General features: G+C 47.1%; 233 protein-coding genes, 7 tRNA genes and 1 pseudogene (2 of these 241 running past the window's edge). 69 read left to right on the plus strand and 172 right to left on the minus strand.

Going from position 1 to position 229,743, the window contains the following annotated elements:
* Together AC5SLM_RS03245 and AC5SLM_RS03250 are read right to left on the minus strand one after the other, a co-directional pair.
* Positions 1–12, minus strand: partial view of a sensor domain-containing diguanylate cyclase gene (locus AC5SLM_RS03245; RefSeq protein WP_495249504.1) — the beginning only. The gene continues 903 nt to the left of window position 1, outside the view; 12 of the gene's 915 nt are visible here — the first part of the coding sequence; the start codon lies at positions 10–12; its stop codon lies off the left edge, out of view.
* Positions 13–315: 303 nt separating this feature from the next.
* Positions 316–807 carry a hypothetical protein gene (locus AC5SLM_RS03250; protein ID WP_495249505.1) on the minus strand — a complete coding sequence of 164 codons (492 nt, stop codon included), beginning with the start codon at positions 805–807 and terminating at the stop codon, positions 316–318.
* Between the two features lie 380 nt (positions 808–1,187).
* On the opposite strand from AC5SLM_RS03250, the gene AC5SLM_RS03255 reads away from it, so the two are divergent.
* The 4 genes from AC5SLM_RS03255 to AC5SLM_RS03270 all read left to right on the plus strand — a co-directional run bounded on the left by AC5SLM_RS03255 (position 1,188) and on the right by AC5SLM_RS03270 (position 4,071).
* Positions 1,188–1,535, plus strand: coding sequence for an MmcQ/YjbR family DNA-binding protein (locus AC5SLM_RS03255; RefSeq protein ID WP_495249506.1), 348 nt, complete (start codon positions 1,188–1,190; stop codon positions 1,533–1,535).
* 72 nt (positions 1,536–1,607) lie between these two features.
* Complete coding sequence (locus tag AC5SLM_RS03260; protein ID WP_495249507.1) at positions 1,608–2,564, plus strand: methionine ABC transporter ATP-binding protein; 957 nt, start codon at positions 1,608–1,610, stop codon at positions 2,562–2,564.
* Positions 2,564–3,223 carry a methionine ABC transporter permease gene (locus tag AC5SLM_RS03265; RefSeq protein ID WP_495249508.1) on the plus strand — a complete coding sequence of 220 codons (660 nt, stop codon included), beginning with the start codon at positions 2,564–2,566 and terminating at the stop codon, positions 3,221–3,223. The genes AC5SLM_RS03260 and AC5SLM_RS03265 overlap by 1 nt, the downstream gene beginning before the upstream one ends.
* Before the next feature lie 80 nt (positions 3,224–3,303).
* Positions 3,304–4,071: a MetQ/NlpA family ABC transporter substrate-binding protein gene (locus AC5SLM_RS03270; protein WP_495249509.1), complete on the plus strand. Its 768-nt coding sequence runs from the start codon at positions 3,304–3,306 to the stop codon at positions 4,069–4,071.
* A gap of 53 nt (positions 4,072–4,124) precedes the next feature.
* On the opposite strand, the gene AC5SLM_RS03275 is transcribed toward AC5SLM_RS03270, so the two are convergent.
* The gene (locus AC5SLM_RS03275) at positions 4,125–6,161 is read right to left on the minus strand and encodes a methyl-accepting chemotaxis protein (RefSeq protein WP_495249510.1); all 2,037 of its coding nucleotides are present in this window, start codon (positions 6,159–6,161) and stop codon (positions 4,125–4,127) included.
* A 257-nt stretch (positions 6,162–6,418) separates the two neighbouring features.
* Between AC5SLM_RS03275 and AC5SLM_RS03280 the strand changes: the two genes are divergently transcribed.
* From AC5SLM_RS03280 to AC5SLM_RS03325, 10 genes are all read left to right on the plus strand, one after another.
* Positions 6,419–8,020: a fatty acid--CoA ligase gene (locus AC5SLM_RS03280; protein ID WP_495249511.1), complete on the plus strand. Its 1,602-nt coding sequence runs from the start codon at positions 6,419–6,421 to the stop codon at positions 8,018–8,020.
* Positions 8,021–8,133: 113 nt separating this feature from the next.
* Entirely contained in the window at positions 8,134–9,474 is a 1,341-nt protein-coding gene (locus AC5SLM_RS03285) for a TolC family protein (RefSeq protein WP_495249512.1), read from the plus strand.
* Complete coding sequence (locus tag AC5SLM_RS03290; RefSeq protein ID WP_495249513.1) at positions 9,471–10,244, plus strand: efflux RND transporter periplasmic adaptor subunit; 774 nt, start codon at positions 9,471–9,473, stop codon at positions 10,242–10,244. The genes AC5SLM_RS03285 and AC5SLM_RS03290 overlap by 4 nt, the downstream gene beginning before the upstream one ends.
* Before the next feature lie 8 nt (positions 10,245–10,252).
* Positions 10,253–11,833 carry an efflux RND transporter permease subunit gene (locus AC5SLM_RS03295; RefSeq protein ID WP_495249514.1) on the plus strand — a complete coding sequence of 527 codons (1,581 nt, stop codon included), beginning with the start codon at positions 10,253–10,255 and terminating at the stop codon, positions 11,831–11,833.
* A complete protein-coding gene (locus AC5SLM_RS03300) occupies positions 11,823–13,478 on the plus strand; it encodes an efflux RND transporter permease subunit (RefSeq protein ID WP_495249515.1) in 1,656 nt (551 codons plus the stop codon). Before AC5SLM_RS03295 ends, AC5SLM_RS03300 begins: the two co-directional genes overlap by 11 nt.
* 157 nt (positions 13,479–13,635) lie before the next feature.
* Positions 13,636–14,214 carry a 16S rRNA (guanine(527)-N(7))-methyltransferase RsmG gene (rsmG, locus tag AC5SLM_RS03305; protein ID WP_495249516.1) on the plus strand — a complete coding sequence of 193 codons (579 nt, stop codon included), beginning with the start codon at positions 13,636–13,638 and terminating at the stop codon, positions 14,212–14,214.
* Complete coding sequence (locus tag AC5SLM_RS03310) at positions 14,211–14,432, plus strand: PP0621 family protein (protein ID WP_495249517.1); 222 nt, start codon at positions 14,211–14,213, stop codon at positions 14,430–14,432. The genes rsmG and AC5SLM_RS03310 overlap by 4 nt, the downstream gene beginning before the upstream one ends.
* A 9-nt stretch (positions 14,433–14,441) precedes the next feature.
* Positions 14,442–14,825: a hypothetical protein gene (locus AC5SLM_RS03315; protein WP_495249518.1), complete on the plus strand. Its 384-nt coding sequence runs from the start codon at positions 14,442–14,444 to the stop codon at positions 14,823–14,825.
* On the plus strand, positions 14,813–15,661 hold the full coding sequence (gene htpX / locus AC5SLM_RS03320; protein WP_495249519.1) for a zinc metalloprotease HtpX: 849 nt from the start codon (positions 14,813–14,815) through the stop codon (positions 15,659–15,661). The genes AC5SLM_RS03315 and htpX overlap by 13 nt, the downstream gene beginning before the upstream one ends.
* A gap of 3 nt (positions 15,662–15,664) precedes the next feature.
* On the plus strand, positions 15,665–16,903 hold the full coding sequence (locus AC5SLM_RS03325) for a GGDEF domain-containing protein (RefSeq protein ID WP_495249520.1): 1,239 nt from the start codon (positions 15,665–15,667) through the stop codon (positions 16,901–16,903).
* Here the strand turns inward: AC5SLM_RS03325 and AC5SLM_RS03330 are convergent.
* From AC5SLM_RS03330 to AC5SLM_RS03340, 3 genes are read right to left on the minus strand one after another with little or no spacing between them, the layout of a single operon-like run.
* A complete protein-coding gene (locus AC5SLM_RS03330) occupies positions 16,871–17,908 on the minus strand; it encodes an alanine racemase (protein WP_495249521.1) in 1,038 nt (345 codons plus the stop codon). The genes AC5SLM_RS03325 and AC5SLM_RS03330 overlap by 33 nt on opposite strands.
* A complete protein-coding gene (locus tag AC5SLM_RS03335) occupies positions 17,908–18,144 on the minus strand; it encodes a hypothetical protein (protein ID WP_495249522.1) in 237 nt (78 codons plus the stop codon). The genes AC5SLM_RS03330 and AC5SLM_RS03335 overlap by 1 nt, the downstream gene beginning before the upstream one ends.
* 9 nt (positions 18,145–18,153) lie before the next feature.
* Positions 18,154–19,119, minus strand: coding sequence for a L,D-transpeptidase family protein (locus tag AC5SLM_RS03340; RefSeq protein ID WP_495249523.1), 966 nt, complete (start codon positions 19,117–19,119; stop codon positions 18,154–18,156).
* A gap of 265 nt (positions 19,120–19,384) precedes the next feature.
* Here AC5SLM_RS03340 and AC5SLM_RS03345 point away from each other — a divergent pair, with 265 nt between their 5' ends.
* The 6 genes from AC5SLM_RS03345 to AC5SLM_RS03370 are packed head-to-tail and all read left to right on the plus strand — an operon-like array spanning position 19,385 to position 24,256.
* Complete coding sequence (locus tag AC5SLM_RS03345) at positions 19,385–19,747, plus strand: NADH-quinone oxidoreductase subunit A (RefSeq protein ID WP_495249524.1); 363 nt, start codon at positions 19,385–19,387, stop codon at positions 19,745–19,747.
* Positions 19,738–20,259, plus strand: a complete 522-nt coding sequence (locus tag AC5SLM_RS03350; protein WP_495249525.1) for an NADH-quinone oxidoreductase subunit B — start codon at positions 19,738–19,740, stop codon at positions 20,257–20,259. The genes AC5SLM_RS03345 and AC5SLM_RS03350 overlap by 10 nt, the downstream gene beginning before the upstream one ends.
* Positions 20,252–21,898 carry an NADH-quinone oxidoreductase subunit D gene (locus AC5SLM_RS03355; RefSeq protein ID WP_495249526.1) on the plus strand — a complete coding sequence of 549 codons (1,647 nt, stop codon included), beginning with the start codon at positions 20,252–20,254 and terminating at the stop codon, positions 21,896–21,898. Before AC5SLM_RS03350 ends, AC5SLM_RS03355 begins: the two co-directional genes overlap by 8 nt.
* On the plus strand, positions 21,895–22,371 hold the full coding sequence (gene nuoE, locus AC5SLM_RS03360) for an NADH-quinone oxidoreductase subunit NuoE (RefSeq protein WP_495249527.1): 477 nt from the start codon (positions 21,895–21,897) through the stop codon (positions 22,369–22,371). The genes AC5SLM_RS03355 and nuoE overlap by 4 nt, the downstream gene beginning before the upstream one ends.
* A complete protein-coding gene (gene nuoF / locus AC5SLM_RS03365; RefSeq protein WP_495249528.1) occupies positions 22,368–23,594 on the plus strand; it encodes an NADH-quinone oxidoreductase subunit NuoF in 1,227 nt (408 codons plus the stop codon). Before nuoE ends, nuoF begins: the two co-directional genes overlap by 4 nt.
* Before the next feature lie 11 nt (positions 23,595–23,605).
* A complete protein-coding gene (locus AC5SLM_RS03370) occupies positions 23,606–24,256 on the plus strand; it encodes a Crp/Fnr family transcriptional regulator (protein WP_495249529.1) in 651 nt (216 codons plus the stop codon).
* Between the two features lie 57 nt (positions 24,257–24,313).
* Here the strand turns inward: AC5SLM_RS03370 and AC5SLM_RS03375 are convergent, their stop codons facing one another.
* From AC5SLM_RS03375 to AC5SLM_RS03410, 8 genes are read right to left on the minus strand one after another with little or no spacing between them, the layout of a single operon-like run.
* Entirely contained in the window at positions 24,314–25,789 is a 1,476-nt protein-coding gene (locus tag AC5SLM_RS03375; protein WP_495249530.1) for an NADH-quinone oxidoreductase subunit N, read from the minus strand.
* Positions 25,786–27,252: a complex I subunit 4 family protein gene (locus AC5SLM_RS03380; RefSeq protein WP_495249531.1), complete on the minus strand. Its 1,467-nt coding sequence runs from the start codon at positions 27,250–27,252 to the stop codon at positions 25,786–25,788. Before AC5SLM_RS03380 ends, AC5SLM_RS03375 begins: the two co-directional genes overlap by 4 nt.
* The gene (gene nuoL, locus AC5SLM_RS03385; RefSeq protein ID WP_495249532.1) at positions 27,249–29,090 is read right to left on the minus strand and encodes an NADH-quinone oxidoreductase subunit L; all 1,842 of its coding nucleotides are present in this window, start codon (positions 29,088–29,090) and stop codon (positions 27,249–27,251) included. The genes AC5SLM_RS03380 and nuoL overlap by 4 nt, the downstream gene beginning before the upstream one ends.
* Positions 29,087–29,401 (minus strand): NADH-quinone oxidoreductase subunit NuoK, encoded by a 315-nt coding sequence (gene nuoK / locus AC5SLM_RS03390; RefSeq protein WP_495249533.1) that lies wholly within the window; start codon positions 29,399–29,401, stop codon positions 29,087–29,089. Before nuoK ends, nuoL begins: the two co-directional genes overlap by 4 nt.
* A complete protein-coding gene (locus AC5SLM_RS03395) occupies positions 29,398–29,895 on the minus strand; it encodes an NADH-quinone oxidoreductase subunit J family protein (RefSeq protein ID WP_495249534.1) in 498 nt (165 codons plus the stop codon). The genes nuoK and AC5SLM_RS03395 overlap by 4 nt, the downstream gene beginning before the upstream one ends.
* Positions 29,895–30,389, minus strand: a complete 495-nt coding sequence (locus tag AC5SLM_RS03400) for a NuoI/complex I 23 kDa subunit family protein (protein ID WP_495249535.1) — start codon at positions 30,387–30,389, stop codon at positions 29,895–29,897. The genes AC5SLM_RS03395 and AC5SLM_RS03400 overlap by 1 nt, the downstream gene beginning before the upstream one ends.
* Positions 30,390–31,673, minus strand: coding sequence for a complex I subunit 1/NuoH family protein (locus AC5SLM_RS03405; protein WP_495249536.1), 1,284 nt, complete (start codon positions 31,671–31,673; stop codon positions 30,390–30,392).
* Positions 31,666–33,117: an NADH-quinone oxidoreductase subunit G gene (locus AC5SLM_RS03410; RefSeq protein WP_495249537.1), complete on the minus strand. Its 1,452-nt coding sequence runs from the start codon at positions 33,115–33,117 to the stop codon at positions 31,666–31,668. Before AC5SLM_RS03410 ends, AC5SLM_RS03405 begins: the two co-directional genes overlap by 8 nt.
* A gap of 162 nt (positions 33,118–33,279) precedes the next feature.
* Here AC5SLM_RS03410 and AC5SLM_RS03415 point away from each other — a divergent pair, with 162 nt between their 5' ends.
* The gene (locus tag AC5SLM_RS03415) at positions 33,280–33,765 is read left to right on the plus strand and encodes a hypothetical protein (RefSeq protein ID WP_495249538.1); all 486 of its coding nucleotides are present in this window, start codon (positions 33,280–33,282) and stop codon (positions 33,763–33,765) included.
* A 7-nt stretch (positions 33,766–33,772) separates the two neighbouring features.
* Here the strand turns inward: AC5SLM_RS03415 and AC5SLM_RS03420 are convergent.
* The 19 genes from AC5SLM_RS03420 to AC5SLM_RS03510 all read right to left on the minus strand — a co-directional run bounded on the left by AC5SLM_RS03420 (position 33,773) and on the right by AC5SLM_RS03510 (position 50,912).
* A tRNA-Arg gene (locus AC5SLM_RS03420) sits at positions 33,773–33,849 on the minus strand.
* A 56-nt stretch (positions 33,850–33,905) separates the two neighbouring features.
* Positions 33,906–35,984 (minus strand): elongation factor G, encoded by a 2,079-nt coding sequence (gene fusA / locus AC5SLM_RS03425; protein ID WP_495249539.1) that lies wholly within the window; start codon positions 35,982–35,984, stop codon positions 33,906–33,908.
* Between the two features lie 73 nt (positions 35,985–36,057).
* The gene (gene rpsG, locus AC5SLM_RS03430; protein WP_495249540.1) at positions 36,058–36,525 is read right to left on the minus strand and encodes a 30S ribosomal protein S7; all 468 of its coding nucleotides are present in this window, start codon (positions 36,523–36,525) and stop codon (positions 36,058–36,060) included.
* A 79-nt stretch (positions 36,526–36,604) separates the two neighbouring features.
* Positions 36,605–36,979: a 30S ribosomal protein S12 gene (gene rpsL, locus AC5SLM_RS03435; RefSeq protein ID WP_205457947.1), complete on the minus strand. Its 375-nt coding sequence runs from the start codon at positions 36,977–36,979 to the stop codon at positions 36,605–36,607.
* Positions 36,980–37,122: 143 nt separating this feature from the next.
* Positions 37,123–41,637, minus strand: a complete 4,515-nt coding sequence (rpoC, locus tag AC5SLM_RS03440; RefSeq protein WP_495249541.1) for a DNA-directed RNA polymerase subunit beta' — start codon at positions 41,635–41,637, stop codon at positions 37,123–37,125.
* The gene (rpoB, locus tag AC5SLM_RS03445; protein WP_495249542.1) at positions 41,615–45,772 is read right to left on the minus strand and encodes a DNA-directed RNA polymerase subunit beta; all 4,158 of its coding nucleotides are present in this window, start codon (positions 45,770–45,772) and stop codon (positions 41,615–41,617) included. Before rpoB ends, rpoC begins: the two co-directional genes overlap by 23 nt.
* Positions 45,773–45,898: 126 nt before the next feature.
* Entirely contained in the window at positions 45,899–46,270 is a 372-nt protein-coding gene (gene rplL / locus AC5SLM_RS03450; RefSeq protein ID WP_495249543.1) for a 50S ribosomal protein L7/L12, read from the minus strand.
* A gap of 29 nt (positions 46,271–46,299) precedes the next feature.
* On the minus strand, positions 46,300–46,782 hold the full coding sequence (gene rplJ / locus AC5SLM_RS03455; protein WP_495249544.1) for a 50S ribosomal protein L10: 483 nt from the start codon (positions 46,780–46,782) through the stop codon (positions 46,300–46,302).
* Positions 46,783–46,880: 98 nt separating this feature from the next.
* Complete coding sequence (rplA, locus tag AC5SLM_RS03460) at positions 46,881–47,582, minus strand: 50S ribosomal protein L1 (protein ID WP_495249545.1); 702 nt, start codon at positions 47,580–47,582, stop codon at positions 46,881–46,883.
* A gap of 56 nt (positions 47,583–47,638) precedes the next feature.
* The gene (gene rplK, locus AC5SLM_RS03465; RefSeq protein ID WP_495249546.1) at positions 47,639–48,064 is read right to left on the minus strand and encodes a 50S ribosomal protein L11; all 426 of its coding nucleotides are present in this window, start codon (positions 48,062–48,064) and stop codon (positions 47,639–47,641) included.
* A gap of 20 nt (positions 48,065–48,084) precedes the next feature.
* Positions 48,085–48,615 (minus strand): transcription termination/antitermination protein NusG, encoded by a 531-nt coding sequence (gene nusG, locus AC5SLM_RS03470; RefSeq protein WP_495249547.1) that lies wholly within the window; start codon positions 48,613–48,615, stop codon positions 48,085–48,087.
* Positions 48,616–48,623: 8 nt separating this feature from the next.
* A complete protein-coding gene (secE, locus tag AC5SLM_RS03475) occupies positions 48,624–48,803 on the minus strand; it encodes a preprotein translocase subunit SecE (protein WP_495249548.1) in 180 nt (59 codons plus the stop codon).
* Positions 48,804–48,819: 16 nt separating this feature from the next.
* Positions 48,820–48,895 (minus strand) — tRNA-Trp (locus AC5SLM_RS03480).
* A gap of 29 nt (positions 48,896–48,924) precedes the next feature.
* Positions 48,925–49,083 carry a 50S ribosomal protein L33 gene (gene rpmG, locus AC5SLM_RS03485; RefSeq protein ID WP_205457938.1) on the minus strand — a complete coding sequence of 53 codons (159 nt, stop codon included), beginning with the start codon at positions 49,081–49,083 and terminating at the stop codon, positions 48,925–48,927.
* Between the two features lie 48 nt (positions 49,084–49,131).
* Positions 49,132–50,331: an elongation factor Tu gene (tuf, locus tag AC5SLM_RS03490; protein ID WP_495249947.1), complete on the minus strand. Its 1,200-nt coding sequence runs from the start codon at positions 50,329–50,331 to the stop codon at positions 49,132–49,134.
* Positions 50,332–50,423: 92 nt separating this feature from the next.
* Positions 50,424–50,498 (minus strand) — tRNA-Thr (locus tag AC5SLM_RS03495).
* A 114-nt stretch (positions 50,499–50,612) separates the two neighbouring features.
* Positions 50,613–50,689: transfer RNA gene (locus AC5SLM_RS03500), tRNA-Gly, on the minus strand.
* A gap of 17 nt (positions 50,690–50,706) precedes the next feature.
* Positions 50,707–50,792, minus strand: a tRNA-Tyr gene (locus AC5SLM_RS03505).
* 44 nt (positions 50,793–50,836) lie between these two features.
* A tRNA-Thr gene (locus AC5SLM_RS03510) sits at positions 50,837–50,912 on the minus strand.
* A gap of 119 nt (positions 50,913–51,031) precedes the next feature.
* On the opposite strand from AC5SLM_RS03510, the gene AC5SLM_RS03515 reads away from it, so the two are divergent.
* On the plus strand, positions 51,032–51,769 hold the full coding sequence (locus AC5SLM_RS03515) for a YaaA family protein (protein WP_495249549.1): 738 nt from the start codon (positions 51,032–51,034) through the stop codon (positions 51,767–51,769).
* Positions 51,770–51,819: 50 nt separating this feature from the next.
* Positions 51,820–52,056, plus strand: a complete 237-nt coding sequence (locus AC5SLM_RS03520) for a hypothetical protein (protein WP_495249550.1) — start codon at positions 51,820–51,822, stop codon at positions 52,054–52,056.
* Between the two features lie 37 nt (positions 52,057–52,093).
* On the opposite strand, the gene AC5SLM_RS03525 is transcribed toward AC5SLM_RS03520, so the two are convergent.
* The 31 genes from AC5SLM_RS03525 to aroQ all read right to left on the minus strand — a co-directional run bounded on the left by AC5SLM_RS03525 (position 52,094) and on the right by aroQ (position 82,739).
* Positions 52,094–55,684, minus strand: a complete 3,591-nt coding sequence (locus AC5SLM_RS03525) for a bifunctional proline dehydrogenase/L-glutamate gamma-semialdehyde dehydrogenase (RefSeq protein ID WP_495249551.1) — start codon at positions 55,682–55,684, stop codon at positions 52,094–52,096.
* A 123-nt stretch (positions 55,685–55,807) separates the two neighbouring features.
* Entirely contained in the window at positions 55,808–56,524 is a 717-nt protein-coding gene (locus AC5SLM_RS03530) for an ABC transporter ATP-binding protein (RefSeq protein ID WP_495249552.1), read from the minus strand.
* A complete protein-coding gene (locus tag AC5SLM_RS03535; RefSeq protein ID WP_495249553.1) occupies positions 56,521–57,300 on the minus strand; it encodes an ABC transporter ATP-binding protein in 780 nt (259 codons plus the stop codon). Before AC5SLM_RS03535 ends, AC5SLM_RS03530 begins: the two co-directional genes overlap by 4 nt.
* Positions 57,297–58,253, minus strand: coding sequence for a branched-chain amino acid ABC transporter permease (locus AC5SLM_RS03540; protein ID WP_495249554.1), 957 nt, complete (start codon positions 58,251–58,253; stop codon positions 57,297–57,299). The genes AC5SLM_RS03535 and AC5SLM_RS03540 overlap by 4 nt, the downstream gene beginning before the upstream one ends.
* Entirely contained in the window at positions 58,253–59,155 is a 903-nt protein-coding gene (locus tag AC5SLM_RS03545) for a branched-chain amino acid ABC transporter permease (RefSeq protein WP_495249555.1), read from the minus strand. Before AC5SLM_RS03545 ends, AC5SLM_RS03540 begins: the two co-directional genes overlap by 1 nt.
* A gap of 15 nt (positions 59,156–59,170) precedes the next feature.
* Positions 59,171–60,295, minus strand: a complete 1,125-nt coding sequence (locus tag AC5SLM_RS03550; protein ID WP_495249556.1) for a branched-chain amino acid ABC transporter substrate-binding protein — start codon at positions 60,293–60,295, stop codon at positions 59,171–59,173.
* A gap of 61 nt (positions 60,296–60,356) precedes the next feature.
* The gene (locus AC5SLM_RS03555; RefSeq protein WP_495249557.1) at positions 60,357–61,016 is read right to left on the minus strand and encodes a hypothetical protein; all 660 of its coding nucleotides are present in this window, start codon (positions 61,014–61,016) and stop codon (positions 60,357–60,359) included.
* Positions 61,009–61,221, minus strand: coding sequence for a hypothetical protein (locus AC5SLM_RS03560; protein WP_495249948.1), 213 nt, complete (start codon positions 61,219–61,221; stop codon positions 61,009–61,011). The genes AC5SLM_RS03555 and AC5SLM_RS03560 overlap by 8 nt, the downstream gene beginning before the upstream one ends.
* Positions 61,222–61,525: 304 nt before the next feature.
* Positions 61,526–62,920 (minus strand): hypothetical protein, encoded by a 1,395-nt coding sequence (locus tag AC5SLM_RS03565; RefSeq protein WP_495249558.1) that lies wholly within the window; start codon positions 62,918–62,920, stop codon positions 61,526–61,528.
* Between the two features lie 125 nt (positions 62,921–63,045).
* Positions 63,046–63,120, minus strand: a tRNA-Asn gene (locus AC5SLM_RS03570).
* 120 nt (positions 63,121–63,240) lie between these two features.
* On the minus strand, positions 63,241–64,149 hold the full coding sequence (locus AC5SLM_RS03575) for a radical SAM protein (RefSeq protein ID WP_495249559.1): 909 nt from the start codon (positions 64,147–64,149) through the stop codon (positions 63,241–63,243).
* Positions 64,150–64,153: 4 nt separating this feature from the next.
* Complete coding sequence (gene hemE / locus AC5SLM_RS03580; RefSeq protein ID WP_495249560.1) at positions 64,154–65,176, minus strand: uroporphyrinogen decarboxylase; 1,023 nt, start codon at positions 65,174–65,176, stop codon at positions 64,154–64,156.
* A gap of 2 nt (positions 65,177–65,178) precedes the next feature.
* Positions 65,179–66,204: an aspartate-semialdehyde dehydrogenase gene (locus AC5SLM_RS03585; protein WP_495249561.1), complete on the minus strand. Its 1,026-nt coding sequence runs from the start codon at positions 66,202–66,204 to the stop codon at positions 65,179–65,181.
* A gap of 9 nt (positions 66,205–66,213) precedes the next feature.
* Positions 66,214–67,500 carry a sigma-54-dependent transcriptional regulator gene (locus AC5SLM_RS03590; protein ID WP_495249562.1) on the minus strand — a complete coding sequence of 429 codons (1,287 nt, stop codon included), beginning with the start codon at positions 67,498–67,500 and terminating at the stop codon, positions 66,214–66,216.
* A 32-nt stretch (positions 67,501–67,532) separates the two neighbouring features.
* Entirely contained in the window at positions 67,533–67,925 is a 393-nt protein-coding gene (locus AC5SLM_RS03595) for a hypothetical protein (protein ID WP_495249563.1), read from the minus strand.
* Complete coding sequence (locus tag AC5SLM_RS03600) at positions 67,901–68,407, minus strand: LPP20 family lipoprotein (protein WP_495249949.1); 507 nt, start codon at positions 68,405–68,407, stop codon at positions 67,901–67,903. Before AC5SLM_RS03600 ends, AC5SLM_RS03595 begins: the two co-directional genes overlap by 25 nt.
* Positions 68,408–68,454: 47 nt before the next feature.
* Positions 68,455–70,968 (minus strand): DNA gyrase subunit A, encoded by a 2,514-nt coding sequence (gene gyrA / locus AC5SLM_RS03605; protein ID WP_495249564.1) that lies wholly within the window; start codon positions 70,966–70,968, stop codon positions 68,455–68,457.
* Between the two features lie 78 nt (positions 70,969–71,046).
* On the minus strand, positions 71,047–71,622 hold the full coding sequence (locus AC5SLM_RS03610) for a ComF family protein (RefSeq protein WP_495249565.1): 576 nt from the start codon (positions 71,620–71,622) through the stop codon (positions 71,047–71,049).
* Between the two features lie 2 nt (positions 71,623–71,624).
* A complete protein-coding gene (locus tag AC5SLM_RS03615; RefSeq protein ID WP_495249566.1) occupies positions 71,625–72,200 on the minus strand; it encodes a YajG family lipoprotein in 576 nt (191 codons plus the stop codon).
* Positions 72,201–72,223: 23 nt separating this feature from the next.
* Complete coding sequence (gene lepA, locus AC5SLM_RS03620) at positions 72,224–74,017, minus strand: translation elongation factor 4 (RefSeq protein ID WP_495249567.1); 1,794 nt, start codon at positions 74,015–74,017, stop codon at positions 72,224–72,226.
* Between the two features lie 9 nt (positions 74,018–74,026).
* Complete coding sequence (locus AC5SLM_RS03625; RefSeq protein WP_495249568.1) at positions 74,027–74,956, minus strand: ribose-phosphate pyrophosphokinase; 930 nt, start codon at positions 74,954–74,956, stop codon at positions 74,027–74,029.
* Between the two features lie 102 nt (positions 74,957–75,058).
* Entirely contained in the window at positions 75,059–75,640 is a 582-nt protein-coding gene (locus AC5SLM_RS03630) for an NUDIX domain-containing protein (RefSeq protein WP_495249569.1), read from the minus strand.
* A gap of 8 nt (positions 75,641–75,648) precedes the next feature.
* Positions 75,649–76,494, minus strand: a complete 846-nt coding sequence (gene fliY, locus AC5SLM_RS03635) for a flagellar motor switch protein FliY (protein ID WP_495249570.1) — start codon at positions 76,492–76,494, stop codon at positions 75,649–75,651.
* Positions 76,487–77,560 carry a flagellar motor switch protein FliM gene (gene fliM / locus AC5SLM_RS03640; protein WP_495249571.1) on the minus strand — a complete coding sequence of 358 codons (1,074 nt, stop codon included), beginning with the start codon at positions 77,558–77,560 and terminating at the stop codon, positions 76,487–76,489. Before fliM ends, fliY begins: the two co-directional genes overlap by 8 nt.
* Positions 77,553–78,266, minus strand: coding sequence for an RNA polymerase sigma factor FliA (locus AC5SLM_RS03645; protein WP_495249572.1), 714 nt, complete (start codon positions 78,264–78,266; stop codon positions 77,553–77,555). Before AC5SLM_RS03645 ends, fliM begins: the two co-directional genes overlap by 8 nt.
* A complete protein-coding gene (locus tag AC5SLM_RS03650) occupies positions 78,238–78,597 on the minus strand; it encodes a hypothetical protein (protein ID WP_495249573.1) in 360 nt (119 codons plus the stop codon). Before AC5SLM_RS03650 ends, AC5SLM_RS03645 begins: the two co-directional genes overlap by 29 nt.
* Before the next feature lie 25 nt (positions 78,598–78,622).
* Positions 78,623–79,495 (minus strand): MinD/ParA family protein, encoded by an 873-nt coding sequence (locus tag AC5SLM_RS03655; protein ID WP_495249574.1) that lies wholly within the window; start codon positions 79,493–79,495, stop codon positions 78,623–78,625.
* Complete coding sequence (gene flhF / locus AC5SLM_RS03660; RefSeq protein WP_495249575.1) at positions 79,476–80,747, minus strand: flagellar biosynthesis GTPase FlhF; 1,272 nt, start codon at positions 80,745–80,747, stop codon at positions 79,476–79,478. Before flhF ends, AC5SLM_RS03655 begins: the two co-directional genes overlap by 20 nt.
* A complete protein-coding gene (gene folK, locus AC5SLM_RS03665) occupies positions 80,744–81,229 on the minus strand; it encodes a 2-amino-4-hydroxy-6-hydroxymethyldihydropteridine diphosphokinase (RefSeq protein WP_495249576.1) in 486 nt (161 codons plus the stop codon). The genes flhF and folK overlap by 4 nt, the downstream gene beginning before the upstream one ends.
* On the minus strand, positions 81,226–82,254 hold the full coding sequence (locus AC5SLM_RS03670; protein WP_495249577.1) for a M24 family metallopeptidase: 1,029 nt from the start codon (positions 82,252–82,254) through the stop codon (positions 81,226–81,228). The genes folK and AC5SLM_RS03670 overlap by 4 nt, the downstream gene beginning before the upstream one ends.
* Positions 82,254–82,739, minus strand: a complete 486-nt coding sequence (aroQ, locus tag AC5SLM_RS03675; RefSeq protein WP_495249579.1) for a type II 3-dehydroquinate dehydratase — start codon at positions 82,737–82,739, stop codon at positions 82,254–82,256. The genes AC5SLM_RS03670 and aroQ overlap by 1 nt, the downstream gene beginning before the upstream one ends.
* Before the next feature lie 105 nt (positions 82,740–82,844).
* Here aroQ and mqnF point away from each other — a divergent pair, with 105 nt between their 5' ends.
* Positions 82,845–84,068 carry an aminofutalosine deaminase family hydrolase gene (mqnF, locus tag AC5SLM_RS03680; RefSeq protein ID WP_495249580.1) on the plus strand — a complete coding sequence of 408 codons (1,224 nt, stop codon included), beginning with the start codon at positions 82,845–82,847 and terminating at the stop codon, positions 84,066–84,068.
* Positions 84,062–84,928, plus strand: coding sequence for a signal peptide peptidase SppA (gene sppA, locus AC5SLM_RS03685; RefSeq protein WP_495249581.1), 867 nt, complete (start codon positions 84,062–84,064; stop codon positions 84,926–84,928). Before mqnF ends, sppA begins: the two co-directional genes overlap by 7 nt.
* Here the strand turns inward: sppA and xseA are convergent.
* The 4 genes from xseA to AC5SLM_RS03705 are packed head-to-tail and all read right to left on the minus strand — an operon-like array spanning position 84,925 to position 89,574.
* Positions 84,925–86,172, minus strand: coding sequence for an exodeoxyribonuclease VII large subunit (gene xseA / locus AC5SLM_RS03690; RefSeq protein WP_495249582.1), 1,248 nt, complete (start codon positions 86,170–86,172; stop codon positions 84,925–84,927). The two genes, sppA and xseA, sit on opposite strands and share 4 nt — an antisense overlap.
* A complete protein-coding gene (ubiE, locus tag AC5SLM_RS03695) occupies positions 86,173–86,892 on the minus strand; it encodes a bifunctional demethylmenaquinone methyltransferase/2-methoxy-6-polyprenyl-1,4-benzoquinol methylase UbiE (protein ID WP_495249583.1) in 720 nt (239 codons plus the stop codon).
* Between the two features lie 45 nt (positions 86,893–86,937).
* On the minus strand, positions 86,938–88,377 hold the full coding sequence (locus AC5SLM_RS03700; protein WP_495249584.1) for a CYTH and CHAD domain-containing protein: 1,440 nt from the start codon (positions 88,375–88,377) through the stop codon (positions 86,938–86,940).
* 42 nt (positions 88,378–88,419) lie between these two features.
* Entirely contained in the window at positions 88,420–89,574 is a 1,155-nt protein-coding gene (locus AC5SLM_RS03705; RefSeq protein WP_495249585.1) for an MFS transporter, read from the minus strand.
* Between the two features lie 271 nt (positions 89,575–89,845).
* Here AC5SLM_RS03705 and AC5SLM_RS03710 point away from each other — a divergent pair, with 271 nt between their 5' ends.
* A complete protein-coding gene (locus tag AC5SLM_RS03710) occupies positions 89,846–90,868 on the plus strand; it encodes a cytochrome-c peroxidase (RefSeq protein WP_495249586.1) in 1,023 nt (340 codons plus the stop codon).
* A 35-nt stretch (positions 90,869–90,903) separates the two neighbouring features.
* Here AC5SLM_RS03710 and AC5SLM_RS03715 read toward each other — a convergent pair whose 3' ends face one another.
* The 13 genes from AC5SLM_RS03715 to nadA form a co-directional block, all read right to left on the minus strand.
* Positions 90,904–91,647 (minus strand): sulfite exporter TauE/SafE family protein, encoded by a 744-nt coding sequence (locus tag AC5SLM_RS03715; RefSeq protein ID WP_495249587.1) that lies wholly within the window; start codon positions 91,645–91,647, stop codon positions 90,904–90,906.
* Complete coding sequence (gene ribD, locus AC5SLM_RS03720; protein ID WP_495249588.1) at positions 91,640–92,632, minus strand: bifunctional diaminohydroxyphosphoribosylaminopyrimidine deaminase/5-amino-6-(5-phosphoribosylamino)uracil reductase RibD; 993 nt, start codon at positions 92,630–92,632, stop codon at positions 91,640–91,642. Before ribD ends, AC5SLM_RS03715 begins: the two co-directional genes overlap by 8 nt.
* Positions 92,632–93,057, minus strand: a complete 426-nt coding sequence (locus tag AC5SLM_RS03725; RefSeq protein ID WP_495249589.1) for an LSm family protein — start codon at positions 93,055–93,057, stop codon at positions 92,632–92,634. Before AC5SLM_RS03725 ends, ribD begins: the two co-directional genes overlap by 1 nt.
* A complete protein-coding gene (gene rbfA / locus AC5SLM_RS03730) occupies positions 93,050–93,409 on the minus strand; it encodes a 30S ribosome-binding factor RbfA (protein WP_495249590.1) in 360 nt (119 codons plus the stop codon). The genes AC5SLM_RS03725 and rbfA overlap by 8 nt, the downstream gene beginning before the upstream one ends.
* On the minus strand, positions 93,406–96,120 hold the full coding sequence (infB, locus tag AC5SLM_RS03735; protein ID WP_495249591.1) for a translation initiation factor IF-2: 2,715 nt from the start codon (positions 96,118–96,120) through the stop codon (positions 93,406–93,408). Before infB ends, rbfA begins: the two co-directional genes overlap by 4 nt.
* Complete coding sequence (locus AC5SLM_RS03740) at positions 96,113–96,373, minus strand: DUF448 domain-containing protein (RefSeq protein ID WP_495249592.1); 261 nt, start codon at positions 96,371–96,373, stop codon at positions 96,113–96,115. Before AC5SLM_RS03740 ends, infB begins: the two co-directional genes overlap by 8 nt.
* Before the next feature lie 14 nt (positions 96,374–96,387).
* Positions 96,388–97,272, minus strand: a complete 885-nt coding sequence (thrB, locus tag AC5SLM_RS03745; RefSeq protein WP_495249593.1) for a homoserine kinase — start codon at positions 97,270–97,272, stop codon at positions 96,388–96,390.
* A gap of 8 nt (positions 97,273–97,280) precedes the next feature.
* Positions 97,281–97,664 (minus strand): hypothetical protein, encoded by a 384-nt coding sequence (locus AC5SLM_RS03750; protein ID WP_495249594.1) that lies wholly within the window; start codon positions 97,662–97,664, stop codon positions 97,281–97,283.
* Between the two features lie 65 nt (positions 97,665–97,729).
* Positions 97,730–98,614 carry a UDP-3-O-acyl-N-acetylglucosamine deacetylase gene (lpxC, locus tag AC5SLM_RS03755; RefSeq protein ID WP_495249596.1) on the minus strand — a complete coding sequence of 295 codons (885 nt, stop codon included), beginning with the start codon at positions 98,612–98,614 and terminating at the stop codon, positions 97,730–97,732.
* 108 nt (positions 98,615–98,722) lie between these two features.
* Positions 98,723–100,087 (minus strand): peptidoglycan metallopeptidase Pgp6, encoded by a 1,365-nt coding sequence (gene pgp6 / locus AC5SLM_RS03760; protein ID WP_495249597.1) that lies wholly within the window; start codon positions 100,085–100,087, stop codon positions 98,723–98,725.
* Positions 100,088–100,162: 75 nt separating this feature from the next.
* Positions 100,163–101,224, minus strand: a complete 1,062-nt coding sequence (flhB, locus tag AC5SLM_RS03765) for a flagellar biosynthesis protein FlhB (RefSeq protein ID WP_495249598.1) — start codon at positions 101,222–101,224, stop codon at positions 100,163–100,165.
* Position 101,225: 1 nt separating this feature from the next.
* On the minus strand, positions 101,226–102,050 hold the full coding sequence (nadC, locus tag AC5SLM_RS03770; RefSeq protein ID WP_495249599.1) for a carboxylating nicotinate-nucleotide diphosphorylase: 825 nt from the start codon (positions 102,048–102,050) through the stop codon (positions 101,226–101,228).
* Positions 102,047–103,039 (minus strand): quinolinate synthase NadA, encoded by a 993-nt coding sequence (nadA, locus tag AC5SLM_RS03775; RefSeq protein ID WP_495249600.1) that lies wholly within the window; start codon positions 103,037–103,039, stop codon positions 102,047–102,049. The genes nadC and nadA overlap by 4 nt, the downstream gene beginning before the upstream one ends.
* A gap of 127 nt (positions 103,040–103,166) precedes the next feature.
* On the opposite strand from nadA, the gene plsY reads away from it, so the two are divergent.
* From plsY to AC5SLM_RS03805, 6 genes are all read left to right on the plus strand, one after another.
* Positions 103,167–103,787 (plus strand): glycerol-3-phosphate 1-O-acyltransferase PlsY, encoded by a 621-nt coding sequence (gene plsY / locus AC5SLM_RS03780; protein ID WP_495249601.1) that lies wholly within the window; start codon positions 103,167–103,169, stop codon positions 103,785–103,787.
* 1 nt (position 103,788) lies between these two features.
* The gene (locus tag AC5SLM_RS03785) at positions 103,789–104,112 is read left to right on the plus strand and encodes a dihydroneopterin aldolase (RefSeq protein ID WP_495249602.1); all 324 of its coding nucleotides are present in this window, start codon (positions 103,789–103,791) and stop codon (positions 104,110–104,112) included.
* 79 nt (positions 104,113–104,191) lie between these two features.
* Complete coding sequence (hsrA, locus tag AC5SLM_RS03790) at positions 104,192–104,863, plus strand: homeostatic response regulator transcription factor HsrA (RefSeq protein ID WP_205457882.1); 672 nt, start codon at positions 104,192–104,194, stop codon at positions 104,861–104,863.
* Between the two features lie 14 nt (positions 104,864–104,877).
* Positions 104,878–106,155, plus strand: a complete 1,278-nt coding sequence (locus AC5SLM_RS03795; protein ID WP_495249603.1) for a sensor histidine kinase — start codon at positions 104,878–104,880, stop codon at positions 106,153–106,155.
* Between the two features lie 169 nt (positions 106,156–106,324).
* Positions 106,325–106,576, plus strand: coding sequence for a YfhL family 4Fe-4S dicluster ferredoxin (locus AC5SLM_RS03800; protein ID WP_205457880.1), 252 nt, complete (start codon positions 106,325–106,327; stop codon positions 106,574–106,576).
* Entirely contained in the window at positions 106,576–108,042 is a 1,467-nt protein-coding gene (locus AC5SLM_RS03805) for a Ppx/GppA phosphatase family protein (RefSeq protein WP_495249604.1), read from the plus strand. The genes AC5SLM_RS03800 and AC5SLM_RS03805 overlap by 1 nt, the downstream gene beginning before the upstream one ends.
* Here AC5SLM_RS03805 and bamA read toward each other — a convergent pair.
* A complete protein-coding gene (bamA, locus tag AC5SLM_RS03810) occupies positions 108,039–110,258 on the minus strand; it encodes an outer membrane protein assembly factor BamA (protein WP_495249605.1) in 2,220 nt (739 codons plus the stop codon). The genes AC5SLM_RS03805 and bamA overlap by 4 nt on opposite strands.
* A gap of 100 nt (positions 110,259–110,358) precedes the next feature.
* Here bamA and AC5SLM_RS03815 point away from each other — a divergent pair, with 100 nt between their 5' ends.
* The 3 genes from AC5SLM_RS03815 to AC5SLM_RS03825 all read left to right on the plus strand — a co-directional run bounded on the left by AC5SLM_RS03815 (position 110,359) and on the right by AC5SLM_RS03825 (position 113,515).
* A complete protein-coding gene (locus AC5SLM_RS03815) occupies positions 110,359–111,186 on the plus strand; it encodes a prephenate dehydrogenase (RefSeq protein WP_495249606.1) in 828 nt (275 codons plus the stop codon).
* A gap of 64 nt (positions 111,187–111,250) precedes the next feature.
* Positions 111,251–112,333 carry a 3-phosphoserine/phosphohydroxythreonine transaminase gene (gene serC, locus AC5SLM_RS03820; RefSeq protein ID WP_495249607.1) on the plus strand — a complete coding sequence of 361 codons (1,083 nt, stop codon included), beginning with the start codon at positions 111,251–111,253 and terminating at the stop codon, positions 112,331–112,333.
* Positions 112,334–112,342: 9 nt separating this feature from the next.
* Complete coding sequence (locus AC5SLM_RS03825; RefSeq protein WP_495249608.1) at positions 112,343–113,515, plus strand: phosphoglycerate dehydrogenase; 1,173 nt, start codon at positions 112,343–112,345, stop codon at positions 113,513–113,515.
* Here AC5SLM_RS03825 and AC5SLM_RS03830 read toward each other — a convergent pair.
* The 7 genes from AC5SLM_RS03830 to metK all read right to left on the minus strand — a co-directional run bounded on the left by AC5SLM_RS03830 (position 113,502) and on the right by metK (position 118,112).
* On the minus strand, positions 113,502–114,512 hold the full coding sequence (locus AC5SLM_RS03830) for a beta-ketoacyl-ACP synthase III (RefSeq protein WP_495249609.1): 1,011 nt from the start codon (positions 114,510–114,512) through the stop codon (positions 113,502–113,504). The two genes, AC5SLM_RS03825 and AC5SLM_RS03830, sit on opposite strands and share 14 nt — an antisense overlap.
* Before the next feature lie 15 nt (positions 114,513–114,527).
* The gene (gene plsX, locus AC5SLM_RS03835; protein ID WP_495249610.1) at positions 114,528–115,523 is read right to left on the minus strand and encodes a phosphate acyltransferase PlsX; all 996 of its coding nucleotides are present in this window, start codon (positions 115,521–115,523) and stop codon (positions 114,528–114,530) included.
* 5 nt (positions 115,524–115,528) lie between these two features.
* A complete protein-coding gene (gene rpmF, locus AC5SLM_RS03840; RefSeq protein ID WP_495249611.1) occupies positions 115,529–115,675 on the minus strand; it encodes a 50S ribosomal protein L32 in 147 nt (48 codons plus the stop codon).
* 15 nt (positions 115,676–115,690) lie between these two features.
* A complete protein-coding gene (locus AC5SLM_RS03845; RefSeq protein WP_495249612.1) occupies positions 115,691–116,047 on the minus strand; it encodes a DNA-binding protein in 357 nt (118 codons plus the stop codon).
* A 3-nt stretch (positions 116,048–116,050) separates the two neighbouring features.
* Complete coding sequence (ndk, locus tag AC5SLM_RS03850; protein ID WP_495249613.1) at positions 116,051–116,464, minus strand: nucleoside-diphosphate kinase; 414 nt, start codon at positions 116,462–116,464, stop codon at positions 116,051–116,053.
* Between the two features lie 125 nt (positions 116,465–116,589).
* Positions 116,590–116,874, minus strand: a complete 285-nt coding sequence (locus AC5SLM_RS03855) for a DUF362 domain-containing protein (RefSeq protein ID WP_495249614.1) — start codon at positions 116,872–116,874, stop codon at positions 116,590–116,592.
* A gap of 77 nt (positions 116,875–116,951) precedes the next feature.
* Positions 116,952–118,112 carry a methionine adenosyltransferase gene (gene metK / locus AC5SLM_RS03860; protein WP_495249615.1) on the minus strand — a complete coding sequence of 387 codons (1,161 nt, stop codon included), beginning with the start codon at positions 118,110–118,112 and terminating at the stop codon, positions 116,952–116,954.
* Between the two features lie 158 nt (positions 118,113–118,270).
* Here metK and AC5SLM_RS03865 point away from each other — a divergent pair, with 158 nt between their 5' ends.
* The gene (locus AC5SLM_RS03865) at positions 118,271–118,867 is read left to right on the plus strand and encodes a peroxiredoxin (protein ID WP_495249616.1); all 597 of its coding nucleotides are present in this window, start codon (positions 118,271–118,273) and stop codon (positions 118,865–118,867) included.
* 30 nt (positions 118,868–118,897) lie between these two features.
* Here the strand turns inward: AC5SLM_RS03865 and AC5SLM_RS03870 are convergent, their stop codons facing one another.
* The 26 genes from AC5SLM_RS03870 to dctP form a co-directional block, all read right to left on the minus strand.
* A complete protein-coding gene (locus tag AC5SLM_RS03870) occupies positions 118,898–119,308 on the minus strand; it encodes a Fur family transcriptional regulator (protein WP_495249617.1) in 411 nt (136 codons plus the stop codon).
* A gap of 61 nt (positions 119,309–119,369) precedes the next feature.
* Positions 119,370–121,202 carry a 1-deoxy-D-xylulose-5-phosphate synthase gene (gene dxs / locus AC5SLM_RS03875; protein ID WP_495249618.1) on the minus strand — a complete coding sequence of 611 codons (1,833 nt, stop codon included), beginning with the start codon at positions 121,200–121,202 and terminating at the stop codon, positions 119,370–119,372.
* 19 nt (positions 121,203–121,221) lie between these two features.
* Complete coding sequence (fliH, locus tag AC5SLM_RS03880; protein WP_495249619.1) at positions 121,222–121,998, minus strand: flagellar assembly protein FliH; 777 nt, start codon at positions 121,996–121,998, stop codon at positions 121,222–121,224.
* On the minus strand, positions 121,998–123,026 hold the full coding sequence (gene fliG / locus AC5SLM_RS03885; protein ID WP_495249620.1) for a flagellar motor switch protein FliG: 1,029 nt from the start codon (positions 123,024–123,026) through the stop codon (positions 121,998–122,000). Before fliG ends, fliH begins: the two co-directional genes overlap by 1 nt.
* Positions 123,026–124,735, minus strand: coding sequence for a flagellar basal-body MS-ring/collar protein FliF (fliF, locus tag AC5SLM_RS03890; RefSeq protein ID WP_495249621.1), 1,710 nt, complete (start codon positions 124,733–124,735; stop codon positions 123,026–123,028). Before fliF ends, fliG begins: the two co-directional genes overlap by 1 nt.
* A 12-nt stretch (positions 124,736–124,747) precedes the next feature.
* Positions 124,748–125,851 (minus strand): histidinol-phosphate transaminase, encoded by a 1,104-nt coding sequence (gene hisC / locus AC5SLM_RS03895; protein ID WP_495249622.1) that lies wholly within the window; start codon positions 125,849–125,851, stop codon positions 124,748–124,750.
* A gap of 1 nt (position 125,852) precedes the next feature.
* Positions 125,853–126,923, minus strand: a complete 1,071-nt coding sequence (gene pheA / locus AC5SLM_RS03900) for a prephenate dehydratase (RefSeq protein WP_495249623.1) — start codon at positions 126,921–126,923, stop codon at positions 125,853–125,855.
* A complete protein-coding gene (locus tag AC5SLM_RS03905) occupies positions 126,920–127,693 on the minus strand; it encodes an HAD-IIA family hydrolase (RefSeq protein ID WP_495249624.1) in 774 nt (257 codons plus the stop codon). Before AC5SLM_RS03905 ends, pheA begins: the two co-directional genes overlap by 4 nt.
* Positions 127,684–128,883, minus strand: a complete 1,200-nt coding sequence (gene lysA / locus AC5SLM_RS03910) for a diaminopimelate decarboxylase (protein WP_495249625.1) — start codon at positions 128,881–128,883, stop codon at positions 127,684–127,686. Before lysA ends, AC5SLM_RS03905 begins: the two co-directional genes overlap by 10 nt.
* Before the next feature lie 82 nt (positions 128,884–128,965).
* Positions 128,966–130,030 (minus strand): LptF/LptG family permease, encoded by a 1,065-nt coding sequence (locus AC5SLM_RS03915; RefSeq protein WP_495249626.1) that lies wholly within the window; start codon positions 130,028–130,030, stop codon positions 128,966–128,968.
* Positions 130,027–130,590, minus strand: a complete 564-nt coding sequence (gene pth / locus AC5SLM_RS03920) for an aminoacyl-tRNA hydrolase (protein ID WP_495249627.1) — start codon at positions 130,588–130,590, stop codon at positions 130,027–130,029. The genes AC5SLM_RS03915 and pth overlap by 4 nt, the downstream gene beginning before the upstream one ends.
* Before the next feature lie 9 nt (positions 130,591–130,599).
* Entirely contained in the window at positions 130,600–131,136 is a 537-nt protein-coding gene (locus AC5SLM_RS03925; RefSeq protein ID WP_495249628.1) for a 50S ribosomal protein L25/general stress protein Ctc, read from the minus strand.
* A gap of 77 nt (positions 131,137–131,213) precedes the next feature.
* On the minus strand, positions 131,214–132,404 hold the full coding sequence (locus tag AC5SLM_RS03930) for a type IV pilus twitching motility protein PilT (protein WP_495249629.1): 1,191 nt from the start codon (positions 132,402–132,404) through the stop codon (positions 131,214–131,216).
* 9 nt (positions 132,405–132,413) lie between these two features.
* Entirely contained in the window at positions 132,414–133,400 is a 987-nt protein-coding gene (locus AC5SLM_RS03935; protein ID WP_495249630.1) for a transaldolase, read from the minus strand.
* Positions 133,401–133,409: 9 nt separating this feature from the next.
* On the minus strand, positions 133,410–134,033 hold the full coding sequence (gene serB / locus AC5SLM_RS03940) for a phosphoserine phosphatase SerB (RefSeq protein ID WP_495249631.1): 624 nt from the start codon (positions 134,031–134,033) through the stop codon (positions 133,410–133,412).
* 60 nt (positions 134,034–134,093) lie between these two features.
* On the minus strand, positions 134,094–134,591 hold the full coding sequence (locus AC5SLM_RS03945; protein WP_495249632.1) for a chemotaxis protein CheW: 498 nt from the start codon (positions 134,589–134,591) through the stop codon (positions 134,094–134,096).
* A 4-nt stretch (positions 134,592–134,595) separates the two neighbouring features.
* Positions 134,596–136,899, minus strand: coding sequence for a hybrid sensor histidine kinase/response regulator (locus AC5SLM_RS03950; protein WP_495249633.1), 2,304 nt, complete (start codon positions 136,897–136,899; stop codon positions 134,596–134,598).
* Positions 136,900–136,910: 11 nt separating this feature from the next.
* The gene (locus AC5SLM_RS03955; protein WP_495249634.1) at positions 136,911–137,861 is read right to left on the minus strand and encodes a chemotaxis protein; all 951 of its coding nucleotides are present in this window, start codon (positions 137,859–137,861) and stop codon (positions 136,911–136,913) included.
* Positions 137,854–138,603 (minus strand): UDP-2,3-diacylglucosamine diphosphatase, encoded by a 750-nt coding sequence (locus tag AC5SLM_RS03960; protein ID WP_495249635.1) that lies wholly within the window; start codon positions 138,601–138,603, stop codon positions 137,854–137,856. The genes AC5SLM_RS03955 and AC5SLM_RS03960 overlap by 8 nt, the downstream gene beginning before the upstream one ends.
* A complete protein-coding gene (gene argC, locus AC5SLM_RS03965) occupies positions 138,593–139,609 on the minus strand; it encodes an N-acetyl-gamma-glutamyl-phosphate reductase (protein WP_495249636.1) in 1,017 nt (338 codons plus the stop codon). Before argC ends, AC5SLM_RS03960 begins: the two co-directional genes overlap by 11 nt.
* A 9-nt stretch (positions 139,610–139,618) precedes the next feature.
* Positions 139,619–140,107 carry a transcription elongation factor GreA gene (gene greA, locus AC5SLM_RS03970; protein WP_495249637.1) on the minus strand — a complete coding sequence of 163 codons (489 nt, stop codon included), beginning with the start codon at positions 140,105–140,107 and terminating at the stop codon, positions 139,619–139,621.
* 31 nt (positions 140,108–140,138) lie between these two features.
* Positions 140,139–141,185, minus strand: coding sequence for a lipid-A-disaccharide synthase (lpxB, locus tag AC5SLM_RS03975; protein WP_495249950.1), 1,047 nt, complete (start codon positions 141,183–141,185; stop codon positions 140,139–140,141).
* A 92-nt stretch (positions 141,186–141,277) separates the two neighbouring features.
* On the minus strand, positions 141,278–141,718 hold the full coding sequence (locus tag AC5SLM_RS03980) for a universal stress protein (RefSeq protein WP_495249638.1): 441 nt from the start codon (positions 141,716–141,718) through the stop codon (positions 141,278–141,280).
* A 9-nt stretch (positions 141,719–141,727) separates the two neighbouring features.
* Positions 141,728–143,011 carry a TRAP transporter large permease gene (locus AC5SLM_RS03985; RefSeq protein WP_495249639.1) on the minus strand — a complete coding sequence of 428 codons (1,284 nt, stop codon included), beginning with the start codon at positions 143,009–143,011 and terminating at the stop codon, positions 141,728–141,730.
* A gap of 9 nt (positions 143,012–143,020) precedes the next feature.
* On the minus strand, positions 143,021–143,584 hold the full coding sequence (locus tag AC5SLM_RS03990) for a TRAP transporter small permease (RefSeq protein ID WP_495249640.1): 564 nt from the start codon (positions 143,582–143,584) through the stop codon (positions 143,021–143,023).
* A 55-nt stretch (positions 143,585–143,639) separates the two neighbouring features.
* Positions 143,640–144,644: a TRAP transporter substrate-binding protein DctP gene (gene dctP, locus AC5SLM_RS03995; RefSeq protein ID WP_495249641.1), complete on the minus strand. Its 1,005-nt coding sequence runs from the start codon at positions 144,642–144,644 to the stop codon at positions 143,640–143,642.
* A gap of 244 nt (positions 144,645–144,888) precedes the next feature.
* On the opposite strand from dctP, the gene surE reads away from it, so the two are divergent.
* Both surE and AC5SLM_RS04005 read left to right on the plus strand, forming a co-directional pair.
* Entirely contained in the window at positions 144,889–145,677 is a 789-nt protein-coding gene (gene surE, locus AC5SLM_RS04000) for a 5'/3'-nucleotidase SurE (RefSeq protein WP_495249642.1), read from the plus strand.
* Positions 145,665–146,339, plus strand: coding sequence for a tRNA threonylcarbamoyladenosine dehydratase (locus tag AC5SLM_RS04005; protein WP_495249643.1), 675 nt, complete (start codon positions 145,665–145,667; stop codon positions 146,337–146,339). Before surE ends, AC5SLM_RS04005 begins: the two co-directional genes overlap by 13 nt.
* Here the strand turns inward: AC5SLM_RS04005 and AC5SLM_RS04010 are convergent.
* The 9 genes from AC5SLM_RS04010 to AC5SLM_RS04050 all read right to left on the minus strand — a co-directional run bounded on the left by AC5SLM_RS04010 (position 146,314) and on the right by AC5SLM_RS04050 (position 155,873).
* Entirely contained in the window at positions 146,314–146,775 is a 462-nt protein-coding gene (locus AC5SLM_RS04010; RefSeq protein ID WP_495249644.1) for a hypothetical protein, read from the minus strand. The genes AC5SLM_RS04005 and AC5SLM_RS04010 overlap by 26 nt on opposite strands.
* Positions 146,772–147,212 carry a Sua5 YciO YrdC YwlC family protein gene (locus AC5SLM_RS04015; RefSeq protein WP_495249645.1) on the minus strand — a complete coding sequence of 147 codons (441 nt, stop codon included), beginning with the start codon at positions 147,210–147,212 and terminating at the stop codon, positions 146,772–146,774. The genes AC5SLM_RS04010 and AC5SLM_RS04015 overlap by 4 nt, the downstream gene beginning before the upstream one ends.
* Before the next feature lie 2 nt (positions 147,213–147,214).
* Positions 147,215–150,472 carry a carbamoyl-phosphate synthase large subunit gene (gene carB / locus AC5SLM_RS04020; protein WP_495249646.1) on the minus strand — a complete coding sequence of 1,086 codons (3,258 nt, stop codon included), beginning with the start codon at positions 150,470–150,472 and terminating at the stop codon, positions 147,215–147,217.
* A 65-nt stretch (positions 150,473–150,537) separates the two neighbouring features.
* Entirely contained in the window at positions 150,538–151,281 is a 744-nt protein-coding gene (mreC, locus tag AC5SLM_RS04025; RefSeq protein WP_495249647.1) for a rod shape-determining protein MreC, read from the minus strand.
* Complete coding sequence (locus tag AC5SLM_RS04030; RefSeq protein WP_205457832.1) at positions 151,274–152,308, minus strand: rod shape-determining protein; 1,035 nt, start codon at positions 152,306–152,308, stop codon at positions 151,274–151,276. The genes mreC and AC5SLM_RS04030 overlap by 8 nt, the downstream gene beginning before the upstream one ends.
* A 19-nt stretch (positions 152,309–152,327) precedes the next feature.
* Positions 152,328–153,554 carry an ATP-dependent Clp protease ATP-binding subunit ClpX gene (gene clpX, locus AC5SLM_RS04035; protein WP_495249648.1) on the minus strand — a complete coding sequence of 409 codons (1,227 nt, stop codon included), beginning with the start codon at positions 153,552–153,554 and terminating at the stop codon, positions 152,328–152,330.
* Positions 153,544–154,341: an acyl-ACP--UDP-N-acetylglucosamine O-acyltransferase gene (gene lpxA / locus AC5SLM_RS04040; RefSeq protein ID WP_495249649.1), complete on the minus strand. Its 798-nt coding sequence runs from the start codon at positions 154,339–154,341 to the stop codon at positions 153,544–153,546. Before lpxA ends, clpX begins: the two co-directional genes overlap by 11 nt.
* Entirely contained in the window at positions 154,342–154,788 is a 447-nt protein-coding gene (fabZ, locus tag AC5SLM_RS04045; protein ID WP_495249650.1) for a 3-hydroxyacyl-ACP dehydratase FabZ, read from the minus strand.
* A gap of 29 nt (positions 154,789–154,817) precedes the next feature.
* Positions 154,818–155,873 (minus strand): epoxyqueuosine reductase QueH, encoded by a 1,056-nt coding sequence (locus tag AC5SLM_RS04050; RefSeq protein ID WP_495249651.1) that lies wholly within the window; start codon positions 155,871–155,873, stop codon positions 154,818–154,820.
* Between the two features lie 85 nt (positions 155,874–155,958).
* Here AC5SLM_RS04050 and AC5SLM_RS04055 point away from each other — a divergent pair, with 85 nt between their 5' ends.
* Entirely contained in the window at positions 155,959–159,024 is a 3,066-nt protein-coding gene (locus tag AC5SLM_RS04055; protein WP_495249652.1) for a DUF748 domain-containing protein, read from the plus strand.
* Between the two features lie 8 nt (positions 159,025–159,032).
* Here the strand turns inward: AC5SLM_RS04055 and AC5SLM_RS04060 are convergent, their stop codons facing one another.
* The 9 genes from AC5SLM_RS04060 to AC5SLM_RS04100 all read right to left on the minus strand — a co-directional run bounded on the left by AC5SLM_RS04060 (position 159,033) and on the right by AC5SLM_RS04100 (position 164,878).
* A complete protein-coding gene (locus AC5SLM_RS04060; RefSeq protein WP_495249653.1) occupies positions 159,033–159,368 on the minus strand; it encodes a DUF309 domain-containing protein in 336 nt (111 codons plus the stop codon).
* A 1-nt stretch (position 159,369) separates the two neighbouring features.
* Positions 159,370–159,993, minus strand: coding sequence for an NAD(P)H-dependent oxidoreductase (locus AC5SLM_RS04065; protein WP_495249654.1), 624 nt, complete (start codon positions 159,991–159,993; stop codon positions 159,370–159,372).
* 32 nt (positions 159,994–160,025) lie between these two features.
* On the minus strand, positions 160,026–160,568 hold the full coding sequence (locus AC5SLM_RS04070) for a class I SAM-dependent methyltransferase (protein ID WP_495249655.1): 543 nt from the start codon (positions 160,566–160,568) through the stop codon (positions 160,026–160,028).
* 101 nt (positions 160,569–160,669) lie between these two features.
* On the minus strand, positions 160,670–161,641 hold the full coding sequence (locus tag AC5SLM_RS04075) for a calcium/sodium antiporter (protein WP_495249656.1): 972 nt from the start codon (positions 161,639–161,641) through the stop codon (positions 160,670–160,672).
* 33 nt (positions 161,642–161,674) lie between these two features.
* Positions 161,675–162,442 (minus strand): arsenite methyltransferase, encoded by a 768-nt coding sequence (locus tag AC5SLM_RS04080; RefSeq protein ID WP_495249657.1) that lies wholly within the window; start codon positions 162,440–162,442, stop codon positions 161,675–161,677.
* A gap of 62 nt (positions 162,443–162,504) precedes the next feature.
* Entirely contained in the window at positions 162,505–163,065 is a 561-nt protein-coding gene (locus AC5SLM_RS04085; RefSeq protein WP_495249658.1) for a sigma-70 family RNA polymerase sigma factor, read from the minus strand.
* Entirely contained in the window at positions 163,043–164,035 is a 993-nt protein-coding gene (locus tag AC5SLM_RS04090; protein WP_495249659.1) for an adenosine deaminase, read from the minus strand. The genes AC5SLM_RS04085 and AC5SLM_RS04090 overlap by 23 nt, the downstream gene beginning before the upstream one ends.
* A 202-nt stretch (positions 164,036–164,237) precedes the next feature.
* Positions 164,238–164,639: a type II toxin-antitoxin system VapC family toxin gene (locus AC5SLM_RS04095; protein WP_495249660.1), complete on the minus strand. Its 402-nt coding sequence runs from the start codon at positions 164,637–164,639 to the stop codon at positions 164,238–164,240.
* Positions 164,636–164,878 (minus strand): type II toxin-antitoxin system Phd/YefM family antitoxin, encoded by a 243-nt coding sequence (locus AC5SLM_RS04100; protein WP_495249661.1) that lies wholly within the window; start codon positions 164,876–164,878, stop codon positions 164,636–164,638. The genes AC5SLM_RS04095 and AC5SLM_RS04100 overlap by 4 nt, the downstream gene beginning before the upstream one ends.
* 189 nt (positions 164,879–165,067) lie before the next feature.
* On the opposite strand from AC5SLM_RS04100, the gene AC5SLM_RS04105 reads away from it, so the two are divergent.
* A complete protein-coding gene (locus AC5SLM_RS04105) occupies positions 165,068–166,363 on the plus strand; it encodes an EAL domain-containing protein (protein WP_495249662.1) in 1,296 nt (431 codons plus the stop codon).
* A gap of 21 nt (positions 166,364–166,384) precedes the next feature.
* Here the strand turns inward: AC5SLM_RS04105 and AC5SLM_RS04110 are convergent, their stop codons facing one another.
* Both AC5SLM_RS04110 and AC5SLM_RS04115 read right to left on the minus strand, forming a co-directional pair.
* Positions 166,385–166,876, minus strand: coding sequence for a hypothetical protein (locus AC5SLM_RS04110; protein WP_495249663.1), 492 nt, complete (start codon positions 166,874–166,876; stop codon positions 166,385–166,387).
* Positions 166,877–166,885: 9 nt separating this feature from the next.
* Complete coding sequence (locus AC5SLM_RS04115; RefSeq protein WP_495249664.1) at positions 166,886–167,461, minus strand: cupin domain-containing protein; 576 nt, start codon at positions 167,459–167,461, stop codon at positions 166,886–166,888.
* 291 nt (positions 167,462–167,752) lie between these two features.
* On the opposite strand from AC5SLM_RS04115, the gene AC5SLM_RS04120 reads away from it, so the two are divergent.
* Together AC5SLM_RS04120 and ald are read left to right on the plus strand one after the other, a co-directional pair.
* Complete coding sequence (locus AC5SLM_RS04120; protein WP_495249665.1) at positions 167,753–168,859, plus strand: NAD(P)/FAD-dependent oxidoreductase; 1,107 nt, start codon at positions 167,753–167,755, stop codon at positions 168,857–168,859.
* 13 nt (positions 168,860–168,872) lie between these two features.
* On the plus strand, positions 168,873–169,979 hold the full coding sequence (gene ald / locus AC5SLM_RS04125; protein WP_495249666.1) for an alanine dehydrogenase: 1,107 nt from the start codon (positions 168,873–168,875) through the stop codon (positions 169,977–169,979).
* A gap of 33 nt (positions 169,980–170,012) precedes the next feature.
* Here the strand turns inward: ald and AC5SLM_RS04130 are convergent.
* Positions 170,013–170,693 (minus strand): annotated as a pseudogene (locus AC5SLM_RS04130) (methyl-accepting chemotaxis protein); the annotation flags it as partial.
* A gap of 588 nt (positions 170,694–171,281) precedes the next feature.
* Here AC5SLM_RS04130 and AC5SLM_RS04135 point away from each other — a divergent pair.
* Positions 171,282–171,563, plus strand: a complete 282-nt coding sequence (locus AC5SLM_RS04135; protein ID WP_495249667.1) for a helix-turn-helix domain-containing protein — start codon at positions 171,282–171,284, stop codon at positions 171,561–171,563.
* 38 nt (positions 171,564–171,601) lie between these two features.
* Here AC5SLM_RS04135 and AC5SLM_RS04140 read toward each other — a convergent pair whose 3' ends face one another.
* Positions 171,602–172,258 (minus strand): DUF1847 domain-containing protein, encoded by a 657-nt coding sequence (locus tag AC5SLM_RS04140; RefSeq protein ID WP_495249668.1) that lies wholly within the window; start codon positions 172,256–172,258, stop codon positions 171,602–171,604.
* Between the two features lie 161 nt (positions 172,259–172,419).
* Here AC5SLM_RS04140 and AC5SLM_RS04145 point away from each other — a divergent pair, with 161 nt between their 5' ends.
* From AC5SLM_RS04145 to AC5SLM_RS04155, 3 genes are read left to right on the plus strand one after another with little or no spacing between them, the layout of a single operon-like run.
* Positions 172,420–173,265 carry a phosphate/phosphite/phosphonate ABC transporter substrate-binding protein gene (locus tag AC5SLM_RS04145; protein WP_495249669.1) on the plus strand — a complete coding sequence of 282 codons (846 nt, stop codon included), beginning with the start codon at positions 172,420–172,422 and terminating at the stop codon, positions 173,263–173,265.
* Positions 173,262–174,734, plus strand: coding sequence for a sensor domain-containing diguanylate cyclase (locus AC5SLM_RS04150; protein WP_495249670.1), 1,473 nt, complete (start codon positions 173,262–173,264; stop codon positions 174,732–174,734). Before AC5SLM_RS04145 ends, AC5SLM_RS04150 begins: the two co-directional genes overlap by 4 nt.
* Complete coding sequence (locus AC5SLM_RS04155; RefSeq protein WP_495249671.1) at positions 174,724–175,539, plus strand: phosphate/phosphite/phosphonate ABC transporter substrate-binding protein; 816 nt, start codon at positions 174,724–174,726, stop codon at positions 175,537–175,539. The genes AC5SLM_RS04150 and AC5SLM_RS04155 overlap by 11 nt, the downstream gene beginning before the upstream one ends.
* Before the next feature lie 17 nt (positions 175,540–175,556).
* Here the strand turns inward: AC5SLM_RS04155 and AC5SLM_RS04160 are convergent, their stop codons facing one another.
* Positions 175,557–176,039, minus strand: coding sequence for a GNAT family N-acetyltransferase (locus AC5SLM_RS04160; RefSeq protein WP_495249672.1), 483 nt, complete (start codon positions 176,037–176,039; stop codon positions 175,557–175,559).
* Between the two features lie 28 nt (positions 176,040–176,067).
* Positions 176,068–176,832, minus strand: a complete 765-nt coding sequence (locus AC5SLM_RS04165) for a dimethylarginine dimethylaminohydrolase family protein (RefSeq protein ID WP_495249673.1) — start codon at positions 176,830–176,832, stop codon at positions 176,068–176,070.
* Positions 176,833–176,939: 107 nt separating this feature from the next.
* Between AC5SLM_RS04165 and mmuM the strand changes: the two genes are divergently transcribed.
* From mmuM to AC5SLM_RS04210, 9 genes are all read left to right on the plus strand, one after another.
* A complete protein-coding gene (gene mmuM, locus AC5SLM_RS04170) occupies positions 176,940–177,866 on the plus strand; it encodes a homocysteine S-methyltransferase (RefSeq protein ID WP_495249674.1) in 927 nt (308 codons plus the stop codon).
* Positions 177,867–178,038: 172 nt separating this feature from the next.
* On the plus strand, positions 178,039–179,649 hold the full coding sequence (gene nikA, locus AC5SLM_RS04175; protein WP_495249675.1) for a nickel ABC transporter substrate-binding protein: 1,611 nt from the start codon (positions 178,039–178,041) through the stop codon (positions 179,647–179,649).
* Positions 179,650–179,706: 57 nt separating this feature from the next.
* On the plus strand, positions 179,707–180,642 hold the full coding sequence (nikB, locus tag AC5SLM_RS04180) for a nickel ABC transporter permease subunit NikB (protein WP_495249676.1): 936 nt from the start codon (positions 179,707–179,709) through the stop codon (positions 180,640–180,642).
* A 1-nt stretch (position 180,643) separates the two neighbouring features.
* Positions 180,644–181,468, plus strand: a complete 825-nt coding sequence (opp1C, locus tag AC5SLM_RS04185; RefSeq protein WP_495249677.1) for a nickel/cobalt ABC transporter permease — start codon at positions 180,644–180,646, stop codon at positions 181,466–181,468.
* On the plus strand, positions 181,469–182,284 hold the full coding sequence (locus tag AC5SLM_RS04190) for an ABC transporter ATP-binding protein (RefSeq protein WP_495249678.1): 816 nt from the start codon (positions 181,469–181,471) through the stop codon (positions 182,282–182,284).
* Entirely contained in the window at positions 182,275–183,039 is a 765-nt protein-coding gene (locus tag AC5SLM_RS04195) for an ABC transporter ATP-binding protein (RefSeq protein WP_495249679.1), read from the plus strand. The genes AC5SLM_RS04190 and AC5SLM_RS04195 overlap by 10 nt, the downstream gene beginning before the upstream one ends.
* On the plus strand, positions 183,036–184,340 hold the full coding sequence (locus tag AC5SLM_RS04200; RefSeq protein ID WP_495249680.1) for an MATE family efflux transporter: 1,305 nt from the start codon (positions 183,036–183,038) through the stop codon (positions 184,338–184,340). Before AC5SLM_RS04195 ends, AC5SLM_RS04200 begins: the two co-directional genes overlap by 4 nt.
* Positions 184,341–184,430: 90 nt before the next feature.
* On the plus strand, positions 184,431–185,597 hold the full coding sequence (locus AC5SLM_RS04205) for an OprD family outer membrane porin (protein WP_495249681.1): 1,167 nt from the start codon (positions 184,431–184,433) through the stop codon (positions 185,595–185,597).
* Positions 185,598–185,728: 131 nt separating this feature from the next.
* A complete protein-coding gene (locus AC5SLM_RS04210; RefSeq protein WP_495249682.1) occupies positions 185,729–186,247 on the plus strand; it encodes a hypothetical protein in 519 nt (172 codons plus the stop codon).
* Here AC5SLM_RS04210 and AC5SLM_RS04215 read toward each other — a convergent pair whose 3' ends face one another.
* On the minus strand, positions 186,248–187,342 hold the full coding sequence (locus tag AC5SLM_RS04215) for an HD-GYP domain-containing protein (RefSeq protein ID WP_495249683.1): 1,095 nt from the start codon (positions 187,340–187,342) through the stop codon (positions 186,248–186,250).
* A 231-nt stretch (positions 187,343–187,573) separates the two neighbouring features.
* Here AC5SLM_RS04215 and citC point away from each other — a divergent pair, with 231 nt between their 5' ends.
* The 9 genes from citC (at position 187,574) to AC5SLM_RS04260 (ending at position 194,395) form a co-directional block, all read left to right on the plus strand.
* Entirely contained in the window at positions 187,574–188,599 is a 1,026-nt protein-coding gene (citC, locus tag AC5SLM_RS04220) for a [citrate (pro-3S)-lyase] ligase (RefSeq protein ID WP_495249684.1), read from the plus strand.
* Positions 188,583–188,876 (plus strand): citrate lyase acyl carrier protein, encoded by a 294-nt coding sequence (citD, locus tag AC5SLM_RS04225; protein WP_495249685.1) that lies wholly within the window; start codon positions 188,583–188,585, stop codon positions 188,874–188,876. The genes citC and citD overlap by 17 nt, the downstream gene beginning before the upstream one ends.
* 14 nt (positions 188,877–188,890) lie before the next feature.
* Entirely contained in the window at positions 188,891–189,760 is an 870-nt protein-coding gene (locus AC5SLM_RS04230; RefSeq protein ID WP_495249686.1) for an aldolase/citrate lyase family protein, read from the plus strand.
* Positions 189,747–191,216: a citrate lyase subunit alpha gene (gene citF, locus AC5SLM_RS04235; protein WP_495249687.1), complete on the plus strand. Its 1,470-nt coding sequence runs from the start codon at positions 189,747–189,749 to the stop codon at positions 191,214–191,216. The genes AC5SLM_RS04230 and citF overlap by 14 nt, the downstream gene beginning before the upstream one ends.
* Entirely contained in the window at positions 191,191–191,688 is a 498-nt protein-coding gene (gene citX / locus AC5SLM_RS04240) for a citrate lyase holo-[acyl-carrier protein] synthase (RefSeq protein WP_495249688.1), read from the plus strand. Before citF ends, citX begins: the two co-directional genes overlap by 26 nt.
* A complete protein-coding gene (gene citG, locus AC5SLM_RS04245; protein ID WP_495249689.1) occupies positions 191,666–192,454 on the plus strand; it encodes a triphosphoribosyl-dephospho-CoA synthase CitG in 789 nt (262 codons plus the stop codon). The genes citX and citG overlap by 23 nt, the downstream gene beginning before the upstream one ends.
* A gap of 78 nt (positions 192,455–192,532) precedes the next feature.
* Positions 192,533–193,033, plus strand: coding sequence for a QcrA and Rieske domain-containing protein (locus AC5SLM_RS04250; RefSeq protein WP_495249690.1), 501 nt, complete (start codon positions 192,533–192,535; stop codon positions 193,031–193,033).
* On the plus strand, positions 193,030–194,190 hold the full coding sequence (locus AC5SLM_RS04255) for a cytochrome b (protein WP_495249691.1): 1,161 nt from the start codon (positions 193,030–193,032) through the stop codon (positions 194,188–194,190). Before AC5SLM_RS04250 ends, AC5SLM_RS04255 begins: the two co-directional genes overlap by 4 nt.
* Complete coding sequence (locus AC5SLM_RS04260; RefSeq protein WP_495249692.1) at positions 194,177–194,395, plus strand: hypothetical protein; 219 nt, start codon at positions 194,177–194,179, stop codon at positions 194,393–194,395. Before AC5SLM_RS04255 ends, AC5SLM_RS04260 begins: the two co-directional genes overlap by 14 nt.
* Positions 194,396–194,452: 57 nt before the next feature.
* On the opposite strand, the gene AC5SLM_RS04265 is transcribed toward AC5SLM_RS04260, so the two are convergent.
* From AC5SLM_RS04265 to AC5SLM_RS04275, 3 genes are all read right to left on the minus strand, one after another.
* A complete protein-coding gene (locus AC5SLM_RS04265; protein WP_495249693.1) occupies positions 194,453–194,728 on the minus strand; it encodes a helix-turn-helix domain-containing protein in 276 nt (91 codons plus the stop codon).
* Entirely contained in the window at positions 194,721–195,065 is a 345-nt protein-coding gene (locus AC5SLM_RS04270) for a type II toxin-antitoxin system RelE/ParE family toxin (protein WP_495249694.1), read from the minus strand. The genes AC5SLM_RS04265 and AC5SLM_RS04270 overlap by 8 nt, the downstream gene beginning before the upstream one ends.
* 230 nt (positions 195,066–195,295) lie before the next feature.
* On the minus strand, positions 195,296–195,766 hold the full coding sequence (locus tag AC5SLM_RS04275; RefSeq protein ID WP_495249695.1) for a hypothetical protein: 471 nt from the start codon (positions 195,764–195,766) through the stop codon (positions 195,296–195,298).
* A gap of 209 nt (positions 195,767–195,975) precedes the next feature.
* On the opposite strand from AC5SLM_RS04275, the gene AC5SLM_RS04280 reads away from it, so the two are divergent.
* Positions 195,976–197,280, plus strand: coding sequence for a Wzz/FepE/Etk N-terminal domain-containing protein (locus AC5SLM_RS04280; RefSeq protein WP_495249696.1), 1,305 nt, complete (start codon positions 195,976–195,978; stop codon positions 197,278–197,280).
* A gap of 154 nt (positions 197,281–197,434) precedes the next feature.
* On the opposite strand, the gene AC5SLM_RS04285 is transcribed toward AC5SLM_RS04280, so the two are convergent.
* The 6 genes from AC5SLM_RS04285 to pdxY form a co-directional block, all read right to left on the minus strand.
* A complete protein-coding gene (locus tag AC5SLM_RS04285; RefSeq protein ID WP_495249697.1) occupies positions 197,435–197,677 on the minus strand; it encodes a DUF2442 domain-containing protein in 243 nt (80 codons plus the stop codon).
* Complete coding sequence (locus AC5SLM_RS04290) at positions 197,661–197,888, minus strand: DUF4160 domain-containing protein (protein ID WP_495249698.1); 228 nt, start codon at positions 197,886–197,888, stop codon at positions 197,661–197,663. Before AC5SLM_RS04290 ends, AC5SLM_RS04285 begins: the two co-directional genes overlap by 17 nt.
* Before the next feature lie 121 nt (positions 197,889–198,009).
* The gene (locus AC5SLM_RS04295) at positions 198,010–198,525 is read right to left on the minus strand and encodes a CopD family protein (RefSeq protein WP_495249699.1); all 516 of its coding nucleotides are present in this window, start codon (positions 198,523–198,525) and stop codon (positions 198,010–198,012) included.
* A 46-nt stretch (positions 198,526–198,571) separates the two neighbouring features.
* Positions 198,572–199,165 (minus strand): NAD(P)H-dependent oxidoreductase, encoded by a 594-nt coding sequence (locus tag AC5SLM_RS04300; RefSeq protein ID WP_495249700.1) that lies wholly within the window; start codon positions 199,163–199,165, stop codon positions 198,572–198,574.
* Between the two features lie 256 nt (positions 199,166–199,421).
* The gene (locus AC5SLM_RS04305) at positions 199,422–201,698 is read right to left on the minus strand and encodes a bifunctional diguanylate cyclase/phosphodiesterase (protein WP_495249701.1); all 2,277 of its coding nucleotides are present in this window, start codon (positions 201,696–201,698) and stop codon (positions 199,422–199,424) included.
* Between the two features lie 111 nt (positions 201,699–201,809).
* A complete protein-coding gene (gene pdxY / locus AC5SLM_RS04310; RefSeq protein WP_495249702.1) occupies positions 201,810–202,658 on the minus strand; it encodes a pyridoxal kinase PdxY in 849 nt (282 codons plus the stop codon).
* Positions 202,659–202,806: 148 nt separating this feature from the next.
* Between pdxY and AC5SLM_RS04315 the strand changes: the two genes are divergently transcribed.
* Complete coding sequence (locus AC5SLM_RS04315; RefSeq protein WP_495249703.1) at positions 202,807–203,439, plus strand: LysE family translocator; 633 nt, start codon at positions 202,807–202,809, stop codon at positions 203,437–203,439.
* A 124-nt stretch (positions 203,440–203,563) separates the two neighbouring features.
* Positions 203,564–203,956 carry a large-conductance mechanosensitive channel protein MscL gene (gene mscL / locus AC5SLM_RS04320; protein ID WP_495249704.1) on the plus strand — a complete coding sequence of 131 codons (393 nt, stop codon included), beginning with the start codon at positions 203,564–203,566 and terminating at the stop codon, positions 203,954–203,956.
* Here mscL and AC5SLM_RS04325 read toward each other — a convergent pair.
* From AC5SLM_RS04325 to AC5SLM_RS04340, 4 genes are all read right to left on the minus strand, one after another.
* Positions 203,925–205,901: an EAL domain-containing protein gene (locus tag AC5SLM_RS04325; protein ID WP_495249705.1), complete on the minus strand. Its 1,977-nt coding sequence runs from the start codon at positions 205,899–205,901 to the stop codon at positions 203,925–203,927. The two genes, mscL and AC5SLM_RS04325, sit on opposite strands and share 32 nt — an antisense overlap.
* 148 nt (positions 205,902–206,049) lie before the next feature.
* Entirely contained in the window at positions 206,050–206,688 is a 639-nt protein-coding gene (locus AC5SLM_RS04330) for a LysE family translocator (protein WP_495249706.1), read from the minus strand.
* 137 nt (positions 206,689–206,825) lie between these two features.
* Positions 206,826–207,182: a cytochrome C gene (locus AC5SLM_RS04335; protein WP_495249707.1), complete on the minus strand. Its 357-nt coding sequence runs from the start codon at positions 207,180–207,182 to the stop codon at positions 206,826–206,828.
* 11 nt (positions 207,183–207,193) lie between these two features.
* The gene (locus AC5SLM_RS04340; RefSeq protein WP_495249708.1) at positions 207,194–208,522 is read right to left on the minus strand and encodes a sulfite oxidase; all 1,329 of its coding nucleotides are present in this window, start codon (positions 208,520–208,522) and stop codon (positions 207,194–207,196) included.
* Positions 208,523–208,805: 283 nt separating this feature from the next.
* Between AC5SLM_RS04340 and AC5SLM_RS04345 the strand changes: the two genes are divergently transcribed.
* Positions 208,806–210,068, plus strand: coding sequence for a serine hydroxymethyltransferase (locus tag AC5SLM_RS04345; protein WP_495249709.1), 1,263 nt, complete (start codon positions 208,806–208,808; stop codon positions 210,066–210,068).
* A 19-nt stretch (positions 210,069–210,087) separates the two neighbouring features.
* Entirely contained in the window at positions 210,088–211,362 is a 1,275-nt protein-coding gene (locus AC5SLM_RS04350; RefSeq protein ID WP_495249710.1) for a GNAT family N-acetyltransferase, read from the plus strand.
* Between the two features lie 116 nt (positions 211,363–211,478).
* Here AC5SLM_RS04350 and AC5SLM_RS04355 read toward each other — a convergent pair whose 3' ends face one another.
* From AC5SLM_RS04355 to potC, 19 genes are all read right to left on the minus strand, one after another.
* Entirely contained in the window at positions 211,479–212,162 is a 684-nt protein-coding gene (locus AC5SLM_RS04355; protein WP_495249711.1) for a response regulator transcription factor, read from the minus strand.
* Entirely contained in the window at positions 212,152–213,273 is a 1,122-nt protein-coding gene (locus tag AC5SLM_RS04360) for a sensor histidine kinase (RefSeq protein WP_495249712.1), read from the minus strand. Before AC5SLM_RS04360 ends, AC5SLM_RS04355 begins: the two co-directional genes overlap by 11 nt.
* A 73-nt stretch (positions 213,274–213,346) precedes the next feature.
* Positions 213,347–214,810 carry an alanine/glycine:cation symporter family protein gene (locus tag AC5SLM_RS04365; RefSeq protein WP_495249713.1) on the minus strand — a complete coding sequence of 488 codons (1,464 nt, stop codon included), beginning with the start codon at positions 214,808–214,810 and terminating at the stop codon, positions 213,347–213,349.
* Positions 214,811–214,983: 173 nt separating this feature from the next.
* Positions 214,984–216,132, minus strand: a complete 1,149-nt coding sequence (locus AC5SLM_RS04370) for an MFS transporter (protein ID WP_495249714.1) — start codon at positions 216,130–216,132, stop codon at positions 214,984–214,986.
* 63 nt (positions 216,133–216,195) lie between these two features.
* On the minus strand, positions 216,196–216,732 hold the full coding sequence (locus AC5SLM_RS04375; protein ID WP_495249715.1) for an RBBP9/YdeN family alpha/beta hydrolase: 537 nt from the start codon (positions 216,730–216,732) through the stop codon (positions 216,196–216,198).
* A complete protein-coding gene (locus AC5SLM_RS04380; RefSeq protein ID WP_495249716.1) occupies positions 216,729–218,552 on the minus strand; it encodes a diguanylate cyclase domain-containing protein in 1,824 nt (607 codons plus the stop codon). Before AC5SLM_RS04380 ends, AC5SLM_RS04375 begins: the two co-directional genes overlap by 4 nt.
* Positions 218,553–218,698: 146 nt before the next feature.
* Positions 218,699–219,040, minus strand: coding sequence for a HepT-like ribonuclease domain-containing protein (locus AC5SLM_RS04385; RefSeq protein WP_495249717.1), 342 nt, complete (start codon positions 219,038–219,040; stop codon positions 218,699–218,701).
* Positions 219,037–219,330: a nucleotidyltransferase family protein gene (locus AC5SLM_RS04390; RefSeq protein WP_495249718.1), complete on the minus strand. Its 294-nt coding sequence runs from the start codon at positions 219,328–219,330 to the stop codon at positions 219,037–219,039. Before AC5SLM_RS04390 ends, AC5SLM_RS04385 begins: the two co-directional genes overlap by 4 nt.
* A gap of 49 nt (positions 219,331–219,379) precedes the next feature.
* Positions 219,380–221,212, minus strand: coding sequence for an ABC-F family ATP-binding cassette domain-containing protein (locus tag AC5SLM_RS04395; RefSeq protein ID WP_495249719.1), 1,833 nt, complete (start codon positions 221,210–221,212; stop codon positions 219,380–219,382).
* A 426-nt stretch (positions 221,213–221,638) separates the two neighbouring features.
* A complete protein-coding gene (locus AC5SLM_RS04400; RefSeq protein ID WP_495249720.1) occupies positions 221,639–222,907 on the minus strand; it encodes a SagB family peptide dehydrogenase in 1,269 nt (422 codons plus the stop codon).
* A 121-nt stretch (positions 222,908–223,028) separates the two neighbouring features.
* The gene (locus AC5SLM_RS04405; RefSeq protein WP_495249721.1) at positions 223,029–223,796 is read right to left on the minus strand and encodes a transposase; all 768 of its coding nucleotides are present in this window, start codon (positions 223,794–223,796) and stop codon (positions 223,029–223,031) included.
* 179 nt (positions 223,797–223,975) lie between these two features.
* On the minus strand, positions 223,976–225,904 hold the full coding sequence (locus AC5SLM_RS04410) for an ATP-dependent nuclease (RefSeq protein ID WP_495249722.1): 1,929 nt from the start codon (positions 225,902–225,904) through the stop codon (positions 223,976–223,978).
* A 118-nt stretch (positions 225,905–226,022) separates the two neighbouring features.
* Positions 226,023–226,238 carry a toxin-antitoxin system HicB family antitoxin gene (locus AC5SLM_RS04415; RefSeq protein ID WP_495249723.1) on the minus strand — a complete coding sequence of 72 codons (216 nt, stop codon included), beginning with the start codon at positions 226,236–226,238 and terminating at the stop codon, positions 226,023–226,025.
* Positions 226,235–226,654 carry a putative toxin-antitoxin system toxin component, PIN family gene (locus AC5SLM_RS04420; protein ID WP_495249724.1) on the minus strand — a complete coding sequence of 140 codons (420 nt, stop codon included), beginning with the start codon at positions 226,652–226,654 and terminating at the stop codon, positions 226,235–226,237. Before AC5SLM_RS04420 ends, AC5SLM_RS04415 begins: the two co-directional genes overlap by 4 nt.
* 119 nt (positions 226,655–226,773) lie before the next feature.
* Positions 226,774–227,010, minus strand: coding sequence for a hypothetical protein (locus tag AC5SLM_RS04425; protein WP_495249725.1), 237 nt, complete (start codon positions 227,008–227,010; stop codon positions 226,774–226,776).
* 140 nt (positions 227,011–227,150) lie between these two features.
* On the minus strand, positions 227,151–227,765 hold the full coding sequence (locus AC5SLM_RS04430) for a Fic/DOC family protein (RefSeq protein ID WP_495249726.1): 615 nt from the start codon (positions 227,763–227,765) through the stop codon (positions 227,151–227,153).
* Positions 227,746–227,892: a hypothetical protein gene (locus AC5SLM_RS04435; protein WP_495249727.1), complete on the minus strand. Its 147-nt coding sequence runs from the start codon at positions 227,890–227,892 to the stop codon at positions 227,746–227,748. Before AC5SLM_RS04435 ends, AC5SLM_RS04430 begins: the two co-directional genes overlap by 20 nt.
* Positions 227,893–228,086: 194 nt before the next feature.
* Complete coding sequence (locus AC5SLM_RS04440; RefSeq protein ID WP_495249728.1) at positions 228,087–229,103, minus strand: extracellular solute-binding protein; 1,017 nt, start codon at positions 229,101–229,103, stop codon at positions 228,087–228,089.
* Positions 229,100–229,743, minus strand: partial view of a spermidine/putrescine ABC transporter permease PotC gene (gene potC / locus AC5SLM_RS04445; protein WP_495249729.1) — the 3' portion only. The gene runs 121 nt beyond the window's last position; the window shows 644 of its 765 coding nt (coding positions 122–765); its start codon lies off the right edge, out of view — the gene reads right to left on this strand; its stop codon occupies positions 229,100–229,102. The genes AC5SLM_RS04440 and potC overlap by 4 nt, the downstream gene beginning before the upstream one ends.

Here is a 229,743-nt window from a genome sequence, read left to right on the forward strand (position 1 = left end):
CGTCGCGGGCATTTAACATCCTCGTACTATTTTAGGCTCAATTATAGCTTCATTAAAATCAATGCAAGATGATTTAAAAAGAGCAACCACAAAGCACCTGATGGTGCCTAAACGTGCAATGAGCGAGGCTACATGTAAAAGGTTTTTTTGGCAGGGGGTAAATACACGGGGCTTGTGTTGCCTACTAGAATCCAACTCTCTCGCAGTTGGCACCATTTTTAAAAAGAAGACTGGACAGCGAACTTAAAATCCAAGTTTAGGTATGATAGGATTTTGCCTATCAAGATTTATGTTGACGTAGAATTAAACGCTCTCTTACCAATGAATTTTGTATTGAATAAAGGAACTAGTAATTTTTTCAAAAACAACCACCTTCCATTGACCATCAAACAATTCTACTTTAATAGTTGCCCCTGGAATATCTTCATGCAAAAGCCTACAACCAAACAAATCGCCTTTTGCGAGAGCCTTGACTTTGACTTGTTGTCTATATGCACCATCGATAGCCCCAAGAGGTCGTATCTCCACAACAGTTCTCCCTCGATAATACTCAGGAGATATGCCTCTATTGCAGCTAAACAACTCAATGTCTTGATTTTTCTTACATTGGATTGAATTGCTTATGAGTTCGAGTTCTCTGCCGTTAGCACCCCCTGCATAATCAAAAGAAATAATCACAGAAGATATTGGCTCGAGAGTTATTCTCAACTCTCTTGTCAAAAGCATATTTGGTCTGCTGTCTTTTAAAATAGCTTCCACTGTTTCAACAGCGCCCTTATTGCGAAGCAAATCAAATTCTTCTTTCATGGCAAACACCTCTCCTTAAGATTTAGTTGAGTTTCACAAGAAACGCATGGGTACCCACTTAGAAAAGTATATACAAAATAGTTCATTATGCCTAGACAACTGACCATATAATGTCCTTTAGATGATAAGCCATTGCAAAACGAAACACATTGTCGCCAGCCTTCTTCTCTTGGCTAGCAATATTTAGTTTTTAGTTTTTTTACCATATTTTAGGCAGAAAAAATAGAACACCAACCTTCTTTTTGAAAAAACTCAAATAGGCGCTTGCGCGTACAGTAATTGGCATGACCTTGGCGCAAATTGCTATAATGCTTAATTAATTTTGCTTTTGTAGAAAATATTTTTAACAAAAAATACTTCCCCCACAAAGGAGCACACCCATGACCGCCGACACCCTTGGTGCTTACTGTCTGAGCAAAAAAGGTGCGCACAAAAGTTACCCTTTTGACGCCACTACTGCTGTGTATAAAGTGGGTGAGAAGATGTTTGCCCTCATTGCCGAGCCAGAAATACCCCCGCGCATTACGCTTAAATGCGACCCCATCTACGCCCTCGAACTTCGTAGCCTTTACGCCAGTGTCACGGGCGGGTATTACATGAACAAAAAGCACTGGAACACCATCACCTGCGATGGCGAGGTCGACGAACAAACCCTGCGCGAATGGATTGATGACTCTTATGCTCTTGTGGTGAGTGCCCTGCCCAAAAGGGTGCAAAACGCCCTTTGAGCGCTTTAGAAGTACAACATCCCAACACGCTATAATACCGCCACCAAAACTGTTTACATGTAAAGGAACGGTGTGATTCACATAGACCAGTTACAAAAATCCTACGGCGACACGTGCGTGCTTGATGGCATCGACTTGCATGTGGGCGCAGGGGAAATCCACGCCATCGTCGGCCACAGTGGCGCGGGGAAAAGCACCCTTTTGCGTTGCATCAATGGCCTAGAAACCTACCAAGGCGGCAGCCTAAAAGTCTTCGGCCACGAAGTCAAAGACTTAAGCCCCAAAGCCTTACGCGAACTGCGCAAAGAGATGGGGATGATTTTCCAAAACTTCGCCCTTGCCAACCAAAAAAGCGTCTTTGAAAACGTCGCACTCCCCTTGCGCGTCCACGGGTATGAGCGCGCCCACATCACGCGCCGCGTGGAAGAACTCTTAAGCCTTGTGGGCCTTGCCGAAAAAGCCAGCGCCTACCCCAACGCCCTCAGCGGCGGCCAAAAACAGCGTGTGGCCATCGCGCGCGCCTTGGCGCTTGAGCCCAAGATTCTCCTGAGTGATGAAGCCACCAGCGCCCTTGACCCCAAAACCACTAACGACGTGCTAGAGCTTCTGGGCACCATCAACCGCACCTTTGGCATCACCGTTATCATCGTCACCCACGAAATGGAAGTGGTCAAAAAAGCCGCCCAGTTTGCCATGCTCCTAGAACAAGGCAAAATCCTCGGCCACGGCAGGGTTGAAGAGCTCTTTTTGCGCCCCACCCAGCGCCTCAAACACTTCCTTGGCGAAGAAGAGTACCTGCCCCAAAGCGGCGTCAACATCCACCTCTACTTCCCCAAAGAAGTGGCCCAACACAGCCTCATCACCCACATGGCGCGCACCCTTGATGTGGACTTTAACATCGTCTGGGGCAAGCTAGAACGCCTTGGAGGCACCGTCTTGGGGCACCTTGTCATCAACCTTGAAGTCCGCCACCAAAGCGCGGTAGAAGCGTACCTAGCCCAAAGCGGCGTGTTGTGGGAGGTGGCCTAATGGACGCGTTTTTGACCCTCTTTGAGACCATTTTACTCCCCGCCATTTACGAGACGCTCTACATGAGCCTCACGGCCACCTTTTTGGCTTTTTTACTTGGTCTCGTTCCTGGCATCGTCCTTGTGTTAAGTGACAGCAACGGTCTAAGCCCCAACAAGGCCCTTTACACCACGCTAGATTTCATCATCAACACCTTGCGCTCGTTTCCCTTCATCATCCTCATCATCGTGCTCTTTCCTTTTACGAAACTGCTTGTGGGGCAAAGCATCGGTACCACCGCGGCCATCGTGCCTTTGACCATCGGCACGGCGCCCTTTTTTGCCAAGCTCATCGAGAGTGCGTTTAAGGAAATCGACCGTGGTATCATCGAAGCGCCCAAATCCTACGGCGCGACCAACTTGCAAATCGTCTTTCGGGTCATGTTTCCTGAAGCCTTGCCTAGCCTCGTTTCAGGCATCACCCTTATCCTCATCGTGGTGGTTGGCTTTTCGGCCATGGCAGGCACAGTGGGGGGCGGTGGCCTTGGAGATGTGGCCATTCGCTACGGGTACCACCGTTTTAGGCCCGATGTACTGGCCTACACGGTGGTCATTCTCATCCTCATGGTACAAGGGTTTCAGCTGCTTGGCAACCTCTTGTACAAGCTACTCAAAAAGTAAACCGTAGTAAGTCGGTCAAAATACTTGCTATATAAGCGGTGCTGTGCTATACTGCGCCATCATTTTTAAGGAGATTGTTTATGAAATTACGTGTATTGGTTCTTAGCGCCCTTGCTGCGCTTTCCCTTGTGGCCAAAGAAGTTATCGTCGTAGGTGCCACACCCGTGCCCCACGCCCAAATCCTAGAGTTTGTCAAACCCCTTGTGGCCAAAGCGGGGTATGAGCTCAAAATCCAAGAGTTCAACGACTACGTCATTCCCAACATCGCCACAGAAGAAGGTGAGCTAGATGCAAACTTCTTTCAACACACCCCCTACCTCGAAGAGTTCAACAAAAACCGCCGCACTACCCTTGTCAAAACTGTGAGCGTACACCTTGAACCTATGGGCGTGTACTCCAAGAGCCTCAAAAGCCTTGATGCGCTCAAAGACGGAAGCCGCGTGAGCATCCCCAACGACCCTACCAACGAAAGCCGTGCCCTAGAAGTGCTAGCACACCTTGGCCTCATCACGCTCAACGACGCACCTCTTAAAACACCCATCGACATCACCTCTAACCCCAAAAAACTACGCTTTGTGGAAATCGAAGCACCCCAGCTTCCCCGTACCCTTGGCGATGTGGCCCTTTCGGTCATCAACACCAATTTTGCCCTAAGTGCTGGCCTGAACCCCACCAAAGACGCTTTGGCAATGGAAAGCATCGACTCCCCTTATGCTAACATCTTGGTCGTAAAAGCAGGACGAGAAAATGACCCAAAAATCAAAGCCCTAGACGCTGCGCTCAACTCACCTGAACTCAAAGCGTACATCTTAGAAACCTTTAAAGGCGAGATTATCCCTGCGTTTTAGTCTTACGAAGTATCCTTACATGTAAAGGTTTTTTCCTCTACATGTAAGCTTTTTTAGCGGGTTTTAAAACGTTCTAAATCGTGAGAGAGTTTTTCGGTGAGTTCGCGCAAGTGCACCGCTGCGGTACTGATTTCCTCTACACTGCGGGCATTGCCGCTGGAGAGGGTATTGACCTCATCCATGACGCCTGAGACCGCCTCTATCTCTCCCCCTGAAACCTCAAAATCTTTTACCATTTCATCGTTATTTTGCGCCGCTTTGGTGACAATCTGCACCGTAGTATTAATCTTACCCTCAACTTCTTGGGCGGCATTCGCTAGGGATTCCATCTCTTGGGAATTTTTCCCAATCTGTTCGCTCGCGTCACTCACCCCTTGGACGATGACATTCACCGTTGCGTTAATCTCCGAAAGGCTCTTTTGGGTGCGCTCTGCGAGTTTTCGCACCTCATCCGCCACCACCGCAAACCCCCGTCCGTGCTCTCCCGCGCGCGCCGCTTCGATGGCCGCATTGAGCGCCAAAAGGTTGGTCTGATCGGCGATGTCGTAAATCACCGCCAGCACCCCGCGCACTTCCGAAGCGTTGGAAGAGAGCGCTTGGATGCGGTGGGCAAGCTCCACCTCCAACGCCGCGTTGTTTTGCACTTTGGTAGCAAGGATGACAATCTGTTCCTTGGTCTCTTGCAGGGTGTGGTTGGCTTCCATAATCTCTTGCTTACTCGCCTGGGCTTCACGAATAGACTTGGCGATGCCTGCCCTCACGTGGGAAATATTTTTAGTAGCCTTATTCACCACAACCACCGACGTTTCCACGTTTTGTCCCACGGCCAAGCTCGTGCTTGAGAGTTGTCCTGCCACCGAAGCATTTTCGCTAGAAACTCCCTTGGCGCTGTGAAGCAAGTGTTGAAGGTTTTCCATAAGGTCGTTAAACCCCTGCGCAATCATCCTGAGTTCTTGAGGTGCGTTTGTGTTGAGGCGCAAGGTGAGGTTTTGGGTGTTGCTCACCTCTAGCATCGTGGTTTTAAACTTTTCTAGCGGCCGCGACAAGAGCAATTGCACCAAATACAACGCGCCACCGATGGCCAAAAGCAGCACAATCGCCGAAGTGAGAAAGATGGAATTGCGAATGGCATTGGGCTCGGCCAACACTTCTGCTTCATCAATCTCCGATAAAATCGCCCACCGTACGCTTGGCCCCACGTTCATGGACGCAAAAGAAGAGAGCACTTTGGTACCACGGTAATCCGCAACAACTTCTATGCCTGTTTTTCCCGCCAAAGCGTCCTTCACCGCGGCGGTTGTCACCTTTGCTTGTTTTTCAAAAGAAGCTTCCAGTCCGTGTGTATCAGGGGAGAGGTAGCTGTCGCTACGCATCAAAAAATCCTCACCCACAAGGTAGTCCTCCTGACTCTTCCCGTACCCCGAACGGTAATTCATGATGGTGTTGATTTGGTCATTGTTGACCTGAAGCACCACCACCCCAATCACCTCTTCCCCGTAGTGTATCCTCGCGGCCAAAAACATCGTGGGGTGGTTTTCATTGGGCGCGTAAGGTTGCATGTCAGCAAACACAGGCTGAGGGCTTTGCAAGGCTTCTTTCCAAAGCTTCGCAAGGGGACTGCTTGGATTTGCACTCAAACTTATCCCCAAATCACTACGCTTGGCCGCGGTGTACATCACGTGCCCATGCACTGGGTCAAGCACATACACATCCCCATACCCGTAATCGCGTTGGTAGGTTTTCAAAAAAGCATCGTGGCGGGCGGTTTTAAACTTCAAGGAAGCATGGTCTACGGGGAAAACATCCTGCGCACCAATCTCGGCCCGGCGGTAAACATACAACAAATCATGCACGATAGTATGAAACTCATCCAGCTGAGCAAGGGCACGAATCCCCGCCTCTTGGTCACTAAAAAACTTTTCCAAAAAGAAACGTTTCATATCCCGTGCAACAGTGAGTTTTTCATAATTTTTTTGAATCAACACGGCGCGGGTTTTATAGGATGAGACTCCCATCACGCACACTGATGACACCCCAAGCGCCACCAACACCAACAATGCCATTTGCATTCTTAAAGAAAACCGATTCATCTTACCTCCCAACATTCAAACGCTTCTGTTTTAGGAAATTATTAAACCATAGTTTTTCACTATTTCTCACAAGAATTTGGTTAAAAAAATTGCAATTTGGTTACAACTGTGCCAAAAACATACGCAGGACTTTTTTCATACCACGTAAGGCTATCACGCATCGCAGGTTCGTCATATTTTCACTCCGCAAGCAACTTTTACGCCCTTTTTACCCAAGCCTTTGTACAATGGGCGCACTTTACTACACAGGAGCGTCTATGAGCCCTTCGTATCCCCTTTTGATAACCTCTTTGTTGCAACACCCCATTGCCAACAACCCCGACCAAGAAATCATCTACCAGACCACGCGCTTAACCTACACGCAATTTTACGCGCGTGTGTGCCAACTTGCCAACACCCTCACGCGCATGGGCGTCAAACACGGAGATACGGTTGCGGTGATGGATTATGACTCTAACCGTTATTTGGAATGTTACTTTGCCGTGCCGATGATTGGCGCGGTGTTGCACACCATCAACGTGCGCCTAAGCCCCGAACAAATCCTCTACACCATCGACCACGCGGAAGATGATGTCATCTTAGTCCACCACGATTTTCTCCCCATCCTAGAGCAAATCCGAGGCCGCATCGACGCGACAAAGCACTTCATTCTCCTTAGTGAAACGGGAGAAATTCCTCCCACTTCGGTGGAGATTGCGGGGGAATACGAAGCCTTGCTCGCCCAAGAAGCCACCACCCACACCTTTGCGCGTTTTGATGAAAACACCCGTGCAACAACCTTTTACACCACAGGCACCACAGGCATGCCCAAGGGGGTTTACTTTTCCCACCGCCAACTCGTCCTCCACACCCTCACCGTCACCGCAACCATGGGTTCGGCAAGCGCGCAAAATTTTCACCAAAATGACGTCTACATGCCCATCACACCCATGTTTCACGTCCACGCGTGGGGCTTTCCCTACATCGCTACTTTTATGGGCATCAAGCAAGTATACCCGGGCAAATACGTCCCTGAAACCCTTGTAGACCTGCTCGTCAAAGAAAAGGTCACCTTTTCCCACTGCGTCCCCACCATCTTGCACATGCTTGCTCAAACCAAGGCGTACCAAGAGGCCGATTTATCCCACTGGAAAGTGGTTATCGGGGGCGCAACCTTACCCAAAGCCATGTGCCTTGCCGCCCTTGAAAAAGGCATCGACATCTTTACAGGGTATGGTATGAGTGAAACTTGTCCCATCCTCACCCTCGCCCAACTCACCCCACACATGCTCGCCCAACCCCTTGAAACTCAGGCCGCCTTGCGTGCCAAAACGGGGCGACCCATCGGCCTTGTGGACATCAAAATCGTCGATGAGCAGATGGAGGAGGTGCCCAACCACACCCCAGGCGAGCTGGTGGTGCGTGCCCCTTGGCTTACAGAGGCCTATTTTAAAGACACCAAAAACAGCGAAGCACTGTGGGCGGGAGGCTACTTGCACACAGGCGATGTGGCCTACAAAGACGAAGAAGGGTTTTTTAAAATCACCGACCGCTCCAAAGACATCATCAAAATCGGGGGCGAATGGGTGAGTTCTTTGGAACTTGAAGACATCATCATGCAACACCCCGAAGTGAAAGAAGTCGCGGTCATTGGCATCGACGATGCCCGCTGGGGCGAACGCCCCCTTGCCCTTGTGGTACCCAAATCCCAAACCCACGAGGGGCTTGAAAAAGAGGTGATGCACCACACCAAAGAGTACATCAAAAAAGGCGTCATGGCCCGCGAAGGGATGCTTGTTAAAATCGTTTTTGTAGAAAACATCGCCAAAACCAGTGTGGGAAAAATCGACAAAAAAACCTTGAGAGCCTTGCACGCCTAGGCCTTACATGTAAAGGTTTTCTGAACCCAACAGATAACAGTTGCCCCTTTAAGTGGGGACAATAATAATGGGGTATAATACGCCCCATTATCGTCTCGTGTGGGAGGCAGACTGTGAAACGATTCTTATACCTACTTTGGGTGCCCGTGCTTGTGTGGAGCGCGCCGCTAACCCACCTTCATTTGGAGGATGCGCTTGTATTGCTACAAGAGCGTAACCCTGAGCTTGCTGTTGCAGACCTTGAAGCACAGTTGCGTGGGCTTGATGTTTCTCTCGTGGAAGCAAGCGCTTGGGGCAGTGTGGACGCGGTACAAACTGCCACGCGTTCCAATGATGCCATGAATGTCTTTGCTTTTAAACTCCAAAGTCGCGAGGCTACCTTTCAAGATTTCGGGTTTGCAGATTTTGATAGCACCAACCCCAATGTCTTACATGTAACGTCTGATGACCTCAATCGTCCCAAAGCGCGCAACCATTTTACCACCGCTGTTGAACTGCGCATCCCTCTTTACACGGGCGGAAGGCGCGGGTACACCCAACACATCGCCCAAACTTTTCACACCCTTGCGCGCCTTGACACCCAAGCCCTTTTGGCGGAAAAAATCCTAGAACTCAAGCGCAGTTTTTACGCCCTTTCCCTATTGCACGACCAAGAAGCCACCTTAAACGTGCTGCTTGAACACACCCAAACCCTAGAACGCACCGCTGCGGCCATGCACGAAGAAGGGTACGCTACGGCCACGGATGTGCTAGAAGTGCAAGCGCGCCTAGCCACTGTGCAAAGGATGCTACACGACACGCAAGCTAACACCCAATTGTTGCTACATGTACTCTCTTTTTTGCTAGACCAAGAGGTGCGCTCCATTGCCCCCACCTTGCCCGCTTTGGAGGCCCCTAACGCAGTGCCTGGGGAGACCCTAGAAGTGCAAAAAGCTACCCTTGGCACGCAGATTGGACACTGGGGCGTACAGCTCAATAAGGCTTCTTTTGCACCCACGGTTGGGCTCTTGGGCCAGTACGGATGGAGTGGAAAAGAGGCCCTTGAGCTCTCTTCTAGCAATGATGCGTACACCGTGGGAGTGGAGTTTCGGTGGAACCTGTTTCAAGGGGGTGGGCACAGCATTGCTTTGGAAAAAGCCCGTTTAGCCCACCTTAAAAGCCAACACCAACTCTCCCTTGCTAAACAAGGGAGCACCCTTGCCTTTGCTAAGCTTCACACGCAACTTGCCCAACACGACCACCAACTCCAAAGCCTTGAGGCTGAGCGTGCTCTTTTTGAGCGCATTTACGACCACCACGTGGGGCGCTACCAAGAAAACCTCGCCTCCATGAGCGATGTGCTTATCAAACACGCGGAGCTTTTAGGCAAAATCCTAGAACACAATGCCGCTAAAAACAAGCGGGTTGAAACCTTGCTTTCCCTTGAAAAACTTTCCCACGGAGCCCGTCCATGAAACCGATTGTTCTTTTTTTCCTTCTTTTTTCCTGCGCCTTTAGCGAAACACTCTCCCTCTCGGGTACCGTTGTTAGCGAACGTGAAATCACGCTCACTAGCCGTGCCACAGGCTTTGTTAAGCGCATCTATGTGCAAGAAGGCCAAAGCGTGCGCAAGGGGGAGGTGCTGTATGAGATTGATGCTAACGAACTTGACCAAACCAAACGCCAGATGGAACTTTCTATTGCCGCAGCTACCCTTTCATGGCAAATGCACCACAACCAACTCCAAAACGCCGCCCTTAACCTTGCCCGCCACCAACGCCTCTTTGCCAAAGAGATGGTCGCTAAGGCTGAGGTCGAACACCTAGAGCTTTCGGTGCAAAACCTCCAAGCCATGGCAGATATCGCCGCCAAACAAATCGACCAAGCCAAAGCGGGGCTTGCAAGCCTCCTGCACCAGTACACCTACCTCACCATCCAAGCCCCCAGTGATGGGCTCATTACCCAAAAACACCTCCGCGAAGGAGAGATGGCCATGCCAGGTGCGCCTGCACTGCGCCTTGTTGACATGGAGCGCTTGCGCATCCACGCGCAACTCCCCGAGAGCTACCTTTCCCATGTCCGCGTAGGAAGCGAGGTGGAGGTGGAGATTCCTGCTCTTGGACTACGCACCCAAGGCACCATCGAAGCCATCATTCCTGTCGCTTCTACCCATACCTTTAAACTCAAAATCGCCTTTGAGGGCACGGCGTATCCGGGCATGTTTGCTCGCGTTGGGCTGAAGTAGGAACACCCATGCACCAAACTCCTCCTTCCCAGACCATTGCAGGGCGCATTGCCACGGTTTTTTTGCACAACCCCCTCACCCCAGTGCTTGGTATCACCTTGCTCTTACTTGGCTATTTGGCCCTTATGATTACCCCGCGCGAAGAAGACCCACAGATTGCCATTAGCGGGGGGACCATTATGGTCATGCTGCCAGGTGCCTCGCCCCAAGAAGTGCGCAATGTCATCATCCAACCCCTTGAGCGCAAAATCAAAGAAATTCAAGGGGTTGAGCACATTTACGGGGTAGCTGCGCAAAACATGGGCATGCTCAATGTCATGTACACCATCGGGGAAGACCGGGAAAGCTCCAATCTCAAACTCTACGACAAGGTCATGCAAAACATGGACCAACTCCCCAAAGGTGCCCTTGCGCCCTTGGTACGGCCTTTTGATATTGACATTGACATCCCTATCCTTTCTATTGCCTTTTACCTTAAGCCAGATTCTCCCCTTGATTACGTAGCACTCACCCAGCGTGTCGACAAAGTGCGTTCCCGCCTTGGTGATGTGGAAAACTTGGCCAAGATGGAGATTAAAGGCGGGGCAAAAGAGCAATACAACATCCTCGTGGATGCCCACAAACTCTCCTTTTATGGCCTTTCCTTAGGGCAAGTTGCCACACAGCTTGAAGCCTTGCTTTCTAAAAATCCCAACATGGAAGGACGCACAAAGGAGGGGGAATTGGTCGTTTTTGGCGTACAAGGTGTCCTTGAACACAAAACCCAACTCCAACACCTCATCATCGCCTTGCACCAAGGGGCGCCCGTCTACCTTCAAGACATCGCCACCATCACCCAAGGCGAAGCGGTGCAAACCTTTGAACGCGCCACCATACACACCCCAGACGCCCTTGAAAGCGCCCAGCGCCAAGTAACCCTCACCTTTTCCAAATTGCGTGGGTCCAATGCGGTGGTGATTGCCAAAGAAGTCCTTGAAACCCTTGAGGGCATGGAAGAAGCTTTTGAAAAAGAGGGGGTGCGTTACCTTGTGACGCGAAACTACGGAGCCCGCGCCGACAAGGCGGTCAATGACCTTGTGAGTAATCTGGCGGTTTCTATTGTCATCATTTCCCTTTTATTGGTCTTTACCCTTGGGTGGCGTGAATCGCTCATTGTGACCTTTTTGGTGCCGGCAATTTTTGCGGTGACCTTGTTTGTGGCTTATTTGGGTGACCAAACCATCAACCGCATCACCCTCTTCGCCTTTTTGCTCAGCCTTGGCATCTTGGTGGACGCGGCGATTATTGTCATTGAAAACATCCACCGCCACTTGCGCACCAAAACCTCCGCCGCCATTTCCACAGACACCATCATCATCGAAGCCACTGATGAAATCAGTGCGCCCACCAACATTGCCACCATCGCCATTATCCTTACCATGGTGCCCATGGCCTTTGTGGGGCAAATGATGGGACAATTCATGCGCCCCATTCCGCTCAATGTTCCCGTGACCATCTTTGCCTCATTGGTGATTGCGTATATTTTTGCCCCCTATCTCGCACGCCGAATCCTCAAGCGCGCTGTCCAAGGAGGCTCCCATGAGGTTTGAGCGTTGGCTTTTGAGGATTTTAGCCTCCTCCTTTAAAAAACGCACCGTCATTGGCGTGACCTTGCTCGCCTTTGTGGGCTCCCTTTGGATGTTTCCCTCCCAACTGGTCAAAGCCAAAATGCTTCCAGGCAAAAGTGCCGACACCTTTTCCGTGTATGTGGATTTACCCAAAGGCAGTTCCCATGTGCAAACCTCAGCAGTAACCCAATGCGTCACCTCCTTGGTCTCCCAAGAACCCCACGTGCACTCCATGAGCGTGTATGCGGGCATGGGCGCGCCCCTTGATTACGCGGGACTTGTCAAGGGTTCTGGCCTAAAACGAGGCGAACATGTCGCGGAGATTGTGGTCAACCTTACCGATAAAACCTCCCGCGAAGAAGCCAGTTTTGCCTTAGTGCACCGCTTGCGCCCTGTGCTCCAAAACAGGTGTGAGCCTTTGGTGGAGGGTACGCGCATCAAGATGGTCGAAGAACCCGCCGGGCCGCCTACCTTAGCGGCCATTGTGGTGGAACTTTACGGGGAAAACGATGCCCTCTTGCGGGAATTAAACGCCCAAGTCCAAGAGGTTTTGCGCCACACCCCAGGCCTTGTGGATGTGGACACCCTTGAAGAAGCGGTCCATGAAACCTTTACCTTAGAAATAGACGCGGCGCGTGCACTTAGCAGCGGTGTTGACCTCAAGCAAATCCACGACATCCTTTATCTGGCGTATGAGGGCATCGAAGTAGCGGCCCAAAACCGTGAGGATTCTTACGCGCAAGTGCCGCTGTTTTTGCGCCTTGACACCTCTTCGTTACATGTAAAGAGTGCCAGCGCCTTGCACGCGCGCCTCTCTTCTTTGCAGTTGCACACCAATACGGGTGCTTTGGTGCCAGTGAGCGAATTGGTGCGCATCGTGCCTAGCCTCTCCGAGCCCACGCTGTTTTCTAAAAACCTGCGGCGCATGCACACGGCGGTGGCCGAAACGGACCTTGTCTCCCAAGTGTACCCCTTACTAAAAGCCAGAACGCAGCTCAAAGAGGTGCTTGCCGCTTCGTATACCATCACCAATGGCGCGCTGTTTAACCTAGACCTCATCCACAAGGAAACGGGCGAGCCCATTGCACTGGTGTGGGACGGGGAGATGAAAGTAACCATGGACACCTTTGCAGACCTTGGTGGAGCGTTTATTGCCGCGTTGGTGGTGATTTTTTTACTTATGGTGGTGTACTACAAGAGTTTTGCGCTCAGTGGCATCATCTTACTGGGAAGTTTTTTGTCTATCATCGGCGTCATTGTGGGGCATTGGGTGATGGACATTTTTACCCAAACCACCTTTTTTCTCACCGCAACCTCCATGATAGGCTTCATCGCCCTCATGGGCATTAACTCGCGCAATTCCTTGCTCATCATCGACTTTGCCACAAGCATGATGGACGCAGGTATGCCCAAACGCAATGCCATCGCCCACTCGGCCGCAACGCGGGCAAAGCCCATCTTCCTCACCGCCATCACGGTGGTCCTTGCCAGTGCGATGCTCGCCCTTGACCCCATCTTTGGCGGCCTTGGCGTTGCCCTCATTTTTGGCACAATTGCCTCGGTGATTGTTTCTTTAGTTTTTGTGCCTGTGTTGCTTGAGCAAAGCCCTGCCCTTGAGGCACACTAATCCTTACATGTAAAGCCCCGCGCCTTACATGTAAGGGGTATTTTTAGAGGATTCTTACAAAATACGTTTAGGCAAAACCTTGCTTTTTTGCCCTTCGCAGAAAAGCCTAAACCTGCTTTTGTTATAATGGTGCGATTTTGTAACAAGGGAGTTGTGGATGGAATGGCTAGAACCGTTAAACGCGTATCCGTTACCTGCGGATTTTGCCTCAAAGGCGAAGGCGTACAGTGCCTTGCTCTTGACGTACAACAAAACGCACAATATTTCGGGCGCCAAAACCACCCAAGCCGTTGAGGAAAACATCCTTGATAGCCTTTACCCGTTACTGTTCATGGAAGCATGGCCCAAACGCTGCATCGACATTGGCAGTGGCGCGGGGTTCCCAGGCATCCCTTTGGCCCTTGCCTTGCCTCAAATGGAAGTGCATTTGTTTGAACCTATCGCCAAAAAAAGTGCCTTTTTACACTTGATCAAAAGCGAACTTGGGCTTGCCAATGTGGTGGTGAAGACCGAACGCATTGAAGCAACTGAGGCCTTTCCTTGTGCGCTGATTTGCTCCCGTGCCGTGACCAACACCAAAGCCTTATTGTCCCTTGCCAAGGCGTTCATCACCCCCACCACCTGCGCCCTTTTATACAAAGGTTCGCGGGCCAACGAAGAGCTTGAGGGCTTTTCAAACTACACGCTTTTTGAGCGCAACCAGCGGCGTTATGTTCTTGTGAAGGAGTTGTTGTGATTTTAAAAATTTTAGGCCTTATTGCCGTCTTGTTTCTGATCTATTTTTTCTTTTTTAAGGTGGCGCGCACCCAAGGCGGAGTTTCCCCTAAAAAATCTAAAAAACTCCAAGGGGAGACCATGCTTGAATGCGCCAAGTGTTCGACCTTTGTGAGTGACAAAGATGCCATCATCAAAGATGGTCAGTTTTTTTGCTCCCGCGAATGTGCAAAGCTTTAAGGAGAACCCATGCTTTTAATCGGTCATCGCCTTGTTCCTTTTAAGCCCCTTTATCCCATTGAAACCGTTGATGAGATTGTGCTCACCCCGGCTGGAAGTACGGTTTTGTTTGAATATTCCCCTGATTTGATTTGGCATTGCCAACAAAACCGCGTCCCTTTTGCCTTACATGTAAGCGCGTCCACAGAAGCCATCATTGGCAATGGCGCGGGGGCCATCTTCCTCATCGCCTCTTCCCATCTGGTGCCCGAACTTCAAGAACTGGCAGACCACTACCTCTTTGATGCGAAAATTGCCCTCATGGTTGACAACGAAGAGGGCATCGCCCTTGCCGCGCTTAAGCGGGTCGATGCGGTGATTTTGCCAGAGGGAATCGTGACATGGAAATCGTAAAAACTGTCCTATTAATGATGGGGCTCACCCTGCTGCTCGTGGTCATTGGCGGCGTGTTTGGCGGCCAACAAGGCATGGTACTGGCGCTCATTTTTGCCACGGCGATGAATTTCTTTAGCTACTTTTACTCCGACACTCTTCTCTTGCGCCATTTTAAAGCCGTTGAAGTTACGGAGACTCAAGCGGGCGGACTTTTTCGCATCGTACGCCGTTTGTGCGGACGCGCCAACACCCCTATGCCAAAGGTGTACATCATTAAAGACGCCACACCCAACGCCTTTGCCACAGGGCGCAACCCCAGCAATGCCGCAGTAGCAGTTACCGAAGGGTTGCTAAACCTTTTGGATGAAAACGAAATCGAAGCCGTGCTCGCCCATGAACTTAGCCACGTGCGCCATTACGACATCCTCATTGGCACCGTGGCGGCCACCGTAGCAGGCGCCATTGCCATCTTGGCCAACATGATGCAATTTAGCGCTATGTTCGGGCGCAGTGGCAACCGTAATGTGCACCCCGCGCTCATGCTTTTGATGGCTATCTTATTGCCCATCGCCGCGAGTGTCATTCAAATGGCCATCAGCCGCAACCGCGAATACCTTGCCGACGCAGGGGCTGCGCGCCTAACAGGCCACCCCGAATGGCTCCAAAGTGCGCTTAGTAAACTGGAAAACCATAACCGCCGTGGCGCCCTTAAAGAAGCTACCCCGCAAAGCGCCCACCTCTTTATCATCAACCCCTTTGCGGGCAAAAAAATCAACTTTGGTGCTTTGTTTGCCACACACCCTTCCACGCAAGAGCGCATCGCGCGTCTTGAACAACTGAAACACCAAGGGTAAACCATGCACCCCAAGAGCACTATCGCCCTTACAACACTTGCGACCCTTATTTTTTACTGGGCCGTTGACATGGGTCTCTTCCATGCCCACTTACCCCTTTCCCAAGCCTTCACACAAAACCTTGCAAGCAGGGGTGTTGTTACGGGACTTTTGGCACTTTTGGGGTTTGTTGCCTTCATGCTTGTCACCAAAGAGTCCGCCACCGAAGAACACCTTCCCCCCAAAGAAGCAAGCTTGCACGAAGCCATCATTGGGATTGTTTTCTCCCCTGCCCCCTTACATGTAAGGCTTGAAAAAAGTTTACAAAAGGTCGCACACACGCTAGGTTTGGAGCAATTGTTTCTCACACAATACCAACCCGACGCCCTCAAGCGCCTCTACCAACTCAATGAAACATACCCCCTCGCTCCTACCCTCCTGCTCTCAAACCAAGCACCAAATTCGCCGCTAGAAAAAGAGTTGTTAAATTTTCACGAAAAAAAACAAGAAACACACACCACAACCTTGCCCCTTGGCGGGCAAGCACACCCGGTGTGTTTTGTCTCCCTTAAAGCCGACCATCTGCTCAAGCCCTCAGGAATCTTAGGAGCCGTTTTTAAAAAAGGGGTGATGCCTTCCCTTGAAGACATTGGTGCTTTGAGTTTCTTGGGCCAAAACATCGCCTTTGCCCTGAGTGTTGCTGAAAAAAAAGAAGCGACCTTGCGGGCCAACGAGCGGCAAGTCGAACAACAAGCCGACGAAGACCCCCGCTTTGATATTTTTACCAACCTGAAACTGCGCCAAATCATTCTTTATGAAATCAAGCGCAACCAACGCCACAAAACCGACCTTTCCTTGTTGCTTTTTGGGATTGACCATTTTGCCAACCTCCAAGGAATGCTCTCGCCAGAAAAAGCGCTGGGGGTTCAAAAAGAGCTAGTCAACCTCATCAAAAGCAGTTTGCGCAACACGGATGTTTTTGGCGTGTGGGATGAGAATATTTTTGCCATCGTGTTGCCCGACATTGCCTTTCAGTCTGCCAACGCCCTCTCGCAAAAACTCACCTTGCTTATCTCGAAAAAGCGTTTTGAAGGGGCGGGAAAGCTTACATGTAGCTTTGGAATTACAACGTTTATTTCTCCAGATGACACCATTGAGAGTTTTCGAAGACGCGCAGAGAGTGCCCTTGAAAAAGCGCACAAAGAAGGGGGCAACAAAACCGAGATAAAACTACTCGTCTCGGCCAACCACAAGGCGCAATAACCACGGAGAAAGGCGCGTTAACACTTCATAGGTAATGGTGTTAGCCGCGCAAGCCATGGAGGTTGCGTCTGCAAACACACACACTTCTTCCTCTTCTCCCTTAGCACTAAAGCTGTCCATTGAAACCCGCCCAAGCAAGGGTTGGCCCCCGTGAAGCAATACCTCTTTCGCACCATCAAAGCGAAACAAGCCATCGCCATAACCTGCATCATAGGTAGAGATAACCATGGCGCAAGGGGCTTCAAAGATGCCTCCATACCCCACTTTTTGGCCTTTATGCAAGGTGCGCGTGCTCATGCGTTTTGCCCACAAAGCCAACACGGGTTTTAGATCAAAAACACCTAGCACCCTTGGTGTGTCCACATACCCGTAACTTGCGATGCCTACCCGTGCCAAATCATCTTCAAAGGCACCCACATGGCGCAAGAGGCCCGCTGAGTTACACGCATGAAATTTGGGAGTGGACACGCCAAAACGTGCGGCGAGGCTCCGCGCATTTACCTTAACCTCATCAAAGCGCGCACGTTGGACAAAGTAATCGCTGCTTAGTATATCGGCGCTGTGAAAGTGGGTGAAGATTCCCTCAAGTATCAAATTGTGCCGCACAACAACCTCAAAAGCGCGCGCGAGCATGGAGGGTAAAATCCCATTGCGGTGCATACCTGTGTCGATGTTTAGATGCACCAGTGTGCCAGAAGGAACCGCCTCCAAACTTTCCATAGAGTGAATCGCAAAGGCCAATGCGCCGCATGCGGGGGAGCTGGGGAGGTCAGAAAGCACCAACACCCGCTCAAACAACCCCTCAATCTTCAACCCTTCCACGCAATCTTTCACCGCCGCATACCGCACACCAACCGCCGCCGCAAGAGGCGCCATCTGGCTGATGCCATGGCCGTACGCATTGTTTTTTAACACCACCATGAGCTTTTTCATGTCGCCACATTTGGCAGCCAAAAGCTCAAGATTGTGGCGATAATGGTGAAAATTAAGGGTGATGTAGGCCATTAGCTTGGGGTGAGATCATAGGTCCGAACAAGCATCCCTGCCAATTTTCGTGCTTGGTAGTCTAGCTTGTAAAAATGCGCATAAACCGTTTTGGCATCCAACGTTGGCGCTTGGGAAAAGTCAAACCCTAGGCCATTGGGGTCTTTGGGTAAGGTGGCATCGAGGTAGTCTAAAAATGCCGTGCGCGCCTGTGAAAGCTTCTTTAACTCTTCTTTTACTTTTTCTTTCTCTTCCATAGTTGTTCCTTAGCGTTCGACGAGTATTTTCATTTGGTTGTTGGAAAAATCCACGTAAATCTCTTTGTTGCCACGGTGCTGATAATTTTTGGTTTCGTAGGTCTGGTGGTACGAAACGCGAAACAACATCCGCCCTTCTTCGTTGGGGTAAGGCGCAACGGAGAGGTCGTTAAACAAGATGGTCTTATCTTCATTGCGTGAAAAAATCGTGCGCTTCATGCGGGTAAATTCTTCCAAACGCATCCCATCAAACCGCCTAAAATCTTCATGGTAAAAAGTCATATAGCGGTTTACATCGCTGTATTTCCAGGCATTGCGCCACTCAAACACCTGCGTCAACAACGCTACGATGGTTTCTTTCTCAACCTTAGGCTCACCCGCTTCTGAAATCAACGTGAGGGTTTTTTTCTCTTGCACTTTGGCATCAAAAATGTCCAACAAGTCATTGGTCATAACCACACAGCCTCGTGTATTTTGGTCGTACCGCTTAGCACTGTTAAGGGGATGCCCGTGAATCCAAATCCCATACCCATCTTTCCCCATACGCTTATCCATGATGTTAGGATAAGAAAGGGCAAAGGCAATCTGCCCGTAAAAAGGGTCACTTGGCACAAAACGACGCACCACTTCGTACACGCCCACAGGGGTTTTCAAATCGCCCTCGCGCTGTTTATCCCCTCCGATGCCCGTGATGACAGGGTGGGTCATTTGAAGCACAGGGTTGCCATTTTCAAATTCAAAAACTTTAAGTGTGTCCGCTGTTTTATCCACCAGCACCAACATAGGCTCACGCTCATAATACCCTAGCGAAACATCTTTTTCGCCAATAAAAGCATCCCAATACGCACGGCTTTGCAACACTTCTTCTGCTTGCTTTTCAAGGGCAGCAACCCCTTGTGTACGATAGGTTTCCGCCAAGGGAATCGCCCAAAGATGTGCCCATACAACACTACTGATTAACAACGCTCTAAACACCGACATTCCTTATGGTCTTGGGATTGAATAGCTCTTACAAAACGTGTCGTGCAAGAGCCTTTGACATAAAAGGAGATATTATAGAGAAGATTCACTTATAGTTGGTTTTTGTGGGAAAAAACACCTCTTTTTAACCCTTACATGTAACCCTTTGAAAACCGTAGTGACATTTTCTAAAGCCCGATAATCAATCTTTCTATTTTACATCCCCTTTAAGTAGCCTGTGGTACCATCATTTCATAAAATCACACAAAAAAGAATTTGCATGTCCCCAGAACTTCTTCTTGCTTCTCTTTCCCTTTTCTTCCTTGTTCTGTTGCTTCCCGCCCTCTTTCTTGCCACCCAAAAGCTCGGTCCGCGCTCCACGGGCAACCAAGCCAAAAACCTTACCTACGAAAGCGGCATCACTGCTCCCTATGGTAAACCCAACGCGCCCGTTGGCGTACGCTTTTACCTTGTGGCTATTTTGTATGTTATTTTCGCCATTGAGGTAACGTTCATGTTTCCTTGGGCGGTCAATTTGCGCACCCTTGGCGCTTCTGGACTCATCGAAATGTTTGCCTTTATTGGGATGCTGCTGGTGGGACTGGTGTACGTGTACTGGAAAAAGGCGCTCGCATGGCAGTAGGAGCAGAAGCTATCTTTGGAGACAGTGTCATCACCACGCGCCTAGATACGGCTATTAACTGGGCGAGAGAGTCTTCCATGTGGCCTTACGTGTTTGGCACGGCCTGTTGCGCCATTGAGTTCATGAGCGCCGCGTCTAGCCAGTATGACCTCTCCCGTTTTGGGGCGGAAGTTGTCCGTTTTTCCCCACGCCAAGCCGACCTAATGGTCGTTGCGGGCACTATCACTTACAAACAAGCCCCTATTTTAAAGCGCATCTACGACCAAATGCCTGAGCCCAAATGGGTCATCAGTATGGGAGCGTGCGCGTGCAGTGGCGGGTTTTACGACAACTATACCACCCTCCAAGGCATCGACGCAGTGATTCCTGTGGACGTGTACGTCGCAGGGTGTCCGCCTCGTCCTGAAGCCTTTTTAGACGGCCTCATGCGCATCCAAGCCCTCCAAAAATCCCAAGAATCCATCCTCAAAGACCGTATAAATCGCACCTTTAAAGGACGCCTTGATGGCTGACATGTTAGCTTCTTTACCCAAAGACACCAACGGGGCCTACGAAATCCAACACGCTTCCCTTTTAGAAATTGCAACCTTTTTAAAAGAAACCTTGGGCTATACCCTACTCCTTGACATTACGGCGGTGGATTATTGGGGACTTTCAAACACCCCTAAGCGTTTTGCCCTCATTTACCTCTTTCGCAACCCCACCAATCCCACTCCCATCACCCTTAAACTTTGGACACAAGAGCGCGCACCTAGCTTGTACGCCCTTTACCGCAGTGCGGATTGGGCCGAACGGGAAGTGTGGGACCAGTACGGCATCGCCTTTGAAGGCCACCCCAACCTCAGACGCCTCCTCAACCACCACCAATTCAAGGGCCATCCTTTACGCAAGGATTATCCCATCACCAAAGGGCAATGGTGCGAAACGACCGACGATTTGATGGACCAAATGCACGCGCGCCTTGCCTACAAAAAACTTCCCTCGCCCAAAGAACTCAACTTTTTAAACCTAGGCCCCGCACACCCTGCTACCCACGGCACCATCCGCACCCTTGTGGCCTTACACGGGGAAACTATCCGCGCGGCGGTGTGTGAGATTGGCTATTTGCACCGTGGGTTTGAAAAATCGTGCGAAAACCACACGTACAATCAAATCATCCCCTACACCGACCGCCTCAATTACTGTTCCGCCATCTTAAACAATACCGCCTTTGCCCACACGGTGGAAGGGATGTTAGGGCTCACCTTGCCCGAACGGGGAGAGTACTTACGGGTGATTCTAGGAGAGCTTAGCCGCATCATCGACCACCTTGTTTGCCTTGCCGCAGGCCTTGTGGACATGGGCGCGCTAACAAATTACTGGTACTTGTACAACCCCCGCGAAAAAGTCTATACCCTCCTCTCCAAACTCACAGGGGCCAGACTCACCAACTCGTTTATGCGCATTGGTGGCATGGCCCATGATGCGTACGAGGGGTTTGAAGCGGACGTGGAGGCGTGTTTGAGAGAAATCGAAGCGGGTGTTTCTGACACCCTAGGGCTCATCACCCACAACCGTATCTTTCACGACCGTACCCAAAACGTGGGGGTCATCTCTGCCAAGGACGCGTTAAATTACGGGCTTACAGGGCCAAATTTGCGCGCATGTGGCGTGGCGTACGACCTGCGCTCCGTGGCGCCTTATTCGGTGTATGAGCGTTTTGATTTTGAGATTCCAGTGGGCAGCGTGGGGGATGTGTATGACCGCACCATGGTGCGCTTTGAAGAGATTGCCCAAAGTGCGTCTATCATTCGCCAAGCCCTCAAACAGCTCCCTGATGGGCCAGTGTGCGTACAAGAGCGCTCCGTAAGCTTGCCCGCAAAGCAAGAGGTGTACACCACCATCGAAGGGGCGATGAACCACTTCAAACTCGTTTACGAGGGTGTACATGTACCACCCAAAGAGTACTACCGCGCCATCGAAGGAGCCAATGGCGAGTTGGGATTTTTCATCCACAGCGACGGCAGTGGCACTCCCCGCAAAGTCAAAGTACGGCCTCCTTGTTTCCCCGCCATGGCGGCCTTGCCCCACCTCATCGAGGGCGGGATGATTGCCGATGCGGTGTTGGCGTTGGGGAGTTTAAATATTGTCGCAGGAGAATTAGACCGATGAGTTTTTCCTTTACCCCTCAAAATGAGACCAAATTTGAACACCTGCGCACCCGCTACCCTTCCCTTCGGGCCTTATTGCTTCCCGCGCTGTGGTTAGTCCAAGAACAAGAGGGGTGGATCTCCCCTGAGGCCATGGAACACCTCGCCCAAAAACTCTCCATCACCCCCACGGAAGTGTACAGCGTGGCCTCTTTTTACACCATGTTTCATTTTAAGCCCATTGGCACCCACCACATTCAAGTGTGCAAAACCCTCTCGTGCATGCTTGGGGGGAGTGAGAGCATCTTGGCTTACCTTGAAAAAACACTGGGCATCACCTGTGGCCAAACCACGCCCGATGGACGCTTTACCCTCACCCAAGTGGAGTGCTTAGGAGCCTGCGGTGGGGCGCCTTGCGTGTGCATCGACACCACTTACTACGAAAGCGTCAGTGAAGCCACCCTGAGCGCTTTACTAGAGGAGCTTCGTTCATGAGATGTTCACTCATTAGCCGCTTGTTTTCCATCCCCGGTGCCCACACCCTAGACGTAGCAAGGGCCAATGGACGCTATGGCTCTTTACCCAGACTCTTTTCCCTAGCCCCCGAAGCGGTCACAGAAGAGGTGGTTAAAAGCGGCCTGCGGGGCAAAGGGGGCGGGGGTTCTCCCACGGGTGAAAAGTGGCTTCTTATGCCACCCCTTGATGACAAACCACGCTACCTCGTCGTTAATGCCGATGAGAGTGAACCAGGCACCTTTAAAGACCGTCAAATCTTAGAATACGACCCGCACTTGCTCATTGAGGGCATGATTATTAGTGCTTATGCCTTACATGTAAAGCACGCGTACGTATACATTCGGGGTGAATACCACTTTTGGGCGGCACGCTTTGAAGCGGCACTTAAAGAAGCGTATGGGGCTGGCTTGCTTGGAAAAGGGCTAGACATCACCTTACACAGAGGCGCAGGAGCGTACATTTGTGGCGAAAAAACTGCTTTGCTTGAATCTTTAGAAGGCAAGCGTGGGCACCCAAGGCTCAAACCCCACACCAAAGAACCCGAGTGGCTTTTTGGGCGCCCAGCGGTTGTTAATAACGTCGAAACCATCGCTTCTGTTCCCTACATCATCGAACACGGTTTTGAAGCGTACCGCGCCTTTGGCACCCCTCAAAGTCCAGGCACCATGCTCTTTGGGCTCAGCGGTCACGTTACAAACCCAGGTATCTACGAACTGGCTTATGGCACTTCCATGCAGGGGTTTTTGGACGAAATTGGCGGAGGGGTAAAAGACGGAAAAGCCCTTAAAGCCATCGTGCCCGGAGGCTCTTCGTGCTCTATCTTAAAAGCCGAACACATTCCCCGCGTGACGCTAGATTATGAATCCTTAAAATGCAGCAACTCAACCCTTGGCACAGGCGGCATGATTATCATGGACGAGACCGTGAGCATCCCCAAAGCGATGAAAAATCTGCTAGAATTCTACCACCACGAATCCTGTGGCCAGTGCACGCCCTGTCGCGAAGGCACAGGTTGGATGGATCGCATTTTGGCAAAAGTGCTTAACGGCCAAGGAAAACGCAGCGACATTGACTTGCTTTTGGAAATTAGCACGACCATGAACGGAAAAACCATTTGTGTTTTTGCCCCCGCGGTGGCAGACATGGCAGTGAGTTACATCCACGCGTTTCCTGAGGAATTTTACGCCCTTTGCCCCACCTAAGGAACCTTTACATGTACCACACTCTTGAAAACATTTGCCTCTTTAGTGCACTCAGCCAAGAGCAGCTCAAAAAACTGCACCAAATTAGCACCATCAAACAGTTCAAAGAGGGCAATATCCTGTTTTACGAAGGGGAAGAACCGGGGTATTTGTACTTTTTACTCGAAGGCTTGGTCAAACTCTACCGTTATGATGCCAAAAACACCATCACCATTTTAGACTACTACTACACCCAAGCCCTCATCGGCGAGGCCGCATCCTTGCAACGCACACCTTACCAAACCACTGCCGAGTGCGACACCGACTCTACGGTGCTCATGGTAGAGTACGAAGAGTTTGCCAAACATTTTTTGCGCGACCCTGATGTGGCTATTCAGCTCATCATGCAACTGGTTAAAAAAGTAAAATCCCTGATGAACAACCGCGTCCCCCAAACGTCCATGCAAAAAATCGCCCAACTCATTCACGAAAACAGCGAACTCTTTACAAAAATCAAAAAATACAAAATCGCAAGCATTCTTAACATGGCTCCCGAAACCTTTTCGCGCAACCTCAAAAAACTCAAAAAAGAGGGAATCATCACCTACACTAGTAGCACATTTGAAGTATTAGACGCCAAAAAACTCTGCACCCTGTACGATACATGTAAAACCCTCAGGTAGCATTCCAACAACGCCTTTAGTGCTTTGGCTTCTGATAAAACGTGTTGTACCAGAAGCTTAATGCAAAAATAAAGAAGCATGGGCGATGGTCGCCAAATCCATAATCACGTCCACGCCCCCAATGCCTCCAAGGATGACAGCAAAGGCCAACGCCCCAATGATTTTGGGTGTAATGCCTCGAAACACGGGCACCGTCGTCAAGGTGGCGGAGGGGTAAAAATACATCATGGCGATGAGTTTAAAGTAATAATACACCGACACAAAGGTCGCTAGCATTGCAAAGACCGCCAAAGGGGTATAGCCTGCTTGAATGGCTCCTGTGAAAATGTAAAACTTCCCAATAAACCCAATGGTCGAAGGAATGCCCGCCAAAGAGAGCATAAACACGCTCATGGCCGCCGCCATGTAAGGATGCAACAAGGCGAAGCCCTTAAAATCCTCATACGTAATGCGTAATCTATCATCAGAAAGAATGTACGAGAGTAAGCCAAAAGCCCCCACAGCCGAGAGAAAATAGGCCACTTGGTAAAAAATGATAGAAGAGGCCGCATGCTGGGGCAAAGCATCTGTAGATAAAAACGCAATGAGCAAATACCCCGTATGGACGATGGAAGAGGCCGCCAATAAGCGCTTGATGCTTTGTTGAACAATGGCCATCAACGACCCATACACCAAGGTACACACAATGACACCCACAAGCAGCATGTCCCACATCCCTTTAATGGACTCAAATTCCACAAGCATGAGCCGTAGCATAAACCCAAACACGGCAATTTTAAAGGCCGCCGCCATAAAACCCGTCACAGGCAACGGCGCCCCATCGTACACATCAATGGCCCACCCTTGAAAGGGAAACGCGGCGATTTTAAACAAAAACGTAATCAAAATAAGCGTCCCACCGATGCGCACTAAGGCCAACTCTTCCAAAGGACGGGTAGTGATGACAAGCAAAAGCTCCCCAAGGCGCGTCGTTTGAGCCCCTGCGTAAATGCACGCCACCCCAAGCAAAAAGAGGGCACCCGCGAGGGAGCCTAGCACAAGGTATTTGTACGCCGCTTCCGTGCGCTTTTCATGGCTCTTATGGTACCCAATCATCACGTACACGCTAATAGAGGCAATCTCAAGGGCAATAAACGCCACCATGAGTTCTCTGGCTTGGGTAAGCACCATCATCCCAAAAAGCGAAAACAAAAAGAGGGCAAAAAACTCTCCCTTGTAGTAGCGATGGATGATGAAATAGTGTTGCCCAATCAAGATAATCAACACCCCCGCGATGAGTAAAATCGCATTAAAATACCCCGAATAGCTATCCGCAACAAGCATCCCGCCAAACGCGCTTGGCAGCAATTCCACGGCGTATAACTGTCCCAACAACACCAGTTGAAACACCGAAGCTACCCCCAAGCAGCCTAGGGCAATGTAAGAATACTGGCGAATATTCAAGAGGTCTTTGGCGCCCAAAAGCATGAGTAAGGCCCCACCAAGGAGCATAATCAACAACGGCATGAGGTGAAGTATCGCCACATAACTCATTGCACACCTCCTAGGAGTTCGCCCAAGTAACCCAAGACCGTTGGCTCGATTTTGGCAAAAAACCACTCAGGGTCTAACCCCATTGCCACAATGAGTAGCGCAATAGGCAAAAGCCCAAGGCCCTGCTTCCACGACAAATCCACCATCCGTGTTGCGCTCTCTTGCGCTTCTTGGAGGGCCACCCTGCCAAACATCCATAACATAAAGCTTGCCGCCACAAGCACACTGAGTGCTGCTACCATTCCCGCAGGAATGCCCACATGAAACACGCCTAAGATAATGAGCAACTCCGACACAAAGCCGCTTGTTCCAGGTAGCCCCACAATGCACAGCATAAACAGGGCAAAATAGACCGTAAACACGGGCGCCCGTGTGGCAATCCCCCCTAAAGCACTAATGGCCTTTGTTTTGGTGTGAAATTCCAAATGGCCCACCAGCAAGAAAAGACCGCCTGTGGCCATAGCATGGGCCACGATGAGCAACAACGCCCCCATCATGCCATACACATTAAAACTAAACACGCCCACCACAATAAACCCAAGGTGCGACGCAGACGAATACGCCAAAAGCTTTTTCACGTCATCTTGCATAAGGGCGGCTATGCCAAAATAGACCAAACCAAACAACCCTACTCCCATGATCCACGGGGCAAAATAGACGCTGTGCTCGGGAAAAAGTGGAAGCACAAATCGAATCACCCCGTACACGCCCAGTTTTGCCATGATGGCCGAAAGTAAAAACACCCCGCCCGTGGGCGCGTTGGAGTAGGTCTTTAGCAACCACGTATGAAAGGGAAAGAGGGGGATTTTAATAGCAAAGGCAAGCATAAACGCCCCAAAGAGCCATGCCCGCTCATTCCAACTTAGCCACGTCAACTGTGTCAAGTGGGAAAGCTCAAAACTCCAATGTCCAAATTCCCTTGCATGGGAGGCACCAAGATACAAAATAGCAATAAACATGAGCAAAGAACCAAGCATGGTATACAAGGTGACTTTGAGGGTTGAAAAGACCTTATCCCCCGTGCCAAACATCCCCACAATCATAAACACCGGCAAGAGCATGGTTTCCCAAAAGAGGTAAAACAAAATCAAATCTTGGGCCATCAACGCCCCAAGCATTCCCCCTTGAATGAGCAACATGCTCACCCAATACCCCTTCGTGCGCCCCTTCCACAGCAACATATACGCACAAGGCATAAGGGTGGCAATGAGCATCAAAATGATGAGCGAAACCCCATCAATGCCCACCGAATACCCAATCCCATAGGTCGTAATCCAAGGAATGAATTCCTTAAACTGCATCTCGCTCACAGGTTCAAACTGGCTATAAAGGCTCAAAGACAAAAGGAAAATCACCACGCCAATCACCAAGGCACCGTTGCGGGTTTGCGTTGCATTTACCGGCAAAATCAACAGACAAAAAGCGACAATAATGGGGAGAAAAATAAGGATACTAAGCATCATAAGACCCCTAGCATGTAAAGGGAAACTGCCCCAACGCCCACCAACATGGCAAAGGCATAGGCGCGCACGTTTCCATTTTGGAGTATTTGGGCACGCTGTCCAAGGCGTACCGCCCCCCAACATACCCGCATGATAGCGCCATCAATCCCACGGGTGTCCGCCACCTTAGCAATCCACGTGCTCGCCCATTGCAAGGGGCGCACGATACCCCAAGCGACGAGTGTGTCCATGTAAAAAGCGTGTCCACGCACGGAGGAGGCATTGGAAAATCCTCCCTTGAATTTCCAATATGCCACCCCAATGCCTCCCAAAACAACCACCATATTTCCCGCCATCAAGGCGTATTCCATCGCGCGAGAAAGGTGGACTTCACCCCCAAACCATCGCCCTATCCAATTCTCTCCCCCTAAGGCTTCGGGCACGCCAATCCACCCTGCCCCCACTGCTCCAAAGGCCAAAACAACCATAGGCCACTGCATACTCACAGGGACTACATGTAAAGGCGTTTTCGTCGCAGGAGCGCCTTCAAACACAAGAAAAAAGAGGCGAAACATGTAAAATGCCGTTACACCCGCCACCGCCATACCCAACGCCCACAAGCCGTAATGGCCTTGGTCAAAAGCGGCTATTAAAATCGCATCTTTGCTAAAAAATCCCGCCAGCGGGAAAATGCCGCACAAGGCCAAGGTTCCCACAAGCATAAGCCCGTACACCAACGGCAAACGCGTGCGAAGGCCACCCATTTTGAAGATATTTTGCTGATGGCCTAGGGCGACGATTACCGCGCCCGCGCCCAAGAAAAGCAAGGCTTTAAAAAAGGCATGGGTAAACACGTGAAACAAGCCCGCCCCGTAACTTCCAATCCCCACGGCCACAAACATATACCCCAGTTGTGACATGGTCGAATAGGCCAGAATTTTTTTGATGTCACTTTGGCGGGTTGCCACAAGAGCGGCAAAGAGCGAAGAGCCCGCACCCACGTAGGCAATCCACAGCCCCACAGCAGGAATCAAGTCGTACAAAAACCCAAAGCGGGCCACCATGTACACACCCGCCGTGACCATGGTCGCAGCATGGATGAGTGCCGAAACAGGTGTTGGGCCTGCCATGGCATCAGGAAGCCATACATGTAAAGGAAGTTGGGCGGATTTTCCCATCGCACCGATAAAGAGCATCGCACCGATAAAATGCAAGGTGCCGCTTTCCACAAGGTGGATATTTTCCGCCAACGACCCATAATCAAACCCCGTGCCTCCCACGGCCACAAAGAGCGTACACAAGCCCACGATAAAGCCAAAATCCCCCACGCGGTTTGCTAAAAACGCTTTATTGCCCGCTTCCACATTGGCGCGGTGTTGGTGGTAGTATCCAATGAGCGCGTAAGAACAAATCCCTACCCCTTCCCACCCGATAAACATCACCACCGGTGAACTGGCGAGCACAAGGACTAACATGGAGGCTAAAAAAAGATTAAAAAAGGCGAAAAACTTTCCAAAGCCCGCGTCCTTAGCCATATACCCGCCCGCGTACACGTGGATTAGCCCGCCAATAAAGGTAATAAACAGCGCCATAAAGAGGCTCAAGGTGTCACCCATGAAGCCCATGCGAATGTGAAAATCCCCTACATGTAACCACGTGTACGCTTCGTACACCACAGGAGCTTGTTGTTCTAAAAAAGTTTTTAAAACCCACAGAGTCGCCACAAAACTCACCCACGGTGTCGCCACGCCAATGGTCAAAAAAACCTTCCGTGAAACAGGCCTTACATGTAAGGAAAAAAGATACAATCCCCCCAACACCATCGCCCCCAATAAAGGCGCAAGCACAATCCACATCATCGTGTCCCCTTAGGGCGCAAGGTATTAAACCGGTCGATATTCAGGGTGCGTCGGTGTTTCACAAGGGTCACAATAAGGGCCAAAAAGACCGCCGCTTCTGCTGCTGCAATGGCGATGATGAGCAAGGCCATCACTTGCCCGTCGCTCCCTTCGTGGTAGCGGGAAAGTCCCACCAAAAGAAGGTTGACGCCATTGAGCATCAGCTCGATGCTCAGGTACACCACAAAGATATTTTTACGCGAGACCACCCCTAAAAAACCAATGCAAAAGAGCACCAATGCCACCAATGCCACCCCTTGAATACTCATCATGCGTGCTCCTTTTTAAGCAGCACCACGGCCCCAACAAGGGCGGCAAGTAGCAACAACGAAATGAGCTCAAAGGGCAAAACCCACTCTTGAAACAGTGCCATTCCAAGCCCGTGAATGCCCCCAAAGCCTTCGCCAAGGATGACAAGTTTTTCATTGCCCAGCGTGCTAAACCCACGCATGCCAAGAGCGACCAACGGGGCCAAGCACACCGCGCCAAGGGCAAGGGTTTTACCCTGCCCTTTTTCATCGGGCAAATGGGACGTTTGGACGTTGAGCACCATGATGACAAATAAAATCAACGTAATCACCGCACCCGCATATAAGATGATTTGCACCATGAACAAAAACGTTGCGCTCAAAAGGGCAAACAAGCCCGCCAAAGCAACCACCGTTGCAATAAAACTCACCCCCGAATGCACGGGTTGCTTCAAGGTAATCACTCCCACCGCCCCCGCAATGGCGATGATTGAAAGGATGCCAAACACAAGTTCCATCACACTCCCTTTGGCGTTGCTAGCAACGTTTCTTTGGTGCGTATAAACGCTTCTCTACTTTCGGCCACCACGCTAAAAATCCCGCTGTCCATGCGAATGGCATCGCACGGGCATGCTTCTACGCAGGCTCCACAAAATACACATTCAAGCAAGTCAATGTCAAAACGCTCAGGCTCTTTTTCATCCACCCCATCTTCGCGTTCTTTGGCTACGATAAAAATACACTCCGCGGGACAAGCCGTGGCACACATAAAACAGGCCACGCACCGCGCACTCCCATCTTCTCGTTGCGTCAGCCGATGCACCCCACGGTAGCGCGGGGTGATGTCTGTGGGTTGTTCTTCAGGATAGCTTAGGGTTTTGATGCGTTTTGAACGGGTAATGTTGCCCCAAAAATGGCCAAAGGTAATCCCAAGCCCCTTAAACAATGCGGGCAAAAACAGTTTCTCTCTCCACGTGCTTCCATGCCGCGGTAGGTGTTTTGTCGGTTTCATTTACCACCCCATTCCCACGACCACCAAGGCCGTGATAAGCACATTGGCTAACGCCAAAGGCAGCAACACTTTCCAACTAAGCATTTGCAAATGGTCATACCGAAACCGTGGCAAGGTCCAGCGCACCCAAATGTAGACAAAATTCATGGCGTAGACTTTCATGGCAAAGGTGAGCACTTGGAGGGCAACAACGCTGATGCTTGTGCCATTTTCCCCCAAGCCACCAAAAACCATCCACGCTAATCCCAGTTCTAAAATGACGGTCATGCCTATAAAAACGCGGGTTAAATAAAAGGTTTCTTTGGCACGGGGGTCGTGAGGATTAATCCAACGGTTTTGGCGTCGCATCCAGCCAATAAACAGCCCGCACACCACAGGTAGCGCCACCATCACAACCCCAAGCACTTCACTGATGTGTCCTTTTAAAAAGGCAGTTGACGCCCACGGAATCTGATACCCACCAAAAAAGAGGGTAACGATAATCGCGCTTGAAGCGCACATGGCAATGTATTCGCCCACAAAAAAGAGCCCAAAGCGCATGGCAGCGTATTCGGTATGAAACCCGCCCACTATCTCACTCTCTCCTTCTGCCATGTCAAAAGGGGCACGGTTGGTTTCGGCAAAAGCAGTGATGATGAAAATAAGCGCCGCCAAGGGTTGAAGCACCACGCCCCACGCAGGAATCACTCCAAAGAGCAATTTTCCCTGAAATGCAGCAATCTCGCTCAAATGCACCGACCCGTACACGATGAGCATGGAAACCAGTGCTAGCCCCATCGCCGCTTCGTAGCTCACCACTTGCGCACTGGCACGAAGAGAGCCTAAAAGACTGTACTTATTATCACTCGCCCAACCCCCTAGCAAAATCCCATACACCGACAATCCCGCAAAGGCCAAAAACCACAAAAGCCCAAACTCAATGGGCAGGGCTTGCATGAGGTAACGGTTGCCATCTAGCACCAAAACATCGGCCAAAGGCATCACCATAAACGTTAAAAACGCACACACAAAGACAAAGGCGGGGGCTAAGGTGTAGATGAGGTTTTGTTTAATGTGTCCAGGTTGAAAATCTTCTTTAAACGCAAGTTTGAGCATATCGGCGATAGATTGCACCAGGCCAAAAAGGCGAATCCCTCCGATGTGACAGCGGTTAGGGCCTAAACGGTCTTGGATGAGCCCCGCTACCCGACGCTCCATCCACACCAAGATGGGCGCGCCGCCCAAGGAAAGCAAGGTGGCCAACAGGATGTTTACTACCACGACCCAAACGTTTGCTTCACTCATGGGACAACCACGCTTCTAGTTTTTGCATCGCCTCTTCCATAAACGCAGGAGAATACTCAAAGATGCGCCCAAGCAAGGCTTCAAGGCAAAGGCGGGGGGCGATTTTTTCCAACCCCGTGTGGCTTACTTGCAAGGCGCCCCCTTGTGCCACAAACCGCCCGCTTCGTTCAAAGTGAGACGCGATGGGCAAACTCCACTGGGCCTTTGGGGATGTTGCATGGGCGTGCATGAGGCCAAAGGGAATCTTGCGCTCCGCACAAGCGTCCATCCAAGTGTCTATATTTTTCTGCCCAATAAGCACCACAAAACGCGCTTCCCTTAAGACAATTTCGGGGTCAGTGATACATGTAAACCCAAGCATTTTTGCACCCTTGGTATTCATCTCACGGTCACGGTCACGCAACAGTGTATCCTCAAAGGCAGGGTCAATATGGCAACTTGCATAAACATTAAGGCCCAAAGCACTCTCAAAAAAACGCGCCATCCACAATTCCTCTAGGCTTGCCGAAGCTGAAATCACCACCACACTAAGCGGGTGCATAATATCTTTTCTGGCTTCCTCAAGCGCCCTCTCAAAAGAAACCTGTGTCCCTTTACTGTAGGCTTCCACGGGCCGTTCTTGGTTTTCTTTCTCGTAAAGCATGCGCCCTGCATCGCACATAAAATGTCCATTGACGGCCTCATTAAGCCGTGGACGAATGCGGTACATCCAATCCTCTTCGTATTTTGCGCGATGGTGGTCTACAAAGACATTGCATCCTTTGGCACACCCTGGGCAAATAGCTTCAAAGGTGCGTAAAAACCACACCCGCTTTTTAAACCGAAACGCCTTGCTTGTTAGCGCGCCCACGGGGCATAAATCCACCACATTCATGGCGTAAGCGTTGGTGAGCCTTTTGCCAGGATACACATCTACCACAGCTGCGTCTCCTCGCCCAAAGACGCCAAGCTCATGGGTTTGGGTGATGGTCGAAGTGAAGCGCACACAACGGGTACACAGCACACAGCGCTCTTGGTCTAGCACCACATTAGCCCCTAGGTCTACGTGTTTTTTCCCATGCACTTTGGACGTTTCCAAGCGGCTTTCGTATAAACCTGTTTCCATGTAGTAATCTTGCAGCTTACACTCGCCTGCTTGGTCACAAATGGGGCAATCTACGGGGTGGTTGATGAGTTCAAGTTCTAAAATAGAGCGTCTAACTTGCGTAACAGCGGGGGAATTTGTGCGGACAATCAAGCCCTCTTTTACGGGCGCATCACAGGCAATCTGCGGGCGTTTTTTGCCTTCAATCTCCACCATGCACATGCGGCAATTACCATCCTTCCCAAGTGCTGGATGGTAACAAAAATGCGGGATGGAAACCCCTTGCCCAAAAAGGACGTCAATCAAGAGTGCGTTTTCTTTTGCTTCGACCCATTTTCCATTGATGGAGATTTGAACCATGTGGCACATGCCTTCGGAATTTTTTACATGTAGTGTACAGATTTGGCACTTCAAGGTGCCTGTTGTTCGCAATATAAAACACTTCTCTTAGGAAAAGTGTAATTCAACGGACTTTTATCCCCCAAAAGATACACTTTTGCACCTTACATGTAAAGGATTCGCGTGAAAAGAACGGGGCGTTTCTACCTTCTCCTGCTAGGCCAAGTGCTTGGTATTGGGGTGGTGTTGGGACTGATTTTTATAGACGGCACAACCCTAGAGCGTTGGCTTGATGGAGAAGTGCATTTTGCCTACCCATCCCCAGAGTGCGACCTTAGCACCTCCCCCTGTCGTATTCTCCTCGCCGATGGCTCTACCATGGAGCTAGACATCCATCCAAGAGGGATTCCCCTCATGACGCCCCTAAGCCTCTCCTTGCGCACCACAGGCATTCAAACAGCAACACTCCCCCTTAAGATTTATGCGACGAACATGGACATGGGCGTGCACCGTTTTACTTTTACACAAGAAGAAGAGGGGTACTACACTGCCAAGGGCATCCTGCCCACGTGTATTGCGGGAAACATGCAATGGCATGGCGAAGTGACATTGGAGAAACAATTTCAAGGAAAGAGAATTGGGGCACAATTTCGGTTTAAAACAAAGTGAAAAGCAGTGGTGTCCCCAGCAGGATTTGAACCTGCGGCCTCTCGATTAGGAATCAAGTGCTCTATCCAGCTGAGCTATGAGGACAAGGGGCATAAAAAAACGCACACCCCCACAAGGAGTGTGCGTTAGGAGAAAAAGGATTAGCCTTTTCGCTTTTTAATAATTTCTTCTGCGACGTTCTTAGGAACTTCTGCGTAATGGTCAAATTCCATGGAGTAGCTTGCGCGTCCTTGGGTCTGACTGCGAAGGTCTGTAGAATAGCCAAACATTTCAGAAAGAGGACAAAAGGCATTGACAATTTTATTGCCACTGCGGTCATCCATGGCGTTGATTTGTCCACGGCGTCGGTTAAGGTCGCCGATAACATCACCCATGAAGTCTTCTGGTGTTTCTACCTCTACCTTCATCATTGGCTCTAGAATAACAGCACCCGCTTTACGTGCGCCTTCTTTAAAGCCCATGGAAGCAGCCAGTTTAAAGGCCATCTCAGAGGAGTCAACATCGTGGTAAGAACCATCATACAAGGTAACCTTGACGTCTTCCATAGGGTAGCCCGCCAATACACCGCCTTGCATCGCCTCTTGGCAGCCTTTATCAACCGCAGGAATGTATTCACGTGGAATTACCCCGCCTTTGATGTCATTCACAAACTCATAACCTGTACCTGCTTCTTTTGGATCAAGACGCAAGTAAACATGGCCAAACTGACCACGACCGCCCGATTGCTTGGCGTATTTGTACTCTTGTTGCACACTTTGGCGAATGGTTTCGCGGTAAGCAACTTGAGGTTGGCCCACTTCTGCGTCGACTTTAAACTCACGAAGCATACGGTCAACAATAATTTCAAGGTGCAATTCACCCATGCCTGAAATGATGGTTTGGCCGCTTTCTTCGTCTGTTTTTACACGGAAAGAAGGGTCTTCTTGGGCAAGTTTTTGAAGGGCAATACCCATTTTTTCTTGGTCGGCTTTTGTTTTTGGTTCAACTGCAACAGAAATAACAGGATCTGGGAAATCCATGCGCTCCAAGATTACTCTGTCTTTTTCGCCTGTGAGGGTTTCGCCTGTGAGGGTATCTTTAAGACCTACAACCGCGCCAATTTCGCCCGCGTAAAGCATTTTAATCTCTTCACGTTTATTAGCATGCATTTTAAGCAATCGGCCTACGCGCTCTTTTTTGCCTTTGATGCTATTGTAAGCGTACGTGCCGCTTTCAAGCGTTCCTCGGTACACACGAATAAAGGCCAATTGACCCACGAAAGGGTCGGTCATGATTTTAAACGCAAGGGCCGCAAACTCGCCATCATCAGTAGACTTCACAATGGTTTCAGTACCATCTTCATACTCGCCACGAATAGCGGCAACTTCTACGGGTGAGGGCATGTAGGCAACAACCGCGTCAAGCATTGGCTGTACGCCTTTGTTTTTAAAGGAGGTACCACAAATCATCGGAATCATTGTCATGGCAAGGCATCCTGCTTTAATGCCTGCTACAATTTCTGCTTCGCTAAGGGCTTCGCCCCCGAGGTATTTTTCCATAAGCTCATCGCTGGTTTCAGAAACCGCTTCTACCATTCTTTCACGGTATGCTTCTGCTTTTTCACGAAGTTCTGCAGGAATTTCAACCACATCGTAGTTTGACCCCATCGCAGCCTCATCTTCCCATATATAGGCTTTCATAGTCACAAGGTCAATAACCCCTTTGAACGTATCTTCCGCGCCAATAGGAATTTGAATGGGCACTGGGTTGGCTTTTAGACGCTCTTTGATTTGATTTTCAACATTGTAAAAATCTGCACCAACACGGTCCATTTTGTTGACATATACCATGCGAGGAACGCGGTATTTGTTGGCTTGTCGCCATACGGTTTCAGATTGGGGTTGCACACCGCCAACGGCACAAAAAACAGCAACAGCACCATCAAGTACACGCATAGAACGCTCAACTTCAATGGTAAAATCAACGTGGCCGGGAGTGTCGATGATGTTAATTTGGTGGTCTTTCCACATACATGTAGTCGCAGCAGAGGTGATCGTAATGCCACGCTCTTTTTCTTGCTCCATCCAGTCCATCGTAGCAGCGCCATCATGAACTTCACCAATTTTATGGGAAATACCTGTGTAAAAAAGAATACGTTCTGTAGTGGTTGTCTTGCCCGCATCAATATGGGCGGCAATTCCTATGTTTCGTACTCGTTCAATGGGAGTGTTTCGTGACATTTTGGGTTTCCTTTTGTCGTCTTGTCGTTAGGAGGAAGTGGCCCAAATCTGGGGCCACTTAAAGCTCAAAATCTTACCAGCGGTAGTGAGCAAACGCTTTGTTTGCTTCTGCCATTTTGTATGTATCTTCTTTTTTCTTGAAGGTTGCGCCACGCATGTGTGCAGCATCCATCAATTCGTTCGCGAGTCGTTCTACCATGGTTCGCTCACTTCGCTTGCGAGAAAAGGTAATCATCCAGCGAATCGCTAATGCTTGTTGGCGTACAGGGCGTACTTCAACAGGTACTTGGTAGGTTGCCCCACCTACACGTCGGCTTTTTACTTCCATGACAGGTTTTACGTTGTCAATAGCAGCGTTAAAAACATCAATCCCTTTTTCCTCGCCCTTTGTTTCAATCAGGCTGATTGCGCCGTACATAATCTTTGTCGCCGTGCTTTTTTTACCATCGACCATTAATGCATTAATGAACTTCGTGATGATTTTGTTGCCGTAGATTGGGTCAGGCAATACCTCTCGGACTTGCGCTTTTCTTCTTCTCATAAAATTCTTCCTTCAAATTGAATGACAATTTTACTCAAACATCACCTACATTCAGAGGGTGACGCCTGTGTGTATTGTTTTATTTTTTAGGTCGCTTAGTACCGTACTTACTTCTTGCCACTTTTCGATTTGCAACACCCGCTGTATCAAGGGCGCCACGCACGATGTGATACTTTACACCAGGTAAGTCTTTTACCCTTCCGCCGCGCACAAGAACGATGGAGTGCTCTTGGAGATTGTGGCCTTCACCACCGATGTAGCTAATCACTTCAAAACCGCTGGTCAATCTGACTTTGGCAACTTTACGCAAAGCGGAGTTTGGCTTTTTAGGGGTTGTTGTGTAGACCCTAGTGCAAACACCGCGTCGCTGAGGACACTCAACAAGCGCAGGAGATTTTGATTTTTTAATCACCTTTTTGCGCTCATTTCTTACCAATTGGTTAATGGTAGGCACATTTATTCCTTCTCATCATAGAGTTTGTATCGATAAAAATACGCGCTATTATATTTAAAAACGACTTAAAAAAAGGTTAATTTAAGGGGGAAATCAGAAGAATGGGCCTTGGCAAGGCGGCTGCCTTGCCAAGGAAAACTGGCCTAGGGGTGGTGGGTTAAACGAATAGACTTGTCTTGGTATAAACCTGTTCCCACAGGAATCATACGACCCAAGATGACGTTTTCTTTCAAATCTTCTAAAAGGTCAAATTTCGCCGCGATACTCGCTTCGGTAAGCACCTTAGTCGTTTCTTGGAACGAGGCAGCTGAAATGATACTATCACTGGCAATCGCAGCACGCGTGACGCCCAAAAGAACAGGCTCGGCAATGGCAGGCTCGCCGCCCATCGCCATAATACGGTGGTTTTCTTCAATAAACTTTCGGCGTGAGATGAGATCGCCCACGATAAAGTTTGTATCGCCACTCTCTACAATCTTAATCTGGCGTAGCATTTGAGAGACAATGACCTCAATATGTTTATCAGAAATCGCAACCCCTTGGCGGCGGTAGACTTGCTGAATTTCACTAATAAGGTAGTAATGTAACTCTTTTTCACCCAAAATACGCAAAATATCATGGCTGGAAACAACGCCATCGGTGAGGCGCTCGCCCGCATGCACAAACTCTCCGGTGCGTACATGTATTTGGCGCGTTTTGTCTACCAAATACTCACTCATCGTGCCATCGCTCGCCTCGATGATGATGCGCTCTTTCGCACGCAAAGGCTTTCCAAAGCGAATCGTTCCATCAATTTCTGCAATCACTGCAGCATTTTTAGGACGTCTGGCTTCAAACAGCTCACTAACCCGTGGCAAACCTCCCGTAATATCCTTAGACTTTGCAACGGCTTTAGGCGTACGTCCTAGAATATCTGCCAACTCAACACGTGCACCATCACGCACATAAATACCCGTTTTTGGTTCAAGTTGATACTTGATAATTTTTCCAGAATCCGTGGCAATAATCAGCGTAGGTTTAGTGCCAGAAGGAAGGTATTCGTTGATAACCAAACGGCTCTGTCCTGTCATCTCGTCGTACTGCTCTGTTGCACTGTATCCTGGCTCAATATCCTCAAAGCTCACGCGTCCGCTCTCTTCTGCGATAATAGGATTGGAGTAAGGGTCCCACTCGGCCACAATCACATGCTCGCTGCCTGTTGGTACGGCAAGCAAGGTTTTTGGGCTAACTTCTGTTTTATCGCCTATTTCAATCATCGTATTGCGCGGAACATAATGGCGAATCGCTTCGCGGTCTTCTTTGTCTGCAATCACAGCAAACAAACCCTTTTCGTTAACCACATGCCCTTTTTCAATGGTGTAGTTACGCTCAAGGTAGTCACCTTTGAGGATATAATATTTCACTTCTCCCGAAGCGCCTGCAAAGATTTTTTGAACCACAGGCTCCCCATCTTGAACACGCAATTCGCTGGCGAAAGGAATACGATTGGGAACGTTCCAGCCCTCTTTAATAACCTCAACAATGCTTTCATTAGCAGAAACCTTGCTTCCGTTTTCATAAGGGATGTAAAACTTACCCTCAACCTTACCGCCCACACCTGCAAGTTCGTTAGGGCGTGCCATGTCATTACGTCTTAGCACGTATTTTACGGTATCGGTTTCACCCTTAATGGTCACAACAGCTTCTTCGTGCGCTGTTTCAATGCTCAAAATTCCCGCAAAAGGGGCTTTGATTTTAGGCTCTACAAGCAATACAGCCGCATTTCTTCGGTTGGCGACAATAACCTTGCCCTCTTTGGTGGTGTAAGTTTTAAGGTTGTAGTACCGAATGAAACCCTCTTTTTGAGCAATAACCTGACGGTCTTGTTGCTCTGTAGAAGCCGTACCCCCGATGTGGAAGGTACGCAAGGTAAGCTGCGTTCCAGGCTCGCCAATGGACTGTGCGGAGATAATCCCCACCGCTTCGCCAGGCTTAACCATTTTGCCCTCACCCAGGTTAATCCCATAACACTTCGCACACACACCCTTGGGTGCTTTACATGTAATAGGTGTGCGGATGCTCACAGATTTCACGCCCGATTCAACCAAGGCTTTGGCTTTTTCTTCGTCAATAATCGTGCCTTCGGTAAAGAGCATTTCATTGGTAATGGAATCAATCACGTCTTCTGCCAAAACACGTCCCCACAAGCGCTCTTCAAGGGGCTCGATCATCTCACCACCCTCAACGATTTCTGTAATCTCAACACCCTCGTGGGTACCACAATCTTCCATGGTTACTTTCACGTTTTGAGAAACGTCGATGAGTTTTCTGGTTAGGTATCCCGCGTTGGCGGTTTTAAGGGCGGTATCTGCCAAACCTTTACGGGCACCGTGGGTTGAAATAAAGTATTCTAAAACGTTCAACCCTTCGCGGAAGTTTGAAATAATCGGCGTTTCGATGATGGAGCCATCGGGTTTTGCCATCAAACCACGCATACCTGCAAGCTGGCGAATCTGTGCCGCGCTACCACGTGCCCCAGAATCGGCCATCATAAAGATAGAGTTAAAGCCGTCTTTATCGGTTTGCACCAGTTTCATCATCTCAGCAGCAACGGAGTTATTGGTGTCTGTCCAAATATCGATAATCTTGTTGTAGCGTTCGCTGTCCGTTAAAAGACCTGCCCCGTATTGTTGCTGAATTTCACGTACTTTTTTCTTGGCATCGTCGATGTATTTTTTCTTCGACTTTGGCACACGGATATCATCAATCGAGATGGAAATTCCCGCTTCAGTAGCGTACTTAAAGCCAAGGTTTTTAAGGTTATCCAAAAACTCTGCTGTAATCCCAAAGCCACCAATCTTATACACGTGGTCGATAAGGGCACCAATGTTTTTCTTTTTCAAAACTTTGTTCCAAAGGTTTTCAGGAACAAACTCAGGCAACATAGATTTTAAAATCAAGCGACCCGCTGTTGTAAATACAGTTTTATCATCAATTTGGGTTTTGATTTTAGCATGCAATTCAAGGGCATCCATCTCAATGGCAATCGCCACTTCGTCTGCATTGGCAAAAATCTTATTAGAACCCTTTGCATCCACTTTTTCAAGAGAGAGGTAATAAAGTCCCAAAACCATATCTTGAGAAGGAACCGTAATGGCCTTTCCAGAAGCGGGAAGCAAAATATTCATGGAACTGAGCATCAAAATCTTGCACTCTGCAATCGCCTCTTGGGAAAGGGGCACGTGCACGGCCATTTGGTCACCGTCAAAGTCCGCGTTGAACGCCGAACAGACCAAAGGATGCAATTGAATCGCTTTTCCTTCAATCAAGACAGGGTGAAACGCTTGGATAGAAAGTTTGTGCAAGGTAGGGGCACGGTTAAGCATCACAGGGTGGTCTTTAACCACTTCTGCCAAACACTCCCACACTTCATTGGTTTTTTGCTCAATCATCTTCTTAGCTTGTTTCACAGTCGTGGCATAGCCTTTTTCTTCAAGACGTGCTAAAAGATGGGGCTTAAAGAGTTCGAGTGCCATTTGCTTTGGCAAACCACACTGGTCCATTTTAAGCTTAGGGCCTACAACGATAACAGAACGGCCAGAAAAGTCTACACGTTTTCCCAAAAGGTTTTGACGGAAACGGCCCTGCTTACCTTTAATAATCTCAGAAAGAGATTTAAGAGGTCGCTTATTGGCACCCTTCACGGCATTGGCACGGCGTCCGTTGTCAAAGAGTGCGTCTACAGACTCTTGCAACATCCGCATTTCGTTACGGATAATAATCTCAGGTGCGTCCAATTCCACCAAGCGCTTAAGGCGTGCATTACGGTTGATAACCCGTCGGTACAAGTCGTTCACGTCCGAAACAGCAAATTTGCCCCCATCTAGTGCAACAAGAGGGCGCAAATCTGGCGGAAGCACAGGAAGCATGGTAATCATCATCCACTCGGGTCGGTTTCCACTATTTAAAAATGCTTCTACCACTTTTAGACGTTTTACGATGGTTTTTTTCTTTGCTTCTGAATTGGTGCTTTGAATCTCTTCTTTAAGTTGCCCCAAAATCTCCACAAGGTCCAAATCCGAAAGCAAATAGCGCACTACTTCGCCACCCATACGTGCTTGAAAGCCTGTGCCATCAAAGCGCTGGATGAGCGATTGGTACTGCTCTTCGTTGAGCACGTCGTACTTTTCCACTTTTTTAGTGTTTTCATTGTCGTAAAAGGCATCGCCTGATTGCTCTACAATGTACGCTTCGTAGTACAACACGCGCTCAAGGTCTTTCATTTTGACGCCCAAAAGCGTTCCAATACGGCTTGGCAAGGAGTTCACATACCAAATGTGCGCCACAGGCGTCACCAGTTCGATGTGCCCCATGCGTGATCGGCGTACCTTTGTGCTGGTAACTTCAACCCCACATTTTTCGCATTTAATGCCCTTGTAGCGCATTTTCTTGTATTTGCCGCACAAGCACTCGTAGTCGCGAATAGGCCCAAAGATTTTGGCACAAAAGAGGCCATCACGCTCAGGTTTTAGGGTTCGATAGTTAATGGTTTCAGGTTTTTTTACCTCACCATAACTCCACGAACGAATCCTTTCAGGACTGGCCAATCGTAGTCGAAAGGCACTAAAATCTCGTGGTCTACTCTCTTCGCTAATTTCAATTGGCTCTAATCGTTTCATTGCTTTCCACCTCATCGTATATCTCTACATCTAGTGCTAGTGACTTGAGTTCATTGGTTAGTACATAGAATGTTTCAGGAATGCCAGTTTGTGGCACATTTTCACCGCGTGTCAATGCTTTGTAAGAAGCAACCCTTCCTTCAACGTCATCGGATTTGACCGTCAACATTTCACGAAGTGTGTGTGCTGCACCGTATGCTTCAAGTGCCCACACCTCCATTTCACCAAACCGTTGTCCACCAAATAAGGCTTTACCGCCTACTGGCTGCTGCGTTACTAGAGAGTATGGTCCCGTGCTACGTGCATGCACTTTTTCATCCACCAAGTGGTGCAATTTAAGCATATACATGTAACCCACGTTAACCCGTTCGTGCATCTTATGGCCTGTCATACCATCGAACAACTCAACTTTTCCATCAAGATTAATTTTTGCTATTTCAAAAAGTTTTGCGAACTCTTCGGTATTAACCCCTTCAAAAATAGGTGTGGCAAATTTCACACCCTTGCTCCAGTCTTTGGCATATTCAATCAATTTTTCGTCGCTCAAAGCTTCAACAAAAGCGCGCGCGTTCATCCATCTGGCCACCGAGGCAATCTGAATCATTTTTTCGCGCAACTCTTTTACCCACGCATTGCGTTTGTGCTCAAAGATTTCTGCAATCTGATCGCCCAAGCGTCTTCCAATGAGTCCCAAGTGGACTTCTAGAATCTGACCAATGTTCATCCTTGAAGGAACGCCCAGTGGGTTTAGAACAACATCTACCGACTCACCATCGGCCAAATAAGGCATGTCAACCTCAGGGACGATATTAGAAACGATACCCTTGTTTCCGTGACGCCCTGCCATTTTATCGCCCACTTTGAGTTTGCGCTTGGTGGCGATGTATACCTTCACAAGCTTGACCACACCGCTTGGCAAAATATCGTCTTTTTCGATGATTGTTAACTTCTCATCGTGCTCTTCTTTGAGCTTTTTCTTTTCATTTTGGAAGTAGGTTTTTAAATGGTCGTAATCGCTTTGTACTTCGCTCGTAAAAGCTTTGACTAAAACATTGAGCGCAAAACGGTTTACATGTAACAAATCTTCCTTGCCAATACACTGCCCTTTTTGGTAAGGCTTTTTATTGACTTCTTGGTCGCTTTGAAGCACTGCTTTACTGAGCAATGAGTTGATGCGAAGCATCTCTTCACGGTCAAGCATGAGCAATTTATCGTGGTGCTCACGGTCAAGTACCTCTTTTTCTTCTTCGTAAGCGCGCACCGAGCGAGGGTCTTTTTCGTACCCTTTTTTGGTGAAGATTTTAACATCAACCACCACCCCTTCCATAGAAGGCGTTGCGTACAAGGATTTGTTCACCACATGACCGGCTTTTTCCCCAAAAATAGCGCGCAAGAGTCGCTCTTCGGGTGTTGGTTTGACCTCACCCTTGGGTGAAACCTTGCCTACTAAAATCATACCTGGTTTGATTTGCGTTCCGATTTTTACGATACCGCTATCATCAAGGTGCGCTAAATCTTCTTCTTTGACATTGGGGATATCTTTGGTGATTTCCTCCACGCCGTCTTTTAACTCCCTAGCTTCAATCTCTTTTTCATAGGTATGCACACTCGTAAACGCATCTTTGCGAATCATGCGCTCGCTAATAACGATAGCATCCTCGAAGTTATACCCGTTCCATGGCATAAAGGCCACCATCGCGTTAACCCCGATAGCAAGTTCGCCCAAGTCCATGTTTGGCCCATCGGCAAGCACTTGACCTGTTTGAACAACCTCGCCCTTGCACACAATGGGTTTTTGAGAAAATGTTGTGTTTTGGTTGGTGCGGAGGTTCTTTTCCATGGTGTAGTGGTCAATAAACGCCCCGTTTTCATCTTCCCCTAAAACATAAATATTTTTATTATCAACCTTCTCTACCAAACCGCCACGCTTGGCCTTAATGGCTTCCCACGCATCGCGACAGACGATTTTTTCTACACCTGTTCCCACCATAGGTGCGGTGGATTGCAACAAGGGTACTGCTTGGCGTTGCATGTTTGAACCCATGAGTGCACGGTTGGCGTCATCGTGTTCCAAGAAGGGAATCAAAGAAGCCGCAACCCCTGTAATCATCGCCGAGTTAAGGTCAATCAAGTTAACACGGCCTTTTTCTACCAAAATAATTTCCCCATCAATACGCGCTTCAATAAGATCTTCTATGATGGCATTGTTTTCATCTGTTTTTGTAGAAGCGGGGGCTATAACAAGACCTTCTTCTTGGGTTGCTGTGATGTAGACAATCTCATCACTCACTACGCCTTCGTAAACCTTGCGGTAAGGTGCCTCAACAAAGCCAAGGTCATTTACTTTCGCGTATGTGGCAAGGGTGTTAATCAAACCAATGTTTTGGCCCTCTGGTGTTTCAACAGGACAAATCCGTCCGTAATGGGTTGGGTGAACGTCACGCACTTCAAAACCAGCACGCTCTTTTACCAAACCGCCCTCACCCAAAGCAGAAAGACGGCGCTTGTGGGTTACTTCGCTTAGTGGGTTTGTTTGGTCCATAAATTGAGACAATTGGCCGCTGGTGAAAAACTCTAAAATAGAGCTTGTAATCATTTTTGAGTTAACCAAATCGTGAGGCATCAACTCTTCGATGCTTCCGCTGAGTGAAGAGAATTTATCACGAATGGCTTTTTGCATCTTCACAAGGCCCGTATGCAACTCGTTGGCAAGCAATTCGCCGATGGAGCGAATACGTCGGTTACCAAGGTGGTCACGATCATCGATACGTCCTTGGCCATTTTTTACCTTAATGAGGTATTTAGCCGTTTTAATAATATCTTCGTTGGTCATAACGGTTACAAACTCTGGCACATCAAGGGAGAGTTTGTGGTTCATTTTCATACGACCCACTTTGGTTAAATCATAACGCTCAGGGTTAAAGAAAAGGTCATTAACAAAAGTTTTTGCCGCTTCTTTGGTCACAGGTTCCCCTGGACGCATAACCTTGTAGATACGAATAGCAGCGAGGTCATTTTCATCTTCAATGCCTTCTGTTTGACGCAATAATTTAAGGGTCTCTGTGTCCGCAATAAAGGAGTTAATGATGGCATCGTCCACGCCAGAAGCCAAGTCATTGGCAATCTCAACGCTCGTGCATCCTTGTTCGATGATTTTTGCCATTTTATTTTCATCAAGCTGTGTTAAGGTTTCAAACAACACCTCACCGCTTTCTTGGTCAATGATAGGAGAAGCTAAGAAGCGATTGATCAAAATTTCCGTAGGGTATTCAATCCACTTCACGCCATCTTCGGCCAGTTTGTCTGCTTTTTTCTTGGTTAAACGCTTTCCTGCGCCTAAGATAAGGTTACCTTGATCGTCTTTTAAGTCAAATTCTACACGTCCGACAAAATTGTCAGGATCAAATTCCATCAAGAATTTGTTTTCTTTGATTTGAATCGTCAATACAGGGTAAAAAAGTTTTAAAATGTCTTGTTTGCTATACCCAAGGGCACGGAAAAGAATCGTGATGGGCACTTTTCGTCGCTTGTTAATACGTACAAATAGGGTATCTTTAGCGTCGTATTCAAAATAGAGCCACGAGCCACGATCAGGAATAATCTGGGCTGTGTAAATAAGTTTATTGACAACAGTCGCGCTTTCTTCTTCTTTGAAAATAACCCCTGGACTTCGGTGAAGTTGGTTTACAACAACACGTTCAACCCCGTTAATAATAAAGGAGATACGGTCTGTCATCATAGGGATTTCACGGATAAAAATAGATTGTTCTTTAATGTCTTTTACACCGGCTTTTTCGCCGCTTTTTTCATCTTTGTCCCATAATATTAACCGAATGTTCATTTTTAGGTTTACCGAATAGGTAAGTCCCCGTTCCATACATTCTCGAACCGTGTATTTTGGTTTGCCAATTTCGCTACCAACATATTCAAGTGTTAATCGGTTTTGTGGATCATGAATTGGAAAAATGGATTTAAATACTTTTTCTATGCCACTCTCGGATTCTGTTTTAGAAACATTTAAAAAGTGCTCATAGCTTCTTTGTTGAAGTTGAAGGAGGTTAGGAACATCAATTTGCTGAGGAACCTTTGCAAAATCGACTCGGAGACGATTTCCCGATTGTAAGCTGTTTAGCATGTGCGTCTACCCCGTGGTAATGGTTTGAAAGGAATGTGGTTAAACTGCCTGTGGCAAGAATTTTCTAAAAAGGCGTATTCAAGAGTGGGCAACAAGCGTACGTGTTGCCCATGAATAAAATTAGGTTTACTTAAGCTCTACGCTTGCACCAGCTTCTTCAAGCTGTTTTTTAGCGTCTTCTGCAACATCTTTGCTCACGCCTTCTTTGATTGTAGAAGGGGTGCCATCAACGGCGTCTTTCGCTTCTTTAAGGCCAAGGCCTGTTAGTGCGCGTACAACTTTAATAACGTTGATTTTCTTATCGCCAGCACTTTTAAGGATAACATCAAACTCAGTTTTTTCCTCAACAGCTTCAACAGCAGCAGCACCGCCGCCAGCCATCATGACAGGAGCAGCAGAAACGCCAAATTTTTCTTCAAACTCTTTTACAAGTCCGCTTAATTCAAGAACAGTAAGGTTAGAGATGTACTCAAGTACGTCTTCTTTTGTAATAGCCATGGTATCTTTCTCCTAGAATGATTATTTGCTTATGCAGATTCTTCTTTTTTTGCTCGAAGAGCATCCAAGCCGATAGTAAAATTCGCGATCGGCGCTTTCCATACTTGAAGCAACATTGCAATAAGCTCATCACGTGATGGCATTTTGGACAATGCAACAACTTTAGAAGCGTCTGTAATTTCGCCGTCAATATAGGCGGATTTGATTACAAACAAATCTCTTTTTTCGGCAAACTTTGCAACTACTTTTGCCACTGCTAGCTGGTCTTTGCCCCAAATAAAGATATTGGTATCTTTAAGTTCAAAACCGTCAATGCCCGCTTCTTTAAATGCAATAGAGGCAAGGGTGTTTTTTGCAACTCTCACGTTTACGTCCAATTCTTTGGCGCTAGCGCGTAGTACTTCAAGTTCGGAAACTTTTAGCCCTTTGTATTCACATACAGCTACGGCGTCGGAAGATTTAAACGCTTCGGTAAGCGTGCTGATAATTTCTGCTTTTTCTTGTCGTGTCAACTTTTCTCCTTTCCGACTGGTGATTTCAAGTAGAGCTAGGGATTCCTAAATTAAGCTTGCGCCTCTACTGTCTCCAATCAAAGATTAACAATTAGGGATTACTTTAAATCAATCAATTCTTGTGCGTCAAGTTTAATAGATGGGCTCATTGTCAGTGAAAGGACAGCGTTTTTAATGTATTTACCTTTTGCAGCAGAAGGCTTGTGCTTGTTGATTGCACGGACAAAAGTTATAAAGTTATCCATGAGTTGCTCTTCACTAAAACTTACCTTGCCAATACCTGCGTGGATATTGCCTTGTTTGTCAACACGGAAATTTACCTGACCGCCCTTGGCATTTTCAACAGCCTTGGCTACATCCATAGTAACGGTTCCTGTTTTTGGGTTTGGCATCAAACCTTTTGGTCCAAGAGTACGACCAACCTTGCCCACAAGACCCATCAAGTTAGGCGTTGCGATTAAAACATCAAAGTTAATATTGCCTGCTTGAATTTCATCGATTAAGTCTTCTGCGCCAACGATTTCTGCACCCGCTGCTCTTGCTTCGTCTGCTTTAATGTCTTTTGCGATAACAGCAACACGAACGCTCTTGCCTGTTCCAGCAGGTAAAACCACAGAACCACGTACCATTTGATCGGCGTGACGTGGGTCTACGTTAAGTTTTAGTGCAATCTCAACTGTTTCATCGAACTTTGCTGATGCAAGTGATTTTACAGTTGCAACACCTTCGGTTGTGGTGTATGTTTTTTGTAGATCAATCTTTTTTAAAAGTTCTTCTACGCGTTTTACTTTTTTTGCCATTGTATTCTCCGCAATTAATGTGCTTCCGCCTTGCCCCGGCGGTATAGGGAAAAATGCTAGTCGATAATATCGACACCCATACTTCGTGCACTACCTGCAACAATCTTTGCAGCCGCATCTTTGTCTGTAGTATTCATGTCAATAATTTTACGATTGACGATTTCCATCACTTGTGATTGGCTCAACTTGCCAACTTTATTCTTTAGGGGGTTGTCTGAACCTTTACCAAGACCTGCCGTTTTGAGAATCAATTCTGAAACAGGAGGTTGCTTTGTGATGAAGGTAAAGCTTTTATCTGCATAGACCGTAATAACAACAGGAACTTTAAAACCCATAAGGTCTTTTGTCTTCTCGTTAAATGCCTTGCAAAATTCCATAATATTGACACCTTTTTGTCCAAGCGCAGGACCTACTGGTGGCGATGGATTTGCTTTTCCAGCCGCAATCTGGAGTTTGATTTCGCCAATTACTTTCTTAGCCATCCGTTCTTCCTTTTATAAAATTAAACTATTTTTTCAACTTGTGAATACATAATTTCAACTGGGGTGCTACGTCCAAAAATAGAAACATTAAGACGCAATTTTCCATGTTCCATGTCGTACTCTTCCACAATACCTGTAAAGTTCGCAAAGGGACCTTCGGTAATGCGAATACTTTCACCTTCTTCAAAAAAGATTTTTGGTTTTGGCGCACCTTTTTTCTGTGCTTTTTCCAAAATAAGCGCAATATCTTTTTCACTTAAAGCCGTAGGTTTTTTTGCTTCGCCAATAAAACGACCCACCTTGGGCAAGGATTGAATTTTATGCCACAACGCAGTGTCCAAATCAATATATGCAAAGGCATACCCTGGATAAAGACTGCGTTCTGTGATTTTTTTCTTTCCATTTTTGACTTCAATCACGTCTTCTGTTGGAACAATTATCTCTTTGAGTTGTTCCCCAAGTTCGTTATTGCGTATCATTGTTTCAAGCGCACGTTTTACACTCATCTCACTACCAGCATACGTCTGGATTGCATACCATTTATGTGCCATGCTTATCCCTATACCAATGCCGAAAGCGTGAAGGACATAATTACATCAATCAACGCTAAAAAGAGCGAAATAACGGTTACCACGATAAAAACAGAAATGAAAGCATTGCGAATCTGTTCTTTGATTGGGAAAATAACTTTGCTTAGCTCTGCACGCGAGAGTCTGATATAACTTGTCAGCTTTTCCATAAATACTATCCTTTGGTGGCAGGGCAAGAGGGACTCGAACCCCCAACAATCGGATTTGGAATCCGGCGCTCTACCATTGGAGCTATTGCCCTAAAGGGGTTAAATTCCAAAAAATTGGAATTTAACTTTTAAGTTTGACTTCTTTGTGTGTCGTATGTTTTTTAAGTCGTGGAGAGTATTTTTTAGTCTCATACTTCTCGGTCATTGTTTTACTATTTTTTGTTGTTGTGTAGTTGATATCACCTGTTTCTACACACTTAAGTCCAATCTTAATACGCATCTCTTTTCCTTCCAAGGAGTGACGCAGGGAAAGCCCTGCGTCTAAACATTACTTAATGATTTTAGAAACAACACCTGAACCAACGGTTCGGCCGCCTTCACGAATCGCAAAACGTGTACCTTCGTCAAGTGCAATTGGGTTAATCAATTTTACATTGATTTTCAAGTTATCACCTGGCATAACCATTTCTGTTCCCTCAGGAAGGGTAATAGAACCTGTTACGTCTGTTGTACGTACGTAAAATTGTGGGCGATAGTTATTAAAGAATGGTGTATGTCGACCACCTTCGTCTTTGCTAAGGATATACACTTCGCCTTCAAATTCTGTATGAGGAGTGATGGATTTTGGCTTACAAAGAACCATACCACGCTCAACGTCGTCTTTTTTCGTACCACGAAGCAAGATACCGCAGTTGTCGCCCGCTTCACCACGTTCCATTTCTTTACGGAACATCTCAACACCTGTTACGGTTGTTGTTTGTGTGTCACGAATACCAACGATTTCTACTGTTTCGCCGATTTTAATAGTACCTTTTTCGATACGTCCTGTTACAACAGTACCGCGTCCTGCGATTGAGAACACGTCTTCTACTGGCATCAAGAAATCTTTATCAGTATCGCGCACGGGTTCAGGAATAAAACTATCAACCTGCGCCATCAATTCAAGAATTTTTTCTGACCATGTGCCAAGGGTACCTGTTTTTGCTTCTTCAAGAGCACGAAGCGCAGAACCTGCTACGATTGGTGTGTCATCGCCTGGGAAATCATACATAGAAAGAAGTTCACGAATTTCCATCTCTACAAGCTCAAGCAATTCTTCATCATCAACCATGTCCGCTTTGTTCATGAACACAACGATGTAAGGAACGCCTACTTGGCGAGAAAGAAGAATGTGCTCACGGGTTTGTGGCATTGGGCCATCCGCTGCAGAAACAACCAAGATAGCGCCGTCCATTTGAGCAGCACCGGTAATCATGTTTTTAACGTAGTCGGCGTGGCCTGGGCAGTCTACGTGCGCGTAGTGACGACCTTCTGTTTCATACTCAATGTGTGAAGCAGCGATGGTAATACCACGTTCGCGCTCTTCTGGTGCATTGTCGATACCATCATAATCTTTAAATTCACATAGCCCTTTTGTTGCAAGTACTGCCGAAATTGCTGCTGTGAGTGTTGTTTTACCATGGTCAACGTGACCAATAGTACCAATGTTTACGTGCGGCTTGTTTCTTTCGAATTTAGCTTTAGCCATCTTTTCCTCCGTGTGGTTTTTAGATGTTACTTGTTGTTGACCATGTCTTTGACAACCAAAGACCTTTTGTGTGATACATAATTGATAAAAGGTGGAGCTCATAGTGGGACTTGAACCCACGACCTCTTCCTTACCAAGGAAGTGCTCTACCTCTGAGCCATATGAGCACGAAACAGAATTTACCAATAATGCAACACGATACGTCTGAGCTCCAAATCGGCTCTGTTAGCAGTCTGTAGAATATACGAAGATTCTATATACAGCTCCCAGTCAAAATACCGTGGAGCGGGAAACGGGACTCGAACCCGCGACCCTCAGCTTGGAAGGCTGATGCTCTAGCCAACTGAGCTATTCCCGCATGTGGCAAAAAAATAATGGTGGTGAGAGAAGGATTCGAACCTTCGAAGGTAAAAACCAGCAGATTTACAGTCTGCCCTCGTTGGCCACTTGAGTATCTCACCGTGGACTTGCCACAACATAATCTGGTCAAACACTGTTACAAAAATGGAGCCGGCAAAGGGACTCGAACCCCCGGCCTACTGCTTACAAGGCAGTTGCTCTACCAACTGAGCTACGCCGGCACCCGTTTTGTGAGGTGAAATTATATCTCAAAAGATTTTTCAAGTCAAGAGTTTTGTGGCTTCTTTAGGAGGAATTGATTACAATAGCTTTTTTGAATCTACCCCATGGGAGGTTTTACATGTATATTCTTTTTTCACCAAGCGAAGCTAAAAGCCCAGATTCGCCCATTGCTAAGCGCTTTTCCCTTGCTTTTCCTGAACTTTCCACAACGAGGGAGTTGGTGCTTTCCCGTTACCTTTCTCTTTTGCAACAGGGCTCAACATCCTCCCTTTCGACCCTTTTTGGGGTCAAAAAAGCGGACGAAATACAAGCGCTCAAAGAGGCCAATCCCCTGCACGCCCACACCCAAAAAGCACTCTTTCGCTACACAGGTGTTGGGTATACTTACTTAGACCCCGCTTCACTTCCCCTCGATGCTTTGGGATTTTTGGAAAAACACTTAATCATCTTTTCCAACCTTTTTGGACCCTTATTGGGTGGCGATACCTTACCTTATTATAAACTCAAGCAAGGCCAAACCCTTGAGGGCCTTGCCACAGAATCTCTCTACAAGCCCCATGCCACCCCTGTGCTTGACGCTTTTTTAAAGGACCATTTTGTGGTTGATCTTCGCGCAGGGTTTTATGAGAAATTTTACCTCCCCTCCCAGCCTTACGTCCGACTAGTTTTTCTTAAAGAAGGCAAAGTGGTTAGCCACTGGGCAAAGGCATGGCGAGGCAAGGTGGCGCGCACGCTTGCACTTTTGCAACCCCAAACCGAAGAAGCCTTTCAAGCCATTGTTTTTGAGGGGTTAAAGATTGAAGAAATTCAATGCAAAGGCATTCAAAAAAATTATTTCTTTTCTATCATGGAATAAGCCTTAGAAGTTCGATATACTTTTAAAAATGTTTTTAAAAGGATTTTCACATGTTTGAATGGGTTATTGTCGCTGTTTTGGTGTACCTTATTTACTACCTTATCACTAAATACGAACGTCGCGTTGCCGTCCTTCAGGAGTTAATCGAACTTAACCGAGAAGCCATTCGTGCCAACAAAGAAAAGATTGAAAAAAATAAGTCTAAAATCGAAGAAAACGCTAGCGGTGTTCAAAAAAACAAAGAAACGCTAGAGCTTAGCCAAAGCCTTTTAGAAAAACTCAAATAGGCTTACATTTCTTTACATGTAAGCCTAAGCGCGAGGATTACAACCCCCGCGCACCCAAGTTTCCGTAGCGGTGGTAGCTGTGGGAAATGCTTTGTTCTTGGTGGTAATTTAAAAGTTCCAGCCGTCCGTCCATGAGGGGTTTTTGACGCACCACAAAGGTAGCTGTTTTGGCCGCATGAGCAAATAGGGCCGCAGGAATACGCTCCACACTTGCGTAAATAATGCGTTGGCTCTCCTTGGCGCTTTCCATAAATTGCGCGTCCTCTTCGCGAACAATCCCATCCTTTGACCCTAGCAAACGCTCTTTATTTTCAAACAAAAATGACACTGTATCGCTCTCAAGCGGGGCTTCTACGCTTACATGTAAAGCCACTTGGCTTACCTTGGCTGCTAAGATGCGGCTTAGGATTTCAAACAAGGTATCTTCCTTGGTTACCCGAAGGGCGACTTTTGAAAGGGGGAGATAGCGGAAAAGATTGTCCTCTCCACGCACCTTGGCATAATCGTGCTCTTTGGAGAATTCCACCTCGTGCTGTTCAACATAACTGTAAATTGCCCCTTCAAGCTTCTCAAACTGGTCCAAAAACTGCCCATGAATCCCTTTTTGCGCGTCGCTTTTCCACTGTTTTACGGTGTCTATCAAAGGGTGGGTATAATCCCTAGAGACCGCAGGCGCGGCGACCTCCTCAAAAACCATAAACTGTGTAACGTAGTTATGAATCCCCGCCTTTCGCCCTGCACCCACGGCGGATTTGCCCATGCCGCCAAAGGGTTGACGCTGCACAATAGCTCCTGTGGTGCCGCGGTTAATGTACAAGTTCCCTGCCCCAATATGCTCACGCCAATAGGCCACTTCACGGGCGTCTAGGGACTCGATTCCTGAGGTGAGCCCGTATCCGGTCATGTTGACAAATTCGATGGCTTCGTTTAAATCTTTTGCACACATGACGCTTAGCACGGGGCCAAACAACTCTCTCATGTGGGTAAAGGCACCTGGTTTCACGCCCCATTTGATAGACGGCGCAAGAAGATAAGGGTTGCCTTCCACAAACGAAGGCTCCAAGGCCCATTCTTCGCCCTCTTCCAGGGTTTCAATCGCCTTTTTCAATGCCCCACCAACAGGATTTGCTACGGTGCTGATACGGTTTTTAAAATCCCACACAGAACCCACACTAAGGCTCTTGGTTGCATCAATGAGCCCTTTTTTGAAGTGGGGGTCATGGTACACTTCTTCTTCCAAGATGAGCAAGGAGGTGGCAGAACATTTTTGGCCACTGTTGCTAAAGGCCGAATGCACCACGTTTTTGATGGCTTGGTCACGATCTGCCAGTGCGGTAACAATCGTCGCATCCTTCCCGCCTGTTTCCGCGCTCAGATGCAAATTAGGCCTGGTGTTTAGCATGGCATACGCCGTCTCTTCGCCCCCGGTTAAGATGACAAAATCCACCTTTTCGTTGGCAATAAGATGCTCTCCCGCCACGCTTCCCGCGCACGGCACCATCTGTAGCACTTTTTTACTAATCCCTGCATCCCAAAAACACTGGCACAGGGCGTGGGCGCTAAGAACCGCAATAGAAGCAGGTTTGATGATGACCGTATTGCCTGCCGCCAAAGAAGCCGCAATGCCTCCAACAGGAATAGCAATAGGAAAATTCCACGGTGGCACTACCACACCCACACCTTTTCCTTTACATGTAAGGCTAGGACGCTCAAAAGAGCGTACCGCATGAGTGTAGTATTCTAAAAAATCAATGGCTTCACTGACTTCCACATCGGTTTCGGTAAACACCTTACCCAGTTCCGCTGCCGCCACTCCTATGAGCGCACCACGGCGTGCGCGCATGACATTGGCCACGTTAGCGAGGGCTTCGTGACGTTTAGCTGCACTGAGCGTGCGCCACCCCTCAGGGTCTTGGTGCGCCACCTCCACAGCAAGGTGTAAATCTTCCGCCGTGGCTTGCACGTAAGCACCGCAGATGACCTCAGCGGGAAGTTGGGATTTGTCTTTTACCTCGACCCGTTGGCGTTCTCCGACTTTTTCTTCGCCATCCACCACCACAGGACACACCTCAAACACGTCCCCTGCTTTTTTCTTCCACTGGTCGCGGATTTGCTTCGCCCATGCTTTATTGGCAGGCAAAATAAAATCCGTATCGGGCTCTCCGTGGTAGGTGCCCGTGTAAAAAGAGCCGCCTTGGTAATTTTCCCACTTTTCTTCTAAACGGTTTTGCAAGCGTTTTGGCCCAAGAGGGGCGTGGGGTTCGTTGTCAATAGCATCTAAAAACTTTTGTTTTTGAGCCTCCCAAGCCTCACTTCCTACCTTTAGCCCAAAGCTGTAGCGGATAAAGTTTTCCACACCCGTGTTTTCATCCAACCGGCGCACCAAATAAGCGATGGCATTGGTAAATTGCTCCGCCTTGGCGGTGGGGCCGTATAAAATCACTTCGCCGCTTATTTCTTGAATGGCCAAACGGGCAGACTCGCTCATGCCTTCTAGGATTTCAAAGGTAAAAAACTCTTCTACCCCATTTTCTTTGGCCAGTTCATAAGCATAGGCAAGCTCAAACAAGTTGTGTGAAGCCGCCCCAAGGTGGACGCATGGGGCATGTTCGGGCGTGAGCGCGTAGCGGGCCATGCGCTTATAATTGCTGTCGGTATCAATTTTTCTAGTGTACGGAGCCACCGCCCAGTGGCGCAAGGAAGATTCCGTCTCTTCCATTTCCATGTTTGCGCCCTTTACTAGACGAATCTTAATGGGGCTACCGCCTTTAGCAACGCGGGCTTTGGCCCACTGGGTCAGCTTTTGTTGCCACAGGTGAGAATCGGGCAAATACGCTTGCATGACAATCCCGCCATAAAACCCTAAAAATTCCTCACCGTCCAACGCTTTCATAAATGCTTCACACGTCATGGCAAGGTCACGGTACTCTTCCATGTCAAGGTTGATAAACTTGTTTTGCCGCTTTCCCTCGCGGGTCGTGATAGCATGCTTCATGGCTTGGGCATAAATCGTTTGCAAGCGCTTGGAAAGTTCTTCTATGCTTTCTTCAAAGGCAAGGGGGTTGATTTGAGAGAAAATAGTAGAAATTTTAATAGACATATAATCAATATTGGGATTCTCAAGGGCAAGAAGGTATTTTTCCATGCGCTCCTTAGCCTCTTCTTCCCCCAATACCACCTCGCCAATGAGGTTGACATTGACCCGCGTGCCCTCTTTTTTACGTTTTTCAAGGTGGGCATTCAGTGGCCCCTCCTCCCCTTGCAACACCACAGTTTTTGTATCACTGCGGATGGTTTTGACAAAGAGCGGGATGGAGATGTCTGGCAAATGTACCCCGATGGTACGAAACAAAAACATCAAAAACCGCTCACTCGTAGTAAAAAACTGCGCCATGCCATACTTGTCAAACAAGAACTCAATCTGATTAGCAACCCGCTTGGTATTCTTACTGCGAAAGGCTTGGTCCATCAGCTCGATGAGCAACACTTTGTCCAAAGGGTGCGCTAGCATGGTGTTCATTTGCACATGAAACTTATTGTCGTGGGCGTTGACAAGTTCACTGGCGCGGTTTTGCCATTGTTCGGCTAGGGCGATAGCGCGCTGGGTTAAGGAAGTGGCTGCATTCATGGATTCTCCTTTTTGGTAGTACTTTTAGTACTTCTTTTTTTGATTTACGAAAATTGGGTCTAAAAAAACCCGTTCTTTTTCAAAAACGGGTTTACATGTAAAGCATTATGGCACTACAACATATTAGTGCTTTTTGCCCAAATACGCCTCTTGAATCACTTTGGAGTTCAGAAGCATTTCACTTGTCCCCTCGTGGGAAATCTTTCCAAGTTCAAGCACGTAGCCCCGATCGGCAAGTTTAAGGGCCGCCCTTGCGTTTTGCTCCACAAGCAACACCGTCACACCGCTTTTGGCAATCTCGCGCACGGCTTTAAAAATAACCTTCACAAGCACTGGTGCCAGCCCAAGGCTTGGCTCATCTAAAATCAACAACTTGGGCTTACTCATAATAGCCCGCCCAATAGCTAGCATTTGTTGCTCGCCGCCACTGAGCGTACCTGCTAACTGCTGGGTGCGCTCTTTGAGCCTCGGAAGGATTTCATAAATCCACTCAAGGGTGGCTTTGTCGTATTTTTTAAGGGTAAATGCCCCCATCATGAGGTTTTCTTCCACACTCAAGGTGCCAAAAACCCGTCTTCCTTCTGGTGAATGGCTCATCCCCAACGAGACGATTTCATGGGCGGGTGTTTTGGTGATGTCCTGTCCATCAAACACAATACTTCCCTCGGCAGGTTTAAGTAAGCCACTAAGGGTGCGCAAGGTCGTGGTTTTGCCTGCGCCATTGGCCCCAAGGATTGTCACCACTTCCCCGCGGTTTACATGTAAAGAAATCCCCTTGATGGCTTTGATGGCGCCGTAATGCACATGAAGGTTGGTCACATCCAATAATTTCTCGCTCATGCGTCCTCCTCATCAATACTGCCAATATACGCTTCCACTACCACCGGGTCATCTTGCACGTGTGCGGGTATTCCTTCGCTGATTTTTGCGCCAAAGTTAATGACCGTGATGTATTCAGTTAGGCTCATGACCATCTCCATGTCATGCTCAATCATCATCACCGTCACCCCGCTCTCGCGAATTTTACGGATGGTCTGGGTGAGTTCTAGGGTTTCATTTTCATTGAGTCCCGCGGCGGGTTCGTCCAAGATAAGCAGTTCAGGGTCTGCGGCCAGGGCTCTGGCCATTTCAATCTTACGTTGCACCCCGTAGGACAAGTCGCCTGCGGGCAAGGTGGCGTATTCGCTGAGCTTAAAAAATTCCATCAGTTCCCCCACCCTTTCCCAGTTGGCGCGCTCGTCTTTGTAGTACGCAGGGGTATGAATAAGGCCGTTGTACCAACGTTGCTTGGACTTGATGTGGCGTCCTGACATGATGTTTTCCGCCACGCTCATCTCTTTAAACAAACGAATCGTCTGAAAGGTACGCAAAATACCAAGGCTAGCAATCTTGTGGGGCGGGGTACCTTTAATCTCTTTGCCCTTCCATAAAATCTGCCCTTTTTCAGGGGTGTAGATTCCTGTAATACAGTTAAACAAGGTCGTTTTACCCGCACCATTGGGGCCGATGATGCCGTAAATTTGCCCTTTTTTCACCTTCATGGAGAGGTCGTCGATGGCTACAAGGCCTGCAAAAAGCTTTGAAAGGTTTTTAATCTCTAAAAGGTAGTCGCTCATTTGACCCCCTTTTTCAAAAATGCAGGGATGTTACCAAACTTCACGGGCCAAATACCCCGAGGACGTAAAATCATTGTCAAAATCATCGCGATACCAAAAACCAAATACCGCGCCTCTTCAAACTCACGGAAGATTTCTGGCAACACAAACATCACAAAGGTTCCAATAAGCACACCCGGCAAGGAGGCCGAGCCGCCCACAAGGACGATGGTGAAAAACATAATGGACTGCACCACACTAAAGGCTTCAGGGCTCACCGCCGAATACTGCACGGCAAACATACTGCCCGCCGCCCCAGCGATTCCTGCACCCAAGGCAAAGGCGTACAGCTTATGGTAACGGATGCTAATCCCCATGCTTTGGGCCGCCACTTCGTCTTTGTTGATGTAAAACATCGCGCGGCCAAACTTGCTGCCATCCAGCGAGCGCATGATAAACAAGGTGATGGCAAGCAAGGTAAAGGCGAGGTAGTACATGTACGTTTGGGAAAACAGCGCTACGCCAAACACTTCAATGACGTCGATGCCAAAAATGCCGTTGGGGCCGCCCGTGAGGCCAAAAATATCATTTTCCAACAGTTGCAAAAAGACGATATTGAGCCCGATGGTAGCCACCAGCAAATAATCCCCGCGCAAGTGGATAATCGGCCCAATAAAAAGCACCGAAACAGCTACGGGCAGCAATACTGCGGGAATCCATGTGGCTAAAATAGGCCAACCAAAATGGACATTTAGCACCGCAGTCGCGTAAGCACCCAAACCAAAAAAGAGGGCATGGCCCATGTTAAAAGCGCCCGCGCGTCCTAAGATGATGTCTTGGGAAAAAGCGACGCACGCATAGACTAAAAAGGTTGTTCCAATGGCCAACCACGCCGAATCCGCAAAAAGCGGATACAGTCCCATAACCAGCATAAAGCCAATGGCGATTCTTGTCGTTACTGTAATGTTTTTCATTAGACTTTCTCCGCCACTTTTTCGCCAAAGATTCCCGTTGGTCGGAAAATCAAAATGACGATAAGCAAGATAAAGGTGAAGGCTTCTGCCCATTGGCTAGAGAGGTAGCCACTAATCATGGCATTAAAAAGCCCCAAAAGCAATCCCCCTGCCATCGCACCAGGAATATTGCCGATACCGCCAATAATCGCCGCTACAAAGGCATTGAGGCCGTACTGCCAGCCCATGTCAAAACTAATCCCTCGGTAGTAAATTCCCAAAAACAACCCCGCCACCGCGCCTAGGGCGGAACCGATGATAAAAACAAGCATAATGACGCGGTTCACGTTAATGCCCATGAGCTTCGCCGCGTCTTGGTCGATAGCCGTTGCCCGAATGGCCGTGCCCATTTTGGTGCGGTTGATAAAGAAAAACAAACTCACCATGAGCACCGAAGAAAAGCCTAAAATCATCACTTGCGTAAACGTAAACACTACGCCACCCATCTCGTACACCGTAGAGGGCAAAAGATTAGAAGGGAAGATTTTCATATTGGGTCCCCAGATGAGCATGATCGTGTTTTGAATCACCAAGCCTGCCCCTAAAGCAGATACAACAGCGCTCAAGCGCGGTGCCGTTCGTAAAGGCCTGTAAGCAAGGCGCTCAAGAAGAACACCCACAACTGCGATAATCGCCGCCGTGAAAGCAAACACACTTACCACTGCCACCAGTGAAGTTGTCCCGTCGTTAAAAAGTTGCGTGTAGATAGTCAGTCCCGCAAAGGCCGAAAAGGCCACGAGGTCTCCGTGGGCGAAGTTGATAAGCTTCATCACCCCGTAGACCATCGTGTAGCCTAGTGCTACCAATGCGTACAAACTTCCAATGGTCAACCCGTTGACTAATTGTTGAAGAAATACGTCCATGGTTTCTGCTTTGTCCTAGAAAATAATTTTATAGCTGTTGTCGGGTTGAATTTCATACACATTAAACTTAGTGTTGATGCGTTCGCCGTCTTCTCTGAAAGAAACAGGTCCTGTGATGCCGGGGAAATCACGTAATGTGTGCAAGTAGTCTGAAATCTTTTTGGTATCTTCTGTTTTTAGCTCTTCCATCGCATGCAAAATAGTGAGCAATCCATCGATGTTCATTAGCGCCCAAATAGAAGCGGGGTCTTGGTTGTATTTTGCGCGATAATCTGCCAAAAATTGTTTGGCGGTATCGTAAGGTAAAAACTCAGGGGTTGGGAAGTTCACTAAAATAGTTCCTTTAGCGCTGTCACCTGCTAGTTTGATGTAATCAGGATTGTCGTTGGAGTCCCCGCCCACGAAGTCTGCTTCAAGGCGTAATTGTTGTTGTTGCGCGCGAATCAATCCCCCGTCCGTGTAATACCCACCATAGTAAATAACATCAGGATTTAAGGACTTAATGCGGGTAAGTACCGCTGTAAAGTTTTGAGCCCCTGAGCGCACGCGGTCTTTAAAAACGATGTTGCCGCCTTTTGCTTTTAACTCCGCTTCAACCGCGTCCACAAGCCCTGTGGAGTAGCTTGAATAATCCGAAAGAAGCGCGATGCGTTGGTATTTTTTCTCATTGACAAAATAATCCGCTGTAAACTCTGCTTGGGCGCTGTTTTGGAAAGAGTTTCTAAAGAACGTCCAGTATTTTTTCTCTGTCAGTGAATCGCTGGTACCATCGCTGGTTTGAAGAACGCCATTGCGAAAATAGGTCGCTTGTGCCGCTTCGGTTGCACCCGAGGTATACGAACCAATGACCGCCATCACACCTTCATTCACAAGGCGTCTAGCGCAAATGGCCGCTTTTTGCGGTGCGGCTTCATCGTCGCAGGTGATAACTTCGATTTTTTTGCCCAACACGCCGCCTTTGGCATTAAACTGTTCGGCAATGAGCTTTACCCCATAATCAATACTTTGGCCCTCGTTGGCATACTGTCCCGTGATGGGCGCTTGCACCCCAATCTTAATCACATCTGCAGCCGAAACAGCCGAAACAAGAGCACAACTCACCGCAACCGATGCGGCGAGTTTAGGAAGAATGGTCTTCATGGTTTCTCCTTGAAATAAGTATTCGTGTCACCAAACCAAGGCGCCATGGCGCCCTCGTTTGCTAACACCGCGGTTCAATCACATAACATCCCGCACACCACTCGCCCATCCCCTCTACCTGCCAAATGCCCGAACTCACAAAATGCCCTTGCAAGGCTTCAAAACCTTCAACTACCCTATCAAAACTCGCCACAATCTGTGGAATACGTGCGGAAAGTTTTTTACGCGCATCGGTAGAAAGGTCAGCATAAAAGGCAAAAATTCCATACGATAAGGTGCTTTGGGAGGTCTTGGAGGGGCGCAGCATTTTGCAAATGCGTTCAATCTCTTTGGTGTATTCGTGCTTCACATTGCGCACGCCATTTTTCACTGAAATAATGACTTTTGAGATGGAGTCGTTGTCACTTTGGTGGGGAAAGCGCTCATCCAGTGTGATGCTAAACACTCCCTGAGAGAGGTTATTTTCTTGCATGTAGGCCACGTATCCCGTGCGCTCTGGCAGCGAACACCGCAAGATATCCGCCACCGTTGCGTCGATAAACACTTCAGGTGCATGGTCTATTTTTCCAAGGGCTTGGGCGATATGAAGGGTGATGATTTTTCGTGGGCCATAAGAGAGAAACAAGCGGTTGTTGGTCCAAAAAAGGTAATTTTCCTTAGCTTGGCTAATGCCTTGAAGTACGGCCTCTACGACAACTTCTTGGGAAGGCATGCTAGGCATGGTAATTTTCCTCCACTTCTTCTATCACCCCACTTTGGGTAAGAATCTCTTCAATCAAACGGTTCTTGGAAATCCCCAGTGCCGTAGATAAAGTGGCGAGAGCTTGGTCGAGTTTGGCGTCAATCTTGATGGTCAATTGGGCGACTTCACGCTTGGTGAGGTTTTTTTTAATCACCTGCCTGATGACCGAATCGCCCTGTTTCATTTTTGCCAAACCGCTATCCTTTTTTTCAAGTAGTACTAAAAGTAGTTCTTTTAAATCTGTTGCATTATTTCGCATTTGGCTTTAATGAAACTTAAATATTTTACATTAAATTAGCTAAAAAATAGATACAAAAGGTTCTAAAAAAGAGGCAGTGGGAAAAGAAAGAGGGAGAATAAAAAAGCTAAAGGGAAGCAAATCCCCAAAACATGGGCAGGAGGCTTTACATGTAACGCTTCTTAAAGTAACACATTGGGACGATGCTTAAAAGCATTCGTCTTCTTTTTATTGGGGCACAAGTGTTACTTTAAGTATCAAGGATTCCTTCAAAAAGAACCCAAGACGCTCCTGCATTTTGGGCCTCCACTTTCGCACGAAGCATCCCGTGGGAGACGCCATTGGCCTCATGCTTCACACTATCTAGCAAAGCTTGGTATGCCCCAACCGGCGCTTTTCCAAAAAAATGGATACTGATGTGGGTTTCGTCCATACCATAATTAAACCGCACCCCAGTGGGAATGCACGCCCGGTCAAAAAGCATATAATCCACGCCTTGGGTGTACCCGCAAACCACAATGCTTACTTTTTCCAAATCCTCCACACAGTGCGTCCAGTCCAAAAAAGCACCAAAGGGTTTTGTTTTAAGGGAAGCAACAGGGGTTGGCGCATGAAAAAGATCCACCTTTGCATTGGCAAAGGCTAGGGTTTGAATGGGCGGGTAGACAACCCTCGCCCCATCTCTGCGGGCAATAGTGTCATTGACAAACACACACTGGCTAAAACTTTTTGAATAGATGATTTCATACTCTTCAATGCGGCCTTGAAGGCGCATCACACCAGGACTTTGTTCAAACCCTTGCACAGGAGAAGTGCCAAACGTCAACCCTGTGACCTCTTCTTCTTGCGTCGCCTCTTCAATCTGAAAAGGAAAAACCGCAATATGGTGAGGCAAGACTCCCTCAAACACAAGCTCACTGCTGTGGGCGTCGATTAAACTTTCCTTTCCCACATTCACGTAAAAAGGGCGTTCTGGCAAAGGGCAAAAGGAGTGTTTGGCCCGAGGAAGTTCCCGTGCACGGCGCAAAGGAGCGTGGGGGCTTTGAGAAAAAACACTGGCATCCACAATAAGGCATTCCATCCCTTTTAGCGCAAGGGTCGGGCCTTGGATAAAAGAGAGTGAGGCACGGGTGGTACTTTGAGCCAACATCAGTGTTTCTTGGGCGTACACGGGTGAACCCACCCCTAGTGTGCGCCCACCGTTTCCAAAAAGTTCTCCCTCTAAGGTGCTCACTTCACCTACAATCTCCCCCAAAACCTCCGTCTCTTCTTGGAGAGGGAAGAGCCAATTTTCCCCTTTTTTTAGCGTGTCTATTGCATCATCAAGCCACTCTTTTGAAAGGTACACATTGCCATAACCGTTTGCCCCTAGCGCCAGTGCCTCTTGGCCTCCGTGAAAGGTTGGGCATGGAGATAACAACATCACGCCCACGGCAGGATTGGCTTCTCGCATCGCACGCACAATCCCTGCCAATCCCACCTCATACAATTTGGCCTCCAAGAGCACAAGGGGAACGGTGTTGTGTTCTTTGGCTAACAAGGTTAAGAGTTCTTTTTGGCTTTTAGCAACACTGGGGGTTTCGTCTAGGTTTTGCGTCCAGTGTGACAAAATGTGATATTTGGAAGCACAAAGGAGTATGGGCATACAGTTTCCCTCGAAGAGTTATTGGAAACATCTTACCGTGAGATTGTTTAGGAAGCTCTGAGAATAGGCACAAAAAGCGTTACATGTAAAGAAAAAAGTATTTTGAGTTAGGGGAGAAGAAAGAGTGGCTCCGGATACTGGATTCGAACCAGTGACCAAGTGATTAACAGTCACCTACTCTACCGCTGAGCTAATCCGGAACACTTTGAAAAGAGACCGAAATTATAGGCAAAAAGAGTTTTTTTGTCAAGGTTTTTTTAGCAACACAACCAAAAAACATTTTTTTGCGCTTTTCCTTACAAAACACCCTGTTTTACAGGCTATTTTGCGCGGTAAAAAGAAACGCCCGCGACACACTCTTCGTACACTTTGCCTGTTTTTATCAGCGTTTCTAAGGTCTTTTTACTTGCCGCGTCAAAACTCTCTTCTACGTCGTGTGTGTTTTGGGGCCGCTTGGCAAGAAGTTCTAAAAGTTCGCCCTCACTAAAATGGTACAAAGAGGTATAATGGGCTTTGTTAGGAACAGTGACTGGCACCCCCACAATCAAACGTGCAAGCTCCCTTAAGCGCGCTTCGCTCACTCCTTTGACGCCGTACGCAGGAGGCCTAGCGATGGTCCCCACGTCCACCCGTGCAGGCGCAATGGCACTAACGGCTTGCGCAAGTGCCTCAAAGGCTTCTTCTGTGTCATTTACCCCTTCTACTACCAAGATTTCAAGAATCAAGGTGTGGCGAAAGGTTTTGGCAAAGGTTTGCATCCCTTTAATAATCTGTTCAACACGCAAGGTTTTGTGGGGTCTGTCTAGCTTTTCAAAACAGCGTTGCGAAGCACAATCTAACGAAAGCTTTACCACGTCAATCTCTTGAAGCGCCGCTTGCACCTCTTTGGTTGCAATGGTCGAACCGTTGCTTAAGAGCAAAAGTTTTTGCGTTACATGTAAGGCTTTAAGGGCGTGAACAAGCTCTTTGAGATGGGGGTAGAGTGTGGGTTCGCCATTGGCAGTGAGGGTGATGTATTGGGCTTGGGGGTGGGTTTTAAGTCCGAGTTTTACCGCTTCTACCACTTCTTCGTAAGGCACTACCTCGCGCATAGCTTGCACGGGGGGCGCTTTGGCGAGTTCACAGTACAAGCAGTCAAAATTGCATTGTTTGCTCTTGGGGCTTAAATCCACCCCAAGAGAGATGCCAAACCGCCGTGAAGTGACGGGACCAAAAACAATGCCAGACACGAGGTTATAAACGGCTGCGTTCTTGCACGCTTTGAATAAAATACTTCGCGTGTTCCACGGGGATATCCGGTAAAATCCCATGGCCGAGGTTGAAGATATGACGGGAATTTTGCATCACTGAAAGGATATGTTCGATGCCCGCATCAATCGCTTTTTTATCATACAAGCGCGTGGGTTCCATGTTGCCTTGTAAGACATACTTATCCCCTAATTTTTCCTTGGCAAGTTCGATGGGAGTAGACCAGTCCACGCCAAACACATCAAAGTTTCCATCAATCTTACCCAAGTAACCACTAATCCCTTTAGGAAAGACAATAACAGGAATGTGTGGGTATTTTTCTTTTAAAAACGCGACGAGCTCTTTGATGTAACTCCAGCTAAATTCAAAAAAGGCAGACTCTTCTAATGCTGCCGCCCAAGAGTCAAAAATCTGCACGGCATTCACGCCCGCTTCGATCTGGCGCGCCATGTAGAGCTTCAACACCTCAGTCACTTTGCGTAAAATAGCATGCAAGAATTCAGGATCAGAATACAAGAGTTTTTTGCACAACGCGTAGGTTTTGGTCCCTTTGCCTTCAATCATATACGTCGCCAATGTCCACGGTGCACCACAAAAACCAATAAGCGCTTTTTCTGGCGCGAGCTGTGCGCGAACAAGCGAAATAGCCTCGTATACATACGCTAACTGTTGGGCCGCTGTTTCTACATGTAAGGCTTCAAGCTGCGCGCGCGAAGTGAGAGGCTTGTTAAACACAGGCCCCTCCCCTTTTTCAAAATGCAATTCCATGCCCATTTCCATAGGCACAACCAAAATATCGCTAAATAAAATCGCCGCATCCACACCCAAGATGTCCATGGGTTGCAAGGTCACTTCGCAGGCACGCTTTGGGTCTTTGCATAAGCTGAGAAAATCTCCCGCTTCCGCACGTACGCGCATGTACTCAGGCAAATAACGCCCTGCTTGGCGCATCATCCATACGGGTGTGTAGGGGGTCTTTTTTCCAAAACACGCATCAATAAAAATCATCCCTAACCTTCTTGCTCAATCCATTTTTGTGCAATACGCACCGCGTTTGTCGCCGCACCCACGCGCAACTGGTCTGCCACACACCACAGGTGAAGCACATTGCTTCGGTTGATGTCTTTGCGGATGCGCCCCACGTAGGTCATGTCCGTGTCGCTTGCCGTGATGGGCATGGGGTAGATATTTTTCTCGGGCTCATCTTGCACCACGACGTTTTTGGCTTCTTTGAGTACTTGAATCGCTTTTTCCACGTTCACATCTTTGACAAAATGAATCGTCAATGCTTCGGAGTGGCTTCGGATGACAGGCACACGCACGCACGTTGCGCTGATTTCCATGGTTTTACCCAAGATTTTTTGGGTTTCATTGACCATCTTCATCTCTTCTTTGGTGTAATCATTTTCCATAAACACGTCAATGTGCGGAATGACGTTAAAGGCGATTTGGTGCGCAAAGGTTTTCACCTCCGCTTCGTCTAGTTTGAAGGCAAAAAAATCTTTCAGTTGGTGCACAAGCTCTTCCATCCCTGCTTTTCCTGCGCCACTCACCGCTTGGTACGTGCTCACATCCACGCGAGAAATCTCAAAGGCATCATCTAGGGGTTTTAGCACCTGCACCATTTGAATAGTAGAGCAGTTAGGGTTGGCGATAATACCGCGTTCTTTCCACTGCCCAATGGCTTCAGGATTGCACTCAGGCACCACCAAAGGCACATTGGCATCCATGCGAAAATGGCTCGTATTGTCAATCACCACTGCTCCAGCTTCTGCGGCATGGGGGGCGAAATGGGCCGAAATAGAACCGCCTGCACTAAAAAAAGCAATCTCCACTTCGTGTTGCTCAAAAACATTTTCAGTGAGTTCAATGACCTTGTGCATGGTGCCTTTAAATTCAATCTCATCGCCCGCACTGCGTGCACTCGCAAGGGGAATCAATTTTTTGACAGGAAAGTTCACCTCTTCCATAACACGGAAAAGTTCTTCACCAACAGCGCCTGTTGCGCCAACGACTGCTACGTTATATGTTTTCATGTATGACCTTTACAGGTTGTATTTTTGACATTTTGTCTCAAGGGTACCTTGACCCATGCCTAAGAGTTCACTTGCCCGAATTTTATCGTATTGTACACTTGCCAATACTTCTTTGATGAGCTCCTTTTCCATGGTGTCAATCTTTTTGCCACTTTGTCTGCTTTCTAAAAAAAGATCCTCACAAACAATCTCAACCCCATCACTCAGTATCGCCGCACGCTCAATGACGGAAATGAGCTCACGGACATTGCCTGGCCACGGGTACTCAAGCAACGCGGTTTTGGCCGCTTCTGAGAGGGTTTTTTCACCCAATCCATACTCTTGGCTCACCCGCGCTAGCACCGCTTGGGAAATGGGTGCTATCTCATCCAACCGTTCCCGAAGCGGCGGAATACACAAAGGGATGGTGTTGAGCCGATAATACACATCTTCTCGAAACGCTCCCGAAGCGATTTTTTCCAAAATATCCGCATTGGTGGCTGAAATGATACGCACATCAATCGGCTGAGGCTTGCCACCGCCAAGGCGCATCACTTCACGTTGTTGAATCACCCGCAAGAGTTTTGCTTGAAGAGAGGCTGGCATTTCGCCAATCTCGTCTAAAAAAAGCGTTCCCCCTTGGGCCAATTCAAACTGTCCTTTTTTGGTCGCATTAGCGTCTGTAAACGCCCCTTTTTCAAAACCAAAAAGCTCGCTTTCCAAAAGGTTTTCAGGAATTGCCGCCATATTAAGCGCCACAAAAGGACCATCACACCGTAGCGAATGGGTATGAATGTAGCGTGCAAAAAGCTCTTTCCCCACTCCACTCTCACCAAGCAACAACACGCTTGCATCTGTCTTTGCCGCTTTTTGCGCAAGGTTTATCGCCTTAGTAAGGGCTGAAGAAGTCCCCAAAAATCCTTCGGGTTTTTCCACCATTTCTTTGGCAGGATGGGCCTTAACCCGCTCGCGCAACTTTACATTGCGCATGATGGCTTCTACAAGGGTGTCAATCTCAAAGGGCTTGGTTAAAAAATCTTTGACCCCCAAACGCACCGATTCGATGGCGCGGTTAAGGGTGGCATTTCCAGTGATGACAATCACATCGTGCTTGCCATCAAGTGCTTTGACAAATTCAATCCCGTCCATGCCGGGCATGTTAATATCGGTGATGACCAAATCGGCCTCGGGGTCCATCTTTTTAAGGGCTTCTGTGGCACTTTTATAAGTTTTGACATGAAACTCTTGGAATTCCCCAAGAGCAATCTCTAGGGATTTACGCATGTTAATATCATCTTCAACTACGACGATTTTCATAAAGCCCTCAGTGTGAATCTTTCTTTGCCGCCTTAGGGAGCAAGGAGGTAGAGTGTAACAAAATCATCTTTAAACTCTACTGTAAAGCGTACGGGCAAAATCCTCATCTCTGTTTGTGTAAGCCCTAAATTTAGCGTGTGTTCCGCGGTGTCATACACTAAAACCTCTTGGCCCAAAAAGCACTCAAGCAGTCTTTCTTTCTGGCTTTGTAAAAACAGATGCATGCTTACATGTAAGGGGGCTACAAAAGGAATCTGACACACTTCACGTGGGGTTTTTTCCCGTAATTGCATGAGGGGAGAAAGGTTGAGTTGGTCATAAAAGAGGGTGTGATTGTGGCTTAATGCCCTTGCAGAAAAAACAAATTGCTCCCCGCTTTGCAGCAAGGAGCAACACAGTATTAGTAAGAGAAAATTTCTTTCCAACGTTCTTCGCTCATTTTGAGCTCCATATTTACCCGATACAATCCGTCTTGAAACGACATGTCGGTAATACTAGCATCTTTAATGAGCCCGTCTACTTGTGCCACAATACGAGAGTCTTTGAGCGCTGCATCTTGCACTGTATCTTTGGCTGAAATGCGCACGCCGTATAGCTTGGCACCCATTTGTCGGTAAGCATCTGCCAGCGCAGCACGTTTGGCAAGAGCCATAGCTTGGGCTGGAGAAATGGTATTTTGAGGAGCAATCCCCTCACCCATCACAGAAAAGACCTTCTCGGGAGCGTTGTTGATGAAGAGGAGTTTCTCTTCACGCATCACTTCCCGAATGTCTTCTTTGTCCACTTTTTGAATCACTACTTGTCGTTCTTGTTGACTTATTACCTCAGACCGCTGTTGAGGAACACAGCCAGAAAAAAGCATCAACAAGGAAAGACTCGCTACAAGCGATACGGCCAACTTATTCATTCGAAACCTTTGCATGAATTTTCTCCTGTTAAGCAAATTGTGTTCCATTATAGATCAGAAATTCCCGTAGGGTCGCCATTTTCATCAAAATTTACCTCATCTGGCAACACTTCTGTTTCATCGTCTTCTTTTTTCGGGCAACGGGAAATGCCAGCAACCACATCATCACCCGCATTAACGACTTTCACGCCGCTGGTGTTTCGGCCTGCTTTTCGGATACTTTGCATATCCACGCGAATCATTTTTCCGCTAGAAGTGAGCACCATCAAGTCCTTGCTTTCATCCACAATCACCACACCCACAAGGTCGCCCGTTCTGGCATTGAGTTTCATGCCAATCACACCTTTACCGCCGCGTTTTTGAAGGCGATACTCTTCTGCGGTGGTGCGTTTTCCAATGCCTTTTTCGCTGATGGTGAGCAACTCTTCTTGGTCATTAAAGATGACGGTTGCACCCACAACACGGTCTCCTTCTTCTTTGAAGCGGATGGCCGTTACCCCGCGTGCGGTACGTCCAATCTCCCGCGCTTCGTCCAAGTTAAAGCGTACGCACATCCCTTTTTTCGTCACAACAAAGAGGTTTTGCGCTTGGGTTGTAGCAATTTTTGCCGTCACAAGTTCATCATCATCATCCAAGGTAATAGCGCGCACGCCCACCGAACGGATGTTTTTAAACTCGCTCAAATTTGTACGTTTCACAATGCCATTTTTAGTAAAAAATGCCATGGATTTTCCCTCATCAAAGTCACTTGTAGGGATAATCGCCATGATTTTCTCATCAGGCTCAAGCTGCACAAGGTTGACCACTGCCTTGCCTTTAGCGGAGCGGCTTCCTTCTGGGATGCGGTACACTTTGAGCCAGTAGAGTTGGCCTCTGTCGGTCACAAACATTAAGGTATCGTGGGTATCAGAAACAAAGAAGCTTTCAATAAAATCGTCATCATACGTTGTTACGGCGGTTTTGCCCTTGCCTCCACGTTTTTGTTTTTCGTATTGGTGCAAGGCAACCCGTTTAATGTACCCACGGTGCGTGATAGTCACAACCATCGGCTCATTAGGAATCAAATCCTCAATGCCAATATCATCATAATCTTCCACAATTTCTGTAATGCGTGGCACATTAAACTTGGTTTTAATATCAAGCAGCTCTTCTTTAATCAAGTTACTTAAGATGGTTTCGCTTTTTAAAATGGCGCTTAATCTTTCAATCTCATCAAGCAAGGCACGCAATTCGTTTTCGATTTTTTCGCGCTCAAGACCTGTAAGACGGTTAAGGCGCATGTCTAAGATAGCGCCCGCTTGCAAGTCGCTCAGGCCGAAGTTTTCCACCAAACCTGTGCGTGCTTCCGCGGAGTCCGCACTTTGTTTAATCAATGTAATAATCGCATCAATATTATCAAGCGCGATTTTTAACCCCTCTAAGATGTGGGCTTTGGCTTTGGCTTTTTCAAGTTCAAAAATGGTACGCCTAATAATGACAGTCTTGCGGTGTTTTAGGAAAAGTTTCAACAGCTCAAGGAGGGTAAAAATTTTAGGTTCTTTGTTTTCAATGGCCAACAAAATCACCCCAAAGGTGGTTTCAAGCGGCGTAGACTTGTAGAGGTTGTTGAGCACGATGTCGCTCATGGCATCGCGTTTTAGCTCGATAACCACACGGATTCCTTCGCGGTCACTCTCGTCACGAATCTCGCTGATGCCTTCGAGGTATTTTTCCTTAACAAGGTTAGCAATTTGCTCAATCAAGCGCGCTTTGTTGACTTGGTAGGGCAATTCGTCAATCACGACAACGTCTTTATTGCCTTTTTGTTCGATGTGGGTTTTTGCGCGAATACGCACCCGCCCTCGCCCTGTTTTATATGCGTCGATGATGCCTTTTTTTCCAAAGATAATCCCCCCTGTTGGAAAATCTGGCCCTTTGATGTATTCCATCATGTCTTCAACTTCGGATTGGGGATTTTCAATCAAACACAACAAGGCATCCACCAATTCGTCCAAACTGTGGGGAGGAATATTGGTCGCCATCCCTACAGCAATCCCGCTTGAACCGTTAAGCAAAAGGTTGGGAACGCGCGCAGGAAGAACGTCTGGCTCGCTCATGGAATCATCATAGTTGGGAACATAATCAACCGTGTCTTTGTCAATGTCTTTGAGTAGCTCTTCTGCTAAAAGCGTCATGCGCGCTTCCGTATAACGCATGGCCGCCGCGCTGTCCCCATCCACAGAACCAAAGTTTCCTTGGCCATCCACCGCAGGCACACGCATGGAAAAAGGTTGCGCCATGCGAACCAAGGCGTCGTACACCGAAGAGTCCCCATGGGGATGGTACTTACCAATCACGTCCCCGACGATACGGGCTGATTTTTTATAAGGACTGCGGTACCCAACATTTAAGTCATTCATGGCAAACAAAATGCGGCGGTGTACGGGTTTTAATCCGTCTCTAGCATCGGGCAAGGCGCGCCCAATAATAACGCTCATGGAGTAGTCTAAGTAACTGGCCTTAATCGAGTCTTCAATATTGATGTCCTCGATGTCTTGATTGACGTCTAAGAGATTGCTCATTCACTGTCCTCACTCTGAATATCTCGTCACTTTTTTGCTCACATAAAGCGCACGAGTCGAAAATGGTTCTATTTTATCTTAAGTAACATTTGCATTGGCTAAAGTTAAGCCAAAAAGCGGCGTAATCCCACGTTTCATGAGCAGGTTGGACGCTTCTAAAAGGGTTTGTCCGCTCGTAATTAAATCATCCACCAAGATGACCGTACTCCCCAGTGGAAGCTTACATGTAAAGCCTCTAGGATTGGCTTTGCGAAAGGAAAGAGGTTTGCCGCTAAAGGTCGCAGTACTGGTCGCGCGTAACACACCGTACTTTGGTGTAATAAGCGGGGTTTTGAGGGCACGCGCTAAAATGGCCGTGTGGCTGTAGCCGTGGCGCACGTGGTCATCCACAGGAACGGCGAGTAGAGGCACTTCTAGGGCGAGGGTTTGGGCAAAAGGAGCAAAGGAGATGCTTGCCAAAAAATGCAACACCTTCGCCCCATAGGGCGTGTGCTTGGTGTGAAGCAACTCTGCCACGTCGTCATAAGCAAAAAAGCTGTTGACCTTAAAGCCATTACTCAGGGTGCGTTGGCTGGGGTGAAGGCGGGAGAATGTTTCTTTGCATGCAGGACACAAAAGCCCCCACGCGAGGGCTTCACACGCCAAACACCGCATGGCTAAAGGGCGTGAATCTCGTCAATCGCGCGGGCAAGCACATCGTTCATCAAGCGTTCCAAGAAGGGTTCAAAGGCTTCTGAAGAGCGAATAGGGCCGTGCCATCTGTTTTGGGATTGGCTGACTTTTTTGACGGTGGTTTTCTCCCCCACCTTTACATGTAAGCTAAGTTGCATGGTGCCAGTGAGGTTATCGCCTGAGAGCAAGGCGCCGTTGTAGTGTGCAAAGAGTTCATCAATACTCACTTCAAGGATTTTTGCCTCCTTAAAAGGGGTGTCTACCACTTCATAGCCCCGCGCACTCAGTCCTCTTTTTAGGGCATCATACACCCACACATCTAGCGCGGTGCCTGTGGTCGCATACCCCACATTTTGCCCCGAAGCATTGGTTGAAGAAGCAACGATACTTTGTCTTGGACGGCTATCGACCACCGACTTTAGGTACACTTTTTGCACACTTTTACTGCTAATCACCGTGGCGGGTTTTGGCACGTAGGGAGAAAACGTGAGGGGGGAGTTTTTGTACGCACACCCTGTTAAGACCAACAATGCCACACCAATTCCAATCCATACGCGCATAATTTCTCCTTTACATGTAAGGGTTAATCGATCTTCAAAACGGTTAAAAATGCCTCTTGAGGCAATTGCACCTTTCCGATAGACTTCATCCGTTTCTTGCCTTCTTTTTGCTTTTCTAGCAATTTTCGTTTGCGGGTGATGTCGCCGCCATAACACTTGGCCGTGACGTTTTTGCCCATGGACTTTACCGTTTCGCGGGCAATGATTTTATTGCCAATGCTCGCTTGAATCGCCACCTCAAACAGTTGGCGCGGCACAATCTCTTTCATGGCTTTAACAAACTCACGCCCCTTGGTCATGGCTTTTTCATTGGAAACGATGATAGAAAGGGCATCCACAATCTCTCCCGCCACGCGCACATCTAGGCGTACTAAATCCCCTGCGCGGTAGCCTGAGAGGTCGTAATCAAAACTGGCGTACCCTTTGGTGGCAGATTTTAGTTTGTCGTAAAAGTCCATGACAATCTCGTTCATAGGGATGGAGTATTCTAACAACACCCGCTGGGGGTTCATGTAATCCATCTTTTCTTGGACCCCCCGTTTTCCGCTAACGAGGGTAATGATGTTACCCAAAAATTCTGACGGGGTGATGATGGTCGCTTTCACATACGGTTCTTCAATGTAGTCAATCTCATTCACAGAGGGCAATTCGCTAGGGTTTTGAATCTCTTTGATGTCGCCGTTGGTTTTAACAACACGGTAGGTAACGGTTGGGGCGGTGGCAATCAAATCAAGGTTAAATTCGCGCTCCAAGCGTTCTTTGATAACCTCCATGTGAAGCATTCCCAAAAACCCAACACGGAAGCCAAACCCAAGGGCTACAGAGGTTTCTGGCTCGTAACTGATGCTACCATCGTTCATTTTGAGTTTATCAAGGGCATCCCGCAACTCTTCAAACCGGTCTGTTTCGATAGGATAAAGCCCTGCAAAGACAAAGGGTTTGGCTTCTTCAAAGCCTTCCACTGCTTCTTTGGCTTTGTTGCGGTTGTCGGTGATGGTGTCACCCACTTTTACGTCGCTGATATTTTTAAGGCCCAAAATAACAATCCCCACCTCGCCCGTTTCAAGGGAGAGGGTTTTTTCTTGTTTCAAAGGATGCGGGTAGAGCAATCCAAGCACTTCATGTTTTTTACCTGAGCCCATGATGTAGACTTCTTGTCCTTTGGAAATCTTTCCATCGTATACGCGCACGAGGGCAAGGGCGCCTAGGTAGTTATCGAACCAACTGTCGTAAATCAATGCTTTTGTGGGGGCATTTTCATCTCCTGAGGGCGCGGGGATAATCTCTACAATGCGGTCTAAAAGTTCTTTAACCCCAATCCCACTCTTCGCACTCACACCTAAAGCATTGGCACAATCAAGTCCGATAGTGTGCTCAATCTCTTCTTTAACCCGCTCAGGGTCTGCCGCAGGAAGGTCGATTTTGTTAATCACCGGGATAATCTCTAAGTCATTTTCAAGGGCGATGTACATGTTTGCAATGGTCTGGGCTTCTACACCCTGAGAGGCGTCTACCACAAGCAAGGCACCCTCGCACGAAGCAAGGGAACGGCTCACTTCATAGGAAAAATCCACGTGGCCAGGAGTGTCGATGAGATTGAGCACATAAGGCACGCCCTCTTTAACATAGGTCAAGCGCACGCTTTGGGCTTTGATGGTAATCCCACGTTCTTTTTCGATGTCCATGGTGTCCATCATTTGCTCTTTGAGCTCGCGCATAGAAACAGCGCCGCACTCTTGAATCAAACGATCCGCAAGGGTGCTTTTCCCATGGTCAATGTGGGCGATAATAGAAAAATTACGAATCCGATTTTGCATAGTTCCTCGTTAGAGAAAGAGTCCATTGACGCTTTCGTTGTGATAAACACGGCGAATCACTTCGCCAAAGATGTGGGCAACAGAAAGCACTTTGATTTTGGAGCATTCGCGCGAAAGGGGGATAGTATCACTCACCACCAATTCGTCTAACTCTCCTTTTTCAATGCGCTCATACGCAGGGCCAGAGAGTACAGGATGGGTGCAGCATGCCATCACGCTTGTGGCACCTTTGGCTTTGAGTACTTGGGCCGCTTTGACGATGGTACCCGCGGTGTCAATCATGTCATCTACCAAGATAACGTCTTTGCCTTCCACGTCTCCGATGATATTCATCACCTCAGATTCGTTGGCTTTTTCACGGCGCTTATCCACGATAACCATGTCTACGCCAAGCTTTTTTGCAAAGCTACGTGCCCTTGCGACGCCGCCGATGTCAGGGCTTGCGATGATAGGATTTTTGAGGTTTTTGTTTTTGACGTAGTCATTGAAAATGATGTTGCCGTAGAGGTTGTCTACAGGAATGTCAAAAAACCCTTGAATCTGGCCCGCATGCAAGTCGATGGTCACGACGCGGTCAATGCCCGCCGTTTGAATCATATTGGCAACCAACTTAGCGGTAATGGGTACCCTAGGTGCAGCCTTTCGGTCTTGTCTGGCATACCCAAAATAGGGAATAACAGCCGTAATCGAATCGGCAGAACTGCGGCGAAGGGCGTCTGTTAAAATGAGCAATTCCATCAAGTTGACATTAGCAGGTGCACAGGTGGGTTGGATGATAAACACATCTTTTCCGCGCACACTTTCGCTAATCTGGATGCTAATTTCACCGTCACTAAAGCGTTTGATTTCTGCCTCAGAAAGGGGCAAAGAGAGGTATTTGGCAACTTTTTTTGCAAATTCAGGGTTGGCCGTTCCTGAAAAGACTTTATAGCCTCGCATAATGAGTGTTCCTTGGCTTGGGCTTTGTTGAGAGGGCTTATTGTACAAAAATCGCGCTTAAAAACAGACAAAAGCTTTACATGTAAAGGAAAATGCGTGGGTCTAGGAGAGGCGAAATTCCAAAATTTCTTCCAAAAAAATCCGAAAATCCAAATCCGCACTTCCTGCAAAGGCATTGGTGCGAAAATGGTCTACCCCCTTGCCTCCATGGGAAACAATGGGCACCAATTTAATGCCTGTGGTTTCGGAGAGAAACCGCGATCGGTCCCCTTCTTGGTAGGCGTGCAACAAGGTGGAACGGGCAAAATTGTTAAGGATGTGGTAAAAGATGTGCATCAGCTCCATCTCATTGACCTCCATCCCAAAAAAATGGGTACCAATTTTCCATTCATGGGAAGCAATACCGTGGATTTTGGGGGGACGAATCTGAATCCCAATCTCTTCTTTAATCTCCCGCTCAAGGGCCTCTAACAAGGTTTCTTTTTCATCGGCCGTGCCTCCTGGAAACCCCGTGCGCCCATCCCATCGGTCGATCATAATCACCCCGGGGCATTCTTTTACATGTAAGTCATCATTAAAGTACTTCCACGGGGAAATATGCCGCGAGTAGATGGCCAAAAACACGGCATGAGTCTTGTGCGGGTTACGCTCCCCGAAAGGGATGCGTTGCTTTACATTTTCCATAGTGGTACTTAGCGGAGTTTCTCTAAACGTTCGCGCTTGGTGCCAATCTCCGTAATCTGGACCCCAAAGTTACCATCCACAATCACCACTTCACCCATGGCCACAATCTTGTCTCCCACGAGGATTTCAAGGGGGTCGTTGGCCAATTGGTTAAGCTCAATCACCGAGCCAATATCCATACTAAGCACATCTTTTAAAAGCATTTTTTTAGACCCAATACGCACACGCACAGGCAATTGTACGTCCATAATCAGCGCGATATTGCGCATCTCTTCATGGCTTAAGTCGTTGGGCACGCTGGCTTTTTCACTTTTAGGAGCACTCACTTGACTCTCGCCACCATTTCCTAAGGCTTTTTCAATCGCCCCATCGGTCACAACAATCACTTGATCCGTAATCTCTTGCACGCCCATAGAGTGGATATAAGCAGTATGCATACCCGTAAAGTCAATCACATCCGTAGCGTCCACAAAATCAATAGACTCCACGGAAAAATTCAATTTTGGAAGTATTTTTTGGCCGCCAAGGGCTGTTGAAAAAGAACCCAAGACATTGGAAATGATCTCCTTGGTTGCGTCCAAATCGTCCGCGTCCATCTCCTCTTTGCCAATCGCCTCTTCCTCTCCCATCATGAGCGCGCCGATACCTGTCGCAAGCCCTGGAGCAATCGCTATGCGCATGGATGCCTCTATGGCACCGCTCACGGCGATTTTAGCAATGGCCATAGGAGGCACCACGGAAGTGTTTTTATTCACATCGGCAGTATCGACAAGTTCTAGGGTTGGGGTCTGACCTGTTAGTCCTTCTACTGTTGAGACTAGCTCTTGACCCAGTATTTTAATAAACTCATTCATTTACTGCCTCCTCGGAGTCGTAAGAGGACACTTTGGCCCGCCTGCTCTGTTCGTATTCTTCTAACAAGGTTTTAATCTCATCCCTATCCGTTCGGATAAGCTCTTTCACTTTAATCGATTTTCGAAACCGATGCAACCCAATTTCTGCCAAGAAAATATCCTTTCGGTCGATGGTCACCACCGCATGATCATCCGCAGGACGATCCAGTCTCAAAATATCACCCTCTTGCAATTCTAGCAAATCCCCCACACTCATAACCGTACGGCCCAACAAAGCTTCGCCAAACACTTCAGCGCGTCCCACAAGGGTTTTAAGCTCTTTGTTACGGCTTTTCTTGGCCGAAGTTTCCCCAAGCATGATGTCACGGTTAGCCAAACGCGAGAGAATGGGTTCGAGGTAAATAACAGGATAGCACAGGTTAATCATCCCGCTAGAGTTTCCAATGATGATTTCCATAACGACCATGATGACAATCTCGTTTTGCGAAACAATCTGTACCACGTTGGGGCTAGATTCTTTAGACTCCACGTTGGGGTACATGTCCGTAATGGGTGCCCATCCTTCTTTGAGCCGCTGCATCACGATGCGTAAAATCGCGTCCAAAAGGTTCAGCTCAATGTCGGTCAGTTCGCGCGTAGACTCGTACGACTCCCCGCTTCCTCCTAGTAGCCTATCAATCATCGGAAAGGCGATGGAGGGGTTGATTTCGATGATGCAATTGCCATCAAGAGGTTTGATGGAAAACACGTTAAAGCTCGTCGGGCTAGGCAAGCTCATCAAAAACTCCCCGTAGGTCATCTGGTCAACCGAGTGGAGTTGAATCTCGACGATACTGCGCATGATGGAAGAGATTTGGGAGGCCAAGTTTCGCGCCATTTTATCGTGGATCCCTTTGACCGCGCGCAATTGCTCTTTGGAGACGCGGTTGGGGCGCTTAAAGTCATACAAAATAACCTGTCGGTTATCTTCAGCCTCGCCGCCACTCGCGATTAAATCAGCATCCCCTTCTTCATCAACAACTTCTAAAAGGGCGTCAATCTCCTCTTGACTTAAAATATCAGCCATGGGTGCCCTCCAGTGCGTCTCTTAGCTTTCGCATGAGTTTTTTATGAATCTGTGAAATACGTGATTCGGTAATGTCTAAAATCGCACTAATCTCTTTGAGGTTTAACTCTTCAAAATAGTAGAGTTGGATGATCAATTGTTCCCTTTCTTTAAAGCCCCCCAAGAGGCTTTGCACCACTTCGATGAGTTGGTCTTTTTCTACGATTGACTCGGTTTCTTCTTGGGAAAAGATAGTCATTTGTTCATTGATAGGCAAGGTGGTTGCCACCATAAAAGCATTTCTGGCTTCTTCTATTTTTTCTAACTCTTCCCCCAAGATTGCCGCAAGGGCTATGTTATCAGGTTCTTCTCCGTGGGCATTGTAGTAGATGTCTATTTCGTGGTCAATGGCTTTGAGGAGTTTTCGGTTTGAGCGGCTCATGACATCCAAAGAGCGCAAATAATCCAACATCGACCCGTACACACGCTTTTTGCCATACCCCCAAAAGGAGTCATTTTGCTCTTTATCATAACGACGGGAGAGCTTAATCATCTCCTCGGTTCCCACAGAAATAAGGTCATTTACATCCACAGAAGAAGGCAAGCGTTCTTTGAGGCGAAAGGCCATGGCGCGCACCGCTGGCATGTACTGAAGCACAAGGTCATCTTGGTGTTTTTTGGCGTTTTGTCCGTAAACGCTAAGCTGCTTTTTTCTTGCTGTTTCCATGGCTTCTCATCATATTGTGCACCACGTTGGGCTCGTGTTGGGCATCTGGGTCAATCAACGTTTCCATGCGCCGTTCGCGCTCTTGAATTTCGTGAATAAAATAGGCGCTGATTTCTTCGTATTGTTTGTAATCAAAAAGCTTTTTACCCGCAAGTTGCACATCCACAAAATTCATCACCACCACGTGGATGAACAGGTAAAAAAAGAGGGTGATTTCTAAGGTGTATACCAGAAAATCCACCGGAGATGCTTCGGCTACGATAGAAAAAATAAGGCCAATAAAAAACCCGCATACCGTAAAGAAGTAGATGAAATTTTCCGGTTTTAGCATAGCATCATATCCTCATACCTTGTGACTAGAATTGTTCCATGAGGCGCTTAAAAAAGCCACCAAAGCTTCGGTCTGCTTTGGTGTCAAGCACTTTTCGTTCCAAACGGAAGACGAGATTATTGACAATGCGCTTCATATCCATCGACGCAGCACCCATGGGTGCGTCATTGGTGAACAAGGTGCGTTGTTTCACACTCCGTGAGACAACTTTATCATCAGGCAACCTTCCTAAAAGATTGAGTTCAAGCTTGGGCCCAATATTTTGCAACGCCACTTTTTTGATTTTATCGAAAATCAGCTGTGCTTCTTTTTCATTGCGCGTCATATTGAGCACCATTTGCAAAGAATCCTTAATTTTGCTTGTCACTTTGATGGTCGCGTACGCATCTGTGATAGCAGCAGGATCTGGCACGGTCACGATAATCACCTCATCAGCGGCTTCTAAAAACACTTGGATGGTCTCTCCAATCCCTGCCCCTGTGTCCATGATGAGAAAATCAAGTTCATCAAGCACCTTGGCTTCTTCAAAAAAGCGCTCGTAAATAAATTGGTCGTTGTATTTTAAAATCTCATCCCCACTTTCCCCTGGGATAAGGATAAGATTGGGCTTGACTTGCACAATAATGTCCGCTAGGGAACACTCGCCCTTGAGTACATGTAAGAGGTTTTTTTGAATCCGCACATTCAAAATGACATCCAGATTTGCCAATCCAATGTCCGCATCCAAAAGCCCTACTTTGTACCCATGGCTAGCAAGTAAATTTGCCATATTAGCGCTCACGGTGCTTTTTCCCACCCCGCCTTTGCCGCTTGTGATGGCGATAAAACGCGTGACGTGGCCTGATTTTTCAGGCTGCTCTTTCACAAGACGTTTAAGTTTATTTGCCTGATTTTCCATGCCCATCCTTTTTGAAACCGTCCAACATACACTCAACCAAGTATTCACTGCTTGCCGTACGCAAATCATCTGGCACTTCTTGCCCGATGGAAAAATAACTCACGGGTTTGTCGATTTCGTAAATCAGGGAAAAAATATTGCCAAAGACCTTGGTTTCATCAAATTTGGTAAAAATAAGTGTGTCAATGTCCAAAAAGGAAAAGTTGGCATAAATCTCTTTCAAATCTTCTAACTTTGTCCCCGCCGAAACCACCAAATTCACATCAATCTGCGCCGCGGAGTTTTTGAGAAAATTGTCCAACTTCATGAGTTTTTCTTTGTCGTACTGGGAACTCCCCACTGTGTCTACCAAGATAATGTCACAATGCCCCAGTGCGCGCAACGCGTTTTCAAAATCCCCAATATCCACCACATCCTCAACAGGCAAACGCATCATTTTGGCATACTGAAACAACTGCTCCACCGCGCCAATACGGTACGTGTCTAAGGTAATCACACCTACCTTGTAGCGTTGCTGAGAAAGGTACGAATAGCGCGCTGCTAGTTTGGCAAGGGTGGTGGTCTTGCCCACACCCGTTGGCCCCACAAACATCATAATCTTTTGCTGCCCCTTACTCAGCACTGCCTCTGAGCGCACGGGAATCATTTTGCGAAGGAGCACTTGAAAGTAACGTTTAATGGTCTCGCTACTGCTTTTCATGCGGCTTGGCATGTGCTCAAGGGTCAAGCGCATGATGGTTCCTAGGTGCTCTTTACTCATCCCGCTTTGGCCTGCGAGTTTATAGATTTGGGAAAATTCTGGGGGAATAGCAAGGTTGCCACGCAAGGGTGCTTTTTCGTCCCAAAACATCTCTTGGATGAGTTTGATTTTATCGGCAAGCTTGTTGATTTCTTGTTTAATCTGCCCCAACTCTTCTGTTGGAAGCGAGGCTTTCGTAGCCGCGTCTTCTTTGCGCTCTTTTGCGTACGCCCCCGCACTGGTCACTTTGGCAATCTCAGAAATCTGTTTCGCCGCTTCAGAAATGTTAAGCAACACGTCTTCCCCGCGCGTTGGTCGCTCTTGGGGAGCGGAAGGCTTTTGGGGCGTCGCGTTCTCATCAAGGGCCACGACTATCTCGTACAGGGCAGGGGAATTCATGGTTTTTTTCTTCACCTGCTTGGTACTCATAACATACGCATCTTCCCCGCATTCATGTTGGGCTTTTTTCAGCGCCTCTGCGGGCGTTTCACCAGTGAAGGTTAAAAATTTCACGATACATTCCTTTGCTGCATCATCCCAAGGGGCACGATTACCGAGAGGCGCTCGCTCCAATGGGGATGGGGCAGGGTAAGTCGAGGGGTGTTGTGTGTCTGGTTTTCAAAAAAAATCAAATCTAAATCTAGGGTTCGTGGCCCATAACGCTCTTTACGCACGCGGCCAAAACGCTTTTCGGTGTGCAAGAGTAAGCTAAGTAAAGCCTTGGCACTCAGGCTGGTTTGCACCCACGCTAGGGCATTAAAAAAATCAGGCTGAGAGAGGTAGCCAAAGGGCGGGTTTTTGACAATAGGCGAGGTCTCCACCACAAAAATATCCCGCCTGTTGGCCCAGTAGCGCCAAAGGCGCACAAAGCGCTCCGCCACAGCTCCTTCGTTTCCACCAATCCCCACAAGTGCCCCATAGCGGTAAGGGGAACGGGGGGTGCGTTTGTAGGGAAAAAAGGGGGCTTTGACCAACGAAACGCCCGCTAATTTCATAACACCTCCACCCCAGAAGCATGCACGACCACCATATCTTCGATGCGCACCCCAAATTCACCCGGCAAGTAAATACCCGGCTCCACCGTAAAGACCATACCCTCTTCCAAGACGCTCTGGCTTGAAGCGGAAATGACGGGCAATTCGTGGATGTCCAACCCCACGCCATGGCCTGTAGAGTGGACAAAATAGGCGCCATAACCCGCCGCGTCAATCACGTCACGCGCAGCCTTGTCCACTGCACACGCCCGCACGCCTGGCTTTGCTATGGCAATAGCTGCTTCTTGGGCTTTTAACACCGTATCATACACCTTTTGGCGCGTCTTACATGTAAAGGTTTGCATTTTGCCCGCATGGGCATTTGGTCCCACCTCAAAGGTGCGCGTGCGGTCAGAACAATACCCTTGCGCCACCACGCCCGCATCAAGCAACATCAAATCCCCTTCTTTTAGCACGGTCTCTTGGGGCGTTGCGTGGGGCTTGGCGGCATTGGCATTGATAGCAACAATAGGAGGGAAAGAGAGTCCCAAAGCACCCTTACATGTAAAGAGGCGGGTTGCTTCGTAGTGCAGGGCGTGTTCGGACAATCCCACGCCCTGTTCGCGCACAAAAGCCACAAAGGCATCAAATGCCTCGGCACCTTTTTGCACCGCACTTTGCAATAAGAGCAACTCTTGAGGGGTTTTAATAATGCGGCGTTTTTGAGAAAGATTGGGCTCAGGTTTTACCCTTACATGTAAGCCTTTTAATAAGGCTTCATAGGCACTAATATTCCACTCTAAAGGGTCTAGTGCGAGGGAGGTGATGCCAAGGCGGCGCAGTAACTTGCGCGCCTTTGCCACCAAAGTCCGGCCCCCATCAATCACTTCCGTCGAAGCCATAACCGTTGCTTTTGCGTCGGTCACGTACCGTCCATCGGTGATGAAAAAGGCTTGCGTAGGGGTTTGAAGCAACAATCCGTTGTCGCAGGAAAACCCGCACGCATAAGCTAGCGCACTCTCCCCTTTAAGTAATGTGGCGTGCATTAGGCTTGGGCTTCACTTTGTGTTTCATTTTGGGCTTGGCGTATCGCCGCGATTTCGCCCAAGACTTGAATCATAGAAATCATCGCAAGGTGGTAACCAAAGGGGCCAAACCCACAAATTTGTCCAGCACACACAGGAGCGATGAGGCTTTTGTGGCGAAACTCTTCACGGCGGTAAATATTGCTAATATGCACTTCCACCACGGGCAAAGAGACGGAACTAATCGCATCGCGAATCGCGATAGACGTGTGCGAATAAGCAGCGGGGTTGATGATAATGCCATCGGCTTCGCCCATGCACTCTTGGATGCGGTCAACGATTTCGCCCTCAAGATTGGATTGGAAAAATTCGATTTCAAACTGGTGTTGTTTAGCCACACCCTCCATTTGCGTATGAATCTCTTCAAGTTTCATCGGGCCGTAAATGTTCTGTTCACGGTGCCCAAGCATATTGAGGTTGGGGCCTTGGATAACAACGATTTTCATGGGGTTCCTTTGGGAGTTAATGAGGGTTGATTATAACACCGGCAAGCTAAAAATTTGCTACAATGCACCCCAATATTGCCCCATGGGCTATCCCAAGGAATCCCAATGACCCGTTTACATGTAGACTTTATCCTTCCCTGTGACCCTCTCATGGGCGTCATACAACATGGCGCCATCGTGTTTGATAAAACAATTCTTGACTTAGGCGACGCAGATGCTATGGCAATGCGCTATCCTGATGCCATTCCTGTTGTTGCGCCCAAGGGAAGCGTGGCCTTGCCTGGCCTTGTGAACCCCCACGTGCATTTAGAATTTTCCGCCAACCAAGGGGTGCTTGACTTTGGCGCATTTGTGCCGTGGCTCCACTCGGTCATCTCCCACCGCGAAGCCTTGCAAGAAGCCGCTACCGCACAGGTGATTGAGGGGGCGATTGCCTCCATGCTCCACAGTGGCACCACAGCCTTTGGAGCTATTAGCAGTTTTGGCCTAGAGCTTGACGCCTGCGCAAAGACGCCTGCGCGCGTGGTATTTTTCACCGAACTTTTAGGCTCTAGGCCAGATGCCGTGGATGTGTTGTTTGAAGATTTCAAACACCGCTTACGGTGTGCCTATGCACAAGAAAACGCCCGCTTCAAGGCGGCTCTTTCCATCCACTCGCCCTACTCCACCCACCCTATTTTGGCAAAAAACGCGCTAGATATTGCGCGCAGTGAAAACCTCATTGTCTCCACCCATTTCATGGAATCTAACGCCGAACGCCTTTGGCTTGACGCAGGTAGTGGAGATTTTGCCGCCTTTTTCAAAGGTTTCTCTCCCCACGCCGCGCCCTTGTGCAGTGGTTTAGAGTACGTGCGTTTATTTGAAGGGGCGCGTACCTTATTCACCCATGGAGTACACGCTTTGCCAATGGAGCTTGATGCCATTGCCGCCCAAGGAGGAACCCTCACCCACTGCCCCGTTTCCAATCGCCTCTTAGGCACAGGGGTTTTGGCACTAGAGCCTCTATTTGAGCGCAGCATTCCCTTAACCCTTGGAACCGATGGGCTAAGTTCTAACATCAGTCTTAGCCTTTGGGATGAGATGCGCTCGGCCTTGTTTGCCCACCCAGACATGCCCTTAAATGCCCTTGCGGCCACCTTGCTACACAGTGCCACGGCTGAGGGTGCTGCGGCTCTTGGGCTAGGCGGGGGCATACTTAAAGCGGGCAAGGACGCCGATATTATCGTCATGCCCCTAAGCGGTGCAACTTCTGCTAACCTCCCCTTGCATTTGGTGCTTCACGCCCAAACGCCTAGCCATATTTTCATCGAAGGAAATCTTGTATGTTAAACTTTTTCAAACGCCTCTTTGCCCCTTTTATTGCCATCATTGCGTTTATCAACACCTATTTTAAAGCCATGTTGTTTTTGCTGTTGCTCTTTTTGCTCTTTGGAGACGTAGCAGAATCTCCCGCTTTGCAACCCAACCTTATAAGCATCGATATACACGGGGCCATCGAAGATGCCCGCCCCCTTTTAGAACAGCTCCAAGAAGCCAAAGAAAACGCGGCTATCAAAGGAGTGCTCTTACATGTAAACTCCCCCGGAGGTGGGCTAGCGGCTTCGGTAGAAGTCATGATGGCGGTGCGTGAACTCCAAGCGGCCAAACCTGTGGTGGCGTATGCCGCGGGGTCCATGACCAGTGGCAGTTATTATGCGGCCATTTGGGCCAATCAGATTGTGGCCAATCCGGGTGCCTTTATTGGGTCTATTGGTGTGCTCTTTCAAGCCCCCAACATTAAACCCTTAGCCGACAAACTGGGCATCCACGAACAAGTGGTTGCCGCGGGAGAATACAAGCAAATGGGCACTTTCACCAGAGAATGGAACACCCAAGAAAGAGAAGCCCTGACACACCTCGTGGATGGGGCATACGCAATGTTCGTAGAAGATGTGGCCAAGGCACGTGGCCTTAAAGAAGACGATGCATTTGCTAAGGCGCGCGTTTTCTTGGCCCACGAAGCGCTAGCGATTGGCCTTGTTGATAGCCTTGGTAGCCACAATGACGCCAAAGAACTCTTGGCGTCATTAAGCGAAGTTGACGAAGCCAGATGGCAAGAGCCTTCCCCGTGGGAAAAGGCCCTTGAACGCCTACGCAGCGAAATACACTTAGGAGTTTCAAGTGCATTTTATGGGCTAAAGGCGTACTAAAGCAGTCGCTTGGAAGTCACCTTTGCCCCCACCACGGCGGTGGCGGTGTGCAGCTCAAAGGCTGCTTCAAGTTCTAAGGTTTCAAGTGCTACGGGCTTGCCCTCTTGCACCACTTGCGCCATGCCTTCTCCTAGTCTTGGAATTTTGGCCGCGTAGGTAGTTTGAAGGGCATGAAGCTGCGCTTCCTTGAAAGCCAAAAGCCGTGTCGCCTTTACATGTAAGGCTTCTTGGAGGCTTTGCAAGGCAAAGGTTTGGCCTTGCAAGCGGTGGTTCATGGTGGCCGCGAGGGCCTCTTTGCACGCCTTGATTTCTTGGTGTTTAAGGCTGAGTTTTACATCTAACGAGTGGCGTTTTAGCCCTTCTTGAACGTGGCGCAAGAGGTCTTCTTTTTGACGCACGTGGTTGGCAAACCGTTGGTCAAGCAAGGTCATGAGGTGGTCTAAGTACAGCCGCATTTCCGTGCCATCAGGCAACAACAATTCCATGGCCGCGGAGGGCGTGGGCGCGCGTTTGTCCGCAATAAAATCAATGAGCACCGTATCAATCTCATGGCCAATCGCACTGACCACAGGGACAGGAGAAGCAAAGACCGCTTCAGCCACATCCCGCTCGTTAAAGGCCCACAAATCTTCCACGCTTCCCCCACCCCTAGCCACCACGATAACCTCCGCCTCGCTTTGCTGGGCACGTTTTAGGGCACGCACGATGCTAGGAACGGCACCCTCTCCTTGCACGAGGGCTTCAAAGAGCTCTAATGTCACCAATGGCCAACGGCGTGAAGCCACGGTAAGCATGTCTTGTAGGGCCGCCCCTGTGGCGGAGGTCACCAACGCAATGCGGGTGGGAAAAGAGGGGAGTGGTTTTTTACGCGAGGGGTCAAAATAGCCTTTGGCTTCAAACTCTTTTTTAAGCTGTTCGTAGGCTAACGCCAGAGCACCACTGCCCGAGGGTTCTGCACCAACGCAGTTTATCTGATAACTTCCCCGCGGGGCATACACGGAGATGCTTCCCCATACCACCACATGTGCCCCCTCTTCAAGGCGAAACTTTAGGCGTTGGTTGTTGCCCTTGAACATCACACAACTAATGGAAGCCTCGGCGTCTTTGAGGGTAAAATACAAGTGGCCTGAACCGTGATAGGTAGGGCGCGACACTTCGCCCTCCACCCTTACATGTAAGAAGGTGCTCTCAAGAAGCGATTTAATCTGTTCGTTGAGTGCGCGCACACTCAAGCACGGCTGCATTTACACCCTCTTGGCGATAACGAGTGTGGAAATATCCATGGAAAAACTCTCGCAATGCACCGTCTCAAAGCCTGCATTTTTGAGCTCTTCTTGGAGCATTGAAGCGGTCAAAAAACCTTCGATGGAGTTTGGCAAGTATTCGTAAGCGGCTCTATTTTTTGAAATCATCCCCCCAACGCGCGGCAAAAGCTTGGTGAGGTACCATTGTTTTAGGGCGTGCAAAGGGCCTTTTTTATCATCTTTGGTAAATTCTAAAATCACCACCAAGCCACCAGGCTTTACCACCCGGGCAAATTCCACAAAGGCCGCTTCGCGCGCCACCACATTACGAATCCCATAACTGATGCTAAGCACGTCCGCACTGGCTGTTTCAAGCGGGATTTGAGTGGCAGGTGCGAGGATGAATTCATAAGAGGGAAATTTTTCTTTACCCACGGCCAGCATCCCTGAGGAGGGATCAACGCCAACCATTTTCTCAACTCGAATGCCTTTTTTGTCCGCTTGTTTTTGCCAAAATCCCATCATGTCGCCTGTGCCACATGCCACGTCTACGATACATGAAAGAGGGTTTTGGGGGTAAAAGCCAAAGGCAAGGTCGCATGCTTTTTTGCGCCAACTAATATCCACGCCCATGCTTAAAATGCGATTGGCCTTGTCATAGGTGGGGGCAATGGTGTTAAACATATCAACAATCTCTTGCTGTTTTTCTTCTGATTTCAAACAGACTCCTTGAACTAAACTGGCGTGATTATAGCCGATGGGGGCTTAGAGGTCTTGGATGTAACGCTCAAGCGGTGTCACACAAGCACTTAGCAAGGTGATGAGTTTTCTTTTTTTACACAAAATCCGCAGCCTGTATGCGTAAATGTCGTACCCTAGCACTCCCCTTAGGGCCTCTAGGGCGGCGACAACTTCCACATCGCTCGCAAGGGACGGGTACACTTCGATAGCCTCTAGCACACTTAGTTGCACATCCCTGTCTTGAAGCAACCCGAAGGTTTCTTGCATCATTTTTGCTTTTTTGATGGCTTGTTTCAAGGGCTTGGAGGGAAATTGGGATTCGCAGTATTCAAGCAAATAGCGCAACCGTTTAAACTCAATACGCACTTTATGAAAGGCTTCAAGGGGTTTGGATTCGGTCAGTTTTTTAAGCTTGCGTGCGAGGGTTTCTAAGCGGGTTTTTAAAGCGAGTGCGCTAAGGGCACGGTAGGGAAGGTTTCCTTTTTTTCCCTTAAAAAACCCCTCTTCGTCTTCAAGCACCATTTTCCACTCCAACAAAAAGGAGTTGTAATACCCTTGGGTTAATGCGTCAGAGATTTTTTGGTCTTCGCTTGTCCTTGAAGCTTCTACATGTAAGGCAATGGCCCCCGTGGTATTAAGGGTGGCGAGAAACTCCCCAAAAACATCCAAGTCGCGTTTGGTGTTGGTTTGGGCCGCAATGGTTTTAAAGCCTTTAATAAAGCGCTCCGCGATGCCTGCGTCAAAGAGCTCAGGAACGCATTGGAGCAAGGAACGGGTTTTGCGAATGTTGACACGAAACTGGTGCAATTGCTCGTTTTCTTTGGTCTCTAAATAGGCGGTTTTGTGAAATTCAATTTTAGCATACAGTTCTGTAAAAATGACACGAAACCCATCGTAACTTGGCATAGAAGCACGAAAAAGAGCCATATCTAACTCCCGCTGGCTTGCTTGGTGAAACAAGAGATTTAAATCTACTGTCTCAAGAGGAATACCTTGCACTGCTAATACATGATTCTTATACCGCTCATCTTCTGTAACTTCTAGGGCACCTTCAAAGGCAGGGAGAGTAAAGTCGTAGGCTTGTTCGAGGGTGTCAAATTCCACCTCCAACAGCACAAGCCCCGACAAGGCTCCCTCAAACACATCAATACATGCCTCATGGGATTGCAACTTAAACGTGTAGCGTTTTTTTTCGATTGGGCTTCCAATAGCGCGGGCAAAAGCCTCATGGTACGCTTGGCCAGAAACCTCTTCTTCGACCTCTTCTCGCGCTAGCCCTTTGCCACGTTTTTGGGTTTTTAAAAAGGCTGTCCCCGTAGAGCGAAACCGTTCTTGCCCCTCTTTGTCGATGCGTGTATACACTTGACACAAAGACGCTTCGCTCACGCGCAAGCCTTCTTGCATCAGGTCCCTCAAAAGACCTACAGAATCAAGACGAAATTTTCGTTCTATCTCCATCCCCATCAGTTTACTCCTTTGATTGAAGGTAGTATACTCACCCCTCACTTAAAGGTTAATTCGACGGTTTATACGTAAAAACACCCAAAGACTCACCCCAAAGAGCACCCCACTTACCAACATGAACGCACCAGGGATGCCCCATGTTTTAACGGGAAAATGTAAGAGTATAGGAGAGATAAATTGGCCTAAAAAAATCGCACTGGTGAGCCATCCGGTCGCTTTTAAACGTTCGTGTTCGTGTGCCCATTCAAGCAACCAACTGTTGGTATTGACAATCACCAACCCCACGCCAATGCCCACCGCCACAAGGGAGAAAGAAAACTGAGCATAGGTGTGGGCTTGGCTAAGCCCCATAAACCCAACACCTTGTACGAAAAACAACATACTGTAGACAGCGCCAACGCCCATGCGTGCCCGTAAGCGTGCGTAAAACAAAGAGGTGATGGCAGAAACAAAGGTGACCGTTGCCATCAAGATACCCACCTCACGCCCTTCCATCTGGTAAACATCGTAAAGCAAATAAGGAAGCTGGGTTGGCACCATGTAAAACACGCTCAGGGTCAATACTGCCGTCACAAACACAGGCCAAAGGCGCGCTAGCGGTGCGGTTGCATGGCCTGAAAATCCCCCAGAGACACTATGGGCCTTGGGCTCAAACAAATACACCATTGCCATCACCATCACAAGGATACCCACACCATAAATATAAAAAGCACCTTGCCATGAAATCTCACTAAGAAAACCCCCGCCTGCCATAAACAGCACCCCGCCTAAGGCCACAAAGGTGTTTTGGTACCCCAAATACCGTGTGCGCTCTTCTTCCCTCATGTAATCACCCACCAAGGCCAAGGCAAGGCTCATCAATACTGCGACACACAAGCCAAAGAGCAACCGTGAGAGAATAATGCCCCCAATACTTTGCATCCATGCCCCCATCATGCCAAACAACCCAAACAAGCCCAGGGCAACCACCAAGGTGCGTTTTTTTCCAAAACGCGAAGCAAGACGGCTCGTCCATGGCGCAAAAAGGGCGATAGAGATTGCGGGAGCCGTTAAAATGAGTTTTGAATACAAGTCTACATGTAACACATTTTCAAAATGCAGTTTAATCATAGGCAAAGAAGCCACAACAGCAGTACCTGACATAATGGTCATAGTAGAAATGAGTAAGAGTGTTAATTTTGTCTGCCAAGAGACCATTTTTGTTCACCTTTTAAGTGTAATGAATTTTACATTAACGCGATTATCTCCAAAATCACCTTTAAAGCGGGTCAATTGGTAACAAACATAAGTCTACCTAAAAGTCTTATTAAATACTTTTTTAACAAGAGAATCCTTGCAAAAGAACGATAGGATGGTAGTTTAAAAGAATATTAATCAATAAATATAATATAAGAGTAAAATTCTCTTTTAAATTATTTTAAGCATTTGACAATTATTATTATCTAAATCTTTTTACAAAGGAGGAGTGATGAAAGTCATTCATTGCGTTACCGGGTTAGCACTTGTTGGCACTATGGCGTTCGCAGGAGCGCTAGGAGAGTCTGCTAAAAGTTTTGGAATCAAAGCGATTCCTGAATCAAAAGCTGAGCTTTTGAAGTACATCGACCAAGGGGAAGACCCCATTACGGATGCCAAAATAGAATTAGGGAAAATGCTTTACTTTGACCCACGCCTTTCACGCAGTAACCTCATTAGCTGTAACACCTGCCACAACCTGGCAATGGGTGGCGCAGATGCTGTTCCTGCGGCCATTGGTCACAAATGGACCATGAACCCAGCCCACCTAAACTCTCCTACGGTATACAACTCCGTGCTCAGTGAAGTACAGTTTTGGGACGGCCGAAGCCCACACCTTGAAGACCAAGCCCAAGGCCCTATCCAAGCGGGTCCAGAGATGGCAGCACCCAAGGAGCTCGTTGTTGAGCGCATCAATTCCATTCCTCAGTATGTGGAACTTTTCAAGGGCGCTTATGGGCCAGATGTAAAAATTGACTTTGAGCGCATCGCAAGCGTGATTGGTGTATTTGAGCGTACTCTTGTCACCCCTTCACGTTTTGATGACTACCTTAATGGCCACCCCGATGCCCTCAATAAAGCAGAAAAAGACGGCTTAAAACTTTTCCTTGACAAAGGATGTGCAGCGTGCCATAACGGCATGGCACTTGGCGGCACCATGCAACCTTTCCAAGTGGCAAAACAGTACAAGTTTGCTAACCTTGGTGGTTTTACGGGCGATGAAAACGGTATGGTCAAAACCCCAACCCTGCGCAACGTCACCGAAACGGCTCCTTATTTCCACAATGGCGCCATCTGGAAACTCACTGACGCGGTTAAAGAGATGGGAAGCACACAGCTAGGCATCACCATCAACGACAAAGAAGCAGCTTCTATTGCTACCTTCCTTGGCGCACTTGAAGGACGCAAGCCGCAGGTTATTTATCCTATCTTGCCTCCAATGGCAGACAAAACCCCCAAGCCTACCTTTGACTAATCTTTCCAGTGACGCACCTTTATGGGTGCGTCACCCTATAAAACACCTGCGTATTGCAACAGCAGCATCCCTACCATCACCCACAGGGTTCCTTTTAAAATCTTTTCATAAAGCGCGGTATCAATCTTTCCCGTAAAACGCTTTCCAAGCAACAAAGCACCCACCGCCGCCCCAGCCAAAGGGATGCCCAAAAGCAAGGTGTGCAAGGTAAAGACACCTAGCCACGAAAAGGTTGCCACTTGCGTGACTTTGCTAGAGAAAAAACAGAAATTGAGCAAGATAATCGCCTTCTCTTTTTCCAGTTTTAATTCCAAGACATAGATAATCAGCACAGGAATCATCACATTCACCAAGCCGCTCACAAGGCCACTAAGCACTCCAAAAAAGAGCATACTGGGAAAAAAATAGCGCGTAACAAGGGTGTTGAGATTGAATTTGAGTTTGGATTGGTACAAGTACAACACAACCATTAGCGCCAACAAAAGTTTGTAAATGTCGCTCTCATAGCGAACCAAAAGCTGTGTGCCGCTCCAGCTCCCAAGGATAATGGCCCCTCCAAGGGGCCAAAACCGCCCCAAAAAGCCAAAGTCTACCTTGCGAGAAAGGATGCTAGTCGCATTCACACTAAGGGTGGGCAGTAAGGTTGTCAGCACCGCTTGTTGCACCGAGCCCAAAAGGGAAAGCAAGGGCGTGGCAATCATGGGAAAACCAAAGCCCACAAGACCATGAAAAAACCCGCCAAGCACCATAATCCCAAAGGTCAGCGCGATCTCACTCACAAATATACCACTCCATCATATCCTCACCACAAGGCTGGTGCCACACCCTCACAAAGCGCTTCGCAAGGCACACACCCTTGCCCGCTTTAAAATGGGCAGAGCGAAACACCAACAGCCACTGGGTTTGTTCTGGCAAAGCGCGCAAGGTGCCCTCGCCTCCCTCAATCATCACAAAAGGACTACGCAATAAAGGCTCCCATGAAGAAGCGATGGTAACCTTGCGCTCAGGAACGCTAAACAAAGGGATACTTTGGTCAAACTGCGCTTCGCGGGAGTAAATGAACACATCAGGAGCCTTGCCTGCGCACAGCCTTGCATCCAAGGTGGGCCTATCAGTGCGCACAGTGTTGCCCCCAATGGCCAAAAGCGAAAGGTGTTGGCGCAGTTCGTGCACCCGCTTGCGAGAAGCTTCTGAGGTAACAATACCCCCATCAATGACGCCATTGTTACTCATGGCAAGTTTGAAAAAACTAAAATGTCCTTTTTGCCACGCCAAAAAGGGTGCCAAAAGCAAGGCACACTCTTTTTCTAGCACCCCTTGTTTTACCCCAACCCCAGCCTTTACAAGGCGTGCCATACCTCCGCTCGCCTTTGGACTTTCGTCTTTCATGCCAATACACACCCGCCTTACATGTAAGGCTTCTAGGAGTAAGGCGCAAGGGGGTGTGGTGCCATAATGGTTACACGGTTCTAGCGTGACATAAACGGAAGCATCTTTAAGAAGGTTCTGGTGATTAGCCAACAAAAAAGCGTGAAGCGCAGTGGGGTCTTGAGGAAATATAAGGGAGGGGTTCAAGCGCCCAAGAGCCGCCTTAACGGCGCGCACTTCAGCGTGGGCCTCACCTGCTTTTTGGTGGGCTTCGATGGCTAAAATCTCCCCGTGTTGGGAGCAAACGACACAGCCTACCGCTGGGTTTGGGTAGGTTCTTCCTTGAAATTCCCATGCGGCCTCAAGGGCGAGGCGCATGTAAAATTCATCAGGCATTACCACACGACGAAGGTGCGTGCTTTGGAGATTTGCTCAAAAGCAATCTCCCTATTTTCCTCTGGAAGCTCTAGGCAAATACCCTTATCGCTCACTTCCAAAAGCTTGCCTTCTAGGGACTCTTTTTCAAAGGTTTTAATCTTGACCATCTCGCCAATAGAGCGGGCATAATGGCTAGGTTTGGTGAGTTTTCGCTCAAGCCCAGGAGAGCTTACCTCAAGATAATACTGGTCAGAAATAGGTGGCTCAAGGTCTAATATGGGAGAAAGAATATGGGTTACCTTAGAACACATTTCAAGGGTGACGCCCTCTTTACATGTAATATAAATCCGATAAATCTTTCGGCCCGATTCCATGGTGGTTTCTGTGTCATACAACTCAACACCTGCATCGTGCAATAGGGCTTTTAATCGTGCTTCATTCATGGTGGCTCTTTTTTAATTCTTTTTCCATTTTCTCAAATAAGGCATCCAAGTGGTTTTGCTTTTCCAACTGTTCGTCGAATTTAAAGTGAAAACTGGGACACCGGTACCACCCTTCTGCTGTGGCGCAGTGGGTCTCTAAATGTTTCGAGACCTTTCTCAGGCGCGACAAAATAGTACTTTGCTCCTCGGGCGTAAAGAGCATCTTATCCAAGTACACATCCGCATCATACTTGCCCTTTTTGCACTGCACATCAATCACACAAAGGTTTTGAAGCAGGGTGTCGCTTAGGGTAGCTAAGGCTTCAGGAATCAACTCTTTTAACACGCTTTGCGTGCGAAAGATTTTGATCATAAGGTTACCTTTTCCTCAACTTCTTTGAAGCTTTCCATGAAATCGCCCTCTTTGATATCGTTGAAATTATGGATACCAATGCCACATTCGTAGCCTTTAGATACTTCGCGCACATCGTCTTTAAAGCGCTTGAGCGAAGAAATCGTGCCCTCATAAACAATCACGCCATCGCGAATCAAACGTACCTTTGCCCCGCGGTTAATCACACCATCGGTCACGATACATCCCGCAATCGCACCAATTTTTGGCACCACAAAGACTTCGCGCACTTGGGCTTGTCCTAAGTTTTCTTCACGGATAATCGGCGCCATCATGCCGCTAAGCACCCCTTTGATGTCATCAATGAGGTCATAAATAATGTTGTAGGTTTTAATCTCAACCCCAAGGTTTTTCGCTTTTTCCTTGACCGCGCCAGTGGGGCGAATGTGAAAGCCTAGGATGATACAGTTTTCACTCGCACTCGCCAGGGCCACATCGCTTTCTGTTACGCCACCAATACCCGCATGAATGACATTAACCTTGGTCTCGTCATTGCGTAACTTTTCCAATGAGCTTTTAATCGCTTCCAAACTTCCTTGTACGTCCGCCTTGACAATCACAGGCAAGTCTTTAATCTCACCCTCAGCAATGCGTTGGCTAAGCTCATCCAAGGTCACTTTAGTGGAGCGTGAAAGTTCTTTTTGACGTAAATAGTCATGGCGTTTTTGGGCATATTCACGTGCTGCTTTGTCGCTTTCGACTTTCACGAGCTTTTCGCCCGCCTCGGCCACTTCGCTGAGGCCTACAATCACACCAGGCTCTCCTGGTTTAATGGATGTAATGGTTTTTCCCGCATGGTCTAAAAGTGCGCGTACTTTGCCATACGCCACCCCTGCAACCACGGTATCGCCTACTTTGAGGGTTCCGTTTTGAACAATAACCGTCGCCACAGGGCCTCGGCCTTTTTCCAAAGAACTCTCAACCACCACAGCCTTAGCATCACGTGTTGGGTTGGCTTGAAGCTCAAGGATTTCTGCTTGCAATAAAATAATCTCAAGCAGCTCTTCGATGCCCTCACCCGTGTGTGCTGAAACGTGCACAAATTCATGGCTTCCGCCCCACTCCGTTGGCATAATGCCCAAATCTGAGAGTTGTGTTTTCACCATGTCAGGATTGGCCGCTTCTTTGTCTATTTTATTAATGGCAATAATAAGGGGCACGTTTGCCGCTTTTGCATGCTCAATGGCTTCTTTGGTTTGAGGTTTCACCCCATCATCTGCCGCTACCACAATGATAACAATGTCCGTTACCTCTGCGCCTCGGGCACGCATTTGGGTAAAGGCTTCGTGGCCTGGGGTATCGATAAAGGTAATGTTTTTATTGTTTTTATGCACCATGTAAGCGCCCACATGTTGGGTAATGCCGCCTGATTCACCATGAACCACACGAGAACTACGAATATAGTCTAGCAAGGAGGTTTTACCGTGGTCAACGTGTCCCATGATGGTCACGACAGGAGCGCGCTCTACAAGTTCGCCACCTTCTTCATCATCGTAGGCTTTCACATAGTCAAATTCCTCTTGAGCGTTAACCGTTTCCACATCAATACCAAACTCATCGGCTAAAATCTCAATAGCATCTTTATCTAAAAAGTCATTTTTGGTGGTCAACATTCCCAACATGAACAGCTTTGAAATAATTTCGCTGGGTTGCTTGTTTACCATTTCGGCAAACTCATACACGCGGATTTCTTCAGGAATGCGCACAAATGTCACGGCTTCGTCGTTGCCTTTTGCCATTTGTTTTGGACGTTTTTTACGTCCCTTGCGTCTAATGCCTGTGTTGGTATTTCCAAAAGCAATGGCTTTTTGGCCGCGGCCAATAATCTGTTGTGTTGAATCATTGCGTTTTTTAAGGGCAGGTTTTGGTGCTTCTGGCTCGGGTTTTACCGTTAAATCAGGAAGAACAACCATGTCATCATGGTCATACGTCGCCTCGCCCAAATCACGGTCTGCCATCAAATCAATCTTTTCAACTGCTTCTTTTTTGCTTGAAGGGGTTTTTTTAGCTTTCTTTTTCTTTCTTGCCTCTGCTGTTTCTGCTTGGCTTGAAAAAATAGCTTCCAAAGAACTAGGGATATTTTTCTTCAAGGATTCAACGGCCTTGGTAGGTTCTGGCTTAACCACGATTTCGGGTTTTTTCTTTTTAACGATTACCAAACCTCGTCGCTTCATGAGGCTTGCTTGCGCCAAACTCTCTCCTGAAGAAATGGAAGATTTTTTTTCTTCTTCTTGGGGTTCTTGCACAGGTTCTACGAGGGCTTCTTCTTTTGGCGCCACAGGTGCCTCTTCTTGAGGGATGACGATTTCTGTTTTTTTTACTTCAGTAGGCTTGGGTGCTTTGGGCTTGGGTGCTTCTTGCACTTCTTTTACTGGCACAGGTTCAACCTGCTTACTCACATCTTTTTTAGGCTCTGGTGCTTTAGGAGAAGGGGGTACTATTTCCACAGGAGGAGGGGTTGGTTCGGGAGAAACCTTTGTTTCTACGGGAGTAGCAATCGCCTCTTGGCGTTCGCCTGTGAGCACAAAATTCATCAACGCTTCTGCTTCTTCTGAGCCTACGGCACTGGATGCAGATTTGACGTCCAACCCCATATCGGTAGCTTTCTCCACTACCTCTTTACTTTTGATACCGAGTTCTTTTGCAATCTCGTGTATGCGAACTTTAACCATTCGTTTCTATCTCCTTCAGCATTTTGCCGTAATCCAAAATGTTTTGATCTAATTTTTTACACTTTTGAAGCAGTGCTTTTTTAAGTTGCTTGTTGTTGCTCTCGATGCAATCGTTGCAGACATAGAAGCTTCTACCCACCTGTTTAAACACGCGCAACATGCCCTCATTAGTTTGTAACCGTAATAACTCGGATTGGGGGACGCGAGCCTTGCAGACGATGCACATTCGAACAGGGGTATTTATTTTGCTCATGATAGTACCAAAATTTAGCTGTTTTCGATATTAAAGCCTTCGTTATCGAAAGCATACGTGCCCACAAAATAGTGCGGGAAGTTCTTTTTTAATACCATTTCCATTCTTTGGGCCTCTTCTTGGTAAACAATCGTCAAAAATGTTGAACCGCTTCCTGAGAGGGTGCTCATAAGCGCCCCCTCTTCTAGTGCCACCTCTCTTACCTTGAAAAGTTCAGGAAGCTGTCGCATGCGTCGCTCCTCGTGCATCATGTCAACGGCGGCCAAGCGCAACAAATCCCACCGCTCGTTTAAAAATGCTGCACTTAAAAATGCTGCATGGGAAAGGTTACTCACACACTCCTTCATGGAGTAGTGCTTGGGCAGCTGTGTCCGTGATTTTGCTGTAGACATAGGCCTATCAGGAATGACCAAAACCGCCTTTATGGTGTTTGGAAGGACCTTTTTTTGCGTATACACTTTCTCTTGCTGGACAATCGACGTGGTAAACCCTCCGTGAACCGCTGGGGCGATATTATCAGGATGCGACTCATACTGCAACGCGCGGTTTAGCACTTTTTCTTTCTCCACCCGAACGCCAGCCATATGGTAAGCACTGGCAATGGCGCCAACAATGACCGCGGATGAGCTTCCAAGACCGCGGGAGAGAGGAATATTGTTTTCAAATTCAAACCGAAAATTCTCTTTTCTTCCGCACATTTGCGTGTAGATTTCATGAAAAATACCGACAAAAGGATTGTGGGTTTTAAGCTTAGGGCGCCCCACTCCTTCGCCTTTAATGGAAATACTCCCCACCGAGCTTGGGGTAATAACAACGCTGTTGTGAAGGGATAAAGAAAGGCCAAGCGCATCAAAGCCTGGGCCTAAATTTGCACTGGTCGCTGGGATATAAATCTTCAAACACACTCCTAAAGGGCAGGCAAATGGTATAGTGGTTGGGTGTCGAGGCTAAAAACGTCCGTATTTAAAACAAGAGGTAGCGTAAACGCGCTAGCAGACCCTTCCTCTAAAACTTTGGTTGTAATCTTACCATGTTCTTTACTAAAAAAGAGTTTTCCGACGGCTTTAATGGGCCCATTACCGTTAAAGGCAAAGCCATCGCACGCCTTTAGGGGGATATCTAGAGCCAATTCAAGGGTTTTGAGAAAAAGATATGTCACCTTGATGGCCATAAAACTTCCCGGTCCCCTCGCAAAATACAATCCAGTACATGTATAAGTAGCAAGGAGGTCTTTCATGATACGCGGCAACGCTTCACTGGATTTGTCTGTGCTTTGGAGTGTTTGAACCAAGCGGCCTTCTTGGTAAACCCCCACAAAAAGAGGTGAACCAAGGGAAAGCACTAAAATGTCTGTCTTTATGCAAATACCTTTTCGTACGCTTGTGCCACTTCAGGAACCAAGGTCTTAATCTCGTAATTTGAAGGGTCTTTTAAAATCTCTTTGGTGAGCAAATGGTTAAGGTGGTGGCTTCCCGCAAAAGATTCGTAATCCCCAATCATAGGTGCCCCCAAAAGGGCTAAGTCACCAATGGCGTCTAAAATCTTGTGGCGCACAAACTCATCACTGTAGCGCAACCCTTCAGGGTTTAAGATTTTTTTCTCATCCATCACAACGGCATTGTCCAAAGACCCACCCAGGGCAAGGCCACGGCTACGCAACATTTGGACATCTTTCATAAACCCAAAGGTGCGTGCGCGGGCAATCTCGTCTAAAAATGCTTTTTTGCCAAACTCAAAATGGTACTCTTGGCGGCCGATGGCCACATGGTCAAACTGAATCGTAAAGCGAAAGGTAGGGGTTTTGGAAGGCAACACGCGGGCAAATTTGCTTCCCTCTTGCACTTCCACGACTTTTCGCACAATCAGCACTCTTTTGTATGCCTCCAAGGGGCGGATTTTTGCCTCATCAAGCATCATACAAAAACTCCCGCTACTGCCATCCATCACCGGGATCTCAGGACCATCTACCACCACGCGGATGTTGTCAATCCCATAAGCCCAAATCGCAGAAAGCAGGTGTTCAATGGTTGAAATAGAGCCGTGTTCATTGCCCACAACCGTTGCCATTTGGGTGTTAATCACAAACTCTGGCAACGCCCTAAAGCCCACACCAAGATCGCTTCGGTAAAAGACAATCCCCGTATCCGCTTCCATAGGCTCTAACACAATACGGATAGGCTCACCTTTGTGCAACCCTATTCCGACACTTTCAACACTGTTAAGAATCGTTAATTGTCTCACTCACTCTTCCTTGGGTGCACGCTCATCATGGGAGCTTTCAAGCAAAAATAATTCCCCATTGTATGGCACAGGGGTGAACAATCAGTAAACAAAGCTGTTTTTCTCTTTTTACTGGCGCTCAATCAACGCCTGCGCATTACGCATAATGGAATACAAATTGTCTTCCATCCAACTCTTGTCCATCCACTCTTCAGGACGAACCTCCACCCCTTGAACCAATACGCCAAAGTGCAAATGATCCCCAAAGGCAAAGCCTGTTACTCCCGTTTTCCCAATCACGTCCCCCGCCTTCACCGCATCGCCCGTTTGCACAAGCAAGGAGGAGCAGTGGCTGTATAGAGTGTACAATCCCAATCCGTGGTCTAAAATAATCGTCCGTCCGTAGATGCCCGTCTCTTGCGCAAAGACAACTCTTCCTGCATTGCTACTGACAATCTCTGCGTGGGCAGTGCTTGCTAAGTCTAGGCCCAAATGGTACGATTCGCTCACCACTTGTCCTTCGTATGTATATTTACGGTGGTCTCCAAAACTCGCCACCGCAGCACCGTTACGCAACGGATAAAAAGGAATCAATTTTGCCTCCCCCAAGAGGGCTTGAGGGGCCTGCGTTGCGACGCGGGAAATCTTCTCATCGTTTTCTTTTCGCAAAGTTTTATTGACAAACATAAACCGTTCAATAGGACTCATGGCTTCGTATTCGCGGGAATACATTTGTGCCAGCTCCGTCACTTTTCCACCCAAAAATCGCTCTGTTAGTGCGATGCTTGAAACCCGGTATTTTCGATTTTGCAAGAAAAAGCGCACCCGTTCGCGAGAAAGATTGCCCGCCTTGTCTTGTGCCACGATATCCGCATGAAAATGCTCTTCACGCCTTGGCCACGCCACAAGAGAGATGTAATACCCTTCTTTGTAAAAAGGAGTGGGGTAAAATCGCTGCCCGTCGTTGGTTTGAATGTACAGCTCTTTTAAGTTGGCATCATTGGCGCGAAAAACCACTGCTGCTGAGCCCCCTTTGGTTATTTTGTAAGAATTTGTCAAGACAAAAAGTTCCGGACGCGTGGTGTCGATGTGCAAGAGGGCTGTTTTTTTGGCTTCGTTGCCGGAGAAAAAGTTCCATTTGCTGGTGTCTATTGCTTCCACTTCTAGCACCATTTGCTCTTGTTTGCTAAAAAATCCTGTGCGAGGAAAGGTTACCTCAAGGCTTAGTTCTTTTTGGGGCGTGTCGTACATTTGGGTATGTAAAACGACGCTATTTGCACCATCGTTTAATGTCACTCGCACGAACTTTACCCCGCTTTGGTCCTTTACATGTAAGGCAATGGGTTCTTTTAAATTCCAATAAATCGTCTCTTCAAGGGAAATTTCTGGCGGGGTGCGCTCAAACATAGGAGAGTTGTACAAATACAATAAAATACTCAAAACGGCACCAATAACAAGTAAAATAATAATACTTCCTGAACGCTGTTGTTTCATGTGGTTATCCTTGGGTCATTGCTAGGCAGTGGCAGTTGAAGTGGACGATTGTATCCAAAAAGGGCTGAAAATTCTCTAAGAGCGCCGTTTGTTGGTTTGATAAACGAAGGCTAGCACCTCAGCCACTGCCTTGTAAAGCTTCTCAGGAATCGCTTGTGAAATGTCGCATTGCTTGTAAAGTTCGCGGGCAAGCGGGGGGTTTTCAACAATTTGGATTTTATGATTGAGGGCAATCTCTTTAATGCGCAATGCCAAAAAATCAACCCCTTTGGCAATCACCACAGGCGCCCTGTCCTTGCTTTGATCGTACCGAATGGCGACTGCATAGTGGGTTGGGTTGGTGATTACCACGTCCGCATCGGGAATATTTTGCATCATGCGTTTTTGGCTCATCTCCATTTGCACCCGTCGAATCCGCGCCTTCACTTGCGGGTCGCCTTCCATTTGTTTGTGTTCATCCTTAATCTCTTGCTTGCTCATGCGTAGTTCTTTAAAATAGTTGTACCGCACAAACATCAGGTCAATAAACGCAAGGATTAAAAACAACGCCAACATCACCGCCGCTAAAATCACCATCTTGTCTCGTAGCCAAATAAGTTGACCAAAAAGGCCAAAAAACAGGGTTTTGGGAAGTTCTGTGGTAAATTCCATCAAAAAATAAAACGCCAACCCAAAAACAGCACTGACTTTTAAAATTGTCTTTAAGCCCTCAATGAGTTTTTTCAGGGAAAGGAGGTTTTTCAACCCTTTAATAGGGTCGATTTTTTTCAAATCTGGCGTAATGGATTTGGTGGTAAATAAAAAACCAAATTGCATCAAAGCCGCCAAAACGCCCGCCAACGCTACCGAAATCGCAATAGGCAAAACCATCAACCCCAACTCCCGAAAGGAAACGATTGCCATGGAAATGAGGGTTGCTTTGGTGAGTTCCTCGCCGATGAATTCGTAGTAGTACATGTAAAGACTGCGGATACGCCCCTCAAGAAAGGGAAAGGTTAAAAACACCGCGACCACCGCCACGACAAGCGTCACAAAACTACTGGTGTCTTGGCTTTTGGGAACATTGCCCTCTTTGCGGGCATCTTCTATTTTCTTACTGGTAGGTTCTTCTGTTTTTTCTTGATCATCCGCAGCCATCTTAGCGCAACGGTTCCATCTTCATGGAAAAATCAAGCCACGTGGCTTGGTGAATAATGCTCCCACAACTCATCGCGTCCACACCCGTTCGTGCCACAGCAACAATGGTAGCCTCAGTAATATTCCCGCTAGCCTCAAGAATAATGTGAGGAAAATGGGCATTTTTATACGCCACCACCTCTTTCATCTCCTCAAGACCCATGTTGTCGCACATCACAATATCTGCCCCTGCTTCCATGGCCATTTTGGCGTCTTCAAGGGTTTCGCACTCCACTTCGATAGTCGTTGTAAAAGGCAGGGTTTTGCGCGCTAAGGCGAGTGTCTCTTTGAGGTTGCCAATAAGCGCAAGGTGCGTGTCTTTGAGCATCAACGCATCATCCAACCCAAACCGATGGTTTGCCCCACCACCACACCGCACGGCGTATTTTTCAAAACTCCGCAACAAAGGGCGTGTTTTGCGCGTGTCTAGGAGGCGCACAGGAATCCCCTCAAGAGCACGCACATACGTAGCCACTTTGGTGGCAATCCCGCTGGCATGTTGTGCAAGATTTAAGACGCTCCGCTCCGCTTTTAGCAGCTGGGTTGAGGGGCCTTTTAAAAGGGCGAGGCGTTCTCCTTTTTCTATGGTTTGACCATCACACACGTCAAAAACAACATCAATCCCAAGCACCTCACACACCGCTTCCACATAGGGCACGCCTGCAAACACACCCGGCTCCTTACATGTAAGGATTGCCCTAGCAGGCAAAGGAGGAGCAAGGCGTTCAAACAAATCACCCCGCCCCAAATCCTCACGCAAAATGGCTTCGACAAAGGGGCGTATCATAGGTTAAACATCCGCTCAAGGGCGACTTTAGCCCATTTTCTGGTCTCTTCAGGAAGGATGATTTCGTTGGCAAAGGTGTTGTTTTTAATGGAAAGCAGGGTTTCGTGCAAATCCGCCAAACTGGTTTCGTTCATCGTCGGGCATTCTGGCTTGGTAGAAGAGAGTACATAGGTGTGTTCTTTGCGCAACCGCTGCACGAGGTTATACTCCGTCCCCACGGCGACAGGCTGGTCTTTAGGAAGGGTGTTGATGTAGGCAATCATTTGTGCCGTGGAGCCTACGAAGTCGGAAATATCGCACACTTCAGGCTTGCATTCAGGATGGGTTACAATCTTGATGCCCGGGTATTTGGCGCGGAAAAAATGCACATCTTCCACGTCAAAAAGTTGGTGAACGGAACAAAACCCGTTGTAGCACAACACATCCGCGCTTGCCAAATCCGCCTCAAGTCCCACAACCTTTGCCACCAATCCCATCTCTTTGGCAATATTTTGCCCCAAACATTTATCCGGAACAAACAAGATTTTTTTGCCACTCTCTAGGGCTTTGGTGATGATGGCTTTTGCGTTGGAACTGGTGCACACCATGCCGCCCATTTTTCCAATCCGCGCTTTGACTTCTGCGGAAGAGTTGATGTATGTGATGGGCATCAACTCTTCAGGCGCAATACCCGCATCCCTCAGGGTCTGCAAGGTTGCGTCAAAATAGCCCACGTCTATCATCCGCGCCATGGCACAGCACGCAATTTTGGGCATCAGTACGCGTTTTTGGGGCGCTAAAATCTTGACACTTTGCCCCATAAATCCGACACCGCAAAAAATCAAATACGGCTTCGTATCTTGGGCTGCCCATTGGGCAAGTTGCAGTGAATCTCCTGTAAAATCGGCCATTTCAAACACGTCATCTTTTTGGTAATAATGGGCCACGATGGAGACATTCAGGGTGCGTTTTAATTCTTGAATCTGTTCTTTAATTGCTGTATTACTCACTCGGTTTTCCTTGATTTATGTTCAAAATAAAATCGGACATTATAGCAAAGGCGCCATTAAAGACAACCTAATTGATTTTTGGCTAAAATGCGCACATGCCAAATTATACACAAGGAACCCCGCTTCTATGTTAACCAACATCAATATCCATTTTTACCTTGCAGCCTATTTCATCGGCGCCATTCCTTTTGGACTCATTCTTGCCAAAACCTTCGCCCGCACAGACATCCGTACCCAAGGAAGCCAAAGCATCGGCGCAACCAATGTGTTGCGTGTTTTAAAACAAACCCATCCTAGCCTTGCAAAAAAACTTGCTCTTGCCACTGTGGTACTAGACGCCCTTAAAGGACTAACGCTCATCCTTTTTGCAGCCTCCATGGGACTTTCGGTAGAAACCCAGTGGACCATCGGCGTGCTTGCCATCATCGGCCATTGCTTTAGTCCTTATTTAAAATTTGAAGGAGGCAAAGGCGTGGCGACAGCAGTAGGCGTACTCCTTTACTTCTTGCCACTTGAAACACTGATTGCCTTTGCCGTGTGGTATTTACTCGGACGCACCGTGCGCATTTCTTCGGTTTCTTCCCTAGGTGCGCTCACGACACTCATTATTTCTTCTTTTTTGATTCATTATGACATGCCCCATATCCACACCCATGCCCCCTTGTTGGTGATTGCGTTTATCGTGCTTTACAAGCACATTCCCAATCTCATGCGTTTGGTAAACGGTCAAGAAAAACAAGTCATTTAAGATGACAATTTTTGTCAAAGACCTCACCTTTGAGGCCATCATTGGTCTCTTACCCCAGGAGCGCATTACACCCCAACGGGTGATTTTTAATGGAAGCTTTACATGTAAGGATATTCCTTTGAGTATTGATTACGCGCAGGTGGTGTTTTTAGTTAAAGAGACCCTTATCCGTGAGCAATTCAAAACGGTCGAGGAAGCACTTTTGTTCCTTGCGCCCTTGCTGAAAACACAATTTCCACCCATTGCATCCCTAAAACTCTCTCTTTCCAAGCCCGATATTCTTCCTGAATGCACCGTCGGTGCCTCCTTAGAAAAAATATATTAAAAAAACATTAAAAAATCTTGAAATAACGCTTAAATTATGATACAATCCCCCCATAAATTTTTACCTTAAGGAAATCTAAATGCGGATACTAATCGTTGAAGATGAAGTAACCCTCAACAAAACCATCGCCGAAGGTCTCCAAGAGTTTGGTTACCAAACAGATAGTTCTGAGAACTTCAAAGACGCCGAATATTACATCGGCATTCGCAACTATGATCTGGTCCTTTCCGACTGGATGTTGCCTGATGGCGATGGCATTGATTTAATCAGCCTCGTCAAACAAAAGTCTCCGCGCACAGCTGCGGTCATCCTCTCTGCCAAAGACGACAAAGAAAGCGAAATCAAAGCCCTAAAATCCGGTGCGGATGATTACATCAAAAAACCTTTTGATTTTGACATTTTAGTCGCACGTATCGAAGCGAGACTTCGCTTTGGTGGCACAAACGTTATCAAAATCGACGACTTGGTTATTGATCCAGACGAAGAAAAAATCACGTACAAAGGTCAAGACATTGAACTTAAAGGCAAGCCTTTTGAAGTCTTAACCCACCTTGCGCGCCACAGCGACCAGATTGTCTCTAAAGAGCAACTCTTGGATGCCATTTGGGAAGAACCTGAACTAGTAACCCCCAATGTCATTGAAGTTGCTATTAACCAAATCCGTCAAAAGATGGATAAACCGCTCAATATCTCAACGATCGAAACCGTTCGACGTCGGGGTTACCGATTTTGTTTTCCCAAAAAAGTATAAGAACAAAGTTTATCTTGCAATTAGTGTCGGCTTCGGCCACACTAATTGTCATCTTCTCCGCCATTTTATACCAAACCATTAAGATTTCTATCTTTGAGACCATTACAAGTTCCTTAAAGGAGTATGCGGTTCTTATTGAGCGCGAAACCAACCCTGCCCTTATTACCCGTGAGTATGCCTTTATCCACGCCGCCCTTCCCCCTGAGATTCGCGCTAAAGTTGCCTTCCTTCCTAAAAAAAACCGCGCCGTGGAGCTCAAGCAACACGCCGTAGATAAGCAGCAATTTCTTTCTATCTTTCAGCCTATTTGGAGGCACGAAGAGGCCTTTATCGTCCTCACCCAAGAGGTGACACAAACCGATAAAATGCTTGATCGTATTTTGCGCAATATTTTGCTCATTAACCTCAGTGCTATTTTTCTCATCCTCTTTTATGCCCTGTTCCTCTCGCGTATGCTCTTGGTGCCCATCAAAATCCTTGCCAATAAACTGGCAAATATGAACGAAACTTTTTTACGCTCAGTGGATATTGACACATTACCTGAAGAATTTTTGCCTCTTGGCAAAGGAATTAACCGCTTAATTGACAGAATTCAAATCTTTGTCAAATACCAAAAAGAGCTTTTTATTGGTACGGCCCATGAGCTTAAAACCCCGTTAGCGGTGATGAAAACAAAAAATGAAGTCACTTTATTGCGCCCTCGCGAAGCGGAAAAATACGTTGAAGCACTGCAAAGCAACATCCAAGCTATCAATGAAATGAACGCTATGATTGGTGCCATTTTAGAGATTGGACGGCAAGAAGGTGCCCAATTTGAAGAGCCTGTTTCCATCGATTTGGTTGCTTTTTTGCAAGAGCGTGTTACAAATTTTAAAATTCTGGCCCACCAAGAGGGTAAAAAAATTGAACTTATCTTGCATGCATCCCGCTACACCATCACCACCCAAAAAACCTTACTGATTCATATTTTGCAAAATTTTGTCCAAAACGCTATCAAGTTTTCTCCAAAAAACAGCACCATCACCATCCATGCCTCAGAACTGCCTACTGAATTTTTAATTACGGTGGAAGATGAAGGCGTAGGCATCGATGAGAGCAAAGATCTGTTTGCCCCATTTAAGCGTTATGGAGACAAAGGGGGGACAGGACTAGGGCTTTTCTTGGCCAAAGGTGCCGCGGATGCCCTAGGCGCAACCATTCGTATTGCCAACCGTACAGACCGCCAAGGAACCCTTGCTTCATTGTCTCTCCCCAAAACCTCCCTTAAAGCCCATAAAAAACGCTTGCTTTAGTTGGATTTTCTTGAAGAATCCCTCAGTTTTTTAGGGTTTTATGTCACAATCCTTCGCCTTTTGCAAGCCCCTAAGATAAGGAAAACCTTCAACCCTCTTCTTTTAAATTTCGTCAAAGTTGTTTTAGTGTATAACTCACCAAATATTTTACCCACGAGAAGGAAGATGTATGTCATTAATGATTACTGAAGAGTGCATTGCTTGCGATGCTTGTCGAGACGAATGCCCAAATTTTGCTATCGAGGAAGCCGATCCCATTTATATTATCGATCCAGACAGCTGTACTGAATGTGTAGGGCACTTTGATGAGCCTTCGTGTATCGCCGTGTGCCCAGTTGAATGCATCATTCCCGACCCTGATAATGTGGAAAGTGTTGAGGAACTAAAACTCAAATATGAACAACTCACGAACGAAGAGTAATGGCCAAGCGCACCGCTGTCATTGATCTTGGCTCAAACTCCGTCCGAATGGTTGTGTTTGAAAAAACCAGCCGTTTTGGATTTCACCTTATCAAAGAAGTTAAAAGCAGAGTCCGCCTAGGGGAAGGTGCCTATGAGCGAGGTGGACGCCTCCAAGAAAAATCCATCCAAGAGGCCTTTGAAGCCCTTGAGTCCTTCCATCGCATTGCTACCAATCTTCATTGCACCAAGGTCTTGTGTGTTGCCACTTCTGCCCTAAGGGATGCCCCCAATGCATCTGACTTCACCTCAAAGGTGCGCAAAGTACTAGGCTTTTGCGTACGCATTATTGACGGGCACACCGAAGCACGGTATGGGGGAATGGCTGCGGTAAATTTGCTTCCTTTTCTAGAAGAAGCCACGACGGTGGATATCGGAGGGGGTTCTACCGAATTGGCAAAAATTGTCAAAGGGAAGATTGTCGATACGGTTTCTCTTAATATTGGAACCGTGCGCCTTAAGGAGCTTTTTTTTGACACCAAGCAAGCACGAAATGTCGTAGAAGCATTTTTAGAAACCGCGCTAAAAGACCTTCCTGAGCATTTCTCCTCACCATGCGTGGTTGGGATTGGGGGGACACTTCGCGCCTTATCCAATGCCATCATGGAAAAAGAGCTTTATCCTTTAAAGACCGTCCATGGCTTTTCCTACGACGTCGCACAGCACCAACCTTGGATTGACACTATTGGGCGCCAGAGTATCTTAGATTTGAAACCTTACGGGTTTAAAAAAGACCGCATTGATACCATTCGAGAAGGGTGCACAATCTTCAGTAAGCTGCTGACACACCTAGGAGCCTCTAACGTCCTTACCTCGGGTGCAGGGGTGCGTGAAGGGGTCTTTTTGAGTGATTTACTGGCTTCCCATCAAGGGGTTTTTCCCAAAAACTTTAATCCGAGCCTCAAAAGCCTTACAGACCGTTTTTCACCCAACCCCAAAGATGACGCCCATGTCGCTAAAACGGCGTTGGCCCTATTTGACGCGTTGTCCACTTTACACAAGATTGATGGGGCATATAAGGTTGAATTGTCTATTTCTGCTAAATTGCATTCTGTGGGAAGCAGTTTGAGTGTGTACCAAGAGCATTTGCACAGTTTTTACTTCATTCTTAACAATCTAAATTTTGGCTTCTCCCATGAACAAAAAATGCTCATTGCCCTTTTAATCAAATACCACACAAAAAAGTTGCCAAATTATGAAGACTTTGGGGCTTATGGCGCGCTGTTGCCTGAAGCCAACACGGTCAATTGGCTAAGTTTTATTCTTGCCTTTGCCAAGTGCCTCAACACGGATTTGAGCAAAACGCCCGTAACCTTTTCTTATGAAAACCACACCTTACATGTAAAGAGTGGCAACTCTATGCGTTTGGCAAAAGAGGCCATTAAAAAGCTCATCAAGCCCGCTTCTTTTGCCATCGCCTTTCGCTAAAACTGCCGTCCAATTGTAAATTCAAAACTGGCAGTATCGTCCCCTGACTTCTTCTTGATAGGCTCTGCGAAAATAAGCGCAATGGGCCCAAGGGGAGAAGTCCACTCTAGCACTACCCCTGCACTTGCGCGGGTTTCATCGGCAATATTGTTATCGCCAATCATGCCATAATCCATAAACAAAGCACCCCGCATCTTAAGGCGCTCGACCAACGGAAAGCTCGCTTCAATGGAGTTCACCAACGACATCTCACCGCCTAAGAGCGTGCCTGCGTCATTTTTAGGTGAAATAGACCGAGAAGAAAAGCCCCGCAAAGAACTCACGCCACCAAGGTACAATCTTTCATTGCGTGGCAAATAGCCATTGTCCCACGCGAGAGAAAGCCGTGCTTTATAGCGCAAAATAAGGTCGTAATCCATCGCCTCTCTTAAGCCATAAAAATAGGCAAAACGGTAGTGGTTTTTGACAAACTCATAGTCCCCACCGATGCCTGCAAATTCCAAAGAAGCACTCGCACTTATACCCGTGCGCGGCAAATAGTAATCATCAGTATTGTTAAAGGAGACAGAAGGGGTAATGGAGCTTTTAATGCGCTTTCCTTCTTCATAATCATACACGTTTTTTAGAGCCTGCGTCATATTAGACAATTCAACCTCTTCCAAAACATAAGTCAGCCCCACGGAAGTATAGCGTCCAAATTGTCGCCCCAAAGTGACGTCAAAACCAATCTTCTTTTCATCATAATCAATCCACTCATTGTCTTCTGAGTAAATACTTCCCCCTAGGCTGTATACCGAATCAAACACACGGGGATTGGTCAAAGAAATCCGACCGGTTAACTCTTTATCGGAGCGTTCCACGCTAACAACACCCTTTAGTCCGCTACCCAACACATTGCCATCGGACACACTCGCACTCAACAAGAGTCCATCCGAAGTCCCATACCCAATCCCACCGCTGATAGCTCCTGTGGACGTTTCTTTTACCGTCACAAGCAAATCCATTTCATCACGGCTTACGCGCTCTTCAGTAATAGTAGCATCTTCAAAATAGCCCGTTCGGCGAATCGCATTGCGCGAATCGACCAAATCGGTACGGCTATACATCGCACCCTCTGTCAAGTACATCTCACGGCGCACAACGCGGTCAATGGTGCGCGTGTTGCCCGCAATGCGTACATTACGTACCCGAACTTTTTCCCCAGGGGTTACCACATAGGTAATAGAAACCATTTTGGTTTCCTTATCTTGTTTCAAATCGGGAAAAACCCGCACAAAAGCATACCCTTGGTCAGCTACAGCCACTTCTACCAATTCCAAATCTTTTCGTAGCCGCTCAACACTGGCAACCTTACCCTCAGACAGCGAGAGCTTGTCGCGCAATGCTGCTTCGTCCAAAAGCCCTTCTGGGGCACTAAAGGCGATAGATTCAACCTTGTAAACCTCCCCTTCAATGACTTGGTACGTAAGGGCAGCATTAAAACTGTCCATATAGGTTTTTAAAAATGGGGTGCTCACTTGCACATCCAAATGGCCCCGTTTCATGTATTCGTCTTTGATGCGGTCGCTATCTAAGGGCAATTCATGTATCTTTAACTCCCCGGAGTTAAAGCCCCAAAACCACCCTAACATTTCCCGTTCTTTATTGGCAAGGACAGGCTCAACATTTTTATAGCCAAGGGCTTCTGCCCCACATATTTGCACGGAACGAATGATAATCTTCTCCCCGCGGTTCACCAAAAACTTTACATGTAAACTTCCCTCTTGGGCAAGGGGTTCACTTTTAACTTCCACTACTGTATCAAAAAAACCTTTGGCTTCAAAAAATTGCTGGATGCGTTTTTGCGCTTCGGCGATAATACGCTCATCGTACATCATCCCCTTGCGTACACCCAAGATAGGCTCTAATACCTCTTTATCATTTTGCCCCACGCCTTCAAACTCAATCCTTGCAATGGCAGGTTTTTCTTTCACATAGACCGTTACATGCCCCGCGTCTTCTTCTACCCAAATGTCATTAAAATAATTTTGCATGTACAATTTTTTAATCGCCGTATCAACTTGCTCGATATCAAGCTGTTTGCCCGGTTCTAGCCCCGTAATCTCTTTTGCCGAATCTGCAGAGAGACGCACAAGGCCATTGTAAGTGACAGATTCTATAGTGATAGCCATCAGCGATGTTGCTGCCAATAGGGGAAGTATGGTGAATGTTTTCATCAAAGGGGAATCCTCGTGTAATCAGGTTTTTAGTAGCAAAGTGGATATAATACCATCTCAAGATTTAATTCATCGTAAAAATTCAAAAAGGTATAAAAAAATGACAGTAGGCATTGTCGGCCTTGGCCTCATGGGAGGGTCTTTAGGGCTTGCATTACAAGAGACGAAGCTCGTCTCAAAAGTTGTAGGTATTGACCACAATCTTACCCATTGCGAAGAGGCACTTTCCCTTGGCTTGGTGAGCGAGATTGTTTCTTTTGATGAACTCAAACAATGTGATATGATCTTTTTAGCAATCCCGGTTGAGGGCATTATCAAAACCCTTCAAGAGCTTGTAGGGGTCTCAGAACGCACAACGATTGTGGACTTAGGCAGCACCAAAGCGAAAATCATCGCCTCCGTTCCCGCCTCTATTCGCTCCAATTTTGTGGCCGCACACCCCATGACAGGAACAGAAAAGTTTGGACCAAGCGCTGCGCTCAAAGGGCTTTACCGCGACGCTGTTGTGGTCTTGTGTGATTTTGACAATTCTGGGGACTTACACAAAGAGCGTTCCGTGCAAATCTTTTCCCACATTGGCATGAAAATCGTCTTTATGGACCCTCTCTCCCACGACCGCCACGCTTCGTTTATCTCCCACCTTCCCCATGCCCTTAGCTACGCCCTCGCCAACAGCGTTATGGGCCAAGAAGACCCCAAAAGCATCCTCTTGCTTGCAGGTGGTGGCTTTCGCGACATGAGCCGTATTGCCAAAAGTTCACCCCAAATGTGGAGTGAAATTTTCATGCAAAACCGCACCAATTTGCTTGAATCCATTAGCCTTTTTGAAAAAGAGCTTCACAGCGCCAAAACCATGATTGAAAAGGGCGACTGGGAGGCACTGACTTCGTGGATGGGTAACGCCACCACGCTTCATAAGATTTTATAGTTTCCTTTGATACAATCTCACTTTTTTGTATCTTAATAACGCACACTACCCCCAAGGAGATATAATGCAACCAGCCATCAACTTTGGCGCAGGCCCTTCCATGATTCCCCAAGAAGTCCTCAAAGAAGCCCAAACGCACTTGCTTGATTTTCATGGTCACGGGCTTTCCATCATGGAAGCTTCTCACCGCTCCTCTGTTTATGAAGAGATTCATGATAAAGCGATTTTAGACATCAAAACACTCTTACATGTACCCGAAGATTATGATGTTTTATTTCTTCAAGGGGGCGCTTCATTACAATTTGCTATGGTTCCACTCAACCTCTACCAAGGGGGTGTCATTGAATTTGTTGACACGGGCACATGGTCCTCTAAAGCAATCAAAGAAGCTAAAATCATGGGGCTAAATACCCGCGTTGTGGCCAGCTCCAAAGAAAGCGGCTACACCCATATTCCTGAGAATATTGCCTTTAGCCATGAGGCTGATTACGCCTACATCACGTCCAACAACACCATCTATGGCACCCAATACAAAACATTCCCAGATGCCCCCACGCCTCTTGTTGTGGATGCCTCAAGCGATATTTTCTCTTATCCTATTGATTGGAACAAAACAAGCCTCTTGTTCGCAGGGGCTCAAAAAAATGCTGGCCCCTCAGGCGTTACGATTGTCATTATTAAACGCGATTTACTAGGTAGGGTGAAAGAGAATGTACCTACGATGCTACGTTATCAAACCCACGCGGAAGCCAACTCCCTTTACAACACCCCACCTACCTTTGGTATCTACCTCTTGGGCCTTACCATGGAATGGATTCAAGCACAAGGAGGCGTGGAAGCGGTACGTCAGTACAACGAAGAAAAAGCGGCACTGCTGTACAACGCCATCGATGCTAGCGAAGGGTTTTATGTAGGGCACGCGCTTGCGCAGTCTCGCTCCCTTATGAATGTTTCTTTCAACATCAAAGACAAAGACAAGGCCCTAGAAGCAAAGCTTTTAGCGTTGGCTGAAAAAGAACGCATGATTGGCCTTAAAGGACACCGCTCCGTGGGTGGATTACGTGCTTCTATTTACAACGCGATGCGCAAGGAAGGGATTGAAGCCCTTGTTGACCTCATGCAATCCTTTGCCAAAAATCACCGTTAAGGGCCTTACATGTACAAAATCCAAACACTCAATAAAATCGCAGCCAAGGGATTAGAACTGCTTCCCCATGCACAGTATGAAATTGCCAGTGAATTTAAAGACCCCGATGGCATCATCGTTCGCAGTTTCAAAATGCAGGAAATGGAATTTTCCGCCTCCCTTAAAGCCATTGCAAGAGCGGGGGCTGGGGTGAATAACATCCCCTTGGATCGCTGCAGTGAAAAAGGAATTGTCGTTTTTAACACCCCTGGCGCTAATGCCAACGCTGTCAAAGAACTTGTGATTTGCTCTTTGCTGCTTGCTTCGCGCCATGTGGTTGATGGGGTTGCGTGGACAAGGTCTTTAGAAGGGCCGGCGGATCAAATCCCTACCCTTGTAGAACAAGGCAAGGCCAATTTCGCAGGGTGTGAAATCAAAGGAAAAACCCTAGGTGTCGTGGGACTTGGCGCTATTGGTGCGCTCGTAGCCAAAGATGCCCTAGCCCTTGGCATGCACGTCATCGGCTATGACCCTTACCTTTCCGTCGATGGGGCGTGGGAACTTTCCAATGATGTGCAAAAAGCTTCGGGCCTTGAAACCCTTCTTAAAAGCGTGGATTACCTCACCGTGCACGTGCCCCTTTTGCCTTCTACTAAAGAGATGTACAATGCTGAGAAATTTGAGATGATGAAGCCAGGCATTAAAATCATGAACTTTGCGCGCGGAGAACTTTTTAAGGAAGAAGATTTAATCACCGCCCTTAACAGCGGCCACATTGGTGCCTATGTCACCGACTTCCCCACCGCAAACCTCATTCGCACCAAGGGTGTTATTCCTGTCCCTCACCTTGGCGCCTCCACCCAAGAGAGCGAGGAAAATTGTGCTATTTGGGCAAGCCGACAACTCAAAAACTTTTTAGAGAGCGGCAATATTGAAAACTCGGTTAATTTCCCTACATGTAAACTGCCTATGCGCAAAGGCCTGACACGCCTTAGCATTGTCAATAAAAATATTCCCAATATCATTGGTGCTGTTACGTCATTGCTAGCGAAAGAAGGGATTAATATCGATGATATGCTCAATCAGAGCAAGGGAGACGTTGCGTATATGCTTTTGGATGTGCAAGGAGAGATTTCCCCCAGCCTTATTCAAGCCCTTGAGGCAACGGAGGGGATTCGGCGCGTACGCGTTATTTTGGGGTAGAGATTTGATCTCCCCCAAATCGAAGTAAGGCACTCCCCCACGTAAACCCGCCACCAAAGGTATCAAGTAAAATCAAATCCCCGCGCTTAATGCGTCCTTCTTCATAGGCATCGTTGATTGCCATGGGGATGGACGCGGCGGAGGTGTTGCCGTATTTGTGTACGGTTAAGACGGTTTTTTCTTCGGGAAATTCTAATTTTTGGCGCACCGCTTCGATAATGCGAAAGTTTGCTTGGTGGGGAATGAAGTGGTCAATTTCGTCCACACCCATTGCATTGCGCGCTAAGATGTCTACTACGTCGTTGGTCAAGGTTTTCACCGCAATCTTAAAAACTTCATTGCCTGCCATTTGGATAAATTGGCGCTTGTTTTCAAGAAGGCTTAGACAACATGGCTCCTTTGACCCGCCACCTGGAGTAATGAGCAAATGGCCATATTCTCCATCTGCGGCGACATGTACATCTAAAATTGCTTCGTCCTTATTGGTCGTCTGACCAATAATCGCAGCCCCACCACCATCACCAAACAAAATACATGTGCCCCGGTCCGTATAATCCACATAGCTGCTAATTTTTTCCGCACCGACAATCAAGAGGTTTTTATACGCACCCGATTCAATAAAGGCTTTGGCAAGGTTGAGCAAGTAGACAAACCCGCTACACGCCGCAGAAATATCAAAGGCCATCACGTGGCCAAGCCCTAGCTTGTGGGCAATCATACAGGCCGTTGAGGGCATCGTTAGATAATCAGGACTAAGGGTCGCGCAAATGATACCATCAATCTCTTTAGGGTCAATTCCCGCGCGCGCAATGGCCACTTTTGCAGCTTCCACGCCCAAATCGCTTGTTACTTCATCGGGTGCTGCAATGCGACGCTCTTTGATTCCCGTGCGTTTTACAATCCACTCGTCTGTCGTATCTACCATTTTTTCAAGGTCTTGATTGGTTAAAATGGTTTTAGGGGCATAAGCCCCGATTGATCTAAGAGTCGCGTACATGTAAAAATCCTTCGCTTAAATCTTGTAGCGCGAGAGTTCGCTTTCGATTGTTTTATTAATGGTTGAGTCCGCAAAATTAAGTGCCTGAAAAATAGCGTTTTTGACCGCTTTTGCGTTGCTTTTGCCATGACCAATAATAGCACATCCTTGGATACCAAGAAGGGGTGCGCCGCCATATTCAGCATAATCCACTTGTGTTTTTAAAATCTTAAACACTTTTCGCATCAACACTGCCCCCGCGATCGCAACAGGAGAACGGCGAATGTTGTGCCGAATAATTTTTGTGATAGAGTCTGCGACCCCTTCACTGGTTTTTAAAACGATATTTCCCACAAATCCATCACAGACAACCACATCAACAGAGTTGTCGAAAATATTGTTTCCTTCGATATTGCCAATAAACGACCCAAGTTTAAGCAATTTCTTGTGTGCCTCTTTTGTGATTTCATCGCCCTTGCTTTCTTCTTCACCATTGGAAAGTAGGCCAACTTTTGGGTGTTTAATTCCCATCACTTCTTTAGCGTACGCTTCGCCCATCACGGCAAACTGAAAAAGATGTTCAGGCTTACAATCTACGTTTGCCCCCACATCTAGCACAAGGGTGTATTCCCCTTTGAGTGTGGGCATGAGTGTTGCGATTGCCGGTCTTGCGACACCTTTAATGCGCCCAATGCGCAAGGTTGCAAGGCTCATGGTTGCGCCACTGTGGCCTGCTGAAACCACACCATCCGCTTCTCCATTTTTCACTAAATCAACCGCTTTATAGATGGAAGATTCTTTGCGTTTAAGTGCGTCCGTGGCCGATTCATGCATATCGATGATATCTTTTGCTTCCACATACGATACTCTTTTTTGCAGTCCTTGTGGAATCATAGGTTTGATAATCTGAGCATCACCCACCAAGATGGCATGAAACTCTTTTTTGGAGGTTAAAAGAGCTTGGATGGTCCCTTCGACAATCGGTTCTGGGCCGAAGTCACCACCCATGGCGTCAATTGCTATGCGCAACATTCGAATTAGTATTCGCCCGTAGTTTTGTTAATGCGGTGGGGCATTTTCCAAGAACCATCTTTATCTTTTACAGGCATAGCAAGCGTCACTTTGTAGTGCGTTCGTCGTTTTGCTGAACGGGTCTTGCTCACGCGTCTTTTTGGTACAGCCATCGTATTCTCCTTTGTTTAGTTTTGACAGGATTGGCAATAAAAATAATCACTTTTAATTGCCTCTAATTCACTGTGTAAAATAGCATGAAAATCTGCACGCTCATCAAAAAACTCTACAAGGTTTAACAACCCTGTTTCTTCTGAAGCAGGCATCACGCCATCACTCATCCAAACTTCAACTTCTTCATCAAGAACCATAGTCAAATCCACTCCACAACGGTCACAATGGTGTGAGAGGGTTCCGATAATTTTTCCTTGGCATAAAAGCAGGTTTGGTTTTTTCTTAAACACCCATGCTTTGAGGGAAATATCTCCCTCTTGAACATCAATTTCAAAGGCTTCTTTGGGAATCTTTCGAAATTCAATGATCATTGGTTAACTAATGTCTCGTTTTGCAAAAAAGAATTCAATCTCCCCTTTTGCATTTTCAAGAGAGTCGCTTCCATGAACCGCATTTGCATCAATACTTTCAGCAAAATCGGCTCGGATTGTTCCAGGAGCAGCTTCTTTTGGGTTAGTTGCGCCCATAAGCTCTCGGTTTTTTACCACTGCATTGTCACCTTCAAGCACCATGACTACTACTGGTCCACTGGTCATAAACTCAACCAATTCTCCGAAAAATGAGCGTTCTTTGTGAATTTCATAAAACGTTGCCGCATCATCGTAGCTTAGTTTTATTTTTCGCATCGCAGCTATTTTTAACCCATTTGACTCAAATCGGTCAACAATTTTTCCAATGACACCTTTAGCAACAGCGTCTGGCTTAATAATGGATAGTGTTTGCTCCATTTCCAATGACTCCTTCAGTAGATTACGGCGTTTGCACAATGCAAGGTCGGGATTATATCAAAAAAATGTTTTAAATAAAAGAAAATGAAGAAAGAAAGTCCGAAGTGACTCGGACTTTCGGAAGATTATTCGACGCAGGCAGTAGTACCACCACGCATATCAGTGGTGATTTCGTCACGACTTGGCTGGCCATCGACCGTTGCATCCCATACAATGCAACCCTCTGTTGGACAAGCTGAGGCACAGGCTGGCTCATCATGATGACCAACACACTCTACACACTTGTCTGGGTATACATAATAAATGCCTTCTCCTGTTGGGTTATCGTCATCATCCACGATAGCTTCTACCGGGCACTCGTCAATACAGGCGCCACAACTAATACAAATATCTGTAATTTTTACAGCCATTGTTTCTCCTTTAAGATTCTATATTGAAACCTGCAAACTATAGCACACAAAGTTTAAAAGGGCTATAAAAAAGCAACTTAACCCATTTTTAAAAACTCCAAAATTGCCTCGACTTTATCGCACTTCTCCCAACCAAATCCCTCTTCTTCTCGCCCAAAATGCCCATAGGCTGCAGTTCTTTCATAAATGGGCTGCAAGAGATTCAGTGTTTCAATCATGCCTCCTGGCGTCAAGGGAAACACTGCTTTGATGCACGCTTCTATCTCCTTGGCAGAAACACGTGCGGTTCCGTATGTCCACGCTGCCACAGACACAGGCGCAGCTATCCCAATAGCATAAGAAAGTTGCACAAGAACCTTTGTGCATACCTTTGAAGCAACAAGGTTTTTGGCAATGTAACGGGCCATATACGCCCCACTTCTGTCCACTTTTGTAGGGTCTTTTCCGCTAAAGGCACCGCCGCCGTGTGGACAACTACCGCCATAGGTATCTACAATGATTTTTCTTCCCGTCAGCCCCGCGTCTCCTTGCGGTCCACCGATGACAAAACGGCCCGTAGGGTTAACGTGGTAAGTGATGGCGTCACAAGACAGGTGCGGTGGCAACAAGGGCTTAATTATCTCTTCAATCACCGCTTCTTTTACGATTGCGTGCTCCACCTCGGGAGAGTGTTGCGTAGAGACGACCACCGTATCAACAGCGACAGGCTTTTCATTTTCATACCGAAGCGTCACTTGCGCTTTTCCATCAGGCCTTAAAAAAGGCAGCATGCCACTTTTTCTTGTTTTGGCCAAAGAAGCTGTTAAGGCGTGTGCCAATGTAATAGGCAAGGGCATCAACGTTGGGCTCTCATCGCACGCATACCCAAACATCAAGCCTTGGTCTCCCGCACCTAAAACACCATTTTTCCCCACAACACCTTGGTAAATATCTGAACTTTGCTCACCAACAGCATTTAAAACCCCTGCTGTGCGATAATCAAAGCCATACGTCGCATCCGTATACCCAATACGGCGAATCACATCACGAACAATTTCTTGCATCGGTGCATACGTGTTTGTTCGCAACTCTCCCGCAATAACACATAAGCCGTTTGATACTAACGTCTCGCACGCCACCTTCGCCTGAGGATCGCGGGCAATAATATAGTCCAAAATAGCATCGCTGATTTGATCAGCCATTTTATCAGGATGCCCCTCGGTAACCGATTCGCTTGTAAAAAGGTAGTTTTTTTCCATCCATTTTCCTTGCCAACTACGAAGATGGCATTATAACAAAAATCGCTTTCTAGCAAGACTTTATGGCTTACATGTAACCCTTTTTTTTAATCATCTTCTTAAGAAATAACTGATATTATTTTCGTCTTAATAAATTTTCTTACTTGAAGGAGTAATCAATGTTAGTGACCAATAAGGCACCTGATTTTACAGCAACCGCGGTTTTAGGAAACAATCAAATTGTTGACAATTTTAACCTTTATGACAACTTGGGTGAAAAAGGGGCTGTCCTTTTCTTTTATCCCCTTGATTTTACCTTTGTATGTCCTTCTGAAATCATCGCATTTGATAAGCGTCTTGAAGAATTTACAAGCCGTGGTGTCACGGTTATTGGTGTTTCAATTGACTCTCAGTTCTCTCACTTTGCATGGAAAAACACAGCAATTAACCAAGGCGGTATCGGCCAAGTACGTTTTCCTTTGGTAGCTGACCTTACAAAAAAGATTGCCAAAGACTATGATGTGCTTTTAAATGAGTCCGTTGCTCTTCGCGGCTCGTTTTTGATTGACAAAGACGGCACCGTACGTCATGCAGTCATCAACGACCTCCCCCTTGGACGCAATATTGACGAAATGATTCGCATGGTTGATACAATGATTTTCACCAACGAACATGGCGAAGTTTGCCCTGCGGGATGGAGCAAGGGAGACGAAGGAATGAAAGGGTCGACTGAAGGAGTTGCGGAATATCTGGCTAAAAACGTAGAAAAACTCTAAAAAAAGGTGGGCTAAGCCCACCTCACCTTCCTAAGAACATTTACTGCAAGAATCAACTGTCGCGACAACGTCGATGCGTTTTACTTCTCTTCCTGCTTTTGCCTCAATATCACTTTGGTATGCCTCAAAACCAATATCGCAAGGAAAATCTTGGATATCACCACACGTTGCACACACAAGATGAATGTGGGGGTGGCAAAAAATGTCGTACCGCGTTTTAGCCCCCGGGGTGTTAATCTCCGCAATAAGCCCCTCATCTTTTAACGTATTCACGTTTTTATAGACCGTTGCCAAAGAGACGGAAGGATGATCTTCTTTAATCCGTTCATAAAGCTCTTCCATGGTGGGGTGGGTGTGTTGCCCAAGATTTTTAAGGACAGAGAGCCGCTGTGGTGTTGCCTTTAGATTTCGCTCCTTAAGGAGTTCTAGATACTGTTTCATGGGACTTTCCTAATTTTTCCTCTATTATGCCAAAACTATTTTTAAAAAGTATTTTATTTACCTAATAATTTTTACTACCTAGGTTATTTTTAAGTTTCCTTGCTATTGCCTCAACAGAAATCCCTAAATCTTCCTCCACTAAAGAAGTTTTTCCGTGCTGGATAAAAGCATCCGTATACTCAAAACTCTCTAAAGCTACCGTAGAAATCTCCTGAGAAAATAACCATTGTGCCAAAATAGACCCCACCCCGCCACGTTGGGCAGAATCGCTAAAAATATACCAACGGTGATAACGGGCCGCCAATGCCAACAAAAGCGCCTCATCAAGCGGTTTGATAAATTTCAAATCCACCAAGGCAGGATTCATCACACCTGCTAAAAGTTGCTTGGTTGCCCATGCTCTTCCCACCCCTTTGCCATACCCAATAAAAACTGCGTCTTCACCTCTCTCAAGTACCTCTCCCTTGCCAAGTTCAAATACACTCCCTTGGTGCTCTCCACACTCAATAAAAGCGCCGCGAGGATAGCGAAAAGCGCAAGGTCCCACATGGGCGTACGCATAGTCTATGGCGTAGCGCATGCTTTGAGCACACCGAGGCGCAAAAAGCGTCATATGGGGAATGGGGTGTAAAAAAGAGATGTCAAAGGCGCCTTGATGGGTTTCGCCATCCTCGCCCACAATGCCCGCGCGATCAATAGCAAACGCAACATTGAGGTTCATCAAACAACAATCGTGGATAATCTGATCGTAGGCACGTTGCAAAAATGTGGAATAAATGGCGATAAAAGGCTTAAATCCCTCTTTTGCCATCGCTGCCATGGAAGTCACTGCATGCTGTTCGGCAATGGCGACATCCCAAAAACGCTCGGGGTATTTTTCGATTAATTTATCCATCCCTGTGCCACTTGGCATCGCCGCGGTAACACCCACCACGTTTTCATGCAAGGTCGCAAGGTCCAATAGTCCTTCACTAAAAAGCTCCGTGGCACTTTTGGAAGATGCCGCCCCTAGCGACTCACCACTTTTTAAATCAAACGGCCCCACCCCATGCCATTTTTCATAATAGCCTTCTGCTTTTTCGTAGCCTTTTCCTTTAAGGGTTTGCGCGTGTATAATCACCGGCTTGCCCATCTCTTTGGCAATTTGCAGTGTTTCTATGAGGGACTCTAAATCATGCCCATCCACTGGCCCAATGTACTCAAGTCCCAACTCTTCAAACAAAAGTCCTGGGGTAATAAGCTTTAAGCTTTCTTCAAATTTTTTTGCCATATAGGTCGCACCCTCAGGCAAATAGGTTAAAAATTGCTCCATTTTTTGTTTAATTTTTTGGTAAAACTTTCCTGCCATGGCTTGGGATAAATACTTACTCACCGCGCCGATGGGCTTAGCGATGCTCATTTCATTATCGTTTAAAATAATCACCACCGGGTATTTTCTATCTCCTAACTCATTTAGCGCTTCAAACACCATTCCAGCGCTCATAGATCCATCCCCAATGAGTACTACAGGAAGGCGGTCTTCTTTCTTGAGGCGGATTGCCTTAGCAGCTCCAATGGCCAAGGAAATGGAAGTCGAACTGTGGCCTGCAATAAAATAATCACAGGATGACTCTGTGGGCTTTGTATAACCGCTGACACCGCCAAATTGACGCAGGGTATCAAAACTGTCCCATCGCCCCGTGAGGAGCTTGTGGGCATAGCACTGGTGGCTCACATCAAAAATAAAGGGGTCTTTTTCTACGTCAAACACATAATGCATTGCTACCGTGAGTTCTACTGCCCCAGTATTTGAACTCAAATGCCCTCCGTTTTTACTCACAGTTGCTAAAATTTTTTCACGGATTTGCTGACATATTTCCTTCAGCTCTTCATGGTTTTTTTGCTTGATATTCATTTGCCCATCATCCTTCGCGTTACTCTTTCATCATCTGTTTGATTTTTTCCAAACGTGTCGAAATCGTTCCGTCAATATTGCCCACATCGCTTAAAATAATTACGCCGCCCTCGGCCACCGCATCATCAGTCCCTACATGTATATGTTCAAAACTACCATACGCCTCTTTTATACTTTCATAATTCTTTGGATTAACACGCACTTCTAATTTTGTTGCATCTTCAAGTTCTTTCATGAGTGCCTTTGAAAGAGCTAAAGCAACCGCTGTTGCATGGTGGGTAATCTCTTTTTTTACCACTTCTTTAGCAACATCAATAGCCGTTTCAGAAAGCTCTGTTTCGCTTTTTTCTAAAAATGCCTTAAAATGCTGATGCTCTTCTTCCAAGAGGTGCAAAGAACGGGAAAATTGCGTTTGCAATACCTTCATGGATTCGCGCTGCTCTTCCTGAGCTTTTGCATACCCCTCGGCAGCACCGTCTTCTTTGGCACGGCGTATTTCCTCACTAAGGCGCCTTTCAAATTCTGCTTCTTGGTTTTCGATTTTAATTTGAAGTTTGACGATATTTGTCGAGAGCTCATCGGTTTTTTTAAGCAACTCTTCCACAAATGCAGATTCAATAGGCTTAACAGGCTCTGGCGCGGAGGGAAGGGGCTCTTTTTTGGCCTCTTGTTCCTTTTTTTCTTCTTCCGTTTCTATTTTTTGCTTTGGCTCAAGGGTTGTTCCTAAAACCTTAAAACGGTAGGGCTCCACGTTGTGGTCATGCATGTTTTTTGAAGAAATTACACTGTGTATCATTACTCAACCATCTCTTCGGTTTCACCCACTTGCAAGATACCCTGCTCGGCCAATTTTTGCACTTCGTCCACCACGCGTCTCTGTGCTTCTTCGACGTCTTTTACCCGAACGGCTCCTAAAAATTGCATCTCTTCTAAAAAGGCCTCAGAAGCCCTTTGGGACATGTTTTCCATGAATTTATTACGTAGCTCTTCCACGGCCCCCTTAAGGCCAATCATCAAGTCTTTTTTATCTGCAACTTTCAAAATCTCGCGAATGGCGCTGTTGTCAAGCTTCATAATATCTTCAAAGGTAAACATCATCTCTTTAATGATGGTTGCAAGCTTCTCATCAGTTTGTTCAATGTAGCTAATGGTCGCTTTGGAAGCTTTTTGGCCTAGTCTATTAAGGATTTCTGCCACGGCACGTGGACCACCCACTTCCACTTTATAAGAGGTAAGAGACTCAAGCTTGCTCTCTAGTACCGCCGAGACCCGCTTAATGACCGAAGGAGAAATATCCCCCAAATTAGCCATACGAATGGTTACCTCACTGCGCAACTCATCAGGGAAAAAGGAGATGGTTTCTGCTGCACTTGTGGGATCCATGTGTGCCATAATCAACGCGATAGTTTGTGGGTGCTCGTTGATGATAAAATCTGCTAATTGTTGGGGTTTAATTTGCGAGAGGTACCCAAAACTTTGCGTATTCTCCATGGATTTTGCCAATTTATCCAAAATCTTTTGGGCCACTTCAGGGCCAAAGGTTCGGTATAAAATCTCTTTGGCGTACTCCATACCCCCACTTCGGATAAACTGATTGGATTGTAAAATAGCGTAAAACTCTTCAAGTACCGCTCCTGCCACCTGCCGGTCAATATTTTTTACCGTAGCAATGTAGCGGGAAATATCTGTAACAATATCTACATCCATGTGAGAAAATAGCGTTGTTGCCGTATCTTCGCCCAATTGAATCATGAGTATTGCCACTTTCTCAGGCATCGTGAGTTCATTGTATACCAGTTGTTGCTGATCGCTTAATTTAATCATTAGCCATCCTTCCCTTGCGGCCCGTATTCTGTCTCGCTCTTAATCATCCCTTGCAACAAGCTTGCCACATCCTCACCACGATCGTTCACCATGGTTTTTAACTTTTCCAAGAGTACATCATAGCGCAACTCTTCTTCGTTAAAATCATCCCCAATGCCAAGCTGTTCCTCCACTTTTTTGCGCGCTTGTCGAAATTTCTCCAAGGTATCTTCTGCTGTTTCATCATCATCCACTTCTTCTAAAGCCTTAGAGAGCTCTGCTGCCTCATCCTTGGTTTCAATCATGCGTTCGCTGAAAGGAAGGATAATTTTTTTATAGAAAATAAAGAGAAGAATACCCACAAACAGATATTTCAAGAACGGAAGAAGCGGCTCAAGATAGTAATAGGCGGTGCTCACGAGGGTCTTCGTTGGCGCCACTCGTCCATCAGGCTGTAGCGGCTTAAATTCAAAATTACTCACCGTTACTTCATCACCCCTTGTTTCTTGGAAACCAACGGTTTGGCGCACAATCGCTTCAATACTTTGAAGCTGCTCAGGGGTAAGGGGAACAAACTCTAATTTTCTCACACCATCCTCGCCAGTACGAAACTCATACCTCCCATCCACAACAACCGCAGCACTCACACGATTAACCGTTGCAAATTGTCCTTTAATGTTGGTGACGCGTTTAGAGATTTCATAATTTGTCGTGGCGGAGCTTTTGCTTTGTTTTTCGAGCAATTGATCATTTTCAATCCCTTCCACGGGACCGATATTGCTCACAGCACCCGGAACGCCGCCCACTTGTGCAGGGCGTCTTCCTTCTCGGTTTTCTTCAATGAATTGCTCACTTCGAGGCACAGACTCGGGGTCGTACTCTTCGCTCGTACTCTCTTTTCTAGCAAAATCAAAATCAATATTAACCTTCGCAACCACCCTATCAACACCCCCAATAACGGGTGCGAGAACGTTGGTGATTTTACGCTCATAGGCTGATTCAAAATCACGCTTGTATTTGATTTGGTTTTGAATGAGTTCATTTTCATATTCGCCCTCATTGTCTCCCAAGGGAACGCCATCTTGATTCACAATCTTCACATTCTCAGGAGTCATCCGCACCACCGAAGCGGCAACTAAATTTTTAATCCCTGTGATTTGATTGGGTGAAAGGCGCATACCAGGACGAAGTTCTAGGACGACAGAAGCCGTGGGGGGAGATTGTCTTTCGGTAAACACACTTTCTTTGGGAATAGCAATATGCACCCCCGTGCGCTCAATAGGCTGAAGGTTTTCAATGGTGCGCGCCAACTCGCCCTCAAGGGCCCTTAAGTATTTAATTTGTTGCTCAAAATCCGTTGCACCAAATTCACTCTTATCAAAAATCTCAAAACCAACCTTGCTGTTTTTTGGAATCCCTAAAGCAGCAATACCGATGCGTTCTTTGTAAACCACCTCCGAGGGAACCAATACGGTTCCCTCGTTGTGGATTTTATAGGGAACTTTACGCAATTCTAACTGTTGGATGATTAAGGCAGAATCCGCAGCGGATGTGTTTTCAAACAAAACGCTATACCCCGCGTACCCTGAAGACTTTCCACCCTTGTAAAAGCTCAAAAACACCAAAAAGCCGATTACAACAGCAATGGACACTGCCGCCACAATGCGTTGTCGCAAGGAGAGCGTTTGAAACAATGAACCAATCTGGTGGAGTAGTACCTTAACGTCCATTAGACTCCCATCTTAACAATATGCGCGTTTAAAGATTTCAAAAAACCGACTGTTTTGCTCTGGTGTACCGATGGTTACTCGCACAGCGTTCATCCCGTATGCGGAGAGGTCACGGATAATTATACCTTTTTCAAGGAGGGATTGGGCAATTTTTGAGGCACTTTTTCCCTCAGGAAAGGCGAGAGTGATGAAATTGGTGTAGCTCTCAATAAACTCAAATCCAAGTGCTTTTGCCTCTGTTTCATACCGTTTCATTTCACGAAAATTCTCTTCCATACACTGGGTCACAAAGGCCTCATCCCTCAATGCCTCAATGGCCGCTTTTAGGCTTAACGTAGTGATATTAAAAGGAGGGCGCAGCTTGTGCAAGGTGTGAATAAGCCCCGCTTGTCCAATCCCATAACCGCACCGCATCCCTCCTAGTCCATAGGCTTTTGAAAAGGTCCCAAGGTAGAGAACGTTGGGAAATTCTTCGATTAGTGCCTTAGGGTCAAGCGCTTTGGCAGGATCTTTAAAGGCAGCATACTCTTGGTACGCCCCATCCACGACCACTAGGATATTGGGGTCCACCTCTTTTAAAAACCCTTTGACTTCTTCTGTGTCAATTCCCTCTCCCAAGGGGTTATTGGGAAGGCACAAAAAGAGTACGCCAATTGCCCCTTTGTGTGCAGTAAGCATGGCTCTAAACTCATCCAAATCGTGCATTTTAGAGGGAGTTTTAAAAATGGTTGCACCCGTTTGCTTGCCATAGATTTCATACATCGCAAAGGTGACGCCCGCCATTAAAATCCCCTGATTTGGGTTGGCCTTGGCGTGTAGCGCAAACCCAATCACTTGGTCACTTCCTGCCCCAATAATCACGTTCTCTTTTCCTACGCCAAAGCGTGAGGCAAGGCCTTCCTTGAGCTCGTACATACTATCATCTGGGTACAGATGTGCCCGTGTGCTTTCTTGTTGAATGGCCGCCAAAACCCGCGGGCTGCACCCGCGCGGATTTTCATTGCTCGCTAGCTTAATCACATCACCTGAACTGATGCCATACTCTCTCACCACAAGCTCAATGGGCTTGCCTGCCTCATAATTTTTCAAACCATCCAATACGGGGTTGAACGTCATCTTATTCTCCTGCAACATAGCTCCCTAGCCATTTGATTTGGTGTTTATTTTGGTTTTCTTTGAGTACATTTTGGACATTTTCATCGTCAATATGCCCTTCAAAATCCAGATAAAAAATCGTCTTAAATCCTCGCTCTTTGGCGGGTCTGGATTCGATTTTGGTCAAATTTACTTTGCTGTTTTGGAAGGATTGTAAAAACTCCACCAAGCCACCAGGCTTGTCGTCTGTTTTGGCAAGAACGGAGGTTTTATTGCGCACCCCTGGCTTATTTTTAAAATCGCTCAAAATCAAAAAACGGGTTTTATTGGCAAGGTTATCTTCAATTTTTCCAAATAAAATGGGCACGTTATAAAGCTTTGCGGCAATGTGTGAGCAAATCGCTGCGGCCTCAGGGTCTTCACTGGCACGCTTTGCTGCTTCGGCGGTGGATTTTGTAGGGATAAATTCCACCTCAAACAATTGGTGCTCTTCTAAAAATTTTCGGCACTGGTTATACCCTTGGGGGTGAGAGTAGATGCGCTTAATCCCTTCTATCTTTTCTGTCTTTGTGGCAAAAGAGTGGTGAATGTCCATGTAGATTTCTGCTACGATTTTAATCTCATCGTAATTTCCCAGACAATCAAGGGTTTCTCCCACCGCCCCTTCGGTGTTGTTTTCAATGGGCACCACGCCGTATTTGGCCTCTTTATTGGCTAGCACACGAAACACGGCTTCAACAGAACTCAAAGAAAGGTAATTCCCCATGGCCCCAAAACGGCTTTGGGCAACTTGGTGGGTGTAACTTCCCTTGGGGCCCAAATAGGCCACTTTCTCAGGCATTTCAAGGTTACGGCTCACCGCAAAGATTTCAAAAAAGATGGCTTCGATAGCCGCGTCATTTAGGTTGCCATCGTTGATTTTTTTCAAACGGTCTAAAATCTCACGCTCGCGCTCTGGGCGGTAGATTGAGGTGCCGCTAGTTTGTTTCAAAAGCCCGATGGCTTTAACGGATTTCATGCGTTCATTTAGCAAGGCAATCAGCTGGTTATCAATCGCGTCAATCGCGGCGCGGTAGGTTTCAATTTGATTCACACCCTCTCCTTTAACACTTCTGCTACCGTGGCGTATACCCCATCAATACTCTCTTTAATAGGGGTGATTTCTGCTGCGTTTTGGCATTTTCCACTTAGCACAAGCACGGTTTGCATCCCCAAAGCCTTAGCCCCAAGCAAATCACCCTTGGCATCATCGCTAATCATACACACATCTTTCCACGCAAGAGTCGCTTCTTGCGCGCGCAACACGGCTAAAGCGCTCTCGTAAAAAGCGGGGCTAGGCTTTCCAACCACCCGAGTTTCACGACTCGTAGCATAGGCAAGCATGGCTAAAATAGCCCCCACACCAGGGTATTTGCGCCCGTTTTTAGCGTACACACTCGTACCGTGCATTCCCACCACCGCCGCGCCTTTTAACGCCGCCTCAATCATGCTTGCAAAGGCGGTTGCATCAAAGGCTGTATCGCTGGCAATCAACACGGTTTTGGGCTCTTTTGCTTGGGTGGCGTACCCTTTACATGTAAGGACTTTTTCAAACGCCTTGGGTCCAAAGGCTATAACTTCTTTTTCTTTTACTACCGTATCTAGCACCATAAAAGGGTCCAAATAATGCTTTACATGTAACCCTTTTTCATGCAAGAGTGCCAAAAAATCTTCGCTGTTTTCTTTGGTATTGTTGGTCACAACACAATAAGGCGTCCCTGTGGCATTGAGGTGGTTAATGAGCGCGCAAGCTCCGGGTAGGGGAGATTTGTCCACGTCACTCAATAGCGTGCCTTGCACGTCTACTAAGTACCCTACAGGCATGCTTCTTCCAAGGCAATAAGGGTTTCAAAGGTTTCTCGCTGGCGAATCAGGCGGTCGGTTCCTGCCTCAACGGCCACTTCTGCGGCGCGCCCTCTGGTGTTGTAGTTGCTACTCATGGTAAACCCGTACGCTCCGGCACTGTGAATCACCAGTAAATCATTATGTTTTGTGGGTGAGAGCAAAACGTTTTTGGCAAAAAAATCACCACTTTCGCACACCGGTCCAACGATATCTGCCAAAGAAGCTTCCCCTTCGCCTCCGAGTAATTCTACGCGGTGGTAAGCTTGGTAGAGGCTAGGGCGAATCAAGTCGTTCATAGCACCATCCACCACTACAAAACGTTTGCCAGCATTGGTTTTTTCATACAACACGCGGGTTAGAAAGTACCCGCAATTGCCCACTAAAAAGCGCCCTGGTTCGCACACCAACGTCACATCTAGCCCCTTGAGTGTGTTTAAAATCACTTGGGCGTAATTGTACGGGTCAATGGTTTCTTCTTGGTCGTATCGAATCCCAAGCCCGCCGCCTATGTCAAAAAATTTCAGTTTGATTTCAAGGGCTTGAAGGCTTCGCACGAGGTCTGAGACAACCTTCGCCGCTTCATAAAACGGTTCCAAATCTGTAATCTGAGAGCCAATGTGAAAGTGGATGCCCACAGGTTCAAGAACACGAGAATGTTTGGCATAAATATAAAGCCGCTTGGCCACGTCCAGCTCTACTCCAAACTTGTTTTCATGGAGCCCTGTGGAAATGTAGGGGTGAGTTTTAGGGTCTATGTTGGGGTTTACGCGGATGCTAATGCGGGCAATTTCGCCCAAGGATGCCGCAATGGCTTCAACGCGGTGCATTTCTGCTTCGCTTTCAAGGTTTAGCATCAAAATGCCAAGTTGCAACGCTTCTTGGATTTCTTCATCCTTTTTGCCCACGCCGCTAAAAATAATCTTATAGGCAGGAATGCCTGCTTTTAACGCGCGTTTTACTTCGCCGATGGACACACAATCGCACCCAGAACCAAGCCCTGCTAAATGGCGAATCACCGAGAGGTTTGAATTGGCTTTTAGCGCGTAACACACGAGGGATTTGCGTGCTTTAAAAGCATTTTTAAGTGCCGTGTATTGCGTGGTAATGGCATCAAAGTCATAGACATAAAGGGGGGTTTTATAGTGCTGCGCTAGCGCCTCAAACTGCATGAAATTCCTTGTTTGGGTAGGTCAAGCTCTCATTTTACTAAAAGTAGGCTAAAACTAAGTTAACAGCGCGCGCTTTGCACCCTTACCGATGGCGGTAAAAGAGCGATAAAGCAACCCCTCCCATCAGTAAAATAGGAAGAGCGATGCCAAGTTCTGGCAAGATGACCCCTGTGGCGGAAAATTTACTGAGCACAAAGAGCAACCCCCACGTGCTTAAGGTGACAATCACAAAAATAAAACTCAAGAAAGCCAAGTTAAAAAAGCGCGCGGAAGCGGGGAGGAAAAAATACAAAATAACAAGCATTAATGGAGCAAATAAAGGAAAAAGTACCATGGTATACAGCGAGGTTTTAACCCCTCTAGTATCAATGCCCTGGGCGGAAAAAAAGCGCAAGGCGTCTAGGGCATCGGTAATGGAAAGGGCAATGCCTCCTTGGTGAGCATTTTCAATAATCTTTGGCTTAAAACCCTTTAGCGCGTTTGTGTGGGCCATCGAAGTAATGTGAAGCCCTGTGTCCTCTAGGGACTTTACCGTGGGTTTTTGGGTGACTATCACATCTTCAAGTTGCCATTCGTTACGTTGAAATACACCCCTTGCTGCTTCTGTAACGCTTTTTAACTGGGTTCCTTCTACTTCAAAAATTTTAATCCCTTGCGCCTCTTGCTTAATGGGATCAAGGGTGGCAATGTAGACATAGCGGGTTTCATATTTTAAAAACAAATCCGATGAAATAGGCGCGATGTGATGGTTTTTAAGCAAATGGCTACGGTACTCATACGCGTACACAAAAGGGGTAAAGTTGAGGCTGATGTAAGCACCCGTTAAGACCATGGCACACACAAACAAGGGTTGGAGCAATTGGGCTTTGGAAATGCCTGCAGCGTACATACAGATGAGTTCATTAGAGCGAATCATGGAGAATTTTGAAACAATCATGGCAAACACAATCGCCAAAGGAAGCGCATAATTCACCGCGGTAAGGGCATTGAGTGAAACGTACAACAGCTGCAAGTTTGCGGAGGCGGGCAAGTCTTTAAAATTGGTGATTAAATCCACGCCGGCATAGAAAAAAACAAGTCCAAGAAAAATAATAAAGACGTTTTTCAAATAAACGACGCCCACATAGCGTTGGTAAAGTTTTGTCATGAAGTGCACATTCCTTTCTTACATGTAAAGGCCGCAGTGACTTCTGCGGGAGAGCTTTTTTGCAAGGCTACCATGGCATTTTTTGCATGGTCAATGACTTTTTTTAAACACGGGTGCTCTTCTTGCCTAAACCCTTGCAATACATGGGAAACTACAGCCTCTTTAGAGGCGGGCTTCCCAATTCCAAGGCGCATGCGAAAATACTCCGCCCCAATGTGTTGGTCTACCGACTTTAGCCCGTTATGTCCACCGTGTCCACCGCCTGTTTTAAAACGCACAACACCCAACTCAAGGTCCAAGTCATCGTGTATCACCACTACATTTTCTGGCTTAAAATAATCACATACCGCGCGAACACTTTCACCCGAAAGGTTCATGTAGGTCATGGGTTTTAAAAAAAGAGCTTGGGAGGTTTTGTACAATTCCCCTTTAAATTGGGGCTTTGAAATAGAGGTGGTGGGTTGGTCAGCGATGAGGGCATCGATGACCATAAACCCGATATTGTGGCGTGTGTTGGCGTAGGCTTGTGTGGGATTACCAAGCCCCACGACCAAAATCACACGTTAGCCTTATTTGGCTTTGATAACCCCAAGAACAGCAATACGATCTGCATCCAACATTTCGATGGTCTCAGGGGTTTGCATGTCACGCACTAAAATTGTGTCGCCCACATCTAACTTGCTCACATCTACAGGAAAGAAAGCAGGAAGATTTTCCGCCTTGCAGCGTACGCTTAAGCGTTTTTTAGATTGTACTAAAACACCTTTGTTTTTTAAGCCAACTGGCGTACCAACAGGCTTAACAGGTATCATGTATTTACCCACAACACCTTCTTGTGCTACTTTTAAATCTACATGTACCAAGCGGCTTGTGAGTGGGTCTTTTTGGTACTCTACAATCACGACTTGTAATGTCTGTTCGCCAACTTTGACAGGGAACGCTAACGTCTCTTTTTTGCGAACGACTTTAATAAACTCGTTCTCTTTAAACGCTGCATTGATATTGTTAAATCCCTTGCCATAAATGTTAGCAATTAGATAACCATCTCGTCTTAGAGCTTTCGTGCTCTTCTTCTCGATACTCTCTCTAATGATACCTTCCAACATAGTGTTGATCCTTGTGAAAAATTGAGGGTTGGATTATAGCAAGTTTCCCTTAAAGAAGAACTAAAGCTACCAACGCCTTAAAGTTTTAAGCGCAAAATATCCGTATCAACACGCGTTTGGTCATAAAACTCTTCGCGTTTGGCACTTTTTTGCTCCGTCTCTGCATCGTAAAATTCCAGTTTCATCTTCAAGTCACTAGGAGAGCTGGCATTTAGCACAGCTTCTTGGAAGGAAATGTGGTTTTGTGCGTACAACTCTAATAAGGCTTGGTCAAAGCTTTGGGATTTGTACGCCTCTTTGCCCTCTTTAATGGCGTCTAAAATCTCATTGTCGCGGCCTTCTAAAATCAACCCTTCTACCCGTGCATTTTTCACAAGAACTTCCACCGCAGCCATGCGTCCTCCTGCCTTAGTGCGCACAAGGCGTTGGGAAACCACCCCTTGCAAGACCGAAGAGAGGGACATTTTGATGCGGTTTTGCTCGTTTCCTGGAAACATACCAATGATGCGATTAATGGTCTCCTTTGCGTCCACCGTGTGGAGGGTTGAGAGCACAAGGTGGCCTGTTTCTGCCGCGTGGAGGGCGGTTTCTACGGTTTCAAGGTCACGCATCTCACCCACCAAAATCACATCAGGGTCTTCACGCAACGCAGCCCGCAGTGAGTCGGAAAAATTTAACGCATCTTGCCCGATAGCCCGTTGGTTGATGATGCATTTTTCATCTTTATACACATACTCCACGGGGTCTTCGATGGTGATAATATGCTTTTTCCAGGTTTGGTTAATGTAGTTAATCATGGAGGCCAGGGTGGTTGTTTTTCCACTTCCTGTCGGTCCTGTCACCAACACCAATCCGCGCGTTACACCGCAAAATTTTTCCACGATGCTAGGAAGATGCAAGGATGCAAAGGTAGGCAATGTGGAAGGAATAGTCCGAAAGACGCCCGATACGCCATCCACTTGAAAAAAAAGATTGACACGAAAACGGTATTCTTCGTTGAGTTTAAAGGTAAAATCAATGTTTTTTTGCGCAACCAATTCAGGAAAACGCGAACGCAACAATTCTTTGGCCAGCATCAGCCCATCTTGATGGGTCAAAATATCATGGGAGAGGGAAACAATTTCACCGTTAATTCTTCCACGAATGGTTGAGCCCGTCTTTACATGTAAGTCGCTTCCGTTGAGTTCAATGAGCCTAGCGAGGTAATGTCTTAATTTCTTGGTCTGTTCAAAGGTCAGTTCACTAATGTTTACTTCTGCTAGCGCCATTGTCTCTCCTTAATGCAAGGTATGAAGTAGTGCGTCAAAGGCTTGGAAAAACGCCTCAAGCCCCTCTTTCATCAAGGTTTCATAAACCTCTTCCATAACCACGCCCGCATCAGCAATTTCTTGAAAATACGCTTTGATGTGCGTGTCGCTAAAAGGCACCTGTGGCGCCTTGGCACCTGTGCTTAAAAAGGCCTGGAGTGTTTCAAGAGGCGCTGTATTGATGGCATTTGGAAAAAGTAAAGCATGCACATAATAATCCGCACGCACCCCTTCGCCTTTAACGCCCGTACTGGCAAACAAGCACCGCACATGGGAAAGCCCACGCTTCTCAATCAAACGATAAATCTTCGTTGCATTCATCACGCCCACTGTAAAAGGCGCCATGGCATGCTGGGCCAAAACAGGGTCCAACAGGCGGTCAAAGCGGCTCACAAACACGCTAATCACACCCTTGGGTGCTCCTTTTGTGCAAGCCTTAGCACCTGCCTCAAACGCATCCAAACACCCCTGAGCTTGCGCGGGAGAAAAGACCAAGGTCGCATTGACGTGGATTCCCTCGCCCATGAGCGCCTCCATGGCCTCAAACCCCGCCTTAGTAGCAGGCACTTTGATCATCACATTGGGCATGCCAATGGCCGCAAAAAGGCGTTTTCCTTCGGCAATGGTTCCTTTGGCATCATCGCTTAAGAAAGGGTCCACTTCAATACTGATAAACCCATCATCATCCGCTTCGTACTGGGGTAATAAAACCTTGGCAGCTTGCTTAATATCTGCAATAGCAAGGGTTTCGTAAATCTCTTTGGGCGGCTTCCCGCTGAGGGATTTTCTTGCGTCTTGGTAAGCAGGAGAGGTAAGAAACGAGGTTTTAAAAATAGCAGGATTGCTCGTAGCACCATTGATGTTACCGTCTTTAATAAGCGCTAAAAAGCCTTGGGCTAAAAAGTTTTTTTCGACAAAATCACACCACAGCGAAAAACGTTCGTTCGTCAAGTACATAGGGTATCCTTAGAGGTAATTCAAAATCTCATTTAAGTCTTTGCGGTCCACAATGGCATTGGCCGCTTGTTTTAAAATGGGTTTGGCACAAAAAGCCACCCGCGTCCCCGCATGGGCAAACATAGAGCGGTCATTGGCCCCATCGCCCACCGCCATGGTTTCTTCTTCTCTTACATGTAAGAGGGTTTGGAGGGTTTTAAGCATCTCTCCCTTGGAGGTATCAAACATCATTTCACCCCCCACAAGCCCTGTGAGCTTGCCTTCTTTTACATGTAAAACATTGGAAAAGTGCGCATCAAATCCAAGCTCCGCTTGCGCAACTCCAGTGGCGCTCTTAAACCCGCCACTAAAAACAACCACCTTGATGCCCTTGGCTTTTAGTGCCGCGATACACGCTTTTGCATGGGGCATGTAAGGAAGGGTGGCACAAATTTCATTGACCCTCTTTTCCTCTAAGCCTTTGAGCAAGCCCACACGCTTGGTGAGGGACTCAAAAAAGTCCAACTCCCCTTGCATCGCCTTTTCAGTAATAGCACTCACTTGCGCACCAAGCCCCATGGGTTTCGCCAAAAAATCAATGGTTTCGCCATCCATCAACGTGGAGTCAAAATCAAAAACACATAATTTTATCATTATTAGTAGTATTCCTTGTTTAAAAGTAGAAAGAAGTGGCCGTTTAAAAACGGCCAAAAACTAGAAGTCGCGTTTTAGAAGTGCCTCTACACGCAAAATAGTCAAGATGCTCTCTTCACGCTTCCCAATGCCATAAATCATTCCCTTATCTGCGTGAAGGGTTTGAGGTGCGGGGTCAATGCGGTCTTGGCGAATCCGAATCGCTTCAGTCAGGCGGTCAATCACAAAACCTGCGATATTGTTTTCCCCTTTCATGACAATGTAGCGCGACTCTTCCCCTTGCTTGGAAGCGTCAAGATTAAACTTTTTGCGCAAATCAATCAGTGGAATCACATTGCCCCGAAGGTTAAACACCCCTAAGACATAATCAGGCACACTAGGCACCCGCGTGTACTCGATAGGCTTGATAATCTCTTGAATATTTAACATCGGAATGGCATACTCTTCGTCACTCACGATAAACCCCACCAACTGAATCACTTCCTCGCGATTTTTTGCTTCGGGGTCAGCTACCTGTTTTTGCTGTTTTTGCAATATGTTATTTAGTTTATCATTCATCGTGCTACTCCGATAGTTTGATATTTTTGCGCACTACGTTCTCTAGATACTCAGGAGAATAAGGCTTGGTGATATACTCTGTCATTCCCACCTCAACGCCACGCAAGCGGTCGGATTTTGATGTACGCGACGTCACCGCAATCAACGGCAAGTTTTTATACTTGGAGTATTTGCGAATCTCTCCCGCTAATGTATAGCCATCCATACGCGGCATTTCAATGTCAATAAGCACCGCATCAATACTGTGTTCGCCTGATTTGATGATATTGAGCGCATCAAGGCCATTAGCCGCTTCAATGGGCGTAATACCAATGGGTTCCATGGATTTCATCATGATATTGCGGTCCATTTTACTGTCATCTACTACCAAGATTTTATAATCGCTTGGTTTGGTTTTGTGCGCCAAACTCTCTTTAGCTGCCGCGCGAATATCGACCTTAATGCCTTTGGCCATTTCCATCAACGCCGCCACGTCTACAATAAGCGTCACGCGGCCATCCCCTCGAATGGTTGCTCCCGCAATCCCTTCAATGCCTTGAAGGTAATCCCCCATGGACTTAATAACAATCTCTTCTTGGCCCACTAAGGTATCCACAATCACGCCAAGTTTTGATTCGGCTAAGCCAATGACCACCACATAGGTCATGTCGCCGCCCTCAAACACTTGCTTCACCCCAAACACATCCGAAAGGCGGACAAGGGAAAGCACTTCATCGCGCAAACGTAAAACGTTTTTGCCTTCAATAGTGTAAATGTTTTCGATAGGCACGCGCACGGTTTCAAGCACTGAAGCCAATGGAATCGCGTAGTACTCCTCTTGGGCCCCTACTAACAAGGCTTGAATAATCGCAAGGGTGAGCGGAATTTTAAGCTTCATGATGGTTCCGCGTCCCACTTCACTGTCAATGTCAATAATACCGTTGAGTTTTTCAATATTGGTGCGCACCACATCCATGCCCACCCCGCGACCCGAAACGTTGGTCACTTGCTTGGCCATGGAAAACCCTGGCTTAAAGATGAGGGCGAAGGCTTCTTTATCACTCATATTGTCGGCTTCACGCTCAGTGATAATGCCTTTTTCAATGGCTTTTGAACGTAAAATATCCGCATCCAACCCTTTACCATCATCGGTAATTTCAATGACGATGTGGTTGCCTTCGTTGTAGGCTTTAAGCTCGATAAGTCCTTTTTCAGACTTGCCCAGTTTTGCGCGCGTTGCCGCATCTTCAATCCCATGGTCGCAAGAGTTGCGAATCATGTGCACCAACGGGTCGCCAATCTCTTCAACGATAGATTTATCTAATTCGGTATCTTCGCCTGAAATTTCCAAATCCATGGATTTACCAAGCTCGCGGGAAAGGTCACGCACCATGCGAGGAAATTTATTAAAGACCTTTGCAATAGGCAACATCCGTGTTTTCATGACCGCGATTTGCAAGTCTGTGGTAACAATAGAAATGGCCGAAACTACTTGATTGAGTTCTTCTAAAAACTGTTCGCCCTCATAGCGCTCTTCCACGTCATCGTAAATCTTAATAAGGCGGTTTTTGCCAAGTACCAACTCCCCAATCAGATTCATCAAATCATCCAAGCGCTTCACTTCTACGCGGATAGTTTGTTCAACAACTGCGGCCCCTTTCTTAGCAGGCGCGCTTCGCTCTTCCGAGGGAGTACGCGTGGGCTTAGCGACCACTACCTCTTCGTCCTCGTCCGCTTCTTTAGCGGCCGCTTTTTTAGGCGCTTCTTGTTTTTTCTGCGCGCGTCGTTGCCTGTCTTCTTCTTTACGTTGCTTCAACAAGCGCTCGATTTCTGCTTCAACCTCATCATCGTTCATGCCTGAAACGTCCACTTCTTCTTCGGGCTCTTGTGGGGCTTGCGGAGCGGGTGTTTCTACCTCATCTGCCGCAGGGATGTCATCGCCCTCGGACACGGCGGTGAGCCGTAAGCAAATATCATCAATCTCGATACCCACATCCACATCATTGCCATGGTCTCGAATGCCATGCAACAAGGCTTTCATCATATCGATAGATTCCAACACCACGTCCATCACTTCTGGGGTTAGTTTTAGCTCAGCCCGTCTGGCCTTGTTGAGCACATCTTCCATGTGGTGTGTCAGCCGTGTCAAAATGTCAAAATTTAAAAAGGATGAAGAGCCTTTGACCGTGTGTGCCACACGAAAAATACGGTTTAGCAACTCTAAATCATTAGGCCTCGCCTCTAACTCCACCAAGTCTTGGTCAATCTGCTCAATCAGCTCAAAGGCTTCGACCAAAAAATCTTCGAGAATTTCTTGAATATCTTCCATGATTCCCACCTCTACTCTGGAGCTTTAATATGTGCTTTGATGACCTTGGACACTTCTTTGTAAAAGATCGCTGCATCAAATTTTGTCAAATAGGCTTCGCCGCCCGCCTCTTTTCCGCGTAATTCACTAAAATGGTCACTGATTGAAGAGTTAAAGACAATAGGAATGCTCGCAAACCGTGGGTCTTCTTTGAGGTTGGCCGCAAAATGAAACCCGTCCATTTTTGGCATTTCCACATCGCTCACGATAATGCGCAGTTCTTTTTTAAGGTCTGCGCCATAGACTTCATAGAGTTCTTCGATTTTCTTCATGCCATCGATGCCATCTTTGGCTTCAATGACCTTAAGACCCATTTTATTAAGGGCATCGTGCACCAATTTGCGCGCTATGGTGCTGTCGTCTAAGATGAGTGCCGTTCCTATAACTTGCTCGATATGAAAGTCGTTTTCGTCTACTTTGGGCTTGTAGATGCCCAATTCTTCCACAACACTCTCAAGGTCCAAGATGAGCAACACTTCGTCGTTTTCAATCCGCGTCACGCCGGTAATCTGACTACGATCCAAGGCGCCCACACCCGTTGCAAAAGAGGCAGGTTCAATGTCATCCCAACTGATGCGCCGAATGCGTTTGGCTTCGTGGACAATAAACCCGATGAGAATATTGCTAAATTCCGCAATGATAATCCGAGGCTTGATGTTCATTTGGGTAGGTTCTTGGATGTTCATCCATGTGGCAAGGTTTACCACAGGAATCACCACACCCCGCAAATCAAAAATTCCTTCAATGTATTCAGGAACACCAGGGAGTTCAGTGAGGTTTGGAATCTTGATGATTTCCCGGACTTTGGCGACATTCACGCCATAAATCCCCTCGTACACGCGGTCTTTTTCTTGCTTAAAAATGCGAAAATCGACCAATTCCATTTCGTTCGAGCCCACTTTGAGCACGTTATCGTCAAACATTGTTGCCCCTTAAATACTGTTTGGCACAGTGTATGCTGTTGGCGCATTGTACAACAAAATAACTTTGGTCACACGCAAAACTCGGAAAGTTAATATATTGCCTCTTTTCTGGCACTTCAAACACCACTCCTTGGTGAAAATGCCCTTCCAAGACCGCCACGCATCCTTGCAGTGGATAATGGGTGAGTCGTGCTTGTGTCAAGGGTTCAAAATTTTCAAGGGTTTTGCAAATGTGCTTTTGGCCCAAAAACCGGAGCAATTTTTTAGAAAGGGCGTTGTTGGTGTGCGTATCGCACCATTCAAGTACGCGCAAAAGGCCGTGGGAGCGAATCAGACGTGTGTATAAAGGGTGCAAACCCAAGCCATACTTATCCCCGTGTAACACCAAGGCTTCCCCTGCGGATGTCTTTACATGTAAGGGTTGCAAACCAATGGGAATAACGTGCACGTGGGAAAAAACACTAGAGAGGTTAAAGTCGTGATTGCCCTCAAGATAATACACGGGAATCTTTTGTGCCATCGCATCAATACGGCCAATCAATGCACGGTGCAATGTGGTCGTGTAAGAGATGTCCCCCACAAGCAAGTCAAACATATCCCCCATGAGAAAGAGTTGGGGAGGCAGGGGAATGCCCCCCGCTTCAAGTTCTAAAAAAAACCGATGTAAAAAGTCCCGTTGCGCGTTTTCGTGTGCATCGGCAATAAAAATTGCCCCAGTTTCAAGAGTAGGCTTAGGGCACATAGCTAAGGGTTGGAATCCCCATGTATTCGTCTAAACCGCACACAATATTGGCATTTACCACTGCTTGAGAAGAGGCCCCACGCAGTAAGTTGTCGATAGAGGAAGACAAAAACAACACCCCCTCTTTTTCTTTGGCAAAAATGTCACAAAAATGGCTTCCTGCGGTTGCTTTAAGGCTCACAGGTTCACGGCGGATGCGCACAAAGGGCTCGTTGGCGTAGTATGCTTCAAGCACCGCAAGGGGGTCGATGCTTTCGCTTAACTGCACGTACGCATTGACCAACATGCCCCGTGTTACGGGGATGAGCTGGGGCACAAAGCAAACTTGTTTTTGTTCCCCTGAGTGTTTGAACAACTGCTCTTTAATCTCGGGTTCGTGGCGATGGGACAAGGGATTGTACGCCATCATATTTTCATTGATAGAAACAAATTGCGTCACAGGATTGGGCTTTTTTCCCGCCCCTGAAATCCCACTTTTGGCATCCACAATGATAGGCGTGTTGGGGCGCATGTAAGGCAAAAAAGGTACGAGGGCCAACAATGTCGCGGTCGGGTAGCACCCTGGATTTGCTACCAATGACGCCGAAGCGAGGGGTTTGCGGTAAAATTCTGGCAACCCGTACACGGCGTGAGCAAGGTTTGTTGGGTCTTCATGTGGACAATAATGGGCTTCGTACACCGACTGGGTCAAACGGTAATCCGCCGAAAGGTCAATCACCTTCACGCCCAATGCCAAAAGCTCCTTGGCAAATCCCATAGACGCTTGGTGAGGAAGTGCCAAAAAGGCCAAACTGGCCACCTTTGCGATGGCATTTGCGTCGCTTTTTTCCGCTTTGCCACTCACCACGTTTTTCAAAGAGGGATGCATCGCGATAATCTCTTCGCCCCCTTCACTTGTGCCCACATAACACACCTTAAAGCGGGGGTGAACGGTTAAAATCTTTAATAACTCTAGCCCCGTGTATCCGCTTGCACCAATAACGGCGACGTTGATTGTTTCTTGCATGGCTTCTCCTTACTCAAAAACGATAGTTTGGTACACGACCTCTAGTACTTCGTACTCTTGGTCGCCCGCTGGCAACCTAACGGTCACCTCATCGCCTTCTTTTTTTCCCATTAATTGCTTTGCCAAAGGTGAGCCCACGGAGATGAGCCCACGCTCTAAGTTGCTCTCTGTCACCCCTACGATGGTGTATTTGATGGTCGTTTCGGTTTGCAAATTTTCCAAGGTAACGGTTGAGCCAAACCGAATACAATCGTGTTCATACGCACACGGGTCTACGATCTTTGCACGGCTCAATAGATTGCTTAATTCGTGAATACGCGATTCAATAAACGCTTGTTTTTCTTTGGCGGCGTGGTATTCTGCGTTTTCTTTTAAGTCGCCATGAGAACGCGCGATGTCAATCTCTTGGACAATCTGAGGACGTTGCACTTTTTTAAGGTCATTAAGTTCTGCTTCAAGTTTTTCATACCCATAACATGTCATTGGTTCATGTTGCATATCCATTTCCTTCTCATAAAAATAAGGGGTATTATACCCTAATCATTGCAGCAACGTGCTCTGCGCTTCCGTGTTCTAGCAAGGCGCCAAGGGCCTTGGAACGCTCCAAAAAGACGCTACCATCCATGCGCGCATACGCCTCAAGAAGGCTTTGCACGCACACGGCATCTTGGAGTAATTCTTCGTGCAAGGGTGCTTTTCCCATAAACCCAAGGATGATATTGGCAAGGCCAACATAAGGGAGCTTAACCAAGCGCTTTGCCACCGCAAAATCAAACCAATGGGCGCGATAAGCAAGCACAAAAGGGGTGCCAATGAGCGCTGCTTCTAGGGTAGCTGTTCCTGAGCACACGAAGGCAAAATCGCTCTCAAAGAGTGCTTTATGGGTATTAAAAACGGGCGTAAAGCCGGTGATGTCGCCATAAAGCGCAGGGATGGTTTCGGGGTCAATAAACGGAGGGATGACCAGTTGCGCTTCTTTGTCAAGACGGCTTGCCACTTCTTTGAAAAGTGGCATCAACCTAGCGATTTCTTTGGGACGGCTTCCGGGCAAAAAAGCGATTTTTCCCTTACATGTAAGGGAGGTTTTCACCTCTTTGATTTCATCAAGTAAGGGGTGGCCCACAAACACAGCAGAAGGATACCAACGGGACTCAAAGGGTAAAATCGACGCAAGGTTGTCGCAATAGGCTTCCACTTTGGCAGCGCGTTTAGCCTTCCACGCCCACACTTGAGGGAGAATGTAATAGGTGATTTTTACCTGCGGATGGGCTTCTTTGATGGCTTTTGCCAAGGGGAGGTTAAAAGCGGGTGAATCAATCAGCAACACACGATCCACGGTTTTTGCCAAGGCCACCAACGCCTTGATAGCACGCTTTGCCATAGCAATTTTGGGCACCACGTCCAAAAATCCCATCACCGAAAAATCCGATGAAGGCAAGTGAGGCGTGCCAAAACGTGGGTCAAAAATCCCAAAAAGCTCCACAGGCCCAAGCGCGTTAAGGACGGGTTCAAGGTGAAGATTGGCCGAGGGCTCTAGGGCACTAACGAGCAGTTTCATTGGACGTGCACGCCGTATTGTAAAACCACCCTCATCAGACACTTAAAAGCGAGCACGAAAATCCTTTGGAAAATTTTGGAGCATTATAACAAACCCGCGGTAAAGAACCCTCACACCACAAGCACAGGACACTGAGCAAGTCCTGCGACTTTTTGAGACACGCCGCCCAAAAGATAACCGCTCAAATCCCCCTGCCCTTGCGTCCCAATGACAATCAAATCAATCTCATTGCTTTTTGCAAAGGCTAAAATCTGCTTTGCCACCTGCCCGCCACGCACAAACCCCCGCACCGCTTCTACGCCATGGGCCCTAGCGCGGGCTTTGCCTTCTTCTACAATCTCCTTAGCATACGCACTGAGTACAGCATCCAAGCTTTCTGGATTTTTAGAGCCCGAAGCCATGGAAAAAGACCGCTCCATCGCACTGTGATGGCGGAAAATCGATAAAATCATTATCTGGCCCTTGTATGTCTTGGCCACTTCACACGCCACATCCAAGGCTTCAAAGGCAAGGTCCGAACCATCAATGGGCACTAAAATTTTCGTAAACATAACCCCTCCTTATCTAAACGCAACATCCCTTAAAAACAGGGCGATTTGTGGGAAAAAGACCAACAACACGGCCACACTTAAAAGCATGAAAATAAACGGTGGCGTCCCTTTTACCACTTCAATATACGGCCGTTTAAACACCGCAATGGCAGTAAAAATATCACACCCAAAGGGAGGGGTTGCTGAGCCAATGGCCACTTGCAGGGTAATCACTGTTCCTACATGTACAGGGTCTAGTCCCACACTTTCCACCACCGGTGCAAAGATAGGTACCAAAACTAAAATCACTACAATAGGGTCAACAAACATGCACCCAACAAAAAAGGCGACAGAAATCACCCCAAGCACCCCAAGGGAGCTCATTTCATAAATCCCAATGGACGCTAAAATCTCTTGCGGCACTTGCGCAAAAGAAAGCACCCACGCAAAAGCGGCACCCGAAGCCACAAGGATAAACACCACCGCCGTAACCAAGCCCGTAGATTTGGCCGTTTCATACAACGCACGCACCCCCATGGTTCTAAACACGACCATTTCCAAGATAACAGCATAGGCCACACTCACCGCCGCCGCTTCGGTTGGGCTAAAAATACCCGTAAAAATCCCCCCAAGGATAATAAAAGGAAACCCTAAGGGCCACAGCGCCCTGTACACCGCAATGGCCCGCTCTTTCCACGAACTTTTTGGTTCCGTGGGAATGTTGTGCTTATAGGCGTAAAACACACTGTAGGCCGAAAACATCGCCAAAATCAACAGTCCTGGCCCAATGCCCGCAATAAAAAGTTCAGGGATAGAGGTCTTGGAGACCACACCGTAGATAATCATCCCAATACTTGGAGGAATCAAAAAAGCAATGTCGCTGGAATTTACAATCAACGCCAAGATAAACGAATCTTTATACCCGCCTTGTTTTAGCCTTGGGCGCAACGGCGACCCAACGGCAACCACCGTTGCTTGCGTGGAGCCAGACACGGCTCCAAAAAGCGTACATGCCGAAGCCGTACTCACGGCTAAGCCCCCTTTGATGTGTCCCACGAAGGCCATAACCAAATCAATCAACCGTCCTGCGGATTGCCCGCGTGTCATGATGTCTGCGGAGAGGATAAACATCGGCACGGCGATGAGCGAAGAAGGGCGAATACCCGCCATCATCTGTTGAATCATAAACTCCATTCTGCCAAAATCCCCAAAGAGTTCGTAAAACCCAACGGCCGCCCCTGCTAACAAGGGAATCATCATGGGAAACCCCAACAAAAGCAACCCAACCATAATAGAAAAAATCATCACTGCCATGGGTTCCCCTTATACTTCAATGTCGGCATCTATATCACCGTACCCGTCCAACACTTCTGTGGAGAGGTAAATGTCTTTTTGACGCAGGTTTTGGATGACGGTTAACACATACTGCACTCCCGTCATAAAAAGCCCCACAGGCACCCAGATGTACATCCAATACACTGGAATCCCAAGGGCAGGCATGATGCGCCCTTTGCTGTACATCGTGTTGATATAATCAACCGCGTAGTAGCACAAAAAAAACATCATCCCCGCAGTTAGCGTAGCAATGACGATCATAAACCCCTTGCGCAGCCAGTCGGGAAAGGTGTCAAAAATCGCCGACATGCGAATGTGCCTTCCTTGGCGCGCCGCGTAGCTAATCCCCGCGAAAGTCACCATCACAATAAAAATGCTATTGAGTTCTTCTGTAAACACCAAAGAGTGGTCAAACACAAAACGGCTTACCACGCCCACTATCGTATTGGTCGCCATGAGCAACACGCTCACCGCCAATATCAATCCCTCAAGTCTGCTAATTTGCCGATCGACAAAGCCCAACACACCAGAGGAATGGCCTAATCCTTTCATCCTAAATCCTTACATGTAAAGAGAGGGCAATGCAAAAGCGCCCTCTCTTTTGTTTTTACTTGGTTGCCTGTGCTAAGTCAGCTTTCATTTGTTTTAATACTTCTTCACCCCGTTTGCCTGCGCGTTTTACGAACGCCTCTTCCACCGAAGTGGTACGGGCACGAAAGCGCGCGCGCTCTTCTTCACTAAGGTGCACAATCTTATAGTCTGGGTTTTTGGCTTTGATTTTTTCACGCCCTATGGCATCAAACTCTTGAGCCACTTCCAAAACATGCTCACGGGCCACAGCGGCGGCGTTACGGATGAGGGTTTGGTCTTCTTGTCCAAGGCTATTAAAAAAATCTAAGTTGGCCATCGCGGTGGCAGTGAAATGGTTGTGCCCCATGTACGTCATCACCTTAGATAATCCGTCCAACCCATAAGCTTCAATCCACACCGCAGGGTTTTCTTGGCCATCAACCATGTTGGTTTTCAGGGCCCCAATCAAATCTCCCCAACTCATCGCGATGGGTGAAGCCCCAAAGGCTTTGTAGGTTTCAAGCAACAAGGGTGAGGGCATGGTGCGAATTTTTATGCCGCGCAAATCCTCAGGGGAGCGAAACTCTTTCATAGTCGTGACCACTTGTTCGCCCTCAGGAAACATGGCTAAAAGCTCCATCCCATGCTCACGAAAGATTTCAGGAAACATGCCATTAATGGCTTTACCCTGTTTAAAAAAAACATCCAATTGTTGGGGGTCGGTGGGCATCAAATAGGGCACAAAAAAGACATCCATTTCAGGAATGCTCGCACCCATGTAGCCCGTGGATTGGCCTACAAACTGCAACAAGCCTGCTTGTGCTTGCTCCAAAATGTCGGCTTCTTCGCCCAAGGTTCCCACAGGATACACTTGAATCTTGTGGTTGGAGTTTTTTTCAATCTCCTCTTTAAACTTCATGGCGTAAATCCCCTGCGGGTCGCTCTCGCCTTCGCCCATGGCATACTTCCACGTTGCTGCGTGCATAGATGACATCAGAAAAAATGCCATAAGCGCCAATCGTAATACTCCATTTGGTCTCATGGTTACTCCTTAAAGTAATAAATTAGCCCAAAATATGGGCCTATTTTCATAATAGTAAAGTAAAACTTGGAGCTTTATTAAATCTTACATTTTACTAAAAATATGCATAATTTTAAAACTCTGATTATTTTTAGTATTTTGCCCCCTTAGAGCTCGCCTTGGATTGCACGAACCTTTTGCTATAATGCCATGCGTTAACTCTGCGTCTTTCAGGAAATTTAAAACGCTACACCATGAGGTCTTGATGCAAAAAAAACGAATCTTAATCACCAACGATGACGGCTTTGAAAGCGAAGGGTTACTGGCCCTTGTCGAAGCCATGCGCCCCCTTGGCGATGTGAGTGTTGTGGCTCCAACCACCGAAAAATCGGCTTGCGGGCACTCTTTGACCCTCACGCGCCCCTTGCGTTTTGTGCAAATTGCCGATGATTTTTTTAAGCTAGATGATGGCACGCCTTCTGATTGTATTTACCTCGCCTTGCACGCCCTTTTCAACGAAGACAAAAGGCCTGACTTGGTTGTTAGTGGCATTAACCTTGGGGCAAATTTAGGGGAAGATATCACCTACAGTGGCACGGCCAGTGCCGCCATGGAAGCGGTGTTGCAAGGCATCCCTGCCATCGCTTTTTCTCAGGTCTTTGAACGAGGAGGTGCTTCTTTGGACCGTTTTGGGTTTGAATTAGCCAAGGAAACAGCAACCACCCTCGCCCACAAAGTCTTGACCGAAGGCTTCCCCCTTGGCAAACGGCGTTTTTTAAATGTCAACATTCCCCCTTGCGCGCCAAGTGCGTGTCGTGGAATGCGTGTCACGAGTTTGGGCAAACGGGTTTATGGCAACGAAGCCCATTTGCACCGCAATCCACGCGGATTAGAGTACTACTGGATTGGCGCGCCCGCACTCCAATGGAAAGCCACCGACAAAAAATTCTGTGACCTTACCGCCGTGGGAGAAAATTACGTTTCCATCACCCCTATCCACCTAGACTTAAGCGCCTACGATGAAATGCAAAGGCTAGACACATGGCTAGCGTAGCCTCGCGGTACGACCGGGTTAAACTGCTCTTTGGCGAAAGTGCTTTTGAACACCTCCAAAACGCGCACATCCTTCTTTTGGGTGTGGGGGGTGTGGGAAGTTTTTGTTTGGATGCATTGGTACGCACGGGCATAGGCAAAATTACCATCGTGGATGCGGACACGTACGAGATTACCAACCAAAACAGGCAAATTGGCAGTGAGGCGGTAGGTGAAGTCAAAGTGCATCGCTTGGCCACCTTGTATCCTTCGCTTACTCCCTTACATGTAAGGGTGGATGAGGCGTGGATTAAAGCCCATGATTTTAGTGCCTATGATGTGGTAATTGATGCCATCGATGACATGCGCGCCAAGGTTGCTTTGGCCTTACATGTAAAGGAGAAATTGGTGTGTTCCATGGGCGGGGCAAAACGCCTTGATCCCACGCGCATTTGCATTGACTCTATTTGGAACACCAAACAAGATGCCCTAGCAAAAAAGTTTCGCTACGAATTGCGCAAAGCGGGCTTTGAGGGGGATTTGCAAGTAGTGTATTCAAGCGAACCGCCCAATTGCACGGCATTGGGAAGTTTTGTAGGGGTCACAGGAAGTTTTGGGCTCGCCCTTGCAAGCCTCGCGATTAAAACCCTGCTTGCCTCTAAAAACCCTCTTGAATCCACGTAACGTCAGTTTTTAAAATCCTAATCGTGTTGGCCATGTCTGCGCGTTGGACGTAGATGGCATAGCGTCCTTCGTACAACAAGTCGGCGCGAAAATTGGTCGTGCCGACGCGAAACTGTTGGTCGGGTTTAAGAAAAAACTGCTCCCCTAGTGCCATTCCCACAGGCTCAATGAGCGTTAAAGCACTTAAGCCAAGCACTGCCAAATACGCCCACTGTATTTTTTTGGCAAAACGGGTGTAAAGCATACCAAATCCCAACGCCAAAGCGCCTATACCCAAGAGCAAGAAAGGCTGGTGGTCAAAAAAATAGACGTTGAAGTATTCGGCAATACCTAACGCATCAAAATAATGAAGTTTGAGCCCAATAAACACCAAAAAATCCACCATGAGCACCAAAATAACCCCAAAAATAAACCCATTGACTAGTTTATAGCTCATCGCTTTCTCCTTGCACGGTTGCGCCCAAGTTGAATCAAGCGCGAGGGTGGGGCTTCAAAAAAACCGCGCGCGTCTTCCACCACCACGTCTGCTTGCGCTTTGGCAAACACCACATCAAACCCCTGACCCGTTGGGTTGGCCGAAGTGGAATACATCCACCCAAACGGCCGCAAAAAAGTCCCATGCTCGGGGTCACTCACCCGTCGCAAGGCCTCGCCATTGGGAAATAAAAAAGTCGTTTTCTTAGCGTATCTTACCCATTTTTTAAAAGCATTGGGAACCCGCACGTGGGTTTGGAGTTCTTTACATGTAGCCACGCTTTTTAAGCAAGGCTGGTCGGGGTCACGCCCTTTGATGGCGTTGAGTTTGGCTTTATCTTGAGACAAAAACCCCACTGTCGTGTCGGTTTGAACCAAATACACGCAGTGGGGATTCATCTTTAGCCCAGGTAATCTTGCAAGGCTTTGGGTTCCAATGCACTTTCGTTTTGAATCGCTTCAATGGCCTTTGTCGCAGCAAGAGCGGCGGCAATGGTCGTAAAATAGGGGATTTTAAAGCGCAAGACCGATTGGCGAATTTTTTTAGCATCGTCTTTGCTGGATTTGTTATCGCTGGTGTTGATGACCAAGTCAATCTCTTTATTTTTAAGCATGTCTTCCACGTTGGGACGACCTTCGCTAATCTTGTACACAAACTCCACTTTCACGCCTGCTTCTTCCAAGACTTTGTAGGTTCCTGAAGTGGCAAGCACTTTAAAGCCAAGGGCTTCAAATTTCATCCCAATGTCTTTGGCGTGGGCTTTGTCAACATCGGTGAGAGAGACAAACACCGTGCCTTTTTTAGGCAAAATATTATGGGATGCAATCTGGCTCTTAGCAAAAGAGATGGCAAAAGAGTCGCTAATGCCCATCACTTCGCCTGTGGATTTCATCTCTGGACCAAGGATAAGGTCTGCCCCTTGGAGTTTATTGAATGGAAAGACCGCTTCTTTGACGGCAATGTGACCCTTCATCTTGGGTTTTAAAATACCGTTTTCTTCGGTCACCACTTTGAAGGTATCGTAAAAGGCCAAGGCTTCGCGCAAATTGCCCTGAAACATCACACGGGTCGCTACTTTTGCCAAAGGCACGCCTGTGGCTTTGCTCACAAAAGGCACCGTACGGCTTGCGCGTGGGTTCACCTCAATCATATACAAGGCGTCATTGTGAATAGCGTATTGGATGTTCATCAATCCCACGACCCCCAGATTTAAGGCGATGGTTTTGGTTTGGGTTTCCACTTCTTTGAGCAAACGCTCGCTGATGCTAATAGCAGGCAACGAACACGCGCTGTCTCCGCTGTGAATGCCCGCTTCTTCGATGTGCTGCATGATGCCGCCGATGTAGACTTCTTTGCCATCGCAAATCGCGTCCACATCCAATTCAATGGCGTTATCTAAAAATTTATCCAACAACACAGGAGAGTTATGGCTCACGCTCACCGCTTCGTTCATGTAAGTGCGCAGTTCCTCTTCGCTGTACACCGTGCGCATGGCACGGCCGCCAAGGACATAACTGGGGCGCACAAGTACGGGATAACCAATCTTAGAGGCTTTTTCTAAAGCCTCTTTTTCACTGGTTGCGGTATCATTTTCAGGTTGCTTGATGTCGTATTTGCGTAAAAATCCTGCAAATTTTTCACGGTCTTCTGCCATGTCAATGACCCGTGCCGTGGTACCAATAATCTTAGCGCCAATGACCGTTAAACGCTTGGCAAGCTTGAGTGGAGTTTGCCCCCCAAAATGGACAATCACCCCATCGGGTTGCTCTTTTTCCACCACGCTGCGCACGTGTTCAAAATCGATAGGTTCAAAGTACAAAATATCGCTGGTGTCATAATCGGTGGAGACGGTTTCAGGGTTGCAGTTGTACATGATGGTCGTCACATCCATGTCCTTAAGGGCATAGGCCGCATGCACACAACAATAATCAAACTCAATCCCTTGTCCAATGCGATTTGGCCCACCGCCAATAATCATGACTTTCTTTTTGTCGCTTTTAACAACAGGGGTTTTGGGCAAACGGGTAATGTTAGTGGAAGAGTACAAGTAAGGCGTAAGGGCTTTAAACTCTGCCGCGCAGGTGTCCACTTCGTTGTATTCAAAGTCAATACCAAGGCGCATTCTAGCGGTGTAAATGTCATTTTGCGTGAGTTCTAAATTGTCTTGACGGTTGATAAGCTTGGCAATCATCTTGTCTGAAAAACCCATGGTTTTAGCTTCGCGCAACAAGGGTTCGTCGTTTAAAATGTCCATATCGATGCATTTTTCAAACTCCATCAACTCTTTAAACTGGTTCAAAAACCACGGGTCAATCTTGCTCCACGCGTGCACCTCTTCGACGCTAAACCCGCGTCCAAAAGCATCTGCAACGTACAACATACGGTCGCTATGCGGACGGCGAATGTCTTTAATCAGCTCTTCATCGCTCACCTTCACAAACTCAAACCCCGACCAGCCTGTCTCCATGGAACACAAGGCTTTTTGGAAGGACTCTTTAAAGGTCCGGCCAATAGCCATGACTTCACCCACGCTTTTCATGGACGTGGTCAGGGTGGAGTTTGCCTGAGGGAATTTTTCAAAGGTAAAGCGGGGGATTTTAGTCACAATGTAGTCAATCACTGGCTCAAAACTCGCTGGCGTGCCCGTGATGTCATTGGTAATTTCATCAAGGGTAAAGCCCACTGCCAACAAGGTTGCCACTTTTGCAATAGGATAGCCCGTCGCTTTAGAAGCAAGGGCGGAAGAGCGGCTTACGCGCGGATTCATCTCGATGACAATCATGCGTCCCGTTTGGGGATGCACAGCAAATTGGACGTTTGACCCGCCCGTATCCACGCCAATCTCGCGCAAAATGGCAAAGGAGGCATTGCGCATTTTTTGGTACTCTTTGTCCGTCAAGGTAAGTGCGGGCGCGACGGTAACAGAATCTCCCGTGTGCACACCCATAGGGTCTACGTTTTCGATAGAACAGACGATGATGCAGTTATCGGCACGGTCACGAATGACCTCCATCTCGTATTCTTTCCACCCTAGCAACGACTCTTCGATGAGGATTTCATTAATCGGGCTGATTTCCAACCCTGTTTCTGCCAATTCTTTAAACTCATCAATATTAAAAGCTACCCCACTACCGCCCCCCGCGAGGGTATAAGAAGCGCGAATCATCAACGGAAACCCGATGTTTGCAGCCGCTTTCATGGCTTCATCCATCGAATAGGCGTATTGGCTTTTGGGCAAATCCATGCCAATCTTTTGCATCGCTTCTTTAAAGGCTTGGCGGTCTTCGCCTTTTTTGATGGCTTCTGGGTTTGCGCCAAGGAAAATAATCTCCCCCAACCTGCCACCTTCGTACAATTTCATGGCCGCATTAAGGGCAGTTTGGCCTCCCATGGTAGGCAAAATGGCGTCCACTTTTTCTTTTTCAATAATACGTTCAATCACCTCTTGGGTGATAGGCTCAATATAGGTGCGGTCAGCAAATTCTGGGTCTGTCATAATCGTCGCGGGATTGGAGTTAATGAGTACCACACGGTATCCAAGCTCTTTGAGTGTTTTAGCAGCTTGTGTTCCAGAGTAGTCAAATTCACACGCTTGCCCAATGATAATGGGGCCTGAACCTATGAGTAAAATCGTTTTTATGTCTTCACGTTTTGGCATCGCTTATTCCTCGCTCAAAGTTTACACAAAAACCCACCAAGGGCTTTGGTCTAACCTTTATAATTCTACTCAACAACGTACATGTACACGGGCGCCTTGACCTGCGTGTAGGGCAACACAACCGCACTTTGGTAAGACTCTTCTTGAATCACCTCTATCACTTTTCCCACAGGAACCCCCGCAAAAAAGATTTCATCCATCCCGCTTGTGGTCACTTCATCCCCCACTTTTGGTTCCATCCACATGGGAATGTAGCGCACTTGAATGTACTGGTTGTTTCCCATCGCAACCCCAGGAATGTGGTCTTCGCCCACGGAAACAGAAAAGATAGACTTAGGGTCACCTTGAAGCAAGCCCAGAGGTCTTCCTTGGTCAAAAATCACAATCCCTGCTGTATTCCCTTGGTGCAATAATCCGTAAATGCGTGATTGGTTGGCATCTTCAAAATCAAGCCACACGCGGTGATAGTTACTTAGGTTCACATACGAAACCGCTTGCACCAATTTGACACTCGGTGCATAAGGCGGTTTTTCGTGGTCTTTTAATAGCGCGTTGAGCTTCCCCGCAAAGGCAATGGAAAGAAGGGCTGAACGCTCCAATTCACTGTTGTGTGCACGAAGCAATCTAATAGCATCCCGTTGCGCAAGGTAGTCTTGCGTCCACGTTTTAGCGCGCTCAAGGGTTGTTAAATAGCCCGTGGTCACGGCGGTTGAAAAATCCGCCACCATACCCCGTGCATTTCCCCCATATTTCAATGAGACAAAGATAAATGCCCCAATGATAAAAAAAAATTTAAGCTTACTACTCATTCGCCAATTGTTGTAAAAGCTGAATCTCTTCCAAAGCCTTGCCCGTACCTTTAGCCACGGCCAACAACGGCTCATCCGCAACAAACACCGGCAATTTCACGATGTCAGCCAAGTATTTGTCAATACCCCGAATCAACGCACCACCACCCGTGAGCACCACGCCGTTTTCCACGATGTCCCCTGCTAAATCTGGCGGCATCACTTCAAGTACGTCTTTGAGTGCGTCGGCAATCTCTTTCAACGGTTCACGCATAGCTTCACGCACGTCTTCGCTGGTCAGTTCAATGCGGCTCAATAACCCGCTCACTTGGTCGCGGCCTTTGACCATCATGGAAAGTTCCGAATCAAGAGCCACCGCACTGCCCACTTCGATTTTAATCTGTTCGCCCGTACGTTCGCCGATAAGCAGGTTGTATTTGCGTTTGACATAATCCACAATAGACATGTCGATTTTATCCCCTGCGGTGCGGATGGATTTGCTAATAACCAAACCCCCTAATGAAACCACACCAATCTCCGTCGTACCACCGCCGATGTCTACCACCAAGCTTCCCTGAGGTTCACGGATGGGCAACCCTGCACCAATAGCCGCCGCCATAGGCTCTTCAATCAAAAACACTTCCCGCGCGCCCGCACTCATGGCAGACTCACGCACCGCTTTGCGCTCCACTTGTGTTAAGCCATAAGGCACACAGATGATGATGCGTGGGCGTAAAAAGCTTTTGCGTTTGTGGGCTTTTTCAATGAAGTAGCGAATCATCTTTTCGGTCATGTCAAAATCTGCAATCACCCCATCGCGCATGGGGCGGATAGCCTCGATGTCCCCAGGGGTTTTTCCCACCATCTCTTTAGCTTCGTGGCCTACAGCTAAAATCTTTTGGCGCCCAAATTTATCGCGCTGTACTGCTACAACGGAGGGTTCGTTGATGATGATACCCCTGCCTTTGACAAGCACTAAGGTATTGGCCGTACCAAGGTCGATACTCATATCGCTAGAGAAAAAACCGATTAACTGATCTAATATCATTCACATTGCCTTTTGTGCGCTACGCGCTTTTTTTATCTTTTTTGATGTACAAGGGTTTGGTGCCATTTATAACCGTATCTTCTGTGATAAGGATTTCATACCCTTCTAGCTCAGGGAGTTCGTACATGATATCAACCATCAACTCTTCCATGATGCTTCGCAGTCCCCTTGCCCCCGTTTTACGCTTGATAGCCAAGCTTGCTACTGCTTCAAGGGCTTCGGGTTCAAAGGCCAAATCTGCCCTGTCGATGGCAAAGAGTTTTTTGTATTGTTTGAAAATAGCATTTTTAGGTTCGGTGAGGATACGCACCATCTCTTCTTGCCCAATCTTGCCCAAGGTCGCCACTACATGTAAACGGCCAATAAGCTCAGGAATGAGGCCATAATGCACCAAATCATCCGGCTCAATGAGTTCTAACAACCCTTCTTCTTCGCTCTTGCCGCGTTTTTCTTGGCCAAAGCCTAAGACATTGTTGCCGATGCGGCGTTTGATGATTTCTTCCATACCATCAAAGGCACCGCCACACACAAACAAAATGTTAGAAGTGTCGATTTGAATAAACTCTTGGTTAGGGTGCTTGCGTCCCCCTTTTGGTGGGATATTGACCACGCTACCTTCGATGATTTTTAAAAGTGCTTGTTGTACCCCTTCCCCTGAAACATCACGGGTAATGGAGCGGTTTTCGCTCATGCGGGCGATTTTATCAATCTCATCCACAAACACGATACCTTGCTCTGCTTTTTTCACATCCCCATCCGCAGCTTGGAGCAAACGGGTTAAAATGTTTTCCACGTCTTCCCCCACATACCCCGCTTCGGTGAGGCTTGTGGCATCACAAATGGCAATAGGCACGTCCAAAAATTTGGCCATGGTTTGCGCCATGAGTGTTTTTCCGCTTCCCGTTGGTCCGATGAGCAAAATATTCGACTTGGAAATTTCTGTGTCATCTTCGTGCACCAGGTTTTGTTTGAAAATACGCTTGTAGTGGTTGTATACGCCTACGGAAAAGACGCGCTTGGCTTTTTCTTGGCCGATGACAAACTCATCCAACATGGCCTTAAGTGCTTTAGGTACTAAAAGCTCTCGCTCTGAGGCTTTAATCGTTTCGCTTTCTTTGGTCTCTCCAAAGAAAATCTTGTGGGCTGAAATAACGCAATGCTCGCAAATATACACATGGTTGCCTGCGATTAAACGGGTGTCATTTCCCTCTTTCGCGCCACAAAAACTACATTCTCTATAATTCATCTTGACCTGCCCTCTCGTATGGGATTCCCCGTTTTGTTGTTAGGATAAAACGGCACAATGTTTGCACTTGGGGATTGCTACTTTTTTCAAGCAGTGCTTGTGCGCTTTCTTTGATAGGCAATGTGCCCCGAAATAACTGCCGGTACGCTTCTTTGAGCGCACCAATTGTTTCTTTGTCAAACCGTCGTCGAAGGCCGATGGCATTGAGCCCCCGTACCAAAGCACGGTTTCCCTCAGCAAGGCAAAAAGGCGGGATGTCTTGGCTAATGGCACTGGCCCCGCCAATCATACAGCCCTCACCCACTTTCACAAACTGGTGAATGGGTGTCAACCCACCAATGACCGTATAAGAGCCTATCTCCACATGACCCGCCAAGGTAGCATTGTTGGCCATGATAACACGGTCTCCCACTTGGCAATCATGCCCAATGTGGCAGTAAATCATGATAAAACAATCCTCACCGATACGTGTCGTGCCGCCGCCTTTTTTGGTGCCTGCGTTAATGGTCGCAAATTCGCGCACAATGGTACGCGCCCCAATCACCACGCCCACATCGTCTTCTTTTTGGTAGCCAAGGTCTTGGGGCGGGGTGCCGATGATGGCGTATTGGTGTACCTTTACCCCCTCATGCAAGGTGGTTTTTCCACACACTTGCGCCCCTTGCATCACCTCAACTCCCCCATGAAGCGTAGCCTCGGCACTCACAAACGCATAAGGGCCGACCGTGACGTCTTTGGCTAAAGCGGCGCCTGTTTCAACGGTGGCAGTAGGATGAATCTGTGGCATTTATTTGTCTACAATCATGGCTTTAAGCTCGGCCTCGGCCACTAGCTTCTCATCCACGTAGGCTTTGGCGTCTAGCACCCAAATAGCCCCTTTATGTTTCAGCACGCTAAGGCGGTATTCGAGTTTGTCACCGGGCGTAACAGGTGCGCGAAACTTGGCCCTGTCGATGCTCATAAAATAAACCACTTTTTCTTTGGTTTCTTCTTGAGCACTGGGTGCCATGCTTTTAAATGCCAACACACCGCCCGCTTGGGCCATGCCCTCGATAATCATCACACCAGGGTAAATGGGATGCCCCGGAAAATGGCCTTGGAACACCTGTTCGCCGATGGTGACGTTTTTATACGCAACGATGGATTTCCCCGCCTCCATCTCCGTAACACGGTCGATGAGTAGCAGCGGATAGCGGTGGGGAAGAATGGTTTGAATTTCATTAATATCGATCATAAGTACCTCATAAGCAAAATCTGTCAATTTTAGCGAAAGGTTGCTAAAAGTTCTCTAACATCCTCAAAGAGTGTCGCCTCTAGGGAAAGGGTTGTTTTGCCTTGGGGGATATGTTCAACCACAAGAATGGGCGTTAAAGAGAAAAGTGTTCCTTCGAGTTTTTGCCTTACATGTAACTCTTTTTCAACCTCCACAGGTGTGGCTAAAAGGTCTTTTAGGCTTTGAAACTGCGTCATTGCAAGGGCGTTAAACGCCGCTAGGGTGAGCATCAAAGCGGGTTCTTTGGAAAACAAGGCTACGCCCTCTTGCATCTCTTTCCACTCCCCTTGAAGCAGTGGCTTGCTAGGCAGGGAATAAAACAACACATACGAAGGAATCGCCCGCCCTTCTTGCATCACCCGTGCGTGGTTTAACCGGTAATTTAAAAAGCGTTGGCGGCGTTTGGATTGGGACGTTTCGTAGAGCTCCAAACGCTCATGAATGGAGCCGGGTTGGGTTTGGTTGGCAAGCGAAGAAACTAGCTCCACACAGGGCTTGTTTTGGGCGTTGCGTTGGGCACTAAGGGCAAACACACACCCGCAATAATTTTGTTGGTACAACCCCGCTTCCTTAGCTAAAGCAAACTGGGCTTGGGTACCCCCGCCTTTGCGAAAATCCACCGACACAAAGGTCACACCAAAGGCGCGCTCCACCTCTTTGGCGGCACTTTCAAGCTGTGGGAGGGATTTTTTAGGACTCATGAGCAAGGTGGTTGTAATACGCTTAATGCCCAGCTCCACCGCTTTTTGGGCCGAGGCATTGAGGCGGGAAGTGAAGCACATCTCACAGCGCTTCCCTTTTTCAGGTTCGCATTCCAACCCTTTGGCTTCTTCAAGCCACGCTTCAAGGGCGTATTCGCCTTCAAGAAGTTCAATACCCAAGTGTTCACAACTGCGCCGCACATCCCCAAGACGCAAGAGGTATTCTTCGTAAGGGTGAATATTAGGGTTGTAAAAAAATCCCACAAGAGGCTCTTGGGGAAAGGCTTCTTGAAGGCGCTGTAAAAAGTAGTGGCTATCCACCGAGCAACAAATATGCACAAGCATGAGAAAACCCCGTTTTTAGGGCGATTATAACACAATTTTTCAAGGACTTTGTGTTACAATCTTAGCACCATCTAAGGAGGATTTCATGGGTCCTTTCTACCAACGCTTAAGCCTTTGGATAGGCGGCATCATCGCTGGCTATGCGCTCATCGGCGCGCTCCTCATTCCCCTGCTTTTACCCGTGTTTTTACCCTCCTATCTGGCAAAAAACCACCGTATTTACCTTGACTTTTCCCGCGCACGTCTTAATCCTTTTACCTTTGCCCTAAGCCTTCATGATGTGCGTCTGGATGATCAATACGGCGCCACCGCCTTGCGTATTGAAACGCTTTTTGTAGATGTAAACCCCACCGCACTGGTAACCAAAACCCTTACTATTGAAACCTTGCACATCCTGAAGCCTAGGGTCTTTGTCACCATCACCACGGGCGGGCGTTTAAATCTGGCCCACCTTTTACCGCCCACTTCACCCAAAGAAGAGGCTTCTTCTTCCCCCTCTTCGCTCCATTTTCTCCTTAAAAACTTTCACCTTGAACAAGGAAGCCTCACCTACACGGATGCGAGCAAAGCCGAAGTGTTTTCCACTACCCTTGGGGGCTTACACTACACGGCACGGGATTTAAGCACCAAACTTGGCGCAGTAGGGGCGCACCGTTTTGGAGGGGTGGGGTCTTTGCTTGATGCGCTGGGGTGGGAAGGTGGGGTAAGCCTTAATCCACTCAAACTCTACGGCAACGCGCGGCTTGAAAATGCGCGGTTGAGAGAATTTTGGGACTATGTGTTGCACGATTCGCCCTACGCGCTCACCAACGCCCGCGCCACCTTGGAGTTTCCCTACTTGGTGGAGTGGAGCGAAGAAGGCTTACATGTAAGCATCAATAACGCACAATTACAGCTCAAAGATGTGGCGCTTTTAGAGCGTGGGCAACCCTTTTTCAGTGCTTTGGCTTTGGGGATTTCTGGCCTAAGGGCTAGCTTTGACATGGATAAAGACGGCTGGGAGGGTCTCCTTCAAGGAGGGAATTTTGATGCTTCAACGCTTGCTATGACGTACGCCAATGCCCTTCACGCCAAGCTCGCTACCATCGCCGTGCACAACATGCAAGGCGCTTTTAAAAACCAACAAACTTTTGTTGCCTTGCCTTCCACGCGCGTGGAAGGATTTTGGGCGGCAAAAGCAGGCGAACAAACGCCTTTTGGAACCCTAAAAGCCTTACATGTAAAGGGAGTTACCTTTCAAGAAGGCACCTTACATGTAGAAAGCATTGGGCTAGATGCCCCTTTTGTTCAGGCTTCATTGTTGGACGATGGCACCTTGGATGTAGCACATCTTTTGCCTCCTTCAAAAGAGAGCCAAGAAAATACCACAAAAGGTGACCAAGAAACCCCCTCGACACCTTTTTTAGTGCAGGTGGAAAAAGTGTGGCTTGAAGGGGGTGAGGCGGTCGTGCTAGGTGGGCCACAAACCCACCGCTTGCAAGCACTTTCACTGGAAACCTCTCTCCTTTCTAGCGATTTTTCTGCGCCTATTGCCTACACTCTAAGCGCCCTAGCCGATGGGGCAAAGGTGACCAATACAGGAAAGGTGACCATCGCGCCCTTTGGCGCCCAAGGTGCGCTTACTCTTTCCCACCCCAACCTTCCCCATTACGCACCTTATTTGACGCCCTATTTTTACGGGATTTTTGCTTCAGGGGCCTTGGAATTACAAAGCTCTTATACGGTGAAAGAGGATTTTTCCCTCCACGCCACCAGTGCCTTTAGCCTCAAAAACATTGCCATTGGCGACCGCGCCAACACCCCTTTGGTGCGTTGGAAAAACCTTGGGGTTAAAGCGCTGGAGTTTCAAACCCACCCCTTTGCGTTACATGTAAAGGAGGTCATCCTCCAAGAACCCTACGCTTCTTTGCACATTCGCTCCGACATGAGCACCAATATGGGGGCGCTTTTCCCAAAAAGCCCCAACCAAGCACCCGCTACAAAAACGGCTCCCTTGGACATCAAACTCACTCAAATGGGCCTTGAAAAAGGGTCGATGGATTTTAAAGACGACTCCTTGCCCTTGCCTTTTGCCACCCAAATTAACTCCCTCAAAGGCACGCTTTCCACGTTGGATTTCACTTCCACCCAACCCTCTAAGTTAGCGCTCACGGGAGCTGTTGAGCGCTACGGCTACGTGCAAATTGACGGGGAAATGCTTCCCTTTGACCTTGCCAACCACATCGACATCGGGGTCTTGTTTAAAAACATCGACCTTACACGCCTTTCACCCTATTCGGGAAAGTTTGTGGGGTATGCCATTAGCGATGGGCGGCTAGATTTGGATTTGGGTTATAAAGTGCGCCAAAAGTCCCTCCAAGGCAACAACACCATCGTGCTTCAAACCTTGACCCTTGGGGAACGCATCGAAAGTCCAGAGGCGCTAAACCTGCCTTTAAACCTTGCCATCGCCTTGCTCAAAGACCGCAATGGCCGTATCGATTTAAACCTGCCGGTGCACGGGGACTTAAACGACCCGCAGTTTAGTTACGGGGCCATCATTTGGCGTGCGTTCACCAACGTGCTCACCAACATTGTCACCTCTCCTTTTCGCTTATTAGGAAGCTTACTTGGCATCGATGGCGAGACGTTAAAAGCCATCGATTTTGACGCGGGTGTGGCGACGTTATTGCCCTCAGAAGAGGAAAAAATGGTCCATTACCGCAAGATTTTAGAAGAGCGCCCGCAACTGCGTCTCAACATAACAGGCACTTACCACGTCGCGCGTGATACGGCAGCCTTACAGCAAATAGCGGCGCAAGCACGCATCGATACAGAAACCAAAAAGGGAAAAGCGTACGAGGAGATTCTTAACGCATGGTTTCATGAGGCTTTTTCCAAAGAAGCGTACGAAGCCTTGCAAAAAACCTATACTAAAGAGGGGAAACTTGACGTCGTACTCTTTCACGAAGCGCTGCTAAGCGCCCTTCAAAAAAGCATCGCCATCTCTACCCAAGAGCTTCATGCCCTAGCCAAGGCCCGCGCCGAAGCACTCAAAGAAGCTTTAGTAAAAGCGGGTGTAGCCCCTGAAAAACTTGACACCAAAGAGCCCGAAGAAGGGAAGGTAAAATCTGAGCGTTGGATTGAAACTGCGGTAGAAGTGAGTGCGTAAATTGGGAGTTAGCGGGGTTTGGTGCCCGTAAAGACCTCAGTGTATTTTGCCTCCAAAAGCGCACAAGCACGGCGGTAATCCAACGTCAAAGGCGAAGGGGTTGTCTCGATGAGCGGGCGGTATTTTTCGTAGGTTTCCCACACTTTGTGCGCTGAGGCCTCCCGCCCCAAGCGCACTAAGGCCAAAGCGGTGGCCCCATTAATGAGACCTTTAAGGATGTAACTTTCTTGGCGGGTTGCGGGGTTGTTTTTCCAAGCACGCCAGGTGTCTTCAAGGACTTCATGGGCTTCCACAAAGTCCTCTTCCTCTACGACACGGTAAAAGGTTTCAAGGGCTTTTAGCATCTTAAGAGCGAAACTCCACCACTTCGTCAAAACTGAGGCGGTATTTGGCCCGTTGTTCGCTAGCGCGGTAGCCAAAGGGGATGAGCAAAGCGGTGTGAAACACGGTGGTGTCGATGCCCAACATAGCGTTGACCTTGGTGGCATCAAACCCTTCGATGGGGCATGAATCGATCCCGATAAACGCCGCAGCACTCATCATGTTCGCCGCGGCGATGTAGCACTGTTTTTCACTCCATAGCTCTAAGGTTTGGTCGTCCCTGCCATCAATCCACGCCCTGTAAATCTCAATAAAATTGTTAAATGCTTCCTCGGGAAGGCCAAAACGGCGGAGTTGGCCTCTGGCGTACACGTCGGAACTGCGCACATCTTTACGCGCCAAAATGACCACCAAATCACTGGAAGTGGAAATCTGTTTTTGGCCCCACGAAGCCGCTTCAATCTCTTTTTTAAGTGCGTCATTTTGCACCACGAGAAATTTCCATTGTTCAACCCCAAAAGAGCTAGGGCTCACGCGTCCTGCTTCGAGGATAAACCGTAAATCTTCTTTGGAGATTTTTTGCTCATTAAAAAGTTTGCACGCGTGGCGAAACTGCATAGCGTCTAAAAATTGGGTTTTTGGATTCATTAATACTCCTTCATATTGTTGTTTTTGATGGGTTATTTTAGCACGGTGGGTTTAAACGTGGTGTATTCAAACAAGATAGCCTCCAAAAACCCTGAGGGCTTTAAGGTTTGCGTCGGGGTGACTCCACGCAAGGCGAAGGTGGCACTCACAAGAACCCCGGGGAAGCCCTTATTGCTCCAATGTTCCCACAAAGATGCCATGCTGCGAGGACACAAATACGCCACGGCAATCTGCTCGTTCGTAAAAGTGTGGGTAAGAAAATTGGCGTTTTTAAACGTGACATTAGGCGTGCGCCAAAGGGCTTGAAGAAGCAAAGAAAAAGCGTACGGCACAAAAGAGCGCTCATACGCCACCACCTGTTTCGTGGGGTTATGCCTAGCGATGCAAAGGGCCAACGTCCCCCAACCGCTTCCAAGTTCTACCACCGTAGAAGCGGGGTGTTTTTTTACCTGTTGGGCAATTTTTCGGGCGGTTTTAGGAAGAGAAGGCATAGGTGAAATACCCAACAAAACACTCCAAAAGACGATAGAACTAAGCGCCCCAAGCAAGCCTAAAAACAGTAAAAATTCTATCACTTGCTTCCTTACATGTAAAGATTTTTTGCATCACCCGCAAGAGAGATTTTAACCCATTGGGACAACGCGTCTCGAAATAGGGCGAGGCAAAAAATCTCCCCCTAAAACGCCCCTATGGAGGCCCCAAGCACAAGATTGTACCCCACATACACGCCAAGCAACAACGCGCCCTCCACACGGCCAATGCGCCCTTGGCGTCCTTTGCGCCCGTAAGCCATGGCAAAAAGCGCAAGGGTAAGGCCCATCATCACCACCCAGTCGCGGCTTAGCACTTCGCTAGCGATGTTTTCCATGGGGTGAATCACCGTCGCGATGCCAATGACAGCAAGGATGTTAAACATGTTTGAGCCTACCACGTTGCCAATAGCCAAGTCGTGTTCCCCTTTTTTAATAGCAACGATAGACGCGGCCAGTTCTGGAAGAGAGGTGCCAAGGGCCACGATAGTCAGACCGATGATTAAATCGCTCACCCCAAAGGCCTCGGCGATACCCACCGCACTCCACACCAATAGCCTCGAACTTGCCACTAACAGCACCAAGCCAAGCACCAACCACACCACACTTGCCCCTAGGGCCATGGCGGGGATTTCTGCTTCGACTCCCGCTGCCAAGGTGTCATTTTTGCCCTTCAGCGCCGCCACTACCGACCATCCAATGAGCCCAAAAAACCCTGCCAACAGCACCAAGCCCTCGCCAAAACTAAGCCCTCCATCAAGCAACAATAAGCCGCTTACAAGACTGATGGCTAAGAGCAAAGGCAACTCTTTTTTAACGATGCTCGAATGCACCGCAATGGGTGCAATCACTGCGGTTAGCCCTAAAATGAGCGCGATGTTAACGATGTTTGACCCAAGGGCGTTGCCCAAAGCCAAAGCGGGGTTGCCCTCAAGGGCCGCCATGGCCGAGACAACCATCTCTGGCGCACTCGTGCCAAACCCCACCACTAAAACGCCAATGAGCAGCATGGGCACGCCCAAATGTTTTGCCGTGGACGCCGCACCTTCGACAAATTTTCCCGCACTCCACACCAGTAGCGCAAACCCTGCCACTAAGCCTAAAAGGTACCACGTCATTTTGCTCGCCTTAGAAGAATTTTGCGCATTATACTACGGTTTTGGCTTCACTCCTTCGATGGTTGCTGAAACCACGTAACCTTCAACGGTGTCTTGGGCAGCGCCAAAGGTATTTTTCTGTTTTGGGGTGATGTGCACCCCTTCAAACCCGCACGATGTGAGCAAATGCTCCATCTCCTCAACCACCAAAGCCCCCGCCATGCAGCCCGTGTACAGCCCAATGTCTTTGGCTAGAGCCTCGGGCAAGGGGGCCAGGGCTACCATGTCTGAGATAGCCAAGCGGCCGCCAGGTTTTAGCACGCGGTACGCTTCTTCAAACACACGGGATTTGTCAGGGGAGAGGTTGATGACGCAGTTGGAAATGATTACATCTACCACGCCATCGGCGATGGGCAAGTTTTCGATTTCCCCTAGGCGAAACTCGACGTTGGTGTAAGCTCCCTTGTGGGCATTTTCACGGGCTTTGGTGAGCATTTGCGGGGTCATGTCCACCCCAATCACGCGTCCTTCTTCGCCCACGTGGTGCGCCGCCAAAAAGGCATCTAGCCCCGCGCCACTGCCCAAATCCACCACCACTTCGCCTTTTTTGAGGCTTGCTATGGCCGTGGGGTTTCCGCATCCTAGCCCTTTGTTGGCCTCTTCTGGCACCAAGGCTAAGGCTGTGGCACTGTACCCTAGCCCCAAACTTTGCGTTTTTGCATCCCCGCAGCAACTGGGCCCACACCCGCAACGCTTGCCCTGGGCAATTTCCCCGTACACCGTACGCACCTCTTCATAAAGCCGCTCTTTACTAACTTCCATCTTTTCTCCTTTGTGAATGCTTTACATGTAAAGACGGAAAAAGAGCAAAAAAGATGCAACGCCTAGCACGCACACGTGCTATCGCAACCCTCTCGCGGGGTAAATCCTGCCACTTTGCCACGCACGTATTCAATCTCACAGCACGCCAATAAGCGCTCTTTGAGTTGTTTTCTACCGCGTAAAATGCGGGATTTGGTGGCAGATAAAGAGAGGTTTAGCTCCTTTGCAATGGCGTTTTGCGAAAGACCCTCTAGCTCATACAAGCGCAAGGCAAGGGCATGATGCTTCGGCAACAAAGCAAGCAGTGGCTCCACGCACGCACTTAATTCTTCCAAGGATTCTTTGCGCACTTCGGGCTGGGCGTGGTCATCGTGAAGGGGCAACGCGGGAGATTTGGCGCGGTAAAAATCTGCAATCGCGTTAGCCGCGATCTTGTACAACCACCCCACCAAACGCTCGGGTGAACGCAGGGTTGCTTCTTTTTCTAAGGCTTTAAGGTAAACCTCTTGCACGATATCTTGGGCAATGTGCTTGTCTTTCACCCGCTTGTACACGTACCCCAAAAGGGCTTTTTGGTGGGCTAAAAATGCTTCTTCCATCTCACAAACCCGCCACGCGCGCAAGGTGGGCTTGCTTCTCTTTTTCGCTTAAAAAAGAGGCGCGAAAACTGTTACATGTAAGGGCTTTTAGTTCTTCCTTGGTTGCTCCCAAATGGGTCACCAAGGCTTCGTAGTTTTCGTTCATATACCCGCCAAAATAGGCCGGGTCATCGGAGTTTACCGTGACGCACACTCCCTCTTTTAGCAAGCGCAAAATGTTGTGCTCTTTCATGCTTGGCACTGTTTTAAGCTTAAGGTTAGAAAGCGGACACACTGTCAAAGGGATGGCGTGCTCACGCAAATAGGCCACCAACGTTGGGTCTTGCTCGCACGCGATACCGTGGTCAATGCGCGTTACATGTAACGTGTTTAGCGCGTCCCAAATGTAACTGCTGTCCCCCTCTTCGCCAGCATGGGCCACAAGGTGCAAATTCTCAGCCTTAGCCTTGGCAAAGACGCGGGCAAATTTCCTAGGTGGGTTACCCACTTCCGCCGAGTCTAATCCCACCCCCACAAACTGCTCACGAAAAGGCAACGCCGCTTCAAAGGTGGCCAGTGCGGCTTCTTCGCTCAGGTCGCGCAAAAAACATAAAATCAACCCTGATGTGATGCCCAGTTCTTTCTCTCCTTGGTGCAACGCCCCCGTGATACCCTCAAACACCGCCTCCAAAGGGATGCCTCTAGCGGTGTGGGTTTGGGGGTCAAAAAAGGGCTCCACATGGCAGACATTTTGCGCATGGGCGCGGGTGAGGTACTCCCATGTCAGCGTGTAAAAATCTTCCGCGTCGCGCAACACGGCCGCCCCTGCATAGTAGAGGTTTAAAAAAGATTGCAAAGAGTCAAACTGGTACGCCGCGCGCGCCGCTTCGACACTTTCATAGGGCGTGGGGATGCCGTGTTTTTGAGCCAAGCGCAACAAGAGTTCGGGTTCTAGAGTGCCTTCAAGATGGACGTGCAGTTCGGCTTTGGGAAGGGCGTGGATGAATGCGTGCATGGAAGGCCTTTTTGGAAAGGAATATTACCACGCCCTATTCACAATAGCAATACCTTTGTTTATATTCCTTCTTTTTCAAATAGCTCATTTAATGCCTTCATCTCATCCACCAAGTCCAAATGCACTTTTTGTAGCGATGGGGCATACTCTTTTAATAAATGCGGCGACTATTTTTTGTTTTTCCACTTCTTTGTCTTGATTTCTATAACACTTTTAGGCCGTGGGCTTTGTATTCTTTAAACTTCCCATCTTGTGAGATAAGGGAAATGTTTTGGCTAATACATTTCCAAATAAGTATCCTATCAAACGGGTCTTTATGGGTTTTAGCCTTAGGAAGTTGGTAAAAATTTGCCATTGTTTGTGCATCGATTTCAAGTATTTCTAAGCCCATTTTTTGCGCCACTTCAGGAAGTATTTCAGGCGAAAGCCCCTCGAGGGCAAGTTTGCCAAGACCATATTTTAAAGCAATCTCCCAAAAGGTCGTTGAGGCAACATACACACGGTGGTTTGGATTTTTCAAAAAGCGCAGGGTAGTTGGTTTTATTTTTCCTGGGTCAAACACAAGCCATAAAAAAATATGCGTATCAATAAGAACTTGCTTCATAGGCCAAGCATCTCCTCATCACTCATTTCAAAATCTTCCGCCATTGTAAAACTTCCTTTGCCTTGATAAAGCCCAAATACGCGCTCTTCTTGTTCATACGCCGTATCATAAGGAATGAGTAAAGCAATTTTTTCATGTTGCTTGCCATAGTGAATGACAAATTTTTCTTTTTTTTCTTTGATGGTTTTGAGCACTTCCGAAAAACGCCCTTTGAGATCTGCGACTTGAATGGACTGCATAGAGACTCCTTTTTTTATTCGTTTAGATTGTACATTTTATATGACATGTTGTCAACCAAATGTCAACTACGAGGCGCTTACATGTAAGCTTAACCTTTGCGCATCATTTTTAATAAATAAGGCACATAATCTCTTTTTTTATGAAGCTTTGTTACAATCTTTGCCAAGATTTTGACACAGGAGTTAATTGTGGAGCAACAGCGTATGCTTGAAGCACGCATTAAGGAGCTTTCTTGCGAACTTGAACTCACCCGAGAAAGGCTCTTGGCCCAGTTTTACATCGACGCACTCACTTCCCTTCCTAACCTCTACAAACTCCGCTTCGACCTTGAAGAAATGAACGATTTTACCCTCATCGTCGTGGACATCGACAACTTCAAACTTCTGAATGATTTTTACGGATTTATCGTGGGAGATTTTGTACTAGAGTCCTTTGCCGCAACCCTCAAAAGTGAATTTGAAGACGCCAAAGTCTACCGCATCGCCGGAGATGAGTTTGCGATTTTGAAAAAAGAAAAGATGAATTTTTACGCCCTAAGAGAGTACTTAGGCGCGTTGATTCAGCGCTTTTCACACCTGCGGTATCAGTACGCCCAAACCGAGATTTTTGTGGATTGCACCTTTTCTTCGTGTGTGAGTTATGAGCAAGATGACATCTTTTCCAAGGTCAACATGGCGCTTAAATACGCCAAAGAAAAACGGCTGAAATTTTGGATTTACGAAGACGTGATGCAGTTATCCAAAGAGTACGAAGCCAACCTCAAATACGCCACCAAAATCCGCAAAGCCATCGTCGAATCTTCGGGCATTGTCCCCTATTTTCAACCCATCGTGGATAACCTCACAGGGAAAATTGTCAAATTTGAAACCCTCTCGCGCCTCATCGACAAAGAAGGCGTCATCCACTCGCCCAACAATTTCATCCCCGTGGCCAAAACCATCAAGGTCTACGACAAAATCACGATGACCATCATCGAAAAAAGCTTTGAAATCTTTACCAAAGACCCTTTTGATTTTAGCGTCAACCTCTCCTTTGAAGACATCATCAACCCGCACATTTCCGAGTTTATCATCACAAAACTCAAAAACTCAACCCTAGGAGAGCGGGTCACGTTTGAGCTCCTTGAATCTGACCAAGTGCATGATTTTGCCGAAGTGGTGCGCTTTTTTAATGAAATCAGACGCCACGGCGCCAAGGTTGCCATCGACGATTTTGGAAGCGGGTTTTCCAACTTTTCGTACATCATCAAGCTCAACCCCGACTTCATCAAAATCGACGGCAGCCTCATCAAAAACATCGACACGGACAAAAACGCGCAAATGATTGTGGAAACGATTGTGGATTTTTCTAAAAAACTTGGCATTCAAACCGTGGCAGAATTTGTCCACTCAAGCACGGTACTCTCGGCGGTAAAGACTCTAGGCATCGACTTTTCCCAAGGCTATTTTATCGACCGCCCTTCACCCCAAACCTTTGCCCAATAACCCTTACATGTAAGGAGTATGCTACGAGTTGGCGTGCTCCACATGTTCTCGCAAAATCAAAATCCACAATTCATACATGTCTTTTTGGTTCGCTTTGGCGATAGCCTTGAAGTTTTCGTCAAGGTCTTTCACGTGAATATGACGAACGCGTAAGCTCTCTTGCAACCGCGCACCGTCCATGTTAAAAAGGGTGCACATCTCCCGCAAGGATTTTTGCTTGAGCTGTTCGATTAAAAAGCCCCGATTGTCGTGGTGTTTGATGTCCTGACCTTTTAACATCGCTCTAAATTCATCCCGCATTTTTCGTATCTTGCATGCGTTAAGCCAAGTGTGTACTCCGATGAGCACCAACAAACCTACTGCGGCCATGTGGTGTAACATCAAATTCCAAAAAGGAACCTCTTCTTGGTGAAACCCAAATCCCGTACCGTACAAAACGACCAAAATGAGCATTAAGACGAACAAGGTTCCCGCCAACGGCCCAAAGGATGTTTCTCGCATTTTTTCTAGCATGGTGTTGCCTTAAAACGAGGGTGGTGTAATAGCACTCACATAGGTCGCTACTTGGTCGCTTTTGTTTTCTATCTTATGGGGCACAAAAGGGTCAAACCGGATGCAATCCCCCGCATACAGCGTAAACGCCTTTTCCCCAAGGGTCACTTCAATCACCCCCTCAAGCACATAATCGCACTCTTCGCCCCCGCGGGTGTGGGGTAGGATTTCTTCCGTGACGCGGCCAGGCTGCAAGGTTACCAAAACAAATTCGATACTCCCTTGCAAGTTGGGTGTAAGCAGTTGACAGGAGTAAAGCGGGTCAGGGAAAGAGATGGTCTTGCGGGCATTTTTGCGCACAATAAGGGCCGCTTCATCGCTGGGTGCCACAGGGCTTTCTTCATCGGCAAAGAGTTGAGCAAGGGTTACATCAAGCACTTTAGCGATGCGCCGCAAAGTTTCCACCGAGCCTTGCGTGGAACCGTTTTCAAGCTGAGAGAGCATCCCATAGGAGATGCCCGCTTGTGTGGCAAGGTCTTTGGCACTCATGTTTTGCGCCAAGCGCAACGTTTTGACGGTCTTGCCTACGCTAAACTCTTCTTCCATCCCACTTTCTCCTTGATAACGCTTTTAGAGCAAAGCTCCAAAAGCTACGCTAACGCTAAGTTCTCCTCAGCGGAGGGCTCGCGCACCTTTGGTGCTTCGAGTTCTTAAAAGGCTATTACTGTAGATATTGTAACGCCTTTGGGCTTTAGACTCCATGAAAAAATATTTAATGTAAGTAACATACTCATCAACAAAACTAAATTTATTTTAGTGTGATTAAAATTTTAGCAGTCATCCCCCTGTTTTTTTGCTATACTTTTTTTGTGAATTACAGCCGTAAGGACACCAACAATGCAACACTCTCTTGTCATTATCGGAGGCGGGTATGGGGGAACAACCCTTGTGTTTCAGCTTGCACGCATCCCTAATCTTCGCATTACGCTCATCGATGCCTCGCCTGTGCATCTTGCCCAAGCCAAACTCCACCGCTACTTGGCAGGCGATTTGCCATTCGAGGAAGTAGCCTACGATTTGGGGCGTTTTTGCACCAAATACGGGGCAAGTTTTGCACAAGGGCGTGTCACACACGTAGACCCTCTTGCCAAACACGTCTACACCGAAAACGAAACCTTCTCTTATGACACCTTGGTGGTTGCCACAGGATGCACCTCGTTTTTCCCCAAACAAATCGAAAACATCCACGCCCACACCATCGATGTCAAGCTTCCAAGCCACTTGCAAGAAGCCAAAAAACGCACCGAAGCGCTTTTTGAAGACAGGGGACGTGAACACACCATCGCCATTGTTGGCGGCGGGCTTAGCGGGGCGGAAATTGCCCTAGAGTTGGCCCAAAAAGCCAAGCAATTCCCCCATGTACGCATCGCGCTAGTGGAACAAAAACCCACCCCGCTTCCGGGCATGGACATCCACCTCACCACAGCCGCCCTTAAAGCTTGCGAAACCTTGCGTGTTAAACGTTACCACGGAGCCTTTGTAACCGCTGCTGGCGACAAAGCGTTGCACTTAAGCGATGGCAGGGAAGTTCCTTTTTCCTTGGCCCTTTTTGTCATCGGCGTAAGCCCAACCCTTCCCGCCTTTACACCACCCCTGCCTCTCACACCCCAAGGGCTTGTGGAAACGGATGCCCACTGCCGCGTGCGCGGACTTGAAGGGGTCTTTGCCCTTGGGGACATCGTGTGTTCGTACGACAACAAAGGCAACCAGAACCTTCCCACGGCCCAAGTCGCTAAACAGCAGGCCAAGCACGTTGCCAAAACTCTCAAAGCCTTGTTGGCTAAACGCGCCTTGCCGCGCCCACAAGCTGTTATCAACAAAGGGGTCTTAGTTGACCTTGGAGGAAAAAATGCCGCGGGGCTTTCCTTTGGGGTACCCCTTCATGGAAAAACCGCCTACCTTGTCAAGCGCCTTGTGTGCCGCTTGCACACACGCATCTTTTAAACAGGAGTCTCTTATGGTTATCGGTCTAGTCAAAGAAATTAAAGTTCATGAATACCGCGTTGGGCTTACGCCTGAAAATGTTGCCACCTACGTTGCCCACGGGCATACGCTCATCGTCGAAAAGGGTGCGGGAGAGGGTGCTGGGTTTGAAGATAGTGCTTACGAAGCCGCAGGTGCGCGCATCGAAGCGGACAAACAAGCCCTTTTTGATGCGTCGGATATGATTGTCAAAGTCAAAGAACCCTTGCCTGAGGAGTACGGTTACTTCAAAAAAGGCCAGATTCTCTTCACCTATTTGCACCTTGCGGCCGACCCCGCCCAAGCTAAAGCCTTGATGGAAAAAGGGGTTAGTGCCGTAGCGTACGAGACCATCACCGACCGCAACGGCCATTTGCCATGCCTCACCCCCATGAGTGAAATCGCAGGACGCTTAGCCGTGCAAGAAGGCGCCAAATACTTGGAAAAACCCTTCGGCGGACGCGGTGTGTTGCTCGGTGGCGTACCGGGTGTAAAACGGGGCAATGTGCTCATCATCGGTGGTGGCGTTGTGGGCATGAATGCGTGCAAAATGGCCGTAGGATTGGGTGCAAACGTGACGGTCATGGACATTGCCGCGCCACGTCTTGGGTATTATGATGATATTTTTGGCTCCAAGGTCACAACCCTTTACTCCAACCGTAGCAACCTTGTCGAAGCCCTCAAAGAGGCTGACTTGGTCATCGGTGCGGTGTTGCTACCCGGTGCGAGTGCACCTAAGCTGGTTAAAACTGAAGATTTGAAACACATGAAAAAAGGCGCGGTCATCGTGGACGTAGCCATCGACCAAGGCGGATGTTTTGAATCTTCCAAAGTCACCTACCACGATGCACCCACGTACACCCAAGAAGGCATCGTGCACTACTGCGTGGGCAACATGCCTGGAGCCGTGTCGCTCACCTCAACCATGGCGCTCACTTCAACCACCCTTGGATACGGCCTCTCCATCGCCGACAAAGGATTAGAAGCCGCCCTCAAAGCGGACGCTGGACTTCTCAACGGTCTTAATTGCCACCAAGGCAACTGCACCAACGAAGCCGTCGCTAAAAGCCTCGGACTCGTCTTTACACCCGCGACGTTTTAACGTTTTCCACGCCTAACCCTTTACATGTAAGGGTTAGGCCTCTTCAAGCATAACATCAAGAGTACTAAAAAGCTCTTTGCTTGCGTGTTCGATGTGCGCAAAATGTTTTATCACTACCTCAATATCATCCAAGCACCTTCCGCTTCTAACGCATTCTAGGGCGTCGATTGCATGTTTATGGACTTGGGCATGAGGAGTATCAATTTTTGCAAAACTCGGCGTATGCCCAAACAATTCCCTTCCCTTTGCAACTTTCCATTTTCCAAAACGGCACTGGTGGTGGTCATTTAACACAATTTCTTTGTTGTTAAACACCCCATCGTACGCATTAATTTTGAAAAGCACGTGGTCTAATTTTGCTAAGTTGGAAAAAAGCTTATAAGAGACTTGCTTGGTATCTTGCTTGATGGTGTCGCTGTTACCAATAAGAACGTCTAGCTTTTCACTAAATGCCGAAAGATTCCCAGAAGAGTGAAGGGCTTCTTTTTCAAGTGTTTCACTGTCGCCATGCATGGATGCAGCATTTTGCTTGAGCATATTAATACTCACTTCAACCTCAGAAGTGGCCCGTTGTGTCCGCTCGGCTAGCTTTCGTACCTCATCAGCCACAACGGCGAATCCTCGCCCGTGCTCGCCCGCGCGCGCCGCTTCGATGGCAGCGTTAAGCGCCAAAAGATTAGTTTGGTCAGAAATGTCTTTGATGAGGTTAATGATTTCAGCGATAGAACTTACGCTTTCATTGAGGTTCTCTGAGGTTGTGCGCAAACTGTTTGCCATGGCGATGATGGCTTCTGTATTGAAGATGCTATTGACATTGTGCCGCACATCCACTAACACTTCCTCAAGCTCATCATTAAGACCATTAATTTCATCCATGGCATCGATATTGTGCTCTAAACCGTGTTGAATATGGTGAATATTGGAGATACACCCCTCGGAGAGGTTTTTTGTCAATGCATTTTTGAGTTGATTTTCCAAAATACTTTTCTTGCCCTGCTCAGCACCCTCCTGATACTGCTTGCTTGCCGCCACAATATCCTCTTTTTCTTTCTCTAAGCGTGCCACGTCTTGCTTTAAGTCATGGCATCGTGCCTCCAAAAAAGCTATTCTCTTTCCACCAAACATCCCCTCTCCTTGTCCATATTTTAGATTAGTGCATCAAAAGTAAGTCTTTACAGTATCCTGACACCGATACTTGTGACCAAAATGTAACCAAACTGATAAAATTATCCTATAGGATAAAGATTTTGGGATTGTATAACACTAAAGTTGTATTGAAACTTAACCTATAGGATAGTAAACGTGAAAGATAATTTCAGCAATACAACCGACCATGAAATTCAACTGCTTTATCAAGAAGTCTCCAAGAAGGTAAGGCAACTGCGCCGCAGGGCCAAAATAACACAACTTGAATTATCTCTTGAAATAGGCATCAAATCTGTGGCTTTTTATTCAAATTGTGAAAATAATCGCTATGGGAAACATTTTAATTTAGAGCACATTTACAAAATCGCCAAGAGGCTCAATGTTTCTTTGGCGGATTTTTTTGATGGCTTACTGTTTGAAGAGAAGGGGGTTGTCTAAAAACTTGACCCTTTACATGTAAAGGGTCAGAACTTCTCCTAATACTCTTTTGGACTCAACAGTTTTTTGTAATACGAGCCCGTGGTGTAGAGTGCGGCGACGGGATTGTGGCCTAGCACACGGTCTTTGACCACAAGGTACGTCGTGGTGGCCTTGGCGTATTTGATAAACAGTGAGTCGTGGCCTACGCACAGTCCCATGATGACGTTGAGTTCGGTTTGAGCGGCGTTGAGGTACTGGGCTTGCAAGATGGGATTGCACAAGGGTTCAAAGGTTTCGGGACGGATTTTTTGCGCTTCTTGAAGGCCAATCTCCGTTTTGTCCCGCGAGCCTACCTTACAGATGGCCATGATGGGCGTAAACCCGTGTACTTCTAAAATCTTTGCAAAGGTTTTGGACTCCCCCGCCAATCCTACGCACGAAGCAATGCCCACTTTTTTTGCCCCAAGCCGCCTTGCAAAGGCCAAAATCTCCTCCACGCGTGTCAGGGTTCCGTAGTATTTCCCTTCGATTTCCGCAGCGCTTAGGGCGATGGTGCGGTCGATGCCCTCTTCTTGGTAGTGCGCGAGGGATGCTTCTAGCATCGTCTCATCCATATTGGTCGTGAGGCAAAATTTGGGGTAGTGGCTTTCGTGCTTGTGGCAATTAAGCGTTCCACACTGAACACAGCTAAGGGTTTGTTCTTCCTTTTCCATTGTTTATCCTTTAGAAAATGTTATGAAAATTATAACGCATTAACGGGATAAAACACCGACCCCTTCGTGCCGTTTTTGGTTTTAACATTTTTCTAAAAGAGCTTATGCTAGAGTATCTTCTTTTTTAGAGGGTCACCTAAAACACTTATGATGGACACATGATGCTACGATACAGCAGCTTTTTTCTCCTCTTTCTTGGCTCCCTTATGGCCAAAGAGTACACCTTCGCCATCTACCCTTCCAATGCTCCCACTAAAGTCGTCCAAGCCCTCACTCCGCTCATGGAATACTTGCAAGACCAAACGGGCGAAACCTTTCACTTGATCATCACCAAAGATTACGAAGAAATAGCGACCCGCATCCGCGAAAACAGCGTCGATTTTGCGTGGTTAAACACGAAAAACTATGTGCTACTCCAAGACCAAGTTCCCTCTTTAGCTTACCTTGCCACCTACCAAGAACGCTCCAAAAGTGGCGCCATTACGCCCTATTATCAAGCCTTTATCATTGCACTAAAAGAGGAAAATATCCACACCCTGCACGAAGCAAAAGGGCGCCATTTTGCCTTTACGGACAAAGATTCTACTTCGGGTTACGCCTACCCTATGATGCTCTTTCATGAGCAAGGCATTAATCCTTACACCTTTTTCTCAAAGGTCTTTTTTCTCAAAAAACACGACAACATCCCCCTTGCCCTCATGAACTACTCCATCGACCTTGGAGCTGTTTCGGATGGCACCTATTACACCGCCAAAGAGCACTATGGGGATATTTTTTCCATCGTTGCCATGTCCAAACCCATCCCCCTTGATGCCATTGTTGCCACCCAAAGTGCCCCTTTGGAACTTCAAAAGCGTGTACAACACGCCCTTGAACGCTTAAGCGAAGACGCGCCCGCTATGCTGGCCTTTCGCGAACATTTAGGTTGGGCCAGTGCGGGATTTGTACACCAAGAAGCAGAGTTTTACACCTCTTTTAAACACGCCTTAAAGAACCAAACACCATGAAGCTTTACCACAAAATCCTCACCCTTACCATGTTGCAACTCATCGCTATCTTTGCTTTTGGCATTTACCAAATCCAATCCCTCTACCTTGCCCAAGAAAAAGCCTTTAAACAAAAAACAGTGCTCCAAAGTAAGATGATTTCTGGGCGTCTTGAGGAAGTGTTTGAACACCTGCAAACCTCAGCAACCATCCTTGCAAGCTCCCAAGAGGTTGTCACAGGACTCATTAGCAACGACACCGACATGCTTTACAATTGGAGTAAGCTTTTTCTCACGCCTCCTGTTCAAAAAATCCACTTCATGGACTTAGAAGGTGTTGTTATTAGCCGCGGGGAAGCAGAGTTTCGCTTTGGCGATGAAGTCAAGGGGCGTTCTTATTTCCACCATGCGATGAAAGATGGCTCTTTTTTGGGCATCGACACTATTGATGAAAAAGAGTGTCTTGTTTATGCCAAACAAATTCGCCAATACGGTGAACGGCCCATCGGTGTTATCACCGTGGCTTTAGTCATCAATGAACCCTTTTTAGCGTCACTCTCCAAGGGAACGACCTTAGATATCGCCTACGACTCCTTGCGCCAGTCTATTGCCACTTCAGGAGAAACGCCCCTTGTTCAGACTATCTCCTTTGAAACCATCCCCCAAGATGACAGCATCCAAGAGGCAAAATTCTCCATCGGCCTTACCCATCACGATGAGCTCGCGGTGTTTCAAAAAACGCGTACCAATCTTTTTATAAGCATTGCCTTTGTCTTTTTTATCTTACTGATTGCCTTGCATTTTACACTCCATAAGCACATCAAAGAACACGAACAACTCTCCCAACTTTTGATTGATTTTTACGAAAACCATCTAGACATCAAAACCATGATAACAAATATTCAGCAAGCCCTTACTACATGTACCACCCCTGAGATTAAAAAAATCGCCATGGCTTTGCTCAACATGGGCCAAAAAGTTTCCGACACCCAAGACGCTCTTGAACACCTGAGCACCACTGATGTGCTCACGGGATTGTCCAACCGCCGAAAAATAGAAACGTGCCTGAGTCAAAAACTCAAAGAGGCGCCACGGGGAATACCTTTTTCGCTCATCATGATAGACATTGACCATTTTAAAATGATTAACGACACGTATGGGCATGAAATTGGGGATTATGTGCTCAAAGAAGCGGCAACACTTTTTCAAACACATATTCGCCAAAGCGATATCCTAGGCCGTTGGGGTGGGGAAGAATTTTTACTTATCTTGCCAAAAACCTCACATGAGGGGGCCTCGCGCTTGGCAGAAGAGTTGCGCGCCGCATTAGAACAGCACCGTTTTTCTGCTTACCCCAACCCTATCAGTGCGAGCTTTGGCGTAGCACAATACCGCCCTAACGACACTGCCAACTTGCTCATCAAACGCGCCGACATCGCGCTGTACCGCGCCAAACACAACGGACGAAACGGAGTAGAATATGAAGCTTAGTACCCTCTTGTTTTTAGCATGGTTGAGTGTCGTTGGTGTTGCCAAAGAGACATTGGTCTTTGCTACACACCCCTCCACAAGTCCTCAAGAGCTCAAAGAGCGCTACACCAAACTCCTTGCTCATCTTGAACACGCCCTAGGCAAAGAGATTGTTTTTTTAGTCTCAAACGATTACAATCACCTGACAAGGCTGATTGAACAAGGCAGTGTGGACATTGCCGCCATCGCGCCCAAGTTGTTTGCCTCTTTGCGCACAACAGCCTCCCCTTATCACTACATGGCGACTTTTAAAATCATCGACAACGAAGGCTACAAACAAAGCACTTACCGCAGTCTCATTTTAACGCGTGCCCAAGGGCCTATCCACACCCTTGAAGACCTCAAAGGAAAGGTGTTTGGCTTCACAGATTCTAGCTCCACCTCGGGGTATGCGTACCCGCGTTTTATCCTGCGCCAAGCGGGCATCAACCCCGACACCGCTTTTAGCAATATTTTCATGCTCAAAAAACACACCAAAATCATCAGCGCGCTCTTAGAGGGGTCCATTGACGCGGGGGCAACTTATGAAAACATTGTCACTACCCTTCCTAAGGCAACCCAAGAAAAAATCCGCATTCTTAGCATCAGTGAAGAGATTCCCTACGGGGCTATCCTTGCTTCTGATGCCCTAGATGCCTCCACACGCCAAACCCTTCGCGCAGCATTGTTGGCCTTCGAGTCACCTCAAACTGCCACCAATAGCATTGTTGGTTTTGAAGAAAAACCCCTTGTGCTTTACGACCGCTTATTGTTACTGACAGAATAAATCCTTACATGTAAGGATTATAAAACCTTGTGCATCACATAGGTGTTCACATACCCACGTTTTGCGTGTTTGTACGCTTTTGGGATAGTCCCCACAATGGCAAAACCTAGGGTTTGCCACAAGGCGACGGCCACAGTATTCGTAGAAACCACCGCGTTAAACTGCATGGCTTTATAGCCAAGAGAGCGGCCAATCTCCTGAGAGTGTTCGCACAGCGCCCGCGCCACGCCTTTGCCTCTAGCGTGTGCGCTCACCATGTAGCCGCAATTGCACACATGGCTACTTGGGCCCATGCCGTTGGCTTTGAGGTAGTATGAGCCCAGCACCTCTTCGCCCTCTTTGGCCACAAAACACCGTTGCGGGCTTTCGCACCACAACGCGTACGCTTCCGCATAAGTCATGTTTGGGTCGTAGGCGTACGTTTCTTGCGCTTGAATAATAGCTTCAAATTCCGGCCAAAAACGGCGAAAATCCTCAGGGGTGATGGGGTAAATATCCATAAGTTTCCTTTACATGTAAAAGTTGCGCCTACGCTTCAAACAACACGCTCATGCACGTCAGTCCCGCTTCGGCTTTGACAAACTCGCTGATGTCCACCGCGTCCACCTTGTAGCCAAGGCCCATGACAAGCGCTAGGGTTTGGGGAAAAGAAGCATTCATACACAAGGTCTCACCCACGGGCAAAACATTTGCCCCAAAGGGTTCCTCTTTGGGGACTTCCACAAGCGTAAAGCCCTTTAACACCTCCACATCCACCCACGCGGGATTTACCAATAACGTGTGCTCATCTAGCGCCGTACAGCCTGTTTTAAAATGCAAACATCCTGGCACCCTAACCGCGTTTACCTCGTACCCAAAAGGTGTCACGATGGCCCTAAGGGCTTCAACGCCTTGGGCATTGGTGCGAGGCGAAAGACCCACAAACAGCCGCTTACCGATGCGCAACACATCGCCGCCTTCAAGTTTTGCCGGTTGGGCGATGACCTCCAAAGGGCGAATCGCGCCAAAATACCGCGCCAACACCTCACTCTCTTTACGGCGCGACGCCACGCCCATGGGTGTCACAATCGCCACCTCATCTAACACAAGAATGGGGTCTTCCACAAAGACACTATCAGGAAGCAAAAGGTTCTCTTCTAGTACCACCACTGTGGCTCCATGGCGGGCTAGCATGGCTTGGTACGCGCGGTGTTGTGCAAGGGCAAGGGCCATGTCAATGGGCGTGCTTTCAAGAAAGGTCAATTCGCACGATTGGAGCGCAGGGGAAGGCAGATGGGTAAGAGCGGTTAGCATTGGTATCCTTTACATGTAACGTCATTTACAAAGTCCAAAGTATACCAAACTAACCCGCACCTAAGGCATAACCATTTACAATAAACCTTTTACATGTAAGGAATGTTATGAACCCATTTACTCCTTTTTTAGACCAACAACGCGTGTGTGTTATTGACGGCGGTTTTGGTTCAGAACTCGCCGCCCGCGGGCATGACCTCAACGACCCCTTGTGGTCAGCAAGCTTGCTGCTTCATCACCCAGACGCCATTGCGAACGTACACCGTGATTACCTTGAAGCCAGAGCCGATGTCATCATCACTGCTAGTTACCAAGCCAGCCTTGAGGGGTTTATGGCGCGGGGATTAAGTGCCAAAGAAGCAGGAAAACTCATCCAATCCTCCGTCACCTTAGCCAAGCAAACCCGCGATGCTTTTTGGGAAACGTGCACCGATACCAAACGCCTCAAACCCCTTGTAGCCGCGTCTATCGGGCCTTATGGTGCGTACCTAGCCGATGGGTCAGAATACCGAGGGGATTATGGGGTAAGCGATGAAACCTTGCGCCATTTTCACCGTGAACGCATGCGCCTTTTAGTGGAAGCAGGGCCCGATATTTTGGCTATCGAAACCATCCCTAGCCTCCAAGAAGCCAAGGTTATTGTGGAGGTTTTGCAAGACTTCCCCCACATGGGTGCTTGGGTGAGCTTTAGCGCCAAAGACGGGGCGCATACATGTAGCGGTGAGCACATCCAAACGTGCGCCCAGTGGCTAGACTCACAACTCCAAGTACTCGCCATTGGCATCAACTGCACCGCGCCCGAACACATCAGCGCACTCACCCAACTACTCAAAGAGAGCACCACCAAACCCATCATCCTCTACCCAAACGGCGGGGCACAATACGACGCACTGAGCAAAACATGGCAAGGGCCTGCCTCTTCCCACGCCCATCTGGCACGCTCATGGCACGCTCTGGGCGCTCGCCTCATCGGCGGATGCTGCCAAACCACCCCCAAAGACATCGCTGAGCTTAGCGCTTGGGCGAGAGCTTAACACCGCACTAACCCTCAACAGAATACACTGCCAACCACAGTGTATTCTGTGTTACAAAAATTCTCTAACGAAAATTATTATTATTTATCCTATGCTATTTAATATAAACCTTTAAGTTTAACCTGCTATACTTGCGAACGATTTTCAAAATCAAACATTTTTAGGAGATTTCATGAAAAAATTCGGCCTCATTGTCGTCGTGCTGTTGGTGATTGCGGGGGGTGCATTCTTTATGTCGCCCAAAGCAGACACGGCACAAGCACAAACAGCCCCCTCAGTGCTTACCTTTGCCAACTTCCGCGACATTCGCGACCTAAACCCCCACCTCTATTCTGGCGAATTGTATGCTCAAAATATGCTCTTTGAATCCCTTGTGTTCATCGACAATGATGGCTCTTTTCAGCCGTGGCTTGCCAAGTCATGGACCATTTCTGAAGATGGCACAACGTACACCTTTACCCTTAGAGACGATGTCACCTTTCATGATGGTGAGCAGTTTAACGCGCAAGCGGCCAAAGCGAACATTGACGCCATCCTTAGTAACGTTCAGCGCCATGGGTGGCTAGAATCCGTGCGCCTCATGGACGCGGTGAACCAAAAAGGCGGGGAAGCGGTCAAGGTCACTGGCGAGTACGAACTCACCATCACCATGGCCGAAGCATACTACCCCTTTATGGTCGAACTTGGCGTTATTCGCCCTTTTCGTTTCATCTCTCCCAAGGCCTTTATTAATGGCACCACTAAAGAGGGTGTGAGCGCACTGAGTGGTACGGGAGCCTACGTGCTCAAAGAAAACCACAAAGACGAGTACGCGGTGTTTGAAACAAACCCCAACTACTGGGGTGAAAAACCCGCACTGGAGCGCATCGTGGTTAAAGTCATTCCTGATAATCAAACCCGCGTTATGGCCCTTGAGCGTGGCGAGATTGACTTGATTTTTGGTACCAACATGATTGACGCCCAAGCCTACAACCGCTTCTCATCCATGAAAGGCTTTAAAGGCGTGATGTCTGAACCCCTTTCCACCCGTATGCTGCTCATCAACACCGATGACCCCATCACGGGCGACTTGGCTGTGCGTCGCGCCCTTCAGCACGCTACCGACAAAGCCACTATTTCTGAGGCAATTTTTGCAAGCATCGAAAGTCCCGCACCTACGTTGTTTGCGCCAAGTGTGCCTTACGCGGACATCGGCTTAGAGCCTTATGGGTTTGATTATGCCAAAGCCGAGTCTTTGCTTGAAGAAGCAGGATGGGTGAAAAACGGAGAATACCGCGCCAAAGATGGCCAAGTGTTGGATGTGAAATTTTACTACAACAGCAACAATGTGGTAGATAAAACCATCGCCGAATTCATGCAAGGGGAAATGCGAAAAATCGGCATGAAGCTTGATATTATCGGCGAAGAAGAACAAGCCAACCGCGACCGCATGAAGGCGGGCAAATTCCAAATCATCTTCAATATCTCTTGGGGCACACCCTACGATCCCCACTCCTTCTTGGGTGCCATGCGCAAAGCGGGTGTTTATGGTGATTACTACGCACAACTTGGCATCGCCGACAAAGCGCTCATCGATGACACGATTTTAGAAGCCCTTGAGAGCACGGATGAGCTTAAACGCCAAGAGCATTACCGTTTTGTGTTGACCCGCTTGCACGAAGAAGCGGTTTATCTGCCCCTCACTTACGAGCGCAACCGCGCCATCTTTAATGAGAAGGTAGAAAACGTCGGCTTTAATATTTCCAAATACGAAGTGCCTTTTTCTAAAATGTCCCTTCGCTAATCTTCTCTGGGCGCGCTAAGGCGTGCCCTCCATTTTTACACAAAGGCTTAGCTCGTAATGCGCATTTATGTCCTCAAACGTTTATTAGCAACCATCCCCATGCTGTTTGCTATCTCTTTTATCGCCTTTATTCTCATTAGCCTTATCCCCTCCGACCCCGCCGAAGTGGCTTTGCGGGTCAATGAGATCATCCCTACCCCTGAAGCCATCCAAAGTATGCGCGAAGAGTTGGGATTAGATAGGGCTTTTTTAGTGCGGTATGTGCACTGGCTAGTCGACTGCTTGCACCTTGATTTTGGGACCTCTTATATCAATGGCAACCGTTTAGTGTACGATGAAATCGTGCGCAGTTTGCCCGCCACCCTCAAACTCGCATTGTTTGCGTTTGTGATTGTTATTGGTGTGAGTTTTCCCCTTGGGATTTTAAGCGCGGTGTATAAAAATTCATGGCTTGATAGCCTTTCACGGGTTTTTATTTTCGTCTTTACCGCTATTCCCAACTACTGGCTTGGGCTTTTGCTCATGTGGCTTTTTGCCATTTACTTTAACCTCTTGCCCACAAGCGGGGCGACCAGCTTTGCCCATTACATCTTGCCAGCGGTGACCCTTGCCATGACTTATGTTTCTACCTATGTGCGTCTCATTCGCACCAGTATGCTTGAAAACATGAAGGAAAATTACCTTTTTTACGCCCAAGTGCGAGGCCTTAGCCAACGTGCCATCGTGCTAAAACACCTCCTCTCCAACTCCCTCCACTCCACCATCACTGCCCTTGGCATGAGCTTTGTGCAACTGGTGGCGGGAACCTTTGTGATTGAGAGCATCTTTTCCATTCCAGGTATTGGAAGGCTGTGTATTACGGCGATTTTTAATCGGGATTATCCCATTATCCAAGCCTATATTTTGATGATGGGGTTGTTGTTTGTCTTTTGCAATCTTTTCATCGACATCCTCCAAGCCTACCTTGACCCCAAACAACGGCAAAGTGTATAACATGGTACAAAAACTTCTTTACGACAAACTGGGCCTTGGCGCTCTGATTATTCTCACTGTTGTCATGGTGATGGGCCTTTTTGCCCCCTTGTTTAGCCTCCATGACCCTCTAGCACAAAACATCATGATGAAATTTGCTAGTGCTTCAAGCACCTATCCTTTAGGCACTGACCATCTAGGTAGATGCGTCTACTCACGCTTGATTTACGGGATTCGCACGACTATTTTCTTGTCGGTATTGACCATGGTGTGCACCATTGGCATCGGCGTTGTGGTGGGGGTCATTTCAGGCTACTACCAAGGCAAAATCGATGAGCTCATCATGCGTTTTTGCGACATCATGCTCTCCTTTCCTAGCCAAGTGATGATTTTGGCCATTGTCGGTGTTTTGGGAGTGGGGATTGAAAACATCATCATCGCTAACATCCTCATCAAATGGACATGGTACGCGCGCATGATGCGGGGTATCACCGCCACGTACAACCAAAAAAACTACGTGCTCTACGCCAAAACCATCGGCAAAAGCGACAGTTGCATCATCCGCAAGCACATCATCCCCAACGTCTTGCCCGAAATCATCATCCTTGCCACGCTAGACATGGGTTGGGTGATTATCAACATTTCCATGCTCTCTTTCTTGGGTCTAGGCATCCAACCGCCTTCTCCTGAGTGGGGTGCCATGCTCAGTGAAGCCAAAAACACCCTCATGTCTCACCCTGAGCAAATGCTAGCTCCTGGCCTTGCTATCTTAGTCGTAGTGGCAAGTTTTAACATCCTTGGAGACACCTTGCGTGACATCCTTGACCCTAAAATGCAGGAGCGCTAGATGTTACATGTAAACAATCTCACCATTAGCGCACGCACCCGGCAGGGCTTGCAACCCTTAGTAAAAGATGTCTCTTTCTCCCTCCAAGCCAATCAATGCTTGGGTATTTTAGGGGAATCAGGCAGCGGCAAAAGCCTTACATGTAAAGCGGTCATGGGACTTTTGGGTGATGAGTTCGACGTACAAGGGGAGGTGCTTTTTCAAGGGCAAAACCTCCTTGTACTCCCTGAACACAAGCGGCGAAAACTACGCGGCAAGGAAATTTGCATGATGATTCAAAACGCCATGACGGCGTTTAATCCCCTCTTTACCCTTAAAAACCAACTCCTTGAAACCCTGCGCACTCATCTGGATGCACCAGACCCTGTGTTGCTAAAGCGGGTCTTAGAGGCTTTTGAAAAGATGAACCTCTACGAGGGCGAAACCCTCTTGCTCAAATACCCCCACCAACTCAGCGGTGGGATGCTCCAACGGGTGATGATTGCCCTGTGTATTGCGCTAAATCCCGTGATGATTATCGCCGATGAGCCCACCACGGCTATTGACGTGGTTAACCAAGTGGAAATCATCCAAGAGCTCAAAAAAGTGCGCGACTTGTTCCATACAACCATGATTTTCATCTCCCATGATTTAGGTGTTCTGAGTCAACTTTGCGACACTCTACTGGTCATGCACGAAGGCCAAAAGGTCGAACAAGGTAGCGTGCAAGAGATTATTTTTGCGCCCAAGGCACCCCAAACCCAGATGCTCATCCAAACCCGCCTTGAACTCTTACGCGCCTTTCATGCGTGCACGGAGGTGAGCCCATGCTCTTAAGAGTAAGCGACATCCACAAAGGCTACGCTAAAAGCAAAGGGCTCTTTGGCAAAACCATCACCCCTGTGCTTAAAGGAGTGAGCTTGGAGGTAGACTACGGAGAGTGTGTGGGACTCATCGGGGAATCAGGAAGCGGGAAAAGTACGCTGGGCAAGATTATCCTTGGGGTTGAAAAACCCGATGCGGGTACCATTGTCTTTGGAGGAAATGAGGGTAAAAAAGAGCTTAGCGTGGTCTTTCAAGACTACACCAGTTCGGCCAACCCCCGCTTGCGCGTCAAGCATATCCTAAGCGAACCCCTGAGAGAACGCGCCAAAAAACAGCGCGCTTACCTCGGCCATTTGTTACGCGAAGTGGGCTTGGATGAGCATTTTTTAGAGCGTTTTCCCCATCAACTCAGTGGCGGGCAACTCCAGCGTGTCTGCATCGCGCGCGCCCTTGCCACCAAACCTAAGTTTATCTTGCTTGATGAGGCGGTGAGCTCTTTGGATGTCTCCGTGCAACTCCAAATCCTCAAACTCCTCAAAGAGCTTAAGGAAAAATACCGCCTCTCCTATTTGTTCATCACCCATGATCTCATGAGCGTGACCTATTTGTGCGACCGCGTTATTTTCTTTAAAGAGGGCAACATCGTTGAAACCGTTAGCCATGTAAGCGCCTTGCATGGGGTCAAAGACCCCTATTCACGCTCTTTGCTCAACGCCGTCAAAGCCATGGAAATCCCTGATATGTGCCGTGCCAAGGTGTGCCAATGACCTACAAAGAATACTTAGTCGTTGCCCTTCCTTTGGTACTCTCCACCATCACCCAACCTCTTTTAGGCGCGGTGGACACAGCGGTGATTGGGCATTTAAACGAAGCGGCCTTTATCGGGGGTGTGGCCATTGGAACGGTGATTTTAAACACACTGTACTGGCTTTTTGGCTTTTTGCGCGTGAGCACTTCGGGATTTTCGGCGCAGTCTTTGGGCAGTGGTGTGGCACATGAGCGCGCGTTGGCCTATTTTCGTCCTTTGGTCTTAGCCCTTGGTGTTAGCTTCATCTTCGTCCTTCTTCAAGTACCCATTTTACAAGGGGCGTTTGTGCTCTATCAGCCCGAGGCCTTGGTGCTTGAGAGCGCCCAAACTTACTTTAGCATCCTCATTTGGGGTGCGCCGCTGGTGTTACTAGGGTATGTGAACCTTGGGTGGATTATGGGCCAACGGCTCATCCGCCAAACCCTCATCTTGCAAATCTCCACCAACGTGCTCAATATCGCCCTTGATATTCTCTTTGTGGTGGTGTGGGATTTTGGCGTGGAAGGGGTCGCTTACGCCACGCTCATCGCCTTGACCTACAGTTTTGTGGTGGGGCTTTGGATTATCTCGCGGGTCTTGGATTTGAAAGGATTTTTCTCCCTTAAAGCCCAGCTTTTGGAAACCCAACGGGTGAAAAAGATGATGGCGGTTAACGCGGACTTGATGATTCGCACCGCATGCTTGCTTATCATGACCAACCTGTTCATCGCCAAAGGCAATCGGTTCGGGGCGGAGCTTCTCGCGGCCAATGCCATTTTATTTCAACTCCAATATATCATTTGCTACTTTTACGACGGCCTTGCCAATGCTTCAAGCATCTTTGCGGGCAAAGCCGTGGGTGCCAAAGACAAGGAGGCTTACGCGCAGGTGTTGCGCATCTCCAATGTCATGATAGGGTGGGTAACCCTTTTTATTGCACTAACACTTTTGGTAGGGCAAAAGGAGATCGTGGGGCTTTTTACCAACATTGCGCAGGTGCAAGCCTTATGCTTAACCTACATGGGCTGGCTCATCTTGTTCCCTTTTGTCATAGGCACAGGTTTGGTTTATTATGGTCTTTTCACAGGGGCTACCTTCACCAAACCCATTCGTGACTCCATGATTGTGGCACTTTTGGTGTTTTTGGTGGCTTATTTTGCCCTCATTCCTCCCTTTGGAAACCACGGGCTTTGGGCCGCGTTTATCCTGTTTAGCCTCGTGCGTAGTTTTTATCTTTACCGAAAAAAGGAGGCATTGGAAAAAAGTTTTTCGTTTTCGTAAATCTTTACGCTATTAGCGTTTTGCAAACTGCCTTTTTTAAGAAGGCTATGCTTTGCACCTATCACTATACATACTATAAAAAGGAAAAAAATGAAATTTGCTCGACTTAGTCTCGCCGCTGTAACAACACTAGCGCTATCTTCTCAACTATTTGCCGCAGACACCCTTGCGGATGCTTTTAAAAATGGTAGCCTTTCGGGTGAAATCAAGGCTTTTTACTTTAACAAAGACAATGGCACCGACAGAGAAGACATTGTTGCCGCAGGCCTAATGTTAAAATACCTCACCGATGAATACATGGGCTTTAAAGCAGGCGCCACCTTCCAATCTAGCAGCACGCCTTTCATTGACGATGGAGGCAAAACAATGTTTCGCAACGACATGTGGGCCCAAGGTGCACAGCTTTCTGAAGCATACCTTTCCTACACCTTTGAAAAAACCACCGCCAAATACGGACGAATGTTCATGAGCACACCTTTGGTAGCCAGCAGTGGTTCACGCCTTATCCGTGAATCTTTTGAAGGCGCCCACATCACCAACACCAACGTCCCAAACACCGTATTAGGGGCAGTGTATGTGGATAAATTTCAAGCACGCACCGACAAAGATGGGGACGTGGGCAAATTTAAAAACTATAACGATGGTGCCTATTCCCTTTATGCCATCAATAAATCCATTCCCAACCTTACTCTTATTGGCGCATGGGCCCATATTGATGAGCAAACCGCCCAAAGTGATTTAAACATTTACTATGCTGAAGCCATTTATGCCAATAAACTTAACCAACTTGACTACAACCTTGCCGGCCAATACTGGGCCAACAAATACACCTCAGGTGCTAACGATTCCATCTATGCTTACGCCCTCAAAGCAGGGGCTAGCGCCCAGGGTCTGAGCGGTTACTTGGCGTATTCAAAAGTTTCTAACGACGATGCTCCAGGAGGCTACCTTGTCCATGGCGCGGGCAATGGTTCAGATACCATGTACACCTACTCGCTCATTGGGTCTTACAACTACGAACCCAACATGGAAGCTTATGCGCTTAGCCTAGACTACGCCCTTACCAGTGCAGCCAAAGTTGGCACGCTTTATGTGCATACTGACACGAGCAGCGAGAAAGTCTCTTACACAGGCTTTTATGCTTCTTACGGTTTTGGAGGATTTCTTAAAGGACTCAGCGTTTCAGGACAATACGAAACCATCGGAAAAGACAAAGACGGTGACCAATTTCGTTTTCGTGGAACCTATAAATTCTAAAATCTTAAGCCCAAACACCCCTCAGAGGGTGTTGCTTGGGCGCTAGATAAAAGTGGTGCGTTCTCGTAAGTTCTCTCTTTTTGAAATAATAAATAATTATCATTTAACTTAGATTTTTGTATCATACCTTTATGAAAAAAATAATCCTATACACTCTCTTGGGTGCCCTTGTTCTCTTGCTTGGCTTTTCGGCGTACCAAGAAGCAACAAAAACAGGTGCCGCCACAAAACGTCTCCCTTGCCACCAAGGGGTTACCGTTTTTGAGCGCGTGCATGATGCCAAAGCGCTTGCTAGTATCGCTACCCAAACGCGCACGCTTAGTGCTTCCTTGCACCTTTCTCCCGCTTCTTATAAAACCTCCACACTCTTTACTCTTGTCCCCAAAACAACAATCGAAGCTTCCGTAGAGGAGGTTTTTGGTGCACCCCTCACCACCCGCTTGCCTTTACATGTAGAGATAACCGTTGTAGAAAATGACACCTTGGATCCCGGCAAGAAAAACCCCGACGCCAAGAGTTTTTTAGGCTATATCCACGCAAAATTTTACAGCCAAGAAACACTGATATACCAAGTTCAAGTGGATTTTTTGAACCACGAAGCGATACCACGCACCCTTGCGTGCATCCGTGATTCTTTTATGAGTTTGTAGTTAATCTTCCAAATGCAAGCGGATTTGAACAATCTTCTCTTCGTTTTTTAAAAACGCATCCACCACGTCTGCATCAAACTGAACGCCTTGGAGTTCTTCAATATACTCCAACGAACGCTCCGTACTCCACGGTTCCTTATAAGGGCGTCGCGAGGTCAATGCGTCAAACACATCCGTCACTGCAACAATGCGCCCCTCTAGGGAAATCTCTTTGCCTTTTTTACCATCGGGATACCCGCCGCCTGCCACTTTTTCGTGGTGGTCTCTGGCGATATTTGCCGCCATGGTTAAGACTTCATCCTCTGGGTCTTTAAGAAGGTTATAACCAATCATCGCATGGGTCTTTACGACAATAAACTCTTCGCTTGTTAACAATCCTGGCTTTTTAATGATGGAATCAGGGATACCGATTTTGCCGATGTCATGCATGGGGGCGGTGAGCCGAAGAAGTTGGCAAAAGGCCTCATCACGCCCCAGTGTTTGAGCCACAAGCTCACTGTAAAGCCCTACTCTTTTGGTGTGAGCGGAGGTTTCGTTGTCTTTAAACTCTGCTGCTTCGGTCAGTTTGTTGATGATTTTAAATTGGCTAGTTTGAAGTTTTTGGTGCAAGATGGCATTTTCTAACGAAACACTGGCGTAGTTTCCAATCAAAATCAACAATTCCGCATCAATAGTCGTAAAAACACCGTCGCGTTTATTGAGTGCTTGAAACACGCCGATGGCTTCCCCGTGGTAATTGAGCAACGGTACTGCCACAATATTTTTTGTCACATACCCTGTTTGCTGATCAATGCTTGCATTGAAGCGAAAATCCTTGTACGCGTCCACCACGATTTGCACTTCTTTGGATAAAATCGCCTTTCCGACTACGCCAAAATCGGCATCAACAGTGATTTTTTCCACACCATGGGCAACCTTCGTCCACAGCGTGTGCGTCTCTTTGTCGTACACAAAAATAGAACACCGGTCCGCGCCCACAATATCCCTGCCCGTATCACGCAGAATCGTTAAAATCTCCATGAGATCGGTTTTCGTGCTAATAAGGCTTCCAAGTTTTAGCAACATGTACAGTTGTTCAGAAAGAAGAGGTTGCATGGGAAAGCCTTTTGTAATTGGACTAGCGCACGTGTTGTGACATTATTGTTTGCATTTTATAGTAAGTATTCTTAATTATTTAACCGCCATCGGGCAGGTTTTTGGAAAAAAGTATTGAAAACATATTTCACCACAAATACCCTTGCTAGTTTACATGTAACAAAGTAATTTTTTGCGTTTATGCCGCAACGAGGCGCAACGTGTTATAATGCGAAAATGAGGAAAACGTGAATGACATCAGGGATAAAATTTAACGAATTTGACAGCACCAACACGCGGCGCGTCAAAAAAGTTAACGCGTTTTTAGACACCGCAGGGCTAGACCCCTCACCCGACATCGAAGTTTATGTCAGCGCCAAAGAAGGCGAAGAGATGATTGCGTGTGGCGGCTTGTCAGGAAACGTGCTAAAGTGCATCGCCGTTGCCCCGCACAAGCGCGGCGAGGGTTTGATTTTAACTGTCATGACGCACTTGTTAAACGCGGCTTACGCGCGAGAACGAAAAGAACTTTTCTTGTTTAGCAAGCCCAAATACCTCTCCTTTTTTGAAGAATGCGGGTTTCATCTCATCGAGCAATGCAACGATGAAATCATGCTCATGGAAAACACCCACAATTTAGCCTTATATAAAAAAGAGTTGGCGACACACAAAAAAGAAGGCGAGGTCATCGGCTCCATCGTGATGAATGCCAATCCTTTCACCCTAGGGCATCAGTATTTGGTCACCGAAGCGGCTAAACGCTCCTCCTGGCTCCATCTTTTTGTGGTCAAAGAAGACGCGAGCGCCTTTGCTTTTAAAGACAGACTTGCACTCATTCGACAAGGGGTCGCGCACCTTCCAAACGTCACGGTGCATGAAGGTTCCGACTACATCATCTCCAAAGCCACATTTCCGACCTATTTTATTAAAGACAAGGGCCGCATCGACGCGTTGCACGCTATGTTGGATTTGTCTATCTTTAAACACCACCTCGCGCCCGTCCTTGGTATCACACACCGCTTTGTAGGGACAGAACCTTACTGCAAACTCACCAACCACTACAACCAAACCATGAAAGTTCTATTAGAAAAAGAAGAAGACACCCCGCCTATCCATGTCGTAGAGATAGAACGCATGACCTTTGAGCACCAAGCCATATCCGCCTCCCGCGTCAGAGCGTTGTTAGTACAAAAAAACTATGAGGAACTTTCCCACATCGTCCCTCATACCACACTGGAGTTTCTCATGAAAGAGGTAGCAAATGACGCAAATTACTAGCTGTGGATACGCTGGAACCTTAGAATCTAGCGATGTCCTCATCCAAATAGAACCTGCCCAAACCATCGAAATTTCTTTGGTGAGCAGTGTTGAAGAGCTTTACGGAGAAGAGATCAAAGCCCTTGTGTACCGTGTACTTGAAAAGATGGGCATTAGCGCTGTGAAAGTGGACATTAACGACAAAGGGGCGCTTGATTATGTGATTAAAGCACGCTTGCAAGCGGCCTTGTTGCGCGCCATGACAGATGGGGATACACCAGATTGGAGCTTACTGTGAAACTACGAAGAAGCATGCTATTTGTCCCTGGTTCAAACACTGCCATGGTCTGCAACGCGTTTATCTACAAACCCGACACGGTGATGTTTGACTTGGAAGATTCGGTGGCGGTGAGTGAAAAAGATGCTGCTAGAATCATGGTCTACCATGCCTTGCAACACTTCACCTACGCCGACGTAGAGACCGCCGTGAGGGTCAATCCCCTAGAGAGTCCTTACGGGCTTTTGGATTTAGAAGCGGTCATTAGAGCGGGCGTTGACATCATCAGGCTCCCTAAAACCGACACCGTGGAAGATGTTTTAGAGATGCAAAAAGCCATTGAGGCTATTGAAAAAAAGATAGGGAGCACCAAGGAGACAAAGCTTTTAGCCGCTATCGAAAGCGCACTGGGCGTTGTCAATGCCGTAGACATTGCCAGGTGTAGCAAACGGCTCATGGGCATCGCCCTTGGCGCGGAAGATTTTGTCAGAGACTTGCGCACACAACGCACCAAAGAAGGGTTAGAACTCACCGCCGCAAGAGCACAAATCCTCCTCGCCGCGCGCGCCGCCAAAATCAACGCCTTTGATTCTATCTTTTCTGATGTCAAAGACAAAGAGGGGTTTATTCGGGAAGTGAGTTACATCAAAGGCTTAGGGTTTGATGGAAAATCCTTGGTCAACCCCAACCAGATTTCAACACTCCACGCCATCTACGCCCCTTCTCCCAAAGAAATCGAGTGGGCATTGGAAGTGCTAGAAGCGTCCGAGAATGCAAAAAAACACCACCTTGGCGTCATCTCCATCGACGGGAAAATGGTCGATGCACCCATCATTGCAAGAGCCCAGTGGGTGATAGACTTAGCAAACGCTTCAGGCGTGATGGGGGATTATGAAAATGCATAAGCTAGCAGTGTACCAGCCCTTTACCAAAGAGGTCAAAGAAGAAAACCGTTCGGGAAAGATTTGCCCAAGCATCGAAGAGGCTATCCAAAAATCGGGCTTGAAAGATGGCATGACCATCTCCTTTCACCATGCCTTTCGCGGGGGAGATAAGGTGCTTAACTTGGTTATGGACGTCATCGCTAAGATGGGCTTCAAAGACCTCACCATGGCGTCAAGCTCTTTAGCTTCGGTGCACGATGAACTCATCGAACACATCAAAAACGGCGTCGTGACCAACATTTACACCTCAGGGCTTCGTAGCGCGCTTGGAGAGGCTATCTCTTATGGGCTCTTGGACAAGCCGGTTCAGATTCACTCCCACGGGGGCAGGGTTCACCTGTTAGAAACGGGCGAATTAACCATAGACGTGGCGTTTATTGGTGTACCTTGCATCGACAAATTTGGCAATGCCAGTGGTTACAAAGGACGCTCAAAATGCGGTTCCCTAGGCTACGCCATGAGCGACGCGCATTACGCGCATTACGTGGTTGCCCTGAGCGAAAGCTTGGAAGAGTACCCCAACATGCCCGCGTCCATTTCCCAAGATCAGGTGGATTGCATCGTGTTGGTAGATGAAGTGGGAGATCCAAGCAAAATCGGTGAAGGGGCTACGCGCATGACCACCAACCCCAAAGAGTTGCTACTCGCCAGACGCACCGCGCGGGTCATCGAACACTCAGGTTTGTTTAAAAACGGTTTTTCCTTGCAAACAGGCACGGGCGGCGCTTCCCTTGCGACCACCATCTTTTTGAGTGAAAAAATGGAAGAGAAGAACATCAAAGCGAGTTTTGGCCTAGGGGGCATCACAGGAACGATGGTTTACATGCTTAAACGTGGCCTCATCGCAAAACTCCTAGACGTACAGAGTTTTGATGAATTTGCCGCCAAGTCCTTAGGCGAAAACCCAAACCACATCGAAATCAGCGCCAACGAATACGCCAATCCTAGTTCCAAAGGGGCGGCCGTGCGCCAGCTTGATGTTGTCGTACTGAGTGCCCTTGAGATTGATGTCAACTTTAACGTCAACGTCATCACGGGCTCCAAAGGCTTGCTTCGAGGGGCCAGTGGCGGACACAGCGACACCGCAGCCGAAGCCAAACTGGCCATCATCGTCGCACCCCTCACGCGGGGCAGAATTCCCACCGTGCGTAGCCGCGTCAACACCATCGTCACGCCAGGGGAAAGTGTGGATGTGTTTGTCTCTGACCAAGGCATCGCCGTGCATCCGCGAAACGTTGAGCTTAAACAGCGCCTCATCAAAGCGGGCCTTACTATCGTGGACATCGAAGCCTTGCATGAGCGCGCCATCGCCTTGTGTGGCCAACCCCAAAAGATACGCCACACCGACAAGGTCGTAGCGCACATTCGCTACCGTGATGGCTCGATTATCGATGAAATCAAACAATTGGCTCGATAGTATTCTTGCCAACAAAGACGCAAGGGTTCACAAACAGCGGGAGTTGATCAAGCGGTTCAACTCTCCCCTGTTAAGCCTCACGCTCAACATCCCCGGCCCCATCAAAAACAGCGAAGAAGCCAAATACATTTTTGACGCCGCCCTTGAGGAGATTGCCACGTACCCGTTTTTAGTGCACGAACGCGTCTTTACATGTAAAGAAACAGGGTACGAAGCCCTTTTTGCCTTACATGTAAAGGCGCACACCCTCAAAACCCTTACATGTAAGAGTGAAGAACGCCATCCTTTAGGACGGTTTATGGACCTAGACGTGATTGACGTGGACGGTACTATCCTCTCGCGAGAACACCCCCGAACCTGTTTTTTGTGCGACGCACCCGCCAAAGCCTGCGCAAGAAGCCAACAACACCCCCTTCACGCGTTGCTAGATTTCATCAAAGAAAGTGTTGATGCTTACCGCGCTAGCCTATGAAGCCCTCATCAAAGAGGTAGAACTCACACCAAAGCCTGGCCTTGTGGACAAAGCCAACAACGGAAGCCACCGCGACATGACCTTGGAAACCTTTTACCGCAGTGCAAAGGCTATCGCTCCTTTTGTCGCCACGTTCCTTACATGTAAGGGTGATTTTGCCGCTCTTCGCGAAGCGGGAAAAGCGTGTGAGGGTGCGATGTTTGAAGCCACAGGGGGCATCAACACCCACAAAGGGATGATTTTCTCCCTCGCGGTCATTTGCGGTGCCATCGGGAGCGTGGGCTACAAAGATATGGTCGCATTACAAAAGGAGATACAACACCTTTGCCGCGACCTCGTGCAACACGACTTAGGGGAGATTAAAACGCCCAAAACCCATGGGGAACGCTTTTACTTGCAAACCAATGCCACAGGCATCCGTGGCGAAGCGGCCGCGGGGTATCCCACACTGTTTCAAAAATCTCTCCCTTTTTTCGCCCAACACCACAAACACTACGGCGAAGATGTAGCATTAAAATTGACCCTGCTATTACTCATGAGCGAAACTCAAGATAGCACTCTTTTTGCCCGCGGTGGCCTTGAAGGGTTGGCCTTTGTGCAAGAAGAAGCCAAAAAATGCTTACATGTAAGGGGGGCGGAGGCGCTTGACGCGGCACTAGAAACCTTTGATGTAGCGTGCATCCAGCGCAACCTAAGCCCGGGAGGAAGTGCGGATTTGTTGGGGTTGACGTGGTTTTTGCACGGGCTTAGAGAACTTCGATGTTAGTTTTGCTAAAATGCGTCCACGAAAGCCTTTTTCTCGCCCAAGAAGGTTACGCATACACCGTGGACGCAAAGGGATGTTTTGATAGATAAAAACCGAAGACTGGTCAATTACTCTTTGCTCGCCCTTGCAGGGACGGGAGGGTACTTTACCGCCGGAACGCTTTTTGGCTCCCTCGAACCTCCCAAAAAAGCCCTTTTAGAAGCCGCGACCCTCATCGACACCGCCACTTTGCCCCCCAACACTGTCTCTTTTTTTTCGTGGCTGAAAAGGCCTATTTTTATTTTCAAACACGATGCTTCCGTGCCTTTTGACCCCAAGCGCGATGTGGCTATTGGTGCGTACTTTTACACCATCATGATAGGTATTTGCACCCATCTGGGCTGTGTGCCAAAGTACGAAGAGGTCACCAAAGAGTTCGTGTGCCCTTGCCATCAAGGCTATTTTGACCTCCACGGCTACGCCCTAAGAGGGCCTGTTTCAAAGCCCTTAGAGATTCCCCCTTTTAATGTTCAAGGGGAGCTATTGCTCATCGGCCAAGCGGGCGAAGCCTACACGCAACTCATGGAGGCTAACGGATGAAATGGCGCATTCCTAACTTCAACCTTTTGCTTTACACAGGCACGCTCATGGTGGCGCTGTTTATCCTCATGGCCATCTCAGGTATTTTTCTGGCCATGCACTACAAGCCCGATGGCGCCCTTGCTTTTGAGAGTGTCAATACCATCATCATGCACGAAGTTCCCTACGGCTGGCTGTGGCGCAACATCCACGCCATGGGCTCGACGCTCTTTTTTTGGTTGCTCTACATTCACCTTTTAGGGATGCTTTACCTTGGGTTTTACAAGCACGGCAAGCGGATTTACTGGTACAATGGCATGGCACTGTACGTGTGCTTTGTCATCATCGGCTTCACAGGCTACGTGCTTCCTATGGGCCAGATGAGCTACTGGGCGGCGCAAGTCATCACCAGTCTGCTAGCCTACATTCCAGGAGCGGGCGAAGACATCATGCGCCTTGTGCGGGGTGATTTTGCGGTCAGCGATGTGACGCTGTTGCGCTTTTATGTGGTGCATATCATCGTGATGCCCCTTTGTATCATTGGTATTTTGCTCTTTCATGCGGACTTTTTCAAATGGCACGCCACCACAAAGCTTTCCTTTAACCGCAAAGGCTTACATGTAACCAAAGAACCCCGCTTTAGCAAAAGCGCCCAACCGCCCAAAGAGGCTAAACCGTTTTTTTCTAACGCCGTACTCAAACCCTTGTTGGCATGTTCTGTGTTTTTTGCGTTCTTTTTTTACTGTGCCTTTTTTCATCCCTATCTAGCCCTGGATCCTCTCAATATGATGCCAGCCAACCCCATCGACACGCCCGCGCACATCTACCCTGAGTGGTATTTTTTGTGGATGCTGCAACCGCTAAAGAGTTTTTTCTTTGATATTGGACCGATTAAAGGTGCGTATGTGGGGATGGTGTGCCTCGTGGTGGCCAATGCGGGGCTTATCTTTTTGCCCCTGCTAGACAAAAACCCGCGCCGTGTTCCTGCCCATGAGCGGCCCTATTTTCGCTGGTGGTTTTGGACGCTCGTGGTGTGCCTTGTGGCACTCACCGTCCTTGGCAAACTTCCTACTACGCCTGTGGGATTGTGGCTTGGCATGGGGTTTTCTACGGTGCTAATGGGCTTGTTTTTTATCTTGCCGTGGCTCTCACGAAAGGAATACGATGCCAAATCTTAAAATCTTTTGGGTGATTGTTGGCATTAGTGCTGTGATGGTCTTGGGACTGGAGTGGTTGCCAAGTTTTTTTGAAGCACGCGCCCCCTATCCTCAGCCCCAAGACGCCAGCGCACAAACACGCGTAGGCCTTGGCATCATCAGCTACTTTGTCTTGCTCTCTGTGCTGATTTACATCAAGATTCTTCTGCAACGGCCGAAGCAGTAACCTTTACATGTAAGGCTTTAAACCCTTTGTGTATTGTGCCTCCGCTAACCTTGTCCTCTATACCAGTTCTACCTTAAGTTTTTTTCCCATAATATGCGCAAAGTGCTGCAAAGTCGATAGTCTAATATCTTGAGCATGGTTTTCTATTCGTGAAACGGCAGATTTTTTTGTATGAAGTTCTAATGCAATTTGCTCTTGTGTTAGTCCACTCTCTTTTCTTGCTTGTTTTAGCATTTCACCGATTTTAAAATCAGCATAACCGTTGTCAAAGTTTTTTTCAAACTCTTTATCTGTTTTTTTTCTTTTATTGATGTATTTTTGCAAATCACTCATTTTTAAGATACTCCTTTCGTCTTTGTTGTGCCAAGCCTATTTCAGATTTTGGAACTTTCTGGTCTTTCTTCTTAAAGCCATTTGTCAGCACCACAAATGTGCCCTTGTGCTCAAAACCCAATAATCTAAAATGATTTTTACCTATTTGAGCTCTAATTTCTATAATTCCATCCGTGTTGTGTAGTTGCTTATAGTATTTCGTAGAGACTTGCTCTAAATCTTCTACAAGGCTTAACACCCAAGCAATTTTTTGTGCCTCTTTTGAAGATAAGCTATCTAAAAAATCTTCAATCGGAGATTTGCCTGATAGAAGTTTGTAAAATCTAATTTCTTTCATAGGCAAAATGTTAACACAAATGTTAACTTTTTGCAAGAGCAGGACATAGACTCAAAATTATATGGTGTATAGCTGCCTGCAATACCATTTTAAGAATTGCCAGTATCATTGTTTTTTAGATAAAAAGTGAATGCTTGGCGCTGTTTCACGTATGCCGCTTTATCATCTTCAGACTGGGAACAAGAGAAAACGCAGAAAGTCTTGATTTTGTGCATAAAAAGCGATATTGGCTAGAAATTTTTAGTAAATTTTTCAGTCATGCGCTTATATTCTCTTAAAGCATCTTCTAGTTTTTCCAAAAATGCTTCTGGGGCATAATTAAGTAGCTCAGTAATCTCTTTCAAGCGTCCTCTATAGACACTTGAATCATCCTCCATAGTACGTAGCCCTATTTGTTTTTCCAAGTAATCTCTTTCAGAACTTGACAACGAAGAGGAGAGATACTTAAGTAATTTCATTCTTTTTTTAACATTTTCGTCAAAAAAAAGCTGCTCTGGAATATCCAGTATCTCTGCAATATAAGGAATTAATTCTGCCTTCATTCCAATTCTACCATTAAGATAGGCATAAATAGTAGCCTCAGACGGAACTTCTCCTGTATTTTTCAATATAGCATTGGAGGCAATTAGTTTTTGTGCAAACTCTTTTTTACTTATTTTCTTTTCGCGAAGATAAGCATTAATTCTCTCATGAATATCCATTTTTGCCCCAAAGTTTAATAAGTAAGGTTATATCACTATATTTTTTACTTTAAGTGCATGATAAATATATTTAAAGTATAATTTTATACTTTAAATATAAGTGAGACCATGAAAAAATCTACAGCTTACTTTGCCGCTTCTTTTTCTAGCTTCCTTCTTTTTGTTGCATCGCTTGCTTTTTTGATTAAAATTGCCTTTTGAGTCCCCTGATGAATACAACCATAATTCATGAAGACGAAATTGACTTAAGGGAACTTTTTAAAACTCTTTGGCTTAGACGATGGCTTATTGTTCTTTTGACTTCAGTAATTACTCTTTGTGGAATACTCTATGCCTTTTTGCAAACACCAATCTATGAAGTCAAGGCAAACGTAAGAATTGGATACATTGGGTCTGAACTTATTGAAAATACCGACATTATCACCAAAATGTTAAACATTGTTTTTCATGTTCAAGACAAGGCTCCAGCAGGAAAAGAGTCTCTTGCGGCGGTTTCGAGCGTCTCTTCAACTAAAAATTTAAGAGATTTTATTGAAATAAAAACAGAAGGGATTTCAAACAAAGAGGCTTTGGCAAAAAACATGGAGGTGGTCAACTTCTTGCAAGACTTTTACCAGCCAAAAATAGATGAGTATGTTAGAGAAAAAAGCAATGTCATTACAAATGCACAAAACGCCTTGTTGGCTATTGATAATTTTGAGCGAAAAAACATAGACACTCAAATTGAAATCTTAAAAACACAAAAAATAGCCAGCATAGACGAAGAAATAGAAAAACTTTTATCTCAAGACATTGTAAAACTTGAGAGACAAATTCAGCTGCTAGAAACTCAAAAAATTGTTAAAATTAATGAAGAAATAGAGTTTCTTCTGCAGAAAAAAATTCCTTCATTAGAAGCCAAGGTAGCCTTCTACAAAAACAACCTAGAGCAGTACACAAAAGAAATCAAAAATCTTTATAGCCAAACCAAAAGTGGCGCCGAAGCAACAATCGTCTCTATCCAAATGGTAAACTACCAAAATCTTATTTTAAATGCTAGAAACTCTATCGAGGATTTAAATTTACAAATACTTGATATCCATAACAACCAAATTCCAGCTCTTCAGCGAGAAAGGGAGAATATAGAAAAAGTTGCCATTAGGGATTTAGAGTTGCAAATAGAAAACATTAGAAATATGACTATAGTGAATCTTCAGCGAGAAAGGGAGAAGCTTACGAACGATGCCGTAAGAAAGCTTGAGTATGCACGCGATGTGGAGCTGGAAAACAAAAAGTTAGACCTTGAGCAAACCATTAAAAGATTGGTTTATGAGAAATCACCTCAAAACATTCAAAACTCAGCAGTAGTGGGCGATTATGTTGTTAGGGACCATCCAATAAAACCAAAGAAAAAACTCATTGTGGTGGTGGGTTTTGTTACTGGCTTTATTGTGAGCATTTTTCTTGTTTTTCTTTTAAGTTTTTTCAAGCAAGAAGAACATTGCGCACTTACCGCGCAATCACAAACACCGTAATTCCCGCGTCTTCGGCCACCAGTTCTACCATTTGAGGTAGCGTGTGTCTTTTTCACCCACGATGCAAAAAAATAGTCTCAGGTATTTACTTTTTACTAATTTAAATGCTCTCAATAAAAAGTCTGGGCTGAACTCTAAACTTCTCTACTCTTTCTCACGCTACTGTTTTGAGCGACACTCCTAACATGCTTTCTATACTTAAGTGATAATCGATTGATTCCCACTCGATGCCACTGTTTGCGCAGATAAATTTATAATCTTTTAATTGTTCTATGGTGGCTTTTTTGAGTGGTTCATACCACTTCAGAGGGGTTGATATAATTCTTTCATCTTCAAGCTTTACATGTAAATAATCTTCATCAAAATGCACTTCTTTGCCCTTAATTAAACCATTCATCCCAAATCCTTTCAAATTTCTCTTGATTTTCTTTTATAATTTTGAGTGCCATTTTTAAATCTTTAGGATTTAAAAAATTTTGGACTACCCTCAAGCTTACAAGTTCTATCTTTGCAAAATCATCATTTTTCATCACATGAATATGTTTTGGCTCATGTTCGTTTGCGTAAAAGAAAAATTTCAAGCCGTTTTGATTCAATAAAGTTGGCACGCAACAACCTTGTTTTAGTTGAGTTTATTATATCAAAACATGCTCTTTTCATGCCATTTTCTTTAAAAATTCAAGTCTTTAACAAGGTTTTCGTGAAAATTGGATTTGCAGTACGACTAAACTACTTTTTCTTCCCTCTCCCGTCCAAAATCACATCCGCGATGACCGCGAAGATGCCGATGGTGATGAGGGTAAAGGCCCATGAGAAGGTCTTGAAGATGACGTAGCCCACGATGAGCAGGGCTAAAAAGGTGGGGACTTCGTTGTAGGCGCGGAAAAACTTACCGCTTTTAGTACACGTTCCATCAGCCAAAGCTTTGCGGTAGGTTTCTAGGGAAAACGAATACCACGTCAGCGCGATGAGGGCCGTAAACTTGGCGTACAGCCACCCACCGCTTGAGAGCAACTGGGGGTCGAGGATGAGCATGGTCGCGCCACTGGCTAGCGTAGCCCAAAACGCGGGCAAACCGATGTATTTGTACAGCTTGTACTCTTGGATTTTGGCGACCTCTTTAAAGCCCTCATTTTCCGCGTGTTCGACGTGATACACAAAAAGTCTGGGCAAGTAAAACAGCATCGCCATCCACGACATAAAGGCCATAATGTGAAACGTCAACACCCAATCATAATACGCCACAACTTATCCTTTTTTGGTTTTCGTGGACGTATTATACACGAAACAGTTATCCTAAAAAGTTTTTGGTTAAAACCGCTACGAACTTCGCTTTTTCAGCCTCGATGTTCAAGTCACCTTTGAAAATGTCGTGCACGGAGTAGGTTTGCAGGGGTTTTGCGCCGCAAAACTGCCATGTTTTATGGGTAGCAACGTGGGCTTCATCGAGGCTCAAACCATCAAAAAAGCCCTCTTTATCATCAAACTCAGAAGCGGGGCAATTGTACGTCAAAGAAAGCATGTAGTGTTTCCCTTGCATCAATCCCCCGCTTCCATACCGCTTACTTGCGTCACTGCGCGTGCGCCCGTCGCTAGCGTAGATGCCGTTATTAGCGCCTGCGGAAAAGACTTCGTCGATGTATTTTTTCATCATCCACGGCACGCCCATCCAGTACACAGGGTATTGGATGATGAAATAATCCGCCCATTTGAACTTTTCCACCTCTTCAAGCGGGCTGTAATCACTCTGCGCTTTAGCATGCTTGACGTTAAAACCGTTCTCTTTTAAAAAGGTTTCAGCCGCGTCGATGAACAGCTGCGTGAGCTTTCCTTCGGCGATGTTGGGGTAGTATTGGTGTCCGTTGATGATGAGTGCATTTTTCATATCTTTCCTTTATGTTCTACTCTAGAAGGTGCGGGGTTGGTGGATGAGGTTGGGACGAAGTGCCTTTGGCCAAAAGAAGATGGGGGGGCGTTATGCCCCCGCTATAGCACTAAGATTTTTTTGCTTTTTTCTCTTCGCGCTTTTCTTTTAGGGACTTTTCGGGTTTTTTCTTCGTCTCTTTTTGAACCGTTTTACCTTTTGCCATGACTCCTCCTTTATGAAGTGCTTAATCTGCCCAATTCTATAGGAGTTAGGCTTAAAAACACTCGTGTAAAAACTGCTTTAACTCTTTTTGTGCCAAAGGCTTAGCGAAGTAATACCCTTGAAAATAATCGCACCCAAAAGAAAGCAACAGCTCTTTTTGCTCTTGTGTCTCCACCCCTTCTGCCAAAATCCGCATCCCAAAATTTTTGCCGATGGTGATGATATTTTGCACCATTTTTTTGGCCATTTCATCGTTTTGGATGCCGTCGATAAAGCTCTTATCGATTTTTAATTCATCAATGGGTAGTTTTTTGAGCATGCTCAACGAAGAATACCCCGTCCCAAAATCGTCCATAGAAATCTCTATGCCAAGGGCACGGATTTGCTGTAAAAGAGGGACGAGGTAATGCACATCTTCAATAAAAAGGTTCTCCGTGATTTCAAGTGTCAAGGCAAGGTTGCTCATCTTGCTAGTCTCAACGGTTGCTAAAAGATGGGTGTAAAAACTTGGCTCCATGAATTGGCGCACGGAAATGTTGATGGAGAGTTTAAAGTCGTAGTGGTAGTCCTCTTGAAGGGGTTTGATTTCAAAACATGCCCTCTCTAGGATAAACTTTCCAAGTTGTGGCATCAACCCTACTGTTTCAGCAAGGGGAATGAAACAATCCGGTGGCACTATCCCAAGGGCGGGGTTTTCCCACCGCGCCAACGCTTCGACGCCATAAAGGGTACCTTCTTTGTCAACCTGCGGCTGGTAGACCAAAAAGAGTTCACCCTGACCAACGGCATGGCGCAAGGCTTGTTCGATTTGGATATTTTTCAAAAACCCTTCTTGCATGGTGTCTGCAAAGATGTGGGCTGTATTTTTTATTTTCTTTGATTCGTACAAAGCAATGTCCGCGGAGCGCAACAGGGTGTCTAAATCTCGCCCATGGTGCGGGCACAACGCGATGCCCACGCTAGCACCGATACTAAAAACAAGCTCATGCACATGGTAAGGCTTGGAAAGTGCCTCAATAAGCGACGCGGCAAAGCCCATCAACGCATCGTGCCCCGTAAGGGGTGTGACGATAATAAACTCATCGCCGCCATAGCGCGTAACAACCGCCTCTTTTGGGCAAACAGCCTTAAGGCGATGGGCGATTTCAATGAGCACATAGTCGCCAAACTGGTGCCCAAAGCTGTCGTTAATGTTTTTAAAATGGTCCATGTCTATGTACAAAAGGCTAAAGAGAGCCTCTTTGGCCTCCGACTTTGCAGCGACATGCTGTTGCAGGTAGGTTCGATTTGGCAAGGTCGTCAGCGGGTCGTGTGTGGCTTGGTAAACCAAATCTTTGCGCCGTTTTTCTTCTGCGGTGGCTATCATTCTAAAAAGAAAGAAAAAGAGGGCGCCAAACCCAAGGTAAAACACAAAATAGACACCAAACGTTTGCAAAAAATCATTCACAACCGTTTTTAACTGTGTGCGTGACACCACCCAAAGCTGGTACGTGTTGTTAAACTTTAAACTGGTGAGGTACGTGTCTTCATCGCCCTCTTGGTACAAAAAAGAGACGATGCGCCCTTGCTCCCTTAGCGCGGAAGGAAACAGGTGGTAGTGTTTAGACGCATTTTCATACACCGCATCGGTAAACGCTCTTGAAAGGGGCGTATCATAAAGGGCCTTATTGACGTGGTTGGCTTGGGAATGGTACTGAAAATACAAATCCCTATCTCGCACAACAAAGATAACCAAGTTTTCTTTGTTTTTCACCGTACTGATGATGTTGTCGTAAATGCTATTTGAGCGTAAAAGTGCTGTCATCACCACAACAGGGTTTCCTTGCGGGTCTCGAAGGGTTTTGCGCAGTGGCATGCCCCACAGCTTGGCAGAAGGGGAAAAATAGGTCCTGCCAAAGGTCATTTTAGGATTGGTGAGCGTTTCTAAAAAAGAGTCTCGGCTTTGGGGAATGTCTAAAAGATTTCCTAAATTTTTTGGGTTAGGGTCCGTGCTCCCATAAATAAATTCTCCACTTGGTTTCGTCACACCAAAAGCCGCAAGGGAGGGGTTTTCAAGCAAGGGCTGCACATGGTCTTCAATCTTATTACTCTCGTAAAGGTGGTGCTCATCTTGAAGAATACTCACCCCAATGATATCCATCAGCCGTTCATGGGTGTCAAAAAGCGAATAGGTGGCGTTGGAGACGATTTCGACAATATTTTCTTGCGCGTTTTGGTACTGAAAGTAGATATTTTTGTACTTCAGGTAAGAAATACTTGCAAAAAGAAGGGTGATACACACGCCTAAAATATAAAAAATAAGCCATATATTTTTCTTCAAAAGCGCCATGCAAGTCCTTTTGCTCTTGGTGATAACAACCGCTTTATTGTAACATTTTATAGGCGTAGCGAGGCAAAAATATCACTCCTCGCCTCGCCTTTACATGTAAGAAGTAACCCTCTATAACACTTCCACTTCAAACCGCCACGAAGGGGCGACAATCTCTTCTTGGGCGCTCACAAGGAGGATTTCCCGTGCGCCTGCGCATTCGGTTTTTTTAAGCAACCCGTACACCGAAGCCGCCGCTTCGCCAAGGGCAGTTTTAACGCAACGCGTGCGCAAATAATGGACAAAAAACAACGCCGCGATGGCATCCCCCGCGCCATTTAACGCAACACCTAGCTTGGGCGTGCGCACCCGCCAAAACGCGCCATCCATCCCCGCCACCAAATCTAGCGCATCGTGCGGCGTTTCATCCAAATGCACCGAAGTGACCAGCACAATGCGCGGGCCTTTGGCCTGAACAGCTTCAATGCCCGCTTTGAGGGCGTTTACATGTAAGGCTTTTTGGCCCCAAAGGTACTCTAACTCAAAATGGTTAGGCGTGATAATATCCGCCACGCCCAGCGCGTGCTCGTTCATAAACTCAGGAATCCCAGGTCGCACAAAGATGCCGCGTCCCACATCGCCAATGACAGGGTCGCAACAATACAGTGCCTCAGGGTTAGCCTTTTTAACCTCTTCCACCGCACTTAAAATCGCGTATCCCAAATCGGGCGAACCCATGTAGCCTGAGAGCACGCCATCACAACGCCCCAACACCTCGCGCTCCTTCAAGCCTTCAAGCAACTCGTCCACCGACTGCCCGTCAAACACGCGACCCTTCCATGAGCCATACCCCGTGTGGTTGGAAAACTGCACCGTGTGGATGGGCCACACTTCCACGCCAAGGCGCTGCAGGGGAAACACCGCGGCGGCATTGCCCACATGGCCGTAAACCACGTGGGATTGGATGGATAAAATGTTCATTGGTTGTGCCTTTAAAAAAATTGTCTGCATTGTAACAAAAAGTGCCAGTGGATTGGGTAATACACCCTTACATGTAAGGGCGCGCATGGTGAAAATGAGGGCATCTTTTGGGGGCAATTTGAGTTATACTTGCACAAAAGGAGAAACGATGGAACTGCATACGTGGTTGCTCTTCACAGGCGTAGCATTGGTGGCGATTGTCTCGCCAGGACCTGCCATTCTTCTGGCTATCAACAATGCGTTGATGCATGATTTAAAGGCAGTGGCCCTTTCGTCTTTGGGAAATATCTTGGGCCTTTTCACCCTCTCTAGTGCCGCGATGCTAGGCCTTGGAGTGTTGCTACACACATCGGTCTATCTGTTTTTAGGGTTTAAAGTCTTGGGAGCCTTGTATCTCATATATCTGGGCATCAAGCAGTTTAGAAACCTAGGCAATGCTTTTACTGCCTTACATGTAAAGGAAAAAAAGAGTAAAAAAGAACTCTTTGGGCTCTTTAAAAAAGGCTACCTCATTAGTGCCACCAACCCCAAACCCATCCTCTTTTTCACAGCACTTTTCCCGCTTTTCATGGACGTAAACCACCCGATTTTACCGCAGTTTTTCATCCTTACCTTGACGTTTATGGTACTTTCTTTTACCATTCTCATGGTCTATGCCTCCTTTGCGCAAAGCTTAAAATCGTGGTTTGCGCGCCCCAAAAGGGCTGCTTGGTTTAACAAAATTAGCGGTCTTTTGTTTGTGGGATTAGGCTTGGGACTGCTTAGTTTAGAGCGACGCTAAGGGGCAAGAAAGGAGGCGTCCTTTACCCCTTTTGAGAAGGGGAAAAGGTTTTTTCTAAAGCTATTTTCTTGCGTATTATTTGCTACAATGCTCCTTTTATCTTAGTGGAAAAAAGGAGTGGTGTATGGGCTTTGTCAGGGAATTTAAAACCTTTGCCATGAAGGGCAATGTAGTTGACCTTGCCGTGGGCGTGGTCATTGGAACGGCGTTTGGGAAAATCGTCTCTTCCCTTGTGGGAGATGTCATCATGCCTGTTGTGGGCGTGCTCACCGGTGGCGTGGATTTTAGCAACCTCACCATTGACGTGGGAGATGCAGCCATAAAATACGGAGCGTTCATCCAAAGCATTGTTGATTTTCTCATCATCGCCATGGCTATTTTTGTTGCGGTAAAGCTTATCAACCGCCTCAAAAGAGCCGAAGAAGAACAACCCAAACCCATCGAACCGCCCAAGCCTAGTGAAGAAGCGCTCTTGCTAAGAGAGATTAGGGATGTATTGGCGGCATCAGCGAGGTAGTGTTTGAAACGATTTTCGCCCGAGGAGGCGAAAAATAGTACCCTTGAAAAAGACTAACACCAAGGGATTTTGATTTTTCAAACACAGCCTTAGAGTGCACAAACTCCGCGATGACACGGATGTCTAGTTCATAAGCGAGTGTAATGATGGCTTTCACTAAAGCTTCGCACGAGGCGTCGGTGTCGATGTTTTTAATAAGCGAGCCATCAATCTTGATAAAATCTGGTTTCAACAGCGCAATATGGCTAAAGTTTGAAAACCCCGACCCAAAATCATCAATGGCAAGCTTCACACCAAGAGGTCTAAACGCCGCCATAAACTCCTTGATAGCAGCATAGTTTTGGATGTCTTCGGTTTCCATGATTTCAAAGGTGATTTTAGGCCCAATGCCCATGGCTTTGATGGCCCTAAGCAATTCTTCTTCCAAAGACGCGTTAATAATGTCTTGGTAACACAAATTAATGCTCACATCTACCCCGCTGTTTTTTACCATCTCAAAGCTTTTAAGGATGGTCATTTTAGAGAGCACGTGGTAAGACTTCATTTTATGGGAAAGCTCAAGAAAATACAAGGGTGGGATATATTCCACCAATCCTTCATCGCTCAGGGTTTTTAAACGCATGAGGGCTTCGTATTTAACAGGGTATCCCTCCACGTCTACAATAGGCTGAAATACAGGCTCAAAGGCATTGCTTTTGATGCCCTTTTGAATTTGTCCTATCCAGTAGCGGTTTTCTTCAAGTACCTTTGAACTGTCTTTTTCTTCGTCGTAAACAGCATACGTTAAGTGATTTGCCTTAGCGCGGTGCATGGCCATGTCCGCTTTTCCTAAAGGGTTTTTAGGGTGCCCACTGATGCCACAACTCAAAGAAAGCTTGATAGTTTCTCCGATGCACTCGATGGGAAAAGAGTGCTCTTTGATGGCCTCCAAGAGCGCTGCGATTGTCGCGGTAAAAGAGTCAAGGGTAAAACCATTTTGGCAGTGGTAAAAGGCAAATTCATCCCCCGAAGTGCGGTAGAGTTTGAGCTGGTGGTCTTTGGCAAAATTGCGCAAATAGTAGGAGAGTTGCAGGAGCACTTCATTACCCGCTTCTGTGCCGTAGAGTTCGTTGATGGTGCGAAACCCGTCTACATTGGTGATGGCAAACAGCGGCACTGCGCACTGGGCGCTCTCTTCAAACAAGGCAAAACGGTTGGGCAATTTGGTGAGTGGGTCGATTTTGAGCTGGCTTTCAAGGCGTTTAAACAGTCCAATAAGTTGCCTCAGAATAAGCACCGCTAGCGCGAGGAGAATAGCAAGCGAGAGCAAAACAAGGGCGATTTCAACGCGCAAGTAGTGGGCTTTTGTCTCTTTGTTTTTAAGACCAAGGAGTGTTTTTTCTTTTTTTGCAACCTCAAGAAGTGCTTCTATCGCCCCATAAAGGGTGTCAAATTTAAGGTAAATATCTCTGTTAATCGCATGGATTTGAGCCGCAACACCCGTGAGCTTGGGCGTAGGGTTTTCTAACAGTGCATTGCGTTCACCCACGGCCTCGGAAAGTGCGTGCGAAAGGGTTTCTGTTTCTAAAATCAACGGGGGTAGTACGTCTAAAAGCTGGTGCGTTTGGGGGATAGTTTCAAGGCATTTTGCCAAAGAAAGTAAGGTGTGGAGGGTAAAAATTTCATCCGTGAGTGTTTCAATCTCTTGAAGCACTTTTTGGCGCAACTGGGCAGTTTGCCCTGTGTAGACGATGGTGTGAATCTTGATTTGAAATCTTTGGGCGAGAGAATATACGGTGTTGATTTGTTCTGTGCGGCGCTCAAACTCCGCTTCGGTTTTGTTGATAGCATTTTCCAAAGAGCGCACGTACGCTTGCAAGGAGAAAATAACAACGAAGAAAAACACAAAGGTCGCACAAAGCAAGAGAAGGTAGCGAACGACCAATTTGTTAGCCAAGTACTGCATGGGGTCTCTTTGAAAGAAAGGTCAAATATTTTACACCAAATTCACTTAAGGTGCCAACATTTCTTCTCTTCTTTCAAGTACACAGGTGTATTTTTACACAGGTGGTGAAAACTGACGCAAAAAACAGTAACTAGAGGCTAGGTCCTGGTTACTGTTTCGAGGTGAGCATGCGCCATCCTGCGTAGCCAAAGAGCAGTGCTAGCGTACCATCAAAGTACCGCTTTGTGCGCAGGTAGAGGGCTTTTGCCCTGTGGGTTGAAAAAAGAAGCGCATAGGCACAAAAAACAAAGATTCCAATAGGTAACGATCCCGTCACAATCCAAAGGGCGTCACTGGTGCTCGTGTGGGCAGGTAATGCCAGTGCTACGATGGAAAGCCATACAAAAATCGCCTTGGGATTGCTAAGGTGCATAAGCGCGCCTTGGAAAAAAATCTTTGAGGCAGAAGAAGGCGTTGCTTGCGCTTGCGGAGGGATGACATAGGCTTTTGCCAAGGCGGCGCGCGCGGATTTAAACGCAAGCCAAAAAAGATAAAGCCCTCCAAGAATCTTGATAACGATGAGCACTTCCGCGTATTGGATGAGGATGCTTGAAAGCCCAAGTGCCGCCAAAAACCCCCAAAATGCAGAGCCAAACGCAACACCCAGAGCAAAGATTAACGCCATTTTGCGTCCCGAATGCATGGCCATGCTCATGATGGCAAGATTGCTAGGCCCTGGACTGGCTGTGCCAACAGCATACGCCGTGTACGCCAAGAAAACGTTTGAACCAAGCGAGAAAACATCCATGGGAACTTCCTTGTAAACATAATGGTGATAGTAACATAAAACCAAAACTGTGGCTGATGAAAATTGCTACATGTAAGGGAAAAAACCCTTACATGTAAGGCCACCAAAGACGTAAAATGTCCTTGGTGGTTCTTGTGTTATTCGTAGGGATTTGGAGGCAAAAGGGCGGGTTTGAGGTGCGGGCGCCGTGAAGCTTGGCCAGCGGGGTAATACGCGCTCAAATAATCCAAGATGGTCGCTTCAAGCGGGGCGTCAAACTCCCACAGCCCTTGGGTTTTTTGCATCCAGCGGATCATCCCAAGCCACGTGTCGCGGTCGCCCCGTTGCAAGGTGATGAACTTGGCCGAATGGCAGGCGGTACAGTTTGTTTTCACCTCATCAAATCCAGGAGCTATCACAAGGCCTGTTTCAGGGTCTAATGCGGGGCTTGCGGCGTTTAAGGCTATCGCCCCAAGCGCTGCAAGCAGGGTGGTTTTTAGCCATTGCGCTTTCATGGTTACTCCTTTCAAACGACTTGAACAGCGATGCGGTGGCATGCATTGTTCAAATAGCCCCGTGGATTCCATGCGGGCAAAATCATGGGTTGGGCCTTGCCATGCGCATCCGTCGCGCGCGCCCACACTTCGTAATAGCCTTTTTGCGGGAACTTCACCGAAGCCTCCCACCCTTGCCATGCAATACGATTAACCGGCTTTTGAAGGGTAGCTTTGTGCCACGAAGCACCAAAATCGATAGACACATCCATGTGCACAACTTCCAAATCGCCCGCCCAAGCCTTGCCCCTAAAGGCAAAGGTTTCGCCTTTTTTGTGCGTGATGCCAGATTGCGGGAAAGTGATGATGGATTTAACAGGCATGGATTCGATGATGCACATCTGTTCGTTAGGCACTTTTGACCCTGGCGCCACAGGCTCGCACGGCACGCGGTAGGATTGGCCTTTCATTTTTTCCCCATCATGTTCGATGTTGCGAATGACAATTTTTTTAAGCCATTTTCCGCTCACAGAAGCGGGCCAACCTCCTGCCACTAAACGCAAAGGATGGCCATTTTGCCATGGAATATCCTCGCCCTCGTACGCCCATGCGAGAAGCGTTTCATCTTCAAGGGCTTTGCCCAAAGGCACCCCGCGGGAGATGGTTACTTTGGTAGGGTCGCCACTTAGGTGCGTATCTGCGCCATAATACCCCACATACACCGCGTCATCTTTAATGCCCGTGGCTTTGAGCACATCGCGCAAGCGCACGCCTGTCCATCGCCCGCACCCGACTGCTCCGTTAGCCCACTGGTTTCCTGTGGCGGGCGGATTAAACTCACCCCGTCCGTTGCCGCCACATTCAAGTTGCAAGGCGTAGGTGTAGTGTTTGAACTTTTTTTTGAGTTCTGGCAGGGTAAATGTTTGGGGCTTAAGGCAACTCTCTCCTGCAATCTCTAGCGTCCACGTTTGCGGGTCGATGCTAGCCTCTTCGGGTGGAACACCGTTGTTTCGGATGAAAAAATGTTTGGTGGGCGTAAACATGTCATCTAGCAAATGGGGCGGTGTTTCGGCATTAATAGGCCGGTCGTTGAGGTAGATGAGCCCGTCTTTTCCTGGCACGCTAAAGGGCTCAATCGTATTGGCCAGTGCTGCGGGAATGAGGCCTGCTGGCATACTATCAGCAAAAGGGATGTTTGACCCCACCACAGCGGCCATCGCCAAAAGAGAGCTTTTTTGCAAAAACCCCCGACGCGTGATGGGGTCGCTCTCACGACCAAAAACAGCCAAATCGGCTTTTATCGGGTCGTTTTCGTAGGTTTCATGCAATCCTGCGCGAAGTGTTTTTGAGGACGTTTTCATGGTGTGACTCCTTTGTGATATTTTAAGTATTCTTACGAATAGGATAGGAGTATGTGGTAAATATGTCAAGACTTTCCCGATGAAAATTCCCAATAACAGCATTTTAAACCTAAAAATCATTCTCAATTTTTCAAATTGTTACATGTAAGGGTTTTGCGGATTTTATTTCGCGCAAAAAGGCAAGAATCCGAAAATTGCTTTTGCCAAAAAGATTGGCAATTTTTGGATTGAGGAAAGGGCTGTTTATGGCTACACTTGCACCATAAACCTAAAAGGAGCGTCGATGCACTTTATTACCCATGCACGTTTATCTGCGGCGGATGAGACCGTCTTTGGAATCTTACAGCGTGAATTTACACGCCAAGCCACGCACCTTGAGATGATTGCCAGTGAAAATTTTACGTCGCCTGCGGTGATGGAAGTCACAGGAAGTATTTTCACCAATAAATACGCCGAGGGCTACCCAAATAAGCGCTATTACGGAGGCTGCGAGTGGGCCGATGCCATTGAGCAACTTGCCATTGAGCGGCTGTGTGAGATTTTTGGATGCGCCTACGCTAACGTGCAACCCCATTCGGGCAGCCAAGCCAATGGTGCGGTGTACGCGGCGCTTTTAAACGCGGGGGATAAAATATTGGGGATGGATTTGCAACAAGGGGGCCACTTAACCCACGGGGCGAAGGTGAATTTTTCGGGTAAAAATTACCAATCCTTTAGCTACGGCGTGGACGCAAAGGGGATGATTGATTATGCGCAGGTGCTAGAGATTGCGAAGGTTGTCAAACCTAAAATAATCGTTTGCGGTGCTTCGGCGTATGCACGCGAAATCGATTTTGCTGCGTTTCGTGCCATTGCGGACGCGGTGGGGGCGCTGTTGCTTGCGGACATTGCACACATTGCGGGGCTTGTTGCCGCGGATGAACACATGCGCCCTTTTCCCCATGCGCATGTCGTCACCTCGACAACGCACAAAACCTTGCGTGGTCCTAGGGGCGGTGTCATTATGACAAACGATGAAACACTTGCAAAAAAGATTAACGCGGCTATTTTCCCAGGCATCCAAGGCGGGCCACTGCTGCATGTCATCGCGGCAAAAGCGGTGGCCTTTGGCGAAGTGCTTGCGCCACAATGGAAAGCGTATGCCAAGCAAGTCAAGCGCAATGCGCAGGTTTTGAGCGAGGTTTTGTTGCAACGAGGCTTTGAACTTGTCAGTGGTGGGACCGATAACCATTTGATTTTGGTATCATTGCTAGGCAGGGATTTCTCAGGTGAAGAAGCAAGCATCGCCTTGGAAAATGCGGGCATCACGGTCAATAAAAACTCCGTCCCTAACGACACAAGAAGTGCCACCTTAACCTCGGGTGTGCGCATCGGTTCTGCGGCCTTGACGACGCTGGGGATGAAAGAAAAAGAGTTTCGGCTCATCGCCCATCGTATTTGCGATGTGCTAGAAGAGGTGCGCAACACCGCCTTACATGTAAAGATTAAAAAAGAGCTGGTTGCCCTTTTGCAAAACTTCCAAGTGTACGGCTGTGCGACTTATTAAAGAAAAAGGAGGAGGGGCGATGAGAGACATCACGGTGTTGCATACTCATTATCAATTGATTGAAAAAGCGATTTCATACATCGATGCACATTTTAAAGAACAGCCCTCCATCGACGTGATTGCTAGCAGTATTGGCATGAGCAAATACCATTTTATCCGCGTGTTTAAAGAGTACGTGGGCGTGACACCCAAACAGTTTTTGCACTCGGTAACGCTTAACTACGCCAAAGAGCACATCAAAGAGTCTAAATCCATCTTGGAGAGCACCCTTGACACGGGCCTTTCTAGTGTGAGTAGACTGCACGAACTCTTTGTCAATCTCATCGGCGTCACACCCAAAGAGTGGCGTGAAAAAGGCAAGGACGTCATCATCACGTATGGTTTTGGCCTCACGCCCTTTGGGGAAGCGTTGATTGCCTACACCGACAAAGGCGTTTGCTATTTAGGGTTTATTGACCAAAACAAAGAGGTGATTTTTGCACGCTTTAAAGAGCTGTGGGAAAATGCCAACATGGTGCATGATGATGTAAAAGCCCAAACGTATTTGGAAAATATTTTTATCAACAATAAAAAATACAACCTTCTGGTCAAAGGAACCAACCTGCAAATCAACGTTTGGAAAGCGCTGTTAAACCTTCCCAATGGAGCGGTGACCACCTACCAAGACATCGCCAATTTCATCGACCACCCCAATGCCGTGCGCGCGGTGGCCAGCGCCATCGGGAAAAATCACATCGGCTACCTCATCCCCTGCCACCGTGTCATTGCCAAAAGTGGCGCCATGAGCGGGTACAGTTGGGGGATTGAGCGCAAAAAAATCCTCATCGCGTACGAATCAACCTACAAAGAAACCCCCACCCACTACAAAACAGCCAAAGCAGAAGACATCCCCGCAATAAACACATTTTACCAGCAGTTTTTTTCGCATCCAAAAGGCCTCGCCCTAAAAAATCCAACCCAAAATACTACACTGCTTCCCATCATCCAAGACCCCACAAGGGGCGCACTGTTTGTCGCCTTGCGTGAAAATAAAATCATAGGAATGGCGAATGTTTGCTATGTGCGCTCCATAACATGCGAAGGAAAAATGGCCATCATAGAAGAAGTGCTAGTCCATAAACCCGACCCAAAGGGTGACATCGAATCCTCTCTCATCAACCATGTGCTTTGCGCGTGCAAGGAAAATGGGTGTCAAAAAATCACCCTCCTTGCGGGAAAAAACACTGCACACCCCTTGGTCAAAAACATGGGATTTAAAAAATCCCCCCTTACACCCTTTTGCCGTGCGTGTTAAACGTGACGCAAACGTTTACATGTAAAGGAATATAAAGTTCGCCTCTGTGTTTTGATGGTGGCCTTTTTAAAACGCGGTATACAGTAGTCGAACCGCTCTTTAAGGCAAAGAGGGGACTACTTTTTCATCAGGGCGTAGCCTACTTGTGGAATATTTTTAATAAGGTTGGCAGGAAGCTTCATGCGTAGCTCTTTGATAAAAGATTTTAACGCCACCATAGTCATGTTTTTATGGGGCCATAACTCCATCTCAATCACCTCATAACGCACCACCTTGTTTGCATGTTTAGAAAGTAACAGCAAGAAGTCAAACTCACGCTTACGCAGTTCTAGCGGTGTGCCGCAGTAGAGCAAAACCCTTTTTTGCACATCTAGCATGCAATCACACCCTAAAGAGACGGGTGAACCTAACAATTTAACAATCTTTAACAACGCTTCGTCAAGTTTTTTCAGGTTAAGGGGCTTGAGAATATAGTGGTTAACCCCCGCGTTAATAAGCTCCATCAACTCACCCTCGTTGGAAAACGCGGTAAGCATGATGATAGGGGTGTGCTCATCTTGCTTGCGGATTTTTTTGACCAAATCGATGCCATTGAGGTGGGGCATTTGGATATCGCACAACAAGATATCTGGCTTGTGGATGGTATAAAGTTCGTATGCTGCCCTTCCATCCCCCGCCTCATACACCGTCCCAAAATAATACCCTAAGGTTTGGACTATCATTTCGCGCAAGCCCACTTCATCTTCTACGCATAAAATCGAAAAGGGTTTTAGCGTGTACTCTAGCGCTTTATGATGCATCGACGGGCTCCTTGGGAAAAGTTAAGGTAAACGCCGCCCCCGCGTCAGTATTGGCCACATGAATGGTACCGTGCATCTTGTTTTCCACAATAATCTTGGCAATATACAGCCCCATCCCCGTGCCCGCATGGCTTTCTTTGGTGCTAAAATAAGGGTCAAAAAGGTACTCCAGCGCAACACTTTCTATGCCCCCGCCATTGTCGCTGATGCACACGCAGTGCTGTGTGGGCGTGGTCTCTACGGCTATCTCCATACGCGGATGGGGAATATTACGCTCTAAAAACACATCTTTTGCATTGGTGATAATGTTAAGCAACACTTGGGAAAACTCCGTTGGATAGCCACAAACCAAGGGATTGTCCTTAAACGTAAGCACCACCTCCACGCGCGCATGCTTCAACGCGGCACTGGCCAGATTGAGCGCTTTGGTGCAGGCATCTTTGAGGTAAAAATGGGATTTTTTCTTGTCGGGCTTGTAAAAGAGGCGAAAATCATCGATGGTTTGAGACATGTGTTCGATGCGCTCATTGCACTTCGACAAAGAGTGGTGCACCTTTGCGCCATTGAGGCGATTAAACTTGGCGGCCATTTCCATCTCCATCAGTACGGCGGAGAGTTCACTAAGGGGTTGGCGCCACTGGTGCGCAATCATAGAAAGCATTGAACCCAATCTCGCAAGGCGCGATTCGCGTAAAATGGCCTTATCTTTTTCAATGCCTTCTTGAATACCCCGCGCAACCTTAGCGTGCAAAGTACGATTAAGCTCCTCCAAAGAAGCTTCCCTGGCGTGGACTTGGGCCTTGTACTCTTGAATGGTCTCGTTCACGATATGGCGCATAAGCCACGTAAAAAAGATGATAAACAAAGACATCACCACGCCCACAGCAAGCGTAAAATCAAAAAATTTAGCATCTAGTTGTTGCTTTACATGTAAAAGCTCGGCTTCTTTTTGAACAGACGTAAGGGCGGGGGTTTTGAGTATCACGCTAGTGGCATTGAGTTTTTCTTCGGCCATTTTTAGGTAATAAGAGCTTTCAAAAAAGAGGGAGAGAAAGAGGATAAAAAAAGGGATAATGACAATAAAAAAAGGGATTCCATCTTTGTTATACATGCGCTTTCCTGCCCGTTTAATGAAGGCATTATAACTAAAGCAGCAGCCATGATGTTTGGCTGCTGCTACATGTTTACGCTTTAGGCATCGGCGTTTGGCATTTTGCCCCTTCGCCGTTGATGCGATCTACAATCTCTTTCCACGGTTCAAGACCAATGTTAAAGTCTTGATAATCTTCGTAGCGCAAGACGGGCTTGATTCCTTCTTTAAGCTGTCGCTCATAGCCACGAATGAGCACCAAAACAGGCTTGTACAAAAGTGCAATGACAATCATATTTGAAACCGCCAACAGTCCCATGCTCAAATCTGCAAAGGCAAACACGGAACTGAGGTCTTGAAAAGAACCCCACACGATGAGGGCAATACAAATGAGCTTGAAGACAAAAAAGGCTACCTTGCTACGGTTTTCAAAAAAGTTCAAACTGTTTTCCGCCAAATAGTAATTGTACAAAATAGAAGAAAACCCAAATAAAAACAACGCCACAGAAACAAACATTCCCCCCAATGGCCCTACTTGTTCGATGAGGGCATTTTGGGTCAACAACACCCCTTGTACATCCGAAGCACCGGGCACATAAACGCCTGAGAGTAAAATAATAAAGGCGGTACATGTACACAAAATAATCGTATCAATAAAAACAGAAAAAGATTGCACCACACCTTGTTGCACGGGATGGGCTACATAGGCTACAGCCGCAACATTGGGTGCTGAGCCAAGACCTGCTTCGTTTGAAAACATGCCCCGTTTTGCCCCCATGATAATGACCGAACCAATCCCTCCGGCGATGGCCGTATTGGGGTAAAAGGCTTCGGTGATGATGGTGCCAATGAGTGCAGGTACTTCGGCGATATTGAGCACAATCACCACAAGGGCGATGAGCAAATACCCCATTGCCATGATAGGCACAATCACTTCAGACATGCGCGCGATGCGTCGCACTCCGCCAAAAATCGCCAACGCAAAAATCGCAGTTAGCGCCACCCCCGTAACCCAAGTAGGAAGCCCAAAGGAAGCCTCAAAGGAGCTAGTGATGATGTAAGACTGGGTGGCGTTAAAAGCAAACCCAAAGGTAATCATCAACAACACCGAAATCAAGGCGCCAAGCCACTTTTGTCCCAAACCCTTGGTCGCATAATACGCAGGGCCCCCGCGGTACACATTGGAATCAAAAGCATCTTTGTCTTTGTAAAGTTGCGCCAAAGAGCACTCAAAAAAGCTCGTAGCCATCCCCACAAGGGCGATAACCCACATCCAAAACACCGCACCTGGCCCGCCTAGGGTAATTGCCACAGCAACCCCTGCGATGTTGCCACCACCCACGCGGCCCGCTACTGAGAGCATTAGCGCTTGAAAAGAGCTGATGTGGCCCTCTTTGTCGTGGTCTCTTTCCTTAAGAATGTGCCACATCTTGAAAAAGTAGCGAAACTGCACAAACCTAGAACTAATCGTAAAGAAAATACCAACAACGGGCAATAGATAGATAAGAATATTGCCCCAAATCAGGTCATTAAGAAAGGTATTTAGTTCACCCAACATACTGACTCCTTGTGTGAGATTATTGAAAAGTATCTTAACACTCCAAGGTAGGCTAATGGTGGGTTTTTTACAAAGCGAAAAAGAAAGGCCCTAAATACTGCCACAAAAGACAAATAATGGGAATTTTTTTCACGCCCCTTTATCTCGTCGCGCCAGGGGGTGCGGAAAACATTTTATGCTAGCTTGGTATGCTTTCCCAATAAAAACGCCATAGGAATGCACCCAAGTGCGATGATGTTGCAGATGATGTACGTTACATGTAAACCCCAAATATCGCCCGCCAAACCAACGCCAAAGACAACAAAAGAGCTTACTCCAAAGTTGATAGACATGTACATGCTGTTGAGAAAAGTGGGCATGTTGGAGTTTGTGTCTTGCACGCTTGCCATGAGTACAGGGCCGGTTGAGAGTAAAAAAAGCCCCAACAGCGCCAAAAAGGCCATGTGTCCCGTGTAGATAAAAAGCGCCATGGCAACAACCGAACCGCTACTTGCGATGAGAAGAGTGCTTTGCCTGCCAATTTTGTCGGAAATGTGCCCCGAAAACATCGCACCCAAAACGCCAAAACCCTGTAAAACAGAAAGAGAAATCCCCGCATACCACAGGCTTTGTCCTTGGGCGATGAGGTACACAGGAAGGTAGAGCGTCAAAGCACGTTTCATGGCCGATTGAAACAAGATAAACCCCGCCAAAGCACATAAAAACGGTGTAAATGTTTTTAGCACCCGCGCGGTATCGCCTTTTTCTTTTGGCTTTTGCACAGGCCTGTTGGTGTCAAAATCTTTGAGCTTAATGTAGAGAATGATGGAAGCGATGAGGCCAAGGGGCATGAGTTTGTACATCCCTTCCAACCCCCACAGGGAAATTCCCGCGGTCACAAGCAAAGGCCCAAGCGTCCTAGCAAGTTCACCGCCAACCATGAAAAAGCTCATCCCTGTGCCCACTTTTTCGCCGCTTGATTCTTTAACCATCGTAGGCGAAGGTACGTGAAAAAGTGCGGCCGAAATGCCCGCAACAAACAAAAGGATAAGCACGGCAGTATAAGAGTTCGCAAGGCCAATGAGGCTCATGCTCACGGCCGTAATAGCAGGGGTTAAAATCACAAAATATTTAATCCCCGTTTTTTCCGCAATGAGGCCAAAAAAAGGATTCAACAGCGCAGGAACATTCCGCGCGATGTCTAAAAAAGCGCTCATAAAAAGACTTATCCCAAGCTTGTCTATCAAAAGAGGCAAAATAGGCGCCAAAAAGGCCGAGTAGGTATCGTGCGCCAAGTGCGCAAAGGAGAGGGTAAAGACTTTATCTTTTTGAAACGGTTTCAAAACGGGTTTCCTTTTGCTAGGACAATCACAATAGAGTTATGAGAGTTTAATGCACTCTCTTGTTTATTTTCCTTGGCGGAGTTTTTCCAAAAGAGCCAATCCCTCGTCCCAATAACCTAAGGCACTTTGGCTATTGATGTGACCTAGAGGCCCGACATTGACAAACGCACTTCCCCACGCGTGCGCTACGGCTTGCGTGCATTCAATGCTCGCATAGGGGTCATTGGTACTCGCCACCACAATGCTTGGAAAATCAAAGGGCAACAGCGGGGTGGCTTCAAACCCTGTTGCCTCTTTGGGGAAAGAGGGAGCCCTAGCATCGGGCGGGGCAACAAGCAGTGCCCCTTTAATGGCACGGTGCTTTTTGCTTGCCCAATGGGCCACAACCAAACACGCTATGCTGTGTGCCACTAAAATCACCTCTTCGCTCGCTTCTTCTAGGGCTTCTTCGAGTGCGTCCACCCATGCCGCACACGCAGGATGGTCCCAGTCGTGTTGCATGACGCGTTTAAAAGACGGGTTGGAGCGCTCCCAGTATGTTTGCCAATGTTCCGGCCCCGAATTGCCATAGCCGGGTAAAATCAGTACGGTTGGTTTCATGCGTGCCCCCACATACAAATGGTATTTTTGCCCGATTCTTTCGCTTTGTACATAGCGGCGTCGGCGTGCTTTAGCACATCCTCTTCGCTGCTTTGTGTGTCAAAAACCACCACGCCAATACTCGCCGTACACTGATGCTCCACCAAACGCTCTTGCACGCTTAAGGTGTAAGTGACACACAGGCTTTGGCTTATTTTTTCTGCCACGTTTTGTGCGTAGCGTTCAGACTTTTCTTTGCCTTCGTGCAGGCCGCTCAACACTACCACAAACTCATCGCCCCCAAAGCGCGCGACCGTGTCAACCTCTCGCACGCATTGTTTTAATCTCTCAGCCACTTGGCATAGCAACAAGTCGCCCACGCTATGCCCATGGGTGTCGTTGAGGGATTTGAAGTTGTCCAAATCAAGAAACATCACAGCCCCATAACACCGCTCTCGCTTACTGATGGAGCGGACATGCTGAAGGCGCTCCATCAGTAAAAGGCGGTTGGGAAGTTGCGTGAGCGCGTCGTAAAAAGCCAGATTTTCAATCTGTTCTTGCAACAGTTTTTGCTCCGTCATCTCACGGGTGATGCCATGGTACCCGATGATGTCACCTTTTTCATTGCGCTCGGGTTTGGAGAGGATTTCGCCCCAAATCAAACGCCCGTCCTTGCACACATGCTGCACTTGAAAGCGTGCAAAATCCATCGGGATGCCTTGGGCTTCTGCCTCTGCTCTTTTTTGCATCTGTGCTTTGAGGATTTCAATCCCCTTGGGCGTAAACATTTCAAAAACATGCGCACCCAACACCTCTTCTGCCTTAAAACCGCGCAAACGCTCATCAGAAGGGCTGATGTAGGTAATGCGTAGCTCTTTATCTGTTCGCCAAATCACGTCTAGCACATCTTCTGTCAAATGCCGATAGTGTTTTTCCATCGCCTTTCGGTGTTTTATCTCGCGCCGCAACCGGTAGTACATAACCCCAAACACCAACGCTAAAAACCCAACCAAAGTACCATAAAGCACGATGGTCTGCACCTTCACCCCTTGTTGGATGCGCACCCCAATCCAACGGTTAAAAATAGCATTGCTCTCTTCTTCGGTAATGGAGGCCATCCCTTTACTGATAACAGAAGCCACCTGAGGGCTACGTTTTGAAAAGGCAAAACGATGCTCACTGGCAAACTCGGTTTGGCCTGAAAAACGCAGCCCTTGCAACCCCTCCGCCCACATCGCATAATCAATGGCACTCATGTCGCCCACGTACGCATCGGCCTTGCCTTCCAAAACATAACGCAGGGCTTGGGCGGTGCTTCCCGCCAACACAAGCTCGATTTGCGGGTAATGGGTCGTGAGCAGTTCTTGGGTGAAATACCCCTTTTCAATGGCTACTTTTTTAAATAAAAGGTGTTTTAAGTCTCCGATAAAATGGCCTTGACCGTTGTCAACTATCATCGTTTTGGTGTTGCGGTAGGGAGGCGAGAAGGTAAAGTGTTTTGAACGCTCAGGGGTTTGTACGATGCTAGTAAGAAGGTCGATTTCACCTGCTTTGGCCATCTCAATCACCTCAGCCCAAGACTTGCCCTTAATAATGTCAAACCGCACTCCCAGTTTTTGCTCCATAAGGTGCAGATAATCCACCGCCATCCCCATAAAATGCCCATCCTCGCCAAGCCATTCATAGGGTGCATAGGCCGAGTCCATTCCCACACGAATGGTAGGATTTGTCGCAAGCCACGCCCGCTCACTTTGGGTCAAAGAAGTCAAGGGTGCATTGGCTAAAAGTGGGGAAGTGTAAAGAAGGGAAAGGATTAAAAGGTAAAAGTGGACAGTTTTCATGAAGCACTCATCCGATGCGCGAAAATAGGTTTTGATATAGTTGTTTCATTATACTTTGGACTTAATTGAAGAGGCCTTAAAACGTGAAAAGGGCGAAGAAAGAGGCACCAAGTATATAATTTTCTCAAGGCTTTACATGTAAAGCCTCACTCCAGTTCTTTTCTCATTGCCTTAATCTGCAGCTTTAGTGCAGGAAACTGCTCTGTGATAACTTTCCAAACAATTTCTTCATCGATTTCAAAATACCAGTGAATCAACTTATCGCGCATTTTTGCCATCAATGACCAAGGAATATGGAGATGGTTTGCGGTTATTTCGCTTGGGATTTGCTTTGCAGCCTCACCGATGACTTCTATTTCTCGGACACAAGCGCTTAGGGTTTTTTCATCGGTTTTAAACCCCTCAAAATCATAGCCTTGCGTAAATGTTTCTATCTTCTCAATGCTTCTAAGTATGTCATCAAGATAGAAAACATACTTACGCTTCATACCGCAATCGCTTCATTGAGGATATCCACAGAGAGTTCAGGGCGGAGTTTTCGCCTAGGAACAAGGTCAACACTTCTGCCTAACATTTTTTCCAATGTCTCTTCCAGCTCAAGGAAATGAAGCAAATCTGGTGTATTGGAAAACTCCACAAGCAAATCAATGTCGCTTTTTTGGCTATCTTCACTTCTAGCAGTCGAACCAAAAAGCGCAAGGGAAGTGATATGATACCGTTCAAAAAGTTCAGGCTTTAGCGTTGCAAGTTTTTGTAAAATACGCTCTTTTTCGCTCATGACACCCTCCGTTGCTTTTGCGTTTATTGTACCAAAAAAGCCATTGCTTCTACTCCAACTCCGCTAGCTTCGCTTCAAACTCCTCCATCAGCGCGTCGAGTTTGGTCTGGGCGGTTTCGAGTTTGGCAAAGGCGCTTTCCACGGCGAGTTCTTCGTGGGAAACTTGTTTGGAGAGCTCCCTGATGCGCACGCTATCGCCCGTGCTTGAGGCGGTGGCGAGCTCTTGGGTGAGGGCTTTTAGTTTTTCTTCGCGCGTCATGATGTCTGCTTCTAGGGTTTCTACTTGGGTTCTTAACGGGTTAGCCTTAGCACTACGCTCTTTGATGATGGTAGTGCGCAGTTTTTTAAGTTGGTATTTGTCAAACTTGGGAACTTTTTTAGGCTTGACTTCACCCGCCTCTTCTTCCCAGCCAATCTTTTCTAAAAACGCATCGTAGCCATCTTCAAAATACTCCGCACCTTTGGAGGTAAAGACGATGAGCCTGTCCGCCACGCGGCGCAACAGCTCTTCAGAGTGGGTGACAAGCACGATGGAACCTTCAAAGCGCTCCATGGCTTCTGTGAGGGCTTCGATGGACTCCATGTCAAGGTGGTTGGTTGGCTCATCCAAAAAGAGCAAATTGACGTTTCGCGCCAAAATCTGTCCGAGCATGACGCGGCTTTTTTCGCCACCGCTTAAAAGTGAGACTTTCTTTTTGGCATCGTCCCCGCTAAACATCATCCCGCCACAAATGGCGCGCACGGAGGAAAAAGCAAGCTTGGGGTTGCCCACGTAAATCTCATCGATGATGGTATTTTCAGCATTGAGGCGGTTGATATTTGTCTGCCCAAAGTGGCCTATCACGGTTGCAGGATGGGAAGTAATGGCCCCTGTGTTTTGTTTCAATTCACCCGCTAGGACGTTAAGGAGGGTGGATTTTCCCTTGCCATTTTTGCCGATGATGCCGAGACATTCGCCCTTGGCTAGGGAAAAGGAAATCTTTTCAAACAACAGGTTATCTGGCGTGTACCCAAAGCTTAAATCCTTGGCTTCTGTGATGATTTTGGCGGGGGTTTCTTGGTAGTTAAAATCAAACCGAAGCTTGCTCTCGCTCTCAAGCTCTTCCATCACGTCCATTTTTTCAAGCAATTTTACCTTTGACTGGGCGAGAGCTGCGGTCGAAGCGCGCGCTTTGTTGCGGGCGATAAACTCCTCCAACTCTTTACGTTTTTTCTCTTGGCCTTGGCGTTCTTTTTCGTAGAGTTCGTCGTTGGCGGCTAGTTGGGCGTAAAACTTGTGAGAATTGCCTTGAATCTGAAACAGATTGCGCCGCACAATGCCCATGGTGTGCGTGGTCACGCTGTCCATGAAGTCACGGTCGTGGGTGATGAGCAACACTTCGCCGTCAAAATTTTTAAGAAAAGCTTTAAGCCACCGAAGCGAGAGGATGTCAAGGTAGTTGGTGGGTTCGTCCAAAAGCAACAAGTTGGGTTGGGCGATGAGTAGCTTGGCAAGGTTGAGGCGGATTTGATAGCCACCCGAAAAGGCACTGGGGGATTTTTCGAGGTCTTCTTGCGTGAATCCAAGACCAAAGAGCATCTTTTCCACGCGGTAAATCTCGTATTTTTCATCTTCACTAAGCGCCAAGGCGACCTCATCGACGATGGTTTTTTCGCTAAAGTGTAAATGCTGGCGCAAGGCTCCGATTTTGTAGTTTTTGGGGATGCCAATCTCTCCGCCATCCAAGGCTTCTTCGCCTAAAATCATCTTAAAAAGGGTAGATTTGCCGCTGCCATTGCGCCCGACTAGACCCACACGTTGCTTGGGGCCGAGTTGAAAATTGACATTAGAAAAGAGTTCGCGCGTGGCAAAACGCTTGGTAACATTGGTGAGTTGAATCATGAGACTTCTTTGAAAAATGGGGTTAAAAACGGGGATTATACCATGTTTGGAAAATCCTACTTTTTCTATCATTGACAGACGCTTTTTTTTAATATACAATCCATATACATTCAATGGCTAAAAGGTCGGAAAATTTGTTTGAATTTGAGTGGAATGATACCAAAAATACCCTCCCAAAAGAGCAAAGAAATGTTTGTTTTGAAGATGTTTTGTTCGCTGTTGAGGGTGAGAAAATTTTAGACATCGTGAAAAATAGCAGTGAAAATCATGCCACGCAATACTGTCTCATCGTAGAAATGAAAAACATGCTCAAAAGCGCCTCTGCGAACACCATCAAAAAACGCTCCGTCAAAAATGCCGTGATTTTTGTCTCATTGTTTACAGCTCAGCGCTTTTTTTACTCTGGCATACCTACAAAATGCTGCCTCAAAAACCGATGGCTAAGGCGTAGAGAATCATACCATCGGTGTTTAAAAATGCCATGACTTCTTCATCATAATACGCTCCAATTCCACTGCACCCAAAGCCAAGATAGGTGCTGATAAGATAAAGTCGATGCCCGATAATGCCTGCTTTTTGCACCATCGCTTGATAATTTTGCGCATCACTTCCAACCAAAAAGAACGTAACCCCACTCTGTGCACCTAACGCTTGTTCCAAACAGAGGTATCCCGCTTTGCGTGCAAAATCACCGCTTTGCAGATACACTCCCTCCTTCCAAACACCTTGCCACAGCCCTTCCACACGGTTAATAATGGCATAGATGGCAATTTCAACATCGCAATCACTGGGAATCGGTTGTGTGATAAAGTCCATCACTGCTAAAAACGCCTCTTTAGAGAGAGGCTTTTGCACAAAATCACGAATAGAACGCCGTTTCCAAATGGCTTGGATGAAGCGCTCTTTATCCAATTCAACGTGAGGCATTATTGCCTGCTCATGTATGGAGAGTTCACACGTTTTCGCATAAACCTCCTCCACAGGTTCATTGGCTTCAAAAGCGCCTGTACCACTCACGGAGGGAAGCGCTAGAGATGGAACGTTACATGTAACGTGCTCGTCTTCTTTACCCACTATAACAGATGCGAGAAAAAACTCCTCTTGGTTGAAGCCAAAGAGTGCATTTAAGGCTTTTCGCTCCAAGTCATACACAATACGATAAGGCTTTTCGCTCACGGTACATGACGCCTCTAGCGTACCTATCATATGCCCCGTATCATGTAGGCAATAGCGAAATGCACGATCTTTGTATTTCCATGAAGAGCGATAATAGATGGCGGAAAAGAGAAAGATGAAACCCTTTATTTTGTTGACATGCAAAAAACTTTCCACACCTTCATCCTCGCTCAAAGGGTGCAATAATACTAACGATGACGCATAAGGTGAAAGGTGGTAAATACCGTTTTTAAAGCCTTCAACATCTCGTATTTGCACATAAATTTCGGTGGGGTATAACGCTCCCGCACTGGGATTGGTACGCAATGCATAAGTAACGCCTGAGTAACTTTTCTGCGCGGTGATACCGCCAATCAAATAAAAAAATCGATGCTCAGGATTTTTTGTGTCAAGCACCATGCGATCAAACGTTTCGGGGTAGATTTTAAACTGTTTCGGTGGGTGATCCCAATCGATACTCTTGGATTGTGTTCGTACAGAATGATAAGAGTGCATCGTTTGGGCATGGTAGGCCAACATGGCTTCTCCTTTGTGCATATACTAATGCAAACCTCTTTTTAGTTTGATCAAAGAAGATGTTTACATGTAAAAATGAGGGCGACTTTAAAAAAGTAAAAGGTAAGACAAATAGGGGTCAGGTCTAAACTGTAAACTTTTTGAGGATTTTCGCCACTCCAGCACCACTTAAACCTAAAGCTCTTCCTATCTCACTTTTTTTATAGCCATCTTCGTGAGCAGATTTTATGGCTTCATCTCTTTGCGTTTTATCCTTTACATGTAAGAAATATTGCTCTAAGCTTTTTGGCTTTACATGTACAATCTGACCCTCTTCTAGCTTATATCTTTGTTGATGAAATTTACCTATATTTTCTAATTCATTTGGATTAAGGGGTATGTCTAGCATATCAAAAAGCTCCCCAGTGTGATAATCCCGCAAAACAAAAGAGTTTTGTAAAAATGGCGGCACAGCATCTCTTTTGATGCAATAGGTAGCGCAATATTTATATTCGCCTATCTTTTTACACATCCTAGCTTTGAGCGGATTTGATTCGATGTAGCGAAAGAGTGTAAAAAGGTATGTTTCATCGAGCACATACCATGACTTGTACCTATCTTGCCACAGATGGCCTACTCTTTGATGGCGCTTGTTAAAATAACTTGCATACCCAGAATTGAGTTGGCGCATACCCTCAGAGAGGTTTTCTCTTCTGTTTTCTACCAAAAGATGGTAGTGGTTATCCATAAGACAGAATGAATGGATGTCGAACTTGTACTCTTTGCAGACACTGGAGAGAATTTCGATAAATTTTACTTTATCGTATTCGTCCAAAAAGATACTGTTTTTTGCAACACCTCGGTTATAAACATGGTGATAACCACAATTTTCTACGCGTAATCTTCTTGGCATGGCATCTCCTTTGGAAAAATTATACCAAAAAGTTTATAGTTTAGGCCTGACCCCTTTTTACTTTTTATTTTTTTTATTTCCCATTTGGTATAAAAAGTTTAGCGTTTAGGCGGCTTTGAATATTCGTAACGGTTGACTTCAGTGACGCTCTGCGTTCACCGCTAGGCTTTGCTATAAGGCTATCCCAACCAACTACGAATCTCTTGAATCCAAGAGGGAACTTCATAATCGTCCCCAATTTTTTCTATATAACGCTGAGAAAATAAATATTTATTGTTATCAGCATTAAAGAATTGATCGATTGACCGCCACTGACTATTTCTCAAATCTAATGCAATTTTAGAACTTTCATGGGATATATCATCTGTTATTTCATCAAGAAAGCTTAGAGTGTCTTTATATTCCCCTGAAAATGTCTTTAAAGTCTCAAAAAATAATTTACCATTTAGAGAATCTTCAATTTCAGTTGCTGGGGATACGGGATTAGAATGAATATTTACTAACTTTGTTGTTCGAGATGTGCTGCAATTTACTATTCTTCTACAGTATAAATTTAAATAGTTTTTTACTTCATAGTTAACTAGTTCAGAATCAGTGTCAGAAATCAAAATTATCTTACCAGTTATTTCATCTTTAAAATCTTCATACGATGTTGAAAGATGATGATATAATCGTTTTATTTCTTTAGCACCACCTACAGGAACAATGCGTAATCGTTTGGCTTCAATCAAATCTTTAAAGTAGGCGCGTAAATAAATCCTTTCAGATGAACCTTCACAAATAATCCAACTAAAAGGGTCTTCACCAATTGCGCTGGTAATAACAGACTGTACAAAATCATTTATACTTTTAAGTCTAATATCATAAGGGAGTCGCCCTTTTGAGGTAGCTGATAATTGTTTGATTTGTTCCCTATAATTCACCAAATTTATTTGATCAAAAATATGTGTACCATCGTCTTTCGATATGACTGTAGCGCTACCAGATTCAACGATTGGAAGAAATCCATACCAATGGGAGGAAAATATAACTTGCATACATTCTCGACTAATATCATAAAGTGAGTCAAATTGATCAAAGCATGCTGACATGTGTAAAGATGATTCTGGTTCGTCAATACCAATGATTAGATTTGAGCCACTGTCTCTGTGTTTACTAAGCAGGCTGTGAGCCACGTCAATAATCGCTTTTTGTTTTTCACCGGAACTTAAGGAACTAATTTCCAACCAATGATCACCTTGCTTTTTATGCAACTTTCTTGTGCTAAAAAAGGACTGGATAATCAAATTATATACATCATTTTTTCTTAAATTTTGTTGTCTGTCAGTAGGAGTTCTATAAGAGTACACTTCTAGTTCTTGGCTCAAAGTATCAATAAATGAATTTAAGCTACTATTGATCTCATTAATTTTTTGCTGCGGTACTCTTTGGCTTATTATCTGAGTTAATGATTCCCCCATAAGCACTTGAATTTCACTGGTTTCCAACTTGGTAAATAGCTCTGGCTCAATTTCTCTAGGTATATAAATGTAATCAACTCTAGCTTTTATTTGTTCAAGTAATGGCTGAAATTGATTAAGATCATCTTGAGTTAAAGTTGTTTTAGAAGTATCTACACCTGCACCCAACAAACCTTCTACTGCAAGACGGCTGTTAAATATAGAAATAGATATGCGATTTTCATAGTCAATTCCAAGAGGAATCATCAATAGCTCATCTAGGTTAATTTTTTGGGATATTTGGTCTCGATGATCAATAAAATTTTTAATATGAGGTTTATGGGTAGATGTTACATCTGCTTCAGAAATTGAAATAGCTACTGAGTTTAGAATCTTTGCTTTTTCTAAGATATCGCCTTGAAAGAAGTTTTTATCTAATAAAAATATTGGAACTATCTGGGGTTTAGTAGCTGATTTTCCGCTTTTTTTGGTAACTGTATTGAAGTTCCAAGGCCTAGTATTAAAAAATGAATCTAAAGATTCCAGAACTGAACTCTTCCCAATCCCATTATTTCCAACCAATCCACAAAACTTATCTTCATCTGTTATTGGAATGTAATTTATTCCTTGATAAGTTTTAAAGTAACGGAGAATTGTTCCAATTATCATTATTTTTCCTTTAAGTATTTAGTTAATCCACAGTGCGACTTGTTGTATTGCTACTGAAATAATTGAAATAAGGGGTCAGGTCTAAACTCTAAACTTTCTTATGCCCCTTTTAAATCTTTTAAAGAGTTTTATCTAGTTTGTCTAAAATCTGCAATCCTCTTTCGGTACTACCTCTTGAAGCTTTTATTTCAAATCTTGTTTTTGCATCAAACTGTGCTAGTGCTACTGTTGCAAATTCCTCAAAAAGCTTGTTTAGGCTAACTCCTTGCTCTTTGGCATACTGCTTTAATCTTTCATGTTTAGACTCTGGTATTCTTAGCGTGATTGTACTCATGGCATCTCCTTTATAAAATCTTCTGGCGTTATAATCTTATGTTTAAAGACTAACTCCGCACTTTTAAAGTCTTTGACATTGTAAGTGATAATAGCTTCTGCTCCGCTAGCAACCGCCAACTCTACTATAAAGTTATCATTTTCATCTTGTAAATTTGGTCGCCACATGTAGTAAATCTCATTCCATTTACAAGTAGACAGATAAGCTTCGAAGAGTTCGTTTTGTTCTTCTAGACTCAAGGGTGTTAATTCTTGAATCTTTTTTCTTTTCATGACATCTTCATACTCTCTAAAAAGAGTTTCGCTCATTTGTGGAGAGAGCTTTGCTTGAAAAATCAACCTTACTAACTCTCTTGCTTTACTATCTCTTTTGATAAGTGCTGAAATCCATACGCTTGTGTCTATTACTATTTTCATAGAATTATGATAGCATATACGCATTCACAAATCAAGCTCATTTAGCTTCTAAAGCTTTTGAAATCATTTCATTAAATCTAAGCTGTCACACAAATCTTTATACAAAACTCTCTTTAAATTCAACGGTCATATTCGGACAATACTTTATCTAAGCGTGTTTCAAATTCATCTAAAGAAACCATAGTTGCTTTTCCAGACTGTAACTCTTCAAGCTCTTTTTGGAGGCACTGTTTATCTTTCATAAAGTCACTGGATTCTTCGAGAGTTACTTTATTGAAAAAACGGCTATCCAAAGACTGCAAAATGCTCAAAAATTGCGTAGCATAGCCCTCTTTAACATCAATGACTATCTGCATTGTAGCTCCTTGTAAATCGTAATATCATTATACCAAAACAGCAAAAAAATCAGTTTCAGGTATTTGCTTTTTACTAATTTAAGCGCCCTTAACAAAAAAGACTTTGAGCTAAACTCTAAACTTCTCCGCCCTTTCTTACGCTACCGCACTTCTAGCAAACCGTTGTGAATAATTGCTTGCATTTTAGAGCAATCAGCATATTGTACACACTCAATAGAAGCCTCAATGTAGGTATCGTTTTTAATTGCTTGTGAATAGTCCACCAGCGGGTAGTCATTATAAAGGCAAAGCATGTCGATAAATAATCTTAGTATTCGTCCATTTAGTTCATAAAACGGGTGTAAAGCTATAAGCTCACACTTGAAGTAAGCCAACTTAGAGATAAAAACATGTTGGTCGTTTCTACTTTTTGATAAGTAGGCATCTTTAGCGAGTTCAGTGAAAATTCGTTGAGATTCTTTGTGCAAATGTGCAGCTAAACAAAACTGGGAGTTGCCCTTAGACATGTTGTGACTTCTGTACTTTCCAGCAAAATCATACAAGGATTCAAATGTTTTTTGATGCAGGAGTTTGAAATAATTTTCGTTTAGAAGAGTATTTTTGCTTAGTTGTTTGGAAAAATAAGAATACGCCTGAACCAATAACTCGTTTTCTATTTGATGGAGAAGGTGAGAGTCTGTTATGTTTAGTTTGTTTTTAGGTATGTCGGTACCATCGATATAGATATGACTCTCTTTAAGCTGATACTTTGACATTATGATGTTTCATAATCATTTTGGCTTTTTGAGCAACCTCTTTGGATGCGGGGGAGTAGCCTTCTATCTTTTGAGAGTTTTTTACAGCTTTTCTGATAATTTTAAGTGAAATTGTATTTGCGTTCATGGGGCTCCCTGATGCCATACTTTGAGCCCGCATTATACCAAAACACCCCAAAGAAAAGCAAAATAAGAAAGTCAAATATAGACAAGAAAACAGGCTCAAAGACAAAATGGCAAAAGAAGAGTAAATGGGGACATTTTCCCTAAAGCAAGCTTACATGTAAAGCACAAAGGCTTTACATGTAAGGAATTTAAGGCTTAGCGTCCTGACTTTAACTGTTCCCAGTAGCTCTCGTAGGTTCCAAGGGCGTCGCCTAAGTCTACTTGAAATTCGCTGTTTTTCAAGTCTTCTTTGGTGGGGTAGATGATGCGGTTGGTGCGCACTTCTTCTTCGAGCAGTTCAATGGCCGCGAGGTTGGGTGAGGCGTAGCCTACCTCTTCGCTGATTTCTCTAGCAATCTCAGGGCGCAGTAAAAAGTTGATGAACGCGTGAGCATTTTCCACGTTTTTCGCATTAGCGGGGATGACGAGCGAATCCATCCAGAGCAAAATGCCCTCTTTAGGGTAAACGTAGTGGATGTCAGGGGATTCTAGATTTGCCATGTAGTTTTCCCCGTTAAAGTTCATGCCTGCCACCACTTCTTCGCCCAAGTAGAGCTCCTTGGGGGATTCGGAGTTGTACACTTTCACGTTGGGCATGAGCAAGCGCAATTTTTCGTAGGCTTTTTTAACTTCATCAAGGTTTTGGCTGTTGGCACTGTAGCCTAGGGTTTTGAGTGCCATCCCAAAGACTTCGCGCAAATCATCCGTCAACAAGAGGCTTCTTTTGTATTTTTCATCCCACAAATCTTCCCACTTGGTGATGGCACCCTCACCCAAGGTGCGCGCGTTGAAGCTGATGCCCGTACTCCCCCACAAATAGGGCACGGAGTATTTATTTTCAGGGTCAAAAGGCTGGTGCAACAATCCCTCGTCGAGGTTTTTATAGTTGCTAAGTTTTCGCACGTCGATGACAGAAAGCATCCCTTCTTTGGACATTTTGTTCACAAAATAGGTCGAAGGCACGAGGATGTCGTAGCTGCTAGAACGGTCGGTTTTGACCTTGGCGTACATGGCTTCGTTGCTATCATAAGTGGAATAATACACCCGAATCCCCGTCTCTTTTTCAAAGGCCTTGATGACGCTTTGGGGCATGTATTCGCTCCAATTGTACACGTAAAGCACCTTGCCAAAGGCAAACACCGCTAACCCAAGCAGGGCCAAAAGTAGTCTCATTTTCTCTCCTTCAATAAAAGTTGTGATACAAACACAAGCACCATCGTCACGCCAAACATAATAGTACACAACGCGTTAATCTCAGGTTTCACCCCAAGACGCACCATAGAATAAATCTTGATGGGCAAGATTTCAAACTCGACCCCGCTGACAAAAAAACTGATAATCACATCATCCAACGAAAGAGTAAAACTGAGCAAAAACCCCGCAATGACCGCGGGCAAGATGGAAGGTAAAATGATGTGCGAAAACGTGTAAAACCCACTCGCCCCCAAATCCTTCGCCGCTTCGATGATGCTGCGGTCAAACCCCGCCAAACGGCTCAGTACCGTCACCACCACAAAGGGCAAACAAAAAGTAATGTGCGCGATGAGAAGCGACACAAACCCCAGTTTCACTCCCACCAACACAAATAAAATGAGCAGCGCAATCCCCATGACGATTTCTGGTGAAAGGATGAGCACATACACCATGGACTTTAAAAACTGTTTGCCTGCAAAATGGTAGCGAAAAATTGCCACCGCCCCGATGGTGCCTAAAAGCGTCGCCACCGTAGCGCTAAAAAAAGCAATAGAGACAGAATTGAGCGCGGCATCCAAGAGTGAACTGTTTTTGAAAAGCCGCTCGTACCACTGAAGGC

Source organism: Sulfurospirillum sp. HTRB-L1 (assembly GCF_059415125.1).

Coding starts and splice junctions, on each gene's coding strand:
- AC5SLM_RS03935 (WP_495249630.1), bottom strand. CDS start 133,400: ATGTACTTGACGAACGAACGTTTTTCGCTGTGGTGTGATTTTGTCGAA.
- AC5SLM_RS03330 (WP_495249521.1), bottom strand. CDS start 17,908: ATGGCCTACATCACCCTTAATTTTCACCATTATCGCCACAATCTTGAG.
- AC5SLM_RS04010 (WP_495249644.1), bottom strand. CDS start 146,775: ATGAGCTATAAACTAGTCAATGGGTTTATTTTTGGGGTTATTTTGGTG.
- nuoF (WP_495249528.1), top strand. CDS start 22,368: ATGAGATGTTCACTCATTAGCCGCTTGTTTTCCATCCCCGGTGCCCAC.
- AC5SLM_RS04005 (WP_495249643.1), top strand. CDS start 145,665: ATGGCTAGCGTAGCCTCGCGGTACGACCGGGTTAAACTGCTCTTTGGC.
- AC5SLM_RS03800 (WP_205457880.1), top strand. CDS start 106,325: ATGTCATTAATGATTACTGAAGAGTGCATTGCTTGCGATGCTTGTCGA.
- AC5SLM_RS03945 (WP_495249632.1), bottom strand. CDS start 134,591: ATGAATGATAAACTAAATAACATATTGCAAAAACAGCAAAAACAGGTA.
- AC5SLM_RS04260 (WP_495249692.1), top strand. CDS start 194,177: ATGCCAAATCTTAAAATCTTTTGGGTGATTGTTGGCATTAGTGCTGTG.
- AC5SLM_RS04430 (WP_495249726.1), bottom strand. CDS start 227,765: ATGTCAAAGTATCAGCTTAAAGAGAGTCATATCTATATCGATGGTACC.
- AC5SLM_RS04425 (WP_495249725.1), bottom strand. CDS start 227,010: ATGCAGATAGTCATTGATGTTAAAGAGGGCTATGCTACGCAATTTTTG.
- hisC (WP_495249622.1), bottom strand. CDS start 125,851: ATGACGTTCAACCCCGTATTGGATGGTTTGAAAAATTATGAGGCAGGC.
- AC5SLM_RS04360 (WP_495249712.1), bottom strand. CDS start 213,273: ATGTATAACAAAGATGGAATCCCTTTTTTTATTGTCATTATCCCTTTT.
- AC5SLM_RS04270 (WP_495249694.1), bottom strand. CDS start 195,065: ATGAAAGAAATTAGATTTTACAAACTTCTATCAGGCAAATCTCCGATT.
- rpoC (WP_495249541.1), bottom strand. CDS start 41,637: ATGAAACGATTAGAGCCAATTGAAATTAGCGAAGAGAGTAGACCACGA.
- sppA (WP_495249581.1), top strand. CDS start 84,062: ATGTTAAACTTTTTCAAACGCCTCTTTGCCCCTTTTATTGCCATCATT.
- AC5SLM_RS04060 (WP_495249653.1), bottom strand. CDS start 159,368: ATGCTAAAAGCCCTTGAAACCTTTTACCGTGTCGTAGAGGAAGAGGAC.
- dctP (WP_495249641.1), bottom strand. CDS start 144,644: ATGAGACCAAATGGAGTATTACGATTGGCGCTTATGGCATTTTTTCTG.
- fusA (WP_495249539.1), bottom strand. CDS start 35,984: ATGTCACGAAACACTCCCATTGAACGAGTACGAAACATAGGAATTGCC.
- AC5SLM_RS04205 (WP_495249681.1), top strand. CDS start 184,431: ATGAAATTTGCTCGACTTAGTCTCGCCGCTGTAACAACACTAGCGCTA.
- AC5SLM_RS03870 (WP_495249617.1), bottom strand. CDS start 119,308: ATGAAACAGTATCTAGAACTCCTTAAGGAGCGAAATCTAAAGGCAACA.
- AC5SLM_RS03705 (WP_495249585.1), bottom strand. CDS start 89,574: ATGGTCTCTTGGCAGACAAAATTAACACTCTTACTCATTTCTACTATG.
- AC5SLM_RS03610 (WP_495249565.1), bottom strand. CDS start 71,622: ATGCGGTGTTTGGCGTGTGAAGCCCTCGCGTGGGGGCTTTTGTGTCCT.
- AC5SLM_RS03805 (WP_495249604.1), top strand. CDS start 106,576: ATGGCCAAGCGCACCGCTGTCATTGATCTTGGCTCAAACTCCGTCCGA.
- AC5SLM_RS03380 (WP_495249531.1), bottom strand. CDS start 27,252: ATGATGCTTAGTATCCTTATTTTTCTCCCCATTATTGTCGCTTTTTGT.
- AC5SLM_RS03410 (WP_495249537.1), bottom strand. CDS start 33,117: ATGGTTCAAATCTCCATCAATGGAAAATGGGTCGAAGCAAAAGAAAAC.
- rpmG (WP_205457938.1), bottom strand. CDS start 49,083: ATGCGTATTAAGATTGGACTTAAGTGTGTAGAAACAGGTGATATCAAC.
- rsmG (WP_495249516.1), top strand. CDS start 13,636: ATGGAATGGCTAGAACCGTTAAACGCGTATCCGTTACCTGCGGATTTT.
- mmuM (WP_495249674.1), top strand. CDS start 176,940: ATGAACCCATTTACTCCTTTTTTAGACCAACAACGCGTGTGTGTTATT.
- nikB (WP_495249676.1), top strand. CDS start 179,707: ATGCGCATTTATGTCCTCAAACGTTTATTAGCAACCATCCCCATGCTG.
- AC5SLM_RS03565 (WP_495249558.1), bottom strand. CDS start 62,920: ATGCCCATACTCCTTTGTGCTTCCAAATATCACATTTTGTCACACTGG.
- AC5SLM_RS04420 (WP_495249724.1), bottom strand. CDS start 226,654: ATGAAAATAGTAATAGACACAAGCGTATGGATTTCAGCACTTATCAAA.
- AC5SLM_RS03725 (WP_495249589.1), bottom strand. CDS start 93,057: ATGAATGAAGCACGATTAAAAGCCCTATTGCACGATGCAGGTGTTGAG.
- argC (WP_495249636.1), bottom strand. CDS start 139,609: ATGCAAGAAACAATCAACGTCGCCGTTATTGGTGCAAGCGGATACACG.
- bamA (WP_495249605.1), bottom strand. CDS start 110,258: ATGAAAACATTCACCATACTTCCCCTATTGGCAGCAACATCGCTGATG.
- AC5SLM_RS03555 (WP_495249557.1), bottom strand. CDS start 61,016: ATGCCTAGCATGCCTTCCCAAGAAGTTGTCGTAGAGGCCGTACTTCAA.
- AC5SLM_RS03550 (WP_495249556.1), bottom strand. CDS start 60,295: ATGAAGACCATTCTTCCTAAACTCGCCGCATCGGTTGCGGTGAGTTGT.
- AC5SLM_RS03355 (WP_495249526.1), top strand. CDS start 20,252: ATGGCTGACATGTTAGCTTCTTTACCCAAAGACACCAACGGGGCCTAC.
- aroQ (WP_495249579.1), bottom strand. CDS start 82,739: ATGAAAATCGTTGTTATCCAAGGCCCCAACCTCAATATGCTTGGGCAC.
- AC5SLM_RS04375 (WP_495249715.1), bottom strand. CDS start 216,732: ATGAAACCAACCGTACTGATTTTACCCGGCTATGGCAATTCGGGGCCG.
- AC5SLM_RS03655 (WP_495249574.1), bottom strand. CDS start 79,495: ATGGAAAATCAGGCAAATAAACTTAAACGTCTTGTGAAAGAGCAGCCT.
- AC5SLM_RS04340 (WP_495249708.1), bottom strand. CDS start 208,522: ATGAAAACGTCCTCAAAAACACTTCGCGCAGGATTGCATGAAACCTAC.
- mreC (WP_495249647.1), bottom strand. CDS start 151,281: ATGAGTAGTAAGCTTAAATTTTTTTTTATCATTGGGGCATTTATCTTT.
- citC (WP_495249684.1), top strand. CDS start 187,574: ATGACATCAGGGATAAAATTTAACGAATTTGACAGCACCAACACGCGG.
- AC5SLM_RS03830 (WP_495249609.1), bottom strand. CDS start 114,512: ATGTACGCGACTCTTAGATCAATCGGGGCTTATGCCCCTAAAACCATT.
- AC5SLM_RS03375 (WP_495249530.1), bottom strand. CDS start 25,789: ATGAGTTATGTGGCGATACTTCACCTCATGCCGTTGTTGATTATGCTC.
- AC5SLM_RS03630 (WP_495249569.1), bottom strand. CDS start 75,640: ATGGAAAATGTAAAGCAACGCATCCCTTTCGGGGAGCGTAACCCGCAC.
- AC5SLM_RS04435 (WP_495249727.1), bottom strand. CDS start 227,892: ATGAACGCAAATACAATTTCACTTAAAATTATCAGAAAAGCTGTAAAA.
- AC5SLM_RS03845 (WP_495249612.1), bottom strand. CDS start 116,047: ATGATCATTGAATTTCGAAAGATTCCCAAAGAAGCCTTTGAAATTGAT.
- AC5SLM_RS03925 (WP_495249628.1), bottom strand. CDS start 131,136: ATGTTGGAAGGTATCATTAGAGAGAGTATCGAGAAGAAGAGCACGAAA.
- lpxA (WP_495249649.1), bottom strand. CDS start 154,341: ATGCCACAGATTCATCCTACTGCCACCGTTGAAACAGGCGCCGCTTTA.
- AC5SLM_RS03590 (WP_495249562.1), bottom strand. CDS start 67,500: ATGAAAATCGTCGTAGTTGAAGATGATATTAACATGCGTAAATCCCTA.
- AC5SLM_RS04355 (WP_495249711.1), bottom strand. CDS start 212,162: ATGCATCATAAAGCGCTAGAGTACACGCTAAAACCCTTTTCGATTTTA.
- AC5SLM_RS03955 (WP_495249634.1), bottom strand. CDS start 137,861: ATGTTTGACGATAACGTGCTCAAAGTGGGCTCGAACGAAATGGAATTG.
- rpsG (WP_495249540.1), bottom strand. CDS start 36,525: ATGAGAAGAAGAAAAGCGCAAGTCCGAGAGGTATTGCCTGACCCAATC.
- AC5SLM_RS03250 (WP_495249505.1), bottom strand. CDS start 807: ATGAAAGAAGAATTTGATTTGCTTCGCAATAAGGGCGCTGTTGAAACA.
- fliG (WP_495249620.1), bottom strand. CDS start 123,026: ATGATTAAATTAAGCGATCAGCAACAACTGGTATACAATGAACTCACG.
- AC5SLM_RS03275 (WP_495249510.1), bottom strand. CDS start 6,161: ATGAATCGGTTTTCTTTAAGAATGCAAATGGCATTGTTGGTGTTGGTG.
- AC5SLM_RS03520 (WP_495249550.1), top strand. CDS start 51,820: ATGTTTGAATGGGTTATTGTCGCTGTTTTGGTGTACCTTATTTACTAC.
- AC5SLM_RS04300 (WP_495249700.1), bottom strand. CDS start 199,165: ATGAAAAATGCACTCATCATCAACGGACACCAATACTACCCCAACATC.
- AC5SLM_RS04285 (WP_495249697.1), bottom strand. CDS start 197,677: ATGAATGGTTTAATTAAGGGCAAAGAAGTGCATTTTGATGAAGATTAT.
- AC5SLM_RS03825 (WP_495249608.1), top strand. CDS start 112,343: ATGTACAAAATCCAAACACTCAATAAAATCGCAGCCAAGGGATTAGAA.
- plsX (WP_495249610.1), bottom strand. CDS start 115,523: ATGTTGCGCATAGCAATTGACGCCATGGGTGGTGACTTCGGCCCAGAA.
- AC5SLM_RS03950 (WP_495249633.1), bottom strand. CDS start 136,899: ATGGAAGATATTCAAGAAATTCTCGAAGATTTTTTGGTCGAAGCCTTT.
- AC5SLM_RS03295 (WP_495249514.1), top strand. CDS start 10,253: ATGCACCAAACTCCTCCTTCCCAGACCATTGCAGGGCGCATTGCCACG.
- AC5SLM_RS03930 (WP_495249629.1), bottom strand. CDS start 132,404: ATGGCGCTAGCAGAAGTAAACATTAGTGAACTGACCTTTGAACAGACC.
- AC5SLM_RS04350 (WP_495249710.1), top strand. CDS start 210,088: ATGAGAGACATCACGGTGTTGCATACTCATTATCAATTGATTGAAAAA.
- AC5SLM_RS03400 (WP_495249535.1), bottom strand. CDS start 30,389: ATGAAACCGACAAAACACCTACCGCGGCATGGAAGCACGTGGAGAGAG.
- AC5SLM_RS03515 (WP_495249549.1), top strand. CDS start 51,032: ATGTATATTCTTTTTTCACCAAGCGAAGCTAAAAGCCCAGATTCGCCC.
- AC5SLM_RS04315 (WP_495249703.1), top strand. CDS start 202,807: ATGGAACTGCATACGTGGTTGCTCTTCACAGGCGTAGCATTGGTGGCG.
- AC5SLM_RS03370 (WP_495249529.1), top strand. CDS start 23,606: ATGTACCACACTCTTGAAAACATTTGCCTCTTTAGTGCACTCAGCCAA.
- AC5SLM_RS03290 (WP_495249513.1), top strand. CDS start 9,471: ATGAAACCGATTGTTCTTTTTTTCCTTCTTTTTTCCTGCGCCTTTAGC.
- AC5SLM_RS03700 (WP_495249584.1), bottom strand. CDS start 88,377: ATGGGGATGGAGATAGAACGAAAATTTCGTCTTGATTCTGTAGGTCTT.
- AC5SLM_RS03395 (WP_495249534.1), bottom strand. CDS start 29,895: ATGGAACTTGTGTTTGGCATCCTTTCAATCATCGCCATTGCGGGGGCG.
- AC5SLM_RS03265 (WP_495249508.1), top strand. CDS start 2,564: ATGGACGCGTTTTTGACCCTCTTTGAGACCATTTTACTCCCCGCCATT.
- ribD (WP_495249588.1), bottom strand. CDS start 92,632: ATGCCTGATGAATTTTACATGCGCCTCGCCCTTGAGGCCGCATGGGAA.
- AC5SLM_RS04405 (WP_495249721.1), bottom strand. CDS start 223,796: ATGCCAAGAAGATTACGCGTAGAAAATTGTGGTTATCACCATGTTTAT.
- AC5SLM_RS04275 (WP_495249695.1), bottom strand. CDS start 195,766: ATGGATATTCATGAGAGAATTAATGCTTATCTTCGCGAAAAGAAAATA.
- AC5SLM_RS04190 (WP_495249678.1), top strand. CDS start 181,469: ATGTTACATGTAAACAATCTCACCATTAGCGCACGCACCCGGCAGGGC.
- surE (WP_495249642.1), top strand. CDS start 144,889: ATGCAAAAAAAACGAATCTTAATCACCAACGATGACGGCTTTGAAAGC.
- serB (WP_495249631.1), bottom strand. CDS start 134,033: ATGATAAAATTATGTGTTTTTGATTTTGACTCCACGTTGATGGATGGC.
- AC5SLM_RS03535 (WP_495249553.1), bottom strand. CDS start 57,300: ATGAGCGACTACCTTTTAGAGATTAAAAACCTTTCAAAGCTTTTTGCA.
- AC5SLM_RS04095 (WP_495249660.1), bottom strand. CDS start 164,639: ATGAAGCAAGTTCTTATTGATACGCATATTTTTTTATGGCTTGTGTTT.
- AC5SLM_RS04080 (WP_495249657.1), bottom strand. CDS start 162,442: ATGGAAGTTAGTAAAGAGCGGCTTTATGAAGAGGTGCGTACGGTGTAC.
- AC5SLM_RS03405 (WP_495249536.1), bottom strand. CDS start 31,673: ATGAGTGAAGCAAACGTTTGGGTCGTGGTAGTAAACATCCTGTTGGCC.
- AC5SLM_RS03345 (WP_495249524.1), top strand. CDS start 19,385: ATGTCCCCAGAACTTCTTCTTGCTTCTCTTTCCCTTTTCTTCCTTGTT.
- nuoE (WP_495249527.1), top strand. CDS start 21,895: ATGAGTTTTTCCTTTACCCCTCAAAATGAGACCAAATTTGAACACCTG.
- rpoB (WP_495249542.1), bottom strand. CDS start 45,772: ATGCTAAACAGCTTACAATCGGGAAATCGTCTCCGAGTCGATTTTGCA.
- ndk (WP_495249613.1), bottom strand. CDS start 116,464: ATGGAGCAAACACTATCCATTATTAAGCCAGACGCTGTTGCTAAAGGT.
- AC5SLM_RS04090 (WP_495249659.1), bottom strand. CDS start 164,035: ATGCACGCATTCATCCACGCCCTTCCCAAAGCCGAACTGCACGTCCAT.
- AC5SLM_RS03600 (WP_495249949.1), bottom strand. CDS start 68,407: ATGAATAAGTTGGCCGTATCGCTTGTAGCGAGTCTTTCCTTGTTGATG.
- AC5SLM_RS03985 (WP_495249639.1), bottom strand. CDS start 143,011: ATGGCAGTGATGATTTTTTCTATTATGGTTGGGTTGCTTTTGTTGGGG.
- AC5SLM_RS04325 (WP_495249705.1), bottom strand. CDS start 205,901: ATGCAGTACTTGGCTAACAAATTGGTCGTTCGCTACCTTCTCTTGCTT.
- plsY (WP_495249601.1), top strand. CDS start 103,167: ATGTTAACCAACATCAATATCCATTTTTACCTTGCAGCCTATTTCATC.
- AC5SLM_RS03645 (WP_495249572.1), bottom strand. CDS start 78,266: ATGGAAACAGCAAGAAAAAAGCAGCTTAGCGTTTACGGACAAAACGCC.
- AC5SLM_RS04255 (WP_495249691.1), top strand. CDS start 193,030: ATGAAATGGCGCATTCCTAACTTCAACCTTTTGCTTTACACAGGCACG.
- AC5SLM_RS03545 (WP_495249555.1), bottom strand. CDS start 59,155: ATGGACGTATTTCTTCAACAATTAGTCAACGGGTTGACCATTGGAAGT.
- AC5SLM_RS03855 (WP_495249614.1), bottom strand. CDS start 116,874: ATGGCTGTAAAAATTACAGATATTTGTATTAGTTGTGGCGCCTGTATT.
- AC5SLM_RS04050 (WP_495249651.1), bottom strand. CDS start 155,873: ATGCTTGTGCATATTTGTTGCTCGGTGGATAGCCACTACTTTTTACAG.
- pgp6 (WP_495249597.1), bottom strand. CDS start 100,087: ATGAAACAACAGCGTTCAGGAAGTATTATTATTTTACTTGTTATTGGT.
- AC5SLM_RS03255 (WP_495249506.1), top strand. CDS start 1,188: ATGACCGCCGACACCCTTGGTGCTTACTGTCTGAGCAAAAAAGGTGCG.
- AC5SLM_RS03280 (WP_495249511.1), top strand. CDS start 6,419: ATGAGCCCTTCGTATCCCCTTTTGATAACCTCTTTGTTGCAACACCCC.
- hsrA (WP_205457882.1), top strand. CDS start 104,192: ATGCGGATACTAATCGTTGAAGATGAAGTAACCCTCAACAAAACCATC.
- xseA (WP_495249582.1), bottom strand. CDS start 86,172: ATGCAGCCGTGCTTGAGTGTGCGCGCACTCAACGAACAGATTAAATCG.
- AC5SLM_RS04115 (WP_495249664.1), bottom strand. CDS start 167,461: ATGGAAGAAGAGTTTAGCGTAGGCAAGACCGTCAAAACGTTGCGCTTG.
- AC5SLM_RS03625 (WP_495249568.1), bottom strand. CDS start 74,956: ATGCGAGGCTATAAAGTCTTTTCAGGAACGGCCAACCCTGAATTTGCA.
- lepA (WP_495249567.1), bottom strand. CDS start 74,017: ATGCAAAATCGGATTCGTAATTTTTCTATTATCGCCCACATTGACCAT.
- hemE (WP_495249560.1), bottom strand. CDS start 65,176: ATGATTTTTATTGATGCGTGTTTTGGAAAAAAGACCCCCTACACACCC.
- nuoL (WP_495249532.1), bottom strand. CDS start 29,090: ATGATGTGGATTGTGCTTGCGCCTTTATTGGGGGCGATGGTGTTGGGG.
- metK (WP_495249615.1), bottom strand. CDS start 118,112: ATGGAAAAAAACTACCTTTTTACAAGCGAATCGGTTACCGAGGGGCAT.
- AC5SLM_RS04390 (WP_495249718.1), bottom strand. CDS start 219,330: ATGAGCGAAAAAGAGCGTATTTTACAAAAACTTGCAACGCTAAAGCCT.
- AC5SLM_RS04140 (WP_495249668.1), bottom strand. CDS start 172,258: ATGGAAAAGGAAGAACAAACCCTTAGCTGTGTTCAGTGTGGAACGCTT.
- AC5SLM_RS03670 (WP_495249577.1), bottom strand. CDS start 82,254: ATGCACGCCACATTACTTAAAGGGGAGAGTGCGCTAGCTTATGCGTGC.
- nusG (WP_495249547.1), bottom strand. CDS start 48,615: ATGGCACATAAATGGTATGCAATCCAGACGTATGCTGGTAGTGAGATG.
- AC5SLM_RS04365 (WP_495249713.1), bottom strand. CDS start 214,810: ATGTTGGGTGAACTAAATACCTTTCTTAATGACCTGATTTGGGGCAAT.
- dxs (WP_495249618.1), bottom strand. CDS start 121,202: ATGAATATCAAGCAAAAAAACCATGAAGAGCTGAAGGAAATATGTCAG.
- rplK (WP_495249546.1), bottom strand. CDS start 48,064: ATGGCTAAGAAAGTAATTGGCGAAATCAAACTCCAGATTGCGGCTGGA.
- AC5SLM_RS03540 (WP_495249554.1), bottom strand. CDS start 58,253: ATGAAAAACATTACAGTAACGACAAGAATCGCCATTGGCTTTATGCTG.
- citD (WP_495249685.1), top strand. CDS start 188,583: ATGACGCAAATTACTAGCTGTGGATACGCTGGAACCTTAGAATCTAGC.
- AC5SLM_RS04280 (WP_495249696.1), top strand. CDS start 195,976: ATGAATACAACCATAATTCATGAAGACGAAATTGACTTAAGGGAACTT.
- ald (WP_495249666.1), top strand. CDS start 168,873: ATGGTTATCGGTCTAGTCAAAGAAATTAAAGTTCATGAATACCGCGTT.
- AC5SLM_RS03350 (WP_495249525.1), top strand. CDS start 19,738: ATGGCAGTAGGAGCAGAAGCTATCTTTGGAGACAGTGTCATCACCACG.
- AC5SLM_RS04415 (WP_495249723.1), bottom strand. CDS start 226,238: ATGAGTACAATCACGCTAAGAATACCAGAGTCTAAACATGAAAGATTA.
- AC5SLM_RS04120 (WP_495249665.1), top strand. CDS start 167,753: ATGCAACACTCTCTTGTCATTATCGGAGGCGGGTATGGGGGAACAACC.
- AC5SLM_RS03740 (WP_495249592.1), bottom strand. CDS start 96,373: ATGAGCAAAATAAATACCCCTGTTCGAATGTGCATCGTCTGCAAGGCT.
- AC5SLM_RS04200 (WP_495249680.1), top strand. CDS start 183,036: ATGACCTACAAAGAATACTTAGTCGTTGCCCTTCCTTTGGTACTCTCC.
- AC5SLM_RS04150 (WP_495249670.1), top strand. CDS start 173,262: ATGAAGCTTTACCACAAAATCCTCACCCTTACCATGTTGCAACTCATC.
- AC5SLM_RS04100 (WP_495249661.1), bottom strand. CDS start 164,878: ATGCAGTCCATTCAAGTCGCAGATCTCAAAGGGCGTTTTTCGGAAGTG.
- AC5SLM_RS03315 (WP_495249518.1), top strand. CDS start 14,442: ATGCTTTTAATCGGTCATCGCCTTGTTCCTTTTAAGCCCCTTTATCCC.
- clpX (WP_495249648.1), bottom strand. CDS start 153,554: ATGAATTATAGAGAATGTAGTTTTTGTGGCGCGAAAGAGGGAAATGAC.
- AC5SLM_RS04145 (WP_495249669.1), top strand. CDS start 172,420: ATGCTACGATACAGCAGCTTTTTTCTCCTCTTTCTTGGCTCCCTTATG.
- AC5SLM_RS04330 (WP_495249706.1), bottom strand. CDS start 206,688: ATGGATGTTTTCTCGCTTGGTTCAAACGTTTTCTTGGCGTACACGGCG.
- AC5SLM_RS04065 (WP_495249654.1), bottom strand. CDS start 159,993: ATGAATCCAAAAACCCAATTTTTAGACGCTATGCAGTTTCGCCACGCG.
- secE (WP_495249548.1), bottom strand. CDS start 48,803: ATGGAAAAGCTGACAAGTTATATCAGACTCTCGCGTGCAGAGCTAAGC.
- AC5SLM_RS04015 (WP_495249645.1), bottom strand. CDS start 147,212: ATGAATCCCCACTGCGTGTATTTGGTTCAAACCGACACGACAGTGGGG.
- AC5SLM_RS03615 (WP_495249566.1), bottom strand. CDS start 72,200: ATGCGCGTATGGATTGGAATTGGTGTGGCATTGTTGGTCTTAACAGGG.
- AC5SLM_RS04210 (WP_495249682.1), top strand. CDS start 185,729: ATGAAAAAAATAATCCTATACACTCTCTTGGGTGCCCTTGTTCTCTTG.
- AC5SLM_RS04400 (WP_495249720.1), bottom strand. CDS start 222,907: ATGTTGGCCTACCATGCCCAAACGATGCACTCTTATCATTCTGTACGA.
- lysA (WP_495249625.1), bottom strand. CDS start 128,883: ATGCAGTTTGAGGCGCTAGCGCAGCACTATAAAACCCCCCTTTATGTC.
- AC5SLM_RS04075 (WP_495249656.1), bottom strand. CDS start 161,641: ATGACGTGGTACCTTTTAGGCTTAGTGGCAGGGTTTGCGCTACTGGTG.
- AC5SLM_RS03650 (WP_495249573.1), bottom strand. CDS start 78,597: ATGCTAAAACCGGAAAATTTCATCTACTTCTTTACGGTATGCGGGTTT.
- fliY (WP_495249570.1), bottom strand. CDS start 76,494: ATGAATGAGTTTATTAAAATACTGGGTCAAGAGCTAGTCTCAACAGTA.
- AC5SLM_RS04335 (WP_495249707.1), bottom strand. CDS start 207,182: ATGAAAGCGCAATGGCTAAAAACCACCCTGCTTGCAGCGCTTGGGGCG.
- AC5SLM_RS04345 (WP_495249709.1), top strand. CDS start 208,806: ATGCACTTTATTACCCATGCACGTTTATCTGCGGCGGATGAGACCGTC.
- AC5SLM_RS03710 (WP_495249586.1), top strand. CDS start 89,846: ATGAAAGTCATTCATTGCGTTACCGGGTTAGCACTTGTTGGCACTATG.
- AC5SLM_RS03865 (WP_495249616.1), top strand. CDS start 118,271: ATGTTAGTGACCAATAAGGCACCTGATTTTACAGCAACCGCGGTTTTA.
- AC5SLM_RS04165 (WP_495249673.1), bottom strand. CDS start 176,832: ATGCTAACCGCTCTTACCCATCTGCCTTCCCCTGCGCTCCAATCGTGC.
- AC5SLM_RS03525 (WP_495249551.1), bottom strand. CDS start 55,684: ATGAATGCAGCCACTTCCTTAACCCAGCGCGCTATCGCCCTAGCCGAA.
- AC5SLM_RS04215 (WP_495249683.1), bottom strand. CDS start 187,342: ATGCAACCTCTTCTTTCTGAACAACTGTACATGTTGCTAAAACTTGGA.
- fliM (WP_495249571.1), bottom strand. CDS start 77,560: ATGGCTGATATTTTAAGTCAAGAGGAGATTGACGCCCTTTTAGAAGTT.
- fliF (WP_495249621.1), bottom strand. CDS start 124,735: ATGGACGTTAAGGTACTACTCCACCAGATTGGTTCATTGTTTCAAACG.
- AC5SLM_RS04380 (WP_495249716.1), bottom strand. CDS start 218,552: ATGAAAACTGTCCACTTTTACCTTTTAATCCTTTCCCTTCTTTACACT.
- AC5SLM_RS03815 (WP_495249606.1), top strand. CDS start 110,359: ATGACAGTAGGCATTGTCGGCCTTGGCCTCATGGGAGGGTCTTTAGGG.
- citX (WP_495249688.1), top strand. CDS start 191,191: ATGAAATCAAACAATTGGCTCGATAGTATTCTTGCCAACAAAGACGCA.
- flhB (WP_495249598.1), bottom strand. CDS start 101,224: ATGGCTGCGGATGATCAAGAAAAAACAGAAGAACCTACCAGTAAGAAA.
- AC5SLM_RS04265 (WP_495249693.1), bottom strand. CDS start 194,728: ATGAGTGATTTGCAAAAATACATCAATAAAAGAAAAAAAACAGATAAA.
- infB (WP_495249591.1), bottom strand. CDS start 96,120: ATGGTTAAAGTTCGCATACACGAGATTGCAAAAGAACTCGGTATCAAA.
- AC5SLM_RS04110 (WP_495249663.1), bottom strand. CDS start 166,876: ATGCTAGAAAAAATGCGAGAAACATCCTTTGGGCCGTTGGCGGGAACC.
- AC5SLM_RS03980 (WP_495249638.1), bottom strand. CDS start 141,718: ATGTTTACGAAAATTTTAGTGCCCATTGATGGTTCGGACCTTGCCTTT.
- gyrA (WP_495249564.1), bottom strand. CDS start 70,968: ATGAGCAATCTCTTAGACGTCAATCAAGACATCGAGGACATCAATATT.
- AC5SLM_RS03990 (WP_495249640.1), bottom strand. CDS start 143,584: ATGAAAGGATTAGGCCATTCCTCTGGTGTGTTGGGCTTTGTCGATCGG.
- AC5SLM_RS03560 (WP_495249948.1), bottom strand. CDS start 61,221: ATGAAACAGGGCGATTCGGTCATCAGGCAGGTGATTAAAAAAAACCTC.
- htpX (WP_495249519.1), top strand. CDS start 14,813: ATGGAAATCGTAAAAACTGTCCTATTAATGATGGGGCTCACCCTGCTG.
- citF (WP_495249687.1), top strand. CDS start 189,747: ATGAAAATGCATAAGCTAGCAGTGTACCAGCCCTTTACCAAAGAGGTC.
- nadC (WP_495249599.1), bottom strand. CDS start 102,050: ATGATACGCCCCTTTGTCGAAGCCATTTTGCGTGAGGATTTGGGGCGG.
- opp1C (WP_495249677.1), top strand. CDS start 180,644: ATGGTACAAAAACTTCTTTACGACAAACTGGGCCTTGGCGCTCTGATT.
- fliH (WP_495249619.1), bottom strand. CDS start 121,998: ATGATACACAGTGTAATTTCTTCAAAAAACATGCATGACCACAACGTG.
- AC5SLM_RS04030 (WP_205457832.1), bottom strand. CDS start 152,308: ATGATATTAGATCAGTTAATCGGTTTTTTCTCTAGCGATATGAGTATC.
- fabZ (WP_495249650.1), bottom strand. CDS start 154,788: ATGATCGATATTAATGAAATTCAAACCATTCTTCCCCACCGCTATCCG.
- AC5SLM_RS04305 (WP_495249701.1), bottom strand. CDS start 201,698: ATGGCGCTTTTGAAGAAAAATATATGGCTTATTTTTTATATTTTAGGC.
- AC5SLM_RS04230 (WP_495249686.1), top strand. CDS start 188,891: ATGCTATTTGTCCCTGGTTCAAACACTGCCATGGTCTGCAACGCGTTT.
- AC5SLM_RS03585 (WP_495249561.1), bottom strand. CDS start 66,204: ATGAAAACATATAACGTAGCAGTCGTTGGCGCAACAGGCGCTGTTGGT.
- rpmF (WP_495249611.1), bottom strand. CDS start 115,675: ATGGCTGTACCAAAAAGACGCGTGAGCAAGACCCGTTCAGCAAAACGA.
- rplA (WP_495249545.1), bottom strand. CDS start 47,582: ATGGCAAAAAAAGTAAAACGCGTAGAAGAACTTTTAAAAAAGATTGAT.
- nikA (WP_495249675.1), top strand. CDS start 178,039: ATGAAAAAATTCGGCCTCATTGTCGTCGTGCTGTTGGTGATTGCGGGG.
- AC5SLM_RS03270 (WP_495249509.1), top strand. CDS start 3,304: ATGAAATTACGTGTATTGGTTCTTAGCGCCCTTGCTGCGCTTTCCCTT.
- nuoK (WP_495249533.1), bottom strand. CDS start 29,401: ATGATGAGTATTCAAGGGGTGGCATTGGTGGCATTGGTGCTCTTTTGC.
- AC5SLM_RS03530 (WP_495249552.1), bottom strand. CDS start 56,524: ATGAGCGAGAAATTATTGGATGTGACCAACCTTCATGTGCATTACGGC.
- AC5SLM_RS04440 (WP_495249728.1), bottom strand. CDS start 229,103: ATGAGACTACTTTTGGCCCTGCTTGGGTTAGCGGTGTTTGCCTTTGGC.
- AC5SLM_RS03960 (WP_495249635.1), bottom strand. CDS start 138,603: ATGTGCCCTAAGCCTACTCTTGAAACTGGGGCAATTTTTATTGCCGAT.
- pdxY (WP_495249702.1), bottom strand. CDS start 202,658: ATGAACATTTTATCCATCCAATCCCACGTGGTTTACGGCCATGTGGGC.
- rplL (WP_495249543.1), bottom strand. CDS start 46,270: ATGGCTATTACAAAAGAAGACGTACTTGAGTACATCTCTAACCTTACT.
- AC5SLM_RS03300 (WP_495249515.1), top strand. CDS start 11,823: ATGAGGTTTGAGCGTTGGCTTTTGAGGATTTTAGCCTCCTCCTTTAAA.
- AC5SLM_RS04410 (WP_495249722.1), bottom strand. CDS start 225,904: ATGATAATTGGAACAATTCTCCGTTACTTTAAAACTTATCAAGGAATA.
- AC5SLM_RS04395 (WP_495249719.1), bottom strand. CDS start 221,212: ATGATTCAACTCACCAATGTTACCAAGCGTTTTGCCACGCGCGAACTC.
- folK (WP_495249576.1), bottom strand. CDS start 81,229: ATGAAATTAGCGGGCGTTTCGTTGGTCAAAGCCCCCTTTTTTCCCTAC.
- tuf (WP_495249947.1), bottom strand. CDS start 50,331: ATGGCTAAAGCTAAATTCGAAAGAAACAAGCCGCACGTAAACATTGGT.
- AC5SLM_RS03915 (WP_495249626.1), bottom strand. CDS start 130,030: ATGACAAAACTTTACCAACGCTATGTGGGCGTCGTTTATTTGAAAAAC.
- AC5SLM_RS04385 (WP_495249717.1), bottom strand. CDS start 219,040: ATGAAGCGTAAGTATGTTTTCTATCTTGATGACATACTTAGAAGCATT.
- carB (WP_495249646.1), bottom strand. CDS start 150,472: ATGCCAAAACGTGAAGACATAAAAACGATTTTACTCATAGGTTCAGGC.
- greA (WP_495249637.1), bottom strand. CDS start 140,107: ATGCAACATGAACCAATGACATGTTATGGGTATGAAAAACTTGAAGCA.
- mqnF (WP_495249580.1), top strand. CDS start 82,845: ATGACCCGTTTACATGTAGACTTTATCCTTCCCTGTGACCCTCTCATG.
- AC5SLM_RS03335 (WP_495249522.1), bottom strand. CDS start 18,144: ATGGAAGAGAAAGAAAAAGTAAAAGAAGAGTTAAAGAAGCTTTCACAG.
- AC5SLM_RS03905 (WP_495249624.1), bottom strand. CDS start 127,693: ATGCCTGTAGGGTACTTAGTAGACGTGCAAGGCACGCTATTGAGTGAC.
- rbfA (WP_495249590.1), bottom strand. CDS start 93,409: ATGATCAAAATCTTTCGCACGCAAAGCGTGTTAAAAGAGTTGATTCCT.
- AC5SLM_RS04155 (WP_495249671.1), top strand. CDS start 174,724: ATGAAGCTTAGTACCCTCTTGTTTTTAGCATGGTTGAGTGTCGTTGGT.
- AC5SLM_RS04160 (WP_495249672.1), bottom strand. CDS start 176,039: ATGGATATTTACCCCATCACCCCTGAGGATTTTCGCCGTTTTTGGCCG.
- AC5SLM_RS03325 (WP_495249520.1), top strand. CDS start 15,665: ATGCACCCCAAGAGCACTATCGCCCTTACAACACTTGCGACCCTTATT.
- AC5SLM_RS03785 (WP_495249602.1), top strand. CDS start 103,789: ATGACAATTTTTGTCAAAGACCTCACCTTTGAGGCCATCATTGGTCTC.
- AC5SLM_RS04055 (WP_495249652.1), top strand. CDS start 155,959: ATGGGTCCTTTCTACCAACGCTTAAGCCTTTGGATAGGCGGCATCATC.
- citG (WP_495249689.1), top strand. CDS start 191,666: ATGCTTACCGCGCTAGCCTATGAAGCCCTCATCAAAGAGGTAGAACTC.
- mscL (WP_495249704.1), top strand. CDS start 203,564: ATGGGCTTTGTCAGGGAATTTAAAACCTTTGCCATGAAGGGCAATGTA.
- AC5SLM_RS04195 (WP_495249679.1), top strand. CDS start 182,275: ATGCTCTTAAGAGTAAGCGACATCCACAAAGGCTACGCTAAAAGCAAA.
- serC (WP_495249607.1), top strand. CDS start 111,251: ATGCAACCAGCCATCAACTTTGGCGCAGGCCCTTCCATGATTCCCCAA.